This is a genomic window from Paraburkholderia sp. A3BS-1L (assembly GCF_051125215.1).
GTDB lineage: Bacteria > Pseudomonadota > Gammaproteobacteria > Burkholderiales > Burkholderiaceae > Paraburkholderia.
On record NZ_CP120443.1, the window covers coordinates 682794 to 913479 of the forward strand.

198 protein-coding genes, 18 pseudogenes and 2 riboswitches (2 of these 218 only partly in view) are annotated in these 230686 nt (G+C 62.4%); of the genes and pseudogenes, 125 read left to right on the forward strand and 91 right to left on the reverse strand.

Features of this window, described 5'->3' with window-relative positions:
• From P5W99_RS18215 to P5W99_RS18240, 6 genes and pseudogenes are all read left to right on the forward strand, one after another.
• Positions 1 to 93, forward strand: the end of a protein-coding gene (locus P5W99_RS18215) for an efflux RND transporter permease subunit (RefSeq protein ID WP_421026577.1). Its footprint begins 2268 nt before the window's first position; the window shows 93 of its 2361 coding nt (coding positions 2269-2361); the start codon falls outside the window, past its left edge; the stop codon is at positions 91 to 93.
• A 17-nt stretch (positions 94 to 110) separates the two neighbouring features.
• Positions 111 to 1085 carry a WD40/YVTN/BNR-like repeat-containing protein gene (locus P5W99_RS18220; protein WP_421026578.1) on the forward strand — a complete coding sequence of 325 codons (975 nt, stop codon included), beginning with the start codon at positions 111 to 113 and terminating at the stop codon, positions 1083 to 1085.
• Positions 1086 to 1319: 234 nt separating this feature from the next.
• Positions 1320 to 1553 carry a DUF4148 domain-containing protein gene (locus tag P5W99_RS18225; RefSeq protein ID WP_421027066.1) on the forward strand — a complete coding sequence of 78 codons (234 nt, stop codon included), beginning with the start codon at positions 1320 to 1322 and terminating at the stop codon, positions 1551 to 1553.
• 8 nt (positions 1554 to 1561) lie between these two features.
• Positions 1562 to 1710, forward strand: a pseudogene (locus P5W99_RS18230) (electron transfer flavoprotein subunit beta/FixA family protein); the annotation flags it as partial.
• Between the two features lie 114 nt (positions 1711 to 1824).
• Entirely contained in the window at positions 1825 to 3447 is a 1623-nt protein-coding gene (locus tag P5W99_RS18235) for a methyl-accepting chemotaxis protein (RefSeq protein WP_434664130.1), read from the forward strand.
• A gap of 393 nt (positions 3448 to 3840) precedes the next feature.
• Positions 3841 to 4342 (forward strand): annotated as a pseudogene (locus P5W99_RS18240) (transposase); the annotation flags it as partial.
• A gap of 246 nt (positions 4343 to 4588) precedes the next feature.
• Here P5W99_RS18240 and P5W99_RS18245 read toward each other — a convergent pair.
• Complete coding sequence (locus P5W99_RS18245; RefSeq protein WP_421026580.1) at positions 4589 to 5215, reverse strand: TetR/AcrR family transcriptional regulator; 627 nt, start codon at positions 5213 to 5215, stop codon at positions 4589 to 4591.
• A gap of 862 nt (positions 5216 to 6077) precedes the next feature.
• On the opposite strand from P5W99_RS18245, the gene P5W99_RS18250 reads away from it, so the two are divergent.
• From P5W99_RS18250 to P5W99_RS18290, 9 genes and pseudogenes are all read left to right on the forward strand, one after another.
• Positions 6078 to 6935, forward strand: coding sequence for an NAD(P)-dependent oxidoreductase (locus P5W99_RS18250; protein WP_434664133.1), 858 nt, complete (start codon positions 6078 to 6080; stop codon positions 6933 to 6935).
• Between the two features lie 21 nt (positions 6936 to 6956).
• A complete protein-coding gene (locus P5W99_RS18255; protein ID WP_434664136.1) occupies positions 6957 to 7835 on the forward strand; it encodes a phytanoyl-CoA dioxygenase family protein in 879 nt (292 codons plus the stop codon).
• A 294-nt stretch (positions 7836 to 8129) separates the two neighbouring features.
• Positions 8130 to 8285 carry a hypothetical protein gene (locus P5W99_RS18260; protein WP_434664139.1) on the forward strand — a complete coding sequence of 52 codons (156 nt, stop codon included), beginning with the start codon at positions 8130 to 8132 and terminating at the stop codon, positions 8283 to 8285.
• A 117-nt stretch (positions 8286 to 8402) separates the two neighbouring features.
• Positions 8403 to 9557, forward strand: coding sequence for an MFS transporter (locus P5W99_RS18265; protein WP_421026584.1), 1155 nt, complete (start codon positions 8403 to 8405; stop codon positions 9555 to 9557).
• A gap of 125 nt (positions 9558 to 9682) precedes the next feature.
• A complete protein-coding gene (locus P5W99_RS18270) occupies positions 9683 to 10372 on the forward strand; it encodes a hypothetical protein (RefSeq protein WP_421026585.1) in 690 nt (229 codons plus the stop codon).
• A 51-nt stretch (positions 10373 to 10423) separates the two neighbouring features.
• Positions 10424 to 10720 carry an EthD family reductase gene (locus tag P5W99_RS18275; RefSeq protein ID WP_421026586.1) on the forward strand — a complete coding sequence of 99 codons (297 nt, stop codon included), beginning with the start codon at positions 10424 to 10426 and terminating at the stop codon, positions 10718 to 10720.
• A 777-nt stretch (positions 10721 to 11497) separates the two neighbouring features.
• On the forward strand, positions 11498 to 11698 hold the full coding sequence (locus tag P5W99_RS18280; RefSeq protein WP_434664143.1) for a transposase: 201 nt from the start codon (positions 11498 to 11500) through the stop codon (positions 11696 to 11698).
• Between the two features lie 135 nt (positions 11699 to 11833).
• Positions 11834 to 12100, forward strand: coding sequence for a hypothetical protein (locus tag P5W99_RS18285; protein WP_434664146.1), 267 nt, complete (start codon positions 11834 to 11836; stop codon positions 12098 to 12100).
• Between the two features lie 127 nt (positions 12101 to 12227).
• Positions 12228 to 12382 (forward strand): annotated as a pseudogene (locus P5W99_RS18290) (IS3-like element ISBcen22 family transposase); the annotation flags it as partial.
• A gap of 26 nt (positions 12383 to 12408) precedes the next feature.
• Here P5W99_RS18290 and P5W99_RS18295 read toward each other — a convergent pair.
• From P5W99_RS18295 to P5W99_RS18310, 4 genes are all read right to left on the reverse strand, one after another.
• The gene (locus P5W99_RS18295; protein WP_434664148.1) at positions 12409 to 13677 is read right to left on the reverse strand and encodes an aminotransferase class III-fold pyridoxal phosphate-dependent enzyme; all 1269 of its coding nucleotides are present in this window, start codon (positions 13675 to 13677) and stop codon (positions 12409 to 12411) included.
• A gap of 168 nt (positions 13678 to 13845) precedes the next feature.
• Positions 13846 to 14016, reverse strand: a complete 171-nt coding sequence (locus P5W99_RS18300; RefSeq protein ID WP_421026588.1) for a hypothetical protein — start codon at positions 14014 to 14016, stop codon at positions 13846 to 13848.
• 32 nt (positions 14017 to 14048) lie between these two features.
• Positions 14049 to 14924 carry a phytanoyl-CoA dioxygenase family protein gene (locus P5W99_RS18305; RefSeq protein ID WP_434664151.1) on the reverse strand — a complete coding sequence of 292 codons (876 nt, stop codon included), beginning with the start codon at positions 14922 to 14924 and terminating at the stop codon, positions 14049 to 14051.
• Between the two features lie 736 nt (positions 14925 to 15660).
• The gene (locus tag P5W99_RS18310; RefSeq protein WP_421026590.1) at positions 15661 to 16008 is read right to left on the reverse strand and encodes a hypothetical protein; all 348 of its coding nucleotides are present in this window, start codon (positions 16006 to 16008) and stop codon (positions 15661 to 15663) included.
• Between the two features lie 392 nt (positions 16009 to 16400).
• Here P5W99_RS18310 and P5W99_RS18315 point away from each other — a divergent pair, with 392 nt between their 5' ends.
• Positions 16401 to 17084: a TetR/AcrR family transcriptional regulator gene (locus tag P5W99_RS18315; RefSeq protein WP_421026591.1), complete on the forward strand. Its 684-nt coding sequence runs from the start codon at positions 16401 to 16403 to the stop codon at positions 17082 to 17084.
• Between the two features lie 105 nt (positions 17085 to 17189).
• Here the strand turns inward: P5W99_RS18315 and P5W99_RS18320 are convergent.
• Positions 17190 to 17552, reverse strand: a pseudogene (locus tag P5W99_RS18320) (SDR family NAD(P)-dependent oxidoreductase); the annotation flags it as partial.
• A 272-nt stretch (positions 17553 to 17824) separates the two neighbouring features.
• Entirely contained in the window at positions 17825 to 21013 is a 3189-nt protein-coding gene (locus P5W99_RS18325; RefSeq protein ID WP_421026592.1) for a bifunctional cytochrome P450/NADPH--P450 reductase, read from the reverse strand.
• 168 nt (positions 21014 to 21181) lie between these two features.
• On the opposite strand from P5W99_RS18325, the gene P5W99_RS18330 reads away from it, so the two are divergent.
• Complete coding sequence (locus tag P5W99_RS18330; RefSeq protein ID WP_421026593.1) at positions 21182 to 21739, forward strand: TetR/AcrR family transcriptional regulator; 558 nt, start codon at positions 21182 to 21184, stop codon at positions 21737 to 21739.
• 341 nt (positions 21740 to 22080) lie between these two features.
• Here P5W99_RS18330 and P5W99_RS18335 read toward each other — a convergent pair whose 3' ends face one another.
• Positions 22081 to 23520, reverse strand: coding sequence for a TetR/AcrR family transcriptional regulator (locus tag P5W99_RS18335; protein ID WP_421042704.1), 1440 nt, complete (start codon positions 23518 to 23520; stop codon positions 22081 to 22083).
• A gap of 659 nt (positions 23521 to 24179) precedes the next feature.
• On the opposite strand from P5W99_RS18335, the gene P5W99_RS18340 reads away from it, so the two are divergent.
• On the forward strand, positions 24180 to 24371 hold the full coding sequence (locus tag P5W99_RS18340; protein ID WP_434664158.1) for a hypothetical protein: 192 nt from the start codon (positions 24180 to 24182) through the stop codon (positions 24369 to 24371).
• Positions 24372 to 24533: 162 nt separating this feature from the next.
• On the opposite strand, the gene P5W99_RS18345 is transcribed toward P5W99_RS18340, so the two are convergent.
• Entirely contained in the window at positions 24534 to 24917 is a 384-nt protein-coding gene (locus P5W99_RS18345; protein ID WP_421026596.1) for a TolC family protein, read from the reverse strand.
• Positions 24918 to 25251: 334 nt separating this feature from the next.
• Positions 25252 to 25494, reverse strand: a pseudogene (locus P5W99_RS18350) (hypothetical protein); the annotation flags it as partial.
• On the opposite strand from P5W99_RS18350, the gene P5W99_RS18355 reads away from it, so the two are divergent.
• Together P5W99_RS18355 and P5W99_RS18360 are read left to right on the forward strand one after the other, a co-directional pair.
• Positions 25444 to 26118 carry a DUF535 family protein gene (locus P5W99_RS18355; RefSeq protein ID WP_421027067.1) on the forward strand — a complete coding sequence of 225 codons (675 nt, stop codon included), beginning with the start codon at positions 25444 to 25446 and terminating at the stop codon, positions 26116 to 26118. The pseudogene P5W99_RS18350 and the gene P5W99_RS18355 overlap by 51 nt on opposite strands.
• Before the next feature lie 625 nt (positions 26119 to 26743).
• Positions 26744 to 28417, forward strand: a complete 1674-nt coding sequence (locus P5W99_RS18360) for a long-chain fatty acid--CoA ligase (RefSeq protein ID WP_421026597.1) — start codon at positions 26744 to 26746, stop codon at positions 28415 to 28417.
• A 592-nt stretch (positions 28418 to 29009) separates the two neighbouring features.
• On the opposite strand, the pseudogene P5W99_RS18365 reads toward P5W99_RS18360, so the two are convergent.
• A pseudogene (locus tag P5W99_RS18365) lies at positions 29010 to 29339 on the reverse strand (transposase); the annotation flags it as partial.
• Positions 29340 to 30997: 1658 nt separating this feature from the next.
• On the opposite strand from P5W99_RS18365, the gene P5W99_RS18370 reads away from it, so the two are divergent.
• Together P5W99_RS18370 and P5W99_RS18375 are read left to right on the forward strand one after the other, a co-directional pair.
• Complete coding sequence (locus P5W99_RS18370; protein ID WP_421026598.1) at positions 30998 to 32704, forward strand: AMP-binding protein; 1707 nt, start codon at positions 30998 to 31000, stop codon at positions 32702 to 32704.
• An 88-nt stretch (positions 32705 to 32792) separates the two neighbouring features.
• Entirely contained in the window at positions 32793 to 33944 is a 1152-nt protein-coding gene (locus P5W99_RS18375; protein WP_421026599.1) for an iron-containing alcohol dehydrogenase, read from the forward strand.
• Between the two features lie 155 nt (positions 33945 to 34099).
• Here P5W99_RS18375 and P5W99_RS18380 read toward each other — a convergent pair whose 3' ends face one another.
• The 4 genes from P5W99_RS18380 to P5W99_RS18395 all read right to left on the reverse strand — a co-directional run bounded on the left by P5W99_RS18380 (position 34100) and on the right by P5W99_RS18395 (position 39367).
• Complete coding sequence (locus tag P5W99_RS18380; RefSeq protein ID WP_421026600.1) at positions 34100 to 35902, reverse strand: acyl-CoA dehydrogenase; 1803 nt, start codon at positions 35900 to 35902, stop codon at positions 34100 to 34102.
• Positions 35903 to 35994: 92 nt separating this feature from the next.
• Positions 35995 to 37683, reverse strand: coding sequence for a PHA/PHB synthase family protein (locus P5W99_RS18385; RefSeq protein WP_434664162.1), 1689 nt, complete (start codon positions 37681 to 37683; stop codon positions 35995 to 35997).
• Between the two features lie 161 nt (positions 37684 to 37844).
• Positions 37845 to 38423 carry a DUF2889 domain-containing protein gene (locus P5W99_RS18390; protein WP_421026602.1) on the reverse strand — a complete coding sequence of 193 codons (579 nt, stop codon included), beginning with the start codon at positions 38421 to 38423 and terminating at the stop codon, positions 37845 to 37847.
• Between the two features lie 41 nt (positions 38424 to 38464).
• Entirely contained in the window at positions 38465 to 39367 is a 903-nt protein-coding gene (locus P5W99_RS18395) for an SDR family oxidoreductase (protein WP_421026603.1), read from the reverse strand.
• 351 nt (positions 39368 to 39718) lie between these two features.
• On the opposite strand from P5W99_RS18395, the gene P5W99_RS18400 reads away from it, so the two are divergent.
• Genes P5W99_RS18400 through P5W99_RS18410 form a run of 3 tightly spaced genes read left to right on the forward strand, consistent with a single transcriptional unit; the run spans position 39719 to position 44892 of the window.
• Positions 39719 to 41800 carry a 3-hydroxyacyl-CoA dehydrogenase NAD-binding domain-containing protein gene (locus P5W99_RS18400; RefSeq protein ID WP_434664166.1) on the forward strand — a complete coding sequence of 694 codons (2082 nt, stop codon included), beginning with the start codon at positions 39719 to 39721 and terminating at the stop codon, positions 41798 to 41800.
• 35 nt (positions 41801 to 41835) lie between these two features.
• Positions 41836 to 43014, forward strand: coding sequence for an acetyl-CoA C-acyltransferase (locus P5W99_RS18405; RefSeq protein ID WP_434664169.1), 1179 nt, complete (start codon positions 41836 to 41838; stop codon positions 43012 to 43014).
• A 12-nt stretch (positions 43015 to 43026) separates the two neighbouring features.
• Positions 43027 to 44892 (forward strand): acyl-CoA dehydrogenase, encoded by a 1866-nt coding sequence (locus P5W99_RS18410; RefSeq protein ID WP_434664172.1) that lies wholly within the window; start codon positions 43027 to 43029, stop codon positions 44890 to 44892.
• A gap of 56 nt (positions 44893 to 44948) precedes the next feature.
• Here the strand turns inward: P5W99_RS18410 and P5W99_RS18415 are convergent, their stop codons facing one another.
• Positions 44949 to 45731 (reverse strand): SDR family NAD(P)-dependent oxidoreductase, encoded by a 783-nt coding sequence (locus P5W99_RS18415; protein ID WP_421026607.1) that lies wholly within the window; start codon positions 45729 to 45731, stop codon positions 44949 to 44951.
• A 26-nt stretch (positions 45732 to 45757) separates the two neighbouring features.
• A complete protein-coding gene (locus P5W99_RS18420; protein ID WP_434664175.1) occupies positions 45758 to 46552 on the reverse strand; it encodes an enoyl-CoA hydratase/isomerase family protein in 795 nt (264 codons plus the stop codon).
• 287 nt (positions 46553 to 46839) lie between these two features.
• Between P5W99_RS18420 and P5W99_RS18425 the strand changes: the two genes are divergently transcribed.
• On the forward strand, positions 46840 to 47595 hold the full coding sequence (locus tag P5W99_RS18425; protein ID WP_421026609.1) for an SDR family NAD(P)-dependent oxidoreductase: 756 nt from the start codon (positions 46840 to 46842) through the stop codon (positions 47593 to 47595).
• Positions 47596 to 47624: 29 nt separating this feature from the next.
• On the opposite strand, the gene P5W99_RS18430 is transcribed toward P5W99_RS18425, so the two are convergent.
• The 3 genes from P5W99_RS18430 to P5W99_RS18440 all read right to left on the reverse strand — a co-directional run bounded on the left by P5W99_RS18430 (position 47625) and on the right by P5W99_RS18440 (position 52444).
• Positions 47625 to 50159: a LuxR C-terminal-related transcriptional regulator gene (locus P5W99_RS18430; RefSeq protein ID WP_434664178.1), complete on the reverse strand. Its 2535-nt coding sequence runs from the start codon at positions 50157 to 50159 to the stop codon at positions 47625 to 47627.
• Between the two features lie 321 nt (positions 50160 to 50480).
• Positions 50481 to 51443, reverse strand: coding sequence for a cyclase family protein (locus P5W99_RS18435; RefSeq protein WP_434664180.1), 963 nt, complete (start codon positions 51441 to 51443; stop codon positions 50481 to 50483).
• Positions 51444 to 51502: 59 nt separating this feature from the next.
• Positions 51503 to 52444, reverse strand: coding sequence for an alpha/beta fold hydrolase (locus P5W99_RS18440; protein ID WP_434664182.1), 942 nt, complete (start codon positions 52442 to 52444; stop codon positions 51503 to 51505).
• 258 nt (positions 52445 to 52702) lie between these two features.
• On the opposite strand from P5W99_RS18440, the gene P5W99_RS18445 reads away from it, so the two are divergent.
• From P5W99_RS18445 to P5W99_RS18475, 7 genes are all read left to right on the forward strand, one after another.
• Positions 52703 to 54505 carry an alkyl sulfatase dimerization domain-containing protein gene (locus P5W99_RS18445; protein ID WP_421026611.1) on the forward strand — a complete coding sequence of 601 codons (1803 nt, stop codon included), beginning with the start codon at positions 52703 to 52705 and terminating at the stop codon, positions 54503 to 54505.
• A gap of 100 nt (positions 54506 to 54605) precedes the next feature.
• The gene (locus P5W99_RS18450) at positions 54606 to 56546 is read left to right on the forward strand and encodes an alkyl/aryl-sulfatase (protein ID WP_434664184.1); all 1941 of its coding nucleotides are present in this window, start codon (positions 54606 to 54608) and stop codon (positions 56544 to 56546) included.
• Positions 56547 to 56762: 216 nt separating this feature from the next.
• Entirely contained in the window at positions 56763 to 58001 is a 1239-nt protein-coding gene (locus tag P5W99_RS18455; RefSeq protein ID WP_421026612.1) for an MFS transporter, read from the forward strand.
• An 85-nt stretch (positions 58002 to 58086) separates the two neighbouring features.
• A complete protein-coding gene (locus P5W99_RS18460; protein WP_421026613.1) occupies positions 58087 to 59385 on the forward strand; it encodes a DUF1254 domain-containing protein in 1299 nt (432 codons plus the stop codon).
• The gene (locus P5W99_RS18465) at positions 59355 to 60521 is read left to right on the forward strand and encodes a DUF1254 domain-containing protein (RefSeq protein WP_434664186.1); all 1167 of its coding nucleotides are present in this window, start codon (positions 59355 to 59357) and stop codon (positions 60519 to 60521) included. Before P5W99_RS18460 ends, P5W99_RS18465 begins: the two co-directional genes overlap by 31 nt.
• A 3-nt stretch (positions 60522 to 60524) precedes the next feature.
• Positions 60525 to 61289, forward strand: a complete 765-nt coding sequence (locus tag P5W99_RS18470; RefSeq protein ID WP_421026615.1) for an SDR family oxidoreductase — start codon at positions 60525 to 60527, stop codon at positions 61287 to 61289.
• 41 nt (positions 61290 to 61330) lie between these two features.
• Positions 61331 to 62158: an enoyl-CoA hydratase/isomerase family protein gene (locus P5W99_RS18475; protein WP_421026616.1), complete on the forward strand. Its 828-nt coding sequence runs from the start codon at positions 61331 to 61333 to the stop codon at positions 62156 to 62158.
• A gap of 33 nt (positions 62159 to 62191) precedes the next feature.
• On the opposite strand, the gene P5W99_RS18480 is transcribed toward P5W99_RS18475, so the two are convergent.
• Positions 62192 to 64894, reverse strand: coding sequence for a LuxR C-terminal-related transcriptional regulator (locus P5W99_RS18480; RefSeq protein WP_421026617.1), 2703 nt, complete (start codon positions 64892 to 64894; stop codon positions 62192 to 62194).
• Between the two features lie 186 nt (positions 64895 to 65080).
• Here P5W99_RS18480 and P5W99_RS18485 point away from each other — a divergent pair, with 186 nt between their 5' ends.
• The 4 genes from P5W99_RS18485 to P5W99_RS18500 all read left to right on the forward strand — a co-directional run bounded on the left by P5W99_RS18485 (position 65081) and on the right by P5W99_RS18500 (position 69505).
• A complete protein-coding gene (locus tag P5W99_RS18485) occupies positions 65081 to 65851 on the forward strand; it encodes an enoyl-CoA hydratase/isomerase family protein (protein ID WP_421026618.1) in 771 nt (256 codons plus the stop codon).
• A gap of 27 nt (positions 65852 to 65878) precedes the next feature.
• Positions 65879 to 67120: a thiolase family protein gene (locus P5W99_RS18490; RefSeq protein WP_421026619.1), complete on the forward strand. Its 1242-nt coding sequence runs from the start codon at positions 65879 to 65881 to the stop codon at positions 67118 to 67120.
• A gap of 28 nt (positions 67121 to 67148) precedes the next feature.
• Positions 67149 to 68291, forward strand: a complete 1143-nt coding sequence (locus tag P5W99_RS18495; protein WP_421026620.1) for an acyl-CoA dehydrogenase family protein — start codon at positions 67149 to 67151, stop codon at positions 68289 to 68291.
• A 137-nt stretch (positions 68292 to 68428) separates the two neighbouring features.
• Entirely contained in the window at positions 68429 to 69505 is a 1077-nt protein-coding gene (locus P5W99_RS18500; RefSeq protein ID WP_421026621.1) for an MBL fold metallo-hydrolase, read from the forward strand.
• An 83-nt stretch (positions 69506 to 69588) separates the two neighbouring features.
• Here P5W99_RS18500 and P5W99_RS18505 read toward each other — a convergent pair whose 3' ends face one another.
• Positions 69589 to 71157, reverse strand: coding sequence for an AMP-binding protein (locus P5W99_RS18505; RefSeq protein WP_434664190.1), 1569 nt, complete (start codon positions 71155 to 71157; stop codon positions 69589 to 69591).
• Positions 71158 to 71388: 231 nt separating this feature from the next.
• Here P5W99_RS18505 and P5W99_RS18510 point away from each other — a divergent pair, with 231 nt between their 5' ends.
• The 5 genes from P5W99_RS18510 to P5W99_RS18530 are packed head-to-tail and all read left to right on the forward strand — an operon-like array spanning position 71389 to position 76343.
• A complete protein-coding gene (locus tag P5W99_RS18510) occupies positions 71389 to 72570 on the forward strand; it encodes a lipid-transfer protein (RefSeq protein WP_421026623.1) in 1182 nt (393 codons plus the stop codon).
• 12 nt (positions 72571 to 72582) lie between these two features.
• On the forward strand, positions 72583 to 73782 hold the full coding sequence (locus tag P5W99_RS18515; RefSeq protein WP_421026624.1) for an acyl-CoA dehydrogenase: 1200 nt from the start codon (positions 72583 to 72585) through the stop codon (positions 73780 to 73782).
• A 15-nt stretch (positions 73783 to 73797) separates the two neighbouring features.
• Positions 73798 to 74952: an acyl-CoA dehydrogenase family protein gene (locus tag P5W99_RS18520; RefSeq protein ID WP_421026625.1), complete on the forward strand. Its 1155-nt coding sequence runs from the start codon at positions 73798 to 73800 to the stop codon at positions 74950 to 74952.
• Positions 74949 to 75404 carry a MaoC family dehydratase gene (locus P5W99_RS18525; protein WP_421026626.1) on the forward strand — a complete coding sequence of 152 codons (456 nt, stop codon included), beginning with the start codon at positions 74949 to 74951 and terminating at the stop codon, positions 75402 to 75404. Before P5W99_RS18520 ends, P5W99_RS18525 begins: the two co-directional genes overlap by 4 nt.
• A 36-nt stretch (positions 75405 to 75440) precedes the next feature.
• Positions 75441 to 76343, forward strand: a complete 903-nt coding sequence (locus tag P5W99_RS18530; RefSeq protein ID WP_421026627.1) for an SDR family NAD(P)-dependent oxidoreductase — start codon at positions 75441 to 75443, stop codon at positions 76341 to 76343.
• A 167-nt stretch (positions 76344 to 76510) separates the two neighbouring features.
• Here the strand turns inward: P5W99_RS18530 and P5W99_RS18535 are convergent, their stop codons facing one another.
• Positions 76511 to 77659 carry an acyl-CoA dehydrogenase family protein gene (locus P5W99_RS18535; RefSeq protein WP_421026628.1) on the reverse strand — a complete coding sequence of 383 codons (1149 nt, stop codon included), beginning with the start codon at positions 77657 to 77659 and terminating at the stop codon, positions 76511 to 76513.
• Positions 77660 to 77760: 101 nt separating this feature from the next.
• Positions 77761 to 78873, reverse strand: coding sequence for a CaiB/BaiF CoA transferase family protein (locus P5W99_RS18540; protein WP_434664196.1), 1113 nt, complete (start codon positions 78871 to 78873; stop codon positions 77761 to 77763).
• A gap of 238 nt (positions 78874 to 79111) precedes the next feature.
• On the opposite strand from P5W99_RS18540, the gene hisD reads away from it, so the two are divergent.
• The 12 genes from hisD (at position 79112) to P5W99_RS18600 (ending at position 90732) form a co-directional block, all read left to right on the forward strand.
• The gene (gene hisD, locus P5W99_RS18545) at positions 79112 to 80419 is read left to right on the forward strand and encodes a histidinol dehydrogenase (RefSeq protein ID WP_421027070.1); all 1308 of its coding nucleotides are present in this window, start codon (positions 79112 to 79114) and stop codon (positions 80417 to 80419) included.
• A 122-nt stretch (positions 80420 to 80541) separates the two neighbouring features.
• The gene (locus tag P5W99_RS18550) at positions 80542 to 80976 is read left to right on the forward strand and encodes an acyl-CoA thioesterase (RefSeq protein WP_421026630.1); all 435 of its coding nucleotides are present in this window, start codon (positions 80542 to 80544) and stop codon (positions 80974 to 80976) included.
• Positions 80977 to 81340: 364 nt separating this feature from the next.
• Positions 81341 to 82456, forward strand: a complete 1116-nt coding sequence (locus P5W99_RS18555) for a porin (RefSeq protein ID WP_421026631.1) — start codon at positions 81341 to 81343, stop codon at positions 82454 to 82456.
• 93 nt (positions 82457 to 82549) lie between these two features.
• Entirely contained in the window at positions 82550 to 82906 is a 357-nt protein-coding gene (locus P5W99_RS18560; RefSeq protein WP_434664200.1) for a BON domain-containing protein, read from the forward strand.
• A gap of 91 nt (positions 82907 to 82997) precedes the next feature.
• The gene (locus P5W99_RS18565) at positions 82998 to 83744 is read left to right on the forward strand and encodes an SDR family NAD(P)-dependent oxidoreductase (protein WP_421027071.1); all 747 of its coding nucleotides are present in this window, start codon (positions 82998 to 83000) and stop codon (positions 83742 to 83744) included.
• A gap of 56 nt (positions 83745 to 83800) precedes the next feature.
• Positions 83801 to 84550: an electron transfer flavoprotein subunit beta/FixA family protein gene (locus P5W99_RS18570; protein WP_421026633.1), complete on the forward strand. Its 750-nt coding sequence runs from the start codon at positions 83801 to 83803 to the stop codon at positions 84548 to 84550.
• 25 nt (positions 84551 to 84575) lie between these two features.
• Complete coding sequence (locus P5W99_RS18575) at positions 84576 to 85514, forward strand: electron transfer flavoprotein subunit alpha/FixB family protein (RefSeq protein ID WP_421027072.1); 939 nt, start codon at positions 84576 to 84578, stop codon at positions 85512 to 85514.
• Between the two features lie 47 nt (positions 85515 to 85561).
• Positions 85562 to 85813: a hypothetical protein gene (locus tag P5W99_RS18580; RefSeq protein ID WP_421026634.1), complete on the forward strand. Its 252-nt coding sequence runs from the start codon at positions 85562 to 85564 to the stop codon at positions 85811 to 85813.
• Between the two features lie 100 nt (positions 85814 to 85913).
• Positions 85914 to 87542, forward strand: coding sequence for an electron transfer flavoprotein-ubiquinone oxidoreductase (locus P5W99_RS18585; RefSeq protein WP_434664432.1), 1629 nt, complete (start codon positions 85914 to 85916; stop codon positions 87540 to 87542).
• A gap of 247 nt (positions 87543 to 87789) precedes the next feature.
• Positions 87790 to 88653 carry an SDR family oxidoreductase gene (locus P5W99_RS18590; RefSeq protein ID WP_421026635.1) on the forward strand — a complete coding sequence of 288 codons (864 nt, stop codon included), beginning with the start codon at positions 87790 to 87792 and terminating at the stop codon, positions 88651 to 88653.
• Positions 88654 to 89311: 658 nt separating this feature from the next.
• Positions 89312 to 89632, forward strand: a complete 321-nt coding sequence (locus P5W99_RS18595; protein ID WP_434664204.1) for a hypothetical protein — start codon at positions 89312 to 89314, stop codon at positions 89630 to 89632.
• A gap of 836 nt (positions 89633 to 90468) precedes the next feature.
• Positions 90469 to 90732, forward strand: coding sequence for a hypothetical protein (locus P5W99_RS18600; RefSeq protein ID WP_434664205.1), 264 nt, complete (start codon positions 90469 to 90471; stop codon positions 90730 to 90732).
• Positions 90733 to 91516: 784 nt separating this feature from the next.
• Here the strand turns inward: P5W99_RS18600 and P5W99_RS18605 are convergent.
• The 3 genes from P5W99_RS18605 to P5W99_RS18615 all read right to left on the reverse strand — a co-directional run bounded on the left by P5W99_RS18605 (position 91517) and on the right by P5W99_RS18615 (position 92479).
• Positions 91517 to 91867 carry a hypothetical protein gene (locus tag P5W99_RS18605; RefSeq protein WP_434664207.1) on the reverse strand — a complete coding sequence of 117 codons (351 nt, stop codon included), beginning with the start codon at positions 91865 to 91867 and terminating at the stop codon, positions 91517 to 91519.
• Between the two features lie 83 nt (positions 91868 to 91950).
• Complete coding sequence (locus P5W99_RS18610; protein ID WP_434664208.1) at positions 91951 to 92202, reverse strand: hypothetical protein; 252 nt, start codon at positions 92200 to 92202, stop codon at positions 91951 to 91953.
• A gap of 49 nt (positions 92203 to 92251) precedes the next feature.
• Entirely contained in the window at positions 92252 to 92479 is a 228-nt protein-coding gene (locus tag P5W99_RS18615; protein WP_434664211.1) for a hypothetical protein, read from the reverse strand.
• A gap of 874 nt (positions 92480 to 93353) precedes the next feature.
• Here P5W99_RS18615 and infA point away from each other — a divergent pair.
• The 6 genes and pseudogenes from infA to P5W99_RS18645 form a co-directional block, all read left to right on the forward strand.
• Positions 93354 to 93620 carry a translation initiation factor IF-1 gene (gene infA, locus P5W99_RS18620; protein ID WP_234775451.1) on the forward strand — a complete coding sequence of 89 codons (267 nt, stop codon included), beginning with the start codon at positions 93354 to 93356 and terminating at the stop codon, positions 93618 to 93620.
• Between the two features lie 675 nt (positions 93621 to 94295).
• Positions 94296 to 94544 (forward strand): hypothetical protein, encoded by a 249-nt coding sequence (locus tag P5W99_RS18625; protein ID WP_434664213.1) that lies wholly within the window; start codon positions 94296 to 94298, stop codon positions 94542 to 94544.
• Positions 94545 to 94602: 58 nt separating this feature from the next.
• Positions 94603 to 94818, forward strand: coding sequence for a hypothetical protein (locus tag P5W99_RS18630; RefSeq protein ID WP_434664216.1), 216 nt, complete (start codon positions 94603 to 94605; stop codon positions 94816 to 94818).
• Positions 94819 to 95297: 479 nt separating this feature from the next.
• The gene (locus P5W99_RS18635) at positions 95298 to 95537 is read left to right on the forward strand and encodes a hypothetical protein (RefSeq protein WP_434664219.1); all 240 of its coding nucleotides are present in this window, start codon (positions 95298 to 95300) and stop codon (positions 95535 to 95537) included.
• 444 nt (positions 95538 to 95981) lie between these two features.
• Positions 95982 to 97970, forward strand: a complete 1989-nt coding sequence (gene rpoD, locus P5W99_RS18640; RefSeq protein ID WP_434664221.1) for an RNA polymerase sigma factor RpoD — start codon at positions 95982 to 95984, stop codon at positions 97968 to 97970.
• Between the two features lie 162 nt (positions 97971 to 98132).
• Positions 98133 to 98315, forward strand: a pseudogene (locus P5W99_RS18645) (IS21 family transposase); the annotation flags it as partial.
• A gap of 112 nt (positions 98316 to 98427) precedes the next feature.
• On the opposite strand, the pseudogene P5W99_RS18650 reads toward P5W99_RS18645, so the two are convergent.
• Positions 98428 to 98945, reverse strand: a pseudogene (locus P5W99_RS18650) (IS6 family transposase).
• Positions 98946 to 99036: 91 nt separating this feature from the next.
• Between P5W99_RS18650 and P5W99_RS18655 the strand changes: the two are divergent.
• Positions 99037 to 99156 (forward strand): annotated as a pseudogene (locus P5W99_RS18655) (IS110 family transposase); the annotation flags it as partial.
• 7 nt (positions 99157 to 99163) lie between these two features.
• Positions 99164 to 99274, forward strand: a pseudogene (locus tag P5W99_RS18660) (IS110 family transposase); the annotation flags it as partial.
• Positions 99275 to 99870: 596 nt separating this feature from the next.
• Here P5W99_RS18660 and P5W99_RS18665 read toward each other — a convergent pair.
• Positions 99871 to 100074: a cold-shock protein gene (locus P5W99_RS18665; RefSeq protein ID WP_434664223.1), complete on the reverse strand. Its 204-nt coding sequence runs from the start codon at positions 100072 to 100074 to the stop codon at positions 99871 to 99873.
• Positions 100075 to 100611: 537 nt separating this feature from the next.
• Between P5W99_RS18665 and rpoD (P5W99_RS18670) the strand changes: the two genes are divergently transcribed.
• The 3 genes from rpoD (P5W99_RS18670) (at position 100612) to P5W99_RS18680 (ending at position 103490) form a co-directional block, all read left to right on the forward strand.
• Entirely contained in the window at positions 100612 to 102600 is a 1989-nt protein-coding gene (gene rpoD, locus P5W99_RS18670; protein WP_434664226.1) for an RNA polymerase sigma factor RpoD, read from the forward strand.
• Between the two features lie 109 nt (positions 102601 to 102709).
• Positions 102710 to 102997, forward strand: a complete 288-nt coding sequence (locus P5W99_RS18675) for a hypothetical protein (RefSeq protein ID WP_434664228.1) — start codon at positions 102710 to 102712, stop codon at positions 102995 to 102997.
• Positions 102998 to 103205: 208 nt separating this feature from the next.
• Entirely contained in the window at positions 103206 to 103490 is a 285-nt protein-coding gene (locus P5W99_RS18680) for a hypothetical protein (RefSeq protein ID WP_434664231.1), read from the forward strand.
• A gap of 5 nt (positions 103491 to 103495) precedes the next feature.
• Here the strand turns inward: P5W99_RS18680 and P5W99_RS18685 are convergent, their stop codons facing one another.
• Together P5W99_RS18685 and P5W99_RS18690 are read right to left on the reverse strand one after the other, a co-directional pair.
• Entirely contained in the window at positions 103496 to 103978 is a 483-nt protein-coding gene (locus P5W99_RS18685; protein ID WP_434664233.1) for a hypothetical protein, read from the reverse strand.
• Between the two features lie 62 nt (positions 103979 to 104040).
• Positions 104041 to 104190: pseudogene (locus tag P5W99_RS18690) on the reverse strand (shikimate dehydrogenase); the annotation flags it as partial.
• A 1043-nt stretch (positions 104191 to 105233) separates the two neighbouring features.
• Here P5W99_RS18690 and P5W99_RS18695 point away from each other — a divergent pair.
• Together P5W99_RS18695 and P5W99_RS18700 are read left to right on the forward strand one after the other, a co-directional pair.
• Positions 105234 to 105662, forward strand: a complete 429-nt coding sequence (locus P5W99_RS18695) for a hypothetical protein (protein WP_434664235.1) — start codon at positions 105234 to 105236, stop codon at positions 105660 to 105662.
• 60 nt (positions 105663 to 105722) lie between these two features.
• Positions 105723 to 105968, forward strand: a complete 246-nt coding sequence (locus P5W99_RS18700) for a hypothetical protein (protein WP_421026638.1) — start codon at positions 105723 to 105725, stop codon at positions 105966 to 105968.
• A gap of 7 nt (positions 105969 to 105975) precedes the next feature.
• On the opposite strand, the pseudogene P5W99_RS18705 reads toward P5W99_RS18700, so the two are convergent.
• The 3 genes and pseudogenes from P5W99_RS18705 to P5W99_RS18715 all read right to left on the reverse strand — a co-directional run.
• A pseudogene (locus P5W99_RS18705) lies at positions 105976 to 106104 on the reverse strand (DDE-type integrase/transposase/recombinase); the annotation flags it as partial.
• 253 nt (positions 106105 to 106357) lie between these two features.
• Positions 106358 to 106828, reverse strand: a complete 471-nt coding sequence (locus P5W99_RS18710) for a YbhB/YbcL family Raf kinase inhibitor-like protein (RefSeq protein WP_421026639.1) — start codon at positions 106826 to 106828, stop codon at positions 106358 to 106360.
• Between the two features lie 33 nt (positions 106829 to 106861).
• Complete coding sequence (locus tag P5W99_RS18715; RefSeq protein ID WP_421026640.1) at positions 106862 to 107017, reverse strand: hypothetical protein; 156 nt, start codon at positions 107015 to 107017, stop codon at positions 106862 to 106864.
• A gap of 383 nt (positions 107018 to 107400) precedes the next feature.
• Here P5W99_RS18715 and P5W99_RS18720 point away from each other — a divergent pair, with 383 nt between their 5' ends.
• A complete protein-coding gene (locus P5W99_RS18720) occupies positions 107401 to 108138 on the forward strand; it encodes a BON domain-containing protein (protein ID WP_434664239.1) in 738 nt (245 codons plus the stop codon).
• Positions 108139 to 108439: 301 nt separating this feature from the next.
• Here the strand turns inward: P5W99_RS18720 and P5W99_RS18725 are convergent, their stop codons facing one another.
• Positions 108440 to 108655, reverse strand: a complete 216-nt coding sequence (locus P5W99_RS18725; protein WP_421026642.1) for a hypothetical protein — start codon at positions 108653 to 108655, stop codon at positions 108440 to 108442.
• A 126-nt stretch (positions 108656 to 108781) separates the two neighbouring features.
• Here P5W99_RS18725 and P5W99_RS18730 point away from each other — a divergent pair, with 126 nt between their 5' ends.
• On the forward strand, positions 108782 to 109120 hold the full coding sequence (locus P5W99_RS18730) for a LysR substrate-binding domain-containing protein (RefSeq protein WP_421026643.1): 339 nt from the start codon (positions 108782 to 108784) through the stop codon (positions 109118 to 109120).
• Positions 109121 to 109178: 58 nt separating this feature from the next.
• Here the strand turns inward: P5W99_RS18730 and P5W99_RS18735 are convergent.
• The 5 genes and pseudogenes from P5W99_RS18735 to P5W99_RS18755 form a co-directional block, all read right to left on the reverse strand.
• Positions 109179 to 110552: pseudogene (locus P5W99_RS18735) on the reverse strand (purine-cytosine permease family protein).
• 222 nt (positions 110553 to 110774) lie between these two features.
• Positions 110775 to 111623, reverse strand: a complete 849-nt coding sequence (locus P5W99_RS18740; protein WP_421026644.1) for a 5-oxoprolinase subunit B family protein — start codon at positions 111621 to 111623, stop codon at positions 110775 to 110777.
• Positions 111624 to 111672: 49 nt separating this feature from the next.
• Positions 111673 to 111909, reverse strand: a pseudogene (locus P5W99_RS18745) (biotin carboxylase N-terminal domain-containing protein); the annotation flags it as partial.
• A 4-nt stretch (positions 111910 to 111913) separates the two neighbouring features.
• Positions 111914 to 112156: an acetyl-CoA carboxylase gene (locus P5W99_RS18750; protein WP_421027074.1), complete on the reverse strand. Its 243-nt coding sequence runs from the start codon at positions 112154 to 112156 to the stop codon at positions 111914 to 111916.
• A gap of 21 nt (positions 112157 to 112177) precedes the next feature.
• Positions 112178 to 112681: pseudogene (locus tag P5W99_RS18755) on the reverse strand (LamB/YcsF family protein); the annotation flags it as partial.
• Between P5W99_RS18755 and P5W99_RS18760 the strand changes: the two are divergent.
• Positions 112670 to 113497 (forward strand): annotated as a pseudogene (locus P5W99_RS18760) (LysR family transcriptional regulator); the annotation flags it as partial. The pseudogenes P5W99_RS18755 and P5W99_RS18760 overlap by 12 nt on opposite strands.
• A 439-nt stretch (positions 113498 to 113936) precedes the next feature.
• Here the strand turns inward: P5W99_RS18760 and P5W99_RS18765 are convergent.
• Positions 113937 to 114101, reverse strand: a pseudogene (locus P5W99_RS18765) (IS6 family transposase); the annotation flags it as partial.
• Between the two features lie 308 nt (positions 114102 to 114409).
• Here P5W99_RS18765 and P5W99_RS18770 point away from each other — a divergent pair.
• From P5W99_RS18770 to P5W99_RS18805, 8 genes are all read left to right on the forward strand, one after another.
• On the forward strand, positions 114410 to 115582 hold the full coding sequence (locus P5W99_RS18770) for a 2-aminoethylphosphonate--pyruvate transaminase (protein ID WP_421026645.1): 1173 nt from the start codon (positions 114410 to 114412) through the stop codon (positions 115580 to 115582).
• 11 nt (positions 115583 to 115593) lie between these two features.
• Entirely contained in the window at positions 115594 to 116856 is a 1263-nt protein-coding gene (gene phnA, locus P5W99_RS18775; protein WP_421026646.1) for a phosphonoacetate hydrolase, read from the forward strand.
• Positions 116857 to 116932: 76 nt separating this feature from the next.
• A complete protein-coding gene (phnY, locus tag P5W99_RS18780; RefSeq protein ID WP_434664244.1) occupies positions 116933 to 118381 on the forward strand; it encodes a phosphonoacetaldehyde dehydrogenase in 1449 nt (482 codons plus the stop codon).
• A 93-nt stretch (positions 118382 to 118474) separates the two neighbouring features.
• Positions 118475 to 120154 carry a Na/Pi cotransporter family protein gene (locus P5W99_RS18785; RefSeq protein WP_421026648.1) on the forward strand — a complete coding sequence of 560 codons (1680 nt, stop codon included), beginning with the start codon at positions 118475 to 118477 and terminating at the stop codon, positions 120152 to 120154.
• A gap of 219 nt (positions 120155 to 120373) precedes the next feature.
• Positions 120374 to 121681: an amino acid permease gene (locus tag P5W99_RS18790; RefSeq protein WP_421027075.1), complete on the forward strand. Its 1308-nt coding sequence runs from the start codon at positions 120374 to 120376 to the stop codon at positions 121679 to 121681.
• Positions 121682 to 121795: 114 nt separating this feature from the next.
• Positions 121796 to 122458 (forward strand): adenylate kinase, encoded by a 663-nt coding sequence (gene adk, locus P5W99_RS18795; protein WP_421026649.1) that lies wholly within the window; start codon positions 121796 to 121798, stop codon positions 122456 to 122458.
• A gap of 69 nt (positions 122459 to 122527) precedes the next feature.
• Positions 122528 to 124510, forward strand: coding sequence for an acetate--CoA ligase (gene acs, locus P5W99_RS18800; RefSeq protein WP_421027874.1), 1983 nt, complete (start codon positions 122528 to 122530; stop codon positions 124508 to 124510).
• A 191-nt stretch (positions 124511 to 124701) separates the two neighbouring features.
• On the forward strand, positions 124702 to 125499 hold the full coding sequence (locus P5W99_RS18805) for an SET domain-containing protein-lysine N-methyltransferase (RefSeq protein WP_421026651.1): 798 nt from the start codon (positions 124702 to 124704) through the stop codon (positions 125497 to 125499).
• A 70-nt stretch (positions 125500 to 125569) separates the two neighbouring features.
• Here the strand turns inward: P5W99_RS18805 and P5W99_RS18810 are convergent, their stop codons facing one another.
• On the reverse strand, positions 125570 to 127369 hold the full coding sequence (locus tag P5W99_RS18810; protein ID WP_421026652.1) for a methyl-accepting chemotaxis protein: 1800 nt from the start codon (positions 127367 to 127369) through the stop codon (positions 125570 to 125572).
• A gap of 875 nt (positions 127370 to 128244) precedes the next feature.
• Positions 128245 to 129480 (reverse strand): phosphonoacetate hydrolase, encoded by a 1236-nt coding sequence (gene phnA, locus P5W99_RS18815; protein WP_434664247.1) that lies wholly within the window; start codon positions 129478 to 129480, stop codon positions 128245 to 128247.
• 315 nt (positions 129481 to 129795) lie between these two features.
• Between phnA (P5W99_RS18815) and P5W99_RS18820 the strand changes: the two genes are divergently transcribed.
• The 5 genes from P5W99_RS18820 (at position 129796) to P5W99_RS18840 (ending at position 136141) form a co-directional block, all read left to right on the forward strand.
• Positions 129796 to 130887, forward strand: coding sequence for a putative 2-aminoethylphosphonate ABC transporter ATP-binding protein (locus P5W99_RS18820; RefSeq protein ID WP_421026654.1), 1092 nt, complete (start codon positions 129796 to 129798; stop codon positions 130885 to 130887).
• Entirely contained in the window at positions 130884 to 132605 is a 1722-nt protein-coding gene (locus tag P5W99_RS18825; RefSeq protein ID WP_421026655.1) for a putative 2-aminoethylphosphonate ABC transporter permease subunit, read from the forward strand. The genes P5W99_RS18820 and P5W99_RS18825 overlap by 4 nt, the downstream gene beginning before the upstream one ends.
• A 67-nt stretch (positions 132606 to 132672) precedes the next feature.
• Positions 132673 to 133809, forward strand: coding sequence for a 2-aminoethylphosphonate--pyruvate transaminase (locus tag P5W99_RS18830; RefSeq protein WP_421026656.1), 1137 nt, complete (start codon positions 132673 to 132675; stop codon positions 133807 to 133809).
• 248 nt (positions 133810 to 134057) lie between these two features.
• Positions 134058 to 135065 (forward strand): putative 2-aminoethylphosphonate ABC transporter substrate-binding protein, encoded by a 1008-nt coding sequence (locus P5W99_RS18835; RefSeq protein WP_421026657.1) that lies wholly within the window; start codon positions 134058 to 134060, stop codon positions 135063 to 135065.
• 353 nt (positions 135066 to 135418) lie between these two features.
• Complete coding sequence (locus P5W99_RS18840; protein ID WP_421026658.1) at positions 135419 to 136141, forward strand: phosphonate utilization associated transcriptional regulator; 723 nt, start codon at positions 135419 to 135421, stop codon at positions 136139 to 136141.
• 5 nt (positions 136142 to 136146) lie between these two features.
• Here P5W99_RS18840 and P5W99_RS18845 read toward each other — a convergent pair whose 3' ends face one another.
• Complete coding sequence (locus P5W99_RS18845; RefSeq protein WP_434664251.1) at positions 136147 to 136710, reverse strand: hypothetical protein; 564 nt, start codon at positions 136708 to 136710, stop codon at positions 136147 to 136149.
• Between P5W99_RS18845 and P5W99_RS18850 the strand changes: the two genes are divergently transcribed.
• Positions 136660 to 138726, forward strand: coding sequence for an ATP-binding protein (locus tag P5W99_RS18850; RefSeq protein ID WP_421027076.1), 2067 nt, complete (start codon positions 136660 to 136662; stop codon positions 138724 to 138726). The two genes, P5W99_RS18845 and P5W99_RS18850, sit on opposite strands and share 51 nt — an antisense overlap.
• Here P5W99_RS18850 and P5W99_RS18855 read toward each other — a convergent pair.
• Together P5W99_RS18855 and P5W99_RS18860 are read right to left on the reverse strand one after the other, a co-directional pair.
• The gene (locus tag P5W99_RS18855; RefSeq protein ID WP_421026660.1) at positions 138718 to 138969 is read right to left on the reverse strand and encodes a hypothetical protein; all 252 of its coding nucleotides are present in this window, start codon (positions 138967 to 138969) and stop codon (positions 138718 to 138720) included. The two genes, P5W99_RS18850 and P5W99_RS18855, sit on opposite strands and share 9 nt — an antisense overlap.
• A gap of 38 nt (positions 138970 to 139007) precedes the next feature.
• Entirely contained in the window at positions 139008 to 139580 is a 573-nt protein-coding gene (locus tag P5W99_RS18860; protein ID WP_421026661.1) for a cytochrome b, read from the reverse strand.
• 265 nt (positions 139581 to 139845) lie between these two features.
• On the opposite strand from P5W99_RS18860, the gene P5W99_RS18865 reads away from it, so the two are divergent.
• Entirely contained in the window at positions 139846 to 140577 is a 732-nt protein-coding gene (locus P5W99_RS18865; RefSeq protein WP_434664253.1) for a hypothetical protein, read from the forward strand.
• On the opposite strand, the gene P5W99_RS18870 is transcribed toward P5W99_RS18865, so the two are convergent.
• Positions 140574 to 140987 carry a hypothetical protein gene (locus P5W99_RS18870; RefSeq protein ID WP_434664255.1) on the reverse strand — a complete coding sequence of 138 codons (414 nt, stop codon included), beginning with the start codon at positions 140985 to 140987 and terminating at the stop codon, positions 140574 to 140576. The genes P5W99_RS18865 and P5W99_RS18870 overlap by 4 nt on opposite strands.
• Positions 140988 to 141532: 545 nt before the next feature.
• Positions 141533 to 143002, reverse strand: a complete 1470-nt coding sequence (locus tag P5W99_RS18875; protein WP_434664258.1) for a cobyric acid synthase — start codon at positions 143000 to 143002, stop codon at positions 141533 to 141535.
• A 175-nt stretch (positions 143003 to 143177) separates the two neighbouring features.
• Here P5W99_RS18875 and cbiB point away from each other — a divergent pair, with 175 nt between their 5' ends.
• Genes cbiB through P5W99_RS18890 form a run of 3 tightly spaced genes read left to right on the forward strand, consistent with a single transcriptional unit; the run spans position 143178 to position 145498 of the window.
• Complete coding sequence (gene cbiB / locus P5W99_RS18880) at positions 143178 to 144173, forward strand: adenosylcobinamide-phosphate synthase CbiB (RefSeq protein WP_421027077.1); 996 nt, start codon at positions 143178 to 143180, stop codon at positions 144171 to 144173.
• A gap of 6 nt (positions 144174 to 144179) precedes the next feature.
• Positions 144180 to 145247: a threonine-phosphate decarboxylase CobD gene (gene cobD / locus P5W99_RS18885; RefSeq protein WP_434664260.1), complete on the forward strand. Its 1068-nt coding sequence runs from the start codon at positions 144180 to 144182 to the stop codon at positions 145245 to 145247.
• Positions 145247 to 145498: a DUF1289 domain-containing protein gene (locus tag P5W99_RS18890; RefSeq protein ID WP_434664435.1), complete on the forward strand. Its 252-nt coding sequence runs from the start codon at positions 145247 to 145249 to the stop codon at positions 145496 to 145498. The genes cobD and P5W99_RS18890 overlap by 1 nt, the downstream gene beginning before the upstream one ends.
• Positions 145499 to 145606: 108 nt before the next feature.
• Here P5W99_RS18890 and P5W99_RS18895 read toward each other — a convergent pair whose 3' ends face one another.
• The 3 genes from P5W99_RS18895 to P5W99_RS18905 are packed head-to-tail and all read right to left on the reverse strand — an operon-like array spanning position 145607 to position 148144.
• Positions 145607 to 146914: a cobyrinate a,c-diamide synthase gene (locus tag P5W99_RS18895; RefSeq protein WP_421026666.1), complete on the reverse strand. Its 1308-nt coding sequence runs from the start codon at positions 146912 to 146914 to the stop codon at positions 145607 to 145609.
• A gap of 2 nt (positions 146915 to 146916) precedes the next feature.
• Complete coding sequence (gene cobO / locus P5W99_RS18900) at positions 146917 to 147519, reverse strand: cob(I)yrinic acid a,c-diamide adenosyltransferase (RefSeq protein WP_421026667.1); 603 nt, start codon at positions 147517 to 147519, stop codon at positions 146917 to 146919.
• Positions 147506 to 148144 carry a cobalamin biosynthesis protein gene (locus P5W99_RS18905; RefSeq protein WP_421026668.1) on the reverse strand — a complete coding sequence of 213 codons (639 nt, stop codon included), beginning with the start codon at positions 148142 to 148144 and terminating at the stop codon, positions 147506 to 147508. Before P5W99_RS18905 ends, cobO begins: the two co-directional genes overlap by 14 nt.
• Before the next feature lie 65 nt (positions 148145 to 148209).
• Positions 148210 to 148491, forward strand: a riboswitch (cobalamin riboswitch).
• A 124-nt stretch (positions 148492 to 148615) separates the two neighbouring features.
• On the opposite strand from P5W99_RS18905, the gene cobW reads away from it, so the two are divergent.
• The 4 genes from cobW (at position 148616) to P5W99_RS18925 (ending at position 155319) form a co-directional block, all read left to right on the forward strand.
• Positions 148616 to 149713 carry a cobalamin biosynthesis protein CobW gene (gene cobW, locus P5W99_RS18910; RefSeq protein ID WP_421026669.1) on the forward strand — a complete coding sequence of 366 codons (1098 nt, stop codon included), beginning with the start codon at positions 148616 to 148618 and terminating at the stop codon, positions 149711 to 149713.
• 22 nt (positions 149714 to 149735) lie between these two features.
• Complete coding sequence (gene cobN, locus P5W99_RS18915; RefSeq protein ID WP_421026670.1) at positions 149736 to 153539, forward strand: cobaltochelatase subunit CobN; 3804 nt, start codon at positions 149736 to 149738, stop codon at positions 153537 to 153539.
• A 26-nt stretch (positions 153540 to 153565) separates the two neighbouring features.
• Positions 153566 to 154633, forward strand: coding sequence for an ATP-binding protein (locus tag P5W99_RS18920; protein ID WP_434664437.1), 1068 nt, complete (start codon positions 153566 to 153568; stop codon positions 154631 to 154633).
• A 185-nt stretch (positions 154634 to 154818) separates the two neighbouring features.
• On the forward strand, positions 154819 to 155319 hold the full coding sequence (locus P5W99_RS18925) for a vWA domain-containing protein (RefSeq protein ID WP_421026671.1): 501 nt from the start codon (positions 154819 to 154821) through the stop codon (positions 155317 to 155319).
• A gap of 18 nt (positions 155320 to 155337) precedes the next feature.
• On the opposite strand, the gene cobJ is transcribed toward P5W99_RS18925, so the two are convergent.
• From cobJ to cobG, 4 genes are read right to left on the reverse strand one after another with little or no spacing between them, the layout of a single operon-like run.
• Positions 155338 to 157062 carry a precorrin-3B C(17)-methyltransferase gene (gene cobJ, locus P5W99_RS18930; protein ID WP_421026672.1) on the reverse strand — a complete coding sequence of 575 codons (1725 nt, stop codon included), beginning with the start codon at positions 157060 to 157062 and terminating at the stop codon, positions 155338 to 155340.
• Complete coding sequence (locus P5W99_RS18935) at positions 157050 to 157781, reverse strand: precorrin-2 C(20)-methyltransferase (RefSeq protein ID WP_421027080.1); 732 nt, start codon at positions 157779 to 157781, stop codon at positions 157050 to 157052. The genes cobJ and P5W99_RS18935 overlap by 13 nt, the downstream gene beginning before the upstream one ends.
• Entirely contained in the window at positions 157781 to 158407 is a 627-nt protein-coding gene (locus tag P5W99_RS18940; RefSeq protein WP_421026673.1) for a precorrin-8X methylmutase, read from the reverse strand. The genes P5W99_RS18935 and P5W99_RS18940 overlap by 1 nt, the downstream gene beginning before the upstream one ends.
• Positions 158400 to 159797: a precorrin-3B synthase gene (gene cobG / locus P5W99_RS18945; RefSeq protein WP_434664263.1), complete on the reverse strand. Its 1398-nt coding sequence runs from the start codon at positions 159795 to 159797 to the stop codon at positions 158400 to 158402. The genes P5W99_RS18940 and cobG overlap by 8 nt, the downstream gene beginning before the upstream one ends.
• Before the next feature lie 134 nt (positions 159798 to 159931).
• Positions 159932 to 160109, reverse strand: a riboswitch (cobalamin riboswitch).
• Positions 160110 to 160183: 74 nt separating this feature from the next.
• Between cobG and cbiE the strand changes: the two genes are divergently transcribed.
• The 9 genes from cbiE (at position 160184) to P5W99_RS18990 (ending at position 167532) form a co-directional block, all read left to right on the forward strand.
• Positions 160184 to 161443 (forward strand): precorrin-6y C5,15-methyltransferase (decarboxylating) subunit CbiE, encoded by a 1260-nt coding sequence (gene cbiE / locus P5W99_RS18950; RefSeq protein ID WP_421027081.1) that lies wholly within the window; start codon positions 160184 to 160186, stop codon positions 161441 to 161443.
• 2 nt (positions 161444 to 161445) lie between these two features.
• Complete coding sequence (locus tag P5W99_RS18955; RefSeq protein ID WP_421027082.1) at positions 161446 to 162549, forward strand: cobalt-precorrin-5B (C(1))-methyltransferase; 1104 nt, start codon at positions 161446 to 161448, stop codon at positions 162547 to 162549.
• Positions 162546 to 163304, forward strand: a complete 759-nt coding sequence (locus tag P5W99_RS18960) for a cobalt-precorrin-6A reductase (RefSeq protein ID WP_434664265.1) — start codon at positions 162546 to 162548, stop codon at positions 163302 to 163304. Before P5W99_RS18955 ends, P5W99_RS18960 begins: the two co-directional genes overlap by 4 nt.
• A gap of 11 nt (positions 163305 to 163315) precedes the next feature.
• Positions 163316 to 164041 carry a precorrin-4 C(11)-methyltransferase gene (gene cobM / locus P5W99_RS18965; RefSeq protein ID WP_421026676.1) on the forward strand — a complete coding sequence of 242 codons (726 nt, stop codon included), beginning with the start codon at positions 163316 to 163318 and terminating at the stop codon, positions 164039 to 164041.
• A 115-nt stretch (positions 164042 to 164156) separates the two neighbouring features.
• Positions 164157 to 164951, forward strand: coding sequence for a precorrin-6A synthase (deacetylating) (gene cobF, locus P5W99_RS18970; RefSeq protein ID WP_421026677.1), 795 nt, complete (start codon positions 164157 to 164159; stop codon positions 164949 to 164951).
• A gap of 153 nt (positions 164952 to 165104) precedes the next feature.
• Positions 165105 to 165377 (forward strand): hypothetical protein, encoded by a 273-nt coding sequence (locus P5W99_RS18975; protein WP_421026678.1) that lies wholly within the window; start codon positions 165105 to 165107, stop codon positions 165375 to 165377.
• A gap of 165 nt (positions 165378 to 165542) precedes the next feature.
• On the forward strand, positions 165543 to 166175 hold the full coding sequence (locus P5W99_RS18980; protein WP_421026679.1) for a LemA family protein: 633 nt from the start codon (positions 165543 to 165545) through the stop codon (positions 166173 to 166175).
• Positions 166172 to 167032 carry a TPM domain-containing protein gene (locus tag P5W99_RS18985; protein ID WP_421026680.1) on the forward strand — a complete coding sequence of 287 codons (861 nt, stop codon included), beginning with the start codon at positions 166172 to 166174 and terminating at the stop codon, positions 167030 to 167032. Before P5W99_RS18980 ends, P5W99_RS18985 begins: the two co-directional genes overlap by 4 nt.
• 2 nt (positions 167033 to 167034) lie before the next feature.
• The gene (locus P5W99_RS18990; RefSeq protein WP_421026681.1) at positions 167035 to 167532 is read left to right on the forward strand and encodes a TPM domain-containing protein; all 498 of its coding nucleotides are present in this window, start codon (positions 167035 to 167037) and stop codon (positions 167530 to 167532) included.
• A gap of 59 nt (positions 167533 to 167591) precedes the next feature.
• Here P5W99_RS18990 and P5W99_RS18995 read toward each other — a convergent pair whose 3' ends face one another.
• The 4 genes and pseudogenes from P5W99_RS18995 to P5W99_RS19010 form a co-directional block, all read right to left on the reverse strand.
• The gene (locus P5W99_RS18995; RefSeq protein WP_421027083.1) at positions 167592 to 167813 is read right to left on the reverse strand and encodes a hypothetical protein; all 222 of its coding nucleotides are present in this window, start codon (positions 167811 to 167813) and stop codon (positions 167592 to 167594) included.
• Positions 167814 to 167866: 53 nt separating this feature from the next.
• Positions 167867 to 168244, reverse strand: a complete 378-nt coding sequence (locus tag P5W99_RS19000; RefSeq protein WP_421026682.1) for a cupredoxin domain-containing protein — start codon at positions 168242 to 168244, stop codon at positions 167867 to 167869.
• Positions 168241 to 171135 carry a heavy metal translocating P-type ATPase gene (locus tag P5W99_RS19005; RefSeq protein ID WP_434664269.1) on the reverse strand — a complete coding sequence of 965 codons (2895 nt, stop codon included), beginning with the start codon at positions 171133 to 171135 and terminating at the stop codon, positions 168241 to 168243. The genes P5W99_RS19000 and P5W99_RS19005 overlap by 4 nt, the downstream gene beginning before the upstream one ends.
• Positions 171136 to 171142: 7 nt before the next feature.
• Positions 171143 to 171301, reverse strand: a pseudogene (locus P5W99_RS19010) (DUF3141 domain-containing protein); the annotation flags it as partial.
• 644 nt (positions 171302 to 171945) lie between these two features.
• Between P5W99_RS19010 and P5W99_RS19015 the strand changes: the two are divergent.
• Positions 171946 to 174432: a Lon protease family protein gene (locus P5W99_RS19015; protein WP_421027084.1), complete on the forward strand. Its 2487-nt coding sequence runs from the start codon at positions 171946 to 171948 to the stop codon at positions 174430 to 174432.
• 118 nt (positions 174433 to 174550) lie between these two features.
• Here the strand turns inward: P5W99_RS19015 and P5W99_RS19020 are convergent, their stop codons facing one another.
• Genes P5W99_RS19020 through P5W99_RS19030 form a run of 3 tightly spaced genes read right to left on the reverse strand, consistent with a single transcriptional unit; the run spans position 174551 to position 179375 of the window.
• Positions 174551 to 176986, reverse strand: a complete 2436-nt coding sequence (locus P5W99_RS19020) for a serine hydrolase (protein ID WP_421026684.1) — start codon at positions 176984 to 176986, stop codon at positions 174551 to 174553.
• Positions 176941 to 178242 (reverse strand): putative glycoside hydrolase, encoded by a 1302-nt coding sequence (locus P5W99_RS19025; protein WP_421026685.1) that lies wholly within the window; start codon positions 178240 to 178242, stop codon positions 176941 to 176943. Before P5W99_RS19025 ends, P5W99_RS19020 begins: the two co-directional genes overlap by 46 nt.
• Before the next feature lie 8 nt (positions 178243 to 178250).
• Positions 178251 to 179375, reverse strand: coding sequence for a polysaccharide deacetylase family protein (locus tag P5W99_RS19030; protein WP_421026686.1), 1125 nt, complete (start codon positions 179373 to 179375; stop codon positions 178251 to 178253).
• Positions 179376 to 179499: 124 nt separating this feature from the next.
• On the opposite strand from P5W99_RS19030, the gene P5W99_RS19035 reads away from it, so the two are divergent.
• Together P5W99_RS19035 and P5W99_RS19040 are read left to right on the forward strand one after the other, a co-directional pair.
• Positions 179500 to 181815 (forward strand): FAD-dependent oxidoreductase, encoded by a 2316-nt coding sequence (locus P5W99_RS19035; protein ID WP_421026687.1) that lies wholly within the window; start codon positions 179500 to 179502, stop codon positions 181813 to 181815.
• Between the two features lie 34 nt (positions 181816 to 181849).
• The gene (locus tag P5W99_RS19040; protein WP_421026688.1) at positions 181850 to 182812 is read left to right on the forward strand and encodes an acetyltransferase; all 963 of its coding nucleotides are present in this window, start codon (positions 181850 to 181852) and stop codon (positions 182810 to 182812) included.
• A 141-nt stretch (positions 182813 to 182953) separates the two neighbouring features.
• Here P5W99_RS19040 and P5W99_RS19045 read toward each other — a convergent pair whose 3' ends face one another.
• From P5W99_RS19045 to acsA, 5 genes are read right to left on the reverse strand one after another with little or no spacing between them, the layout of a single operon-like run.
• Positions 182954 to 183205 carry an acyl carrier protein gene (locus tag P5W99_RS19045; RefSeq protein WP_421026689.1) on the reverse strand — a complete coding sequence of 84 codons (252 nt, stop codon included), beginning with the start codon at positions 183203 to 183205 and terminating at the stop codon, positions 182954 to 182956.
• The gene (locus P5W99_RS19050; RefSeq protein ID WP_421042701.1) at positions 183202 to 184392 is read right to left on the reverse strand and encodes a dihydrolipoamide acetyltransferase family protein; all 1191 of its coding nucleotides are present in this window, start codon (positions 184390 to 184392) and stop codon (positions 183202 to 183204) included. Before P5W99_RS19050 ends, P5W99_RS19045 begins: the two co-directional genes overlap by 4 nt.
• A gap of 19 nt (positions 184393 to 184411) precedes the next feature.
• Positions 184412 to 185395: an alpha-ketoacid dehydrogenase subunit beta gene (locus P5W99_RS19055; RefSeq protein ID WP_421026691.1), complete on the reverse strand. Its 984-nt coding sequence runs from the start codon at positions 185393 to 185395 to the stop codon at positions 184412 to 184414.
• Complete coding sequence (gene pdhA / locus P5W99_RS19060) at positions 185392 to 186414, reverse strand: pyruvate dehydrogenase (acetyl-transferring) E1 component subunit alpha (protein ID WP_421026692.1); 1023 nt, start codon at positions 186412 to 186414, stop codon at positions 185392 to 185394. The genes P5W99_RS19055 and pdhA overlap by 4 nt, the downstream gene beginning before the upstream one ends.
• Positions 186411 to 188177 (reverse strand): acetate--CoA ligase, encoded by a 1767-nt coding sequence (gene acsA, locus P5W99_RS19065; RefSeq protein ID WP_421026693.1) that lies wholly within the window; start codon positions 188175 to 188177, stop codon positions 186411 to 186413. The genes pdhA and acsA overlap by 4 nt, the downstream gene beginning before the upstream one ends.
• Positions 188178 to 188427: 250 nt before the next feature.
• On the opposite strand from acsA, the gene P5W99_RS19070 reads away from it, so the two are divergent.
• Both P5W99_RS19070 and P5W99_RS19075 read left to right on the forward strand, forming a co-directional pair.
• Entirely contained in the window at positions 188428 to 188673 is a 246-nt protein-coding gene (locus P5W99_RS19070) for a hypothetical protein (RefSeq protein ID WP_421026694.1), read from the forward strand.
• 344 nt (positions 188674 to 189017) lie between these two features.
• The gene (locus tag P5W99_RS19075; protein ID WP_421026695.1) at positions 189018 to 189317 is read left to right on the forward strand and encodes a GYD domain-containing protein; all 300 of its coding nucleotides are present in this window, start codon (positions 189018 to 189020) and stop codon (positions 189315 to 189317) included.
• 314 nt (positions 189318 to 189631) lie between these two features.
• On the opposite strand, the gene P5W99_RS19080 is transcribed toward P5W99_RS19075, so the two are convergent.
• From P5W99_RS19080 to P5W99_RS19095, 4 genes are all read right to left on the reverse strand, one after another.
• Positions 189632 to 190216 carry a hypothetical protein gene (locus P5W99_RS19080; RefSeq protein ID WP_434664276.1) on the reverse strand — a complete coding sequence of 195 codons (585 nt, stop codon included), beginning with the start codon at positions 190214 to 190216 and terminating at the stop codon, positions 189632 to 189634.
• An 82-nt stretch (positions 190217 to 190298) separates the two neighbouring features.
• Positions 190299 to 191894, reverse strand: a complete 1596-nt coding sequence (gene groL / locus P5W99_RS19085; protein ID WP_421026697.1) for a chaperonin GroEL — start codon at positions 191892 to 191894, stop codon at positions 190299 to 190301.
• 37 nt (positions 191895 to 191931) lie between these two features.
• Positions 191932 to 192534: a hypothetical protein gene (locus P5W99_RS19090; RefSeq protein WP_421026698.1), complete on the reverse strand. Its 603-nt coding sequence runs from the start codon at positions 192532 to 192534 to the stop codon at positions 191932 to 191934.
• Between the two features lie 63 nt (positions 192535 to 192597).
• The gene (locus P5W99_RS19095) at positions 192598 to 193092 is read right to left on the reverse strand and encodes a BCAM0308 family protein (protein WP_421026699.1); all 495 of its coding nucleotides are present in this window, start codon (positions 193090 to 193092) and stop codon (positions 192598 to 192600) included.
• 195 nt (positions 193093 to 193287) lie between these two features.
• Between P5W99_RS19095 and P5W99_RS19100 the strand changes: the two genes are divergently transcribed.
• Positions 193288 to 193530, forward strand: a complete 243-nt coding sequence (locus P5W99_RS19100) for a hypothetical protein (protein ID WP_421026700.1) — start codon at positions 193288 to 193290, stop codon at positions 193528 to 193530.
• Positions 193531 to 193793: 263 nt separating this feature from the next.
• Here the strand turns inward: P5W99_RS19100 and P5W99_RS19105 are convergent, their stop codons facing one another.
• Positions 193794 to 194471, reverse strand: coding sequence for a lipocalin family protein (locus P5W99_RS19105; protein WP_434664280.1), 678 nt, complete (start codon positions 194469 to 194471; stop codon positions 193794 to 193796).
• A 162-nt stretch (positions 194472 to 194633) separates the two neighbouring features.
• Positions 194634 to 195599: a ribose-phosphate diphosphokinase gene (locus P5W99_RS19110; RefSeq protein WP_434664282.1), complete on the reverse strand. Its 966-nt coding sequence runs from the start codon at positions 195597 to 195599 to the stop codon at positions 194634 to 194636.
• Positions 195600 to 195848: 249 nt separating this feature from the next.
• Here P5W99_RS19110 and P5W99_RS19115 point away from each other — a divergent pair, with 249 nt between their 5' ends.
• From P5W99_RS19115 to dctA, 5 genes are all read left to right on the forward strand, one after another.
• Positions 195849 to 196970, forward strand: a complete 1122-nt coding sequence (locus tag P5W99_RS19115; RefSeq protein ID WP_434664285.1) for a hypothetical protein — start codon at positions 195849 to 195851, stop codon at positions 196968 to 196970.
• Positions 196971 to 197228: 258 nt separating this feature from the next.
• Positions 197229 to 197576 (forward strand): hypothetical protein, encoded by a 348-nt coding sequence (locus P5W99_RS19120; protein WP_434664287.1) that lies wholly within the window; start codon positions 197229 to 197231, stop codon positions 197574 to 197576.
• 151 nt (positions 197577 to 197727) lie between these two features.
• Positions 197728 to 198177, forward strand: coding sequence for a CBS domain-containing protein (locus P5W99_RS19125; RefSeq protein WP_421026705.1), 450 nt, complete (start codon positions 197728 to 197730; stop codon positions 198175 to 198177).
• A 280-nt stretch (positions 198178 to 198457) separates the two neighbouring features.
• Positions 198458 to 199408: a LysR family transcriptional regulator gene (locus P5W99_RS19130; protein WP_421026706.1), complete on the forward strand. Its 951-nt coding sequence runs from the start codon at positions 198458 to 198460 to the stop codon at positions 199406 to 199408.
• 9 nt (positions 199409 to 199417) lie between these two features.
• On the forward strand, positions 199418 to 200728 hold the full coding sequence (gene dctA / locus P5W99_RS19135) for a C4-dicarboxylate transporter DctA (RefSeq protein WP_421027085.1): 1311 nt from the start codon (positions 199418 to 199420) through the stop codon (positions 200726 to 200728).
• 40 nt (positions 200729 to 200768) lie between these two features.
• On the opposite strand, the gene P5W99_RS19140 is transcribed toward dctA, so the two are convergent.
• The 7 genes from P5W99_RS19140 to P5W99_RS19170 all read right to left on the reverse strand — a co-directional run bounded on the left by P5W99_RS19140 (position 200769) and on the right by P5W99_RS19170 (position 208293).
• The gene (locus P5W99_RS19140) at positions 200769 to 201551 is read right to left on the reverse strand and encodes a substrate-binding domain-containing protein (RefSeq protein ID WP_421026707.1); all 783 of its coding nucleotides are present in this window, start codon (positions 201549 to 201551) and stop codon (positions 200769 to 200771) included.
• Between the two features lie 57 nt (positions 201552 to 201608).
• Positions 201609 to 202907, reverse strand: coding sequence for an MFS transporter (locus tag P5W99_RS19145; RefSeq protein ID WP_421026708.1), 1299 nt, complete (start codon positions 202905 to 202907; stop codon positions 201609 to 201611).
• A gap of 118 nt (positions 202908 to 203025) precedes the next feature.
• Positions 203026 to 204336 (reverse strand): MFS transporter, encoded by a 1311-nt coding sequence (locus P5W99_RS19150; protein WP_421026709.1) that lies wholly within the window; start codon positions 204334 to 204336, stop codon positions 203026 to 203028.
• Positions 204337 to 204403: 67 nt separating this feature from the next.
• On the reverse strand, positions 204404 to 205618 hold the full coding sequence (tcuB, locus tag P5W99_RS19155) for a tricarballylate utilization 4Fe-4S protein TcuB (protein ID WP_421026710.1): 1215 nt from the start codon (positions 205616 to 205618) through the stop codon (positions 204404 to 204406).
• A complete protein-coding gene (tcuA, locus tag P5W99_RS19160; RefSeq protein ID WP_421026711.1) occupies positions 205605 to 207014 on the reverse strand; it encodes an FAD-dependent tricarballylate dehydrogenase TcuA in 1410 nt (469 codons plus the stop codon). The genes tcuB and tcuA overlap by 14 nt, the downstream gene beginning before the upstream one ends.
• Before the next feature lie 73 nt (positions 207015 to 207087).
• Positions 207088 to 208029 (reverse strand): LysR substrate-binding domain-containing protein, encoded by a 942-nt coding sequence (locus tag P5W99_RS19165; RefSeq protein ID WP_434664293.1) that lies wholly within the window; start codon positions 208027 to 208029, stop codon positions 207088 to 207090.
• Positions 208030 to 208104: 75 nt separating this feature from the next.
• Entirely contained in the window at positions 208105 to 208293 is a 189-nt protein-coding gene (locus P5W99_RS19170; RefSeq protein WP_421026713.1) for a hypothetical protein, read from the reverse strand.
• A gap of 67 nt (positions 208294 to 208360) precedes the next feature.
• Here P5W99_RS19170 and P5W99_RS19175 point away from each other — a divergent pair, with 67 nt between their 5' ends.
• Positions 208361 to 209689, forward strand: coding sequence for an MFS transporter (locus P5W99_RS19175; RefSeq protein ID WP_434664295.1), 1329 nt, complete (start codon positions 208361 to 208363; stop codon positions 209687 to 209689).
• Position 209690: 1 nt separating this feature from the next.
• On the opposite strand, the gene P5W99_RS19180 is transcribed toward P5W99_RS19175, so the two are convergent.
• Complete coding sequence (locus tag P5W99_RS19180) at positions 209691 to 210485, reverse strand: IclR family transcriptional regulator (RefSeq protein WP_421026715.1); 795 nt, start codon at positions 210483 to 210485, stop codon at positions 209691 to 209693.
• Between the two features lie 129 nt (positions 210486 to 210614).
• Here P5W99_RS19180 and P5W99_RS19185 point away from each other — a divergent pair, with 129 nt between their 5' ends.
• The 5 genes from P5W99_RS19185 to P5W99_RS19205 all read left to right on the forward strand — a co-directional run bounded on the left by P5W99_RS19185 (position 210615) and on the right by P5W99_RS19205 (position 215362).
• Positions 210615 to 211274, forward strand: coding sequence for a substrate-binding domain-containing protein (locus P5W99_RS19185; protein ID WP_434664298.1), 660 nt, complete (start codon positions 210615 to 210617; stop codon positions 211272 to 211274).
• Positions 211271 to 211417 (forward strand): substrate-binding domain-containing protein, encoded by a 147-nt coding sequence (locus tag P5W99_RS19190; protein WP_434664301.1) that lies wholly within the window; start codon positions 211271 to 211273, stop codon positions 211415 to 211417. Before P5W99_RS19185 ends, P5W99_RS19190 begins: the two co-directional genes overlap by 4 nt.
• A 208-nt stretch (positions 211418 to 211625) precedes the next feature.
• The gene (locus P5W99_RS19195; protein ID WP_421026717.1) at positions 211626 to 212405 is read left to right on the forward strand and encodes an enoyl-CoA hydratase/isomerase family protein; all 780 of its coding nucleotides are present in this window, start codon (positions 211626 to 211628) and stop codon (positions 212403 to 212405) included.
• 13 nt (positions 212406 to 212418) lie between these two features.
• Entirely contained in the window at positions 212419 to 214512 is a 2094-nt protein-coding gene (locus P5W99_RS19200; protein WP_434664304.1) for an acetate--CoA ligase family protein, read from the forward strand.
• A gap of 160 nt (positions 214513 to 214672) precedes the next feature.
• Complete coding sequence (locus P5W99_RS19205) at positions 214673 to 215362, forward strand: CBS domain-containing protein (RefSeq protein ID WP_421026719.1); 690 nt, start codon at positions 214673 to 214675, stop codon at positions 215360 to 215362.
• Positions 215363 to 215500: 138 nt separating this feature from the next.
• Here the strand turns inward: P5W99_RS19205 and P5W99_RS19210 are convergent, their stop codons facing one another.
• A complete protein-coding gene (locus P5W99_RS19210) occupies positions 215501 to 216004 on the reverse strand; it encodes a lecithin retinol acyltransferase family protein (RefSeq protein ID WP_421026720.1) in 504 nt (167 codons plus the stop codon).
• A 279-nt stretch (positions 216005 to 216283) separates the two neighbouring features.
• Between P5W99_RS19210 and P5W99_RS19215 the strand changes: the two genes are divergently transcribed.
• Positions 216284 to 217270: a zinc-dependent alcohol dehydrogenase family protein gene (locus tag P5W99_RS19215; protein WP_421026721.1), complete on the forward strand. Its 987-nt coding sequence runs from the start codon at positions 216284 to 216286 to the stop codon at positions 217268 to 217270.
• A gap of 325 nt (positions 217271 to 217595) precedes the next feature.
• On the opposite strand, the gene P5W99_RS19220 is transcribed toward P5W99_RS19215, so the two are convergent.
• Entirely contained in the window at positions 217596 to 218096 is a 501-nt protein-coding gene (locus tag P5W99_RS19220) for a universal stress protein (RefSeq protein WP_421026722.1), read from the reverse strand.
• 78 nt (positions 218097 to 218174) lie between these two features.
• Positions 218175 to 219014 carry a universal stress protein gene (locus P5W99_RS19225; protein ID WP_421026723.1) on the reverse strand — a complete coding sequence of 280 codons (840 nt, stop codon included), beginning with the start codon at positions 219012 to 219014 and terminating at the stop codon, positions 218175 to 218177.
• A gap of 379 nt (positions 219015 to 219393) precedes the next feature.
• Here P5W99_RS19225 and P5W99_RS19230 point away from each other — a divergent pair, with 379 nt between their 5' ends.
• The 5 genes from P5W99_RS19230 to P5W99_RS19250 all read left to right on the forward strand — a co-directional run bounded on the left by P5W99_RS19230 (position 219394) and on the right by P5W99_RS19250 (position 221930).
• Positions 219394 to 219828, forward strand: a complete 435-nt coding sequence (locus tag P5W99_RS19230) for an Hsp20/alpha crystallin family protein (RefSeq protein WP_421026724.1) — start codon at positions 219394 to 219396, stop codon at positions 219826 to 219828.
• A 154-nt stretch (positions 219829 to 219982) separates the two neighbouring features.
• Entirely contained in the window at positions 219983 to 220837 is an 855-nt protein-coding gene (locus tag P5W99_RS19235) for a universal stress protein (protein WP_421026725.1), read from the forward strand.
• A gap of 97 nt (positions 220838 to 220934) precedes the next feature.
• Entirely contained in the window at positions 220935 to 221213 is a 279-nt protein-coding gene (locus P5W99_RS19240; RefSeq protein WP_421026726.1) for a DUF1488 domain-containing protein, read from the forward strand.
• An 82-nt stretch (positions 221214 to 221295) separates the two neighbouring features.
• The gene (locus P5W99_RS19245) at positions 221296 to 221535 is read left to right on the forward strand and encodes a hypothetical protein (protein ID WP_421026727.1); all 240 of its coding nucleotides are present in this window, start codon (positions 221296 to 221298) and stop codon (positions 221533 to 221535) included.
• Positions 221536 to 221600: 65 nt separating this feature from the next.
• On the forward strand, positions 221601 to 221930 hold the full coding sequence (locus P5W99_RS19250; RefSeq protein WP_421026728.1) for a hypothetical protein: 330 nt from the start codon (positions 221601 to 221603) through the stop codon (positions 221928 to 221930).
• 122 nt (positions 221931 to 222052) lie between these two features.
• On the opposite strand, the gene P5W99_RS19255 is transcribed toward P5W99_RS19250, so the two are convergent.
• The 5 genes from P5W99_RS19255 to P5W99_RS19275 form a co-directional block, all read right to left on the reverse strand.
• Positions 222053 to 222376: a c-type cytochrome gene (locus P5W99_RS19255; protein ID WP_421027086.1), complete on the reverse strand. Its 324-nt coding sequence runs from the start codon at positions 222374 to 222376 to the stop codon at positions 222053 to 222055.
• A 272-nt stretch (positions 222377 to 222648) separates the two neighbouring features.
• The gene (locus P5W99_RS19260) at positions 222649 to 223437 is read right to left on the reverse strand and encodes a helix-turn-helix domain-containing protein (protein ID WP_421026729.1); all 789 of its coding nucleotides are present in this window, start codon (positions 223435 to 223437) and stop codon (positions 222649 to 222651) included.
• Positions 223438 to 223655: 218 nt separating this feature from the next.
• Positions 223656 to 224303, reverse strand: a complete 648-nt coding sequence (locus P5W99_RS19265) for a response regulator (RefSeq protein WP_421026730.1) — start codon at positions 224301 to 224303, stop codon at positions 223656 to 223658.
• Positions 224300 to 226408, reverse strand: coding sequence for a PAS domain S-box protein (locus P5W99_RS19270; RefSeq protein ID WP_421026731.1), 2109 nt, complete (start codon positions 226406 to 226408; stop codon positions 224300 to 224302). Before P5W99_RS19270 ends, P5W99_RS19265 begins: the two co-directional genes overlap by 4 nt.
• Positions 226409 to 226636: 228 nt before the next feature.
• On the reverse strand, positions 226637 to 228070 hold the full coding sequence (locus tag P5W99_RS19275) for an MBL fold metallo-hydrolase RNA specificity domain-containing protein (protein WP_421027087.1): 1434 nt from the start codon (positions 228068 to 228070) through the stop codon (positions 226637 to 226639).
• A gap of 208 nt (positions 228071 to 228278) precedes the next feature.
• Between P5W99_RS19275 and P5W99_RS19280 the strand changes: the two genes are divergently transcribed.
• On the forward strand, positions 228279 to 228731 hold the full coding sequence (locus tag P5W99_RS19280) for a hypothetical protein (RefSeq protein WP_421026732.1): 453 nt from the start codon (positions 228279 to 228281) through the stop codon (positions 228729 to 228731).
• A gap of 105 nt (positions 228732 to 228836) precedes the next feature.
• On the opposite strand, the gene P5W99_RS19285 is transcribed toward P5W99_RS19280, so the two are convergent.
• Together P5W99_RS19285 and P5W99_RS19290 are read right to left on the reverse strand one after the other, a co-directional pair.
• Positions 228837 to 229907: an Acg family FMN-binding oxidoreductase gene (locus P5W99_RS19285; protein WP_421026733.1), complete on the reverse strand. Its 1071-nt coding sequence runs from the start codon at positions 229905 to 229907 to the stop codon at positions 228837 to 228839.
• A 76-nt stretch (positions 229908 to 229983) separates the two neighbouring features.
• Positions 229984 to 230686 carry the 3' portion of a universal stress protein gene (locus P5W99_RS19290; protein WP_421026734.1) on the reverse strand. The gene runs 107 nt beyond the window's last position, so only the last 703 of its 810 coding nucleotides appear in the window; its start codon lies off the right edge, out of view; its stop codon occupies positions 229984 to 229986.

Genomic DNA, 230686 nt, shown 5'->3' on the forward strand with positions numbered 1-230686 from the left:
GCGATGACGGCGCTGCCGGCGCTGGCCTCGGTGCTGGAGCGCTGGTTCCCGCGTCGCAAGCCGGCGCGTGCGCCGGGCCTGTTCAGCCATTGATGTCTGGAGACGAAATCATGATCAAGACGTTTGTTGCCTGCGCGGCGTTGTGCGCGAGTGCGGCGGCCTTCGCACAGCCGCAGGGTGGAGTAGCGGACTGGGCAGCCAAACCCGCGCATGCGTGGAGCGCCCCGGCGCACATGATGCTCATGGACGCGGCGCGCGCCGGTTCGCGCATTGTCGCGGTGGGTGAGCACGGTGTCATAGTCATTTCGGATAACGAGGGAAAGACATGGAGCCAAGCGCGTGAGGTGCCGGTCTCGGCAACGCTGTCGGCTGTCACTTTCACGGACGCGCAGCACGGCTGGGCTGTTGGCCAGTGGGGCGTGATTCTCGCGACTGACGATGGTGGCGAGACGTGGCAAAAGCAGCGCATGGATATTTCGGTGGATCAGCCACTGTTCTCCGTGTTCTTCACCAACACGCAAAACGGTATGGCAGTGGGTCTGTGGTCGCTGATGCTCGCCACGCACGACGGCGGCAAGACGTGGACGAAGGTGACGGTGCCCAAGCCTCCGGGCAGCGGCCGGGCAGACCGCAACCTGTATCACATTTTTGCGGACAAACAGGGCGCGCTCTACATCGATTCGGAGCAAGGGATGGTGCTCAAGTCGCCGGATGGCGGCGCGAACTGGAGCTATCAGGCTACGGGCGGCAAAGGCACGCTATGGACCGGTGTAGCGCTCTCCGACGGGCGAATCGTCGTGGGCGGACTGCTCGGCAGCCTGTACCAGAGCAGCGACGGCGGGGCAACGTGGACGGCGCTGAACGCTGGCACGAAGAGTTCGATCACCGATCTCGTGGCGACTAAAAGCGGACTGATGGGCGTCGGACTTGATGGCCTTGTGTTCCGGCAACGCGAGGGCAGCACGTCGTTCGAGGTCCATCAGCGCGAAGATCGCGCGACGCTCACGGCCGCGCTGTTCAATCGCACTGGCAAGCCGGTGTTGTTTTCTCAGGATGGGGTGCTCGACACTCCCGGAGCGAAGTGATAGCGCATTACGTGGGGGGCGACCGAACTAGCAGATTTATGCAATAGGAGTGCGACATGAATGCTGATGCCATCGTGGGCCGGGCTCGCAACTCTGCTGATTTCCGTCGCGGTTGCGGCTAAGGCGCACGCCGGTGATTAGCTTCCCCCGGAGCAGTCGATTCAGCATTCCGTGCAGGTATCGAGTGCAGGGCCGGTCGACACGGGCGCACAGACTGAAACGGCTCGCGCGGACGTGCGCCGGGCTGCGAGCGTCGGCCCGGCGCCGGGCAAGACTCGGGCGCAAGTTCGTGCCGAGCTCCTGCAGGCCGGAGAGGAGGGAATGCTTCTGCAGCGCTGGGGTGACTATCCTCCCAGTGCCGCGGCACGGGCGCGCAATCGGGGGAATTATTTGCTTCTGGAACAGGTGTGGAAGGAAGAAGGGATCACTCCGGCGACGAGCGCAGGCAGATCAAGCGTATTTAACTAGGAATGCAGATAAAATTGCTGGTGGCGACGAAGCGAGTTGTGGGTGGGAAATCGAAGGTCGGTGCGTAGGGGATGGCACGGGTGTTGTTATCGCCAACGTGAAGATATCGATGAACGAGTGCAATGAAATTGCTGTCGAGCAAGCGATGCCTTTGAAGTCGGGAGCTCTTCCACAATTCTTCACTGGTTCTCTATCTTGTCATCCAACATCAAACGTTTACCCCTCGCTTTCGGATGAAAGGTTTGGTTAGCGAGTCTTAACGGGGGCCGAAGTGAAAAATATTGCTACGAGCATCAAGTTGAAGGTCGCGTTTGGCTCGAGCATCTGTGTGATTCTTCTCTCCGCGATCGGGTTGTTCGGGCTCTATGGGCTTTACACGCTGAATGCGAATCTGAACAACGCCTTCTCGGGGCATGTGGTGCCGATCAATGAGCTATCGGAAGTGCGCGCAGCGCAATCGGATCTCACGCTTCAAATCGCTCGGATCGAAATGTTCGCTGAGCCTGCTGTCACGCGCGATGCCATTGAAGCGATTCGTGCCGATCAGGCGCGTATCGACGAAGCATGGAATAGCTACTACGGAAAGGGAATCCGTAGTAGCAGGGAGCGAGATCTTGCTATAAAGATCCGGGATTTGCTTACGCAATTTACGCATGTCACGGACGACGCCATCGACGCTTTGAACACCGGCAACGATGACGTCGCTATTCCCATCATCAAAAAACTCGTTCCGATCGGAACGCAGTTGACGGGCGTATTAGCGGAGGACGCCGCGCTGCATCTCGCACGGGCCAGGCAGTTCGTGGTGGATAGTGGGTCGACCTATCAAAGCGTTTTATGGATCGCGATCGCGCTGGTGGTTCTCGGCATTGCATTGACAGCCGGCGTTTCGATCTATCTGACGCGCGCGATTTCGCAGCCGCTCGGCAAGGCCTTATCTGTGGCGAATCGAATTGCCGACGGCAACCTCGAGAATGAAATCTCGACGCAGGCACGCGACGAATTCGGCGATTTGCTCGAAGCGCTGAATCGGATGGGGCACCAATTGAGTGACACGGTGCGCGGCATCAAGGACATCGCTGAATCGGTGGCCGTGGCATCGCGCGAAATCGCCATCGGCAATTCGGATTTGTCGGCCCGAACCGAGAAGCAGGCCACATCGCTCGAGGAAACCGCGACGAGCATGACGCAATTGACGGAGACGGTAAAGCACAATGCCGATAGCGCGCGAGAGGCCAACGTGCTGGCCACTCGTGCCACGAGCATGGCCGATGCAGGTAACGAGGCGGTGCGACACATGGTCGGCACGATCGAGGAAATCAGCGGGAGTTCGAACAAGATTACCGACATCACGACCGTCATCGAAGGCATCGCATTTCAGACGAACATCCTTGCACTGAATGCTGCAGTCGAGGCGGCGCGCGCCGGCGAACAAGGCCGCGGGTTTGCCGTGGTCGCGAGCGAAGTTCGCAGTCTGGCTCAGCGTTCCGCCGCCGCCGCGAAGGAAATCAAGGAATTGATCGCCTCGTCAGTGGCGATGATTCAAAACGGCGCGAAGCAGGCGACGCAGGCGCGGGAAACGATAGGCGAGGTCAAACTCGCGATTGAGCAAGTTTCGTCGATCGTCGGTGAAATTGCGCAGGCCTCGGAAGAGCAGACGCGCGGCATCGAACAAGTCAATCAAGCGATTGTTCAGATGGATGAGGTGACGCAACAGAACGCCGTATTGGTGGAACAGTCCGCACAAGAGGCGCAGGCCCTCAAAGAGCAGGCGCGGGTGTTGAACGATGCGGTATCGGTCTTCAAACTCGCGAATGCGCTAGCCAAACCGAGGGTGGACGGCCACGCGAAGGCTGACCTGCTCACCGGATCGCTATCATCATTTCGAACATGAGGTCGATGTTCGGCGACTGCGCCTGCGGGCCGAACATCAAGCTCGCGACACTGTTGGTTTGCGCTCCGATCAGCGTTCCCGTGGGAGGTATTCGCGCGCCGTAGCGAACGCGTCGATATCGCGTACGCGGTTGACCTGGATCGCCCGATAGGTGGACTTGGGGTCATCGCCTCAACCACGCCAGAGCGTGTCCGGAATCTGAGCGGGGGTGAAACTATCAGCGACGCGATTTTGGAAGAGGGCATGATGTCCGTAAGCGCTCAATTCGCCACACCTTGATGGCTCGCGTTGTTACCGGGTAACGGAAGCCGGGGTATGCGTGTTCGGCATTTTACTTTGATATGCTAACTAAATATATTACCCGAAAGCGAGGGGGTAAACGTTTGATGTTGGATGACAAGACAGAGAACCAGTAAAGAATTGTGGAAGACGCTTGAGCCGTCGCTGCCAGAGCGGTCATGCTCGGCAAAAAGCGGACGTCCCTGGATAGATGACCATTTCAGCATTCAATGGCATTTGTTCGTGCTGCACACAGGAATTCCATGGGAGGAACTGTGATGGAAATGGACTTCGGCAGTGGCATGAAGTGCTAGGGTCGGCTGCGTGACTGGCAGAACGCGGCGTGTGGGAGTCCCTGCATCTGGCGTTGCTAACGCGATTGCGTGGATGCGATGCCGTTGACTGGAGCCGTGCGAGCATCGATGGCGCAAGCTTGGCCAGCCCCGGGGGCGAACAGCCGGGGACGAACCCGACCAATTGGGGCAAACTCGGCAGCAAGCGCCATATCGCAGTAGACCGGCCGGGTATCACGCTGGTACTCATGGTCACAGGCACCGACCGGCGCGACTCGAAAGTGTTTGAGGCGGTGCTTAACGCGATTCCAGCGGTGCCGGGTCGCGGTTTTGTAGAACAGTTATGTTAGCGACTCGAAGCGCTGAGTAGCGTTCTGAGCGCCGCCTGTCGCGGTTGGGCACGAGTAATAGTCCCTCAGGGCGTCTGTGAGCAGATGCTTGCAGGTGGGGCGGCGCATGGCAGGAAGTCGCAGACGTGATACGCCGAGAGCGACACGGATATTATGAAGAGACGCTGCGGACGTTGCCGCAGTGAGGTTCAGTGCCTCGGAGTAGGCGGCAGCAGCTTGCTACTTCCGCACTAACTTGCGGGTGCTCTTGACGGTAGGGTTAGAGGCCGAAAGTGCCGACGCATAGGAGACCAACATCCTGCTGGCATGGTCGACATCAGCGGCCAGACGTTTTGGATCTTGCTGGGCAAACCATGAGAAAAGCAGCCCGTCGACCAGAATAATGATCAGCCGCGCGATGGCATCCAGGGCCTTGGCATCCGCACGCGGCTCGGCAGCGGCCAGGTTGGTGCGGGTACCTTCCAGGGCTAAACGAAAGGCACCAATGGCCATATCGGGCTGATGTCTGAGCGCCCACGTAAACAATTCTGACTGGGTCTTCGCGTAAGTCGGGTTTGCCGCGAACCAGGCCATTACCGCGCGCAGGTTGTAGTCCGCAAGATCGGACAGGGTGCCGTGTTCCGGAGCGTCTGGGCTATCCGAGCGGATCGAATCGATCAACGTTTCATAGACAGCCAGCAATAGCTCGTCCTTTGAATGAAAAACGTAGTGCAGGGAAGCTAGCGGACAGCCCGCGGCCTCGGCGATGCGACGGGTCGTGGCCCCCTTCACACCGTGTTCTGCAATAACCGCGACTGTGGCCGCTACGAGGTCCTGGCGGCGGACTTCAGCCCGTACTCTCAGCATAGGCTAGAGCTCCGTTTCATGTCTTAGTTTAAAGGGGGTACCCGGGCAGGGTAATCGAATGCCCCGATATTAACATGACGATGGACGGCATTTCGTAATCAACGGCATGGCATTGGCCTGCAGGTATGTTGCGACGCTATGGCGGCGAGAGAAATGCAGTTGGCAGGAGTTTGCCAGGAATGTCCGCGGAGTTCCGCGCCGAGTACGGGAACTGGTCGGCGGGTAACAATGCAACCGGTCGGAACCATTTCATCCCGGCGCCAAAACTGCGGCCACCGATGCGTCGCTGTACCTGAGCAAACGCCACGGAGTCGACGCGAAGTGGCAGCATGCTTCGCGAACCACGGGCGGATTCATTCATAGGTCATCGGGCCGGCACATCGAACAGTTTCCGTTTGTCACGCATCGGCCAGGTTCCCGTTTTGATGTTCTTTCCCCAGACGGAGCACAGATGCGACGACTTGGCGTGGGAGCGTGAAAGGGCGGTCATGCGCCCCTTGAAATTGGTGCAGTTGCCTTGGTTTTGGAGCCCTCATCATAGGGCTAATGGAAACCCCGTATTCCATCTGTGTTTTTGAGGCATAAACTCTGGGCTGCGGGCACATGGTCAATTGATCAAGTTTGTTGGCTTGCACCACTACTTGACCTTTGAGCATCAGTTGGTGCAGTTGATTCCCCGCTACCGGGCGCGCGTCCCACTACAGGAGGACGCGTTAGCCGCAATGCAGGAGGAAGACGAATACGTGGAACCGGTTGGCATGGCCTTTGCTTTATTGTCAATTGACCAAGTCATATGATTTATTCGAGCCAGGCATGATGATGGATATCTCCAGGTAACGTGGTCAACGATAAGGGTACGCGAATGAAAAAAGCAATTGCTGTCTTGGGATTAGGGGCTATGGGGTCTGCCATTGCCGCCTGCCTGATTGAAGATGGTGCGGAAGTCGTCGTCTGGAACAGAAAACCGGAAAAGGCGCAACGCATGCAGGAGTTGGGAGCCAGAACTGCCGATAGCGCCACGGCAGCCTGTGGTCAGGCGGACGTAGTCATCGTGGTTACTGCGACGCCGATTGATCTCGCAGCGGATTTCAAGGAATTGGGCGAGCGCCTGAAAGGAAAAACAGTTGTAAATCTTGCTACGGGGCGCCCATCCGAGGTCCAGGCGCTGGATCAAATCGTGAGTGGTGTTGGAGCAAAATTTGTCAACGGGACAATTCAGTGCTTCCCACCCGATATCGGCACCGAGAATGCAGTGATCCTGTTTGGTGCCGATGAGAAGATCTGGCGCGATGCTGAACCCATTCTTCGGAAAATCGCACCGCAATCCACGTACATCAGTGCAAGATCCGACGTTCCGAATGTGCTCGATATTGGGCTAACAGGGACATTCGTTTTTGGTGCTGGCGCAGCTTTCCTGGAGGGACTCCGGTTCGTAGTGAACTCAGGCGTTTCAGTCGACGAACTACGTGACCTAATTCCGACCTATATCGCAGGCCAGAGCAAATTCATCGAAGGTTTGTTCGAGTCAGTTGCAGCTTCAGATTATCAGGCTGGGGGCGCTGACCTACGCGTCTATGCCCGGGCTACCGGGATTTTCCAGCAGGCGCAGGAAGATATCGGGCAACCGCCGCGAATTCTGAAGGCGCTACGCGAGCAAATTCTGTCGTCCATCGAACTGGGTGGTGGTGACCGAGGATTCGCTGCATTATTTAACCATTAACAACTCTTTTGAGGAGTCGTCATGTCATTGCAGCGCCTTTCAATTAACAGTACTCCTGATGACCTTGCGGAAGCAGTCAGGCAGGATGGTGGCGCAATCGTCAAAAATTTTCTCGGCGCTGACCTGCTCGCGCGTATCAGAAGTACGCTTTTTGACATGCTTGAGTCGGCTCCTAACGGAGTAGATGAGTATTTCTCGGGTACGCAGACGCGGCGAATGTCGCGTCTCTTCGCGCGTACTGACTGGATGGCCGAGGTCGCTTTGCATCCGCTCTATCTGGGCGCGGCGCGCGGTATTCTGCAAACACCGATCAAGATCTGGAGCGGTGAGAACCAGATCGACGTAGCTCCGGATATTCAGGTGGGTGTTACGCAAGCCATTCAGATCCGACCGGGTCAAGGTCTTCAGCCCTTGCATCGTGACGACTCCGTGTGGCTTTGGCGCCACCCAAGCTATGGGCGTGAAGCCAGGTTTCAGGTCATGGTTGCGGTATCTGATTTTACAGAGGAAAACGGAGCCACCGTTGTCATCCCGGGTAGCCACAAGTGGGATGACGAGCGCATGCCCAGGCAAGAGGAAGCCATCCCCGCAGTGATGGCTGCGGGCGACGCTCTTTTCTTCATTGGCTCCACCTATCACGGTGGCGGGAAGAACACTAGCGATGCACCGAGAACCGGTCTGACGATGTCTTATGATTTGGCGATCCTTCGACAGGAAGAGAATCAATACCTCACGTTGCCCATTGAACGAGTGAAGAGTTTCCCGGAAGAGTTGCAGCGATTGCTCGGTTGGACGTACGGAACCACGTTTGCAGGTTTTGTTGAGCGTGATGGACAAATGTCGGATCCGAATGAACTGTTGAAAATGAAGGATTTTCTCGAGGTCGGACATTTCGATTAACGGACGCCGTAGGTGGTGGGGTATTAGCCTGTTTTTCAGGTGACAATTGGGAGCTCACCACCTAAAGGCATCGTGCTCGATTGGGACCATTTCTGGAGTCGGTCGACAGGCGCGCGTCTGTGCTGAGAAAGTGGGGTGGTCAGTATTGCAGGCCACCAGGTAAGCCTTAAGTGTACGGCGCTCGCTAGCCGGGGTCGACTGTCGGTCCTGCACGTCGCTACGATTGATGGCGTGATTGCACCACAGGCAATCTCGGGTTACGGGGCCGCACTGGAAGGAGAATGGAAGGGTGGGATGCGCATTCTGAACATACGTGTCCATGGGGTGGCTATTCCACGCCAGCATTCGATGCGTATCATGTATTCCCATGTCGGTTTCGATATTGACTGGTTGAGAATTACAAAATCCACCGATATTTCGGCTGGCGATGGGCGGGCAAGTTTGGTATGACGATTTTTCGATCGGTTGAAGAATTCTTCGAAACAATGCAGGTACGGATGCAGGCAAGAGGGCGATTTGTACGCCTCGACGCGATCTCGCATTCGTGTAAGCGACAAGGAGTAGATCGTGAATTATGAAATTAAGGGAATCCGAAAAATTGCTCTGCTTTATACGGGGGCGGTAGTCTGGACGCCAACCTACTTGCTTCCATTCAACATTGAAGAGTCAATGGCGCGGTTCCAGCTTTCCGAAAGTTGTGCTGGGTGGCTTGCCTCCGCTGTACTTCTCTGTCTTGCCCTTTCCATCATCATTTCGGGGCGGCGCTTGGCGACGCTGAACAAGAGATCGGGTGCGGTTATTGCTGCTGCGATTGCTATTGCGTCAACGTGCGCAATGTTTTCAAATAACTTTTATATCTTTGCTGCTGCAAAATTAATTTTTGGAATCGCTTTGGGTGTCAGCTGTGTTTGCGCGTACGGGGTAATTGCACATGTTAAACATCCCGAGAAAGTTACGGCTCAGGTAGCACAATCTATGGCCATAATATTTTCCTTCGCGATGTATATCGTGCCAATCGTAAATGCGAAGATTGGCAATATCGGAGTGGATGTAGTTCAACTCGGAATTCTCGCGATAGCGCTATTTATCGGTGCATTTATGCATCCGGCCATCAATGCAAACGAGCAAGGTGTCGCGAGGGAAGCCATCAAGTCCCATGCGGTCCGAGGGATTCTGGCGAGCGCATTTCTCCTCTACGTTTCGCAGACGGCCCTCTTCGGTTTCGCCGCAGAGATTGCCGCAACTCGGGGCGTTGAAGCAGACCAACTCGGCATTCTGTTCATGGTAAATGCTGCCGCCCAATTGCCAGTGGGGATAGTGGTCGCCTGGCTAGGTGATCGTTTTGGTTTGTTCAAGCCGATCGCTTTTGGACTCGTCCTGCTGATCGGATGTAGCTTGGGAATGTATTGCGTGGGCGGCAAGTGGGCATTTCTCGTGTCAACCGCCCTCATCAGTGCAGGCGCAACATTGGTTGGCCCCTATATGTTTGCGTCACTCGCTCACATGGATTCTAGCGGGAGAAGCACTGCGACCTGCGCGTCAGCAATCAATCTTGGCTTGGCGGTCGGTCCTGCAATTGCGGGCACAGTGTTCAGTGTGGCTGGTTTGCACGCGGTCGGCTGGCTTTCCGTCGGGTTGCTTATTGTGCCGATCTTTCTGAGCAGCGTTGCGATCCGACAGTTCAGTCGACGCATTCCCGCGCAGCTATCGCTTGACGCGTAAGGCAAAGTACGAACCCAACATATATCGGCATCGCCATCTCGCGTCGAGATGGCGATGAAAAAATTGGCGCCAACGTGGGCAAGCGTAATAGTTAATAAAATCCTTCATGGTTATTAGAATTTGTCATGGAATTGAAATTCCATCTTTTTTGCCTTGCTGATCTTGCGCTGATAGCGACTTCCCTTGTCTATGGCGTGAAGTTTCTCAAGAAACGCAACTGCCTCCTCGGGCTTGAGTGGGTGATTACGACGTTCTCGGCGACGAATTTAATGATCAATGCCTTAACCGGAAGGCACGTCTTCTATAGTATTTCACTCTTTTGCGATGCATTTTCCAGAGGCTTCGGTGTACCAGTTATCACCGTCGTGGGCATGATGGCCGTTACGCATCGCTATAAGCCATCGATTTTCGCTGATGTCGTGTATATGGTGGGCGCACTGGCGGGAACCGTTGTGGTGTGGACAGCAGGTTTCATGGTTGAACCTAAGCCGTATTTCTATCTGGTGACGTGGTCCTTGTTCTCGGTTTACCTCGTCTACGTTGTCGAGAGGTTGCTGAGCGTTGGAGAGAAGCGTAACGCTGTGGGCGTGATCTTGGCGCTGATATCCACGCAGGTTATTGCGAGCACCTATGACTTCTACCATATACCTGGCGACGACGATCACATGATTTTTTATATATTCGCGCTGCTTTCATGGTCTTACATGTCCGTTTCATTGTATTACAGTTATTGTGCGTTGGAGCGCGCGCGGGAAGAGGAAAAGAACCTAAATCGAGGTTATACCCTTGGCAGCCTGGAACAAAATCCGTGGTGATTGTCCTGCCACCGCCGAAATATCCTAGTGTTTTCATACAGAAGAATAGATATGGCTACTTTAATCGTGAGCTATCCCGCTGTAGAGGGTTTGGCATTTGATCGCGAGTACTATCTTGGGACCCATGTCCCGCTCGTACGAGCCGTGTGGGGCGAGTTTGACCTGCATTCAGCGGAGGTTCTGTTTCCGGCGTCAGGTCCACAGCCCTTTGCATGCGTAACGGTACTGCGTTTCAACGATCAGGCAGGAATCGATGCCGCCCTCTCTTCTGCGAGAACAGGCGATGTGGTCGGCGATGTGCCGAACTTCACCAATGTCCAACCGACGATCTTCCGTGCAGGAAACTGACTTATGCGGCTCGATTTTGTTGTGCTGAAATGAGTGCGACTTGCGCTTTGCGGAGTTCCGAAGGCGCCGTTCGTCGCGTGCATCAACGCAGCGGACCCGGCTCCGGCGAACCCCACCGTCCACTCGCGGATGCACAGGAGGAGCCATCGCCTTTCTGATCCCTTCGAACGAGGTCGATGATCTGGACCGGTCTGGCAAGCGCTGGATTCAGCGTAGCCGGAAGGTGCTCGTCGAGCAGATGCTTGCGGACTGGTACACCGATTCGGCACCGTGACCGCGCAACCGGGCCATCAAGATGTTCCGGGAGTGGTGCGCAATCCGCATTCACTCCATCGTACTGAATTCCCCCACCTGTGGGTATTACAAAATCCCCCAACTGGAGACACGCGGAGCATGATGCTCGCGCGGTCTGGCAGGACGTTACCTTGCACCCCTCGAATGAAGAAGATGGGGGTGTTGGAGTGAATGTCTTGAAGCCGCATCTTCAAACAACCATCGCCACGCTCATCGCCGCGGACAAACGTCAGCGGGAGATTGCCTGGATTACGGGAATTGATCGGAGGGCGACCCATAAGTAGCCACCCCTGAACAATTCGTTTTGCTCCTCGGCGGCATCACGCAACCGATCGCGCAACTATCCGACCGTTGAGCAAGACGGCAAGAATCAGCGCGTAAAAAGCCTCAGCTTTCGAAGGATCATCCGCACGTCGTGGACGGCGCCACACAGCACGGCATGTATCGCAGTTAGAGTCCGAGGTAAAAAAGCCGCTGCTTTGCATGGAGCGCTCGGCCGAACTGCGCGGGCGTCAGATAAGCGCGCGCCGCTACCTGTTCGTGATCGACGGTTCCAGGGCGCTGGGTTCTGCGATCGGGGAACTCTTTGGCGAGCGTGCCCACGTGCAGCGCTGCCGCACGCACAAACTGCACAACGTCCTCGAGCACGCCAGCCCAAAGAATGCATCTCGTAAACCGCATTGATCATGAAGGCGGCCTACGAGCTGCCGGCTAGGGACGGCATGGCCAAACTCAAGACGCACGCGGCGTGGCTGCAGTCCGACTACCCGGATACCTCGGCATCGCTGCTTGAGGGGCTGGAGGAGACGTTCACGGTGAATGAGCTGGGCCCTGACGCCAGCGTTCATGCGCGCGCTGTCCACGACCAACATCATCGGGAATCCGAACTGTGCCGTACTCCGTGTCGCAGGCCATGTGGCGTGCTATCGCGATGCCGACATGGCGCTGTACTGGGCGGCAGCCGGGTTCATGGCGGCCGAGAAGAACTTCCACAAGATCCTCGGCGCGAGCGAGCTGTGGATATTCGCAGCGGGGCTGAAGCGTCCGCCCTCAACGAACATTGACCAGGATCGAACGGTTGCCTAATCTATGCCGCACCCGCTGTCCCAACCTTCAACTGTCTGTGGGACATCGCCGGGGGGGGGGAGGTCAGCGGGGCAATAAGCCGGACTTGATGGTCGAAGCCACTTAGCGTGCGTGCCGTGAAATGCGCGAGTGCTTGAACTTGCACTGGCTCAAGTCATTGGATTGGCAGCGGAAAAACGCGAGATCGAGGTGTGCCGGAACTACCATGAGGCCCGGCTCCAACCGACGCGCAGGGTTTTGACGCCGGGCAAATTCGCCCGGCAATACAGCCTTCGGCCGTAGGCTGAGGGTTCTTGAAACATCTGGCACTAACGCTGCACGGTGTCCAGGATATCCAGGCGGTTCAATGCAACCGACTTCTGTTTGATTGTGCCAAACGCCGCTTCGGTCGCCTCGAGCGTACGCGCGATGTCTTCGTCAGTGTGGCTCGCCGTGAAGAACATGTTGTGCCACGGGTGGAGGTAGGCGCCATTCTTGATGACTTCCGAAGTCCACGCCCGGCCACGCGACACGAGCTCGTCGTCACCGGCGAATAGCATCTGGGGCATGACGCTCGGCCCGGTCTGCTTGAGTTCGAAACCATGCCGCTCGGCTTGTTCGGCGATGCCGGCGCGCAGCTTGTCCGCCAACCGCTTGGTGTGCTCGAGGTAGTCAGTTTCTCGTACCAGGCGCAGCGTTTCGATGGCCGTGGCCATCGGCACAGCCGAGAGCCAGTAGGAGCCCGTGACGAAAATATTCGTCGCAGCCTCTCGTGCCTTATCCGAACCGAGAACCGCAGCGATCGCGTAGCCGCCGCCAATGGCCTTGCCCCAGCAGCTGAGGTCCGGGTGCACGCCCCAGTCCGACCATGAACAGTCGCGCGACAGGCGCAGCCCCGTACGGACCTCATCGACGACCAGAAGCGCTTCCTGCCCATCCGCGAGGCGACGGCATTCCTTGGCGTATTCGATCGACGGGAAAAATTGATCGTAGAGCACTTCGTGCCGGAACGGCGTTGCGTAGATGGCCGCTACGTCACCATCGACGCTCTTGACAGCGGCATTGAGACTCTCGATATCGTTGTACTCGAAGTAGACGACGTGAGCCCGGTCTTCCTTGGTAATCCCCGTCGTATAGGGCACGTTCCACGGGGAGGCACCATGGTACGTGCCTCGCGCAACAAGGATCTTGCGCTTTTCGCGATAGGCGCGCGAGATCACCATGGCCATTGACGTGGCATCTGACCCATTCTTGCAGAACATCGCCCAATCGGCATGGCTTACCTGTTGCGTGAGTGCCTCGGCAAGCTGAACCATCACCTCGCTGGGGCCCGTCGCCGTGTCGATCTTCTGCAACTGGAGGGCCGCCGCTTGCTCGATCTGCTCGTTGCCGTAGCCGAACAGATTCGTGCCGTAACCACACACGTAGTCGATGTACTTGTTGCCGTCGACGTCCCAGAGGTGGGTACCTTTCGCTTTGGCAAAGTACAGCGGAAAATCTTCAGTCAAGTACTTGACGCTCTGGTGACCATACATGCCGCCAGGGATGACCTTTTCGGCTCTTGCGAACCACTCGTCCTTCTTCGCCAACCTGTCCATGCTCGACTCCTTGTGAAAATTCGTTTGTACAACATCGGACTTGCATTCTATTATTTTGACTAAGTCAAGTGACTATGTGTTCAAATGCCCCAATCTGAGGAATGCACCCTTTAAAATCCCCCCGCGTCGTGCCGACACACCGTCTAGCCTGGCGCCACGAACGCTGCATCATTGCGTCGCACGCTTGAATGGCGGTTTTCGTCTGCCGTTCAAGTCGCTGCACAGATCGTCGACCACGATCTTTGCCCCCAACCGGGCAAGCAACAGCGCATGCTCGCGACTGAGACCGGCACCGGCACCGCTCACGGTCGCAACGCGATTCGTCAGGTCGATCTTCATGGGTTTCTCGCTGGTGGTGAGTTTGTCGTGGCTCAGAGACCGAGGTGCGTTGCGATATCGTCGTAGTCGACTTGCCACAGGCCCGGCGTGCCAGCGGGATATTGCGAGCGGAAGCCGATGATTCGCTGAACGCGTTTCGACAGGCCTCTTACGGTGTCCATGTCCACGATGAAGGGATACGCTTCCTCCGGAGTCAGATAGGACGGTTGCATCGGCAGCGTGAGCCCGCGTCGGCGCTCGTTCTTCGTCACATTCGCGCCGCCACCGTGGATCACTTTTCCGCTGAACAGCAAAGCGTCGCCGGCATCCATCTCGGCGGCAATGGTCATTTCGGGCGTGCCGTTGCTGTCGAAGTAGTCCTCGTCCCAGTTTTGGCTCCCCGGGATAATTCGGGTGGCACCGTTTTCCTCGGTGAAGCGCGTCAGGGCAATCATGAGGTTGGTAAACACCGTGGGACCCTTGACTCCGAGAGCACAAAGGGGCGGAAAATTGCCGACATCGCGATGCAGCATTTGCGCTGTGTTGCCGGGGCCGATGTCGATGACCTGCGCGGTCGAAAGCCACCAATCGCCGGACTCTTCACGGTAGAGCACCTCGCCGAGCTCATGAAAGAGTTCGTCGTCCAGCACGTTTCCAAAAGTCTTGCTGTGCGTGACCATGTTCGTGAGGCGCTTGGTATACGTGCCGTGGAATTCCTTGATCAGTTCGTTTTCGTGCGACGACCCTTCGCGAAGCCGCTCGAGCGGACCATCGACCTCGCGATTGATGTTCGCGACCTGCTCCGGGGTCAGACAATCCTTGATCCGGACTCCGCCGTATTGATTCATGAGCGACACGATCTCTTGTGCGCTGGTCTGCTTGGGGACGGTGGGAAGGGAGTCCTGAATGTTCGGAATATTTGCGTTCATGTTTGCCTCAAAGTTGCGTAGACGGTTAAATCAGAAGCGGCATCGCTTTCTGATTTGGGTGGTAATCCAGACATCAAGTTGACTTAGTGACTTGGTCGTTTGAATTGTTTTCGTTGGCATTGTGTCATGCGGTCCTTTTACGTTAGTCGATGGAACACGCGCAACTTTCCTGCCTTTGTCGCGACCTCCGAGCGATTCATGACATGGTTCCGGACGCGGCAGACATAGAGCCCCTCGCCGAGGTTTCTGGTGAGATGGCATACTCACGAAGAGTAGGGTCATTTGACCAAGTCGTATGATCTGACGTTAACATGGCGTTTTTTGATGGTCGATCATGGTTAACCCTTCGCTTTCAGAATGGTGTAGTCATTGGAAGGGGTGACGTGGACGAGAAATATGTGATCACCCCACTGAACCGCGGGGCAAGGCGTGGAGCGGGGGCGCTCCCCCGTACAACTGCGGCATGCGTTTCGACTTTGAAAGGCAGATCCTGATGGAGGCTTGGCTGCTCAGAAAGCGACTACGATGCCTGCGGAGATGTAGAGCGAGTTGTCGCCGTTTCGGTTGCTCTCTATGCGACCGGACGTGATGCGACGACAGTTCGTCCAGAGCAGGGCGCTGAATGCTCGGACCAGGGTTGGCATATTGCCGGGACGGCAGCCATCGCGTTGCGGAGTCGTGCGAAGTTCAGGTTTTATAGGAATCCGGATGTTTTGATAGGTCGAGGTCTGAAGTTTCATGCGGCTGAAGAGCCATGCTCCCACGCCACCGCAACGCCGCGCTGAACGCCGAGCCAGAGTATGGATCGATCTCTGTCATCGTAGCGACGGGCATCCGTGACGCCTGGCGAGACCGACGCAGAGATTGCGTCGCCGCGATTGTCTGCCACCGTCATGTGCGTGGCGGTTGCTTCAGCGTCGTGCGATTGCAGCGGTGCGCCGGAGCGACCCGATACCGTATCGACGGTGTTCGCGATGTCTTTCTCTGCGGTGTTCGCCGCCAGCGATTCGACGCTGATGTCCGCTTTCGCATCTTGAGCGTCAACGGTGCCGCGTGCAGGCTCGTGAACGGATTCCGCAGCCACGCTCCGCGACACTTTCAGGCGCACAAATCCAGGTCGAACGACCCTAAATTCGGCTTTCAGCGGAAAGATGGCGCGCCCGGAACGCAGATCCGTGATTCACCACCCGGATGCGGACCATCGGAACCGCCCCGGCGACGGCATGCCAGCCCACCGAGCCATGATCCTCGAAACCGTCAGACGCGTTAAACCTGGACGTCAAGCTGGCAACGCGGTCTCGCTGTTCACCTTCGTTACGGCACGAGTTGCCGACCTCGGTTCAAGTCGAATTGAAACGGCGTTCGGCATTGAAGGGCAGTCAAGCAGCCGCTTGCCAGGATGAGGTCACGTGACCGACAATACAACATTACAAACGGAAGCATGACGTTTGCCGCTCAACTCAGGAAGCTAACCCCATGGCCGTGAAACCGATGACAGACGAAAGTGGCTCGAAAAATGGTCGCCGGGACGCGTCTTTGGAGCCGCCAACCGGCGATACGACGCGTACGTTGACGGGCCGCGGGCGCAACGCCGTTGCGCGAATTCTTGCGAGCGCCATAGAGATTTTTGCGGCGGAAGGTTACGGCGGGCTCAGCATGCGAAAGGTCGCAGCCAGTGCGGGACTGTCGCTATCGAATCTGCAGCACTACTTCCCCACACGCGAAGACCTCTTTGTGGCGCTCATTACTGAGGCCACCGCGGAGTATTCGAGAAACTACGACAACATTCTTCGCACCGACGCGTCGCTCACCCCCGCGCAACGGCTGGAGAAGCTTGTCCGCCTGCTCATCGAAGACGGCAAACAACCACGCATCCAAGGTCTCTTTGTCAATTTTTGGGCGCTCGCCCAAATGCAGGAATTCGCGCGCAAGAGCATGGAAGACGCGTATCTGTTCCAGCGCCGCATGATCAGCGGATTCGTCGCGGCCGTGAACCCGCAGTTGTCGCCGAGCGTACTGGCGCGCCGCGCCGCGCTCATAACGGGGCAAATCGAGGGGCTGCTCGTGTTGATTCCTCAGCGCAACCGCTTCCCGTCGGATATCAAAGGTATCGAGGATGAAGCCGTGAAGGCGATCCTCACAGTCGCCACAATGCCCTGAGAGTTGCCCCTTAAACTACTGCGCCTGCAGTCGATGTTCAGCGCGCTTTCGACAACGTCGTTCCGCTCGGGGCGATAGCCTCGCATTGAACCCATCAGGCTGGCCCTCTTCGCCGACAAGTACCGCGACCGCGGGGCTGACGGACGCGGGCGACAGTGCTTCGAGGACGTCGGTAGACATCAGTCCATCGAGCATGCGTGTACAGGCCGTCGGAGCAAGGCAGTTCACGCGAATGTTGTATTGCTCGCCCTCGATCGCCAGTGTCTGCATCAGGCCCACCAGCGCCATCTTCGCGGCACTGTAGTTCGATTGCCCGAAATTGCCGTACAGCCCCGACGAGGACGTTGTCATCGCGATGTGGCCGTACTGCCGTTCCCGCATGCTTTCCCATACGGCCTTGGTGCAGTTGACCGCTCCCATCAGGTGAACTTCGATCACCGCGCGAAAGTCGTCGAGCGTCATCTTACTTCCTCGGTGAAGCGCGTAAGGGCAATCATGAAATTTGTAAGCACCCTGGGACCCCTGACCCCGAGCGCGCAAAAGGGGAGGAAAGTTACCGACATCGCGATGAAGCATTTGTGCTGCGTTGCCGGGGCCAATGTCGATTACCTGCGCGGTCGTCAGCCACCAATTTCTGTATCGACTCTAGAAAAATGAGTACGTTGCAGCGGCAACTCGACGATCTAAAGATTTATACAGCCCCGCCACGCCAGGCGGAGGCTGCACAAATCGTGCCGCCGTCATGCAAAGACATCAGCTACATATCTGCCTTGCTCCCTCTCCATCGTGTCTATCCACGCGCTAGCGTTTTCGTCGTTCTCGCCAGTTGTATCCTGATAGATGCGGCCTAGTGTGGCACGCACGGCAGGCGCCATATTCTTCCCATCCCCGCATACATAAACTGTGGCCCCCTGTGCGAATAGTGCTGAGATTTTTTCTCGTTCAAGCCAAACTTTGTCTTGAACAAAGCGAGCACCCTGCTCTGGGCGGTTGGAATAAGCCGGCATCACTTCAACCACGCCGCAGTTTGCCCATTCGTCGAGTTCGTCGCGATAGAGAAAGTCAACGTCAGGGTCATCAATTCCAAAGAAAAGTAGCGACGGGCCAACGTTTTCTCCCCGTTGTTTTTGTAACGCGCGCTCTTGCAGAAAGCCGCGGAACGGCGCGATACCGGAGCCAGCGCAGATCATTATCATAGGAAGATTCACTTCGGCTGGTGGCCGAAAGCGCGCATTTGATGGCCTGACTGCAACAGACAAGCTGTCACCCGCGTTGAGGCGAGCAAGATATGAAGACGCCACCCCTTCATAGCGGCCATTGCCGGAGAGCGCCGGCGCATCGACCACTGCTACCGTCAGCGTGACATGATCCGCTTTCCAAAGCGGGGACGACGAGATCGAGTACTGACGTGCTTTTAGCGCCGGCAGCATATCGAGGAACTTTTCGAACGACAAATCGACGGATCCGAAGCGTTCGAGCAGATCCATGACGGTCGTGCGCTTTCCCAGAATCTCATTTTCGAATTCGTCCGTGCTCAGGAGCTCAAGCTCCATTTTTTCCGGTGGACAGCGGGTCGCGGCGGCCAAACTGGATACCTGCGATCGAGTGGCCGGAATGGCGAGTTCGACATAGCTCGAAAACAGTTCACCGCAACCCATTGCTTGACCGAGCGGAAGACGCGGATTACTCGAGGTTCCCTCGATGACCACCTGGGTGTCCCAACTCACGCGAAACCGGCGTAAGACCCGATCGACGCTGCTTTTGGCGTTGCGGGGCAGAACCGCCAGATAATCCCCCGACCGATAGGTCATCGTCTCCGGAAGCTTTAATTCGATGTGTATTTTGGAGCGGCTGCCGGACGCGCGGAGATCTACTAGTTCCCGGTTGTCGATGACCGATCCGTGCGCCATGTCACCAAAATTCAGTAATTTTTCACGGGCATTCTGAACGAAACGGACCTTCAGTGCAGCATCGTCATGTTGCACAACAGGGACTTCCTTCCCTGCGCTAATCGCAAAGCGATTCCACAGTTCGGCATACCATCGGTCAAACTCGCCAAAGAAGTCTCCACCGGAGTCCAGCTCACCTCTGACGTGAACTCTCTTGGCACCTGCTATTTCGAGGGCCTCGTCGACTCGCTTCGGGATTGCCTGATATGTGCGTGCCCATTGTTTATTGCCGCATCCAAGCACCGCAAAACTAACACCGTCCAGCGCACCCTCGCTCATTGCTTCGACATACGGGACAAATAATTTTGCATTGTCTGGCGGCTGTCCTTCATAGGAGGCGGTTACGACTACAACTGCAGAATGTCCCTCGAGTTTCTCTGCGAAGTCGTCAAGAGGAGCGCATTTGGCATGAAATCCGTGGCGATTTGCGTCCCCTGCTATGCGTCGGGCAAACGATTCGGAGGAACCTGTGTTCCCGCCGAAGAGCACGAGCATATTCGGCGAGCCTTCCTCGGAGGTTGACTGAACCGACTCTGCGTCAGCGCTTTGAGCACTCACGGAGACGTGAGGGTTCTTGCTTGACGCCCTTTGCGCACCTCGTGCTCGTGGCCGCACGTTTACGCGGAAATCTGTTGGCTTCAGCGTAAGTGTCTCAGCAATCGCCAATTCGTAGTTCGGATCAGCGAAGGAGAAGTCGAAGCGTTGAAGCAGCATTATCAAAACGAGGTGGGCTTCCTGCATTGCAAAAGGTCGACCAATACATGCGCGCGCACCATTGCCAAAAGGCTTCCATGCATTCGGAGGAAGCTTCTCAGCGTTCTCGGGTGAAAATCGCTCGGGACGAAACGTCTCGACGTCCTCACCCCAGACGCTTACATCCCTGTGCAGCATGGGAGTCAGGATGAGAATAATGTCGTTTGGACGAACGGCGTATTTGCCTCCGAACGTGGTGTCTTCGAGCGGGGTCACCGCGAACGCAGGCGCCGTTGGCCAGATTCGCAACGTCTCCATGAGGATTTGTTCGATGTAGCGAAGTCGCGCGAGATGTTCGATCCGCGGTACCTCGTCACCAACAACTTCATCGACCATTTCCCGTGCTTTCCGCAGAATATCCGGATTTTTGAGGAGAAAGTAAGTGGCAAAAGACAGAAGTCCGCTTGTCGTTTCATGCCCGGCGATAAGAAACGTAATCATCTGAAAGACAATGTTTTCATCGTTGAGCTTCTCTCCTGTAACCGGATCAACGCCGTGCAGCATGCGGTCCAAGAGGTCCATCGCTTCATCGCTGCCGCGCGGATTTTTCCGCCTGTTTTCGATCATTTCGGTCGCGAGCGACCGCATGAGTTCGATGTCCGAGTCGAATTTGCGACCGCGATTGAGCATCAACTTCGAAACAAGTTTTGGCCGCAACTCGCGCTTTCCCGCTTCGCTGAGCGTATTCACCATGGCATCTACGAATGGATGCTGGCTTTCACGATAGAAGCTATTGAAACGACAATCAAACGCGCACAGGGCAATCGTATCAAGCGTTAGCCGAGTCATATGATCGGACACATCGACAGCCGTTTCCGGACCGAATCGTTCCCAATGGAGAAACATCTGGTCAGCGATGTCGACCATTTTGTCAAACATGGACCAAATACTGATCGGGCCGAACGCCTGCATCAGCACCCGATGCGCTTTTGCCCAGTTCGGTTCATCACTGTATGCTGTAAATAGCCCATCCCCGATAGCGGGCCTAAGTTCAAGCAGAGATTGGTGTACACATTTCTGAAATCTGCTTTCGTCGCACACTTCATTCACAAGTGCTTGTCCGCTGACAACGTAGTAACCTTGACCGAACACCTCGAACCAATAGACCGGTCCGTAAGTTCGTGCGAGGTCCATCATCTTTGCAAGCGGCGACGGCCCCAGGACTTCCATCAGATGACCGATGATGGGTTTCAGGGGCGGCTGAGGGGCGAGGGCGGAGGATTTCATTTCAATAGCCTTTCAGATGTCCGATGTACCAGTACGTTGTATCTCAGTCTATTGAACAAATGTAAAATAGATGCACTAACTTGTCTAGAGCTTTTTATGCCACCTGATGTAAGCCCTAATCCCGCGGATCCTCGCTTTCAACGCAGCTACGATTCCCTTGTCCGCGCCGTGACCGAACTGCTCGATGAGGCCCCCCTGAACAAATGCAGCATTGCTCAGTTGGTGCAGCGCGCTGGCGTCGCGCGCCCCACGTTCTATCAGCACTTTCCCGATCTGCAGGCGGCCGCTCAGCGGGCGGCGTTGGTGAGACTCGAAAATGCTTTCACATTCGTCGAGGAGCAAGGCACGCTGCTGAGCCCACCGAACGTCGCCTTCGTCGAATCAATGGAAATGGAAACTGCTCTGATTCTTGAGCATATGTGTGCCCATCAATCTTTCTATCTAACCGTATTTAACGACGCGGCTACATCGGCGTTTTTTGATGACCTGGTTACGTTCGTCGCGGGCCGCATCCTTCCGCCCTATGAAGGTGTTCGTACGGAAGCGGAGGAGGATTGCTTGACAGTGCTTGGCGGGGGATTGGTTTGGACGGTAGTGCACTGGCTTCGCCAGGGCACTATACGAGAGACCCCGGAGGTAATGGCGAAGCGAATTGCCAGGACTTCGGCGACAATTCTCGACGCTTTCGGTCTTACTCTCGGGTTCGCGCGGGTGGATTCAGAGTAGTGGCAGGAGAAGCGTGGGCAGCGGCTAAGTTACTCCACGTGCGCCACTCAAGTGCCGATCGAACGCTCATGGATGGCGTTCCGTGCGAACGAGTCGCGCGGGAACGTCATCTTTAGCAGCCAGCTTGCTTCGTGATGCAGATGAATTATAGATAGTCACTTTCTGGGTCACCGTCGCGATGAGCCAATATCATCAATTCATCCGTCTGAGCGGCAAACAGGGATGCACGCACCGGACATTCTTCGCTCATGGCCGATTGGCGTAGTCGCCGGCCGGCAAGTGACCTGCTCGCAATACACACGCGCCCTGGCCCATCGGTGTGGCCAGCGAATGCGCCGGCCCTACGCCGCACCTTTTGTGGCAGTTTTTCCGTGCGCAATGTGAATCGCCATGGTCCTCATCAGTTCGCGAACGCGGTCGATGCCCGGTGTTTGCTGCTGCACACCAAACATCAAGCTCGCTATGCCCTCCATCTGCGCTGCGAGAAGCGTTGCGCGAGCGAGGCATTCGCGCGCCGTAGCGGACGAGTCTAGCTCACGCACCAGATCGACATAAATCGCCCGATACGCCGAGTACATTCTTTTTACGAGATCACGCGTGATATCCGAGTGCTGAGCCAGCGCGAACATCTCGAACGAGAATCGACATACCTTCGGATCACAGGCTTCTTCAAACACGTCCTCAACGATTTCATGCAGACGCTCCAGTGCCGGTTTGCCGCTCGGCTTGCCCATCTCCGCATAGCGATCCAGATAGGCCTTCCCTAGCGCGCCAATTGTCGACCGGAGCAGGTCGTCATGTGTCGGGAAGTAGTTCTGGAGCGCTGATGGCAAGATTCCAAGTTCCCTGGCCACTCGCGCCTGGGTAAAGTTCGCATATCCTTCCGTGGCCAAAAGGGTCGCGGCGGTAGAGACGATTTCATTGATCTTTACCTCCCGACGCCGCCCCTGGAGCGTTGGCCGGTAGTAGGGGAGATCTTGTCCTGTCTGCCGCACGCTCAGTTCGAAGCGTCCGTGCTGCAAGTGCTCCTCAGACCCAAAGACACCGATGTGCACGCTGCCCCTGGTGCCTGCCTGATGATTGCGGGAACTGTGAAGGGGACTGTCGCTTTCCAGCGTCTGTGCCGACAAGCCAACAATCATCTTTACAGCTCGCTTTGTCATGCGAATGAATTCTGCATGGTCCTTCTCTGGATCTCCGCCGTGAGAAGCAAAGATCATCATTCCACTCGTCTGCGCGACCAGAACGGATGCACGCACCTGGCACTCTTCGCCAGTCAGAGTGGGGTGGATCTCTGATAGCAACTTCGCAAAGATGCCCCGATACGTGGCGTACATATTGTCAACCAGCGCCATGATGTATGGTTCGTGCCGGGAGAAAGCCCAGATTTCAAACAGGAACTTCGGGAGATCGGTTTCGGTGATGTCGTGAAAAATGCGCTCCACCAGTGCGGAGCAACGCCGCGCGGCGTTGACACCGGGCTGGTTTGCGATTGCCATATAGTCACTGACGATCTCGTGCATATATGCCTGCAGCGCGGCACGAAGCAATTCCTCTTTCGTTCGAAAGTAGTATTGAAGGTTTCCCAATGTAATTCCGACGCGACCCGCGACGCGGCGCGTCGTGAATCCGGCATACCCATCCTCCTGGAATGTCTGCCGGGCGGCAAGGATGATCTCCGTCATGCGCTGTCCCCGGTTTCGTCGCTCAACCGGCTTGGGATCAGGTCTTGTCTCTTCGAAACCACCCAAGGATTCTCGCTCTACCGGCTTCTGTTGCACGTCGCCCCTCCTCCCAGCAGTTTGCCTGGACCTGTTTCAAATTATAGGTCGCTTCGATGGTAGAAGGAAGCGTCATTGTGCTTTCATGGATCCAGTTTAGTCCCACAGTGCGCTCATGATCACCGCAGGCGCACGTGCTCATTTGCTCTCGAATATCGGGGGTTCAATCACTGAAAACGGCTTAAACCACGGCGGTTATAGCCGGGAACGGGGTTGCGGCAGTCGGTGTTTCCCCTGCTCTCGACGGGCTTGATTATAGGTCATATAGCGACTATTGTTAGGTCAATAAGACGTAAATAATAGGTCTGATGTATGCAATCCTGATTCGAGGCTGGAGCCGCGATGGCGCCGTAGGTGAAGGAGTGGGAGATGGGTAGCGACGTAGCATCTTTGCGAAGTTTGATCGACAAATGGCTGGCCCCGACGTCGGCTTCGCCGATATCTTTGACCAGGATGAGTTACCCGAACGCGAGACCTGTGCGGTGCGTACGTGTGGAGTCTCTGCGCGCGTCGGGCGCACTCGCGATCTTCTTTTTCCGGCACGATGACGGATCGTGGCGTGTGTTTCCTCCCGCGTCGGAACGGCCTACGATGCGAGCCTCTCTGTAGGCGGATTGAGGAAGGCCTGTGCACTGATTGGCAATTGAAGGGAGGTTGTGATGGACCTGGAAAGGATTGCGAATGATTCGGGAATGCTGGTCGTGCTGGACGGGCGGATCGGCCGCGAAGAGTACAAGAGCGTGTATGGTTCCCTGGAGGCTCTTCAGCGCTTTGCCACCTGCGTTCGCGAGTTGGCTGTGAGTGAAACGTCCGCTGCCCGCATTGATCGGGCGCCTGAATGTTTGGTGTGACGACGCCAGTGAACCGCCTCGGGAATCGTGGCGGCTGGTTGGAGTACAAGAATATCGACACACGACTCACCGTTTACCTGGCTACAACATTCCGCCGCAGGTCAGAAGGTCCGTCGGTTCGTTTGGTCGAGATGTTTGGCATCAGGTGGAATATCTCCCGCATCAGATTTGCGGCGCCCCATCCCATCCCTCACCCAAAGCCTTGTTCAAGGCGATGTAGTCGGTCGTGACGCGCACTCGACTCTGAATCAGCGCGTCCCGCACCGCGAACTGCGCGCGGTCGGTGACGAGCACCTCGAGAAAGCCCGTCGACCCGGACCGATAGAGCGATTTCGCCATCGACAGCGCCTCGCCGTACGCATCGGCGGAATGCTGCAGACTCTGCACGCTTTCGGTTTCGCGCGCGAGCGCCACGCTGGCGTTTTCCACGTCCTGCATGGCACCGAGTACCGCAGAACGATATGCGATGAACGACTGTTCGCGCTGCGCGTCCGCGATCTCGACCGCTGCTTTCAACCTTCCGCCATCGAACAGCGGAATCGTCACGGAAGGCCCGATCGACCAGCCGATCGACGAATGGTGCGCGAGATCGCAACTGGGTGCCCGAGGTGCCGAGCGCACCGACGAGGGTCACGCGCGGGTAGCGCGCGGCCTGTGCCACGCCCACGCGCGCCGTGCTCTGGGCGTAGCGCCGTTCGGCGGCGCGCACGTCCGGGCGCGCGAGCAGCACGTCGGCGGGCACGCCCGTCGCGACGGGCGGGGCGGCACCGGCACGTCCTGAACCCTGCTGCATGCGCGCGATCAGCGCTCCCGGCGCCTGGCCCGTGAGCACGGAAAGGCTGTAGACGGTCTGCGCGTAGGCCGCTTCGAGTGCGGGAATGGTGGCGAGCGTTGCCTGAGCCTGGCCGGACGCATTCGCGGCGTCGAGTCCGGAATTCGCGCCTGCCTCGTAACGCACGCGGGTGAGACGCGCGGTTTCCTGCTGCGAATCCACCGTAGCGCGCGCGAGTGCGAGACGTGACTGATAACCGCGCGCTTCGACGTAACGCGTGGCCACGTCGCCGATCAGCGGCTGCGCGCAAGTCTCCAGCACGATCACCTTACTGCCGCCCGTGCTTCGCACATTGCGCGCGAGTTGATGGAAACCGGCAGAGCAGCGATTGCGACGATCAGTGGTGCAAATCAGTCATGGGACGTGACCATGGAAGCATTCGAGCGCTTTCAGAAGGAAGGCGACTGGACGCTCTGCATTCACGATGCCGAGGGCACGCGCCTCGTGTCCTGCTCGTTTTGCCTCGCGTCGCTGGGAGGCAGGACAGGACGCCCGAAACTGCTGATCGGGTGCATCCAGGGCCCGGATACCTCTGTCGACGGCCGCATGCTTTACCGCTGTTTGACGCGCAAATGGCTGGGGCTGCGTCCGAAGCCGCTGGCGATATTTCTTGCGCAGTCGCTCGCTCGCGCAATGGGGGCGAAAACGGCATTGATCTTGTCGAACGAGGCGCACGTTTATTCGAGCTGGCGCTACCTGTTCCGTAAGCGCAGGATCAAGGCCGACTACCACGCGCTGGCGCAAGATTGCGGCGCACGGCGCGACTGGCATGTGCTCCCGATGCCGCATCACAGGCTCGCGGAGGACGCGGCAGGCAAAGACGCCGTCCGGCGCACACGCCATGCGTTGCAGGCGGCGCTGGACGAGCAGATCCTCGATTCGGTGCAGGGGAGGGTGACGAACCCCCGCACCTGAAGCGGATGCCAATGGCTTCCAGGGAATGTGGCCAATGGCATGTGAGCGCCAGGAGAATAATCTTCGCGAGACGGACCAGCGAGTGAGGCAGTGAACGAGAGCGACTCATTGCAAGAAGCCGCTCACCTGAAGGCCGTGGAACTACCAGGTTGCCGCGAATTTTCGTTTATGGTCAAATGACCATGTCAATTGATCTCAGTCTGGTCTACCCTCAATTTAGAAGCCGACCCCTATGGGGGTATTCGTTCCTTTCGCGTAATGTCTGGGCGCTTGCGACCTCTGGCGCCCACACGACGGGGCTTTACCGGTAAGTCAACCAGGCACGAAAAGAATGAATCCAAGTGGCTGATTTATATGGATTTGTTCGACATGGCCACCAGAAATCGCACGAGCGGTACGAATACCCCAGCGTCCGGAACGTCATACGTGACGCCGGGCGCGTGAGGCAACCGGCGACACCTGGCATGTCTCCCGCTATAACCGTATCCGGTTCGACTCGGACATGCCCATGTGCCGCGATTGCAAACCATGACAACCCTACAGCCTGCCTACACTGCGTCTTTTGCAAGGACAAGTCGGCGACCACCTGTAACCAGTGATTCTTGAACAAAATCGGAGTCAGTCCATGTCTGATACCCGGCCACCTCTCTGGCCAGCTTACCTGCCACCGCACCTGACGCTTCCGGCGACGAACCTGTTCTATAACGCGGAAGTCTCGGCAATGCGCTATCCGGACAAACCGTTTATCGTGTTCTATGACACGTCGGTCACGTTCTCGCAGTTCAAGGATGAGGCCGAACGGGTGGCGGGCTTTCTGGAGCAGTGCTGTGGCGTGAAGGGCGGCGACCGCGTACTCCTGTACATGCAGAACAGTCCACAATGGATGATCGCTTACTACGGGATCTTGCGCGCGAACGCAGTCGTCGTGCCGGTCAATCCGATGAACATGACGGACGAGCTGCGTCATTACGTGGAGGACAGCGGGGCGCGCACCGTGTTCGTCGCACAGGACCTGTATCCGCGCGTTGCCCCGCTGGTCGGCGATGCTGATGGCGAGTTGGCCCATGTAGTCGTTGCGACGTACAGCGACTACCTGAAACGGCCATCCGAAATTGCACCCCCCGATTTCGTCGGTATCGAGCGCAATGTCGACGGTCCGAGGGTCGCTCACTGGTCCGATGCGCTCGACCTGCAGCTGCGGCCCGGACCGCTGACGGCCGGCCCCGACGATCTTTGCGTCATGCCGTACACGTCCGGTACGACCGGCAAACCTAAAGGTTGCATGCACACCCATCAAAGCGTCATGTGCACGGCGGTCGGCGGAGTCCACTGGCTCGGCGGCACGCCTGACACTGTCGCGCTCTCGGTGTTGCCGATGTTTCATGTGACGGGCATGCAAGGCGGCCTGAACGGTCCGCTCTACAGCGGCGCGACGGTGGTCGTGCTGCCGCGCTGGGATCGCACCGTGGCCGCGCGCATGATCGCGCGTCACCGCGTGACTTACTGGCAGTCGATCTCGACGATGGTGGTGGATTTCGTGTCGAATCCGGAAATCGGCCAATATGATCTGTCGAGCCTGCTCTGTATGGGGGGCGGCGGTGCGGCGATGCCGGAAGCCGTGGCGCGAAAGCTCAAGGCGCTCACCGGGATCGAATATGTCGAGGGATATGGTTTGTCGGAGACAATCGCCGCGACGCATATTAATCCACCGTTGCATCCGAAGCTACAGTGCCTCGGGATTCCTGTTTTCGACGTCGACGCCCGGATCGTCGATCCCCTGACTCTGGCGCCGGTGCAGGACGGCGAGACCGGCGAAATCATCGTGCATGGACCCCAGGTGATGCAAGGCTACTGGCGCAATCCAGACGCGACGCGCGAAGCGTTCGTCGAAATCGACGGCAAGCGTTTCCTGCGCACGGGCGACCTCGGATGGCGGGATGAGGATGGCTATTTCTTCATGGCCGACCGATTGAAGCGGATGATCAATGCATCGGGCTACAAGGTGTGGCCGGCGGAGGTCGAGGCGATGATGTACCACCATCCGGCCATCCAGGAGGTGTGCGTGATCGCCGCGCGGGACACTCACCGGGGCGAGACGGTCAAGGCCGTGGTGGTGCTGAAGCCGGAGTGCTCGACGGAGGTCACGCCAGACGACATCGTGGCGTGGGCGCGCGAACGCATGGCGTCGTACAAGGCCCCGCGCATTGCCGAATTCGTCGAGTCGCTCCCGAAGTCCGGAAGCGGGAAAATCATGTGGCGGGCGTTGCAGGAACGGGAGGCGACAACTCCCGGGGCATGAAGCAATACGAGCGCGTGAAAGCGAGTCGTCGGGATATAAGTACTTTGATTGGCTTGCAGGAGCATAAAGGTTGCGATCTGGCCATCCGGCTCACGCGGACGTGCCGGCGCGTGTTGGGGGGTGCCATACAAGCAACCTTTATCCGCTAATCGCCCCTGATCCGAAGCCGAGGTTGGCGAAATCGAGCGATGTTTCGGGAGCCTTGCGGACGCGATACCTTATATTGTATGGACGGCCGAACCAAACGGTTCGGTCGATTACATCAACTGGCGGCTCTAAACGTATGCCGGTTTCGATTTTCGCTCTGACGGCTCGCATTATTTTACATAATCTTATGTGATACTTTCTTTGTCCCCGCTAAGTTGTAATCTATGGCCAGCCCGAGATTTGCAACCTCTGGTTCTGATGTCTTCGTGGCTTGCGCAAATCTATCCGGAATCGCTGTTCCGCGATGAAAACCGCACCGGGCGATCCTCAAAATGTCGGCAGCTGCTGCGAGCTGTACAACTTGTCAGGTTCTTCGTCCGGTCGCTGTGCCGTTGGACCATCAAACTTCCAGCACTCGCAAAACCTTGTTGGGTGAAACGGTGAATCAGTTCGCGTGCTCCAGGCGCGCGGCATCGTATGCGGTGTGTTTGGTCAGCACGGCCCAGGCGATCCGCGCGAGCTTGTTGGCAACGGCGCAGGCCACCACATTCGCGTGCCGTCGCGTCAGCATGGACCGGATCCAGTCGCCGAGCTTGTCGGTACGCTGCTCTGCACGCTGGATGACCGCGCGGGCGCCTTGTACGAGCAAGTGGCGTAAATGCTTGTCACCCCGCTTGCTGATTCCGCACAGGACACTACGCCCGCCTGTACTGTGTTGCCGGGGCACCAGTCCGATCGACGCTGCGAAGTTGCGGCCACCATTCCAAAGCGTTCCAGGGTGTTCCTGGACGTTCCGTTTTTCTCACCCCTCAGTCCAGATTGGATAGGGACGCCGGTCTTCCCGGACGTCCCCGTGTAGCCGCTTCATTCCGTTGACTGCCACCGATTCGTGGGGGTAGTTTTTGGGGTAGATCGCAGGCTGTGAAGCAAGATATCCCCAGTGCCCCCACCGAGACCGCAATCCGCCATGCCATCGGCAATTATCGCGTCACCCAGTAAGTTCCGGCCCGCGAATGCGTCGGTCTTCAGTGACGAGACGGGCGTTCGCCAAAGCGCGGTACATCTGATTTCGGCTCGTTCGCCGGATGATCAGCCTAGCGCTGCGCGGTAGCCTCCCGATCCAGGCGCCTGCTATCCACCGTCGTTTGCCGCTCCTTGGTCAGCGCTCGGCGTAGCTTGGACTTGAACATGGAGTCTCCTTGTGACTAACCTTGATTCAAGGCACAGCGCCGATTCGGCGCCGTGAAGGCGTCGTACCAATCGAAAGACCATTCGGCGTAGGTTTCGGCGTAACTTTCGAAAGGAAGGCTTGCCGGAAAAGGCCAATTCACTACTTCGAAGAAAACGAGTAGTTTAGGAATGCATAGTTAAAATCAGTTTTGACTGAGGCGATGTGCATTCAATTGATTGATTTATAAGGATTTACGGTTGGGGCTGTTGGTGTGGTAGTCCAGCTTTTCCGGATCGTTAAAAATAATGAACGAATAGAGAAACCGTAAGGCCAACCTTCCCCAGAAGCGATCGGGCTTTGAGGTTGCGTCTTGTAATGCATTGATTTTGCAAGGATTTGTTGGTCAATTCCGAACGTTTGACAGATGAGTCTCTGTTCACGTTTCTCTATCTGGGTCTGCCACGTTGGCGTAGGTTTTTTGCTCCGTTGAGTGAAAACCTACGCCGCGTGATTTTTCTGCAGAAACCTACGCCGTGATTGACGCGCTTTCACACATCACCTCGACAGACACTTTCAGCTTGGAAGAGTGATCTGATCGCCATGCTTTTTCGGCATGAACCAGTTCAATGAATTCGCGTCGCTCTTCACGTTGGCCATGACAGATGGTGCTATCGGGTGACGTAGTCCCCCGGTGCCGTGGGCGCGTCTGATTCCACATCACGTCAGCGCCCGGACAAAGCTCATTGATTGCGCCCAGGCTTATCCTCGCGGTCACTTCGTTTGCTGGCGAGACGCGCGTCGGTAACTCTATCGATCAGGCTGATGGGGCGGGTGGCGAAGGGCGTTGGCCTGAGCGGCGTGACGATGAATCCGATTCGGCACACCGACAAGACCCGTCAGCTTAATCGACGCTGGAATATGGTGGATCGCGATAGCTTCTTCTTCCTTTGGGGCAGCGTAGAGATTGAAAACGAGCGCGGTCCACGCCGGTTGCATCGTTCCGGAGAAACCGCCGTCGCCCCCGAAATACCCCTCCCCCGAAGTGCCCCCCAGCAGTCACCCCTATTAACGGGTGGGTGAGCGATGTGCCGTATCAGCGTATCGTTGGGTATCCCGCATACAAATGTGGCAGGTCGCAATGGCGCTGGGCGCCCCGCGAGGCGGTCCAATCGTCACACGCGTGGCATCGGCTCACGGCCGCACAAGTTAAGAACGCCCATACGGCCCGCACATGGCGGAACCGGCAAAAAATGGAGACATTGATGAGCGGCACCGATTCGGGAACCCTAGTTCATCGCTTCCTGCACTGGGAGCGTGTGCAACCCGATGCAATCTATCTGACCGAACCGACGCCGGATGGCCGGGTCGTGAACCATACGTGGCAAGAGGTCGGGGATGAGGCCCGGCGCATGGCCGCATGGTTGTGTTCATTGCAACTTCCGCCGGGCAGTGCAATTTCCATTGTCGGAAAGAACAGCGCGCACTGGATCACCGCAGATCTGGCGATTTGGCTCGCAGGCCACATTTCCGTGCCGATTTATCCAACCGTCAGCGCCGACACCGCAAAATATGTGTTCGAACACTGCGACGTGCGTGTGGTGTTTATCGGCAAGCTCGATGGCAAAACCGACGGTTGGGAGGAGATTCGCAAGGTCCTGCCGCCGCAGGCGCGCCTGGTTGGCCTTCCTCTATCGCCGCCTCTGCGAGAGGCATCCCAGTGGAGAGACATCATCGCCGACGTTGCGCCTCTGCAGGATGTGCGGCTGCCGCGGCCCGACGATCTGGCTACGATCATCTACACGTCGGGCAGCACCGGCCAGCCCAAGGGCGTCATGCACAGCTTCGGCACGATCTTCGCGTACGCGACGCAGTCAGGCATCTTCAGCGGATTTACGCCCGAAGATCGCGTGCTGTCGTATCTGCCGCTGGCCCACACGGCCGAGCGTTCGTTCGTCGAAGCGAATTCTTTGTGCCATGGTTTCCGCGTGTTCTTCAACGATAGTCTTGCGACGTTTTCCCAGGACCTGCAGCGTGCGCGGCCAACGGTCTTCATCTCCATGCCGAGGCTCTGGACGAAGTTCTATCAGAGCATTTGCGCGAAGCTGCCGGAAGACCAGCAGGCCTTGTTGCATACGTCTGGCCCCGAGTCGGACGCGCTCAAGAAGACGATCCTGACGATGCTCGGGCTGGATGCGACGCGGATTGCCTTTACGGGCTCCGCGCCGCTGCCCGAGGAAATCACGAACTGGTACCGTGCGCTCGGGCTCGAACTTCTGGACGTCTACGGCATGACGGAAAACTTCTCCTACTCGCACTACAGCCGACCTGGCCTCGTGCGGCTTGGCTACTCTGGCCAGGCGATGCCTGGCGTCGAATGTCGGATTGCCGAAAACGGCGAGATTCTGGTGAGGACTCCGACGATGATGCGCGGCTATTATCGCCAGCCTGACTTGACGGCGCAGAGCATGACCGAGGATGGCTTCTTCAAGACCGGCGATCGCGGCGAACTCGACGAAATCGGCCGACTGAAGATCACGGGGCGCGTCAAGGAGATCTTCAAGACCAGCAAGGGGAAATATGTCGCCCCCGCACCCATTGAGAACAAGATCAGTCACCCGAAGGTGGAAGCGGTCTGCGTCACAGGACCCGCATTCGCACAACCCTTCGCTATCCTGATGCTGTCGGCGGCGGCCAGAGGCGAGTTGGACGACGCTGCGGCGCGTGAAACGTTACGCGCGGAACTGCGTTTGCTGCTCGACGAAGTCAATGCCACACTCGAAGATCACGAGAAGCTTGGCTTCTTCGTGATCGTCAGGGATTGCTGGACGACCGATAATGGCTTTCTCACGCCGACGATGAAGATCAAGCGCGGCGTCATTGAAGAGCATTATCTTGACGCGGCACGGGCGTGGGCGGAGAGGGGGCTGCCGGTTATCCTGGAGGCGGAAACCACGACCGTGCAGCAGTAGCAGGGCGGCACCACCACGTTCTCCTAGCGCGGATGGACGCGCGCGTCACGGGTCCGCAAAGCGAAGTAATCATCCGGGGGACACTGTAGTGCCACCTTTTTCGTTCAGGACGGCGCAGTCGATCGTTGTAGAGCACGGCGCATCCCGTCGTCTGGCGTCCCAGGTGCGCTCGCTCGGGAGCCGTTCGGTGCTGATCGTAACAGACGCGTGCGTGGCATCGTCCGGATTCCTGAAGAGTGTGTTAGACGGCTTCGAAAGCGCAGCGATTCGCTACCAGCTATTCCAGGAAACGCAGGCGGATCCTTCCGAATCCATCATCGAAGCGGCTGTGTGCCGCGCGCTCGCGGCAGAGGCCGACTGCGTCGTGGGTCTCGGAAGCGGTGGCTCGCTCGACACGGCAAAGCTCACAGCGCTGCTCGCGAAAAGCGGCGAAAGGCTGGCCGACGTCTACGGTATCGACAGGGCGCGTGGTCCACGCCTGCCGCTGATACTCGTGCCCACGACGGCCGGAACGGGCTCGCTGGCCGCACGCGTGTCGGTCGTGACGAAACCTCGTGGCGACAGGAACGTTGTGGTGTCCTCGCATCTGTTGCCCGATCTCGCGCTGCTCGACGCTACGCTGACCGCCGGGGCTCCGCCCGCCGTCACGGCGGCGGGGGGCATCGACGCGATGGTCAATGCAATCGAGGCGTTCACGTCCAGACGCCTGAAAAACCCCGTGTCAGACAGTCTTGCGTGCAAGGCGCTGGACCTCATGGCGTCGAATCTGCACGCCGCCTTCTATAACCCCACCGATATCGAGGCGCGCGAGCAGATGCTGATTGGCGCTTGCCTTGCGGAAATGGCGGTCGCCAATGTTGCCATGGCGGCCGTGCACGCGTTGGCGCAGCCTGTCGCTGCGCGCTTTCGCGTGCCGCATGGCATCGCCCATGCACTGTTGCTCGCGCCCGTGCTGCGCTTCAACCTGAAAGGCGCGGTTAGTCATTACGCGCAACTCGCCAGATATGTATTGCCTGGCATTACTGGAACGGCGGCGAGCCGGGCCTCATCTTTTGTCACCTACTTCTCCGATTTACCCCGGACGCTCCGGTTGCCGATGCGCTTGCAGGAGGTCGGCATTGGCGAGTCGGATCTCTGCGGGCTGGCGGGAGACGCAATGAGTCAGACGCGGCTCCTCGCCAATAATCCTTGCGAACTCACGCTGAAGGATATCCACGGGATCTATCGCTCGATATTCTAACGAGCATGCTTGCGTCGCCGCGTCTGGCGCTTGCATGGCAAACAGCTGACGACGCAACCTCCTGTTCGGTTCTGGCAGCTGCCCTGCGGGTGCTGAACGTATCGTGCGTGGCGTGCGGCTTCGAACCGCCACGCGGGTTCCCGATGATCGGTCAATCAGAAGTGGGCGTCGGAGAGCGCAAGCACGCCTTCGTTGCCCCTTGCGCTCAGAATGGCGACTTCCAGCCCCAGCGCGCGCGGCAGAATGTGCGTGGCGTAAAAGTGCACGGTCGCCATCTTTGCACCGTAGAACACGGGATCGAGCGTTTCGCGTTCACATGCGGCAATGAGCGCGCGCGCCATCTGCCAGCCGCCCAGCACAATGCCGGAAAGCATCAGATAAGGCACGCCGCCCGCGAATGCCGCGTTGGGATCGGACTTTGCGCGAGCGAGCATGAAGTCGATGACCCGCATCATCGACGTCCGGCCCGCTTCAAGATGGCGGTACATCGCGGCGAACGCGGGGTGGGTTTGGAAGGCGCGATGCGCGTGCAGATCGGCTAGCGTCTGGTCCACGCGCACGAGCATCTGTTTAGCCACGGCACCGCGGTCGCGGACAGTCTTGCGGCCGATGAGATCGTTGGCCTGGATAGCCGTGGTGCCCTCGTAAATCGGCAGGATGCGAGCGTCACGGTAATACTGCGCCGCGCCAGTTTCCTCAATGAAACCCATGCCGCCGTGCACCTGAACGCCGAGGCTCGTGACCTCGACCGAGAGTTCGGTACTCCAGCCCTTGACGATGGGCACGAGGTACTCGTTGATCGCTCGATGTTCGGAACGGACGGCGTCATCAGGATGGTGCAGGGCGAGATCGTGATGTGATGCGGTCGCGTAAGCCAGCGCGCGCGCGGCTTCGGTCAGGGCGCGCATGGTGGCGAGCATGCGCTTCACGTCGGGGTGGCGAATGATGGGAACAGCCGCATTCGAAGAGCCGTCCACGGGGCGGCTCTGGACGCGCTCCTTCGCATAGGCCGCGGCCTTCTGGTACGCACGCTCGGCCAGGGCGATGCCCTGCAGGCCGACTGCGAAGCGTGCAGCGTTCATCATGACGAACATGTACTCGAGGCCGCGGTTTTCCTCGCCGATCAAGAAGCCCGTCGCGCCACCCCGGTCGCCGAATTGCAGCACCGCAGTGGGACTCGCCTTGAGCCCGAGCTTGTGCTCGATCGATACGCACTGAACGTCGTTGCGCGCGCCCGGCGAGCCGTGGGTGGTCGGCACATGTTTGGGAACGAGAAAGAGCGAGATGCCTTTGACGCCCTCGGGGGCGTCGGGCGTGCGCGCGAGCACGAGGTGGACGATATTCGAGGCCATGTCGTGCTCGCCCCACGTAATGAAGATCTTCGTGCCGAAGATGCGGTACGTGCCGTCCTCCGCAGGCTCGGCACGGGCGCGCAACATGGCGAGATCCGAGCCGGCCTGAGGCTCGGTCAGATTCATGGTGCCGGTCCACTCGCCGCTGATGAGCTTCGGCAGATACAGTGCCTTCTGCGAAGGGGAGCCCGCGAGCAACAGGGCCTCGATGGCGCCGTCGGTGAGCGACGGGCAGGTTGCGAACGACAGGTTGGCCGCCACGAGCATTTCCTGGCACGGCGCGGCAAGCAGCTTCGGCAGGCCTTGGCCGCCGTACTCGACCGGATGCATCAAACCTTGCCAGCCCCCTTCGGCGAACTGCGCAAACGCCTTGCCAAAGCCCGGCGACGCACTCACGGTGCCGTCGTGCCAGACGCTCGGCTGACGGTCTCCGGTGGCATTCAATGGCGCAAGCACTGCTTCGCAAAACTTCGCGCCCTCTTCGAGGATGGCCTGCGCGGTTTCGCGGGTGGCGTCCATGCATTCCGGAAGACGCGCGATCGTGTCCAATCCGGCCAGTTCGGTCATCACAAACATCATGTCCCGGATGGGCGAGGTGTAGCTCATGGTTCTTCCTGAGTGGTCTGATTGCAACTGCATTGGGATCGGGCGCGATCCCTGAGCCAACGAAAATTGCGGGTGGTACGGTCCTGCAGATTTCAGAGGGTGCGCACCTTCACATAGCGGCCCGGCGCGGGCGCAAGCGGCGTCCAGATGTCGTTGCCAGGCCGGGTGGGTGCAGCAATGGCCTTGCCGGCGTGGCGGCGCAACCATGCGCTCCAATGCGTCCACCAGCTGCCCGGATGGACCTTCGTGTCGGCCAGCCAGGCGTCTGGCGTTTGGGCAAGTGACTTCCGGGTCCTGTAGCTGCGCTTGTGCGCCGACGGCGGATTGATCACACCCGCAATATGTCCGCTGGAGGCAAGCACGAACTCGGGCTCGCTGCCGATGAGCAACGCGCTCTTGTATGCGGCCTGCCACGGCACGATGTGGTCGGCCTCGGCTGCGAGGACATAGCTGGGCACGCTGATCGAGCCGAGGTCCAGCGGATGCCCGCACACGTTCACCTTGCCGGGAACGCGCAGATTGTTCTCCAGATAGGTGTTGCGCAGGAGCCAGGCAACCATGGAGCCGGGCAGGTTCGTGGTGTCCGCGTTCCAGTACAGCAGATCGAAGGGCGGCGGCTGACCGCCTTTCAGATACTGATCGACGTGATAGGGCCACAGAAGGTCGTTGGCGCGCAGCATCTGGAACACCAGCGCCAGGTCCTTGCCCGAAAGAATGCTGCCTGGTCCAGCGATGGCCTCGCGATACCGCACACTCGTTTCGTCGACGAAAGCGCCCAGGTCTCCGGGCTGAGCGAAATCGAGCAGCGTGGTCAACAGCGTCATGCTTGCGACCGTGTCCTCGGCGCTCGCGCGCTGGACGGCCAGCGCGCATGCGAGCAACGTCCCGCCAACGCACCAGCCGAGTGTGTTCACCTTGTCGGCCCTGGCGATCGACCGGGCGACCCGTATGGCCTGGCATACCCCGCTCTCGACGTAGTCGTCCCAGCGCAGATCGCCAAGTGACGCGTCGGGATTGCGCCAGGAAACCAGGAAGACGGTGTAGCCCTGCTCGCATGCGTAGCGCACGAACGAGTTGGCGGGTTGCAGATCGAGGATGTAGAACTTGTTCACGCACGGCGGCACGATCACAAGCGGCCGGCACGCGACCTGCTCCGTAAGCGGTGCGTACTGGATCAGCTCCATCAGCTCGCACTCGAAGACGACCGAACCCGGCGAGACTGCAACGTTGCGGCCGACCTCGAACGCCGCCTCGTCGGTGATGGTGATTTGCCGCCGCGCGAGATCGTTGCTCAGGTTGGCAAGCCCCTGAGCGAGGCTTTTGCCGCCCGACTCCTGGGCAAGCCGTGCCACCTCGGGATTGGTGGCGGCGAAGTTCGTGGGGCTCGCTGCGTCAATCAACTGGTTCGCGAAGAAGCGCAATTTCTCCTTCGTCGACGCGTCGAGGTCGGCGGATTCGACGACGTCGGCAATCAACCGCGAATTGGCGAGATACAACCGCCGGATGGCGTTGTACCAGGGGTGCTCATGCCATTCCCTGTCGAGAAAACGTCGGTCTTCTGGCGCTTCGAGGCCGCTGGGTGCACCGACACGCCATAGACACGACCAGATCTGCGCTTGCTGGTCCCAGTATGTTTTGCTGGCGCGAGCCAGATCGGACAACTCGACATGCGTGCCGTTCTCGCTCACGGGCGCGGATCGGCAAATCGCATCGAGCCAGACGGTGGTGGTCTTGAGCCAGACTTCGAGTGACGAGGCAGACGGGTTGCTGTGTGATGACATGGCGTCGCTGCAGATGAAAGGAGAGGATTCCCGGATCGGGTACGTTCAGTCAGATGGCAGGACCGAGTCGCCGGATCGCGCATTGCCAGGGCTTCGCCGTACCGCGATGCAGCCTCATGCCTGGCAGCCAGCGGCGTGTGGCGCCGCCGGCGCGATCGATGTCACGATGCGCCGAGAGGACGGGGCGCGCGGCGCCGTTCCGGCCAGAAGACCTTCGCGGCATCGCCGTTTGCGCGATGCGTGTGACAACTGTCGATGAACGTGGGTGGCGGTATCGGCGTATCGCCTTGCAGACGCTCCCGCCATTGCGGCAAGGCGCGCTCCATCGAGAAGCCGGCTTGCATTGCAGTGGTCGCCATGGGACCGAGCAACTCCGACAAATGCGTGCAGCCCTTGACGCCGCCGACGCGCTCCTTGACCTGCCGCCTGAAGCCCGGACCGATGCGAAGTCCGACGAGCGCCGCATAGGCCGATTCGATCTCGTTGCAATAGACGGTGGGACTCTCTTCGATCCGCGCGGTAATCGCCCGGATGACGAGGTCCCTGTCAACCGTCATGACGATGCGCATGTCGTGCAGGCGAGCGCCAGCCGGCACGACCTTCAGTATCAGATCGGTGCCGTCTGCAACGACGTCCTGCATGCGGCCCTCGATCTCGAAGAGGCCGTCGCCGAGATCGAAGGCATCGCAACGCACTGTGCGGGAATGGAGCAGGCGTCGCGTTTCGGTGGTGTTGTTCATTTCGGTGGACCGGAGGGAGCAGCACGGGTCAAAAGCGGTGTTCAACCTTGCAATGCCTTCGCGAGGTTTTCCCGAAGCCCTGAGTGACCGGCGTATGGGTCTCCTGGGGAGGCGCCCGCCATCATTTGTTCGAAGCGAACCTGTACCGGCTGCATTGCATCGGGGTGCGAATAGATATAAAAGTTGCCTGCGTGCACGCTGTCATAAGTCATCTGGGCGATTTCGGCGGCGCTGATTTTTGCCGAAGTGACGGCCTTGTCCGAAAGCGCCTGAGCGACTTTCTGGGACCGCGTGAGCGTGTGCGAATTGGCGAGATCGGCGGGCCGGTTGCGGTCGGACCGGTTGAAGCCGGTCGGCACGAAATATGGACACAGCACGGAGCAGTGCACCTGGTTCGTGACGAGCGATAGATCGTGATAGAGCGTTTCGCTCAACGACACGACCGCATGCTTGGACACGTTGTACACGCCCATCGTGGGTGCATTGACGAGGCCGGACATCGACGCCGTGTTGACGATGTGCCCTTCGAAGGTCTGGTCGCGCGCGGCGCTCTCGAGCATCAGCGGAGTGAAGATGCGCACGCCATGGACGACGCTCATGAGGTTCACGCCCAGTACCCATTCCCAATCCTTCTGGGTGTTTTCCCAGATCAGGCCGCCTGCGCCGACGCCTGCATTGTTGAATAGCAGATTGACCTCGCCATGCGTGGTCATGGCGAGATCGGCGAGCGCTTGCATCTCTGCCGCGGCTGACACGTCGGTGCGCAAGCCGGTCGCTTCGCTGCCCAGGGCGTGCAGCTCGGCGAGCGTGGCGTCGAGGCCGCCCTGATCGATATCCGCAAGGACGAGCTTCATCCCCAGCGCGGCGCCATGCAGCGCAAACGCCTTGCCAAATCCGGAAGCGGCGCCAGTAATGACCGCGACCTTGCCCTGAAATTGCTTCATTGAGTTGTCCTGGTGAGAGTTGCCGGCCCTGGCCGCTGCGACTGCACGACGGCGCGTCCGTAGCTCGACTGCGCATCGCAAGCTTGTCGGCAGGATAGGGTGCACGTTGGCGTGGGAGTCCCCCTCCTAATGAGGGGGAGGGAGCCTGCGGGAAAGGTGATTAACTTGGCGGAATCAATAAGCAGCGCTATCGCGCAATAGGGAAGCTCGGCGGGTGCCCTGGTCCGAGCCGCGGCCCTGCCTTCCGGGAGCCTGCGCCACATCGGCCGCAGCGCGACAGACGATGCGCCGATCCATGGATCGCGCGCGGCAAGCGCCCGCGCCACAACTTCGAGACACAAAGGAACCAGCATGACAGTGCAGTATCAGGTCCGTGACGGCGTGGCCGTCATCACGCTCGACAATCCTCCTGTAAACGGCCTCGGGCACGGCACCCGCGTTGGCATCGTTGAGTGCATGAGCCGGGCGCTCGACGATGCCGGTGTCAGCGCGATCGTGCTCACGGGCGCAGGCCGCGCCTTTTCGGGTGGCGCGGACATCCGCGAGTTCGGCACGCCCAGGGCGCTCCAGGAGCCGAACCTGAATACTGTGATCACATTGATCGAGGCGGCGGCCAAGCCCGTTGTCGCGGCGGTTCATTCGGTGGCAATGGGCGGCGGGCTGGAACTCGCACTCGGTTGTCACTATCGGGTTGCCGCGCGTAACTCGCAGATCGCGTTGCCCGAGGTCAATCTGGGGTTGATGCCCGGCGCCGGCGGCACGCAGCGTTTGCCCCGGGCGATAGGGCTCGAAGCCGCCCTCAACATGATCGTGTCGGGCCATGCGGTCAACGCGGAGTCGCTGGCCGATACACGGCTGTTCGACGAGATCGCCGAGGGCGATGTGCTCGCTGCCGCAATCGGCTTCGCCAGGCGAGTGGCGAACCAGGCCGGCCCGCATCCGCGTGTGCGTGACCTCCAGGTCGAGCATGAAAATCCACACGCGTACCTCGGATTCGCGCGCACGACCGCCGCTGCGAACGCCGGGCCGTTTCCAGCGCCGGCGCGCTGCGTAGACGCGGTGGCGGCGTCGCTGGAGCCGTTTGACAAAGGCATCGAGGCCGAGCGCGAAGGGTTCGCCACGCTGCTCGGCACCGCCGAAGCACGCGCGCTGCGCCATGCCTTCCTTGGCGAGCGTGCGGCGAGCAAGATTCCGGACGTGCCTGCGGATACTCCGGTGCGACCCGTCGCGAGGGTGGCCATCATCGGCGCCGGAACCATGGGCACCGGCATCGGCATGAATTTTTTGAACGCCGGGATTCCAGTAACGTTGCTCGAGACGAAAGCCGATGTGCTCGAACGCGGTGTAGCCACGATACGCCGCAACTATGAGAACAGCGCGAGGAAGGGCAAGCTCACGCAACAGCAACTGGACGACCGTATGGGGCTGCTTTCGACAACGCTCTCGTATCGCGACATCCAGGACGCGGACCTCGTGGTCGAAGCTGTGTTCGAGGACATTGGCGTGAAAGAGACGGTGTTCCGCGCGCTCGACGAGGTGATGAAGCCGGGCGCGATACTCGCGTCGAACACATCCACGCTTGACGTCAACCGCATTGCGTCGTTCACGAAGCGCCCGCAGGACGTGGTGGGCATGCACTTCTTCAGTCCTGCGAACGTAATGAGGCTGCTCGAAGTCGTGCGTGGCGAGCATACCGCAAAAGACGTGCTGGCCACGGTGATGCTGCTTTCGAAGAAGATCCGCAAGGTCGCTGTGGTGTCGGGCGTGTGCGATGGTTTCATCGGCAACCGCATGCTCGAGCAGTACAGCCGCCAGGCCGGGTTCCTGCTCGACGAAGGCGCGCTTCCCGAGCAGGTGGACCGCGCGATCGAGAAGTTCGGCTTTGCAATGGGCCCGTTCCGCATGATCGACATGGCCGGCAACGACATCGCGTGGGCCATTCGCAAGCGCCGCGCCGTCGAGCAGCCGGAGTTCAACTATTCGAAGGTCGGCGACGTGCTGTGCGAGATGGGCCGTTTCGGCCAGAAGGTCGGCGCGGGCTGGTACGACTACAAGCCAGGCGAGCGCAAGGCGTATCCCAGCCAACTCGTGAACGACATGATCGTCGGGCATTCGAAGGAGATCGGCGTCGCGCGGCGCAACATCAGCGACGAGGAAATCGTCGGACGGCTGGTCTATGCGCTCGTGAACGAGGGCGCGTTAATCCTGGAAGAAGGCATTGCCTCGAAGGCGTCGGACATTGACATGGTGTACCTGAACGGCTACGGCTTTCCGAAGTTCCGCGGCGGACCGATGCTTTATGCCGACCAGGTCGGCCTTTTCAACGTCGCGCGGTGCATGCGGCACTATGCGCGCGGCTATCAGGGGCACGCCTGGCACATCGCGCCATTGTTGCAGAAGCTCGCTCAGGCCGGCCTGAACTTTAACGACTGAGTGCATCGACTTCATCGCATATTCTGGACTACACCATGACTGAGGCAGTAATCGTTTCGACCGCGCGGACCGCACTCGCAAAGAGCTGGAAGGGCGCATTCAACCTGACGCATGGCGCGACGCTGGGCGGCCATGCGGTGCAGCACGCCATCGCGCGCGCAGGCATTGAGCCGGCAGAGGTGGAAGACGTGCTGATGGGCTGCGCGAACCCGGAAGGCGCGACCGGCGGCAATATCGCCAGGCAGATAGCATTGCGCGCGGGCTGTCCTGTGAGCGTGCCGGGCGCTACCGTTAACCGCTTTTGTTCTTCTGGATTGCAGACGATTGCCATGGCCGCGCAGCGCGTGCTGGCGGGCGAGGGCGACATTTTCGCGGCGGGTGGAGTCGAAAGTATTTCATGGACGCAGAGGCAGATGAATCAGACCTTTGCGGCCGATCCCTGGCTCATGCGGGAAAAGCCGGAAATCTACTGGAGCATGCTGCAAACCGCGGAACAGGTCGCAAAGCGCTACGAAATCGCGAAGGAGCGTCAGGACGAGTATGGCGTGCGAAGCCAGCAACGCGCGGCGGCGGCGCAGGCGGCGGGCCTGTTCGACGAGGAGATCGTGCCGATGACCGTGCTCGCGGGCGTGACCGACAAGGCCACCGGTCAGATCGTGACGCGTGAAGTGACGATTGCCGCCGATGAAGGGATTCGGGCAGAGACGACGCTCGAAGGCGTGGCGAAGATCCGCACGGCGTTCCCGGGCGGCGTGATCTCGGCGGGCAACGCGTCGCAGTTTTCCGATGGTGCATCGGCCACGGTGGTGATGAACGCACGCCTGGCGCAGGCGAGAGGCATCGAGCCGCTCGGCGTGTTCCGCGGCTTTGCGGTGGCGGGTTGCGAACCCGATGAGATGGGCATCGGGCCGGTGTTCGCCGTACCGAAGCTCTTGAAGAAAGCCGGCCTCAAGGTCGAAGACATCGGCCTGTGGGAACTCAACGAGGCATTCGCCGTGCAGGTGCTCTATTGCGCGGACCAGCTCGGCATTCCGATGGAACGCCTCAACGTGAATGGCGGTGCGATTGCGGTTGGGCATCCGTTCGGCGTTTCAGGCGCTCGTCTCGTTGGGCACGCGCTCATCGAAGGCAAACGGCGCGGTGCGAAGCACGTCGTGGTGACGATGTGCATCGGTGGTGGCCAGGGCGCCGCGGGCCTGTTCGAAGTCCTGTGAGCCGGAGGCCGCATGTCATTGATCCTGTCCCGTCGGGACCTGAATTTTCTGCTGTATGAATGGCTGGATGTCGAGGCGCTTACGCGTATTCCACGTTATGCCGACCACACGCGCGAGACCTTCGACGCGGCGCTCGAGACCTGCGAGAAGATCGCGACCGACCTCTTCGAGACCCACAACAAGAAAAGCGACCAACATGAGCCGCACTTCGACGGTGAGACAGTCCACATCATCCCCGAGGTGAAGGCTGCGCTCGACGCATTCTCTGATGCAGGCCTCATGGCGGCGGGGCAGGATTACGAACTCGGCGGCATGCAGTTGCCGCTCGTGGTCGAGAAAGCGGGCTTTGCGTGGTTCATGGCCGCGAACGTGGGCACGGCAGGCTATCCGTTTCTGACCATCGCCAATGCCAACCTGCTTCTCGCGCACGGTACACCTGCGCAAATCGAGGCGTTCGTGCGGCCCGCGATGGAAGGGCGCTTCTTTGGCACGATGTGCCTCTCGGAGCCGCAGGCCGGCTCGTCGCTTTCCGATATTGCAACGCGCGCGGAGTATGAGGGCGAATCGCCATTCGGCCCGCAGTATCGTCTGCGCGGCAACAAGATGTGGATCTCGGGCGGCGAGCACACGCTTGCGGAGAATATCGTTCATCTGGTGCTCGCGAAGATTCCTGGTCAGGACGGCAAACTCGCAGCGGGCGTGAAGGGCATCTCCCTGTTCACCGTGCCGAAGTTTCTGCTGAACGAAGACGGTTCATGTGGAGAGCACAATGACGTCACGCTGGCGGGCCTGAATCACAAGATGGGGCATCGGGGCACGACCAACTGCCTGTTGAATTTCGGTGAGGGCACGAGGTACCGGCCGCACAATGCCGCGGGCGGCGCGATCGGCTATCTGGTCGGCAAGCCTGGCGAGGGGCTCGCGTGCATGTTCCATATGATGAATGAGGCGCGCATCGGCGTGGGGCTGGGCGCGTCGGCGCTCGGCTACACCGGCTACCTGCACGCGCTCGACTACGCGCGCAACCGGCCGCAGGGCCGTGGGGCGGGGCCGGGCGGCAAGGATCCTTCTAGCGCACAGGTGCGGCTCGTCGAGCACGCAGACATCCGCCGCATGCTGCTCGCCCAGAAGAGCTACGCCGAGGGAGCGCTGGCGCTGACGCTGTATTGCGCAAAACTCGTGGACGAAGAGCGTGGCGCCCATGCAGCGGGTGACAGTCAGGCCAGCGAACGTGCGAAGCTGTTGCTCGACATTCTCACCCCCATAGCCAAGAGCTGGCCATCGCAATGGTGCCTCCACGGCAATAGCCTGGCAATACAGGTACATGGCGGCTACGGCTATACGCGCGAATACAACGTTGAGCAGTTCTACCGCGACAACCGTCTCAACCCGATTCATGAAGGCACGCATGGCATCCAGGGCATCGACCTGCTCGGGCGCAAGGTGACGATGAAGCAGGGCGCGGCGCTGCGGGCACTGGACGAAACGATGAGGAGAACGAGCCAGCGCGCACTGGAAAGGGGTGATGCTGGCGTGGAGGAATATGGCCTCGCTCTGGGTACAGCGGTATCGCGGCTCATGAGCGTGACGCACCGCTTATGCAATACGGGTGACCTGACGCTTACGCTGTCGAACGCTTCTCTGTACCTGGAAGCCTTCGGCCACATCACGCTGGCGTGGATATGGCTGGAGCAGGCGCTGGTTGCGCGCGACGCGCTGATACGAAACGATGGCGCGACCGACGAATCGTTCTATCACGGCAAGCTCGCTGCCGCGCGCTATTTCTTCCGCTGGGAGTTGCCGCGCGTCTTTGCGCAGCTCGATCTGCTCGATTCGCTGGAGCGCAGCACGCTCGACATGCAGGACGCGTGGTTTTGAACCCGCGACCCGATGTCTTTTCCGGCCACGAAAGGCCGGAGCGTGCATTGGCCCCATCAACCCTTCGAAGCGTCGCCGGCGGAGCCGTAGGCGATCCATCCACCGTCGACCGGCAAGGTCACGCCGGTAACATACGACGCCCAGTCGGACGCGAGGAATGCGACGGCCTGCGCGACCTCGTGCGGATGCCCGAGACGGCCCATCGGTGTTCGGCGTTGCAGCGCCACGAGGTCGAGTCTGCCGCTGCTCGTCATCTCCTTGAGCGGCGGCGTGCGGATGATGGCAGGCGCGACGGCGTTCACGCGTATGCCCTTCTGGGCCCACTCGCAGGCCATCGAGCGTGTCAGCATGACGATGCCCGCTTTCGACGCCGTATAGGCATTGATGGCCGGGCCACCCACGAGGCCGTAGATCGACGCAATATTCACGATCGCGCCGCTGCCCTGCGCGAGCATCATTGAACCGACGGCTCTCGACATCAGCCAGGTGCCGGTCAAATTGACGTCGATCGTTCGCTGCCAGGTCGCCAGTTGTTGCTTTACCGTGCGCTCGGCGGGTTCGAGCACGCCGGCGTTGTTCACGAGGATGTCGATCCGCCCCATATGGGCGACGGCCTCGCCGGTGATGCGTTGCACGTCGGCTTCCGACGACACGTCGCCGTGAAGCATGATGTGTCCCGGCGTATTGGCGGCAGCATTCACGTCCGATGTGCAGACTTCGGCGCCCTGGCTCGCAAAGAACTCCGCGACGGCGGCGCCTATGCCGCTGGCGCCGCCGGTCACGAGTACCTTCTTGCCACTGAAATCAATGTGTGAGTGGCAGTGATCCTTGTTTTCCATCGCGCTCCTCCAATGTGTCGACGTGCTCATCTGCCCGTGAAGACGGGCTTGCGTTTCTCCAGCATCGCGTTGACGGCCTCGCGGTGATCGTCCGATTTGCTCGAGAGCCATTCGTATGAGATGCAGGTGTCCATGATGGAATGTGCGAGCTGCTTGAGGCCGATATTCGCGGATACTTTCGTCCATCGGATTGCCTTCTGCGCGCCGGCTGCGAGGGGTCCGGCGAATTCATTCACGCGCTCGTCCAGTTGGGCTGCCGGCACCGCGTGATTGATCAGGCCGATGCTTGCGGCATCGCTGGCCGATAGCGGCTCACCGGTCAAGAGATATTCCTTCGCGCGTGCATAACCGATCAGTTGCGGCCAGATCACGGCGCCGCCGTCACCGGCGACCAGTCCGACGCCCACATGCGGGTCGCCGATCTTTGCCGTGTCGGCCGCGAAGATCACGTCGCAGAACAACGCGATGGTCGCGCCGAGGCCGATCGCGTGACCGTTCATCTTGACGATGATCGGCTTTTCACAATCGAGCAGCGAGAAGATGATCTGTTTGGCTTCTCGCGCCGTCGACCGAAATGCATCGGGATCGTCAAACCCGTTTTTCATCGCTGCGAAGTCGCCGCCGGCAGAAAATGCCCGCCCGGCTCCAGTCAGAATTATTATGTCGGAATCCAAATCGTTGTTGGCATCGGTGAACACCCGTGCCATCTCCGCGTGCAGCCGCGCATTGAATGCGTTCAATTGCTCGGGACGATTGAGTGTGATCTCCAGAATGCGGCCACGCCGCGAGAAACTGATGTGCTGATAATCAACGAAATTCATTTCAACTCCGTATTTATTTCAGTTCAGTACTGCCAATACGAGGATAGCAATTCGATTTTCTTCACGTCCCCTCGAAAGGAGGGGGCTGCCCGGAGTGGCCCGATGGTAACTTGACCGGACTATTGCAGCGGCACTTGAGGTTCGAGTTTGATTCGAGCGTAGCCACACCGCCTGCTGGGCGCGGCATCGAACGAACCGCGAGTTGCGTCCGGGCATTGCCGCGGTGCTGGATACGGTTGACGCCAGGTCACCTCTTAATTCTTGTCAGATATCGTTTGGGAGCGAATATGTCCGATTTGGAAGGTAAGGTCGCGATTGTCACCGGTGGAGCCGCAGGAATCGGCCGGGCCACGGCGCTGCGATTTGCCGAAGCGGGTGCAAGTGTTGTCGTCGCAGATGTGATTGACGTCGCGGGCGACGAAGTGGTTGCCGAAATCGAGCGAAATGGCGGACGGGCCATGTTTCAGCGTGTGGATGTCAGCCGCGATGAAGATTGCGCGGCCATGGTCGAGGCAACGATCGATCGCTTCGGGAAACTGGATATCGCATTCAATAACGCTGGCGTTTCCGGTCATGTATCCAGGACGGAAGACCAGGGATTGGAGAACTGGAACAGAATCATCGGCGTCAACCTGAGCGGTGTATTCAATTGCATGGTGCACCAGTTGAAGGTGATGAAGGCTTCCGGTGGCTCAATCGTCAATACCGCTTCCGTGGCGGGCATCAGAGGGGCGCCCTATAGTTCGGCATACTCCGCTTCCAAGCACGGTGTCATCGGTTTGACCCGGTCTGCGGCAAGGGAATATGGAAAGCAGGGAATCCGCATCAACGCCGTTTGCCCGGGATACATCAAGACGGCGATGGCGGCGGACCTGAAATCCCAATCCGCTCCCGGGTCGACGGAAGCGGTGCTGGCGGCCACCATTCTGCGCCGTCCCGCTGAACCCGAAGAGGTTGCCGATCTGGTGTTGTGGCTCTGCTCCGCGAAAGCATCGTTCGTAACCGGTGCACATTACATCGTTGATGGCGGCTTTACGGCATAGCGAGTTCCCGGAAAGCCCGCGCGTAAATTCTATTTGATCAATTCCTGCTTTCGCGCCCATAGCATTGCGTCATAGCGGCTGGATACGCCGAGCTTGAGATAAACGTTGCGCAGATTCCATTTCACGGTTTCGAGGGTAATATCGAGCGCAAGCGCGATTCGCTTGTTGGACATGGCTTGCGCGACGAGGTCGAGAATTTCGACTTCGCGCTGCGTCAGAACAGGTTGCAACTTCGACGAGCCGGCGCGACGCGGCGTACCCGAAGGGCTATTGGGCAGGACACTGTCCGGAAACCTCGCGATCAGCTCCGTTGCATATTCCAGCGTGGCGGCCTCGGCTTTCCGCTCGCGCAACATTTCGCACAGCAGTGCGGCAGCGGGCGCGCCTTCGTCCACGAACGTGCGCACGAAACCGAAATGCCGTGCTGCGCCGACAGCCCGCGCGAGACAACGCTGTGCCTCGTCGAACTGACGCTCGTCCGAGCGCAGGATGGCCGAAAGCAGGTCGTTGAGTGCCGCCAGCCTGCTGCGGCCGAATGCTGTAGCGTGGCGCCCGGCGATTTCCAGGACCCGCAGCGCATCGGCGGGGCGCGCTCCACGCAACACGCGCGCGCGGGCGATTGCCGCGATCGCTGGAAGCTCGGCCAGATAACCCTGTTCGGCCGAATGTGCCTGCGCGATCTCGTCGAGCGAAGCCAGCGCCTCCATTGCCTGCGCGCGGTTGTGTTCGAGAAGCCATATCTTGACCTGCTCCGCCAGCATATGCGCGGCGGCGCGGTTGCGGCGCATGCCGCGCAGGTAGGCGGTCTGGTGCTGCAGAAAGGTGAGCGCCGCGTCGGGGCTTTCCTGCAGCAGCTCGCGGCGATTGGCGATCATCTCCCTCGCGTCGTCGACGCGGTCGAGCTCGTAGTACGCGTCCGCCAGCACGCTCGCGCTCACGTTGGCGCTAATCGAGTTGCGGCCGGTAGCACGAACGCACTGATCGGGCAGGGTCGAGTACGTTCGCTCGACCTCGCGCACATTGCCTTCGAGCAGCATGGCCGCCGCGCGGGCGGCTCGCGCGACGAGCGCCATATCGTTGTTTCGGTCTGCCCATGAAATGGGGTGATGTTCGAACAAGCGTTGCGCGTCAGCGTAGCGGCCTGCCGCGGCATAAGCCGAAGCCAGCTCGGAAACCAGCAGGTACCGCAGAAGTGAATTTTCGATCGTTGTATCGCGCAGCGGCTCCAGCAGTTCGATCATGCGATGCGTGTCGTCGTGCTGTAGCGCGATGGCGGCCTGGATCAGCGGCAGGCTGCGCGCGATCTCCGGATGCCGGGATAGCGCATCCGTTTGCAAGCGGGACAGCCACGTCTGGACTTTCGCCGCGCGCGTCGTGAGCGCAACGGTCAGGCAGGCGATGAACAGCAGCCGGTGATGCCTGAACAACGTTTCCTCAGGCAGACGCTCGAGCAGGCGCAGGGTCGGCCCCACATATTCCGCGTTCCACGTCGCGGGCGCCGCCCGTTCGATGATCGATACGGCGAATTCCACATCGTCGGCTGAACTGGCGTGGTGCACCGATTCGGCGAAAAAACCGTGCTCGGCGAACCAGCGGCTCGTGCGTCGATGCAGTTCACGCACCACCGCGCTATCGCGCCGGGCGAGCCGAGTAGCGAGGAACTCGCCGAAAAGCGGATGAAATCGATACCATGCACGCCGATCGTTCGAATCGACACGCATGATCAGCAGATTCTCCTCTTCCATGCGATGCAACAGGTCGGCGGCGCGCTCGTTTCCGGTGATCGAGCGCGCGAGCTGCGCGTTGAAGCGCCGAACCACCGAGAGACCTTCCGCAAACTCCGCGAGTTCAGCCGGGAGGTCGGCCATGACTTCTTCGCTCAGATACGTCTGCAGATCGCTCGAGCGCGAGACGAGATCGTGCAGTATCGCGCGCGTGTCCGGACGATTCTTCAGCATGGTGACGATCAACTGGATGCAGGACGGCCAACCGCTCGTCAGTTCGTGAATGAGCGTGACATCGTCCGCGTTGAGCTTGCCTGGCCCCAGATTCTCGTCAATGAAGGTGCGTGTTTCGTGCAGATCGAACGGTAGCCCATCGCTCTCGACTTCTACGAGCTGATCCATCACGCGCAGCCGGCTCAGGGACAACGGTGGCGAGACGCGGGACGCGATCACGAGATGAAAATTTCCCGGTCCGTAATCTGCCAGCTTCTGTATGAATTTGTGCGCGAGGGGAGCCTCGACGTGGTGGTAATCGTCGATGACGAGATACAGCTCGCCCGGCAACTCGGCCACGGCGTCGACTATTGTGGCGACGAACGCGTCCAGTACGGCAGCGCTCCCGTTGTCGACCAGCGGGCCTGTCCCGGCGAGAATGCCGGCGCGCTGCATTGCCGCGAAAATGGCGGTGCAAAAGTCGGTAAAGCTATTGTCGTCGGCCGTCAGTGAAAGCCACGCGACCTTCGCACCGGCTTTCAGACAGGCCGCGCGCCATTGCGCGAGCAAGGTCGTCTTGCCGTAGCCCGCGCTACCGGTAACGAGCGCAAGGCGGCAATATCGCATACGTTGCAACTGCTCGAGCAAGCTTGTGCGTGTGACGTATTTGGCACCGATGCGCGGCGGGGAAAACCTGGTAGAAACCAGGCGTTTGGAGAAAGAGGGATTCAAGGCGTTACCAGTCGATGCCCGGTTGCCTGGGCGCTCTGGCAAGAGCGCTGTACCGTCTCATCGCAGATCTGCAAACGGACAGCCTCTCCTGGAAGAAGCCAAAGGCATGGTTAAACACTAGCTTGCCACGACCGCAACGGTGAAACGATGCAGTGGAAGTTCTGTTGCGCTCGAAGCCTGGTCTGGCGAAGCCGACGGACTGAACGGCGGTTCCGGTTACTTGATGACAACCGGATTCACGGGCGCGCCGCTGCCGTTGACGATCTTCAGCGGCGCGGCCGCGTACAGGAATGACCATTGCCCGTCGTCCGCACAGTCGGCGGCGAGCGGATCGAGCTGCGCGATCTCGGTCAAGGTGACGCCGAGGTTGCGCATCAGCGCGTTGTGCAACAGCAGTGCGGCGCCCGAGGCCGGATCGATCGTGACTTCGTTCGCCATGGTGTCGGTCACGAGATTTGGAATTTCCATGTCCTTGAACCACTCGACGAGCTCGGGGCTATAGGTCAGACCCGGCTCGACGTAATCCTTGTAGAACTCAGCCTTGTCGCGCTGATAGAAAGAGCCGATCCAGCCGGTGCGGATCAGGAGGATATCGCGCTTCTCGATTTTCACGTCCTGGGCGTCGGCGGCATCAAGCAGATCGCGGTGCGTGAACGTCTCGCCCGGATCGAGCACCGCCTTGCCCCGATGGCGTGCGATGTCGACCAGCACGCCGCGCCCGACGATGCCGCGTTCCGCGATCGGCAGCACGCTCGCCTTCGACAGACCGCCGATGGTCGATTGCGCATCGTAGCCATTCCAAAGCTGGTCGTCGTGCCACACGTGGCCGAGCGCGTCGTACTGCGTCGAACCTTGCAGATACATGATCATCATGTCGTCCGCGTACTGGGCGAGCCCCGGGAACAAAGGTCCCTTGCCGCACATCCAGTGTCCCTTGTCCATCACATTCATGCGGCACGCCTGCATCCGGCCGGGCCAGACCGGATCGCCTTCCGGGTGCGCCATCTGAATCTGCAACGTGAAGGTCTTGCCAGAGCGCACCGCCTGGACGCCGCGCAGCACTTCGGCGTGCGTCAGGTAATTCAGCGAGCCGACCTCGTCGTCGGGGCCCCATTTGCCCCAGTTCTTCGGGGCATCGCGCAGTAGTTCGGCAATCTGGGGAACGGTTTTCTGTTCCATGCATTCACTCCCTCTCGATACGCAGTTCCGCGCTCCGGTGGCATCCGTCGCGACGTGAATCAACGCGCGCTTTCGGGCACGACGGCGCGCTCGTGTCCAGTGCGGTCAAGAAACGATTCGATGAGACCGTTCACGCGCGGTCCCTGCTCGTGCACCACCCAGTGACTACCCTCGGGAATGCGTTCAATCCGCAGGTCTGCGAAGTATTGCTCGGCGCCATTCAGGCATCCCGTGAGGAGAAGCCGATCGCGCTCGCCCCAGATGACCAGCGTCGGAACCTTCACGAGCAGTGCCTGGGCGTCGGTTGGCAGGGGAGCGAGTTCCGTGCCCTGGCTATTGGTCTGACGCGCCACTGACGCGCGATAGTAGGACAGACCGGCGCGCACGGAGCCAGGCGTCGACCACATGCGTCGATACCCGGCCTGCAGCGCCTCGTCGAACCACGGCGGAAGGCCGTCGTAGTCCCAGCCGGTCATGATGAAGCCCTTCAGATACTCGAAGTCGTTTGCGCAGATCCCGACTTCCGAGCCTTCCTTGGCGAACAGCTGGATGTAGGCGCTTGCCGCTTGCTGATCCGGATTGGTTGCGAGCTCCCGCCGAAACACTGCCGGATGCGGAATGTTGATCATGACGAGACCACGCAGGCGGTTTGGGTGAGCAAGCGCGAATGCACACGCAATCGCGCCACCCCAATCATGCCCCACCAGCACGCATTGCTCGTGGCCGAGATGGTCCAGCAGCGCACGCAGATCGTCGACCAGATGTTGAACGCCATAGCCATCGGTCTGCATGGGACCGCTCGATTCGTTCACGCCGCGGGTGTCCAGCGCGACTGCGTGATAGTGCTGTCCGAACCAGGCCAGCTGCGCTTGCCATGCCAGCCAGCATTCGGGAAAACCATGTACGAACAGCAGGAGCGGGCGATCGGGCTCGCCGCAGCTCGCGTAGTGAAACGTATGGGTATTGAGCGTCACGTAATGGTGACGGATCTCTGGGGGCATGCGCAGCTCCTTGGCAACAGGTTCGAGAGGGAAGTACGTCTCGCTCGGCGGGCGCAGACAGTGTCGCTGTACGCGTTGGATATGAAGCGTACCGTTTTACCGGGTCGTTTCTCCCCCTTGTTTCGAGGGGGCGAGGGCGCCGATTTCTGTGTTTAGATGATGTCCAGCACGGCTTGGAACGCAGCGTAACCAGGGTTGCGTCCCTGCCTCGTCCAGCCGACAGATTACGGTATTCCTGAAACCGGAATTCGACTCACAATGACCCAAAGACCCTTCAACGACGACATCGATATGGCACACGCAGACACAATGCCGGGAATTCATGCACCTACCATCGCGCGCTACATGGGTGCGCCCGTGGAACTCGCCACCGCGTCAAACGGCGCTGTCGTCAATCGCGCGGCGCTGGAGGGCTTGTACGCATCGGAGCCGCATGTCCCGGAGGTACGCAAAATCACAGACGGCGTCTGGTCGATCATTGGACATAGCCTGGTGAACGTCCATGTCATCGAAGGCGAGCGCGGGCTGATCGTCTACGACACCGGATTCAGTGTGAAGGAAGCCGAAACGATCCTGCACGACATCCGCAAGGTCAGCGCAAAGCCCGTTACGGCGATCATTTACAGTCACTGGCACTATATCTGGGGCGCAGGCGTGATCGCGGAGGGCAACAAGGATGTGGAGATCGTCGCGCATCCGAATCTGCCGAAAAACCTCGCTTCGCCCGATCTGCCGATTCCGGAACTGGACATTGTGCAGAACGTCCGCGCCATGCAGCAGTTCAACAATTTCATGCCCGCCGAAGGTCCGGATGCGGCGATCGCGCCGCTGATGGACTTCAAGCCTGAACGCGCGATGCTGCCGCCGACGCGACTCGTCCAGCACGAGGAAGAAGCCGTGATCGATGGCGTGCGCATGCGCTTCCTTACGAAATATGGTTCCGATGCGGACGACTGCATCACGGTATGGCTGCCGGAGCAGAAAGTGGCGCTGACCAACATGCTCTGGCATGCGATTCCGAACGTCTATCCGCTGCGCGGCGCGGCGTTTCGCGATCCGCGCAGCTGGATTGCGGGTCTGAGAGAGATCCGCGACCTGGATCCCGAATACGTGCTGTCGACCCACACTTTCCCGATCATGGGAAAAGAAGCGTCGCACAGGACCGTAACCGGGTACATGGACGCTCTTGCCTTCATCTACGACCAGACCGTGCGCGGCGCACTGAAAGGGCTCAGCCTGCAGGACCTCAAGCACACGCTGGTGCTGCCCGGTGCGCTCAAGGAGATCCCGCAGAACGCGGAAGTGTACGGTGAACTGTCCGCTTTTCCGCAGGCCATCTTCCAGCACGCGCTCGGATGGTTCGACGGCGATGCGGCCAACATCAACACGCTGCCCACCGTGGTGGAAGCCCAGAAGATGGCGGAGCTCGCCGGCGGTCGCGAGCAACTGATGGCGGCTGCCGGGAAGGCACTGGACAACAACGAATTCGCGTGGGCGGCGCAACTTGCCAACTATCTGTACCGTCTCGATCCGCGCGATCCCGCGGTGCGCCGCACCAAGGCCACGGCGTTGCGCAAGATGGCGCAGGTGGCGACGGGCTCGATCGCACGAGCCTTCCTGATTTCTCAGGCACGCGCCCTCGAAGGCAGCACGAAGATTCCGCGCGTGCTCTTCTTGCCCATTGCACGCCTGATGCTCGCGGACCCTGCGGTGCTGGTCAACCATTTCCGCGTGCGTATCGACCCGGTCAAGGCGGAGGGCGTCGACTGCGTGCTGGCGGTGCGATTCACGGATGTCGACAGGACTTACGGACTGCATGTGCGCAACGGCGTGGCGGAATTCCTGGCCAATCCGGCGAGCCACTATCGGCAGGCGGAGGACACCATCGTGCTGCCGCGGCTTGCATGGGCGAAGTTCTACAACGGCGAATACGATGTGGACGCACTGCTGGCCGATCCGACGACGCATATCGAAGGCAGCCGCGAGCGGGTACATACGTTCCTCGGCCGCTTCGACCATCTCGATCCGAAGACGAATTTCAGCATTCCGCCGATGGACTGATGGCGGGCGTCCCGGGTCGGAACTGGAGGCTGTGGGACGGCGAAAGCAGGAGTCGAGGCAGTTGGATTTCGAACTTCAATACGGAAAATCGAAACGTATCATGTCCACTAGCAACGTTCGCGAGATCGAGTCAAAGGCCGCCGCCGCAGTCCAGCGATTTGCCACGGCGGCGACGCGTGCAGCACAGCAACAGGCGCTGAGTGAATTGCCGCCCGACGATCCTCTCGACGAGCAGGATGCGCGCCGCGGCTTCATCGGCACAATCCCGGACGCCGAAGTACGCGATGCCTATGGGCGTCTTGTCTGGAGCCTCGGCGACTACGGTTTCCTGGACGAACCGCAGGCTCCCGATACGGCCCATCCCGCGTTATGGCGGCTCGCGCGTCTGAACGCGATTCACGGCCTGTTCCAGGTCACGGAGCGCATCTATCAGGTACGCGGCTTCGACCTCTCGAATATGACGATAATCGAAGGCGACACCGGCCTAATCATTATCGATCCGATGTCGACCAAGGAAACGGCGCAGGCCGCGCTCGGCCTTTATCGGCAGCACCGGCCCGCCAAGCCGGTTGTGGCGGTGATCTACAGCCATAGTCATGTCGATCATTTTGGTGGCGCGAAAGGCGTCGCGGATGTCGCCGACGTACGGGCCGGAAAAATCGCCGTCATTGCGCCGGAAGGGTTCATGCAAGAGGCCGTGTCCGAGAATGTTCTCGCCGGAACCGCGATGGCACGCCGGGCGCAATTCCAGTTCGGCCATACGCTGGAGCGCAATGCGTGTTGTCAGATCGACTCCGGACTCGGCAAGAATGGCCCGCGAGGAACGCTTACGCTGATTGAGCCCACGCTGCTGATTCGCAACGAAAGCGAAACGCATGTGATCGACGGCGTCGAAATTGTGTTCCAGCTCACGCCGGACAGCGAAGCGCCTGCGGAGATGCATTTTTTCTTTCCGCAACTGCGTGCGCTGAATCTTGCGGAGAACGGTACGCGTACATTGCACAATCTATGTCCGCTGCGTGGGGCACAGGTGCGTAATGCGTTTCTGTGGTCGCGTTACCTCCAGCGTTCCCTGGAGCGATACGCACCGCATGCGGACGTGGTTTTCGCGCAGCATCACTGGCCGACATGGGGCGCAGAGCGCATCACCGCCTATCTGGAACAGCAGCGCGACGTATACAAGTATCTGCATGACCAGACCGTGCGTCTGATGAATCATGGCTTAACCGCCGCAGAAATCGCGGAACAGATGCGGTTACCAGAGAGCCTCGCTTCGCAGTGGCACACGCGGGGCTACTACGGAACGGTTTCGCACAATGTCAAAGCCATCTATCAGCATTACCTGAGCTGGTACGACGGCAACCCGAGCCAGCTCCATGCGTTGCCGCCCGAGATGTCCGCACCGCGCTATGTCGAATACATGGGCGGGGCCGATTCGATGCTCGAACGCGCGCGCCGCGATTTCGAGCGTGGCGAATACCGCTGGGTCGCGCAGGTGATGAACCATCTGGTGTTCGCGCAGCCCGCGTTGCGCGACGCGCGCGAGCTGGGGGCCGCTGCGCTCGAGCAGATGGGTTTCCAGGCCGAGTCCGCCACGTGGCGCAATGCATTTCTGCTGGGCGCGCGGAAACTGCGCGAAGGACTTGGGCTTTCGTCGGGTTTCAACAAGCGTAGCGCCGACATGGTGTGCGCGATGACCGACGAGATGTTTTTCGACTACCTCTCGATAAGAATCGATGGATTGAAGGCGCAGCACCTGGCGTTGCGTATCGATTGGCAGTTCGCCGATACAGGCAGCCGCTATTCCTTGAATCTTCAGAACGGAGTGCTCACGCATTCGACGCAGGCGTCGCGACAACCTGCGCACGTTGCGCTGACCATGACGCGCGCGTTGCTCAACCGGATTTTGTGCGGCGAATCCGGCTTCGCCGAATCCATCGATTGCGGTGAGATTCATCTCGAGGGTGAATCGCAGCGTTTCGTGGACATGCTCGGCATGCTCGATACATTCACTGGCCACTTCAATGTCGTCGAGCCTTGAGCACCGGCCGGCTATTGGCCGACCTGCGCGCCCGCGGAGGGCGCTCTGAAATGCATTTATACGGTCGGGTCCGAAACGACTTCCTGACGTTTGCGAGGCTTCGCATCGGGGCTGCACACGTCAATCACTGGAATACGGGGGCAATCAAGGATGACTAATGCAGCATATCGGCCACTTCGGGCATGGAGCATTTCCTCGCTCCTTACCGGACTGGCGTTGATCAATTTTCTCGACAAGATCGCTCTCGGGATGGTGGCCGTGCCACTGATGGTGGAACTCAAGATTTCCGCATTCAAGTTCGGGCTGCTGGCGGGGAGCTTCTTCTGGGTATTCTCGATTGCGGGTGTGGTCCTTAGCTTCCTGGCCGACCGATATCCCGCACGGTGGATATTGCTCGTGCTGGTGGCCAGCTGGTCTGTACTGCAGGTTCCGCTGATTTTCGCTCATGGTCTCATGACCATTCTCATCTGCCGCGTGGCGCTCGGCGCGGCAGAAGGGCCATCCATGCCCATTGCGATGCATGCGCTTTTCAAATGGTTTCCCAACGAGAAGCGAAACCTGCCGCTGGCCATTCTGAATCAGGGCGCCGCGTTCGGCCTCGTGCTGGCTGGCCTCGTGATTCCGCTCGTTTCAAAGCATTTTGGCTGGCGAGTTAACTTCATACTTCTCGCGGTCATTGGCGCGGTCTGGTGTCTCTTGTGGCTCGTCTTCGGCCGGGAGGGCACCCTGGACGGACCACGCGGCGCTTCTGACAAGACCGGTGGCGTTTCGATGTCCGACAAGTCGGCGCAGCGAGTGCCTTACCGCAGCATCCTGACCGTACCGTCCGTGTTCATTCTCTTCCTGATCGGTCTCGCGGCCTACTGGACAAGCGCGTTGTTCCTGACCTGGCTGCCTGCCTATCTGCAATTGGGCCTGGGCTTCGACGCCGTGACTTCAGGCCGGCTCTTTTCGTTCGCAGCACTGCTAACGGCGCCCTATAACATCGTGCTGAGCTTGCTGTCGGATCGCATGCTTGCTCGCGGCGCATCGAGCCGGACGGCGCGCGTCAACTTCATTACCGCGGCTTTTCTTCTCGCAGGCATGCTGTTCATCGGTCTGGCCGTGATTAACGTCGCGCCCTTGCCCAAGGCATTGTTGCTTAGCGTTGCGACGTGCCTCCCGACGATCTGCTTTGGGTTCGTTCCCGCTGTCCTTGCGGAACTGGTGCCGGCAGTCCAGCGCAGCTCGATCATGGGAATCTATCTCGGCATCGCCACCAGCGCGGGCGCGATTTCGCCGACGGTGATGGGGCGACTGGTGGAGCACTATCACGGCGCAGGCGCCTTCGGGTATCAGCTTGGCTTTGCAATCGGTGGAGGACTGTTGATTGTCGTAGCGCTGCTGGGTATCCGCTATCTGCATCCCGAGCGGGTGCGTCAAACACATGTGCGGGCGGCGAGCAGCATCGCCTGAGCGCACGAACCGCCGACGAATATCGCAGGCAAAAAACTGGGGGAGTAAACGGGTGAGACTTTCTTTGGCGCTTGATGAAATACGAATGCTCGCGAGTGACGCCTATGCGTTTGGGTTCTCGCTGGTCGATAACTACCGCATCCTTTACTCGTATTTCGAAAATCGCGACGATCCCGAGTACAAGGGGCCGTGGAATACGATCGTGAATGTGGGACGCGTCTACACGCCAAAAGATACGGCCATTCACACGCCAAATTCCGATACGCCGTATTCGTTCCTGGGCGCGGACCTGCGCACGGAGCCGCTGGTCCTGACGATGCCGCCGGTCGAGGGTGGCCGCTATTTTTCTGCGCAGTTTATCGACCTTTACACATTCAACTTTGCCTACGCCGGTACCCGCACCACAGGAAACGGAGGCGCGCGAATCATGCTGGCCGGGCCAGCATGGAACGGCGATACGCCCGATGGCATAGAAAAGGTGTTTCGTTGCGAGACCGAACTTGGCCTCGTGATGTACCGGACCCAGCTCTACGGCCCGGACGACCTTGAAGCGGTGAAAGAGGTGCAATCGGGATACACGGTGCAGAGCTTGTCGCAATACCTCGGCAGGCCCGCGCCGCCACCCGCGCCGCCCATCGTCTTTGCGAAACCGCTTTCCGCTCAGGAAGAACGCACGTCGCTCGAATTCTTCGCGTTGCTGAATTTCATCTTGCGTTTCTGCCCGACGCACCCTTCGGAGCGGGAACTGCTGGCGCGTTTCGAGAAACTGGGAATTGGCGCGGGCAGGACGTTCGATGCCAAGCGTCTGTCGCCGGAAGAGCGGCAGGCGATCGGCGACGGCATGGCGGATGCATGGAAAGCGGTCGCCGAGGTCCGCAGGCAATACGGTTCAACCGTGAATGTCGGCGACATCCTTGGCTCACGCGAGCATTTGAGGAATAACTACACATATCGGATGACGGCCACGGCAGCAGGCATCTATGGACATTCGGTGGAGGAGGCGTACTACCACGGGTATCTGATGGATGAGGCTGGAAAGCCGTACGACACCGGCAAACATCGCTACATGCTGAGATTCGAACCGGGGCAACTGCCGCCGGTCGACGCGTTCTGGTCCTTGACGCCGTATGAACTTCCGTCGCAGTTGCTGGTGGACAATCCGATCGGACGCTACCTTGTCAATTCGGCGATGCTGCCCGCGCTCAAGCGTGATCCCGACGGCGCCGTGACGATCTATATCCAGCATGAACGGCCCGCACATGATGAGGAATCCAACTGGCTGCCGGCCCCGAATGGCCCGCTGAAGATCGCGCTGCGGCTTTATCTGCCGAAGTCCGAGGTGCTGAGCGGCACATGGAAGCCGCCGGTGCTGCGGTTCCGATGACGTTTTCAGGGAAGCGGCCAGTGACGTTCCTCGATACCAGCGATAAGAGTGCAATCGTGACATTGCAGACAACTCAGCCTTCCGCATCGACGCACAGCATGGTGAATTCATCCACGCGCGGTGCAGAGATTGCTGAAGGCACATCGAACGTGGTGGCAGTGACGCTCGACAATTACATTCGGGCGGAAACCGACAAGTACTTCTGCGCGGTCGCGGGGCGGGGCGCTTTGGGCCGGTTCGTCCATCGTCGCGCGATGGTCGAGCTGGACAAACAGACCGTCGTGCGCCCCAACCGCGATACGCTCTATTCGACAGCGGTGTTCGACCTGGGTGCCGGCCCCGTCACGGTTACGCTGCCCGACGCGGGGGAGCATTACCTCTCGCTGCAGGTCATCGACGAGGACCACTACACGTACCCGTTGGTTTATGTTTCGGGCTCGCATACTTTCGACATCGAACAGTTGGGTACCCGTTACGTGCTCATGGGCGTTCGCATCCTTGCCAACCCCGACGATCCGGTCGACATGCGGCGCGCCCATGCCTTGCAGGATGCCATCGAGGTATCGCAGCGGGACGTCGGTAGCTTCGAAGTGCCGAATTGGGATCGGGCCGGATTGAAGACGATCCGCGACGCTTTGCTGGTGCTGGGTACGAGCCTGTCCGACACCCGCCGGATGTTCGGCACTCGGGAGCAGGTGCATCAGATACACCATCTGGTGGGAACGGCGATGGCCTGGGGCGGCATCCCCGAGCAAGACACGCTCTATTTGCCGATTACGCCAGCGTACAACGATGGCCATACCGTGTACCGCATGACCGTGGGAGAGGTGCCGGTCGACGGTTTCTGGTCCGTGAGTGTCTATAACGCCGATGGCTATTTCGAGCCGAACGGGCTGGAGGCTTATTCGGTGAACAACCTCACGGCGAAGCGGGGCAGCGACGGCACAGTGACGATCCAGTTCGGTGGCTGCGATGGAAGAACTCCAAACTGTCTGCCGACGATGCCCGGCTGGAATTATCTGGTTCGGTTGTATCGGCCGCGCGGGGCGGTGCTGCGCGGCGAATGGACTTTCCCGCTTGCGCAGCCGGTGTGCCAGGGCGATCGAAATTTTTCAACGATGCAACGGGAGCAGTGAGACGTGGGCAGGAATTTGTTTGACTTGACTGGAAAGATTGCGCTCGTGACCGGAGCGAGCCGCGGGATTGGCGAGGAGATTGCCAAACTGCTTGCGGAGCAGGGGGCGCACGTGATCGTGTCGAGCCGCAAGATTGCGGATTGTCAGGCGGTTGCCGATCGAATCGTGCAGGCGGGGGGGAGTGCCGAAGCGCTTGCCTGCCACGTCGGCAGGATGGAGGACATTGCCGGCGCGTTCGAGCATATTCGCAGCAGGCATGCGCGTCTGGACATCCTCGTGAACAACGCGGCAGCCAATCCCTATTTCGGGCACATCCTCGACACAGATCTCGCCGCCTACAACAAGACAGTCGAGGTCAATGTGCGCGGCTATTTCTTCATGTCGGTCGAAGCGGGCAAGATGATGAAGGAACAGGGTGGCGGGGCCATCGTCAATACGGCATCGATAAACGCACTGCAGCCGGGCGACAGACAGGGCATCTATTCGATCACCAAGGCGGCAGTCGTGAATATGACGAAAGCATTCGCAAAGGAGTGCGGATCGTTCGGCATTCGCGTGAATGCGCTGCTCCCCGGCCTCACGGAAACGAAGTTTGCGGGTGCGCTGTTCGAGAACAAGGACATCTACGAGCGTTGGCTGGCCGATATCCCGCTGCGCCGCCACGCACAACCGCGCGAGATGGCTGGCACGGTGCTGTATCTGGTGTCCGATGCGGCCAGCTATACGAATGGCGAGTGTGTCGTGGTGGACGGCGGCCTGACGATCTAACGGGAAAGCGTCGATGCCATCTGTGTCGATCTGGAGAAAACGTGCCTGAGCGTTCCGTTTTGCCGCTGCGGCGGAGCCGGCTTGTCGTAAGGGATGGGGTGGCGCTGCTCTCTCACCAGCACCCTTCGTCGCGCAACGCGCTGGGTGTCGCATTGCGCCGGGACTATCGGGACATGCTGGATTGGCTCGATGGTAGACGCGATATCGCGGCGCTCGTATTGACCGGTTCGGGCGGCAGCTTCTGTTCAGGCGCCGATCTGAAGGCAACGGAAGACAGCAGCACCGACGATTCCCGGCGGCCCGCGCCGATGGATGTACGGGCACTCGTGCTCGATATTCATGAATGGTTCGGGCGGCTTCGAGACCTCGAGATGCCCGTCATTGCGGCGGTGGAAGGGCCGGCTGCGGGCGCTGGATTCTCGCTCGCGCTGGCTGCCGACTTCGTCTTCGCGTCGCCTCGCGCGACATTCTGCATGTCGTTCGGGAAGATTGGATTGATTCCGGATCTGGCGGCGCTATATCAGCTTCCCCGGATCGTCGGGCTGTCCACAACGAAGGAGCTCGTCATGACCGCGCGCAGCATGAGCGCCGAGGAAGCGAAACAGCTCGGTATCGTGCATGCCATTCACGACGCCGACGATCTCGTGGAAGCGGCGTGCCGCTTCGCAGAGCGTTTCAGGGAGGCGTCGCGCGACGCGACGGGTATCGCGAAGCGGCTCCTCAACCGGAGCTTTGAAACGTCCTATCGAGAGTTCGCGGAGCTTGAGGCTGAAGGGCAGGCCGACGCGGCGGCCACGGCCTATTTCGCGGAAGCCATCGCTGCGTTCGTTACCGGCAGACCGCGACGGTTCGACTGGGACCGTATGTGACGCTTCCCGGGCCAATGAAAGTGGCTGGAAGCGTCATTTGATCAGATCCTGTTTGCGCGCCCATATCATCGCGTCGTACCGGCTCGACACGCCAAGCTTGGCGAAGATATTGCGCAGATTCCACTTTACCGTTTCGAGCGTAATGTTCAGCGCGAGCGCGATGCGCTTGTTCGACATGGCCTGCGCGACCAGGCCCAGAATTTCCACTTCGCGCTGGGTCAACTGCGGCTGCAGCTTTGACGCGCCGCCACGGCCCGGCGCGCCTGCAAGGCCGTCCCGGACGACGCTATCGGGAAACTTGTCGAGCAGCATGCTCGCGTACTGAAGGACCGCGCCCTCGAGTTTGCGTTCGCGCACCATCCTTGCGAGCAGTTTGCCCGCTGCCGCACCTTCGTCCACGAAGGTGCGCACGAGGCCCAGGTGTTGAGCGGCCTCGACCGCGCGTGACAGACAGAACCTGGCATCGGAGTCGTTTTTTTGCTCCGCGAAGATCGTCGCCGAGAGCAGATCGGCGAGCGCCGCCAGGCGCCCGCGCCCAAACTCCACGGCGTGGCTTCGCGTGACCTGCAGCGCCCGCAGCGCCTCCTCGGGCTGATCGTGGCACAACACGCGCGCGCGAGCCAGCGCGACGACAGCGGGAATTTCCGCACGGTAGCCCTGCTCCGCAGGATGCGCCTGCTCGATCTCGTCCAGCAGTCCCAGGGTATCCCGTGCACGCGCATGGTCGCGCTTGAGCAGCAGGATCTTGATCTGCTCGGCGAGCATGTGCGCGACCGCCCGGATCTGGCGCATGCTGCGCAGATGCGCAGTCTGCTGCTCGAGGAACGCGAGCGCCGCCTCCGGGCTTTCCTGCAGCAAATCGAGGCGCGCGCGGCACAGCGATGCGCGAATCATCACGTCGGGGCCTGAAGACTGGAGCAGCCCGCGGCGATTGGCGATGGTTTCGCGGGCATCGTCGATGCGATCGAGTTCGTACCAGGCGTCCGCGAGTACGCTCGCGCAGACGTTGGCACTGATCGAGTAGCGGCCTACGGCATGAACCGAACGCTCGAGCAGCGCGGCGCTTTCTCGCTGGGCCTCGCGTACGTTGCCTTCGAGCAGCATGCTGCTCGCGCGCGTCGCCTGCGCGACGAGCGCCATGTCATTGTCGCGGTCCGCAGGGGGAACCGGGTGGCGATCGAGCAGACGCTTCGCATCGGCGTACCGGCCCGCGGCGCCATAAGCCGCGCACAGCTCCGAGATCAGCAGGTATTGCAGGAACGGATTCTCGATCGGCTCGTTGAGCAGCGGTTCGAGCAGATCGATCATGTGCTGCGTGTCGTCATGCTGGAACGCAATGGCGGCATGTATCAATGGCAGACTGCGCGCGATCTCCGGGTAGGTGCTGAGTGCGTTGTCCTGCAGTTGCGCAAGCCAGGCTTTGGCTTTGGCCGGACGGGTCGTGAGCGCCACGGTCAGGCAGGCGATGAACAGCAGCCGCTGGTGCCTGAACAGTGTCTCCTCCGGCAACCGTTCGAGAAGGTGGAGCGTGGGGCTCAGGTATTCGAGACTCCATGTAGCGGGCGCCGCGCGCTCGATAACCGACGCGGCAAATTCCACGTCTTCACCGGCACTCGCGTGGCGCACGGCCTCGGCGAGCAATCCGTGTCCGGCGTACCAGCGGCTCGCACGTCGATGCAGCTCGCACACGGCAGCCGGCTCCCGGCGCGCAAGACGGGTCGCGAGAAATTCGCCGAAGAGCGGATGAAAGCGATACCACGCAGTCCGGTCGTCGGAGTCGACGCGGATGATCAGCAGGTTTTCGTCTTCCATGCGCTGAAGCAGTTCAGCCGCGTGCTCCACGCCGGTGACCGCGTGCGCGAGCGAGGCGTTAAAGCGGCGCAGGATCGAGAGCGCTTCGGCGAATTCGGCCAGTTCTGCGGGGAGGTGAGCCATCACCTCCTCGCTCAGATACGTTTGCAGATCGCTCGAGCGCCAGACGAGGTCGCGCAGCATCGCGCGCGTCTCGGGCCGGTTCTTGAGCATGATGACGATGAGCTGGATGCATGACGGCCAGCCGCTTGTCAGCTCATGGATTAGCGTGAGTTCGTCCGCATTGATCTTGCCTGGCCCCAGGTTTTCGTCGACGAAGGTGCGCGTTTCGGCGAGATCGAAGGGCAGCCCGGCACTCTCGAGCTCAACCGTCTGGTCCATCATGCGCAGGCGGCTCAGGCTCAGCGGCGGCGTCACACGTGAGGCGATCACCAGATGCAGGTTGCCCGGCCCGTGGTCGAGCAGCTTTTGCATGAAGCGGTGCGCGAGCGGCGCTTCGACGTATTGGTAGTCGTCGATGAAAATGTACAGGTCCTTGGGCAGATCGATTGCGGCCTCGACGATGGCCGCAATCGATGCATCCATGGCCGCCGCGCTCGTGTTCTCGAGCGGCAGATCCATTTCGACAGCCATGCCCGCGCGCTGCATTGCAGCAAAGAGTGCGCTACAGAAGTCGATGTAGCTCTTGTCTTCGCCCGTGAGCGACAGCCACGCCACCTCCGCACCCGCCTTCAGGCACGCCTGGCGCCATTGCGCCAGCAGCGTCGTCTTGCCATAGCCCGCGCTGCCTGTGACGAGCGCGAGGCGGCAGTACTGCACGCGTTGCAACTGGGCGAGCAGATCCGCGCGCAGGACGTGCTTGGCGCCGATGCGCGGCGGCGAGAACTTGGTGGAAACCAGGTGTTTGGGGAAAGGCGTATTCAAGTCGTCACCCAGTCAGTGCGATGCGGCACGCGGTGCAGATTCATGTGCGGGAACGGTGCCCTTACGTTCGCAAATGCCGGCCCGAAATGCTCCCCCTCAGAACGAGGGGTGATTAATGAACTGGCGGAAATTAACTTACCACAACCGCAGCGTCAAGAACGTGCGTTCACGAATTCCGGAGGGGAAATGAGTTATTCGCAGGCAGTGGTAGGAGCGACGGGCTGGTTGACGATGGATCGTCCCGCCGCGATGAACAGCCTCAATCGCGAGATGGCAACGGGCCTGACCGCGCAGTTGAATGCATGGCGCAACGATGACTCGGTGCGGGTGGTGGTGCTGACCGGCAATGGTCGCGCCTTCTGTGCCGGCGCCGATCTGATCGAGGCCGCCGCGCCGACGCAGCCGGATCAGCGTGAGTTCCTCGAGCTGATCGTCGAATTCTTCGACACCTTGCGCGCGTTCCCGAAGCCGGTGATCGCGGCGGTCAATGGACTCGCGCTGGCGGGCGGCCTTGAAGTGGTGCTGGCGTGCGATGTGGTGCTTGCCGCCGAATCGGCGCGCCTCGGTGACGCGCATTCGAATTTTGGCGTGTTTCCCGGCGCCGGCGGTGCCGCGATTCTGCCGCGCAAGGTGCCGGCGAACGTCGCGCGTTATCTGCTGTTCACGGGCGATTCGATGAACGCGGCCGAACTCAAGGGCTACGGCCTCGTGAACGAGGTGCTTGCCGATGCAGAGCTCAAGACGCGCGCGCAGGCGCTGGCCGACAAGTTCTCGAAGAAGAGCCCGCTCGTGCTCGCGCGCATGAAGCGCGTGGCAGGCGAGGCGGCCGACAAGTCGGCGGCGGACGCGCTGCGCCATGAGCTGCTGGAGCTGCGTGACCACCAGCGCTCGTACGACATCAAGGAAGGGCTGCGCGCGTTTGCCGAGAAGCGCGAGCCGCAGTTCAAAGGTTGCTGAGATCAACACGAAGCAAAGGCATTGAAAATGGAAAAAATCTATATCGTTGGCGTGGGCATGACGCCTTTTGGCCGGCATCTCGACAAATCGGTCAAGCAATTGACGGGCTGGGCCGTCGAGGACGCACTCAAGGACGCGGGTTGCGAGCGCGACTGGATTCAGGCCGCTTACTTCGGCAACACGACGCAGGGGCACATGCAGGGCCAGCACATGATCCGCGGCCAGGTGGCCCTGATTCCGCTGGGCTTCGGCGGCATCCCGATCCACAACGTCGAAAGCGCGTGCGCGTCGGCCAGCAGCGCCTTTCACCTCGCGGTGACGCAGCTTCGCGCGGGCATGGCTGACGTCGTGCTCGCCGTCGGCGCGGAAAAGATGTACTCGAGCGACAAGGCGCGCATGTTCTCGGTGTTCGACTCCGCATGGGACGTCGAGACGGCCGAGGCCAACGCGGCGAAGATGGTCGAACTGGGCAAGGGAGTGAGCGTGCCGGACGGCACCCAGTCCGACAAGCCCTATAGCGTGTTCATGGACGTGTACGCCGGAATCGGGCGCCAACTGATGTCGCGCTACGGCATCACACAGCGCCAGTTCGCCGCCGTATCCGCGAAGAACCATGGCCATTCCGTGCACAACGAGCGCTCCCAATACCGCAAGCCGATGTCGATCGAGGAGATTCTCGCCGCGCCGCCGATCACGTATCCGCTCACGCTGCCCATGTGCTCGCCAATTTCCGACGGCGCCGCCGCCGCGATCCTTTGCACGGAATCCGCGCTCAAGCGTTACGGCTTCAATCGCAGCCGCGCGGTGCGCGTGCTCGCGACGATCGTGCGCTCGGCATCGCAGCGCTCGGGTGACGATCTCGCGAACCACATCACGGTCCACGCGGCGAAGCTCGCGTATGAAGAAGCAGGCATCGGGCCCGAGGACATCAACGTGGCGGAGCTGCACGACGCATCGTCGATCGGAGAAATCGCGTTGTGCGAGAACCTCGGTCTGTGCAAGCCGGGTGAGAGCGGTGTGATGGCCGAGCGTGGCGAGAGCACGATCGGCGGCCGTCTGCCGATCAATCCATCGGGCGGCCTCGAATCGAAGGGCCATCCGATCGGTGCGACAGGCCTCGGCCAGATCTTCGAACTGGTCGAGCAATTGCGCGGCGAATGCGGCGCGCGCCAGGTGGACGGCGCCCGTTTCGCGATCCAGGGCAATGGCGGCGGGCTGTGGGGCGTCGAAGAAAGCATCGACCATATCGGCATTTTCGGCCGCGACTGACAAAGTAACGAAAACAGGAATACACACCATGTCGTATCAACTGCCCACTGAAGAGCAGACGCTGGCTGTCGAGAGCTTTCGCAAGTTCCTGCAGTCGGAAGTCAAGCCCGTCGCCCGCGAATATCGCGACCGTTTCATCCCGAAGGAAAAGATGCGCGAGCTCACCCAGCGCATCGCCGAGTTCGGCCTGCCTGGCTGCACCATCCCCGTGGAGTATGGCGGCATGGGCTGGTCGTTCACCACCCAGGGGATGCTGTTCGAGGAACTGGTGGCCTGCTCATGCGACATCGCGCTATGCGTGATGCTCAACATGGGGCTCACGTCGATGCTGTGCAACGCGCGCCCCGAAGTACGCGAACGCTACATGCCCGACGCGCTCGCCGGCAAGATCTTCGGCTCGATTGGCATCAGCGAGCCCGACGTCGGATCGAACGTCGCCGAGCTCAAGACGCGCGCCGTGCGCGACGGCGACCACTTCATCGTCAACGGCGAGAAGACGTGGATCACGAACGGCGTCTACTCGGACGTGCTGATTTGCACCGTGCGCGGCGAAAAGGGTCTTTCGCATATTCTCATCGACCGTAAGGAGCATGGCTACGAGTCGCGCAATATCGACAAGATCGCGCTTGGCTCGCAGTCGACGGCGCAGATCTTCATTACCGATGCGCGCGTGCCGGCGACCAACCTGATCGGCGAAGAAGGCGAAGGCCTGCGCAACACCATGAAGGTGTTCGAAAACGCACGCGCCCATGTGGGCACGCTATCGGTCGGCATCATGCGCGCCGCGCTGGAGGAGTCCATCGCCTATGCGAAGGAGCGCAAGCAGTTCGGCAAGGTGATTGCCGCGCACCAGCTCATCGCTGCGAAGATCGCGAATATGGCGATCATGGTGGACGCGGCACGTCTGATGTGCCAGCGCGTGTTCGGCCTGATCGACGCGGGCGTGCGCTGCGACCTGCAGGCTTCGATGGCAAAGGCTTTCGCGACGGAAGCGGCGGTGCAGGTTTGCCGCGACGCGGTGCAGCTGCACGGCGGAAACGGCATCACGAAGGAGTTCAACGTCGAGCGTCTGTTGCGCGAAGCGATCATCATCCCGATTCCCGACGGCACGACCGAGATCCAGCAGCTCATCATCTCGCGCGCGTTGACCGGGGTCGCTGCTTTCGTCTGATGGATCGATCGATGTCCGGCTTTGGATTTTGCCGGCCTGTGCAGTGGTTCTTCGCGTGCCTGCGCGAAGAACCTTTTTTATTTGCAGACGTACCGGCGGCACGACCGTGCCGGATGTCCACGCCGCCAGGAGGGCGCATGAGCCGTGACGATTCGATGATTCCGCAGTCTTCCAGCGCCGTCCTGCGTTATCCGTTTGCCACGACGCCTGCAGTTGGAGAGGCCATCGAGGTCGCGCCATCGGTGCTATGGATGCGCCTGTCCCTTCCTGTGGCGCTCGCACATATCAATGTCTGGGCCATCGAGGACGGTCACGGCTGGGCGATCGTCGATACGGGCTTGTGTTTGCCCGACTCGCCGCAGGTATGGGAGCAGTTGCTCGCGGGGCCGCTCGGCAATCGTCCCGTGACGCGCGTGCTGGTCACGCACCTGCATGCGGATCATGTGGGCATGGCGGGTTGGCTCACACGGCGTTTCGGCTGCCCGTTGTGGATGACGCGCGTCGAGTACCTGACGTGCCGCGCCAATGTGGCCGATATCGGGTGCGAAGCGCCGCTCGACGGCGTGCGCTTTTATCGCCACGCGGGCTGGGACGAGAGCGCGATCGAGGGTTACCGCAAGCGGTTTGGCCGGCACAGCCGCATGATTCACCCGCTGCCCGAGAGCTTCATCCGCCTCGAAGACGGCGCGAGCATCACAATCGGCGCTTTCGACTGGCAGGTAGTGGTTGGGCGCGGTCATACCCCGGAGCACGCATGCCTCTACAGCCCCGAGCTGGAACTCCTGATTTCTGGAGACCAGGTGCTGCCTCGCATCTCGTCGAACGTCTCGGTCCATCCGCTCGAGCCACACGCCGACCCACTGGCGGAATGGCTCGCGTCCATCGATAAACTTCGTGCGATGGTGCCCGCCGGCGTACTCGTGCTGCCGGCGCATAACGAGCCCTTTTTCGGCCTGCACGAGCGCCTCGCGCGGCTCGCGCAGGGTGTGTCGCGCAGCCTGGAGCGTCTGCGCGAAAAGCTCGCGAGGCCGCAGCGCGCCGTCGATGTGTTCGGCACCTTGTTCGCGCGCAGCATCGGCATGGATGATCCGACGACCATGACGCTGGCAACGGGAGAGGCACTGGCCTTTCTGAACTACCTCGTGAAGCGCGGCGAGGCGCGCTGCGACGTCGATGACGACGGCGTAGGGTGGTACGTCGCGAGTGCCGCGTGACAGATAAAGTCCGAGATAGAGTTCGGGATAAAGTCCGCCGATTCACGAAGGGGCGAACCGGCGGCAAGTGTGAGACGCGCCGCTTAGCTCACGCGGCGCCGTTTCTGGCCCCAGTATCTTTCGCGAATCTGGCGGCGCAGCACTTTGCCGACGACGCTTAGCGGCAGCGCCTCGACGAAAGCAATCGACTTGGGCGCCTTGAACCTGCCGATGCGCGCCTTCACGTAGGCGATCAACTCGTCCGTATCGATTGCCGCGTCGGCTTTCAGGACCACTTCCGCATGGACTGCCTCACCCCATTCGTCGTGCGGCACGCCCACGACCGCGGAAATCGCGACGGCCGGATGGGCGTTGAGCGCCGCCTCGACTTCGATGGCGTAAACATTGAATCCGCCCGTGATGATCATGTCCTTCTTCCGGTCGACGATGTACAGATAGCCTTCCTCGTCGAGGTAGCCGAGATCGCCTGACTTCCAGAATCCGTTGCTGAATTCGGCGGCCGTGCCTTCGGGATTGTTCAGATAGCCGACTATCGTGGACGCTGCGCGGATCCAGATCTCGCCGATGTCGCCAGCGGGCACCGGCATGCCGCGTTCGTCGACGACGAGCAGTTCGATACCGCATGCGATCCGCCCAGCGGAGGCGAGCCGCGCGGGCGTGGCTGCGGCGTGATCCGCCTTGTTGAGCGTCGCTACGGGCTGCAGGCATTCGGTCGATCCGTAGACCTGAACAAAAATGTTGCCGAAGCGCTCTTGCAGCGGCCCGAGTTTCGCCGGGCTCATCGGTGCGGCGCCGTAATGAATCGTGCGCAGCGACGAGAGATCGTGAGCGCTCGCTTCAGGCATGTCGAGCAGACGGTATAGCAGTGTCGGGACCAGCATCGCCATCGTGACGCGTTCGGCTTCGAGGTTGCGGCACCACTGGGCCAGATCCGGCGCGTTCTGGGTGACGGTGCAGCCCCCGCGAAAGAGGGTGGGAAGCATGCCGAGTCCCGAGCCGTGGCTGATCGGCGCCATATGCAGGAAACGCGTTTGCGCGTCGAAGACCTGTTCGCGTTCGAGATAATAGGAATCGCGGCAGGCGAGCCAGTTTGCGATCGTGTACTGTGCGCACTTGCCTTTGCCCGTCGTTCCGCCGGTGAAGCGATAAATGAGGACATCGCGCGCGGCGTCGCTTTCGATGCCAGGGTCCGCGTCGCTCACGCCGTCCAGCAGGTCCCAGAAGTAGTGCAGGCCTTCCCGCGCGGCTGGCAAGGGGTCCATGGCGACCACCGTCGCACCGAGCGAGCGCAACATCTCGAAGTAGGGATCGATGAGATCGTTTTCAAGGAAGACGACTTTCGGGCGCACGAATTCAGCCTGCCAGCGGTGCTCGTCGGCACTGTCGAGCCGGTTGGTCCAGGCGGCCGTCGCCTGGCCCTTGAGCGCTGTCCACGCATGCAGGAGCGACAGGTTGTCGTTTTCGAGGATGCACAGCCAGGTGTCGCCGCGCCGCAGGCCGAGACGCTCGCGCATCATGTTGACGACGCGGTTTGTGAGGCAATGGAGCTCGGAAAAGCTGTACCGGCGACCTCGTTCGACGTTCACGAGCGCTTCGCGCGCGCCGTAGCAGAGGGACAATTGTTCGACGGTTCGGGCAAAGTTGATGATCACAGCGTGCGTCTCCGCGGAGTAGGAAGGGATCTGCCGGTTCGCGGAATATAGGTGTGGGCGGCATGAGGATCGCCCCTCGTTTGGTGGGGGCGGGCAGACCCTGGGGTGATACCTGCGGGCACACGGCGCGCGCACCCCTTCAAAAGAGGGGTGCCGCCGATCGGGACGCTGCCTATGATGGTCCAGTGCCGGTCCGGCCGATCGGCGGACACAACAACTGAAGGAGAACGTATGACGCGCAAAGTCGTCGTCGCGGGCGTGGGCATGGTCCCGTTCCGCAAGCCGGGTGCCAGTGAAACCTATGATCTGATGGGCGCCGAGGCGGCGCGTCTCGCGCTGGCCGATGCCGGTGTCACCTACGAGGCGATCCAGCAGGCCTACGCATGCTTCATCTATGGCGATTCCACGGCGGGTCAGCGCGCGCTCTATCACGTCGGCATGACGCGCCTGCCGATCATCAACGTCAATAACAATTGCTCGACCGGTTCGACGGGGCTTTATCTCGCGCGCCAGGCCATCGAAGCGGGCGCGCTCGATATCGCTCTCGTGGTCGGGTTCGAGCAGATGAACCCCGGCGCGCTCGGCAGCTATTTCAACGACCGGCCGTTGCCCGCGGACCTCTTCATCAAACAATGCGACCGCCTGGGCGTGCCCGCCGACATTCCGCCGGCGCTGCGCATTTTCGGCGGAGCGGGTATGGAGCACATGAAGCGCTTCGGCACGCCGCTCGCGAGCTTCGCGAAGATTCGTGCGAAGGCAAGCCGCCATGCGGCCAACAACCCGCTCGCGGTATTCCGCAAGGTCGTGAGCGCCGAAGACGTGCTGGCCGACCAGGTGATGTGGCCGGGCGTGATGACGCGCTTGATGGCGTGCCCGCCCACATGCGGCGCGGCGGCGGCAGTGCTGTGCAGCGAGGACTACGCGCGCCGCCATGGACTCGATTCGCGAGTCTGGATCGCCGCGCAGGCGCTCACGACCGATGGCCCGGAATCGCTGGAAGGCGACGACCTGCGCGACGTGGCCGGCTTCGGCATGGCGAAGGACGCAGCGAAGCAGGTCTACGAGGCGGCCGGTATCGGCGCCGAGGATGTGAACGTAGTCGAACTGCACGACTGCTTCGCCCACAACGAACTGATCACCTACGAAGCGCTCGGCCTGTGCCCTGAAGGCGGTGCGGAGAAGTTCATTGACGACGGCGACAACACCTATGGCGGCCGCTACGTCGTCAACCCTTCGGGCGGCCTGCTCTCGAAGGGGCATCCGATTGGCGCGACGGGCCTCGCGCAATGCACGGAACTCGTCCAGCAACTGCGCGGCGCCGCGGGAGAGCGCCAGGTGGAGGGCGCACGCGTGGCGCTGCAGCACAACGTCGGTATCGGCGGTGCCTGCGTAGTCACGATGTATCGCAATTGAGGGGAGACGCCGATGGACTTTCAACCCGATACCGGGCTCGACTCGTTCCGTGAGGAGGTGCGCGCGTTCCTGCGCGAGCATCTGCCACGCGATCTCGCTGGCAAGCCGGTGGGCAGTGTTCGATCGATGCGGCCGGACCTCGTGCGCTGGCAAAAAATCCTGAATGCCAGAGGGTGGGGCGCACCTCACTGGGCACAACGCGATGGCGGCACCGGCTGGACCGTGTTGCAGCGACTTGTATTCGACGAAGAGTGCGTTGCGGCCGGCGCGCCGACCCAGGACGGCTTCGCCCAGAAGCTGCTTGGGCCGGTGCTCAACGAGTTCGCGACGCCCGAGCAGAAGGCCGAGCATGTGCCGCTCATTCTCAACGGCGAACGCCTTTGGTGCCAGGGCTTCTCGGAGCCCGGCTCGGGCTCGGACCTTGCCTCGCTGCGCACTCGCGCGGTGCGCGACGGCGACCACTACGTCGTCAATGGCCAGAAGATCTGGACGAGCTATGCGCACGAGTCCGACTGGATCTTCCTGCTCGTGCGCACCGACACGGAGGTGAAGAAGCAGGCCGGCATCAGCTTCCTGCTCGTCGACATGAAGACACCCGGCATCACCGTGCGTCCGATTCGCAGCATCGACGATTGCCATCATCTGAACGAGACGTTCTTCGACAACGTGCGCGTGCCGGTGGCGAACCGCATCGGCGCGGAGGGCGATGGCTGGAAGATCACGAAGTTTCTGCTCAACAACGAGCATGCAAGCGCAGCAGATTTGCCGATACTGCGCCGCTACCTGATCCAGCTGCGCGCGCTCGCAGCGACGCAACGGGTTGGGACGGCGCCTCTCATCGCACAGCCGGAATTCGCGTTGCGGCTGGCGCGCCTCGAGGCGGAGGTCACCGCGGTCGCGACGATGGTCAAGCGCGTCGCGGCGATGGAGCAGGATCACAGCCCGGCCGCTCACGCGATGGGCTCGATCCTCAAGGTGCGCGGCACCGAATTGCAGCAGCGCATGAGCGAATTGCTGGTGGAGACGCTCGGCGACTATGGCGCGCTAGCGTATCCGGAGCCGCACGACGATTGCTCGAACCCACCCATGCCGCTTCAGGACATCGGCCGCGGTATCGCGAACGAAATGTTCTTCCGCCGTGCGTCGACGATCTATGGCGGCACGAGCGAAGTCCAGCGCGGGATCATCGCCAGGATGCTGTTTCAACTCTGAGTCGCCGGATCAATCATGAACTTCAATCTCAATGCAGAGCAGCAACTGCTGCAGGACAGCGTCCGGCGCTTCGTCGACAGGGACTATGGCTTCGAGACGCGCACGGCGCTCCTGAAGGCCCGCACGACGTCATGCGACGCGCACTGGCGCACCTTCGCGGACAATGGCTGGCTGGCGGCCGCGTTGCCCGAGTCGTGCGGCGGACTCGGCGGCTCGCTGATCGACACGGTGCTGATTGCCCAGCAGCTCGGTCGCGCACTGGTGATCGAACCTTACCTCGGCTGCGCGGTGCTGGCGGCGCAAACGCTGCTTGCCGCCGGCACGCCGGCGCAGTGCGAGCAGTGGCTGCCGGCGCTGGCCGATGGCTCGAGCAAGTATGCGCTCGCCTATAGCGAGCCGCAGTCGCGCGGCTTCGCGGAGCCGGTGAATCTGGTTGCGAAGGCGACCCCCGAAGACTATGTGCTGAGCGGGACCAAGACGCTCGTGCTGGGCGGCGCCAACGCGGATCATTTCATTGTTTCGGCGCGCGCCTCGGACGCGGACGGCATCACCTTGCTGCGGGTTGCAGCCGACGCCGAGGGGCTCACGCGCCGCGTCCTGCCGCTGCACGACGGGAGCTTCGCCGCCGAACTGATTTTCGACGGCGTACGAGTGAGGCGCGAGGCCGTGCTCGGCGAACCGGGGCGCGGGCTGACGGCGCTCAGGCACGGACTCGCGCACGCAACGGCCGCGCTCGGGGCGGAACTGGTGGGCGCGATGGAAAAGGCCATCGAGATCACGGCTGAATATCTGAAGGTACGCAAGCAGTTCGGAGTCCAGATCGGCAGCTTCCAGGTGCTCCAGCATCGGCTCGCCGACATGGCTGCCGAGCTGGAGCTCGCGCGTTCGATGCTCTACGCGTTGCTCGCCTCGCTCGAAAACGACGACGAGCCCACCCGGCATCGCACCGTCTCGCAGGCCAAGTCGCTGATTGGCCGCGCGGCACGCTTCGTGTGCGGGCAGGCGATCCAGCTGCACGGCGGCATCGGCATGACGGAGGAATACCAGGTCGGCCACTACTATAAACGTGCGGTTGTCGCGGACGTGCTGTTCGGCAGCAGCGACCGGCATGACGCAGCCTGCGCGGCTCAGTTGCAGAAAGACCTGCTTCACAAGGAAAACCAGGCATGAAGAGTTTTGAAAAAATCGTCGATCTGCAGGCCTTTGTTGGCGAGTCGATCGGCACGAGCGAATGGCTGCAGATCGATCAGCAGCGTGTCAACCAGTTCGCCGACGCTACCTGGGATCATCAATGGATTCACGTAGACGTGGAGCGCGCCAAGGCGGGCCCGTTTGGCGGGACCATCGCGCATGGCTTCCTGACGCTGAGTCTGCTGCCCGCTTTCTTCGCGACGGCATATGAGGTCAAGGAGACGAAAAGCGGCATCAACTACGGGCTGGACAAGGTGCGCTTCATCGCGCCTGTGCCCGTGGGCAAACGTCTGCGCGCGCACTTCCGGCTCATGGAATGGACGGAAGTGAATCGCGGGGGCGCACAGATCAAGGTCGAAATGACGGTCGAATGCGAGGGCGTGGACAAGCCTGCCTGCATCGCGGAATCGATCGTGCGCCTCTTTCCCTGAACTTTCCGTATTGACACCCTTCGAGGAGATTCAAGCATGAGTATTCGTTTCGATGGCAAGGTCGCGATCGTGACCGGCGCGGGCGCGGGCCTGGGACGCGCGCACGCGTTGGCGTTCGCTGCGCGTGGCGCGAAAGTCGTGGTCAACGACTTCGGTGGCGCACGCGACGGCACCGGCGGCTCATCGCAAGCCGCGCTCGCGGTAGTCGAGGAAATCCGCAAGGCGGGCGGCACGGCGATTGCCGACGGCGCCAACGTGGCCGATTATGAGCAGGTGCAAGCGATGGTCAAGCGCGCCGTGGCGGAATTCGGCCGCGTCGACATTCTCGTGAACAATGCAGGCATCCTGCGCGACAAGAGTTTCGCGAAGCTCGAGATGGGCGATATCAAAGCCGTGCTCGACGTGCACCTCATGGGTTCGATCAATTGCTCGAAGGCTGTGTGGGACATCATGCGCGAGCAGGGCTACGGCCGCATCGTGATGACAACCTCGTCTTCAGGCATGTACGGCAACTTCGGACAGTCGAATTACGGGGCAGCGAAGATGGCCGTGATCGGCCTGATGAACGCGCTCACCACCGAGGGGCGCAAAAACGATATCCGCGTGAACACCATCGCGCCGGTTGCGGCGACGCGCATGACCGAGGACATCCTGCCGGAGGCCATGCTCGAGCGTATCCAGCCCGAACGCGTGACACCGGCGGTGCTGTTCCTCGCCAGCGACAATGCGCCGTCGAAGACGATCATCGCGGCAGGTGGCGGCGCGTTCGCGGCGGCCACCATCGTCGAAACGGCGCCGGTGCTGTTGCCCGATGAAGCCGTCACGCCGGAAGGCATCGCGGCGCGCTTTGGCGACATCGAGAATTGGGCCACGGCTCGTCCGTATGAGGAGTCGGGCCATCAGGTGCAGGCTTTCCTGAAGCTGGTTTGCGGAATGTGAGCGCGTCTGCGCTCGACGAAAGAGCCGCCGCGATTTCGCGGCGGCTTTTTTATTGGCACGGTGTGTCGGGAGATCGCCTCAGCGGCTCGGCAGCCCAATGAAAAAGGCCCGCACGGGTGATCGCCGTGCGGGCCAGCAGTTTGCGCTTCGCTACGCCGGAAGCGTTGTCAGGCGTCGAGATGGCGCGAAATGATCAACTTCTGGATGTGGCTTGTGCCTTCGTAGATCTTGCAGATGCGCACGTCGCGCAAGTAACGCTCAACGGGGAAGTCACTGAGGTAGCCATAGCCGCCGTGGATCTGCACGGCTTCCGAGCAGACCTTTTCGGCCATCTCGCTCGCGAACAACTTGGCGATGGAAGCCTCCTTGCCGCAGTCGATGCCGGCATCGCGCAGGCGCGCCGCATGCAGACAGTACTGCCACGCAATTTCGACCTGCGCAGCCATGTCGGCGAGATCGAATGCGACAGCCTGGAGCCGGTTGAGTGGAGCGCCATAGGCTTCGCGTTCGCGTGCGTATTTCAGTGCCGCGTCGAGCGCGCCTCGTGCGACGCCCGCCGCGATGAAGGCAATGCCGATACGGCCATCCGATACGCCACTCATGACCGTGCGGTAGCCGTTGCCCTCTGCGCCGAGCAGGTTTTCCGCAGGCACCCGACAGTCCTCGAGAGCGATTTGTGCAGTGTGCGCCGTGTGCTGACCGAGCTTGCTTTCGATTCGCGTGACGTGATAGCCCGGCGCCTTCGGGTCGACGATGAACGTGCTCGCGCCACGCTTGCCCGCCGTCTTGTCGGTGATGGCAAAGACGACACCAATGCCGGCCTCGCTGCCATTCGAGATGAATTGCTTGGTACCGTTGAGTACGTAGTGATCGCCGTCGCGGCGCGCGCTGGCGCGAAGCGCTGCGGTATCCGAGCCGGCATGCGGCTCGGTGAGGAGAAACGCGCCAATCGACTCGCCACGCGCCATGGCGGGCAGATAGCGCTGCTTCTGCTCTTGCGTGCCGTGCTCCGCGATCGTGAGCGCGGTGAAATTGTGCACATGAACAATCGTGGCGAGCCCGGCGTCCACCGCGGCGAACTCGTGCTGCGCGATGCAGAAGTCGAGCACGCTTGCGCCCGTGCCTCCGTACGCCTCGGGGATCAGCATGCCGAGAAAGCCGAGCTCGGCGAGCGCCTTAAGCTCCGCGTGCGGCCAGGCCGATTGAAGGTCACGCTCGGCGGCGGTTGGCGCAATGATTTCGCTCGCCACGCGGCGCGCGGTTTCGCGGATCATGATCTGTTGCTCGTTGAGAAACGAGCGGGTGCTATCGGTCATGGACAGGCTTCCTTCGCGTGAAATGCGGTGTTGTAGACAAAAGAGCCGCTGCGTTGTTGGGGACACCGCTGCGTCGGCGCGCCCCGGGCAGCGGAGGGACTTCAGCAGGCAGACCAGTCGCGCAACACCGTGTCGGTGTGCTCGCCGCGCCTCGGAATCGGACCGGGACGGCTGGCGGGCGTCGCAGAGAATCGCGGCGCGGGACTTGCCTGGAGCACGCCGTCTTCGCGCAGATACACTTCGCGCGCGCGCATATGAGGATGTCCGGCGGCCTCGTCGGGGCTCAAAACCGGCGCAAAGCAGGCGTCGCTGCCTTCGAGCAGAGTGCACCATTCGTCGCGGGTGCGCCGCGCAAACAGGTTCGCGAAGCGCTCGCGCGATTGCGGCCATTTGCGCGCATCGTAGGGTTTGTCGAATTGCGGGTCCGCATCGAGCCCGAGCTTTGCGCACAACTCGCGATAGAACTTCGGCTCGAGTGAGCCCACCGAAATGAACCCACCGTCGGCACAGCGATAGGTGTTGTACCAATGCGGACCGTCCAGCAGGCTTTGGCCGCGTTCCGTGCGCATTTGGCCCGATGCCTGCAATGCGAGGAGCAGCGTCGTCATGTGCGCGCTGCCATCCACGATGGCCGCATCCACGACCTGGCCTGTCCCCGTGGCGCGGGCGTTCATGATGCCCGCAAGCAGTCCGACCGCGAGATACATCGAGCCGCCGCCGACGTCGCCTACAAGGCTCGGCGGCGTCACAGGCGCTTCGCCGGGCTGCCCTGCATACCAGAGCGCGCCGGAGAGCGCGATGTAGTTCAGGTCGTGGCCTGCCGCGTGGGCGAGGGGCCCATTCTGTCCCCAGCCGGTCATGCGGCCGTAGACGAGGCGCGGGTTGCGCGCAAGACACGCGTCGGGCCCGAGACCGAGGCGCTCCATCACGCTGGGACGCATGCCTTCGATTAGCGCATCGCAGTTTTCGACGAGCCGCAGCACGGTGTCGACGCCTTCGGGCGTCTTGAGATCGACCGCGACCGAACGCTTGCCGCGATTGGCGATCTGCGCGCTGCCGAGATCGAGCGCATCGGGCGCAGCTTCGAGGCGCTCGACCACGACCACGTCCGCTCCGAGATCGGCGAACAGCATCGCGCAGAACGGGCCCGGGCCGATGCCCGCGATTTCCAGCACCCTGAGCCCGGCGAGCGGGCCTTGTCGTTGTGTTGTCATGAATAGTCCCGATACATTGACTCGTGATGCGGCCAATCATAGAGAGCGCCGCCGCTGGCGACGCCCCCTATTCTTGAGGGGGACGACGCGCGGCCTGCGCGGCCTAATCTTGCATGGCGACGGCGCGTTGCCGGGAGCGCCTGTTACGCCTCGCGAAACATCGGCTCGGTGGAGGACGGGTGGGCAGCAGCCCTCGCGCCGGAACGAATCAACCCACTTTGAACGATGAGGAATGAAAATGGCCAATTGGCTCAAGCGCGGTGCGGAAGCTGAAGTGTTGAAAGCGGCAGCGCGCGAGGTGCGCGAGACCGTCGAAGCCACGCTCGCGGATATTGAAGCGCGCGGCGACGCGGCCGTGCGGGAACTTTCGGTGCGCTTCGACAAGCTCGAACGAGAAGACTACCGGCTCTCGCAAAGCGAAATCGATCAATGTCTGTCACAACTCAGTGCGCGCGATATTGCCGATATCGAATTCGCACAGAAGCAGGTCGAGAATTTCGCGCGCCATCAGCGCGATTCGATTCGCGACATCGAAGTGGAAACGCTGCCCGGCGTCGTTCTCGGTCACCGGAACCTGCCGGTCAACGCGGCCGGCTGCTATGTGCCCGGCGGCAAATATCCGCTGCTCGCGTCGGCCCACATGTCGGTGATCACGGCGAAGGTCGCGGGCGTGCCGCGTATCGTGACCTGCGCGCCGCCTTTCCAGGGCAAGCCCGCGCCGGCAATCGTGGCTGCGCAGCACATGGCAGGCGCCGACGAGATCTTTTGCCTCGGCGGCATTCAGGCAATCGGCGCGATGGCGATTGGTACGCAGAGCATCGCACCCGTTGACATGATGGTGGGACCCGGCAATGCCTTCGTTGCCGAAGCCAAGCGGCAGCTGTTCGGTCGTGTGGGCATTGACCTCTTTGCTGGACCTACGGAAACGCTGGTCATCGCGGATGAAACCGTGGACGCGGAAATGTGCGCGACGGATCTGCTCGGCCAGGCAGAGCACGGCCCGGATTCCCCGGCGATCCTTCTCACGACCTCGGAAAGGCTCGCGCGTGAAACCATGAAGGAAGTCGGACGGCTGCTCGAGATCCTGCCGACGGCCGCTATTGCAGGCAAGTCGTGGGAGAAGTATGGCGAGGTGATCGTGGCGGAAAGCGACGAAGAGATGGTGCGCATCGCAGACGAAATCGCCTCCGAGCATGTGCAGGTGATGACGCGCGATCCCGACTACTTTCTGAAAAATATGACGAACTACGGTGCGCTCTTTCTCGGCCCGCGCACCAATGTTTCGTTTGGCGACAAGGTCATCGGCACCAATCACACGCTGCCTACGCGCAAGGCGGCACGCTATACGGGCGGCCTGTGGGTTGGGAAATTCCTCAAGACCTGCACCTATCAGAAGGTGATCACGGACGAGGCGTCGGCCATGATCGGCGAATACTGCTCGCGTCTTTGCGCGCTGGAAGGCTTTGCGGGGCATGGCGAGCAAGCCAATCTGCGGGTGCGGCGCTATGGCAACAAAGCCGTTCCTTACGCGGGCGTGGCGGTCTGATCGCGCATCGAGGTGTTCAAAGCCGCAGGGCCGGGGCTGCCGCGTATCGCGGTGGGCCCCGGGCACCATGACACCGATGCGGCCATATAGCGTCCAGATTTATTCGAACAGGCCAGCCAGACATGAACAAACCGAGCGCGCGAGGGCGCGACGCCTATCCGCATTTTCTCTGCATTCCGACCCGTTGGATGGACAACGACGTCTACGGGCATGTCAATAACGTCGTTTATTACAGCTACTTCGACACGGTCGTCAACGAATATTTGCTACGGACGGGAGTGCTCGATTTTGGGGCGAGCGATGCTATCGGACTCGTCGTCGAAACTCAGTGCAATTACTTCGAGTCGCTCGCTTTCCCGGAGCGCGTCGACGCAGGACTGCGCGTGATGAAGATCGGCACGTCGAGCGTGCGATACGAAATTGGCCTGTTTCGGGAAGGTGACTCCCAGCCCGCGGCGCAGGGCCATTTCGTTCACGTCTATGTCGATCGCGCGACGCGGCGTCCGAAGCCGCTATCCGATGCATTGCTTGCGGTGCTGACGCCGCTCACGGCCTGACGCGCTTCCCTCGAGCGGCTGCCCGCGCGAAACGGATCCACGGCTGGAGCGGCGCGAGCGCCACCCCCTATTCGCGAGGGGGACAAGGGCGGCGAAGAGACATCTATGCTTGGCATGTGGTTTCGATCTCGATGGGACACACATACGCATCGAGGCGCACCGGGGCATTTTCCGTGCGGTTTTCGGTTCGGAATCAGATTGTGCAAAAGCAGAACAAAGCGCGCGTAAATCGATAAATCACAGTTGCGAAATTCGGGTGACGAGGCAATACGCGGCCCTATCCTGGATAGTCGAGTTTACAGAAGCGCGTGACATTGCTTTATTCGTGTCCAACCGGGCACGGCTTTAGACGGAGGAGACATGCATGCGTAGTAGCTCTAAATATATGATAGGGATGTCACTGCTTGTCGCGGCGGGATCGGCGGCCGCGCAGTCCAGTGTCACCGTATACGGTGTGGCCGACACGTTCATCCAGTTCCTCGGTAACGGCGCAAAGCATTCGTGGTCGGAGCGCAGCGGCGGCAATACGGGGTCGAGCTTCGGCCTGCGCGGAAGCGAGGACCTCGGTGGTAGCCTGAAAGCGGTATTTACCCTGGAGAACGGATACAACATCAGCAACGGCGGATTCTTCGTGGATAGCTCCGCGCTCTTTTACCGCCAGGCATGGGTTGGCCTGAACCATGCTCAATACGGGTCGCTCACGTTAGGCCGCCAGTATCAGCCTACCTTCTGGGCGATTTATCCAACCGATCCTTTTCGCGGCAACGAAGTCTTGTCGCCGCTGGCCGCCGCGGCCTCCGCTGTCGATATGAAGACGATTGCCACCCAGAGCGCTCAGGGCCGCAGCAGCAATTCGATCGTCTATCAGTCGCCTGTCGTTGGAGGGTTGAAGCTGTATGCGATGTATGGCTTCGCTGCAACGACGACGCTGCCAATTCCGCAGACCATGGGCAATATCTTCGATGTTGCGCTGACGTACTCGGGTTATGGCTTCTACGCGGGCCTTGCATACCAGAACCAGCATTCGGGTAGCGAGTCGGTGCCGGGGTTGCCGGTCGCGCTGAATCTGCTCGGCACGGAGCGCTTCGTCGCGGCGCTCGCGTACCGCATAGGCATCGTCAACCTGCAGGCGAACTATACATATAACCGCTCGAAGGATGCTCCCGCAGGATCGCTTGCTGCGCGCCTTGGCGCGGCCCATTCATATGGCATTGCGGAAGTAGGCGCGACGATTCAGGCGACATCGGCCGATACGATCGAAATCGCCGGCATCGAGCGCAACGTGCGAGGGGTGCATGACAATACGCCGGGCGTCGAAATCGGTATCGATCATCTGTTATCGAAACGCACGACAATTTACGCACGCGCGGGTTACATGAAGAACAACGGCACCTCAACGATGAGCTGGCCCGGTATTGCAGTCAGCGGGGCGAATGCCACACAGACTATGGTCGCCTTGGGGATGAGTCATCGCTTCTGATGCTGTGCGCCCGCGCATGAAAATGCATACGCGCGCACGGCATCAGACGGACCCACGAAGATAGGGTGACGAGATCGCATAGAGAGAAAATACATGAAATCGTTAGGTATTCGAATAATTGTCGGTGTGGCATGCGCAATTGCGGTGCCTCTGAGTGCTGATGCGCAGGGCAGCAGTCCGGCGGCATCGTCAGCCATGGCGACGCCGGACATCGACAGCAAGGCCGCCGACCGGGCGTTGCGCAAGGAGGTTGTCCGCGCGCTTACACGGACCAAAGGGCTCAATACCACGCGCATCACCGTCCGGGCGAAAGGGGGAATTGTGACGCTCGAAGGGTCGGTTCCGGAACAGGCCGAAGTGGATCTGGCAAGCCAGGCGGCGCAGAGTGTTCACGGCGTGACGTCGGTAAAGAATGCGCTGGCGATCATTGGTCTGTCGGGAAGTCAATAGCGGACGCGGCGTTCGCCCCCGGGCACCTGGAGGTCAGGTGTCCGGGCGGGCGGCTGCGGAAAAATCGATCGCAATGGGAAGGGCAAGCAAGATGAATCTGCAAAACAAGGTGGCAATCGTTACGGGGGCGGCCTCCGGGCTGGGGCTCGCGACCTGCAAGGCGCTTGCAGCGGCAGGCGCGAAGGTGGTGGGCTTCGATCTCGACCAAACCAGGCTCGACGAGGCACTCGGTGTCAGCACGAATGGCATAGCCGTCGACGTGTCGAACGAAACCAGTGTGCGCTCGGGTATCGAGCGCGTGGTCGAGCTGCACGGAGCGGTTCACGTTGCAGTCAACTGTGCGGGCATTCTCGGTCCGGGCAAGACGATCTCGAAAGGTCAGCTATTTTCTTCCGACCTTTGGAACCGGGTGCTCGGCGTCAATCTCACGGGTACGTTCAACGTCATTCGCTACGCGGCCCTTGCCATGACCGCCAACGAACCTGATGAAACGGGCGAGCGCGGCGTGATCATCAATACGTCGTCGGGTGCCGCGCGGCAGGGACAGATGGGACAAGCCGCCTATAGCGCGAGCAAAGCAGGGGTGATCGGAATGACGCTGCCGATCGCGCGCGATCTGGCCGAGCATGCCATCCGCGTGGTGTCGATTGCGCCTGGTCTTTTCGAGTCGGGCATGTCCGCGGGGATGCCGCAAAAGGTTTCAGACGGGATTGTGGAAAAGATGCTGTTTCCACGGCGCATGGGAAGGCCGGCGGAGTTCGCGGGCTTGGTAAAGCATATCGTCGAAAACGCCTACTTGAACGCAATGACCATCGATATCGATTGCGGCATGCGCTAATTGCACACAGGGATGTAAAGACGATACGGGCAGGTTCCTTAGGTCAGGAGAGCATTTTGAAGGTCATGGTTGCGGTCAAGCGGGCAGTGGATGCCAATGTGAAAGTTGGTGTGAAGTCGGATGGCACCGGCGTCGACATCGCCAACGTGAAGATGTCGATGAACCCGTTTGATGAAATCGCTGTTGAAGAAGCAGTTCGTCTGAAGGAATCCGGTGTGGCGATGGAAGTCATCGTCGTGTCCGCCGGTGTCGCGCAAGCGCAGGAAACGCTGCGCACGGCGCTCGCGATCGGCGCGGATCGCGCGATTCTCGTCGAATCGAATGAAGACCTGCAGCCGCTGGCTGTCGCGAAGCTTTTGAAAGCGCTCGTCGACAAGGAGCAACCCTCGTTGGTCATTCTCGGCAAGCAGGCCATCGATGACGATTCGAACCAGACCGGCCAGATGCTCGCTGCTTTGGCTGGCTTGCCCCAAGCGACGTTCGCTTCGAAGATCACGGTTGCCGATGGCAAGACCACGGTCGCGCGTGAAGTCGATGGCGGCGCGGAAACGCTGTCGCTGAAGCTGCCCGCCGTGGTCACGACGGACCTGCGCCTGAACGAGCCGCGCTACGTCACGCTGCCGAACATTATGAAGGCGAAGAAGAAGCCGCTGGAAACGGTCAAGCCCTCGGATCTCGTTGTCGATGTAGCGCCGCGTCTGAAGACCCTGAAGGTTGCCGAACCGCCCAAGCGCAGCGCAGGCGTGAAGGTTGCCGACGTAAAGACGCTGGTCGAGAAGCTGAAGACCGAAGCCAAGGTGCTGTAAGGTAAGCGAGAAAGAAATGACGAATCTGGTGAATCTGGTAATAGCCGAACACGACAACGTAACCATCAAGGCTGCGACGCTGAACACCGTGGCTGCCGCGCAGAAGATCGGCGGCGACGTGCATGTGCTGGTCGCGGGTCACAACGCGCAAGCTGCTGCTGACGCAGCCGCGAAGATCGCCGGCGTGGCGAAGGTAGTGCTGGCCGACGCGCCGCAACTCGAAGCAGGACTTGCCGAAAACGTCGAAGCGACGGTTCTTTCCATCGCGAAGCACTACTCGCACATCCTCGCGCCGGCGACGGCTGCGGGCAAGAACGTCACGCCGCGCATCGCCGCGAAACTGGACGTCGCGCAGATCAGCGATATCACCGCAGTCGAGAACCCGGACACGTTCGAGCGTCCGATCTACGCAGGCAATGCGATTGCGACGGTGCAATCTCAAGATCCCATCAAGGTCATCACGGTCCGCACGACGGCATTCGATGCCGTCGCAGCAGAAAGCGGCAGCGCGACCGTGGAAAAAATCGACGCAGCGGCAGATTCCGGCCTCTCGCAGTTCGTGAGCCGTGAAGTCACGAAGCTCGACCGTCCGGAACTCACGAGCGCGAAGATCATCGTCTCGGGCGGCCGGGGTCTGGGCAGCGGCGAGAACTATACGAAAGTGCTGGAGCCGCTCGCCGACAAGCTCAACGCTGCACTCGGCGCCTCGCGCGCAGCAGTGGACGCAGGCTACGTCCCCAACGATTACCAGGTGGGCCAAACCGGCAAGATCGTCGCGCCACAGCTTTACATCGCGGTGGGCATCTCAGGCGCGATTCAGCACCTCGCGGGCATGAAAGACTCAAAGGTGATCGTGGCGATCAACAAAGACGAAGAGGCGCCCATCTTCAGCGTGGCCGATTACGGCCTCGTCGGCGATCTGTTCGAACAGGTGCCAAATCTGGCGAACGCATTTCAGTCTTGAGTGATTCCAGTTGAGGAGGCGACTGAATCGCTTTATTGGAGGCAAGCATGGAAATCCGGGGCGGCTCGCTGCGTGCGCAGGTCGAAAAGTGGCTTGGACCGATCTCGACGAGCAGGGCGCGTGTGACGCAATTCAGTCGCTCGCGATACAAGACCTGGCGCTACGTGCGCGTTGAATCGGTGTGCACGTCGAGCGTCTACGAGATCGTGTTTTTTCGGCATGACGATGGTGCGTGGCGGGTGTTTCCTCCCGAAAATAGGTTGCCCGCGATCGGCCAGTATGGCATTCAGCGCACGTGAACGTGCGCGGCAGAGTGCATCCAGCAGTTAGAAATGGAGGTGATGTTCGGTGTCGATCCCAACAATCCTGGAAGATGAGCTCGCAACGGAACGCGAGTCGATGGAATACGACGTGGTGATCGTGGGCGGCGGCCCGGCAGGCCTGTCCGCGGCGATCCGCCTGAAACAGCTGGCAGCGGAAAAAGGCGTCGAAATCGGCGTATGCGTGCTGGAAAAGGGCTCGGAAATCGGGGCGCATATCCTCTCGGGCGCGGTCATGGATCCGCGCGCCATCGACGAGCTCATTCCCGACTGGAAGGAACAGGGCGCGCCGCTGAACGTGCCCGTTACCGAAGATCAATTTCTTTTCCTTTCGGAAAATGGCGCGAAAACGGTGCCCAACTGGGCGCTGCCGGACAACTTCAAGAACCACGGCAACTATGTGATCAGCCTCGCGAACGTCACGCGCTGGCTGGGCCAGCAGGCCGAGGCGCTGGGCGTGGAAATCTTCCCGGGCTTTCCGGCCGCCGAAGTGCTCTACAACGACGATGGCTCGGTCAAGGGCGTGGCCACTGGCAACATGGGCGTCGGCAAGGATGGCGAGCCGACCGAGAACTTCCAGCTCGGCATGGAACTGCATGCGAAGTACACGCTGTTCTGCGAGGGCTGCCGCGGGCATCTGGGCCGCCAGTTGAACGAGCATTTCAAGCTCGGCAAGGACGCAGACCCGCAGGTCTACGGCATCGGCATCAAGGAGCTGTGGGAGATCGATCCGGCGAAGCACAAGCCGGGTCTGGTGATCCACACGGCCGGCTGGCCGCTCGAAAAGGACAGCTACGGCGGCTCATTCCTCTATCACACGGACAATAACCAGGTGATGGTGGGCTTCGTCGTCGGTCTCGCGTACCAGAATCCGTATCTCTCGCCGTTCGAGGAATTCCAGCGCTACAAGACGCATCCGGCGATCCGCAAATACCTGGAAGGCGGCAAGCGCGTTTCGTACGGCGCACGCGCGATGACGGCGGGTGGGCTGATGTCGTTGCCGAAGCTCGTGTTCCCGGGCGGCGCACTGGTGGGCGACGACGCGGGCTTCCTGAACGCGGCGCGCATCAAGGGCAGCCACGCGGCGATCAAGACCGGCATGCTCGCTGCGCAAGCGGCGTTCGACGCGGTGCAGGCGGGCCGCCAGTGCGATGAGCTTGCCGCCTACCCGGAAGCGTTCAAGCAGTCATGGCTCTACACGGAACTGTACCGGGCGCGCAACTTCAAGCAGTGGATGAGCAAGGGCCTGTACCTGGGCACGCTGATGGTGGGCATCGAGCAGAAGCTCATGGGCGGCAATGTGCCGTGGACGCTGCATCACCAGCATCGCGATCACGAGATGCTCAAGCCGGCGTCGCTGTGCAAGCCGATCGAGTATCCGAAGCCCGATGGCAAGCTCACGTTCGATCGCCTTTCTTCTGTGTTTATTTCCAATACGAATCACGAAGAGAACCAGCCGGCCCACCTCACGCTGAAGGACATCACCGTTCCGGTGGGCATCAACCTTAAAACTTACGCGGGTCCCGAATCGCGCTTCTGTCCAGCAGGCGTCTATGAATTCGTCAAGGACGATTCAGACGAGGATCGCCTGCAGATTAACGCGCAAAACTGCGTGCACTGTAAAGCCTGCGACATCAAGGATCCGACGCAGAACATCGTGTGGGTGACGCCCGAGGGTGGTGGCGGCCCCAACTACCCGAATATGTAACGGCCGGAGCGGTGACAGGTTTAATCCGGCAGCGAGATAGCCCGAAAAGATCAGTTTCAAATCATTTGTTTTCAGGCGACCCCCACGCGCTTCATGGCATATCGAAGGCAGGCGCTTCATCAAGTAACAGCCGGTCCGTAGGGGCGGGCGGTGGTGCTGTCCCGGCGAGCACCGGAGAATCAAGGCCCCCCGCACCACCGAGACCCACTGAGCGTTATTCGTCTATTGCTTTACTTTGAGACCGCTTATGCCCTACCACTCAGTATTTCGGCGCGATCTGTTCGCCGGGCAGACTGTTATCGTCACTGGCGGTGGAAGCGGAATAGGGCGCTGCACGGCGCACGAGCTCGTTTCTCTTGGCGCTCATGTCGCGCTGGTTGGCCGCAATGTCGAGAAACTGCATGCCGTTCGGGATGAGTTGCTAGCCGAGGGCGGCGAAGCTTCCGCTCATCGTTGTGACATTCGCGACGATTCAGCAGTCGAGTCCGCAGTGGAATCAGTGCTGACGCTGAAGGGGCGCATCGACGGTCTCGTCAACAACGCAGGCGGCCAGTATTACGGCGCCTTGAAAGATTTCAGCACGCGGGGATTCGAAGCCGTGGTCCGTACTAACCTGACGGGCGGCTTCATCTTCATGCGAGAGGTCTACACGCGTTGGATGGAACGGCACGGCGGGGTCATCGTCAACATGATCGCCGCCGTGGATCATGGGCTGCCCGGCTTCGCTCATTCCGCTGCCGCCCGCAGCGCAATGCTCAACTTGACGGAAACGGCGGCTGTCGAATGGGCGCCTTCTGGCGTGCGTGTCAACGCGGTGGCACCAGGCCTGATCGCGTCCAGCGGCTTCGACAACTACAGTGCCGATGGCGCGGCTGCCATCCGTGCGCACATCGGCGGCATTCCCATGCAGCGGTATGGCGATGTGGCCGAGGTCTCGGCGTGCATTGTTTACCTGCTTTCCCCGGCGGCGGCATACATCACCGGCAGTTGTCTGCGAGTCGACGGCGGAGCGATCAACGCCCCGGGTGGCCAGCCGCTTGCCGCACATGAACGCAGCACGCCGTTTTGCGGATTTCATCTGTCTTCGCTGCCAGCGATGTTAAAGGACTGATGTTTGCAGCCACATTCATTGAAAGCGGCAATGAATCCGGATCGCATGCAGACACCTTCCTTTGTAGAACTTCTAGCGTTCAGCGGGGAAAACTCCAGGCGACTACCGGGCCGTGCGCTCCATGTAGCGGCCGCCATGACCCGGCGCTTCACGGTGCTGCGGGCATTCTGCGCGGTGATTGCACACCCAGTTATGCGGTAACTATCAAGCTTCCTTTTCCTCTGTTGCCGGAATGCGACATCGATGTCCAAGGAGTTGCGAAGAGATCCGGCGTAAGTTTTGGCGTAGGTTTTTGCTCGATGTCCTGCCAGACAAGGCCGCGCGACTACTTCGAAGAAAACGAATAGTCAGATCGACATTCGGATGAATGCCGGTGTCGGCGCTTAGATGGTTGAAAAATAAGCGTTTTCTAGAATTTCGTAGCGGCATGGCACCCGCCTTTTCGCATATCCGAAAAAATAATGAACGAATGAAAGAAAAGAAATATTCGGCTTGATGAGGAGCGGCAAGATTTGCTGGATTTAAATTTAAGTAATTGATTTAAATGGGTTTTATGTTGGGTTACAAGCGCTAGGTTAATTAGCTTTCGCTCACCTTTCTCTGTTTGAGTCGGTGATGCTGGCGTAGGTTTTTCCCCTGTTGGGAGAGAACCTACGCCATGTGTCTCGCTCTGCAAAAACCTACGCCGGGAATCGACAACCTTTCGCACATCGCCGCGATGTCAACGGCCCGAAAGAGTGATCTGATCGCCACGCTTCTCGGCATGGTTCAGTTCAATGAACTCGCGTCGCGGTTGAGTTTGACTTTAACTACCTGGCGCTATGCGCTTGCGCTCCACCGGCCTGACGCCTTTAGTGTGTTTGCAGAGGCTTGTGCTTCCGAAAGGGCCGAGTTTTCGATTCCATTTCGGCCGCACTCACTTGCACGTTTGCATGGGTCAAGCGGCGAAAAAGCGCTCTATAAAGATAGGAATACTTAGTGTTTCACGAGCGCAGGCGAGCGCCTGCGGTGCTGTACTGAAGATGGGAGTAGGCCTCCCGAAGTCGGCTTTCAGGAGCATGCTTCAAACCGCCCGGTGCTGCTGCGTCCGAACTAATGAGGCTTATGAAGCCGACCAAGTTTAGAGGATCTACAGGCGCGAATCTCATCGTGGCGCGGAGAGCAGTTCCCCAAAACGACGCCGAATAGATTTAGGCAAGCCAACACAACATTGAAATTCAGGGTTGCAAAAATGGGGCGGACCATGTGTGTCACGAACGCAGGCGGGAGCCTGCGGTGCTGTACCGAAGATGGGAGCAGGCCTCCCGAAGTCGGCTTTCAGGAGCAGGCTTCAAACCGCCCGATGCTGCTGCGTTCAAAAGACGTGGTGGTGAGCGATCGTGGAAAAGTCATTCGTCAAGGATGGCAGGTACGTGTTGAGAAGATGAGCGAGAGCAAACCGTTCGATGACGCATCGTTATCCCACTAAGACGCTGTCAAAACTGGAGCCGATGGTCCGCTCCAGGATCAGTCGGGACGACACCTGATTACGGACCCGATGGCAGCCGGTGTATAGACGGCATGAGCTCAACACAGGCTTTGGTATGGAACGTGAGAACCTTGCTTCGGATGTTAAGGGAAAAGACAAATGGCAGACACCATGAGAATGAATACCGATGCCGGAGCGAGGGGCGGAGCTGCTCGTAGTAGTGTCGAAGCCTTTGTAATGAAAGTGGAGCGAAGGAGCGGCGTTATCCTGTTGACGAAGGTCACCAACCTGCACTGCGGGGACCCGCCCGTGAGGTATTGCATATGGGAACAGGCTGTGTATTTTCCATGGCGAACGGTGTCGGGTCAAAGTTGCCATCCGAAACAACACTGAAGGCTCGTTGGCCGGGACAACTGGAGAGCGAATATCACGAAATTGACGGCCTCGACGCCGTGAATTTCTACATGCGCGAGGCCAGGACACTTGGGGCTGAACCGGCGTCGATAAATCGGGCCATCGCCGCCCTTGATCACGCAATGGGAGGCGAGACGGCATTCTCTGCGCCGGTGCGCTTAGCGGAGACCTACATCGGTGGTCCACGCTACAAATAGGCTGCAAGGTGCGAGCTTCATCGTGCGCTGGCAATACTTTCCATTACGCAGGGGTTACAGCTGCCGTCCGTTTGACGACTTCCCCGGGGTGTTCGATTGTCCGCGTGGATCAGCGGCAGCAGCCTTTCGCAGGGCCGATCAAGGTTACCTCGCCTCGGATCGTCGTCATTCATTCCAGGCGATACGGTCATCGTGTCGCTACTGCCTCCGGCCGCGCTGCGTGAACGCGCGGCGCCGCCGGTGTTGAGAAACATGACGATGACGCACATGGCCGGGACTCACCATGCGCATCGGCGCGGCCGTACAGGGGATAGGTACGTCACGATATAAGATTGCAGTACTGAGTACTATGGATATCCGGTGGAGGATGTTTGTGCGCCGCGTCGCCATCAGTAAAGTCCCGGTGGCTCGCGATGAGATCCATGAAGCCTCAACCGTGCCACCATCGACGATTTCTCCGATTGAATGCTCTCGCAAATGAACCTCGTTTCGAAGAAGCCGCCGGCTTCTGCGGTAGCGATTATTTTTGGCTCTTTTGAAATTTGAGTGGGTGGCACGGCTTGCGCGGTAGCGGAAGGCTCGACTCTTCGGCGTGGATTTCCCCACCCCTAACCCCGCCCCAAGGCGGGGAAGTCCTTGCCGCCGGACGGGCTCGGGAGCCAGGCGCCGCAAGGCTTTGCCTGGCCCGAGCCGTCAAGCGTGCGGCTGGATTTGACCGCATCAAGGGTGCGCTCCGCCGGGCTTCCGCCCGCACTTGACCCGGCCAAATCCACCCACTCGAAATTCAAAAGAGGCTTATTTTTGAATAGAGTTCGATTTCCTGAGAGAGACATTTGCGGACGTGAGCGAGTTCCCGAGACATATCTTTCGTACCGGAATATTCAGGACCGGAAAGTGCCACAAGGTCACTTCGTTCGGATGGCTGCATGCGGGTACTTTCTTCTATCCGTGCAACGCACCCGGCCAGCATGTCTTGATGTTCAAGTGTCCGAGATCGGAAATTTTCAACCGTGGCAGAGCATGGGCCGCGACCGGGATGGCGTTCGAGGAGCGCCATGAGCAATCGCGCTGAACCTTGTCCACATATATGCGCGTCGCGCAGCAGGCGAAGCAGGTCCTCCCGGTGGGTAGTCACGAAGAAGCTCCGTCCTGTAACAGCATCGTCAAGCCGCAATAACCGGACGTCTAGCGCCACGCGGCAACTGCGCCAACGCAATATCAGCGTTCAGAGCCGGTGGCGAGCCGTCCAAGGAGCACATCGATGGATGCCTGCCCTGCAACTTCAGCGATCAGGTATGCCCATCGGCGTGTGTAGGGACCGTTACAGAGACGAATCTTGCCTCCACGTTCTCCTATAACACGAAGATTATCGCCGCCCTTGATCTGGAACATCACGTCGTACAGGTCTTCTGCAGAATGGCTGAGTTCGACATGGATCTCGAACCCCCGATATTCGATCATCCGATACACGCGTCGCTCCATCCGGTTGATAGTGCGGTTACTTTAGCCATGACGGGAATCAACGCGTCCCCAGGGTGCCGTCGCCAGGATCTCCGGCCCGACAGAGGGGCGCGCCGATCTGGAGGAGACGGTTCCAGTCGTTCGTGTTCATCGCGCTGTGCTCACGGGCGAGGTATTCGGTTAGCCAGTTCAGGGAATCAACAGCGCTTGCCTGGTCGACGCCGTTCTGTGCAATCTCCTGGAACATTTCGAGGATCGCCTCCACGTTGATGTAGGGTTTGTTCATCGCAATCTCCTCATGGGTTCCGGGGCAATGCGCCGCCCGATCCGTCATCGACCGCTCCGCATTTGGTCAACTTGCCGAACGGATTCCCGCGCAGTTGCAGGCCCGAAAGCGCTGTCGAACTCGCACAAGGTTGACTGCCGGGATGACCGGCCTTTCCTGAACGGGCCTCGCTTCGGACAGCTCAAGTGCTGGCGATGTGCCAGCGTACTAGCGTTCAAGATGCTCAGGATGGCAAGGAAGTGCGCTGTCCCGATCCGGCAGATAAAACGGCACTACAGCCGCACAGCGTCTCGGGAACCAGCCTCAAAAAAAACGAAGGAGGGCGGGAGAAGAGGATGCAGAGCATACGTCGACGACGAACCGCTATCAAACAGCAACCCAAGCTACCCTTTACTAGTCTGGCCGTCAAGCCGCTTCGGCCGCGCTGAATCACTGGCAGGACACGCGTGCATCACATTACTGTCTCCGGCCGACATGAAATTCGTCCGGCTGCGGACCATGGCGATGGCCAATGAGGTGAAACGCGTGCATAATAGCGCCGAGGCATCCTGAGGCAGATGCTTCCTGCGTCCGCGCTGAGATCCTGCCGCATGAGCCTGTCTTACCCGGCCCCATTCCACTGTCGCGTTCAGCGTGACTACATGATGCGTCATCCCCCTTGGCAGGGAGTGGCGCTGCTCCCTCCGGACGGCACGGGCCGTTCCCTTGATAGCGTCTGTATTCTGCTCGCGTGCAGCGAGTACGCCTTGCGCAGCCGCGTTTGTCCCGATCATTGCTGTCGAAATCCATTGGCAAGCGCAGCCGCATGCCCACGCGTTCTTTGTGTTGACGTCGCACTGGCGACGCTTCGCCCCTCATTGCTCAGGAGAATTGATTGGCAAAAGAAGACCTTCTCGAACTCGATGGCATTGTCGACGAAGTTTTGCCCGACAGCCGCTACCGTGTCACGCTGGACAACGGGGTGATTGTGGGTGCGTACGCTTCTGGCCGTATACGCAAGAATCACATTCGCATTCTTGCCGGCGATCGGGTCACGCTTGAGCTCTCGGTCTACGATCTGACCAAGGGACGCATCAATTTTCGGCACAAGGACGAACGAAGCGGCGGCCCCGCGCGCCGAAGCGCTTTCCGCCGGCGCTGAACCGCAGCAACACAAGGGGCAATCCATCTGCAGTCCGAAGGCCTGACTGCCTGCGGTCGACAGGCTCCATGGACCTGGCAGTGCAGTGCAAGTCTGAAACTTTCGCTGTACAAACGGCTGGAGTGGCGTAGCATGGAAATATCAGTCGACCTGCGACCGATCCCAGCTCTCCTCCTCCGGCGTTCCTCAGGGATCGAGCCGCTTCCCTCCATCGCAGACCACAAAACGTGATCGACCGCTGTCCAGATATCGGAGCGGTCGCGCGCGTCCCTATCCGCTATTGCCGCAACACGTGCGGCCAGAAGGTGACTCCATGACTGTCGCTGCCCGTCTCTACCGGGGACTTGAAATTTGCCCACTGGTTTATCCGCACCGACCGACCGCGTCTGGATCCGGTCACAACTACGACGAAGGGTTTGACGCTGCCGTACGAATCATGGAGCCGCAGGAGCCCGATGGCACGCAACGGGGGCGGGTGTTTGGCGTTGTAGCCCGCAACCCCTTCAGTAGTGCAGGCGATGCACGCCGTGCATCGATAGAATATGCAGAGCGTCTCATCGATAGCCGCTCGCCGGGTACGACAATTCTTGATTTGAAGTCCTGAACGTTTTTCTCTTCACTTATCCATTGTTCCGCGCTGGAACAAAGGCTTTCGGGTATCGCCGGAGGTTCGGTATGAACAGAAACGACCTGCTGAGGCGCATTCAGATCTGCGGCAGCGACATTATTGATGAGTTTCTTCCATCGGATGCGAACGACGATCTGGATACCCTGATCGGCGACCGTCGCCACGAGGTAGACGCGCAAGCGTACCGGATGTTCGTCTCGGTCCGCGCGCTGTTATGCGAAAGCGGTATGCCGAGTTGCGAATCGGACTGCGAGGCGGGACAGATCATGGCCCTTCTGAACAGTCGTCCAGCCTGACGGTGACGACGTATCTTGCGGCATCTGGATGCCGCACTCTGATTGACAAGGTGGCAACATGCGTTTCAATTCGACCCGATTCCGGATCGATCCGACACCACGCCGGGCGGACGGGGAATATATGGCGCACGCGCGCATCAGCACCAACCGTGCCGATGGCAGCGAGTACGACATTCATCTCAGTGGTGACCTGGCCGGATTCGACGCGCGAGAGGATGCCATTGCCTATGCGAAAAGCTGGGCACAGCAATGGCTGGACACCCGATTCGGATAGAGATGCCAGGGCACCGTGTCTTGATCGACGGTCAGATCCGCCTTGCATCGCACACAACATCATATCCATCGGGCCAACCGGTCTTTTCCTGCATCAGACGCGAGCGCGTGCACAGCCTGATTGCGGAATAATGTCCGTCGTCACGCGACGGACCTCACGGAATTTGATGGGAAGCCTATGGAAACGCGGCTCGATACGTTCAACGGTTGGCAAATGAGGGCAACCGTAGCAAGCAGACTTACCCCGTCGGGGGAAGCTGCGTACTTCGTCATAGAACCACCCACATACAGGGAATCTTCGACAGGCGTACCGGAAATTCCGGCGAACACCCAATGTACCGAAGGGACGTTCGACGACCTCGACGATGCGTTCTGCGCTGCTTTCGATGTCTGTAGACGTGCGATCGAGCAGGCGGAACGTTCGCGGAACGTGCAGAAGTTTAATTAATTGCATTCCTGCGCCATTACCGCGGGGCCACCATGCATCGAGTTTTCTCGCATCGCAATTTTGAAATTCATGTGAGGCTGACGGAGGCCTCCAGTGGCCTGTACGACGCAACTTTCCAGATAACCGGCGGAGATAATGCCGGCGTGGTCGATGAACTGGGTGCCCAGACAAAGCTTCGCAATGGGCCTTTCACTCCTGAAAGGGCCTTGCAGATTGCAGAGGAAGTTGGTCAAGTGACCATTGATGCCGTTATCGGAGAAGACGAGTCGTAACCATCCGGATTGGGCCGAAAACGGCGAACACCCGAGCCTGGCAGAACACTGAAGTAACGGAACGATGTTTCGTCTTGTTGATATTACCGCGAAGATAGCGAACGGGGCGAAAACGATGTTTTTCTAAAGATTCGGACGCTGCATTTCACGCTACCCCCGATGCGACTGGCAGGGTCCTCGCACTGGCATGAATGTCCGTTTGCCAGAGCTGATCTGTCCTGCAATCGTCTGCAAGTGACCGCGCCGTACCTGTTGAATGTTGCGTCGCACAATGCAATCTGGCATCTTTCAGGATTCCAAATCTGCGCACACCGGATTTCGCCAGAGGTACTCCGCCTCGATAGTCCGTGCGTCCTTCCACGATTCCTCTCGCACCCGACTGAGCACATACTGATCTGCCATCGTGTCTGCGACGATCGTCGGCCAACCTGTCGAGGAGAATGTATGGCAAATTCCGTTCGCGGCGACTCAGTATCCTGCGTGATCGCGGTTACGTCAAAGCGCGGCCGCGGGGCGTCAAAGGACAAGCCCCGGTTCATCGAAACACCGCAGGACATCGAGTCGTCAGGACGGCAGGAGGAGGAACGTCAACGTCAGATGCGCGCACTGATCGCGCTTGGGCGTGAGCGTGGCTATCTCACGCACATGGATATCAACGACCACCTGGCAGGCGGGTTTACGCAAACTGCTGCGATGGAGATGATCGTCGGCACGTTTGGCGACATGGGCGTGACCGTGTACGAGCAGGTGCCGGACGCCGCCACGCTCCTGTTAAGCGGTGCCGCGTCCGCCGTGGTACCGGACGATCAGGCGGACGAGGAAGCAGAGGCTGCCCTGTCGACCGTCGATTCCGAATTCGATCGCACGACTGATCCGGTCCGGATGTACATGCGGGAAATGGGAGCCAGAGAACTGCTGACCCGTGCCGGCGAAATCGAGATCGCGAAGCGCATCGAGGACGGCCAGCAGGACATGATTCAGGCGATCGCCGCATGTCCGTCGGTCGTGGCCACCATTCTCGCTGAAGTGCACCGCATCATTGCCGGCGACCTGCGTATTGACGAACTGGTCGATGGCATTTGTGACGAAGCGAACGAAAGCGAAATGAGGCTCGAGTCCGAAGAACATGTGCCTGAAGAAAACGCCGGCGTCGATGGCCCGGGCGGTGACGACGTTGAAACGGACGCCGGGGATCCGGAGACGGCGAACGCGGCCCGTCTCGAACAACTTGCGAACGACAGTCTTGCGGTGTTTGCGCGTGTGCGCGTGCTGTTCGGGCAGTTGCCGGATATGCCCGTAACGGGGAGGGCCGGTTGCTCAGCCGTGGCTCGAGTGCGCTCGGAGATCCAGCGCGAGCTGGCGCCGGTTCGTTTTACAGCCAGAACCATCGACCGACTGTGTGCCAGTGTGCACGAGCAGATGACGGAGGTTCGTGCGATCGAGCGCGGCATCCTTGATATCGCCGTCGATCGTTGTGGCATGCCACGCGAGTCGTTTGTTGAGTCGTTCCGTGGCCACGAGACCGACCTTGGCTGGACCAGCCGCGTGGCGGCGAGCTCACGGCAGTTTGGCGCAGCGCTCGAGCGACATCTGCCGGCCATTCAGGCCGGGCAGAAAAAACTCGCGGGCATTGAGGTCAGGGTTTCGCTGCCACTCCAGTTCCTCAAGGAGATCAACCGCAGGATGAGTGCCGCAGAGTCGAAAATGCGACAGGCCAAGGGGGAAATGATCGAGGCGAATCTTCGCCTTGTCATCTCGATTGCCAAAAAATACGTGAACCGCGGCATGCCATTCCTCGATCTGATCCAGGAAGGCAATATCGGCCTGATGAAGGCGGTGGACAAGTTCGAATACCGGCGCGGCTGGAAGTTTTCGACGTATGCCACCTGGTGGGTGCGGCAGGCGGTTACGCGCGCGCTTGCCGATCAGGCGCGGACCATTCGTGTGCCGGTGCACGTGATCGAGGCGATCAACAGGCTGAACCGGATTTCGCGGGAAATCCTGCAACGAACGGGGCGGGAAGCGCATCCCGCCGCCCTTGCCGTGCGCATGGAGATGTCCGAGGATAAGGTGCGCAGTCTTCTCAGGATCGCGAAGCACCCAGTGTCGCTTGAAACGCCTGCAGGCGACGATGCCGACATGACGCGTGGCGACATGATCGAGGATGTCTCTGCGGGTTCACCGGTTGAGGCCGCGATGCATGCGGACATACGTGCCGCAATCGATGAGGCGCTCAGCGGGTTGTCGTCGCGCGAGGCCAAAGTCCTGAGGATGCGGTTCGGGATCGATACAGTCTCTGATCACACGCTGGGAGAGATCGGCGAGCAGTTTGGCGTGACCCGCGAGCGGATCCGCCAGATTGAAAGTCAGGCGATGCGCAGGCTGAGAGATCCCGGTCGCGCTGACAGGCTGAGGCAGTTTCTTGAGCGCTGAGTGGGCGGTGCCAATTGTCTTGGCCGGTCGTTGACGTTTGTTTTGGCCGGTGGTGAGGAGTCGGAGGCGGCGTAGCCGCCGTAGACGACGAACCACCGGCGGCACCGCGTCGGCGGGGAAATAGGATGGCTGATCGATTCTTAAAGAAGAAGCGGTCAGCACATGCCCGGAACCCGCATCACCGACCAACAGGTTCGCCTCTACATGAACAAGCGCAAACACCATCCGCAGGAAGTCGCGGCCGCCAAGGCAGGAATAAGCGTACGCAGCGCACGCCGCATCGAGCGTGACGCGACGTTGCCATCCCAGAAGCCGCGGCGCTCCTGGCGCACCCGTCCCGATCCGTTTGCCGGGCTTAGTCAACTTAACGGTGTAGAGGTGCAGCAACTAAAACAAATCGGTATCCTTATCAATTGCGCAGGCCTGCAGTCGCTGCCTCTGTCACTGTCCAGCGATGTCATGCCAAGAGGCGTGCCCTGAATGCCGCGCGATGGGATTTCGCCGTCATGCAGTGCCGTGGCAAGGCAACTGTTACCTGATGGGGTCGAAGCTCGACAGGAACGCCTGCGTGCACTTCGGATTGCGAAATCCGCACATGGCATGTTCACGGCGACGTGTCGGCTGATGGCTGTTCTCTGCGCGGTTGTTGACCCGCGCCGCTGCTTTCACGAACACGTGTTTCACGCCGGCCAGCGCCGCGATGTCCGCCTTCGCTGCCGGGTAACTGCGCGACTGGTCGGTTACGATCTTGCGGGGCGCCGGGTATGAACGCAGCACCTTCCTGAAGAAGCGCTTCGCCGCAGCCTTGTCGCGGCGCTTTTGCAGCAGCACGTCCAATTCCGTGCCATGCTCATCCACTGCGCGCCATAGTACGTAGGGCTCACCGTGCAGCTTCACGAACAGTTCATCGCGGTGCCATCTAATAATCGCTGCCGGGAAACGAAAACCGTGATACGGCGATTTGTGCTTTTTCATCCGCATATTCTACTCAGCACTGCAATCAACTTAATGGAATGGACGCCCCCACCCGAAACGGCATCGATATGGCAAAGTGGAAGTGTCGAATGTGCAGGTCAAGAACGTCGAGCAGCAATCGGTGCTGTCGTTACATCGTGTACGTCAGGGATTCGTGAAAGCACGCACCGCGCAGGATAACCAGATCCGCGGACTTCTCAGCGAGTTCGGATTTGCCCAATGTGGCCGCCGTCGCGCTGGCCAACAAGAACGCGCGGATCGTATGGGCTCTGCTGACACATGACCGAACATATCGGCGCGACCATGAATCTGCGTTACCAGCTATGTAGTTCCAGACAGCATCAGGTTTGTAGCAAACAGAAGGACACTTCCACCGATTGCCAGGGCAATCATGATGTGATGGCAAGATAGGTCAGATCGTGGCGGGCCAAACCCGACTTTGTCAAGGAGCTCCAAGCTCGCCAACTTGATCGGGACCTCGTCAGCATATTCCATCAGGGACAGCCGGCCTGCGCCCGGCACTGAAGTCCGGATGCATGGCTGCAATCAAGACCTTTGAACCATCGCAACATGAAAGCTTGGCAAACGGGGGGCGTCCATGCATGACAAAGCCTTCTTATCGCCACGGAACATGGACCCGGATCGGCAGTAAGCGAAACTGTGATGGTTGAATATTATGCTGCGCACGTTCCGGCGACGCTGCAAAAAAAGCCAGGTCATGGGTAGCCGGCGTGGCGACCGATATGCGCGACCGATTATTTGTGAAATATACGGAGCGAAAATTAATACGCGAGAACGAGATGTAGTGCATCGCCAGCGGATGGCTTGCAGCTTCGCCAACCTTGCACGATATGACCAGTGAATCACGTTTTGGGAGGGAGAGAGTCGGCAGTGCCGCCATCGTGGCGGCACACGCGCAAATGACTTACAGCGGGGTGATGTTGGATGCCTGCATGCCCTTGGGGCCGTTCTTCGTTTCGTAGCTGACTTTCTGGCCTTCTGCGAGGGTTTTGAAGCCGTCGACGCGAATTTCCGAGAAATGCGCAAACAGGTCATCGCCACCCGCGTCGGGCGTGATAAATCCGAATCCCTTGTTGTCGTTAAACGACTTCACGGTACCGGTGTCCATGGAATTCTCCAGAATATGAACGGAATTACGTGCGCTCCCGAAGAACGCGCAGAAAAAGGATCAAGGAGGGAGTGGACAACGAGTACCGCAGTGTGCGGTGAATGATGAGCAGCAATCGCGCTTCTTGAAGACTTCAGAGGACCGCAGTACCGGGGGAAACGATCAAAGTCAAGGCATTTCCGTTTGAGGCTGCCGCCGGTGCGCGTCGTGAGGGCCACCCTGTACACAGGGTCCGCATGTGTGCCGGATGCTTGCGCACGCGCAGGGTGAGGCGTCGGGCGTCCGTGACGTTGTGTCGTTTGCGCCCTTTTCGCACTCTGTCCTGCCAGGTCGAATTTTCGTAAAGCACGTTGCGTTGCATGACGACGTCCGGTATTATTTAGGATTCCCACAATTCTGCGCGCTCCGGATCCCGCTGGAGCACCCGAACCTCGGTTGTCCGAGCGTCATTTCACGATTCCGTTTGCACCCCGACAGTCAACTTGATCTGCCGTCCTGCTTGCGACGATCGTCAGCCAACCTGTCGAGGAGAACGTATTGGCAAATCCAGTTCGTGGCGATTTAGCATACCCTGTTATCGCGATTGCACCAAAGGCCAGCCGCCAAGCGGCAAAGGGAAAGCCCCGCGCCATCGGAGTACCGCGAGACATCGAGGCAATCGCACGACAGGACGAAGAACGACAACGCCAGATGCGCGCACTGATCGTGCTTGGCCGCGAGCGCGGTTATCTCACGCACGTGGACATCAACGATCACCTGGCAGACGACTTTGCGCAGACTGTCGCCATGGAGGCGATCGTCAGCACGTTCAGCGACATGGGAGTGGCGGTGTACGAGCAGGTGCCGGACGCGGCGACGCTCCTGCTGAGCAGCGCCGCGTCTGCCGTGGCATCCGACGATCAGGCGGACGAGGAAGCGGAAGGCACACTGTCGACTATCGATTCCGAATACGGTCGCACGACTGATCCGGCGCGGATGTATATGCGAGAGATGGGAGCCAGGGAACTGCTGACCCGAGCCGGTGAAATCGAGATCGCAAAACGCATCGAGGCCGGCCAGCAGGACATGATTCAGGCGATTGCTGCATGTCCGATGGTCGTGGCCACCATTCTTGCCGATGTAGACCGCGTCATTGCCGGAGAACTGCATATCGATGAACTGGTCGCTGGGGTCGGCGACGACGTGAGCGGGAACGCAATGACGCAGGATTCCGAAGAAAATGAAGCGGAACCATCCGTCTGCGGCGAAGACCCGGATGGTGACGAAGTTGGAGCGGACGCAGGCGATCCGGAGGCAGCGCACGCAGCGCGTCTCAAGCAGCTCACGAGCGATGGTCTCGCGGTCTTCGCTCGTGTGCGGGCAGTCTTCGAGCAGACTATGGACGTGTCTGGTACTGGCGACGTCCGGGCCGCAGTCGTTGCGCGAATGCTCCCGGAGATCCAGCGCGAACTGGCGACGATCCGTTTCACGCCGAAAATCATTCATCGCCTGTGTGCCAGCGTGCAGGAAGAGGTTACGGAGGTTCGCGCGATCGAGCGCAGCATTTTGGAAATCGTCGTCACTCGTTGCGGCATGCCACGCGAGTTGTTTGTCGAGTCGTTCCCGGGGCACGAGACCGACCTTGGCTGGGTGAGCCGCATGGCAGCTAATTCCTGCCAGTTTGGCCCGGCGCTCGAGCGATATCTGCCCGCCATTCAGGCCGGGCAGCAGAAACTCACCAACATTGAGGCGAGGGTTTTGCTGCCGCTGCGCAAGCTCAAGGAGATCAGCCGCACAATGGGTGCCGCGGAGTCGAGAATGCGGCAAGCCAGGCGGGAGATGATCGAAGCGAATCTTCGTCTTGTCATCGCAATTGCGAAGAAATACGTGAATCGCGGCTTGCCGTTCCTGGATCTCATCCAGGAGGGCAATATCGGTCTGATGAAGGCGGTGGACAAGTTCGAATACCGGCGCGGCTGGAAGTTTTCGACGTACGCCACATGGTGGGTCCGTCAGGCTGTGGGACGTGCGCTTGCCGATCAGGCGCGAACCATTCGTCTCCCGGTTCACGTGATCGAGATGATCAACAAGCTGAACCGCATGTCGCGCGAAATCAAGCAACAGACGGGACAGAACGCGCATCCCGCCGTCCTTGCCACGCGTATGGCGATGTCTGAGGATAAGGTGCGAGGCCTCCTCAGGGCCGCAAGGCAACCCGTGTCGCTTGAAACTCCGGCGGGCGACGATGCGGACGCAACGCTCGGAGACATGATTGAGGATGTCGCAGCGCGCTTACCTGCCGAGGCAGCGATTCATGCGAGCATGCGCGCCGCTATCGATGTGGCGCTTGACGGACTTGCGCCCCGAGAGGCCAAGATCCTGCGGATGCGATTCGGGCTCGATACGAGCAATGGCCACACGCTTGGTGAGGTAGGCAAGCAGTTCAACGTGACCCGCGAGCGAATCCGCCAGATCGAGAGCCAGGCGATGCGCACGCTGAGGGATCCCGGTAACGCTGACAAGTTGAGGCCCTTTCTCGAGCGCTGAAAAAGGCAAGGTTCGGCACCAGATTTGAATTCACCGAGGGGCGTAGTTTACGTGCCCCTACGCTGATCGTTTCAGGGTATAGTGAGTCGTCCCCTGTGGAGTGAGCAAAATGCCGACCCCCCTGCTTTTTCTCTACAAGGGATATGAACTTCATCCCCTCGTCTTCGCCCGCACGTTCAGTCGTTTTGACGGACATTCGCGTTACGCCGAAGGGTATGACATTGCGGTTCGCATCTCTCGCCCCGGGGCAATAGCAGCCTCAACCGCAAGCCGTGTTTTCAGGCTGGACCAAGCGCACGCGCTCTCCGACTTCGGCACGGCAAGGCGTGCCGCCTGGCAGCGGGGAAAAGACATCATCGACGGAAAGGTAAGCGGGGCTTCGGTCGCGGACATGTGAAAGCGCTGCTGGTGTGGCATGCGCTGATTTTGTCGAGTAACGAGTTGCTCTCTCGCTGATGGCTGGCTTGATCGTCGTTGCTTCAAATAATGTCCACCAGCGGAGTGCATCCTTCTGGACATTGTTGCCCGTCCGGCCAGACGCATCGGTCTGCCGCAGCGGCGCGCGAAACTGGGCGCCTCCATTCTTCCGAACTGGTAATGCTTCCATGCAAAGCGATCGCGACGCGATTCCGCACTACCTCGTTTTACGCGCTGGCTGTGCGCCGTATGTTCTGAACGCTAACCGTCATGTTCTGCGCCGCGAGGCAAGCCTTCTCCTGCGAGCGTTCGCGAGAGCCCGCAACGCCCCGACCTCAATCGCGGACGACGCGTGGAACGAATTTTCGGGCCTGGAATCCGTTTCGAACCTTGAGCGCATGGACATGCGGGCCTACGCCTTGGTTCAAGGGGCGGAAAGCGAACATCAGCTTCGCTTACTGTCCGCTCTCTGACTGCATCAACGCGCGCATCCATTGCGGGCGGTGAGCTTATCGGTACCTTGCAGTTGGCGTGTCAGTTGCACGTGCGCATTCGACGTTCTGAGCGTTCGCAGCGGTTTCAGCCTGCCACGCAGCTCACTGATATCGTCAACATCTGACAGCAATGCGTAAGCATACCACAGTGATTCCTGCCTGCACGCTGCCCCCTGACGGCATGCCGATAGCCGGTGCGAATGAAATACTGGTGCAGGCGAGGGCTGTTCAGATAAATTATCCGGACGAGCGAGGCTCGTTGCCTCATATTCTGTTTCCAATTGCCTGAGCATCATCATGGTTGACATCAAAACCGTTTCTACGAACCGCGCCTTGCGCCCCGCCGTGCGCACGAGGCCTGCTGCATTCACCTCGAGCTTCGCGGCGAGTTCGGCCAGGGTGTTGCCCTTCACGAGGTAGCCCGAGCGCCCGAATTTGGCGATGTACGCCGCGCTACTGCCGGGCATCAGCAGCCCAGGACCATATTCGTGGATGAGCGCGGCATCGACGATCAGATGGGCGGGTACGTTCGGCCCGTTTTCGTGAACGGCGTAAGCGGCGGCTTGGTGACGACGTCGCCGACGAAGGTGCTCGCAGGCAGGCGCGAGACGTCGATGGGCAGTGGATCGTCGGGACGCATGCCCATCGGCGAGGCATTGACCAGCAGGTCGAGCGACTCGGCCTTCCAGCTCGCCTGTGGACAATCGAGTGAGTAGAATTCCCCCGAACGCATTCTGCGCAGTGCTTGCACCCAGTTACGCGGTAACTATCAAGCATTCCCTCTCCTCTGTTGCCGGAATGCGACATCAATGTCCAAGGAGTTGCGAAGTGATCCTGCGTAAGTTTTGGCGTAGGTTTTTGCTCGATGTCCTGCCAGACAAGGACGCGCTACTACTTCGAAGAAAACGAATAGTCGGATCGCTATTCGGATAAATGCCCGGGGTTGGCGTTCAGATGATTGAAAAATAAGCGTTTTCTAGAATTTCGTAGCGGGATCGTATCCGCCTCTTCGCATATTCGAAAAAATAATGAACGAATGAAAGAAAAGTAATATTCGGATTGGTGAGGAGCGGTCGGAATTGCTGAATTTAGATCTAAGTAGCTGATTTAAACGAGATTCTGTTGGGTGCGAGCGCTGGGTTGATTAGCCTCTGCTTACCTTTTTCTGTGTGAATCGGCGATGCTGGCGTAGGTTTTCTCCCTGTTGGGAACGAACCTACGCCATGTGTCTTTCTCCGCGAAAAACCTACGCCGGCAATTGACAACCCTTCACGCACCGCCGCGATGTCAACGGCCCGAAAGAGTGATTTGATCGCCACGCTTCTCGGCATGGACCAATTCAGTGAAATCGCGTCGCGCTTGAATTTGACCTAATCTACCCGGTCCGAAATGGCCTGGTTTTCGATTCCATTTAAGGGCCGCGCCCACTCGCACGTTTGCATGGGGTACGCGTCGAAAAAGCGCCAGGGCAACGCGAATCGGCGGGCAGCACTCTAGTTGCACTGAGCCTTGTACCTCTCGGAAGAATTGTTTGTAACGAAGTACCAGACGAACTGCACTCGCGCGAGCAAATCTACTTTCAGGCGACAAATCCGTCGTGGCTTTCGCGGTTGATTGGTGCCAATACCCCCAAAGGGGGAACTCCCTATGGCAGATTTCAAGGCACCGTCGACCAGCCATACTGGAGACACGAATCATTGACAGATTTGGCGGAGCCGCAACATGAAAAGCCGTGATTTTCTGACCTATCAGCAGATCTTCGACCAGGCAGTGGAGCACCTCTTCTGCCAGGGCCGCGCGGCGCTGCTTCCACACGGTGGCGGCGCATATCGCGGCTACTGTGGAGGATGTCCTGTCGGCTGCCTTATCAAGGCCTCCGATTACACAACCGCGATCGAAGGCGTTCCGGTCCGCTATATCGGCGCACAGTCATTGCACACAATCCCGGCGTACATGGATGTTGGCGTCGCCGCGCTGCGCAGGGCGCTGCTTCGCTCGCGGATCAACGTCTACGACCCGGTCACGATCGAGCTTCTCAGTTGTCTGCAAAACGTACACGACGTATTCGGCAGATGGGAGTGGCGTGAGCGACTTCTGACGATCGCGCGCCAGTTCGGGCTGTCCGATGAACTCGTCAGGGCGGCCGCATGAGCAACGCAATGCCGAGCGGGCGGGACATTCGAGAGGTGGAATGAAACGAGGAAACAAGAGATGAGTGCGCGGAAACGAAGCCTGCACGGGCTGGTGGAGAAGTGGCTGGCGCCGACCCCGGCCGTGCCCGCCCATGTGACGCAGTTCGGCCGCACTGCGGCGGGCCACAGACGGTTCGTCTGCGTAGAGGTCTCGCATCCGACGTGTCCTCGAGCGCTTTTCTTCTTCCGGCACGACGACGGCTTCTGGCAGGTCTTCCCGCCGCGCGGCGAACGGCCGGCGATGGGCTATCGGCAAGCGGCGTAACGCTCGCGCGATCGCACCGGAAACGCTTGAAACCCGTCATCGGCTTGACAATACGTTTGACGGCACGATGGTCCTGTTCGATGACGTTGTTCAGATACCTGTTCTGCCGGACCTTGATCGGCGTCGTTCGGTCTGCTGCTTGAACAGCTCATCATAATTCGCCATGAAAACACCCCAAAGGTTGGATCGGTGTCCAACTTTTGGGGTGCAGTTCATTGGGGGGGAGTTCGCAGGCTATGTCCCCGCGGAGACCTCAGTCCGCAAAGCCACGTCAAGCATGAAGCCTGTCACCCGGTAGTGATATGGTGTGCAGAAACTAAAAAGCAATCCAAAGTTTTGTGCATCGACGCGGAATCGACAGTCCCGGGTTCGCGTACAGCGTCTGCGTGTTAATTCTGGAATGTGCCGAGCAGTTCGGTGTGCGCCACTACATGACCTTTCATCGCCGTCTCCAATGCCGCCTTGGTCGGCTTGTGAAGATCGGGCAGCACGGTGTCGAGCGCGTAGAGCTTGTGAAAATACCGATGACGGCCAACCGGCGGGCATGGGCCGCCATATGTGGTGCGATGGAAGTCGTTGGTCCCTTCGAGTGTGCCGGCAGGGAGCGCGCCCGTCGCGGCACCCTCCTGAAAGCCGGGCGCCGTCGCCGGGATGTTGTAAAGCAGCCAGTGGACCCATGTCATCCTTGGTGCGGCTGGGTCGGGCGCGTCGGGGTCGTCCACGATCAGCACGAGGCTTTTCGCATTGGCGGGTACCCCGGACCACGCGAGCGGCGGCGAAACGTCCGCGCCCTTGCAGGTATAGCGCCGAGGAATCTCGCCCCCGTCCTGGAAAGCCTGCGAGCTGAGGGTGAAGGCCATCGTGTACTCCTCGGCGTCTTTCCGCGCTGCCGGCTAGTGCTTGCGATGCATCCAGCCCATATGGTGCGTGTCGAGCCACTGGCTCAGGCTCTCACCCGGGTGATCTCGCCTGTAGCGACGGGACAAGGCCGCTGCAACGACAACGAGCACCACAAGGGCAACCCAAAAGCTGATCATTGACTGAGTCATGGCAGCCTCCTTCTGGAATGGGAATGCGACCATCCTTGAATTCTAGTCGTTGCAGGACGGACTGGCTCAACTCGAGCAGGCTGGTTACAAACCTCCGGCGTAGCGAAACCGCGCTGCTCGTCGGCTGCGATGCTGATTTCGTCGGGCGCCGTAAGGACCGGTGCGGGCGACCGATTGTGAGTTGGACTGAGCGCGAGGCAAGTGATCGCCTACGCGCCGTGCTCCGTCACAATCGTGCGCGACCGGCCAGATGCCGCAGAGCAGCATCGATGATTGGACGGACGCCATATCTATAATGAAATGGGCAGCGCCCACCTCGCCCGACTAGTTTTGGGCTGCGGCGCGGTGGGCGCTGCTTCATCCCCCTTTGCGCGAGGCAGATCATGCAACGCACCGAAGCGATCCTCAGGCAGGTGATGGCAGCGTTCGAACGCGAATCGCACCTGAAACTCCACAATTCCCCCATTCATATCCGCTTCGAGAGCGGTGCCTTGACTGTTGCCGGCGAGGTGCCGGACGTTGCGTCGAAGAAACGGCTGATTCAGTTGACCCGGGCTTACAGCGCCGGCGAACCGATCATCGACCAGTTGCGCGTTAGCGCTGAGCCGCCGATCGGGGATGGCGAGTTGCGCACGCGGATCTGCGAACGCATTTTGCAGACGGTCGAATACCGCAACTGCGTGATCTGCATGCGCGTGAAAGGCCAGCTCGAAATGCTGCGTGGCACCATGGACCAGGCCGGCGAGGAGGGCAGCGGCGTTGTGGAGGTGACGGTTGAAGATGGCGTCGTGACCTTGACGGGCCAGGTGATCAGCCTGTCGCATCGACGACTCGCGAGTGCGATCGCGTGGTGGGTCGGCGGGTGCCGGGACGTGGTGAACTTGCTGGAGTTGGTGCCCGCTGAAGCGGATGGCGACGAAGAGATTTGCGAGGCACTCACGCTTGTGCTCGAAACCGATCCGCGCGTGCACGCTGGGCAAATCACCATCAATGTGGAGGACAAGCGGATTACGCTCGCGGGATGCGTGGCAACTGAAGCTGAGAGGCGGCAGGCAGAGATGGATGCGTGGTGCCTGGACACAATTTCTGGCGTGGTCAACCGGATCGAGGTGCGAGCCTGACGGTGTTGGGGGCGTATCCTCAGCCATGTGAACGCCCCTCCTTCGAAAAGCAGTACGAAGCGATGGCAGATTGTCGAGCGCGTCTGCGTGCTCGGACAGCTTGAGCAGCATGGCGCGCAGTGTTTGCCTACGCACGGGTACGCGGCGCGCTACGGAGTGCGTCCAGCCGGGCCAGCAGCGCACGGACCTGCGGTTCGAATGTAGCCGGCAGTTATGGCTCTACTACCGCATTGAGCCGTTCGCGCCAGGAGTGCCACTCCGATGCGGGGGGCCGTTCGGCGCATGCATTGTCAAGCGGCTGCTAGCGTCGTCCGGTGCGCCCCCATACATACCGGACCCATCGTTGCCACCGGCTCTGCGGGGGAACGAATGCGTGGTGCGCGGCGAGGGCCTCGCGGTCCCGCTCAACGCTCTTCTGCACCTGATCGTGGATCTGCCTTAACGTCATGCCGCCGGGGCCTTTCAGCTTGTCGGGATCGGCATCGGGATCGAGATCGGGTTCGGGATGGTCAGTCATGGCAAGTCGCCTGTTCCTCATGAGGCGACTTGATCTTGATACAGATGCTCAGTCGCTGCAAGCCGGCACGGGAATTTTTCGGGCGTTGCGAAACAGCGCAACGTAGACCCGTTGTCCATTTCGCGTGTGGCCCCAATCCCCAGCCGACTGGCTGCTGCGCGACCGCGCATCTGCGTGACCAATGGGCTTGCACAGCGCGAGCTCGTGCTCGCGGGCGCGGGCCCCGCCATCCTGCCGGCGTGGCTGGCCGCAGACGATCTGGCCGCGGGCCGGCTCGTCGACGTACTGCCCGATTACGACGCGACGCCTGGCGATTTCGACGGCGTCGCATGGCTGCTCTATTCCAATCGAACGTGGCTGCCTGCCAAGACGCGCGCGCTGGTCGACTTTCTCAAGCGCCGCGCGAGACCCGAGTGGAGTATGGCGCGCCCTAAAGTCAGACGTAATTCTTCCGCCCGGGGATAACCGGGCGCCGCGATTCTTGACAGGTCATCGCGGCATGCTGATTCGACATGAGTCCCCGCTACTCGGCCGATCCGCTTATATGGGTCCGCACGAACCAGGTCCGCTTTGCACCGGCCAGCAGGCCGCTATAGACAATCCATGAAATGAGGAAGGTGGCGGGCGCGGAAAGCTACGCGAGAAAACCCGAAGCATTGTTCAACGCGAGCCCGACGAATGCGCCTGCGAACCAGGCCATCAAGCCGCCTGGATTGAATTGCGGTACGTGGGTATCCCGACATTCGATATCGGTGCCGACAAGCTGGACATAGCGGGTTGACATGATGTGGGCAAGCGCTACGCCCACCCACGCGACAACGAAGACACCTTGCCAGGCGAGTGCCAACAGGATCTTCGAGAGAATGTCGGCCATCATCAGCGCATAGACTACAACGCCGACGACCAGTGCCCAGACGAACTTTGGCGCTCGCAGACCCGCGACCTTCAGAAAGAATGCCTGCATGTTGATGGTCGTAAGATAGTAGTTAGCAGTGTTGATTCGTGATTGTGTGACCCAGACGAACAGCAATCCCCAGATGCCCATCAACTTGAGAAATGCGAGCACAACAGAAACTTCGGAATGCGTACCAAGGCCAGGAATCGTGCTGACGAGGTAAATGCCCGCCGCGCCGTTTACAAGGAAGGTGACGAGATAGAACGGCATGCCAAAATTGTACCGGCCGTGATATCGCGCATCTTCCTTGCGTCCGAAGCGGGCGTAGTCGAACGTGAACATCATGAGGACCCACACGCCCATGTAATAGACGAAGCAGTGCCACCAGCCGTCGGCTGGTACGGCGGCCGTGGGGCCGAAATCCAGCCAGGACGCGTTGTAGCCGTATTCCCAGGTCGCGAGTCCCACGGCGGCCAGGAGTCCCAGCAGATAGAAGGGCAGCAGAACGCCGTTGAACTTGTCCAGCCAGTGTTGCACGCTGCCGAATACGAGCGGCACGCTATAGCAGACCACGATCAGCGCGGCCCACTTGTATGGCAGAGCGGGAAACAGATGATTGGCTGCAACCGCGATGACCGAGCCCTCGAATACCGCGTAGTAAATGGCTGTTGCGAAGAAGATCAACGTAGCGAGGGCAGCTCCTGCGCTTCCAAACAGTACGCGTGAAAAAAGTGCGACCGATAAACCCGTGCGAATGGCGTATCGGCTGATGACCATGTTGATGGCGCCATAAGATACGACCGAGAGCGCCATGCCGATCAATGCGTTGCGCGCGCCATAGTTCAGCGCAAGCGTCGCGCCGACCACGATGTAGAACACCGCGCTACATACCGCCCACCACGCCATCGTCAGCGCAAAGGGGGGCATTTTTGCGCTATCGGGAATGGCAACCGTCGAAAGATCGACGTCTCCTCCCGTGCTTTCCTGAGCCAGGTTGGCCATGATCTGCTCCTTGAGTCTGCATGTAGCGAAGGGCGTCCGTACCGGGCTGCGATTCAACCCGCGGGGCTGCCGTGACGCCGATCGGGCAGCCGATGCTAAAAAGAAGGTGCGAGCGCTCCCGCCGTGTGGCCCGAGGCCGCACGGAACGCGGAAACGCGAAAGGGACAAGCGGGGGAGCGGTGCTGCTGCCGACCGCCCCTGAGCCCCTAACGGATTAGCGTGCTAGCGCTTCGCGTAGCAGGGCAAGGCGATGCTGATACTCGCGGCGTGGTTCACCGGCCGAACGCGTAGCGAGAACGTGCCTGCCTCGACGGCGGCCATGGCCTCGTCGTAGGCCGCACGGTCGATCGGTTTGAACTTCACGATGTCGCCGGGCTGGAAAAACACCATGAAGTCGCGCAAATAATCGAGCCGCTGCGCGGGGTCGAAAATCGGCGCGGGCGTCACGCCGAACATCTGGTAACCGCCTGCGCCACGCACCGAATAGATACAGCCGAAGCACCCGCCGTGGCCGACCGTCAACTTCGGCGTGTCGGTGCGCGGCCGCAGGTATTTGGGCACCTGAAGCTGACGCTCGCGCTCGACCATCTGGTACATGAACGGTAGTCCCGCAACAAAGCCGACCATCGAAACGAACCACGGCGAGCCGGCATGCGCCGCAATGAATGCGTCGACATCACGCTTGCCGTTGATGCGCGCCGCGTATTCCAGGTCCGTCGAAGATGGATCCTGGTGTCGCTCTCGAAAGCGCATGAGCGTCTCGTGCGTCCAGGGATCGCCGTAGAGCACAGGCACTTCGACAATGCGCGTGTCGATGTTGAGCGTGGCTTCGCCGACTTCGGTCTCGATGCTCCGAAGCAGCGCGACAAGTGCATCCGGGGCGATGACGCCCGGGTCATAACGCACCTGATATGAGGCATTCGCGGGGCAAATTTCGGTCACCCCAGCCACGTTGCGGCGTTGGAGTTCGCGCGTGATCGCCGTGCCCTTGAAGAATGCATCCAGCGATATCTCTTCGCTGATCTCAGCGAATACGAATTCGTCGCCGCCAAAGGTATAGCGTATGGTCATGACGCCTCCCGTGCGCTAGTTGTGCCTGCCATCGCATTCGCTTGCGCCGGGCCGCGGGATTCAAATAGCTCTTCACCGCATGCGATGAACCGATATGCACGGCTTCGTCCGCCATGCGGGCGGCGAGACTCTCGCGGTCCGCGTCGCTCACCACGACCACCGCACGCATGCCAAGCTCCTGCGCCGCGCGAATCACGCGCAGCGCGATCTCGCCACGATTTGCGACCAGAACGGTTCGGATGCGCGTGGGACGGTAGAACTCCGTCGTTGAAGTTTCCATGTTCATGGTTTCACTCCTCGATGCGCATCAGCACTTGTCCCGCATCCACGGGTTCCCCATCCTCGACGAGAAGCTCCATCACGCGGCCCGACACGCTAGCTTCGATTTCGGTGAACTGCTTCATCACTTCGACGAGGCCAATGATTGCGCCGGCCTGTACAGCGGAATCGACGGCGACGTAATACTCCGCCTCGGGCGAGGGACGCCGGTAGAACGTGCCCGGCAGGGGGCTGACGATATCGTGCAGTGCCATCATGTCTCTCCTTGAATTGATTCAAATCTTTGTCGTCGCAGCCTGCGGGCCGGCAATACGAATCCCTTCGCGAACGAGGTGCTCGCGAGTCTTTTGCACGAGCTCCAGTGCGCCGGGGGTGTCGCTGTGGATGCAGACGGAGTCGAAGTCGATATCGATGTGGTCGCCGTCAACCGTGCGCACCTTTCCTTCGACGCACGCTCGCAGGACTTTCTCGGCGACCTGCTCGGGGTCGAGCCGGCTGACGCGGCGGATGAATACGGTCGAGCCGTTGCGGTCGTAGTCGCGATCGGCGTAGAACTCCCAGATGACTGGTTGCCCGATCTCGCGCGCGATGCGGTACGTGGCTGACGACTCCATGCAAAAGAGCAGCAGACTGGGATCGACCTGTTGCAGCGTTTCTATGAGCAGCCGCGAGAACGCCTCGTCGCGCGCGGCGTGCATGTAAAGCGCGCCGTGCGGCTTGACGTGCTGGAGCCTGAGGCCTTGGAGTCGCGCGAACTCACGCAGTGCACCGAGTTGATATCGGCGGTGACAAGCGCCATCAGGGAACTGGAGGAAAGCATCGGCACGCAGCTTTTTTTGCGCACCGCTTCAGGCGTTACGCTGACCGATACAGGGCGTCGGTTCCTCAACCACGCGTACACCATTCTTGCGTCGGTGGACGAGGCCATGCGGATTGCCAACCTCGAAAGCACGCTCACCGGCACGTTGGCCATTGCGGCGAGCTATACGGTCTTGGGCTATTTTCTGCCGCATCACATACAGCGACTCAATGCGCTGTATCCACGCCTGACCATTCAACTGCACGAGTTGAACCGCGACGCGATTGAACAGGGTTTGATTACCGGACAGTACGACATGGCCGTCTTGCTCACATCGAACGTCTCGAACCCCGAGCTCGTGCTGGAGCCCGTGATTCATTCGGTCCGCCGGCTGTGGGTAGGCGCGCATCACCCGTTGTTGAAACGCGAGAGTGTGACATTCGCCGAAGTTGCGCATGAGCCTTTCGTCATGTTGACAGTGGACGAAGCCGCGCAAACAGCGATGCGGTACTGGAACGAGACACCCTGGCGGCCAAATGTGATCCTGCGGACGTCGTCAGTCGAAGCGGTGCGCAGCATGGTCGCAAACGGCTCTGGGGTCGCTATTCTGTCCGATATGGTCTACCGGCCGTGGTCGCTTGAAGGTCGGTGCATCGAAACGATCATGCTTCTTGACCCCGTTCCCGCGATGAGCGTTGGCCTGGCGTGGCGCAAGAACAAGGAATTGAGCCCTGCAATGCACGCGGTGCGCGAGTATTTCCGGCATACGTTCATGGAGCCGCGAGCTAACGGGTGAGGCGCTTGCGCGTCGGCTACCGCGGGTATGTGAGTCTTCTCGATGTTCGAGCCGCATTTATTATTTGCATAATTTTATTTGTGATTTTCTCGGCACGACACTGCACGACTGACATTGTGTGCCGGTGAAAGCGCACTCACAGAGCGTGAGCGTCGTCGCCACCGATCGTCTCGGTGTGATTCATCTTCGCGATGTTTTGGGCAAAGTTGGCACTGGTTTCCTATTGCTGTCGGTCGAGAGGTGGTAAGTGCCGGCAGTATGCTTCGGTATTGACGACGGTATCATGCCAATATGAGCCGGCCGAAAGCTGCGTGTACATGGGTCCATCTCGCCTGTTGACAATCGAGTGAGCAGAATTCCCCCGAACACATTCTGCGCAGTTCCAGCACCCCGTTACGCGGTAACTATCACATGACGTGCAGAATCCCGCCGCAGGTCAGTTCCAGCGTTTGACGAAAGCCAGCGCCAATCCCCGTCCTGCCATCATCTCCAACAGTTCGCGCAGGCTGAGCTTGTAGCGCCCATACCAGCGAACGCACAGAACGATGATCTCGCGATTCTGGCGCCCAACGCACAACTCCTCCTGAACGTCCGTTTTCGTCATGCTGCTGGCCCCGATCACCGTTGTTGAGCGGCAGGCCGTCCCGCCTGACGGCAGCTAAGGCGGATACCTCCGCAACGCCGCAGCATCTGCCGCCACGGCCTGCCGCCGTTCGATCCCCGGCCCGCGCAGCGCGCTACCGAACTCCATCATGGCTTCTTGAGGCACACCCGGAGCAGTCATCCGAGGTATCGGTAGATTCCCTGGTAATGTGGCAATTTGTGGCATATTGACTGATTTTGTTGTTTCTCATAAAGTGGCGTGACAGTGCAATGACCCAACGTCAGAACTGACCTACACGGAGATACTTCATGGCGGCCACATCTATCGCGCCCCCTCATGTTCCCCCTTGCGCCGCTTCCGAAACCGGCGATCCACTTTTGCTCACCCCCGGCCCGCTCACCACGTCGCGCACCGTCAAGGCGGCGATGGTCCACGACTGGGGCTCGCGCGACGCGAACTTCATCGAAATCAACCGCTCGGTGCTCGCGCGTCTCGCCAGCATCGCCAACGGCGCCGGCGACTGGGTGACCGTGCCGATGCAAGGCTCGGGCACGTTCGCGGTGGAGGCGATGCTCACGACCTTCGTGCCCGCGAACGGCGAGGTGCTGGTGCTGATCAACGGCGCCTATGGCAAGCGGGCCAAGCGCATTCTGGAGATCGCGGGGCGCAAGACCGTCGTCCATGAAACGGCCGAGGACACGCCGCCCGATCTCGTGCAGGTCGAGGCGCTGCTCGCGAGCAACCCGTCTATCACGCACGTGTTCACGATTCATTGCGAGACCACCTCGGGCATCTTGAACCCCATCGCGCAGATCGGCGCGCTCGCACACAAGTACGGCAAGGGCTATCTCGTCGATTCGATGAGCGCATTCGGAGCGTTGCCGCTCGACGTGCAGACCATGCATATCGATGCGGTCGCCGCCTCGTCGAACAAGTGCATCGAGGGCGTACCGGGCCTCGGCTTTGTGATCGCCCGGCGCGAGGCGCTCAAGCGCACCCAGGGCAACGCCACCACGCTCGTGCTCGACCTCCATGAGCAGTGGGTCAACATGGAGAAGACGAGTCAGTACCGCTTCACGCCGCCCACGCATGTGATCGTGGCGTTCCACCAGGCACTCGAGGAATTCGAAGCCGAAGGCGGCGTGGCCGGGCGTGGCGCGCGCTACTGCAACAACTGCCGGATCCTGCTCGAAGGCATGCGCGCACTCGGCTTCAAGCCGCTGCTGCCCGACGCGCTGCAGGCGCCGATCATCGTCACGTTCCACATACCCGACGACCCGCGCTTCGTATTCAATCAGTTCTACGAAAGTCTCAAGGCGCGCGGCTACGTGATCTATCCGGGCAAGCTCACGGTGGCCGACTCGTTCCGCATTGGCTGCATCGGCCGCCTCGGCGAAAAGGAAATGCGCGCAGCACTCGTCGCGATCGGCGAGGTCCTCGAATCCATGGGCATGACCGGCGCCCTTGCAAAGACGGCGTGAGGGCAGGGGCAATGAGCACACAGCATGACACCACGCTGGCCGTGAACGGCCGCGAATACCGGCTTCCTGACGCTCCCGTCGTCGTGATTTGCCTCGACGGCTGCGAGCCCGCCTATATCGAAGAGGCCGTCAAGGCCGGATGCGCCCCGAACCTCGCGAAGCTGCTGCGCACCGGCACGAGCCGCATCGCCCAGTGCGTGATCCCGAGCTTCACGAACCCGAACAATCTCTCGATCCTCACGGGCCGCCCGCCGAAGGTGCACGGCATTGCGGGAAACTACTTCTACGACCGCACGAGTGGCGAAGAAGTCATGATGAACGACGCGCGCTTCCTGCGCGCGCCCACCATCTTCGAGACCTTCTTTAGAGCCGGCGCGAAAGTGGCGGTCGTGACCGCCAAGGACAAGCTGCGCACGCTGCTGGGCAAGGGGCTCGATTTTTCGAGCGGCCGCGCGATCGGGTTCTCCGCCGAAAAGGCCGACCAGGCCACGCGCGAGGCCAACGGCATCGGCGACGTGCTGGCCTTCGTGGGCAAGCCGCTGCCCGACGTGTACTCGGCCGACCTCTCGGAATTCGTGTTCGCGGCGGGCGTGAAGCTGCTCGATACCTTCCGCCCCGACCTGATGTATCTCTCGACAACGGACTACGTGCAGCACAAGGCCGCGCCCGGCGCGCCGAAGGCCAACGACTTCTACGCGATGTTCGACCACTACGTGGGCCAGCTCGACGCGGCCGGCTGCGTGCTCGCGATCACCGCCGACCACGGCATGAACGACAAGCATCGCGCCAACGGCGAGCCCGACGTGCTCTACCTCCAGGACCTGTTCGACGAGTGGATTGGCAAGGGCAAGGCGCGTGTGATCCTGCCGATCACCGACCCTTACGTTGCGCACCACGGCGCGCTCGGCTCGTTCGCCACCGTCTATCTGCCCGAAGGCGCGGACGCGGCGGCGCTCCTCGAACGCCTGCGCAAGACCGATGGCGTGGAGCTCGCGCTCGACAACGCGGCCGCCTGCGAGCGCTTCGAGCTGCCGCCCGACCGTGTGGGCGACATCGTGGTGGTCGGTACTCGCAGCAAGGTCTTCGGCACGAGCGCGGCGCGCCACGACTTCTCCGGACTCACCGAGCCGCTGCGCTCGCACGGGGGGCTCTCGGAGCAGGACGTGCCGCTGCTCGTGAACCGCAAGATCGACTGGCCGCAGGGCCGCGCGCTGCGCAACTTCGACATCTTCGACGTCGCGCTGAACCACGTCGCACAAGTCGCCATCGCATAACGCAAGCAACGCTCCGCACGCCGCGGCTCACATTCTCCGCAGGCGTACATCAACGAATCCCAGAACGAGGTAAGTGATGAATGTCATGACCAAACCCGCATTCAAGCAGGAAACCATGCGCATCGCCGGCCGGCAGGTCTCGACCGACGAAGTGATCGAAGTTCTCAACCCGTACACGAACGAAGTGGTGGGCGTCGTGCCCGCTGGCCGTCCCGAGCATGTGCAGGAAGCCTTTGCCAAAGCGCATGCCTACCAGCCGAAGCTCACGCGCTTCGAGCGCCAGCGTATCCTGCAGACCACGGCCGAGGTGCTGCGCGATCGCAAGGAGGACTTCGCACGCCTAATCACTGCAGAGTCGGGACTCTGCTGGAAAGATTCGTTATACGAAGCAAGCCGTGCCTACGATGTCTGGTCTTTCGCCGCGCAGCTAACCATCAAGGACGATGGCGAAATCTATTCGTGCGACATCAGCCCGAACGGCAAGAACCGCAAGATCTTCACGACGCGCCTGCCGCTGCTCGGCGTGATCTCGGCCATCACGCCGTTCAACCACCCGCTGAACATGGTGAGCCACAAGCTCGCGCCGGCGATTGCCACCAACAACCGCATCGTGCTCAAGCCCACCGAGCTCACGCCGCTCACCGCCCTTGCGCTCGCCGACGTGCTTTACGAAGCGGGCCTGCCGCCCGAGATGCTGAGCGTGGTCACCGGCAATCCGCGCACCATGGGCGACTCGATGATCACGGACCCGCACTGCGACCTCGTCACCTTTACGGGCTCGGTGCGGGTGGGCAAGTACATCGCGCAGAACGCCGGCTATCGCCGCACGGTGCTGGAGCTCGGCGGCAACGACCCGCTCATCGTCATGGAAGACGCCGACCTCGAGCGCGCCGCGCAGCTCGCGGTCATGGGCGCGACCAAGAACTCGGGCCAGCGCTGCACGGCGGTCAAGCGCATTCTCGTGGTGGAGAGCGTGGCCGACGAATTCGTCGAACGTGTGCTCGTGCACGCAAAGAAGCTCAAGTGCGGCGATCCGATGGACCCGAGCGTGGACGTGGGCACCGTGATCAACGAAGCCTCCGCGCAGCTCTTCGAGCGCCGCGTGGCCGACGCCGAAGCGCATGGCGCACGCGTGCTGTACGGCGCACCGCGCAAGGGCGCGCTGTTTGCGCCCACCGTGGTCGATCACGTGCCCTACGACTGCGAGCTCGTGCACGAAGAAACGTTCGGCCCGGTGATTCCGATCATCCGCGTGCCGGACAACATTGAAGAGGTGATCCGCATCTCGAACTCGACGGCATACGGCCTCTCTTCGGGCATCTGCACGAACCGGTTCGACTATACGACGAGGTTCATCCGGGAACTCGACGTGGGCACGGTGAACGTCTGGGAGGTGCCGGGCTATCGCACGGAGATGTCACCGTTCGGCGGCATCAAGGACTCGGGCAACGGCCACAAGGAGGGCATGGTCGAGGCGATGAAGGGCTACACGAACGTGAGAACGTGGTCGATGCCCTGGGAGTGACACGGGTATCGCGCTGACGCGCCGGCGCGGCCGGTGCTGGCTTGCCTGCCGCGCTGCACAGCAACCGTGGCTGATTCCAAAAGGAGGTACTGGATGATTCTGATCGTGCTACATCTCGCAGGCGGTGTCGCATTGCTCACATGGGGCCTGCACATGGTCGAGTCCGGGCTCATGCGCGCGTTTGGGGCGTCGCTCAGGCGATTCATGGCCCGCAGCCTCGGCAATCGCTTCAACGCGTTTTGCGCGGGGCTCGCGATCACGGGGGCGCTGCAGAGCAGCACCGCAACGGGCATGATTGCGTCATCGTTCGCTGCGCGTGGGCTCATGGCTCCCGTGACCGGGCTCGCCGTCATGCTCGGCGCGAACGTGGGTTCGACGCTCATCGTGCAGGCCTTCACGCTCGACCTGAGCTGGATCTCGCCCGCGTGCCTGCTGGTAGGCATGGCGCTGTTCGAGAGGGGTAAAGGCTCGCGCAACCGCGACATCGGCCGCGCCTTGATCGGCCTTGGCCTCATGCTGCTCGCACTCACGCTGCTTGTCACGACTGTGCAGCCTGCCGAAACTGCGCCCGCGCTGCGCACGGTGCTCGGTGCGCTGGCCGGAGAGCCCGTGCTCAACGCCGTGCTTGCGTGCCTGCTCACGTGGGCTGCGCATTCGAGCATCCCGGTCGTGCTGTTCGTGATGTCGCTTGCGAACCTGCATTCCATTCCCATGGACAGCGCGCTCGCCATGGTATTGGGCGCTAATGTGGGCAGCGCGCTCAACCCGTATTTTGAAGCCGCGAAAGGTGAGGACCGCAGCCGCCGCCGGCTGCCCGCGGGCAACCTGCTGCTGCGCGGCGGCGTGTGTGTCCTGATGCTCGCTGCCTGCGGGCCGCTCGCGCGGTTGCTCGAAGGCCTGCCCGGCGAGGCGAGCCGAATGATCGCCAACTTCCATACCGGCTTGAACGTGGCCATTGCGATTGTGTTCATCGGCCTGCTCGACCCGGTGGCGCGCTTGCTGGAACGGCTGCTGCCGGCGCCGCGTCTCGCCGGCGATGCGGATGCGCCGCGCTACCTCGACGAAATCGCACTGCAAACGCCGTCGCAGGCGCTCGCCTGCGCGTCGCGCGAAGTGATCAGAATGAGCGAGCTTGTCGAAGCGATGCTGCGCGAAAGCATACCGGTCATGCTTTCCAATGACCGCCATGCCGTAAACGACATCGCGAGCCGCGACGACGCCGTGGATGTGCTGCACGACGGGATCAAGCGCTACGTCACCAGGCTCACGCGCGAGCCGTTGAGCGAAGAGGACCGGTGCTGGGCCTCGACGATCATGACGGCGGTGATCAACCTCGAGCATATCGGCGACATCATCGACAAGAATCTGCTGGAACTCGCGCAGAAGAAGATCAAGTCGCAGTTGAGCTTTTCGCCCGACGGCGCCGAAGAGTTGCAAGCGATGCATCGCTCGGTAATCGGCAGCTTCCATCGCGCCCAGGCGCTGCTTGTATCGAGGCGCAAGCAGACCGCGGCACAGCTTGTCGAGGACAAGCAGGCGCTGCGCCGCCTCGAACGATCGGCGCGCGAGCGTCACCTCGAACGATTGCGCGAGGGCCTGCCCGACAGCATCGCCTCGAGTTCGCTGCACCTGGACGTGCTGCGCGATCTCGTGCGCATTCAGTCGCATATCAGTGCGCTTGCCTATCCGCTGCTGGAACGCGAGACAGCGGACGCAAAGGTCGCGGAATCCGGCAATGCGAGTGTTGCCGCAGTGAGTCATTCGATGTTCTGATGTAACCGCTTTCCCCACGAATCAAGTAGTTTTCGACAATTAGATGGAGACACGGGAAGAGACATGCAACAGCAACTGAATTCTTCGCGGACCGGCGGGTCCGCAACGTTGGCAGCAGTAGCTGGTTCTGAAGGTCTGGAGCATCAGGCCGGCAGAGACTCACACGAAACGCCCAGTAATCACGCTCTCGGCGCGGGCCTGAAGCAGCGCCACGTCGTCATGCTTTCGATCGGCGGCTGCATTGGCGCCGGGCTTTTTGTCGGCTCCGGGCACGCCATTGCCGAGGCGGGTCCGGCATCCGTGCTGGCCTACCTGTTCGCGAGCCTGCTGGTTGTGCTCGTCATGCGCATGCTGGGCGAGATGGCCTGCGCCATGCCCGACTCCGGCTCATTCTCCACCTATGCCGACAAGGCTATTGGCCCGTGGGCCGGCTTCACCATCGGATGGATGTACTGGTGGTTCTGGGTGCTCGTGGTTCCGCTGGAGGCAACCGCCGCAGCCAGCATTCTGAATAGCTGGTTCCCTTCGATCCCGGTGTGGGAGTGTTGTCTGGCGGTAACACTGCTCATGACCGGCGCGAATCTGGTCAGCGTCAAGCATTACGGCGAGCTCGAATTCTGGTTCGCCGTTATCAAGGTCATCGCAATCATCGCATTCATAGGATGCGGCGTCGTCGCTCTTTCGGGACTCCTGCCGAAAGTTCGAACAGCACCGGTCGAAAACATTTTCGGCCACGGCGGGTTCATGCCACGCGGCTTCCTGCCGGTTGTCGGCGCGCTGCTCACCACGATGTCGACCTTCCTGGGCACCGAAATCGTCACGATCGCTGCTTCCGAGTCCGCCAATCCCGCGCGACAAATTTCGCAAGCCATCAAGTCGGTCATATGGCGCATCTCGTTCTTCTACATTGGTTCGATTGCCGTCATCATTTGCGTGATCCCGTGGAACAACCCCGCGCTCGTAGAGATCGGCTCGTACCAGTCGGTGCTCCAGGCGTTCCACGTGCCCTACGCAAAGCCGATCATGGACGCGCTCATTCTCACCGCCGTGGGCAGCTGCCTCAACTCTTCGCTGTACACGTGCTCGCGGATGTTGTTCTCGCTCGGCAAGCGCAAGCAGGCACCCTCATTCGTGACGAATACGAATGCAGCCGGCGTCCCGGTTAATGCCGTGCTGGCATCGACTATCGTGGCTTTCGCCGGCGTTGCTGCCAACTACCTGGCGCCCAAGTACGTATTCGAGGCGCTGCTGTCCACGACGGGCATGATCGCGCTTCTGGTGTACTTCGTTATCGCCGTGTGTCAGGTTCGGTTGCGTCGCCATCTGACGGCCGCGCAGCTTCGGGTCAAGATGTGGTTTCATCCGTTCCTGGCACTTGCCGTAATCGTCATGATCGCCGCGGCTTGCGTGGTCATGCTCTACAGCCCCGATCACCGTCAGGAAGTGGTTGCAACGCTGGGCTCCAGCCTCGCACTTGCCGTGGTGGGTTACTGGCGGCAACGCCGCGCGGCGCTTGCCCTTCACTAAACACTGCGTCGAGTTCGCAACGCGATGGGCGGTTTGCTGTTATGCGAAATGGCCCATCGCTGATTTTTTCAAACAGGTTGTCACATTGTCCGGGTTCGGAACTGGAGATCCAGCATGCGTTTGATTCTGTTGGGCGCCCCCGGCGCCGGCAAGGGCACTCAGGCCACATTCATCAACGAAACGTTCGGCATCCCGCAGATCTCGACGGGCGACATGCTGCGCGCTGCCGTCAAGGCTGGTACGCCGCTCGGTCTGGAAGCGAAGGGCTACATGGACGATGGCAAGCTGGTGCCGGATGCGCTCATCGTCGGTCTGGTCAAGGAACGCCTCGCGCAGCCCGACTGCGCGAACGGCTATCTGCTTGACGGCTTTCCACGCACGCTCGCGCAGGCTCAGGCCATGAAGGATGCATCGGTCGCGATTGACTATGTGCTTGAAATCGATGTGCCGGCGGCAGAAATCGTCGAGCGCATCGCGGGGCGCCGCACGCACCCGGTATCAGGGCGGACCTACCACGTGCGCTTCAATCCGCCGAAGGTAGAGGGTGTCGACGACGTCACGGGCGAGCCTCTGATCCAGCGTGATGACGATAAGGAGCACACGGTCAGGACGCGCCTTGAAGTGTATGAGTCGCAGACCCGGCCGCTAATTGGCTACTACGTCGACTGGGCCCGCCGCGGTGCCCAAAGCGGCCTTCCCGCGCCGGTTTACCGCAAGGTGTCTGGAGTGGGCTCGATCGGGGAGATCCGCCGAGCTGTTGCTGCCGCGCTGCATTGAGGATGACTGAACGAGGCGGCGCGAGTGAAAAAGCGACTCCGCGCGTTCGATACAAAATTCGGAGTTGATATGTCTGCGATTGAATCGGTTCTTCAGGAACATCGCGTGTTTGCGCCGTCCGCGCAAACGGTGGCGGACGCTACGGTGTCCGGCATGGATGCATACAAGGCTTTGTGCGCCGAAGCCGAACGCGATTACGAGGGTTTCTGGGCGCGTCTCGCGCGCGAAACGCTGACGTGGCAAAAGCCCTTCACGAAGGTGCTCGACGAGTCGAAGGCGCCGTTCTACACCTGGTTCGAGGACGGCGAGCTCAACGCCTCGTACAACAGCCTCGACCGCCACGTGGAAGCGGGCAACGGCGAGCGCGTCGCGATCATCTTCGAAGCCGACGACGGCACCGTCACCAACGTGACCTACCAGGACCTGCTCTCGCGCGTCTCGCGCTTCGCCAACGCCTTGAAAAAACGCGGCGTGAAGCAGGGCGACCGCGTGGTCATCTACATGCCGATGTCGGTTGAAGGCGTGGTGGCGATGCAGGCCTGCGCACGCATCGGCGCGACGCACTCGGTGGTGTTCGGCGGCTTCTCGTCGAAGTCGCTCAACGAACGCATGGTGGACGTGGGCGCGGTCGCGCTCATCACCGCCGACGAGCAGATGCGCGGCGGCAAGGCGCTGCCGCTGAAGAACATCGCCGACGAAGCCATCGCCATGGGCGGCTGCGAAGCCGTGCAGAGCGTGATCGTCTACCAGCGCACGGGCGGCAAGGTCGGCTGGACCGAAGGCCGCGACCACTGGATGCACGAGCTTTCGGCTGCCGGGAGCGACACCTGCCCGCCGGTGCCGGTGAGCGCGGAGCACCCGCTCTTCATCCTCTACACCTCGGGCTCGACCGGCAAGCCCAAGGGCGTGCAGCACAGCACGGGCGGCTATCTGCTGTGGGCCGCGCAGACCATGAAGTGGACCTTCGACTGGAAGCCCGCGGACGTGTTCTGGTGCACGGCCGACATCGGCTGGGTCACGGGCCACAGCTATATCGCCTACGGGCCGCTCACGATCGGCGCGACGCAGGTCATGTTCGAGGGCATCCCCACGTACCCGAACGCGGGCCGCTTCTGGGAGATGATCCAGAAGCACAAGGTCACCGTGTTCTACACCGCGCCCACGGCCATCCGCTCGCTGATCAAGTCCGCGGAAGCCGATGCGAAGGTGCATCCGAAGAGCTATGACCTCACATCGCTGCGCATCCTCGGCACGGTGGGAGAGCCGATCAACCCCGAAGCATGGATGTGGTACTACGAGAACGTGGGCGGCAAGCGCTGCCCGATCGTCGACACGTGGTGGCAGACCGAAACCGGTGGCCACATGATCACGCCGCTGCCGGGCGCGACGCCGCTCGTGCCGGGCTCGTGCACGCTGCCGCTGCCGGGCATCATGGCGGCGATCGTCGACGAAACGGGCCAGGACGTGCCCAACGGGCAGGGCGGCATTCTCGTGGTGAAGCGCCCGTGGCCCGCGATGATCCGCAACGTGTGGGGGCAGCCTGAGCGCTACAGGTCGGGCTACTTCCCCGAGGAACTCGGCGGCAAGCTGTACCTCGCGGGCGACGGCAGCGTGCGCGACAAGGAAACCGGCTACTTCACGATCATGGGCCGCATCGACGACGTGCTGAACGTCTCGGGCCACCGCCTGGGCACGATGGAGATCGAGTCGGCGCTGGTGGCGAACCCGCTGGTGGCCGAAGCCGCCGTGGTGGGGCGCCCCGACGACACGACCGGCGAAGCCGTGGTGGCGTTCGTGGTGCTCAAGGCCGCGCGCCCGCACGGCGACGATGCGGTGAAGCTCGCCGCAGAACTGCGCGCGTGGGTGGGCAAGGAGATCGGACCGATCGCGAAACCGAAGGACATCCGCTTCGGCGAGAACCTGCCGAAGACGCGCTCGGGCAAGATCATGCGGCGCCTCTTGCGCTCGCTCGCGAAGGGCGAGGCGATCACCCAGGACGTCTCCACGCTGGAAAACCCGGCGATTCTCGATCAGCTTGGCGAGGCGCTTTGAATCAGATAGCGGGCAGCCGTCGCTAATCGCATGAATGATGAGGATGACGTAACGCTTGCCAACATGCTGCCGCGTGGGCTCGTAGTACGCGGCTACGTGTTCTCCGTTGATCGACTTGCTTGCGGCGTCGCCCGGTGATCGGGCGCGCCGCGACTTTGCTTCCGATGGCGTTGGCCCTTGTTGAGGAACCGATGACAGTCAGCGAGAAGAGATTGCCTCACGTTATCGTGCGGCAATCGCTCCGTGGCCGCGGCGTCTTTGCTCGACACGCACTGCGTGCTGGTGAGTGTTTGATTGAATACAAGGGCAAGTCGATGGATTGGGGCGCGGGTTTTTCGAAGCTTCTGGCCGGAGGTGGAGCTTCAGGGAACGCCTTCTTTCTTGGCCTGAAGGATGGACGTGTCGTGGTTGGCGCGCGCGAACGCAATCCTGCGCGTTGGATAAACCATTCGTGCAAACCGAATTGCGAGTTGCAGGACCGCAATGGCCGCATTTTTATCCGTACACGGTTTGCGCTTGCCGCAGCGACAGAAATTACGATCGACTACGCGCTCGCTGCCGACGCGCTGCCAAACCCCGCGATGTTCAAGATGTTCGCCTGCCATTGCGGCGCGACGCCCTGCCGGGGGACGATGTTCGCGGTTCGGCGCGAAGTGTGGCGACTTCGGCAGACGGTCAGCCCCGTGCCCGGTGTAGCGCCTGCTCCGTTCGAAGCGCCGCCTGCTGCGCTCGCCCGGATCCGCGTGCTCGAGCGTCTCGCTGGAAACAGGATCCTCGTGTGCTGGCTTCAACCAGGGCGTGCGTTCTATGGCGAGCAAACGTGGGTGCCCAGATTGGCAACGGAAGCAGGGAGGTGTGCGCTGTCGCAGATACCGTTCGAGACGGGCGCCAGGGTGTTCGCGCCTCAGGGGATACCTCAGCCCGTGAACCGCGACGAACGAATCCTGGTTGAGGCGGTCGCGTCGCTCGACGTCGAGATGCTGGCATAGCGGTGGGAGCGCGGACAACCGGAAGCTGCACGGCCGCTATTCCAGAGGATGTCATTGCTTTTGGCGTAGCTCAATCCAGCTTGAATTGCGTGACGGCGCTGTCGAGGCTGATGGTCAGACTTTGCAACGCGGTGGCTGCGGCGGTGGATTCTTCCACCAGTGCGGCGTTCTGCTGAACCATCTCGTCGAGCTGGCTGACCGCGCGATTGACTTCTTGAATGCCGCGCGTTTGCTCGTTGGCCGCCTGGGTGATCTCGGAAATGATGGTGGTCACGTTGGCGACGTTGCGGACGATCTCCGTCATCGTGTCGCCGGCCTGACGCACCTGGCCTGAGCCGGAGGTCACGCTCGCGACGGTCATCTCGATCAGCGCCTTGATTTCCTTCGCGGCCTGCGCGCTGCGTTGCGCGAGGCTGCGCACCTCGCCGGCTACCACCGCGAAGCCGCGGCCCTGCTCGCCGGCGCGCGCCGCTTCGACCGCAGCGTTCAACGCGAGGATGTTGGTCTGGAACGCGATGCCGTCGATTACACCGATGATGTCGGAGATCTTCACTGATGCCTGTTCGATCTCGCCCATCGTCGCAACCACGTCGGCGATCACGATGCCGCCGCGCGAAGCGACCTGCGACGCGGACACGGCCGTGTCGTCGGCTTGCTTCGCGGCGCTGGCCGATTGCGTGACCGTCGAGGTGATTTCCTCCATCGACGCGGCGGTCTGTTGCAGGCTGGCCGCAGCGGATTCGGTGCGGCCCGACAGATCGACGTTGCCCGCGGCAATTTCATTCGCGGCCACCCGTACCGATTCGCTGGCATCGCGAATCTGGCGCATCACGTGGCCGAGTTTGCCGATGAAGGTATTGAACGAGCGCGCGATCTGCGCGACTTCGTCGTTGCCAGTGGCCGGCAGGCGTTGTGTGAGATCGCCTTCGCCCGAACCTATTGCGTCCATTGCATCGCGCACTTTCGAGAGGCGCTGGAACGAGACAGCGGTGAGCGCGGCCATGATGACGGCGGCGATTGCGGCGATCACAATCAGCGCGATGACCGAAGCGGTCAGCAGCGATCGCATGCCTGCAGTCGCTTCCGATTTGTCGAGCGCGACGACCGCGTACCAATCGGTGCCGGGAATGGCTTCGGCACGCAGCAATTTCGTGCTGCCGTTCACGCCGACTTCGACGGGATGTTCCGCACCGAAGAGCTCGGCGAGTTTGTCGCTGGTGAGAGAGGGCACGAGCTCGGACACCGGCTTTAGGGTCAGCCGGGAGTCAGGATGCGCGACGATATGGCCGCTTCTGTCGACCAGCATGCCGAAGCTCGCGGGCGTCGGATGAATCGCCTTGACGTTGGCAATCACGCTGTCCATCGCCACATCACCCGACACCACGCCTTTCACCGTGCCGTCGCGCACCACGGGCACGGCGAACGAAACCACCAGCTTGCCCGTGCCCGCGTCCACATACGGCGGCGTCACGACCGGCTTGCCGGCTGCGGCGGCCTGCTTGTACCAGGGGCGGCGGGTCGGATCGTAATCGGGCGGGATGCCGGTGGGATCGGTGAACTTCCATGTCTTGTCCGCGTAGCCCACGTACACGTTGGTGAACTTGCCGGCGGCGGCGACCTGCTTGAACGCGGTGAGCGGATCGGCTTGCAGCGCAGCGTCCTGAAGCGAGTCGATCATCTGGCTATTGGCGGCGACCCAGCCGTCGATGCCGGTCGCATGGCCGCTTTCAACAGCGTCCAGGGTGCTCGCTATCGAAGCGGCGTTATACGAATTGGCAATGAGATAGTTGAGAACCGCGTTGGCAGCGAGCGCAATCACAACGATGGCGACACACAGGGCGACAATGCGCGTGCGAATTGAGGAGAACATAGGGGTGTTCTTTCGGAGTATGAAGTGAGCCGTGGTCGGTGAGGAGGATGCCTCACAGGCGGTATACGGCCAGGGCGGAGAGAACTTGATCCAGTTCCTCCGCCATGCAGATCACGGGGGGTGCGACGCTTCCGGATAAATCAGGCATCCTGTCAAATAGATTTATCCGGCTATTGAACAATTTACCCCAGAGCCCCGGAGAGGTCAGCGCAAAAGTGGTGCGAATCCATCCAGTCGTAACCCGATCCGACGTGTGCCCAGGCCCAGTTGGTCCGGCGTTTATGGGTTACGCCTTCGGGGCGATCGTCTCTCGTCAGGCGCGCTTGCGTACCGGACGCCTCGCGCGGGGGCTCGACGTCCCGGTTCGTGCTGCCGTTTTTTCTGTCATTGGTCATCGCTGGATTTCCCGATTGAAAATACCGAATTCAGCTCGTCGAAGCCGTCTGTGCATCGGCCTCGCTTTTGTGCGTGGCGCTTACAAAGCACATCGATATAAGGCTGCCGATGGCCGTCGCCCTTCAGGAGGAAAAACCTGCCAAGAGCCGTCTTCATGCTGAAAGAAGAACACGACAAACGGCTCACGTGTTCCCAATGTCGTGACGCGCACGCAGCGCCCGCGGTTGGGACGAGTGCGACCGGCCCGAATGACACGCACGGTGGTCTCGGGCATGGGCGGGAGCCATTTCTCGATCAAGGAGCGTAAGCAGCTTTCACGCGTATTCATGGTTGAGTCGCGTCCCGTTGATGCAAGCGATGCCATCGTCCCGCAGCGCCGCACGACAATGCCGCGCCGGGCGGCGCAAGCGCTAAGACAGTGGCGACCTTCCTGCTGTTCGCTACGCCCGCCGTGGACAGCAGGAAGGATCGGCGTTCAGTTATTGAAGGTGATTGAGCGCGAGATCGAGGATGTCGAAGTTGCGCAGGCGCTTGCGCAGCGATACGGCTCGCGCGACCGGGCGGCTGAAAAGCAGCGGCACGGTCTGCTCGGACAGGCCGCCGTGCGAGCGCAGCGGGGCGTCGAGACCCGACAGGTCATGGCGCGATTCGCTGGTTCCAAGCACGACATGGTGCGCGGAGACCACGATGATGTCGCCGAGTCGATCACGCGGTAGCTCGAAGCGCTCGCAGCCTTCCGCACCGCTCAACGCCAGCTCGATGCCGGTGCGCTCGCGAAGCTTTGCCAGTACGCGAGCATGATCGACCGAAGCCGGGAGGTAGATGGTGGCAAACGAGCCCAGTGCGCCGTGGTGCACGACATACGGATCGGTAATCGGCAGGATGACACGTGCTACGCCGGTGCCGAGCCAGGCGTCCAGTTCGTCTTGCAGATAGATCACATTTGGCTTGCCAGTCGCGTCATGCTTGTCGTTCATGCCATGGTCGGCCGTGATCGCGATGGTGGCGCCCAGCTCGGCCATGCGCTGCAAATACGGGTCCATCATTTGATAGAACGCGTTGGCCCCGGCGCTGCCGGGCGCGCACTTGTGCTGCACGTAGTCCGTGGTCGACAGATACATCAAGTCGATGGCGCGGGTCTCGAGGAGGCGAACGCCGGCCGCGAATACGAACTCGGACAGATCGGCGCTGTACACATCCGGCACCGGCTTGCCTACAAGCTCCAGCACGTCCGTGATGCCGTTTTCCTCTTCGGTCACCTGATCGGCTTTCTCGGACGAGAAGCAGATGCCGGTCAGCTGGTCGCCAAGCAGGCGGCGAAGCTTGTCTTTCGCGGTAACGACCGCGACCTTCGCGCCCGCGTCGGCGAACGCGGCCAGCACGGTCGGCGCGCGCAGGTATTTGGGGTCATTCATCAACACTTCGGCGCCGCTCTCGCGGTCGAAGAAATAGTTTCCACAGATACCGTGCACGGCGGGCGGCACGCCCGTCACGATCGACAGGTTGTTCGGATTGGTGAAGCTCGGCACCACGCAGTCGCCCTTGAGTGCCGTGCCGTTTTCCAGGATCTGGGCCAGAAACGGCGCCACCCCCGCTCGAGCCGCCTCCGTCAAATAGTCGTATTCGCAACCGTCGACACAGACCACGACGAGAGGCTGGTCCATCCAGCGATAACTGCGCCCATTGACATTGACGGTTGCTGCGTTCGTGTTCATGAGGTTGCCCTTTGTGTGATCAGTTGAGGGTTAAGACTGGCATTGCCATGTGTCGGGTTTCGGGGAGCGAGGTGCGTAGGGGTTTGCACTGGAGTCCTCGAAAAGCGGTTGCTGCATGCTTGACATTAAATATGGTGAACCGTAGATTGTCAACAACATGCAGAAAGCAAAAAACACTCTACGCTGAACGAAGAGGAGACCACGGGACTGCGAAGTCGCGGTCACCGTGCCAACAAGGAAGTGCGGCAGCCGTATGGCCAAGGCCGGGAAGGGCCAAAGCACGTTGGCGCAACAGTAATTTCCAGGAGGATGACGATGTCGGAGTACCTGCGCATCGAAGGGATACACAAGCAGTTCGGTTCGACCCCAGTTCTGAGAAACGTCGATCTGACGATCTTCAAGGGTGAAATGGTCTGCTTTCTGGGCCCGTCGGGCTGCGGCAAGACCACGTTGCTGCGGATCATCGCGGGGTTGGAGACGCAAACCTCGGGCACCATCGCGCAAGCAGGCAAGGACATTTCGACGTTGCCGCCCATGCTGCGCGACTACGGCATCGTGTTTCAGTCATACGCCTTGTTTCCGAATCTCACGGTCGCCGAGAACGTCGCGTACGGACTGAGGAACCGCAAGGTGGGCAAGGCGGTGATCCGCGAGCGCGTGGCTGAACTTCTCGCGACCGTTGGTCTGCCCGACAGCGGCCCGAAACATCCCGGGCAACTGTCCGGCGGCCAGCAGCAACGGATTGCGCTCGCGCGGGCGCTGGCGACCTCGCCCGGTCTGCTGCTGCTCGACGAACCCTTGTCCGCGCTGGACGCACGGGTGCGTGTGCGCCTGCGTCAGGAGATCCGCGATCTGCAACAGCGCCTTGGCGTGACGACGATCATGGTGACGCACGACCAGGAGGAAGCGCTCTCGATGGCCGACCGCATCGTGGTGATGAACCATGGCGTGATCGAGCAGGTCGGCACGCCCACCGAGATCTATCGCGAGCCCGCGACGCCGTTCGTTGCCGACTTCGTCGGCAAGGCCAATATTCTGCCGGCCGTCGTGACCGAGAGCGGCGCCATCCAGGTGGGCGACGTCGGCCTGAAATGCGTGAAGGTCCGCGAGTCGCTCAAGGGCGGATCGCGAGTGTCGCTGTTTCTGCGACCGGAGGATCTTGTCGTGCGGGGCGTCGACGCGAAAGCCGGCAACACGTTGAGCGGGCGCATCGAAAAGCTGGAATTTCTGGGGGCGTTCTGCCGGGTCAGCGTTCAGGTAGACGGCGTGACAGGAGCGGAGGTGCTGGCCGATCTCTCGTACCACGATATGACCGCATTCGATTTGCGGGAAGGATCGACACTCAATCTCGCCGTGCTCGGCGAGCGCGTGCGGATCTTCGGTGAAGACCAGCGGAGGGTGCAATGAGCACGACCCTCACCGAACCAGGAAAGGACATGACGCTTACCGAAGTGCGGCAACGCATCCACTGGCAAGATCGCATCGGCCATGCGGGCATGCTCTTGATGGCATGCTTTCTTTTGCTCGCACTGCTTGCGCCGCTCTCGATGGTGGTCATGAGATGCGTCGAGGACCGTGATGGACGGTTCGTCGGCCTTGCCAATTTCACGACGTATTTCCGAACGCCGGCGCTGTGGAACTCGGTCGCGCATTCGCTAACCATTGCGGTCTCGGTCACGGCGATCACGATTCCGCTCGCCTTCACATTCGCGTACGCATTGACGCGCAGTTGCATGCCGTTCAAGGGGCTCGTGCGTAATATCGCCCTGATTCCACTGCTTGCGCCGACGCTGCTTTCGGCAGTCTCGTTCATCTACTGGTTCGGCAACGCCGGCGTGCTGCGGCGCTGGATGGGCGGCCACAGCATCTACGGTGCGCCGGGCATCATCGCCAGTCTCGTCTATGCGGCGATGCCCCATGTGCTGATGATCCTGATCACCGCTTTGTCGCTGACGGACGCACGACTTTATGAAGCCGCCGACGCCATGGGCACGAGTCGTTTGCGCAAATTCTTCACTATCACGCTGCCTGGCGCGAAGTACGGACTGATCAGCGCGACGATGGTGGTATTCACGATCTGCGTCAACGACTTTGGTGTGCCGATCGTGATCGGCGGCTCGTATAACGTGCTGTCCACCGACGTGTACAAGCTCATCGTCGGACTGCAGGATTTCAACACCAGTGCGGTAGTGAGCATCCTGCTGCTGGTGCCGGCACTCCTCAGCTTTGCCACGGACCGTTTCGTCAGGCGCAAACAGCGTTCGCTGCTCGGTGCGCGGTCGGTACCGTTCGAGCCGAAGCCCTCGCGCGGCTTCGACATGGCGATGCTCGCTTACTGCAGTCTCGTGTGCCTGCTGATGATGGCGATTGTCGGGATTTCGATCTATGGCTCGTTCGTCCACTTCTGGCCGTACAACCTGTCGCTTGGCCTGAGTCATTACCGGATGGGCCTGATCGGCGCAGGCATTATCAGCGCGTACAGGAATAGTCTGCAAATGGCGGCGCTGGTTGCCATCGGCGGTACTGCGCTGGTGTTCGGGGGTGCCTATCTGGTCGAAAAGACGCGGGGCATGGACTCGCTGCGGCCGGTCATCAACCTTTGCGCCGTGCTGCCGATGGGTGTGCCGGGGCTCGTACTGGGCATTGGCTATATCTTCTTCTTTAATCATCCGGCCAACCCGCTCAATTTTCTGTACGGGTCGCTGCCGCTTCTCGCCATCGTCACGATCGTTCACTACTACTCGTCGAGCCATCTGACCGCCATTACCGCGCTCAAGCAGATCGACAGCGAGTTCGAAGCGGTGTCCGCGTCGTTGAAAGTGCCGTTTTACGTAACTTTCTTTCGCGTAACGGTGCCGGTCTGCCTGCCGGCCATTCTCGAGATCAGCCGCTACTTCTTCATCAACGGCATGACGACCATTTCGGCGGTTGCCTTCCTGTATTCGCCGGCCACGCAGCCGGCGTCCGTGGCGATCCTGAATCTCGACGAGGCCGGGCAGATCGGACCGGCTGCAGCGATGGCTACCCTGATCGTGGTCACCTCGACGCTCGTGTGCGTGCTGTATGCACTTGTGAACCGCGTTCTATTGGCGCGCACGCAGCGCTGGCGCTATACGTCGCGCTGAGTCGTCTCGCGCGGGCCGCTGGCAAGATTTGAAATCTATTAGGTTTACTAACAGTACGGAGGCAATTGTGAATTCTGAACTGGATCCCGTTCTTCTTACCCCGGGCCCGCTAACAACAACATTGACCACCAAAACGGCAATGCTGCGCGATTGGGGATCGTGGGATACCAATTTCAATTCGATCACCGGCAGCCTGCGCGCCGATCTGGTGGACATCGTGCACGGGCGTGACACGCACGTTTGCGTACCGCTGCAGGGCAGCGGAACCTTCTCGGTGGAGGCGGCGATCGGCACGCTGGTTCCGCGCGACGGCAAGGTGCTCGTGCCGCAAAACGGCGCGTACTGCAAGCGCGTGATACGCATCTGCGAGTACATGGGGCGGGCCGTAGTCGAACTGCCGCTCGAGGAAGGCACCTTGCCGACCGGCGCCATGATCGAAGCGGCGCTGAAGCGCGATCCGGCGATCACCCATGTCGCGCAGGTGCACTGCGAGACCGGCACGGGCACCCTCAACCCTTTGCAGGAAATTGCGCAGGTCTGTGCGCGGCTTGGCAAGGGGCTCATCGTCGACGCAATGAGCTCGTTCGGCGCAATCGAGATCGATGTGCGCACGACACCGTTCGATGCGCTCGTGGCCGCTTCGGGGAAATGCCTGGAAGGCGTTCCTGGAATGGGCTTCGTGATCATGCGGCGTGGCGCGCTGGAAAAGTGCAAAGGCAATTCGGCTTCGCTGTCCATGGATCTTTACGACCAGTGGATTTATATGGAAAAAACGTCGCAATGGCGTTTCACGCCGCCGACATCGGTCGTTGCCGCATTGCGCGCAGCCGTGGATCAGTTCAAGGCCGAGGGCGGTCAGCCCGCTCGCGGCAAACGCTACCAGGCCAATTGCGACGCGCTGATCAGCGGGATGCAGGACCTGGGCTTTCGCACGTTCCTGCCGCGCGACGTCCAGGCGCCGATCATTGTGACGTTTCACGCGCCGGAGGATCCGGCCTACGAATTCCGTACGTTCTACGAAAAGGTCAAAGAGAAGGGCTTCATTCTTTACCCGGGAAAGCTGACGGAGGTCGATACGTTCCGCGTCGGATGCATTGGCGACATCGACTGCGATGTGATGTGCAGCGCAGTCAGGGCGATCGAGGAAACACTGGCGGAAATGGGTGTGAAACAGATTTCAGCCCAGGAAGTTGCCGCCGCCTAGTCACGCGAAGACGGTTGTGTCGCTCGGGCGGCACAACCGGGTATTGGTGGCATTTTCGCCGGGCCAGGGCGGTAAGGGCGGAGAGACCACTGTTGTGAGCGGCTACCTTGTCGCCCCCGTGTGTTTATACGCTGGCGGCGGCGAGGTTCATGTGAATTTCACCATAGCGGGAAAATGAAATGTTCAAGCATAGCGTCACCCCTCAGTGCAGCGTGTCCCCTCTGCGAAGTGTCCGTACCATCGCGCTAATGACGACTGCAGCGATCGCGCTGCTGGTCGGCAGCACGGCGAGGGCAGAGGCCAAGACCACTCTGCTGGTTTATACGGCGCTGGAAGACGAGCAACTCAAGCCATACGCCGACGCGTTCGAGCGCGCCAATCCGGACATCGAGATCAAATGGGTGCGTGACTCGACTGGCGTGATCACGGCCAAGATTCTCGCCGAAAAGAACAACCCGCAAGCCGATGTGATCTGGGGCCTCGCTGCCACCAGCATCGCCAAGTTCGAAAGCGACGGCATGCTGTTGCCATATGCGCCGAAGAACCTGCCTGCCATGAGCGCTGCGTACCGTGACCCGAAAACACCGCCGAACTGGTTCGGCATGGACGTATGGGGCGCAACGATCTGCTTCAACACCGCGGCAGCCGCGGAACAACATCTGCCGAAGCCGCAGAGCTGGCAGGACCTGACGAAGCCGATCTACAAGGGCAAGATCATCATGGCGGACCCGGCCTCCTCGGGGACCGGATATTTCGACGTGACCGCGTGGCTGCAACTGTTTGGCGAGCAGGGCGGGTGGAAATACATGGATGCGCTCGACAAGAACATCGCGCAGTACAACCATTCGGGCTCGGCACCGTGCACGATGGCGGCATCCGGAGAATACCCGGTCGGCATCTCGTTTGAATACCGCGCGGCAACCCTCAAGGCGCAGGGTGCGCCGATCGATCTCGTGTTTCCCAAGGAAGGGCTGGGCTGGGATCTCGAGGCGTTCGCGATCATGAAGAACACCAGGAAACTGGACGCGGCGAAAAAGCTTGCCGACTTTGCTTCAAGCCGGGAAGCGAACATGCTTTATGCGAAAAGCTATGCGATCACGGCTGTGCCCGGAACGGCCAAGCCGCTGCCGGACATCCCGGGCAATTACGCAAACCTGCTCGTCAAGAACGACTTCACGTGGGCCGCAAACAACCGGTCCAAAATCCTTGCGGAATGGGCCCAGCGCTATGCGTCGAAGAGTGAGGCCAAGCAGTAACCCCGGAATGCAGCGCGAAGCGACTCATGCCTGCGTACCCGCCGATCAACTGTTGAGTTGATCAGGTTGACGGGTGTTAATAGCCGTGCGCGAAAGTGATGTTCGGGTTGGGCGTTTGCATCGACATGACGGCGCCCGCAACGCCTGATCCGGGCTATCGCTTTCGAAACGGCGAGCGACACCGCGCGTTGCATGGTTCATGCATACTGCCGAGGCCAGGCATTCAGGCCACCGTCCAGGGACCCTGGAAATTGAATCGGCGTTGGTCGCGACCTCCAACGGTCAGTCGCCATTTTGTTGACAGTTGACGGTTTATTCTGATAGGGTTGGTTATTACCCTTGCTTGGTTCGCCATGAACGAGACGCCATCCGTCGGTACCATTCAGTTACTTAAAAAGCACTCGCTGACGACGCTCGTGCAGGATGAACTCGAGCGCCTGATTCTCCGCGGCGAACTCGCCCCTGGTGACAAGCTGAATGAGGCGCAACTGGCTACGCGTTTGGGCGTTTCGCGTGGCCCGGTGCGAGAAGCATTTCGCGCACTCGAACAAGCAGGGCTGCTGCGCACCGAAAAGAATCACGGTGTATCGGTAAAGGCGTTGTCCTTAAAGGAAGCGGAAGAAATCTATCAGGTCCGCGCCATGCTGGACGAACACATCGGCAGGTTGCTGGCCAACGGTATCTCGGCCGAGCATCTGAGCGCGCTGCGCCAGATTGTCGAGTCAATGAAACGCGCGCAGAACAGTCACGATGGACAGACCTACGGTCACCTGAACCTGCAGTTTCATGACACGATGGCCGCTGCGGTCGGCAACGAAAAATTGCTTGAAACGTACCGGCGCCTTGTCCGGGAACTCAGCCTGTTCCGGCAAACAGCCCTGACGCTTGAGACAGAAGCGATCGATCAGTCTGTCGACGAGCACGAAGCCATCATCGAGGCCATTGCCGCCGGTGACTCGGTTCTGACTGAAAGCCTGATCCGAAGCCATCTGGACCATGGCCGAGAACGCATACGGCGATGCCGTCAGGTCCAACGGGCCAACCCCGAGCGGGATTCGATGCCAGAGGCCGGTTGAGGGGCTTAATTCGGCTCTGCCGCAGTTTTGATGCCGCGCTCGTCGTGCAGTTGCCCTTTGCGAATCATGTGCGTCAACTTCAGCGGGTCCTGCGCCGCGAACTGCGCGCGCTCGGCGACGAGCACCTCGAGAAATCCCGCCGATCCGGTCCAATAGAGCGACTTCGCCATTGACAGCGCCTCGCCTACGCATCGGCCGAATGCGGCAGGCTCTGCACGCCCTTGATTTCGCGCGCGAGCGCCACACTGGCGTTTTCCACGTCCTGCATTGTCGAGCGCATTCACTGGCCCTTTCTTCATGCGGGGCTGAGCGGCGAAGCACGGCTGAACGCCGTTGCCCAAGGCGATACGAGCAGCGAGTCGTCGGAATAATTCCTCCCGATTGACGGCTTGATACACCCGCAGCACCATAAAGGCCGCGATCCGGTCACGCTGCTCACGCGGACGCACCGGCGTGTTTTTGGGGGGGGCATGCACAACCAGCCTTAATCCGCCAAACGCTCCGGTTCGCAAGCCGAGATCGACGAAGCCGAGCGACGTTTCAGGTCGCTCGCGGACGCGATTCCTCACGTCGTATGGACCGCCGACCCGGACGGCTCGGTCGATTTCATCAGCCAGCGGCTCGAAACGTATTCAGGTTTGGCGGCTTCGCAACTGGAGGGATGGAGCTGGACCGAGATCCTGCACCCGGACGATATGCAATCCGCGGTTGAGAACTGGAAGCAGGCGCTGTCGAGGGGCGTCGAATATCAAATGGAGGTGCGCATAAAAAGCTCCGCCGATGGCGCCTGGCGATGGCATCTCGATCGCATATCGCCGGTGAAAGATGCGCAGGGGCGGGTCGTCAAGTGGGTGGGGACCGTCACGGATATCGAAGACCAGAAGCAGGCGCTGGCCGCGGCCGACCGCGCCAACCGCGCAAAATCGGACTTCCTCTCCAGCATGAGCCATGAGCTGCGCAGCCCTCTCAACGCGATACTGGGCTTCGCGCAGCTCATGGCCTCCGAGTCGCCGCCGCCTACGCCGTCCCAGCGGGCGAGCGTCGACCAGATTCTGCGCGCAGGATGGCACCTGCTCGAGCTGATCAACGAAGTGCTCGATCTGGCGAAGATCGAATCGGGGCAGGTGTCCATTTCGCCCGAACCCGTATTGTTGAGCGAGGCTTTGCAGGAATGCGCGGCCATGATCGAGCCGCAGGCGCAACAACGGGGCATTCGTGTGAGCTTTCCGCATGTGGATGCGGGCTGCCATGTTCATGCCGACCGCACCCGCTTCAAGCAGATCGTGATCAATCTGCTTTCGAACGCCATCAAATACAACCGCCCGCAGGGCACCGTCGAGGTGAGTTGCAGCATGCCTGCCGCAGAGCGCGTTCGCGTGAGTGTCAGCGACACGGGCGCCGGTTTGTCGCCTCAACAGTTGTCTCAGCTTTTCCAGCCATTCAATCGTCTGGGACAGGAGGCGGGCACCGAGGAAGGCACGGGCATAGGCCTTGTGGTGGCTCGGCGGCTAACGGAGCTGATGGGGGGCGCCATCGGCGTTGAAAGTACCGTCGGGTGCGGGTGTGTCTTCTGGATCGAACTCAATACGGCTAGCGCACCGGAAATCGCCACGCTTGCCGCCGCCCGATCCGACACGGCAGGCGAGCCGGCGGCCGGCAACGGTGCAGCCGAGGCGCCAGCGCATACCGTACTGTATATCGAGGACAATCCGGCCAATCTGAAACTCGTCGAGCAACTGGTTGCGCGATGCGCGGACATGCGCATGCTCAGTGCGGTGACGGGGCAGCGCGGCGTGGAACTGGCGTGCACGGCGTTGCCGCAGGTGATCGTGATGGATATCAATCTGCCCGATATCAGCGGCATCGAAGCGCTGAGTATCTTGCGCAGAAACCCCATGACAAAGGCAATGCCGGTGGTGGCGCTCAGTTTGAACGCCATGCCGCGCGATATCGAAAAGGGCCTGAAAGCCGGCTTTTTCCGCTATCTGACCAAACCGATCAAGATCGACCAGTTCATGGATGCGCTCGCGGAAGCCGTCGCGTTTGAGGCCCCGCTGAACAAATGCAGCATTGCCCAGTTGGTGCAGCGCGCTGGCGTCGCGCGCCCCACGTTCTATCAGCACTTTCCCGATTTGCAAGTGGCTGCTCAGCGGGCGGCGTTGGTGAGACTCAAAAATGCTTTCACATTCGTCGAGGAGCAAGGCACGCTGCTGAGCCCGCCGAACGTCGCCTTCGTCGAATCAATGGAAATGGAAACTGCTCTGATTCTTGAGCATATGTGTGCCCATCAATCTTTTTATCTGACCGTATTTAACGACGCGGCGACGTCTGCGTTTTTTGATGACCTGGTTACGTTCGTCGCTGGCCGCATCCTTCCGCCCTATGAAGGTGTTCGAACGGAAGCGGAGGAGGATTGCTTGACGGTGCTTGGCGGGGGATTGGTTTGGACGGTAGTGCGCTGGCTTCGCCAGCGCACTACGCGAGAGACTCCGGGGGTAACGGCGAAGCGAATTGCCAGGACTTCGGCGACAATTCTCGACGCTTTCGGTCTTACTCTCGGGTTTGCGCGGGTGGCTTTAAAGTAGTGGCAGGAGAAGCGTGGGAAGCGGCCAGGTTGCCCCACGCGCGTCACTCAAGTGCCGAATCGAACGCTCGTGGATGGCGTTCCGTGCGAACGAGTCGCGCGTGATATCAGAGTGGTGAGCCAGCGCGAACATCTCGAACGAGAATCGACATGCCGTCGGATCACAGGCTTCTTCCAACACCTCCTCAATGATTTCACGCCGACGCTCCAGTGCTGGTTTGCCGCTCGGCTTGCCCATCTCCACATAGCGATCCAGATAGGCCTTCCTAAAGCAGTCGAAACTTATCGGCCAGTTCTCGCTCGTCCGACCGGAAGCCAGCGTGGAAGCATCGTGGTCAGGACGTTGTCCTTAAGGACGAGATGATGGAGAAGCGCCGCGCAAGCGTGAAGTCCCGCGAGCCACATGATCGCGTCGCCGAGCCACTTGTGGATCGACGCAAAGACCGCCCCCGCTTCATGTGATGCGCCGAGCAAGGGTTGAATCTGGGCCCCGGCGACGAGCGTCAGTGGATGCCCCTCCAGCCACGCGCCGGTGATGGCGGTTAAGGGAAGCGCCAGGAGAAGCAGATATAGTACCCCTTGAACGATAGTTGCTATTACAACCATCCAGCGGGAAATCGGGGGCGTCTCGGGACGCGTGTCGATCGTCTTCCATAGCAAGCGGATGAGTGTCAGTGCGAAGACGCCCAATCCCAAAGTCTCGTGAAGTTGTCGGTCGAACTCGTGCACCGATGAGTAGACGCGCTGTTCAGGGCCGCCGGGGCCATAGAAGAACGCCACGAGGACAAGGATTGCCGTGCACCAGTGAAGGAATTGGGCCATCGAACCATAGCGAGTGATAGGCTCTCTCGTCATGATGCATCTCCCCCTTGCAGGTCTGCAGAGCGGTAATGGGCAATCTCCATTATCGCAGACTCATGCGGCTATTTACGTACTCGCAACTCGATGCGCCAATTCTCATTGGGGTCTGGTCGGAGCCTGATGGCGCACCGGTGCCGGAACGTTTTCGGCAGCCAGTGCGAATGAAATACTGGTACTGGCGCGGGGTGTTCGGATAAATTACTCCGACGTGCGAGGCTGCGTTGCCTCATATTCTGTTTCCAATTGCCTGAGCATCATCATGGTCAACGTCAAATACCGCTACTACCAACCGCGTCTTGCGCCCCGCCGTACCCGTGTGGAGGTACCCGGCTGGGGCGGCAGCAAGGAGCCACGGCGGGATGGCTCCCGCGAACAGGGTTGGCACTGCCTGCCGTTCGTGGAGGGGGCGCAGTACGGCATCGAACTGTTCTACCCCCACGATAACGAGGTTCGAGTCAGCCGCCGGGATGGCAAAGCTGCTTTCGAGGGTGATATTGGCCCGAACCCGAATACTGGCGAGAACTGGCCACCGTTCCGCGCTTTCGGCGAAGGCTACTACACCTACCAGCTTCTGCTCGACCTGAAAGTGCCCGAGGGTTATGCGGTGCGCACCGAGACGCATCCGCGCTTCTACCTGAGCGAGGCGGACGATGTGCCGCTCGCCGTGCCGGCGCTGCTGCGCACTTCCTGGTGGCCGATGATCAACTTCGTGGTGTTCAAGACGCCGCCACAAGGGGTCGTGCATGTATTCCGTCCCGGCGAGCCTTTCATGCAGCTCTGCGTGGTGCCGGCCGAGCCTGATCTCTCGCTCGAAGCCATGAGCGAGGAAGAAGCGGCAGAGCGGGAAATGCAATCGAGGCGGATTCACGCCAGCCGCGACACGCTGGGACAGGACACGAGGTGGACGTCATCCACCAACACGGTCTTTGACGGGACCTACCGCCGCATCCTTGGCGCCGCCCGCGCGAGGGACCGCGCGGAAGACGATTAATCGCCGTACAGCTGCACGCCGATTCCCGGCTGCATGATGACCGCAGGCGGCGAGGGCGGCGCATAGTAGACGGGCGGAGGGTAATACGCCGGGGCCGGCCCGTAATACCCGCGATGGTGATGGTGGTGATGGTGGTGATGATGATGGTGGTGGTAGCGTCGTTCGTCCCGGTACCACTGCACACGCTCCATTCTGGCTGGCGCATTGCGGGCCTGCTCCATCAGCTCCGCATTATGGGCATGCAGCATCTCGGTGGCGTTGGGAATCGGTTGAAGCAGATCGGAATAGGACGTTACCGACAAAGGCTCCTGCGGCATTGCGTTGGCATCGGCCGCTGCGTGTGCGCCGGTGCTGCCAAGGCTGGCAAGGCCGGCCAATGTACCGACGAGGCCTGCAATTTTGCGCTCCATCTGTCACTCCTTTAGTCACTCTATTAACGGCGGATTCTAATCGTGGGCCTTCCGAGAGTGCTCCCATGTTTTGTCAAATCTGTAACCGCAGGTAACGCTAGAGCGTTGAAGCGAAACGCGGGGCACAGCTAACCTGGCTGGGCATGCGCAACGGCGCGCGTGGCTGGGCCGCGCCATGAAAGCCACTGGCGTCCTTCCTCAATCGCGGATTGTATTGGCAGCATTGCGCTTGCGGCAGCGAACGGCAGGCGGTTATTCATTTCGATGGCGCTACGCATTGGCGGCGTATCGCTGCCGACGTTTCATGTTGGCCGGATACGACCGGGACTGAAAAAAGCTGTGACGAGGTGCGCGATGAAGGTCATCGCCCGCGTCGCGGAAGCGAAACTGAGTGCCTATGTGGAATCCTGCCGGGACGATAAAGAGGATGCCTATGGCGTCCGGGTCAACTGCGCGGCACCGCCATCAATGCGCGTAACGGGGGCAGGCGCTTGCTTGGAAAGGGCAATTCAAGCATCGCGCGCAATGTGGCCATGGTGCTCCGTTCAGACGAGGCATCCCCACAGGGCATCGAGATCGACGCTCGCAGCGACCGCATCGGCGAGCCGGTCAATGGATGTGAGCCTGCGCGCGTCATGATCGATGCGCTCCACATGGCCAAGCCCCGCCCAGCGAAGCAGCGCCGTGCAGGCGTCAGGCGAATCGAACAAGCCGTGCAGGTAGGTTGCCAGAATCTGGCCGTCTTCTGAGAGCGCGCCGTCGTCGCGCGTTGCGTCGCCGTTGGAAAGGCGTAGTCCGGGGCGGGACAGGGCGGGGCCTTCGGTGACACCCATATGAATCTCATAGCCGCGTACTGGTGCTGATCCGTCCACGAGGAGTGTGCCGGCAGTGTTGATGAGCTGCTTGTGCGGTTCGAGCGTCGTGACGTAATCGAGCAGCCCAAGACCCGCCGTGCGTGTCAACGGGCTTTCGATGCCGAGCGGATCGTGCAATTCGCGCCCGAGCATCTGCAGTCCGCCGCAGACCCCGATCAGCTTGCCACCGTAGCGCAGGTGACGACGCAGATGCGTGTCCCAACCGTATTCGCGCAGCCAGGCGAGATCGCGCTGGACGCTCTTGCTGCCCGGCAAAATCACGAGATCCGCCGCCGGGAGCGGCTCGCCCGCACGAACAAAGCGGAAATCGACTTGCGGATGCGCACGCAGCGGATCGAAGTCAGTGTGGTTGCTGATGCGCGGCAGTGCCGGCACGACGACGCGCAGCACCTCGCCGGACACCCCATCTTTATGGCTCTGTTTCGGCAGCATGTCTTCGGCGTCGAGCCACAAACCCGGGACGAACGGCACCACACCGAACACGGGCTTGTTCATTTGTGCTTCGATCCAGTCGATACCGGGTTTCAGCAGTGCTACATCGCCCCGAAACTTGTTGATGACGATACCTTTCACAAGCGCGCGTTCGTTTTCGGGCAGGCAGGCCAGCGTGCCGAGAATCTGCGCGAACACGCCGCCGCGATCGATGTCCGCGACCAGCACGACGGGACAGCCGACGGCGGTGGCGAACCCCATGTTGGCGATATCGCCCTGACGCAGGTTGACTTCGGCCGGGCTGCCGGCCCCTTCGACCAGCACGAGATCGCTTTTCGCGCTCAGGCGATCGTACGATTCGAGCACTGCCTGCATGGCGATGGGCTTGTAGTGGTGATAGGCTCGCGCATCGAGATTGCCGCGCGAATGACCTTGCACGATGACTTGCGAACCGGTATCGCTGTTCGGCTTGAGCAGGACCGGGTTCATGTCGACTTCGGGGGCGATGCCGGCGGCAAGCGCCTGCCAGGCCTGCGCGCGGCCGATTTCTCCGCCGTCGATGGTCACTGCGCTGTTGAGCGACATGTTCTGCGGCTTGAACGGCACGACCCGTTTGCCTTCACGCGTGGCAATCCTGCAGAGCGCCCCGACGAGGGTGCTCTTTCCGGAGTCGGAACTCGTTCCCTGGATCATCAACGTTTTGGCCATGCCGCTTACCTGAACAGTGTGGAATCGCCGCGCCGGGATTGCTGAGTCTATTACGGCGCAGGGGCGGGGCCGTATTATGTCACCCGCAGTGGAATATCTGAGAAATCGGGAAAACAGGAATGCAAGTGAACATATCGAAACGAAGTCGCTGGACGGTGTGCAGGAGCGCCAGATGATCGTCGGGCTCAGCGCATCGGTCGTCTTTATGCTGGGCTTCGCTGGGGTCGTTCTCGATGCAATATTCGGCGAGCCTTCCCGGTTTCATCCACTGGTTGGTTTTGGCCGGTGGGTTGCGTGCATCGCCCATGCCTGCAATCCGCACAGCGCGGCCGCGCACAAGTCCGACGCGCATGCACATGCCACGCCCGTGCCCGTGCGTCCGCTGCTCGCCCGTGTGGCGGGAGTGGGGGCCTGGACGCTCGCGGTGATTCCGCCGGTCGCGCTCCTCGTCGTGCTGACGCATCGGTTGCCCTTGATGCTTTCATGGACGTTGCACGTCGCTGCACTGTGGTTCGCGCTCGGCGCGCGTAGCCTGATCGATCACATTGCGCCGGTCGGGCAGGCACTGCGTGCTGGCGATCTCGCGAATGCTCGCGCATTGACCTCCCGGGTCGTGACGCGCGATCTATCCGCTGCGGACGAGCAGGCTGTTGCACGGGCTGCAATTGAATCCGCGCTGGAGAACGGCAACGATGCGATCTTTGGTGCGTTGTTCTGGTTCGCGGTAGCCGGTGGTCCCGGGGCGCTCGCATTTCGCCTCATCAACACGCTCGATGCGATGTGGGGATACCGCACGCCGCGTTTCAGGTACTTCGGTTGGGCTGCCGCACGCCTCGACGACGTCGCGAATTATCTGCCGGCCCGTCTAACGGCGTTGACGTATGCGCTGTGCGGCAATTCCAGGTCGGCCATCGCATGCTGGCGGACTCAGGCATCAGCTTGGGACAGCCCCAACGCCGGGCCAGTGATGGCCAGCGGAGCGGGCAGTCTCAACGTCGCGTGCGGCGGGGCGGCCTGGTACCATGGCGTGCTTGAAGCGCGGCCGGCACTCGGATGCGGCCATGCACCGGGCGCCGCCGATGTCGGCCGTGCGCTGTCGCTCGTCAAACGCTCCATCGCGGTGTGGCTTGCGGTCATGGCTGTGCTGGCGGGTGCCGCCGCAATTTTCTGAAGACCAATGCTCAATCTCGATCACGCAACACAAGTGCCGCACGGCGGCAATCTCGGCGAGGCTGCTCGCCGATATGGCATCGCCCGGGAAAACTGGCTCGACCTTTCGACGGGCATCAATCCCTGCGGCTATCCCGTGCCGCCCGTCGATCCGCAGGCATGGCTCAGGTTGCCCGACGACGATGACGATCTGGAGGTCATCGCTGCCGCGCATTATGGTGCGCTGGAGGCGCTCGCCGTGGCAGGCACCCAGTCAGCGATCCGGATGCTGCCGGCGGTGCTTCCCAAAGGGCGGATCGGCATCGGGCTGCTCACGTATGGGGAATACGCGCCTGCCTGCGAGCGCGCGGGGTTTCCCGTCGATCGTTTCGTCACGCGGGAAGTTGCCGATCTCGGCGACGTAGCGTCATTCGTACTGGAACCGGGGAAGCCGCTGCCAGCGGATCTGAAGCATCTGGTTATCGTCAATCCCAACAACCCGGGAGCCGAGCGGTTTACGCCGGACGTCATCATGGCCTGGCATGAGGAGCTCGCGATGCGTGGGGGTACGCTGGTGATCGACGAGGCTTTTGTCGAGTCGATGCCGCAACTGAGCGTGGCGAAGTTCGCTGGTCGTGGCGGGCTGATCGTGCTGCGCTCGATTGGCAAGTTTTTCGGGCTGGCTGGTGCGCGGGTGGGTTTCGTGCTGGCGGATAAGGACGTCATTCGGGCTATGCGCAGCCTGCGTGGACCGTGGAGCGTAGCTGGGCCTGCGCGTATCGTGACGCGCGCCGCGTTGCTGGATACGGACTGGCAGACGCAAACGCGGGCCAGTCTCGCGACTGCGGGAGAGCGGCTGGCGGACTTGCTCGGGGAATTTTCCCCCGTGGTGCAGCACACACCGCTCTTCGCGTGGGTGCGCCATGAGCGTGCGCCACAGTGGCAGGATGGATTGGCCCGTCATGCCGTCTGGACACGGCGGTTCGACGTCGTCCGGGGGCTGCGCTTCGGCCTGCCCGCGGACGAATCAGGATGGGCGCGGCTCGATGCTGCGCTGCGCGCGGTAAGCCGCGAAGTGAATGCGGGTGGGGTGTGATGGATAACGTCGAACAAACACCGCGCGTGAGTCTCGCGCAGAAGATCGAACAGGCGAAAACGCAGCGTCCGGTCGGCTCCCCGTGCATCGACGTTTGCCGGTTGAATCAGCAGAGCGGTTATTGCGAAGGCTGTCTGCGCAACAGGGCCGAAATCCGGGCATGGAAAACGATGGGCGATCCGGACCGGCTCGCGCTGCTCGATGAGCTTGCAACGAGAATCCGTGACAGCTGGCGAATCACTTCCGGATAGAAGATCGAGCCCCAGCCGAGGCGCAGTCCTGCCGCGAGGGTGGCTAGCCCACGTATTCCTGATCGCGCAGGCCATCGGCCACGGTGCACCGCCATCCGTTCGGTTTCCTTAAAAGGATTTGCCGCAAAAAAGCGCTGCCGCGAGGGCGGGGTTGGACGGCCAGTATCCATGCATATAGCTTGCGACGATCGTGCCCGAGCGGAACACCGGCTCGCCGGGCGCGCCGGTCTGCGCGCGGGTGGCGTGGCGGTCGGGTTGCAGGGGAGTCGTCATGCTGGAATAGTGGAACGTGTGGCCCGTTAGCACGCCAAATTTCGTTTCGAGCGCCATCATACCGAGCGAGACCAGCCGTTTCTGCATTGCCGCGCGTCCCTGCAACAGCCCGAGCATCGGAGTGGAGCGATTTTCGGTATCGGTCAGCTCTTCGAGCAGATACAGCATGCCGCCGCATTCGGCAACCACAGGCTTGCCGGCAGCTGCATGGTCACGGATGCTGGTGGCGGCTATTGCATTGCCGGCCAGCGTGGCAGCATGAAGCTCGGGGTAGCCGCCGGGCAGATACAGCGCATCGGCATGACTGGGGACGGGTTCGTTTGCCAGCGGCGAGAAAAACGCGACGCGCGCGCCCAGGCTTTCCAGCAGGCTCACGTTCGCTGGATAGATGAACGAGAAGGCTGCGTCGCGAGCGATGGCGATCTGCGTGCCTTCGAGCAGCCTCGGCTGCGCGTGGTGCCTATCGTGCGGCGCTGCATCGAACGAAACAGCCGCGGGCAATTCGGCCAGCGCCGTATCGGCGAGTGCCTGGGCCGTGAAGGCAATACGCGATTCGAGCTGGTCGATTTCGCCAGCCTGATGAAGCCCCAGATGCCGTTCCGGCAGCGCCATCTGCGCGGATGGGGCGAGATGCCCGAGCCAGCGCAGCCCGCCGGGCATGCCCGCCTGGATCATCTGCGCGTGACGCACCGAACTGACATGATTGGCCAGCACGCCATATATCGCCACATCCGTGCGGTAATGCGCAAGACCGAATGCGATGGCGCCGAACGTCTGTGCCATCGACTTCGCCGAAATCACGGCGACGACGGGCACGCCGAATTTAGCTGCGAGATCGGCGCTGCTGGGTGTGCCGTCGAAGAGTCCCATCACGCCTTCGATCAGGATGAGATCCGCCTGCGCAGCGGCCTCGGCCAGCAGCCGGCGGCACCCGTCTTCGCCTGCCATCCAGAGGTCGAGCGACTGGACCGGGGCGCCGCTTGCACGCTCCAGTATCATCGGGTCGAGGAAGTCCGGTCCCGTCTTGAAGACGCGCACGCGCCGGCCGAGCTGGCGGTGCAGCAGCGCAAGGCCTGCCGTGATCGTGGTCTTTCCCTGGCCGGATGCGGGCGCGCTGACGAACAGCGCTGGACAGGACGGCATGGTTAGAACTCCACACCTTTCTGCGCCTTTACGCCCTGTTCCTTATAAGGATGCTTCACGAGGCGCATTTCCGTGACGAGATCGGCTGCCTCGATGAGCGCATCGGGCGCGTGGCGGCCGGTGACTACGACATGCTGCGCCGGGCCACGCGCGCTCAGCACAGCGAGCACTTCATCGAGCGGCAGGTATTCGTACTTGAGGACAGTGTTGAGTTCGTCGAGGATCACCATCCGGTAGTTGTCGCTCTGGATCATTGCGACGGCCTGATCCCAGCCTTTGCGGGCCGTGGCCATGTCGGCCTCGCGGTTCTGCGTGTTCCATGTATAGCCATCACCCATCGTGACGAAATCGCACATCGGATGTGCGCCGAGAAAATCACGCTCGGACGTATGCAACGCGCCCTTGATGAACTGCACGACACCGAGACGCTCGTTGTGGCCCAGCATTCGCACGGCCATGCCGAAAGCCGCCGTACTCTTGCCTTTGCCATTGCCGGTATGCACGATCAGCAGGCCTTTTTCATGCGTGGCGGCAGCCTGCTTCTTTTCGTGTCCTTCGCGACGGCGTTGGGTCATGCGCAGATGGGATTCGCTATCGGTCTTCATGATGTCCTTGTTTGTTGTCTGTGTGATCCGGCTGCATCGGGCTGACCGTGCCAATGGCAACCGTGACGCCATCGAGCGCGAGCTTGCCGCGCAGCAGCCGGGCACCGGGGGCAGCGAGCAGCGCACAAGGCTCGCATACACCCGCGACGCCGAGCTTCTCGCGTGCAACCGGCGAACGCGTGAGCGACGGATTTTCGTCGAGACAGGCACGTATTTCCTCCGCCCGGACGCCGACCAGCGGCATCCGATGCTGCTCGCAGAACGCCAGCAGGGCCGGCTCGTGCACTTTGTCTTGCAGTGTGGCCACGCACATGACTTCGGCCATGTCGCCTGATTCCAGCATCCCAAGCGCCATCCTGACGGCGGCCTCGATCTGGCCGGGAGTGACATCGCGCCGGAAGCCCAGGCCGATGGTCAACAGACCCGGTCGCCGCCCCGCAGGGGGCAGGGCATCGGTGCGGGCCAGCGGCGCCACTTTGCCGATCACCAGAATCGCCGGCGAGCCGAGGCTGGCGGAAGGAGCATGCATATTTCGGAGGCGCGTCGAAAGGGGATGAAACGAAAGGGGATGAAACGTTGCCTGTCCCTGGACAACAGGCAAATAGCCGAAGATCTCTTTTTTCACGATACCACACGCCCGCTGCAAGGCCCGAGGCTCGCCTCTTTCTTGACTGGCGCGCAGGCGGCACCTACACTCCCGGCTAATCTGGTGCTCGCGCACGCGTTCCGACGTGCGCAGTTAAACGGGAAACAGCGGTTCGATGCAGCGATGCGCTGCGGCGACCCCACCTGTGCTGCCCCCGCAACGGTAAGCGAACGTGTCGCTCGAGAGCGATACACGGCCGACTTCTACACATACGTGCCACGTATGTGCGCAACCACTGCGCTCAACGCCTGTCCATCCACAGGTCGCGCGGGAAGGTGAAGCGGCTTTTCGCCAGCCCGGAGACCGGCCGGAGAAGACGACACGCGCTGCGGGTAGGCGGCGCGCTGCCGAACCGTCGCATTCATCACGCGTTTTCGTCACGCCTCAAGCCTCATGCCAGCAACGGCACGGGAGTGATGTTGCACGCGACCACCGCCATCGAGACCTTTCATGTCCACCTCCATGCGCAAGATTCCTGTGACCGTCATCACGGGCTTTCTCGGCAGCGGCAAGACCACGCTGCTGCGCCACATCCTGTCCAACGCGAACGGCCTGCGCGTTGCCGTGATCGTCAACGAATTCGGCGAGCTCGGGATCGACGGCGAAATCCTCAAGGGCTGCGGGATCGGCTGCGATGAATCCGGCGAGCAAACCGAAGGCCAGCTGTACGAGCTGGCGAACGGCTGCCTGTGCTGCACCGTGCAAGAAGAGTTTTTCCCGGTCATGGAAGCACTCGTCGAGCGACGCGACCAGATCGACCATGTGCTGATCGAGACGTCGGGGCTCGCATTGCCCAAACCGCTCGTGCAGGCTTTCAACTGGCCGTCGATCCGCAGCAGCTTCACGGTCGATGCGGTGGTCACGGTCGTGGACGGCCCGGCCGCCGCGAGCGGGCAGTTCGCCGAAGATCCCGAGGCCGTGGACGAACAGCGCAAGGCCGATCCGAATCTCGATCATGAATCGCCGCTGCACGAGCTGTTCGAGGACCAGTTGAGCGCGGCGGATCTCGTCGTGCTCAACAAGACCGATCTCCTCGATGGCGCGCAACAGGCGGCCGTGGCCGCGTTGATCCGCGAAGACATTCCCGCGCATGTGAAGATCGTCCCTGCCCACAATGGCCGGCTCGATTTGCCGGTGCTGCTCGGCCTGAACTCGGCGTCCGAGGAGACGATCGATCAGCGTCACGATCATCACGGTTCGGCGCACGATGCCGATCACCATCACGACGATTTCGACTCGGTCGTCGTGTCGGGCGCGCCTGCATCGCGCGATGCCGCAATCGCCGCGTTGCGGCAGTTGGTCGAGCACCACACGATCTATCGCGCGAAGGGTTTCGCGGCGCTGCCGGGCGCACCGATGCGTCTCGTGATCCAGGGTGTGGGCGCGCGCTTCGACAGCTATTTCGATCGCCGCTGGCGCGATGACGAAGCGCGTACGAGCCGCTTCGTCCTGATCGGCGAGGATCTGGATCAAGCGGTGCTTCAGCGCGCGCTCGATGCCGCGCTTGATGCCGCTCCCGGCGCGCAGTCTGTCACCGCGCCGGCCTGAGCGCATTCACGGCAGGCATCGCATGCACCTGTTGCGAACGGTCCCGGGCGGCTTCGTCGACGACACGGCGGGCGTGATCCGCATCGATCAACGTCCGGCCGACATCGTCGTGCTCAGCTCGGCCGATACGACGCTGTCGCTGCTGGCGAGCGTCGTCGAGCGGCTCGGGCCGGATTTTCCGAGCCTGAGGCTCGCGAACGTCACCTGGCTGCGCCAGCCTGCTTCGGTCGATTTTTACGTCGACGACGTGCTGCAACATGCGCGCGTCGTGGTGGTCGATCACCTCGGCGGCGAGGCTTACTGGCCCTACGGCATCGAGCGGGTCGTCGATCTCGCGGAAAAACGCGGACAGATGCTCGTGATGTTCTCGGGCGACCTCCAGGAAGATCCGAACCTGATCGCGCAGAGCACGGCCAGTCCCGAGTTCTGCACACGCCTGTGGCGATACCTGCGCGAGGGCGGACCGGCCAACGCCGAAGCCTTCATGCGCGCGATTGCCTGGCATGCGCTCGACTGGGGCGACGAACCGGCCTTGCCGATGCCGGTGCCCAATGCCGTGCTCTACCATCCAGAACGCGATACGCCGACGGCCGCCGACTGGCAGGCCCGCTGGCAGGCCACGGCGCCTGTTGTGGCGATCCTCTTTTATCGCGCGCATCTGCAGGCCGCGAACACGGCCGTGTTCGATGCGCTCATCGATGCGCTCGAAGCACGCGCGCTGAATCCGCTGCCGATTGCGATCACCTCGCTCAAGGACGCCGTGAGCCGCGATGTCGTTGCGCGGCTGTGCGACGAGCATGACGTCGGGCTGGTGCTCAACACGACGGCCTTCGCGGCATCGACGCCAGACGATCCGGAGCAGTTGCCCGTATTCGGTGTGGACGCGCCGGTTTTGCAGGTCATCCTGAGCGGCGGGAATCGCGACCATTGGGTCAAGGACAATCAAGGCCTCAATTCGCGCGATATCGCGATGCATGTGGCGCTGCCCGAAGTGGACGGCCGCATCATTACGCGGGCAATCAGTTTCAAGGGGCTCGCGTATCGTTGCCCCCATACCGAAGTCGACGTGGTGCGCTACCAGCCGGACATGGAGCGTGTCGCGTTCGTTGCGGAGCTGAGCCGGCGCTGGTGCCGGTTGCGCAGCCTGCGCAACGACGAAAAGCGACTGGCCCTCGTGCTGGCCAATTACCCGGCCAGCGAGGGGCGCATCGGCAATGGTGTGGGGCTCGACACCCCTGCCTCGGTCGTCGGGATCTTGAGATCGCTGCGTGAGCAGGGTTATCGCGTCGATGCCTTGCCCGACGACGGCGAGGCGCTGATGACCCGCCTCACGCAGGGCGTGACCAACGATCCGGAGGTGCGCGATCTGCGTCCGGCATTGCAGAGCCTGCCGCTCGACGATTACCTGAGGTCGTTCGCGGCACTGCCCGTCGAAATACGCGACGCATTGAACGCGCGCTGGGGTCCGCCGGAAAACGACCCGACGGTTCGCCAGGGGCGCTTCATGATCGCCGGCTGGCGCTGCGCTCGCGTGTTCATCGGCATCCAGCCGTCGCGTTCGCGGGTGGCGGGCGACTACGCGAGCTACCACGACGCCGATCTCGTTCCGCCGCATGCCTACCTGGCGTTCTACTTCTGGTTGCGCGAGGTTTTCGGTGTCGATGCGCTCGTGCACGTCGGCAAGCACGGCAGCCTCGAATGGCTGCCTGGCAAGAGCGTCGCACTCAGCGACAGTTGCTGGCCCGACCTGACACTCGGGCCGATGCCGCACCTCTATCCGTTCATCGTCAACGATCCGGGCGAGGGGAGCCAGGCGAAACGGCGGGCGCAGGCCGTCATCATCGATCACCTGATGCCGCCACTGACGCGCGCCGAGTCCTATGGCCCGTTGCAGGACCTGGAGCGGCAGGTCGATGAATATTACGAGGCGCTGATGGTCGATGCGCGTCGTGCGAAGCTGCTTCGAGGCACGATCCTCGATACGATCGTCAAGCACCGTCTGCACGAAGAACTGAGTCTTTCGAAGCCGCGCGGACAGGACGAGGAAGACGAGTTGCTCACGCGCGTCGATGCCTGGTTATGCGAATTGAAGGAAGCGCAGATTCGCGATGGCCTGCACGTGTTCGGCCGTTCGCCTGCCGGGCGCGAGCGACGCGACACGCTGCTCGCGCTGATGCGTTTACCGATCGGTGATGGAAAAGGCCGCAATGCCGGGCTGATCGATGCACTTGCGAAAGACCTGGGCATCGCCCAGCGATTCGATCCGCTGACGGCCGAAGGGTCCTCGCCGTGGACCGGGCCGCGCCCCGCGCTGCTGGCGCAGGTCAGCGATGCGCCGTGGCGGCATAACGGCGATACGCGCGAGCGCCTGGAATTGCTTGCGGCGAAGCTGCTTGACGATATGGGCGGCGATGCGTCTGATCTCGCGCTGAATCAACACGCGTTCACGCATGCGTCGGCGGTGCTGGAGCGCGCATTCGCAGATGTCCTGCCGCGCCTCGACGCCTGCGGCCATGAAGAGCTTCGTCACCTCACACGCGGCCTCGAAGGCCGCTTCGTTCCACCGGGGCCGAGCGGGTCGCCCTCGCGCGGCCGGCCAGACGTGCTGCCTACCGGACGCAATTTCTATTCGGTCGATACACGCGCGATTCCGACGCAGGCAGCATGGGTACTCGGCGTGAAATCGGCCGGACACCTGATCGAACGCCATTTGCAGGAGCACGGCGATTATCCGCGCGCGATCGGCTTGTCGGTGTGGGGCACGGCGACGATGCGAACCGGCGGCGACGACATCGCGCAGGCGTTCGCGCTGCTCGGCGTGCGCCCGAAGTGGGCGCCGGGCAGCCACCGCGTGACGGACTTCGAGATCATGCCGTCGAGCGCGCTCGGCCGACCGCGTATTGACGTGATGCTGCGCGTGTCGGGATTCTTCCGCGATGCATTCGCAAACGTGATGCACATGTTCGACGCCGCGGTGCAGGCGGTGGCCGAACTCGACGACGAACCGGAGGATGTCAATCCGATCCGTGCGCGCGTGTTGCGCGAGCGGGATGCCTGGGTTGCTCGCGGGCTGGACGAGCAGGAAGCGCGCCGCCGGGCGGGTTGGCGGGTGTTCAGCTCGAAGCCGGGGGCTTACGGCACCGGGCTGCAACAGATGATCGACGAAGGTGACTGGCAGACCGACGCGGATCTGGCGCGCGCGTACCGCGAGTGGGGCAGCTATGCGTATGCGCAGACCAGCGCGGGAGAGCACGCGCCGGCGGCGTTCGCGACGCGGCTCGCAAGCGTCGATGTCGTGCTGCAGAATCAGGACAACCGCGAGCACGACGTTCTCGATTCGAACGATTATTACCAGTTCCAGGGGGGCATGGCCGCGGCCGTGCGGCATTTCTCCGGACAGCAGCCCGAGATCTACCACGCCGATCACAGCAACCCGGATGCACCCCGTGTGCGGCCCTTGAGCGAAGAGATCGCTCGCGTGATCCGATCGCGCGTAGTCAATCCGAAATGGCTCGACGGCATCAAACGGCACGGCTACAAGGGTGCTGCCGAAATTGCCGCGACGGTCGATTATCTGTTCGGTTACGACGCGACGGCGCGCGTGATTTCCGATCACCAGTACGCGCTCGTGACCGATGCCTGCGTCAACGATGACGACACGCGGGCATTCATGCAGCGGCACAATCCTCACGCGCTGCGCTCGGTGTGCGAGCGGCTGCTCGAAGCCATCGGGCGCGGCCTGTGGCAGGAGCCGGGCGACTACCGCGCAAAGATCGAAGCACACCTGCTGGCCGCCGAGCAGCAGATCGAGGAGAAGCTACAGTGAGTCAGACGCAGTCGATATCCGCGGTGATGCCGCAGCCGTTTCCGCTTACTGCCCTGATTGGGCAGGACGCGTTGCGCGAAGCACTGCTGCTGGTCGCGGTGGATCCGTCGATCGGTGGTGTACTGATCAGCGGGCCGCGAGGCACGGCGAAATCGACCGCGGCACGCTCGCTGGCGGAGTTGCTTCCCGACGGCCACTTCGTGACGCTGCCGTTGGGAGCGAGCGAAGACCGCCTGGTTGGCACGCTCGACCTCGACCTGGTGCTGCGAGGCGGTGCGCTGAAGTTTTCGCCAGGGCTGCTCGCGCGCGCCCATGACGGCGTGCTTTACGTCGATGAAGTGAACCTGCTGGCCGATGGGCTCGTCGATGTCGTGCTCGATGCGGCCGCGAGCGGCATCAACGTGGTCGAGCGCGATGGGGTCTCGCACAGTCATGCGGCGCGGTTCGTGCTGATCGGAACGATGAATCCGGAAGAAGGCGAGTTGCGTCCGCAGTTGCTGGATCGCTTCGGCTTGATGGTGCAGCTCGAAAACTGCTTCGATGCACCGCTCAGGCAGCAGATCGTCCGCACGCGCATGGCGTTCGATCTCGATCCCGAGGCGTTTCGCCAAACCTGGGCAACGGCACAGCAGCAGCTGGCGCAGCAGATTCGCGCGGCGCGCGCGGCGTTGTCGGGGCTGACGTTTGCCGACGAAGTGCACGAGACGGTTAGCGCACGCTGCATCGAAGCCCGCGTTGATGGACTGCGGGCCGATCTGGTGATGCTGCGCGCCGCGCGGGCGCTGGCGGCGCTGGAGGCTGCGCCGGTGGTGACCGGCGCTCATGTCGAGCGCGTTGCAGAACTGGTGCTGTGTCACCGCCGGCGCGAACCGTCGCCTGACATGCGTTCGGCGGATTCCGGTGGTCGGTCCGGTGGTCGGTCCGACGATCGGCGTGGGGATGGCCGCGAAGGCGGGCAGTCTGCCGGAACGGACGCCGCATCTGCGACGGAACCCCGCCGCGATGGCGACCCGGACTGGGGCTATCTGCCACCCGAACCGGCGGGCATCACGCGCGTCAAGGGCGTCATCCCGCTTTCAACAAAAAAACGCTGATCCATCGGAAGGGCGCCGCCGCTGATTCCAGCGGGTTCCGATGGATAGCTGGCACACCCGGCACGCGCAAGGCCGCGCCTCGCGCAGCGCCACGCGAGCCAGGCGCGCGCGGACAGCGCATTGCATGGCCAGCGACGCTCGCCCGCAAGGGGCGCTCGCCGCTGCGTGCGGATCATCTGCGCTTCGTGCGCCACGAGTCGGCGGATGGCACGCTGCATTGCTTCCTGCTCGACTGCTCGGCGTCGATGCTCGGTGGCGGGCGTCTCGCACGCGCCAAAGGTCTGCTCGTGGCGTGCTTCGATCATGCTGCGGCCGAGCGCGAAGAGGTCTCGCTGATTTCATTCGGTGGAGGGCGCGCCGATGTGCGGTTCGGGCCAGCCGTCCCGCGCTGGTGGAACGAGCGCTGGATACAGCCGCTGGGCGGCGGCGGCGGCACACCGTTTGCGCTCGGCGTTGCGACGGCCGCGGGTCTGCTGGCGCGTGCGAAGCGGCGTAAGCCATCACAGCAACGGGTGTTGTGGGTAGTGAGCGACGGACGCAGCCGGGAGCAGCCCGCCAGACCGCTGGCTGCGGATCGGGTGGTAGTGATCGACTGCGCCCGGGAAGCGGCGGGGCGAGGTGAGCAACTCGCCCGCGCATGGGGTGCGGACTACCTGCTGCCGGAGGAGCTGGTGGTCATTTCATGAGTGTGCGCCAGTGAATCCTCACGCTTCATACCATCGCGGCGTGTAAATCCATTCCCCGTTTGCTCCGCCCGCAACGCCGCGTGTCGTGGACGAACCGACGATGACCATCGTCCGCATGTCCACCTGTGCGGATTGCAGCGCGCCAAGCGTCGTCGTGATCAGCGCTTCGCCGGGACGGCCAATGTCCCGGCCGAGCACGACGCGGGTGGCGGGCGAGCGCTGTTCCCGCACGATCTCGAGGGCCCGGTCGAGCTGCCACGGTCTGGCTCGCGATATCGGGTTGTAGAGCGCCATCACGAGATCCGCTTCGGCCGCGTGGCGCAGGCGGCTTTCGATGATGCTCCACGGCTTCAAATTGTCGGACAGCGACAGCACGCAAAAGTCGTGTCCAAGCGGCGCGCCTGCCTTTGCCGCCGTGGCCATTGCGGCGGAGATGCCCGGCACGATGCGCAGATCGACGGTTTTCCAGCGCGCATCGCTGCTCGTGTCGAGGACTTCGAAGACGGCTGCGGCCATCGCGAACACGCCCGGGTCCCCCGACGACACCACGACAACCTGCCGGCCTTCGCAGGCCAGTTCAAACGCGTGGCGGGCGCGCAGCAGTTCTTCGCGGTTGTCGGTGCAGTGCAGGTGTTGCGCGTCGCGAAACGGGCCGGCCATCTTCACGTAGGTTTCATAGCCGAGGATGTCGGTCGCAGCATCCAGCGCCGCGCGCGCGTCGGGGGCCATGAGCCCTGCACTGCCGGGCCCAAGCCCGACGACGCTCAGACGCCCCCGGCGACGACCGATCTGCGAAGGAGTGACAGGCATTGGCGCGACCGCGAGCGTCACGCCGCTGGCATGAGCACGGATCTCGTATCGCGGGCTCGTCGAGTCCGCCAGCATTTGTGCAACGTTCGGACCGCCATCGGCGAATCGCAGAGGAATACAGAGCGATGATGCTGCCGCTTCCAGCGACGGGTCTACCATCCGTGAAGCAGGCGCCAGCAGGACCGCGAGCGCATCGGGCGCAAGCCCGTGCGCCGACATGGCTGCGGCAATGGCTGCCGCGCTGCCCGCTTGCGCGTCTGCGGCCGCTTCCGTTTCCGGCACGCAAGCCACCACGCTGCGCGGATGGATGACGAGTTCGCCGCGCCTGCTTTCTGTCGCGCGTGGCGTGACCCGGATGGTGAGCGGGGCGCGCTCGTCCTTGGGGATCGGCGCGTCGTCCAGCCACGGCGCAACCCCCTCGATACGCACGCATTCGCCAGCAAGCAGATCGGACACGAAATGCTTGCCCTGATCGAGATCGGCGAGCACATAGCCATCCGGCGGATTGAGCAGACAGGTGCCGAATCGCAATTCGCCGCTCGTCGTGATGGCAGGTGCGACGTCCAGCGCCTGCGCGATCTTGCGGGCCAGCGTGTTGACACCCGCCAGTCCGCCGAGCAGGGGTACGACCGCACTGCCGTCCTCGGCCACGGCCAGCACAGGCGGCTCGGTGCCCTTGTTGTCGAGCATCGGCGCGAGGCAGCGGATGACGATGCCGGCCGCACAGAGCGCGATGATCGGCACGCCTTGTGCGTAGAGCGTCTGTAGATGTGCGCCGAGTTGGGGGAAGGCGACATCGGCTTCGCCTTCGACTCGCGGCAGCAGCCCGTGGATCGACGCGCCGGGGCACGCCTCCTTGATGCGTCGTGCCACAGGCAATGCGCTGCGCCCGAGCACGACGAGCACGGGCGGCGTGGTGTTCATCCCTGCCATTTCTGCCCCGGCACAACGAGTAGCGAGAAGTACGGCGAAGCCATCGGGTCGACAAGTGCCAGCGGCACGATACGCTGGTTCGGCATCGTGGCGCGTTCGACGTACAGCGCGCGGCTCGCGAGCCCCAGTTCATCGAGCACGCCGCGGACTTTGGCGAAGTTGCGGCCGAGCTTCATGATCACGGCGGCGTCGGTTTGCGCGAGCTTGCTGCGCAGTTCGTCCTCGGACATGACGCCCGAGAGGATGGCGAGGCTCTGGTTGCGATAGACGAGCGGCGTGCCGAGCACCGCGGTTCCGCCCAGCATCGAGCAGACGCCCGGCACGACTTCGACGCGAAACTTGCCGGCCAGCCGGTCGTGCAGGTACATATAAGAGCCGTAGAAGAACGGATCGCCTTCGCATACGACGGCTACGTCGCGGCCCGCATCCAGGTGCTCGCCGATCACGGCTGCCGCCGTATCGTAGAAGTCGGCGATGATCGTCTCGTACGACAACGGCGGCTCGAGTGCCTCGGTTGTGACCGGGTAGACGAGCGGCAGCCGGATTTGCACGCCGTCGAGGTGCGATTCGACGATGCTGAACGCGTTGCCTTTCTTGCCCTTGGCCACGAAGTAGGCGACGACCGGCGCCGCCTTGAGCAGACGGAGTGCCTTGAGCGTCAGCAGTTCCGGATCGCCGGGCCCGACGCCGATGCCAAAGAGTTGCCCACGGTGATTCATCATTCGATTTCCGATGCCAGTGCGTTGACGGCGGCGGCGGCCATGGCGCTGCCGCCGCGCCGGCCTTCGACGATCACGTAGGGGACGCCGCGGCTGTCGGCGGCGAGCGCGGCCTTCGATTCCGCCGCACCGACGAATCCCACGGGAAATCCGAGGATCAGTGCAGGGCGCGGTGCGCCGGCGTCGAGCATGTCGAGCAGGTGGAACAGCGCGGTGGGTGCGTTGCCGATTGCGACGACGCTGCCTTCGAGCTTTGAGCGCCAGAGCTCGAGCGCCGCCGCCGAGCGCGTGTTGCCGATCGTGCGCGCGAGTTCCGGCACGGCCGGGTCGCCGAGCGTGCACAACACCTCATTGGAAGCGGGCAGACGCGCGCGCGTGACGCCTTGCGCAACCATGCGTGCATCGCAGAGGATCGGCGCGCCGCCGGCAAGCGCGTCGCGGCCGGCTGCGCCCGCGCCATCGGAGAAACGCAATGCATCGACGATATCGACCATCCCGCACGCGTGAATCACGCGAACGGCGAGTTTTTCGAGGTCGGGCGGGATGCGGGACAGGTCGGTTTCGGCGCGTATCGTGGCGAACGACTGGCGGTAGATGGTTTGTCCGTCGCGAACGTAGTCAGTCATCAAGTGTGCTCCGGGCGGCAGCGCCTAGCAGTCGGGCTGCCGCTTCGATGGTCAGATTTGTGCCGATGCGCACGCCAAAGCGTCCGGCGGCATCGGACGTGGCCAGGGGCACGCAGGCCGGCGACGGCTCCTGGCGATAGAGGTCGTAACGACCCGGTTCGACGGCCAGCAGCGTGTACGGCGCACAGTGCGCCGCCGCACACGAACGCGGGCAGCCGCTCAGATGGGCTGCGACGCCATCGGGCAGCCGTTGCGCGAGATCGAGCGCGTCGCGCTTGGTATCGGCGAGCCCTTTCGCGCAGCCTGTCGAGCCGGCGCATGCGATGAGCCGCGCGAGCGGCGCCCGAGCATCGAGCAGGAATCCGGGCGACGCGAGGCGCTGTTTGGCATCCTCGATAGCCGGGGCTGGCACATCGGGTATCAGCACGCTTTGCCATGGCGTCAACCTGAACGTGCCGTTGCCGTGGTCCTGGGCAAGCCGCGAGAGTGCGCGCAGACCCTGCGTATCGATACGGCCCAGCGGCGGCTGGCCGCCGACATGCGACAGGCGGGCATCGCGTTGCCGCCAGGCGCCGAATCGGCGGCCAGGGTTGGCGGGGGCGCGACGCCATGCGCAAACCGTGGAATCGCATCGCAGTTCGATGGCAGCGCGGGCGGCGGCGCGTGTCACGAGATCTGCGCCAGACAGCCGGCGGAGAAGGTCGCGCATGCGGTTTTCGTCGGGCGCGGCGACGTCGAGAAACGTGTGCAGCAGCGCCATGATCATGGTGGGGAGATCGCGCGCGCGAACCGCGGCCAGTGCGGGGTTTGCCGCACTGTCTTGCCACGCAGGCGGCTGCCCCGCAAGACCGATGGCGAACCACGGGTTGTCATCGGCTTTCGCTTCCATTGCAGCGAACCAGAGATCATGGGGATGATCGAGCGCGGCGAGACGCTCGCCGCCGTCGAGCAGCACGCAAAATTTGGGGGACAGCGCAGCAAGACGTGGCTCGCTTTGCAGCAGGAGAAGGATCTCCCGGGCGAGCGGTTGCGTGTCGCACAAGGCGTGTTCGTCGATGCCGGCGCTTGGGCTCAGCAGCAGATTGCGCACGTCGTCGGCTGCCGTTGCCTGCGATGCGGCCTGCGATGCGGCCTGCAATGGGGGCAAGGTCAGCGCGCACGGAACATGCGGCCCGAGGCCCGCATCGCGCAGTCGCCGGCTCAGTTCGGCTTCGTGACCCGATTTCACGCCGCGCAATTGCAGATTGGCGCGATTCGTCAGCTCGACGATTCCCGATGCATGCGCCCCGGCTGCATCGGCGATGGCGAGCGCCTGCGCCGCGTGCAGCACGCCGCCGGGCAGCTTGACGCGACACAGCCCGCCGTCGCGCGCAGCGACGATGCGCGACAACGCAGGGCAGGCCGATGGCCGTAACGAAGGCTGTGAAACGTGGCTCAAGGTTCAACGAAGTTGGCGTCGTACGACTGCCACGTTGTCTCGACAGGGAGAGAACGCGCACCGGTACACCCCGCCCGGTGATGGCTTGCACGATCGATGGGCCGGCAGGTCTCCTGGCTCGCAGGTCGTCGTCCACACCGGCCTTCCCGGTTCTCCAGTGGCACCCTGGGGGTGTGGACTCGCTGCTTACAGTTGCGGGGGCAGCCACAGCTTCAACTGTGTTCCCTTGAAGCCCCGAAGGGCACCGGCAAAGCGGGTATTATGCCTTTTTTCAGGAAGGCCTCGAAGCGCACAGGCGGTTGGCCAGTCACGGGTAGCGGATGACGAACGGGAGTGTGATGGGTTGCTGGCTGACGATTGTGGGTATCGGCGAGGACGGTTTCGCGGGGTTGGGGCGTGCGGCCCGGCGAGCGTTGCTGGATGCCGGCGTTGTCATCGGCGGTGAACGGCATCTGGCCATGCTGCCCGCGCGGATTCGCGCGCGTCGGCAAGCGTGGCCGAAACCGTTCGATATCGGCAGCATCGAGTCGCATCGCGGTACGCCGGTCTGCGTGCTGGCAAGCGGCGATCCGATGATGTTCGGCGTGGGGGCCACGCTCGCGCGTGTGATCCCGCCTGATCAGATGCGCGTGATTTCCGGCCCGTCTTCGTTATCGCTCGCGGCGGCGCGCCTTGGCTGGCCGTTGCAGGATGTCGAGACGGTGTCTCTTGTGAACCGGCCCATCGCTGTGCTGAACGCGCATTTGCGTGAGGGCGCACGCGTGCTGGTGCTGAGCCGGGACGGCGCAACGCCGTCTGCGATCGCCGGACTGCTGAACGAACGCGGATTCGGCGCGACCGAGATGGCGGTCTTCGAAAATCTCGCTGGACCGCGCGAGAAGCGCCTGCATTTGCGCGCAGACGCCTGGCAGGACACGTCGATCGGTGCGCTGAACATCGTGGCGCTAACCTGTCACGCTTGCCATACGCCTGGGGGGCCCGTTGGGCACGGGGGCCGGTCGTTGCCGCTGACGCATGGTCTGCCGGACGATGCTTTCCGGCACGACGGCCAGTTGACCAAGCGCGATGTGCGCGCGATCACGCTTGCGCGGCTTGCTCCGCTTCCTGGTGCGTTGCTGTGGGATGTTGGGGCAGGGTGCGGCTCGATCGGCATCGAATGGATGCGCGCGCATCCGGCGTGCCGTGCCGTCGCGATCGAGTCGGATGCGCGCAGGCAGGCTTTCATTTCGCACAACCGCGACGCGCTCGGTGTGCCGGATCTGCAACTGGTGGCGGGCCGGGCGCCCGATGCGCTGGCAGGACTGCCTGCTCCAGATGCGGTGTTCATCGGCGGTGGCGTGACCGTGCCGGGAGTGATCGATGCGTGCTGGGCGGCGCTGCGCGATGGCGGCCGGCTGGTGGCCAATGCGGTCACGCTTCAGGGCGAGGCGGTGCTGATCGACTGGCGTAACCGCCATGGCGGCACCCTGACGCGCATTGCGTTGAGCGAGGCCCAGCCGCTCGGCGGTTTCGATACGTGGCGTGCCACCTTGCCGATTACGTTGCTGGACGTGACGAAATCCGCCACGACCCGGGCCGGGGCGGAGGCACAGCCGTGACGATGCGCGACGAAACGCCGGAAGCGCCGCGTCCGCTGCGCAGCGGCTATACGACGGGCAGTTGCGCGACGGCTACGTCGCTGGCGGCTGCGCGTCTGTTGCTGGGCGGCCTTTGCACCGATGTCGCCCGAATCGTCCTGCCGAAAGGCCAGCATGTGCCGATGCCGCTCGCGTTCTGCCGCTTCATCAATGGGCGCGATGCGGCGGATGGGGCGGAAGCCGGAACGGTCAAGGATGCCGGCGACGATCCCGATGTCACGCATGGCGCGGTCGTGTTCGCCCGAGTGCAATTGAGCACGGAGCCGGGGGTGCGGTTTCATGCCGGCCCCGGCGTGGGCACCGTCACGCGCGCCGGTTTGACCTTGCCGGTCGGTGAGCCGGCCATCAATCCGGTGCCGCGCCGGATGATGTGCGAGCACCTTGCAGAACTCGCGGCGGAGTATGGATACGCGGGCGGCTTCGAGGTCACGATTGGCGTCGAGGGCGGTGAGGCGCTGGCGCTCAAGACGATGAATCCGCGGCTCGGCATCATCGGCGGGTTGTCGATCCTCGGTACGACCGGCATCGTGCGGCCGTTTTCGTGCTCGGCCTATATCGCGTCGATCCATCAGGGCATCGACGTTGCAAGGGCCAATGGCTACCAGCATATTGCCGCCTGCACCGGCAACGCGAGCGAGGACGCCATGCGCGCGCACTATGGCCTGCCCGACATCGCGCTGATCGAGATGGGGGATTTCGTCGGTGCCGTGCTCAAGCACCTGCGCCGCGCGCCGGTCGAGAAGCTGAGCCTGTGCGGCGGTTTCGGCAAGCTGAGCAAGCTGGCGGCGGGTCATCTCGACCTGCATAGCCGCAGCTCGAGCATCGACTTGCCGCTGCTCGCGCAATGGGCGGCGGAATCGGGCGCCGATGAGACCTTGCAGAACGATATCCGCGCGGCCAACACGAGCCAGCAGGCACTTGTGATGGCGACCCGGCGCGGCATTGCGCTCGGCGATGTCGTGTGCCGGCATGCTCTGCGCGTCGCACAGGGGGTCGTGCCGCCCGACGTTAGCGTCGAAGTGTTTGCTATCGACCGCGTGGGGAATTTCGTCGGAGTCGCGCAATGACCCGGGTTCTGCTGCTGGGCGGCACCGGTGATGCGCTGAAGATCGCACGGCGCCTCGGGCCAGGCGACGTCTACAGCCTGGCCGGATTAGGCCGGGTGCCGCAGGATCTCGCGTGCAAGGTTCGCGTCGGCGGCTTTGGCGGAGTCGAAGGGCTGGCCCGGTATGTCGACGTTCAGCGTATCGGCCTGATCGTCGATGCCACGCATCCGTACGCGGCGCGTATCAGCGCGAATGGGGCGAGTGCGGGCCGGCTTGCGGGTGTGCCGTGCTGGGCACTGCGTCGTCCGGCCTGGCAGCCGCAATCCGGCGATGACTGGCGTTTCGTGAACGGATGGGGCGAGCTGTGCAGAGCGCTTGCCGGATTTTCGCGCCCGCTGTTCACGCTGGGACGGGAGCCGCTGTTGCATCTCGACGAGATCCCCGCGCATCAACACTGGACGATTCGCTGCCTCGACGATCACCCTGGAAACGCTCGGGCGCGGGTGATCGGCGTGCGCGGTCCGTTCACGCATGAGGGCGAGCGGGCGTTGTTCGATGCCAGCGGATTCGATGTCGTGGTCAGCAAAAACAGCGGCGGTGCAGCGACCGAGGCGAAACTGGAGGTGGCACGCGAGCGCGGACTGCCGGTCGTGATGCTGGCGCGCCCGCATTTGCCCGAGGTCGATCGCGCGTTCGACACGATCGAAGTCCTGCTTGCCGAAATAGAGACGTTGCGGACCGTCGCAACTGTCCGTACCATCCGCCCCGGCTTATGACGGAGTGAGGCATGACGGTTTACTTTATCGGCGCAGGACCCGGCGATCCTGAACTTGTCACGGTCAAGGGCCAGCGCCTGATCCGTAGCTGTCCGGTGATCCTCTATGCGGGCTCGCTGGTTCCTGACGCGGTGCTGGACGGCCATCGAGCCGGGCTGGTCGTAAACACCGCCGATCTCAATCTCGATGCGATCGTTCAGTTGCTCGCCGACGCGCACGCGAAAGGGCAAGACGTCGCGCGCGTGCATTCCGGCGACCCATCGCTTTATGGCGCTATCGGCGAGCAGATGCGCCGTATCCGGGCGCTGGGCATCCCGTATGAGATCGTTCCGGGGGTCACTGCAACGGCGGCCTGCGCGGCGACGCTCGGCTGCGAACTGACGCTGCCGGGCGTATCGCAGACGCTGATTCTGACCCGCTACGCCACGAAGACCGCGATGCCCGAGGGCGAGGGTCTGGCCGATCTGGCCCGGCATGGGTCGACCATGGCGATCCATCTGGGTGTCCGGCACATCGCGAAGATTGTCACGGAATTGCTGCCGCACTATGGCAGTGATTGCCCGATTGCAGTTGTTTACCGCGCGAGTTGGCCGGACGAGGAACGGGTGACGGGAACCCTGGCCGATATCGTCGGCAAGGTGCAGCAGACCGACATCGCGCGGACTGCCCTGATTCTGGTCGGGCGTGTGCTGGCCGCCGAAGGATTTGCCGATTCATCGTTGTACGCGCCGGGCTGATTGGTACGCGGTCGTTCCTTCTTTTAATTCGTGAATGACTGGTTAGGACTTCGATTTTTTTTCGCCGTGAGAGCGGGGCCGCCACGCGATAGCGCATGCAGCACTGGAGTGACTGATGAAGAGACTGTTGATTATTGGTATCGGCGCTGGCGACCCGGAGTATGTGACCATCCAGGCCGTCAATGCCCTCAATGCAGTCGACGTGTTTTTCCTGCTGGATAAGGGAAAATCCAGGGAAAAGCTCATTTCCGTGCGCAAGGAAATCATCGAGCGGTATGTGAAGCAGCGTAGCTACCGTATCGCCGAGGCCGCAATTCCGGAACGCAGGCGAGAAGATGGCAACTATGTATCGTCGGTCGAGGAACTGAACCGTGACAAGCAGCGGGTTTATGAAAAGCTGATATCGGAGGAACTCGCCGACGGCGAGTGTGGCGCTTTTCTGGTCTGGGGCGACCCTTCGCTTTATGACAGCACGATGCGGATCCTCGGCGCCATATCGCGCACCGGCCGACACGATTTCGAATACGAGGTGATCCCCGGTATAAGCAGCGTGCAGGCGCTCGCGGCGAAGCACAGGGTTCCGCTGAATGCGATAGGGCAATCGGTTCAGATAACGAACGGCCGGAGCCTCGCAGGCGGGTTTCCGGAGAATGTCGACAGCGTCGTAGTCATGCTCGATTCGCAGCATGCCTTCCGGCTTCTCGCGGATGAAGATATCGATATTTACTGGGGAGCGTATGTTGGAACGCCCGACGAGATGCTCGTTGCGGGAAAACTTGGCGAGGTAGCTGACGATATTGAACGACTGCGTGCTGACGCTCGACAGCAACACGGCTGGATCATGGATACCTACGTGCTAAAGCGGCGTTGTTACGTTGATAAAACGGAGTCGCAGGATAGCGCGGCGTGAGTTTGACGGGTGTCGCTGGCGGCAGCGCAACGGGGGGCGGCATGCCGACGCCATGTATGCCGATCTCGCGCGTCGTTATGGGGAACCGGGCCGTCATTAACCGCATATCGCCACAGTGACCAATCACCTATGGGGCCGGCCTGAGCGCCCACAATGGACCTGACCCGTTCGTCTCCGATTGTGGTCTTGGCACTGAGTTGCACGGTAGCTATCAAGCATTCCCTTCCTCTGTTGCCGAAGTACGACATCAATGTGCCAACCGAGCCATTCTGGAACGGCTGTTCTGGCGTATCCGGCGCCCTCTACAAAGGTTCAGCAGCTTCGGTGATGGCGGTGCGCGCCGCCACCGGAATACCGTTGCGGATCCCGGTTGAATTGATCAAGTGTTTTGTAGGCCGAACTTCCGCTAAATGCTTATCCTTTTGAGCTACGTCAAATGACACTGGCGCCTCGGCTTGCAGCATCGAGAGCATGGCGGTGGCAATCGTGCATCGACCGAGGAGTGACCCGGGCAGCGTGGCGCGATCCGCGGGATGCGCGCGTCCGGATTGGTGTGGGAGTCGGCGTTTGCGAGACAGGGGTGGATACGACATGCGAAACATAGGGTTGATCCTGGCCGCGCTAGTGGTGTTGTCCCTTGCTGGGTGTGGCTATAACCGGATACAGGCTGAGGATGAACAGATCAAGGCGAGTTGGTCAGAAGTCGTCAACCAGTACCAGCGTCGTGCGGACCTCGTGCCCAACCTCGTTAACACCGTGAAAGGGTACGCCCAGCAGGAGCGGGATGTCCTCACTCAGGTCACAGAGGCACGCGCTCGGGTGGGCGCGATTCAAGTGACTCCTGAGGTGCTCGACAACCCGGAGGCGTTTGCGAAGTTTCAAGCCGCGCAGGCGCAACTGACCACTTCGCTTTCGCGTCTTCTGGTTGTCTCCGAGAATTACCCGCAGCTGAAGTCTGACGCCAACTTCCGGGATCTGCAGGCTCAACTGGAGGGTACTGAAAACCGGATTGCCGTTGCTCGGAACCGATACATCAAGGCTGTCCAGGAATACAACACGACCGTACGCTCGTTTCCGGCTGACCTCACGGCCATGGCGTTCGGGTACAAGGAAAAGCCGAATTTTTCCGTCGCCAACGAAGCGGAAATCGGCACGCCTCCACGCGTCGATTTCGGCACCCAGTCCGGTGGAGCAAGACCGGCCGCCGCGGGAGCCGCCAAATGAATGTGCTGGCGAAAGTCTCGTTCGCGCTGATTGCCGTGCTTGCGCTATGCATGGCGTTGGGCGCAAGTGCAGAGGTTCCCGTACCGCCCTTGACGGCGCGTGTGACGGACCAGACCGGCACGCTCACGCCTGAGCAGGTGAGCGAACTTGAGCAGACGCTGCAGGCATTCGAGAAGAGAAAGGGCACCCAGATCGCCGTGCTGATCGTTCCGACGACCGGAGCCGAGACGATAGAGCAGTACTCGCTGCGAGTCGTCGAGCAGTGGAAGCTCGGACGCAGGCAGGTAGACGACGGGGCGCTTCTCATCGTCGCGAAGGACGACCGGAAACTACGCATCGAGGTCGGCTACGGCCTTGAGGGGGCACTCAACGACGCCATCAGCAACCGGATCATTCGTGAAATCATCGCGCCGCGATTTCGGGAGGGCGACTTCTATGGCGGTATTGCCGCGGGCGCCGATCAGATGATCCGGGTGGCAGACGGCGAGCCGTTGCCTCCTCCGCAGCCCAGCACACGCTCGGGTTCGCCGGATCTCTGGAAGCTTGCGCCCGTGATCTTCATGCTCGCAGTCGTATTCGGTGGTGTTTTGCGTTCCGCATTTGGAAGATTGCCCGGCGCGGTCGTAGCCGGAGGCGGTGCTGCCCTCGTTGCGTGGCTTCTGGCTGCCGGAATTCTGGCAGCGGTGGCGGCAGGCGTGATCGCCTTCCTCTTTACGTTGACGGGTGCGGGCATGGGCGCTTACGTGGGAACTTACGGCATCGGACGCCGAGGCGGTAGGTTCGGCGGAGGCGGGCGCGGCGGATTTGGTGGGGGTGGTGGAGGCTTCGGTGGTGGCGGCGCATCAGGCAGGTGGTAAGCATGGAAATTATGCGAATTGTCAGGCACTTGCTGACAACCCATTGGAGGGTCCGGCGTGCATTCCCGCGCGCCACGCTGACGGCGATCGGGCAGGCCATCAAGGTCTGCGATGCCGGACACGTTGGCGAAGTCTGTTTCGCGGTCGAAGGTGCGCTCCACAGTGGGCATCTTTTTCGCAGGCAATCGGCACGGGATCGTGCTATCGAGGTGTTCTCGCAGCTGCGGATATGGGATACGGAGCACAACAACGGCGTGTTGATTTACGTGCTGCTCGCGGACCGTGCTGTCGAAATCGTCGCGGATCGAGGCGTCCACGCGAAGGTTGTTCCACAAGAGTGGCAGGCTATTTGCCACGTGATGGAAGCTGCGTTTCGTCGTGGTGCGTATTGCGACGGCGCGGTGAAGGGAATTGAGGCGGTGGCCGCGCACCTGAAAAAACACTACCCGGCGACCGGCCCCAACCGCGATGAACTCCCGGATGCGCCGGTGGTTCTGTGATCCGGTATCCGCCAACCATTGCCTGGAGGATTTGCATGAGTCGCGGCAGCCGCGCTGATCTAGCTGGACTTGCCGGAACCCGGCTTCGGCCAGTCGACGAATGCGAGCACCCAAAGTCCCAGCAGGTTCAAGAGCGGAACGAGCGCGAGAATCGCCCAGAACGGAGACAGGCCGATCCGCATCAGAATCCGCCCGATGGGGTAGAGCAGCACCACGGCCATGACCAGAAAGACGATCCAGTGTGCGGCTCCGTATCCGGCCATGCCGGTCCAGTGATACATCACGATTCACCTCCTTGGCTGTGATCGGTGCGTCTTCGTTGATAGGCGCCATCTCATTCGACGACCAGGCGCCCGCGAAACATGCCCATCGGACAGGCGAACACATATTCCCCGGGCTTGTCGGGCATCAATTCAACGGACACCAACTGCCCGGTCGGCAGGTCCGCGCTTTTGTGGAAATCGGCGAAGATGACCTTGTCCGAGCAGCCGGCGGTCTCTTCGCGGCGAAAAGTCAGCCGCACCGGCTTGCCATGTTGAACCACGATCGTATCCGGCGTGTACCCGCCCTTGACGAGGATCATCGCCTCCTGGTAACCGCTGCTCGTCTGCGCAGCCTGCATGCCTTGCGAGCGCTTCAACCAGAAAAACCAGACGATGAAGCTGACCAGAGCCAGCCCGAGAACCAGCACAATCCAGCGGTCGGGTGTCATGACGCGATTCTCCGTGGATTGAAAAACCGTAGGCGATTGGCATTCGTGACAACGGTCACGGAACTGAACGCCATCGCAGCGGCGGCGATGATGGGGGACAGCAGGATGCCCAGGAACGGGTAGAGCACACCCATCGCGACCGGCAGGCCAAGGCCGTTATAGCCGAATGCGCCCAGAAGATTCTGCCGCACGTTGCGCATGGTGGCGCGGCTGATCTCGATGGCCGTCACGACACCCGTCAGGCTTCCCTTGATCAGCGTGACGTCGCTCGCCTCGATTGCCACGTCTGTGCCGGTTCCGATCGCAAATCCGACGTCGGCCTGGGCGAGGGCCGGCGCATCGTTGATGCCGTCGCCCACCATGCCCACCTTCTTGCCTTCGAGTTGCAGCTTTCGCACTTCGTGTGCCTTGTCGTTCGGAAGCACTTCGGAAAGCACGCGTTCGATGCCGACCTGCCGCGCAATCGCTTCCGCGGTGCGCCTGTTGTCGCCGGTCAGCATGACCACCTCGATGCCAAGGCGGCGAAGCGCTTCGATTGCCGCCTTCGAATCCGGCTTGACTGTATCGGCTACCGCCACCAGCCCTGCCGCCTGTGCGTCGATCGCGACGTACATAGGCGTTTTCCCTTCAGTGGCAAGCCGCTCCCAGGCAGGTGAGAGCGCCTGAATGTCAATGCCACGATCCTGCATCAGCCTCGCATTGCCGAGAAGCACGTCATGATCGTCGATGCGGCCACCCACCCCGTGTCCCGGGATTGCGGTGAACCCTCCTGTCGCCGGAAGTGCAAGGGCCCGTGCCCGGGCGCCCTTGACGATCGCTTCGCCGAGCGGATGCTCCGAGCCTTGCTCGAGCGATGCGGCGAGGCGAAGCACTTCGTCCTCGTTGCGTGAACCCGCGACGACCACATCGGTCAGCGCCGGCTCGCCCCGCGTAATCGTTCCTGTCTTGTCCAGGACAACTGCGTCGAGTCGCTGCGCGCTTTGCAGCGCATCGCCCGAGCGGATCAGGATGCCGTTTTCGGCACCCTTGCCGATACCCACCGTCAGCGAGGTTGGGGTGGCGAGACCAAGTGCGCACGGGCACGCGATGATCAGCGTCGTCACAAAAACGATCGTCGCGTAGACCAAGCGAGGATCCGGGCCGACGATGTACCACACGACGAAGGCGAGAACCGCGAGAATCATCACGGCCGGCACGAAGTATCCCGACACCGCGTCAACGACCCGCTGGATCGGCGCCTTGGAGCCCTGTGCGTCGCGGACCATCCTGACAATATTGGCCAGCGCCGTATTCTTGCCGACCTTGGTCGCCCTGAAGCGGAAGCTGCCGGTTTTGTTAAGCGTCGCGCCGATGACCTCGTCGCCAACTCGCTTTTCCACTGGCATCGATTCACCCGTGATCATTGATTCGTCGATCGCGCTCGCGCCTTCCGTCACCGCGCCGTCAACCGGCACCTTCTCGCCAGGGCGCACGATGACCGTGTCGCCCACAAGCACTTCTTCCACGGGGAGGTCCACTTCTTTGCCGTTCCGCATCACCCGGGCGGTTTTGGCCTGCAGACCGATCAGCTTCCTGATCGCCCCGGAAGTTCGCCCCTTCGCCTTGAGTTCTAGCGCAAGACCCAGCACGACGAGCGCAACCACGACGTCGCTGACGTCCCAGAAAACCTCGGCAAGCGACATGTTCGGAAAGAGCCTTGGCCACGCAACGGCGACAATGGAGTAGAGAAACGCCGCAGTGATGCCGATCGCGATCAGGGTATGCATGTTGGCCGTGCGGTGCCTTAGCGCGTCCCACATCCCGGTGTAGAATTGCGAACCGGACCAGAATATGGCTGGCAGGCTGAGGACGCCCAGCAGCGCCCATACAAGGCGCCGGGTGTCGCTGCCTTCTGGTATCCAGCTGCGCAGTGCGGGAATCAGCTCCGGATAGCTCAGGCCCATGACCGGGATCGAGATCGCCGCGGCAACCCAGAACTTGCGCATCAGTGTGCGATATTCGTCCTGCTGGGCGGCTTCCTCGGGGCTGGACTGCACCAGCCCGGGCGATTTCTCCGGTTTGGGCTCCGCAACACGGTACCCGGCTGACCCGATCGCGCGCCGGATATCTGCCAGGGACGTCTTTTCAGGCAGATATTCCACATCGGCGGCGCCCGACCCGAGACTCGCCTGAGCTGCTATAACGCCGGACGTTGTCTTGAGTGCGAGTTCCACGCGGGTTATGCAGGAGCTGCAATGCATGTGCCGGATGGGCATACGCACTTTGGCCGTGCCGGCTGTATAGCCGGCGGAACGGATGGATTTCAGGAGATCTGCAACGCCGGCTCGCATAGGATCAAAATCGATACTCGCGAGGCGGCTGGCGAGATTGACATGTGCGTGGCGCACACCCGCGACCTCGCCCAGAGCCTTCTCGATTGCTGGCGGGCAGTGCGGACAGGCCATGCCGCCGATTGACAGTTCGATGTGTTCCAGGGCGTTGCCCATTGAAGATGCCGGTTCACGGGAATGGATTGCCGCGGTCGGCGTTACGGTTGCGAGTTCTTCGTTCATGTAATCCTCCACCATTCGTGCATTGCCGCTTTCGCGCTCGTTTAGCTCCGAAAGCGGGCGGACCCGTTCGAAGGCTTCACGCGGCGTGTCAAAATCCAGTTCCTGAACCTGACGCTGCTCGAAGTGCATGGAATACTGCGGCTGACGACAATCGGGGTTTCTTGTCGGATTGCCGATCTTCATCTCGTAGAACCCCGGTGCCAGCGTCTCGATCTGCGCAAGGCTCTTGAGCATTGCACGGTGTTCGAGACGCGCCACGCTGGCTGAAACGAAGATGCCCAGATGGCCCGCATGAGGGTTCGGGAAAAAAGATGATGAAGTAGACGATATGGCCTTCATGCATCGCCATGCCTGCACCGGAGTCGCGCTTGAAGCCGCCGATGCCAGGGCCGTGCCCGGCGTGTGGATCGACGGCGATGACGGGTGGCTTTGAGTCATCGAGGCACGCGTTGAAGCAGACATCGCCGGCACGCGTGATCCGAGGCACTGGCTCTTCGAGACACACCGGGGTGACATATGGATTCGAGAACTCGTTTTTACCCTAACAATTGTCGGATCGCAGTGATTGACATAGATCAAGCGGCGTAACGGCGGCAGAAAGCGCGATCGATTCCAATGGCACAGGCCGGTCAACGCTTATGGGGGGTGTGCCCGCAGTTGCTGGATCTATAAGTAATTTTGTTGTTCCCGAAATGATGGGGTAAGCGAGCGCAGCGAAGTTTCGCATTGGCGGCGTATCCCGGCCGTCGTTTTGTGTTGGCCGGGATATGACCAATAAAATTCCCAAGTTCGCAAACTCCCCGCCCGGAATGCGCGAGCGCGCGGAGCGTCTGGGCCGGGTATCCGTGGATGATGACCGAGTCAATTCCTGAACGGCAGTGAAGCACTAACGTGGTGGCAGACTGGGTCGATCCGTCGCGTCAGTCCGGGCTGATAAAAGCAGACAGGAGACAATAACGGTGAACGATTTCGCACGGAGATCGTGCCGAAGGTCGTGAATTTCATACTGGCCAACGATTTACGTGGAGCGAGCTGAAGCACCTTGTGCCGACCTTCGATCGGCGGGCATTAAAGACTGACGCCGATCAATTGATGATCGTCATGGTATCGCACCATTACGTGCATACCGTACTCATCTTCCACCTTGACATGTCCGACGCCGAATCCCTGCAGGTTCCCGCTGACCGACTGCGCTGTACCACTGACGCGCGTCTGTTCGAGTTCGCGACGACGGCCGAACTGGCTGACCCGGACGGCATTGTCGGGCAGCGGCGTGCCGTGGATGCCATCCGCTTTGCCACTGAAATGGCGCACGACGGTTATAACCTGTTCGTACTGGGGCCGGTTGGCGCGGGGAAATACACTGTCGTCGAGCAGTTCCTGAGTGGCCGGGCCGCTCAAGAGCCCGCTCCGGACGGCTTCTGCTACGTCAACAATTTTGCCGAGCCCCACAGGCCTCACGTACTGCGGCTTCCTCCCGGCCGGTCGTTCGGCCTCCAGCAGGATATGCGCCAGTTCGTTGACGAACTGAGGGTGGTTATTCCCGCAGCTTTCGAAAGTGAGGTGTACAGCGCACGCGCGGAGCAGATCGATACGGAGTTTTCGCAGCGACAGGAGAAAGCGTTCGTCGAACTGGGCAACGATGCGACCGGACAGCAGATTGCGCTCATTCGCACGCCCGTCGGTTTTTCGCTCGCGCCCACGCGGCGCGGCGAGGCGCTTACCGAAAAGGAATACGACGAACTACCCGCGAGTGAGCGCGCGGAGATCGATGCTCATTTGGTGCAACTGCGCGAGCGCCTCGAAAAGCTCCTGCGCCAGATACCGATGTGGCAGAAGGAGCATCGCGACCGGGTGCGCGCACTGAATCGTGAAACGATGACGCAAGCCGTTGCGAATCTGATGGATACGCTCATGCAGCGCTATTCGGATCTGCCACAGGTGCAGGCGTATCTGGAAGCCGTGCGGCTCGATGTGTTCGATAGCGTGGGTGATTTCCGCAGGCCGCCGGACCGCGAATCGCCCGCCGGCGACTCGGCGCTCGCGCGCTATCAGGTCAATGTGTTGCTGGACCACGATGCCCACGGTGGCGCGCCTGTCGTATTCGAGGACTTCCCGTCCTATCAAAACCTGATAGGGCGGGTCGAGCATCGCGCCATGCTCGGCACGCTGGTCACCGACTTCACGCTGATCAAGCCCGGCGACCTTCATCGCGCGAATGGCGGGTATCTCCTGCTCGACGTGGACAAGGTGCTGCGGCAGCCCTTCGCATGGGAGGGACTCAAGCGCGCGCTGCTCAAGCACGAGATTCGCATCGAGTCGCTTGCGGAGATGTACAGCATGGTGAGCACGGTGTCGCTCGAACCTGAACCCGTGCCGCTCGACGTGAAAGTGATCCTGTTCGGTGAACGCTGGCTGTATTACCTGCTCTACGAGCTTGATCCGGACTTCTGTGAGCTCTTCAAGGTACCTGCCGACTTCGAAGAGGACATGCAGCGTGACCCGGCGAATCAGTTGCTCTACGCCCGCCTCATTGCCGCAGTCGTGCGTCGTCAGGGGCTACTGCCGTTCGGATGCGATGCCGTACTGCGCGTGATTGAGGAGCAGGCTCGTCATGCTGGCGACGCAGACAAGCTCTCGCTCCATATGCGCACGCTTGTAGACCTGCTGCGCGAATCTGATTATGTTGCGCGTCAGCGCGGCGGCGATATCGTCGGCCGCGGAGACGTCGAGCGGGCGCTCGAAGCCCAGGTCGCGCGCTGTGACCGTGTGCGCATGCAACTGCTCGAGGAGACTTTGCGCGGCACGCTGCTAATCGATACGAGCGGCGCGAAAGTGGGGCAGGTCAACGGATTGTGGGTCGCCCAGATGGGGGGCTACACATTCGGTCAGCCCGCGCGCATTACCGCGCGCACACGGGCTGGCGAGGGCGAGGTGATCGACATTCAGCGAGAGGCGAAGCTGGCCGGCGCGGTTCATTCGAAGGCGGTGATGATCCTGTCGTCGTTCCTGACAGCGCGCTATTGCGGCAAGCGTCCGGTATCGCTCGCAGCGAGCCTCACGTTCGAGCAGACATACGGGACGGTTGAAGGCGACAGCGCATCCCTCGCGGAGCTATGCGCGCTGCTCTCGTCGCTCTCGGGTATTCCACTTCGACAATCGCTCGCGGTGACGGGCTCGGTGAATCAGCAAGGCGAGGTGCAGGCGATTGGCGGGGTCAACGAAAAGATCGAGGGTTTTTTCGATCTGTGCCGCGCGCGCGGGCTTTCGGGCGAGCAGGGCGTCGTCATCCCGCAGGCGAATGTCAGGCATCTCATGCTGCGCGAGGACGTGGTCGAGGCAGCAGCGGGCGGACGGTTTCAGGTCTATGCCGTCGGCAGCGTTGACGATGCGCTTGGCTTGCTGACCGGTTTGGCGGCCGGCAGCAGCGACGCTGAAGGGAATTTTCCTGACGGTACCGTCAATGCATGCGTGTGCGCGAAACTTGCAGCGTTCGCTGACGCACGTCGTGCGTTGCAGTCGCCGCATTTCATGACTGGCCGGCGCCGCTGGCATCCGGCGGCAAATACTCGCATCAACATTGCAGCGGCGCCTCGTCGTGCCGGCAGAAAGCGGCCGGATGGCGGCCCGGAATAAGCGAGTGTCAAGCTGAGCCGGCCTGCGCGCTCGCAGGCCGGCTCGCATCCCGGTTATCCGTCTTCCGCAGCTGAATGAATGGCAGAAGTCCCCGGTTTTCACTCCCGAAGCGCATCGTTCAGTACAGCAGAGAGGGCCTGCGAGCCGCCGCGAAGGCGTGCGTTTGTCGCTGCGCGATCTGGAGCGCTTGCACCGCATCGGTGTCGCGGACCAATGCCTCCCAGACCGCATCCGAGCCGATCAGGGCGCGAGTCGCGGCGACATCAAAGGTTTGCGGCCAGCCCCGGTGCAGCTGCGCAACCAGGGTGAGGCCAAGCACACCAGGCTCACGCGCAGCGTCCGCGCTTGCCACTCTCACACCGTGGCACAGCATGCCGCGCCATGTGGATTCGGTCGGCACGAATTCGATCGGCTCGAAGCGCGCACCCGCATTCGCCGCGTTCAACGCGGCAGCCAGCGCGACGCCGTCGAGCCAGGGTGCGCCGATCCACTCGAAGGGATGCGGCGTGCCGCGCCCGACGCTCACGTTCGCACCCTCGATCAGTGCCACGTCCGGATAGAGCGCGAGCGCCCGCGGCGTGCGCAGGTTGGGCGAGAGCGGCGTCCATGCGAGACCGGTGTCGGTGAAGGCCATTTCCCGATGGTATCCGCTCATCGGTATCACATGCAGGTCCGCGTTGATGTGCCGCTCGGCGTTGAAGTAGCGCGCAAGCTCACCAGGCGTCATGCCGGGCTGCAGCGGCAGCGCCGTGTAGCCGGTGAAGGACGTGCGTCCGGCGTCGAGCATCGGGCCGCCGAAGCGCGCCGCGCCCAACGGGTCGGGGCGGTCCAGCACGAAGACGGGGATGCGGCGCGAAGCGGCTGCTTCGAGCGTATAACCTAGCGTTGTTTCGTAGGTAAAGAAGCGCACACCCGCGTCCTGGAGATCAAATACGAGTGCGTCAAGCCCATCGAGCGCGTGCGCGGGAAAGCGCTGGCGGCTCCCGTAGAGGCTGATGACAGGGAGTCCCGTTGCTGCATCGGTCGTGTCGTCGAACGGTGCGTCGATGTCACCGCTCAGGCCGTGCTCGGGTGCGAACAGAACCCGCAGCGCGACGCCAGGCGCATGGGCGAGCACGTCGGCGCTGCGCCGGCCTTCGCCGTCGATGGCGCTCTGGTTCGTCACGAGGCCGATGCGCATTCCCGCGAGGGGCGTGAACGCTTGTGCGGCGAGGAGGTCGAGACCTGTCTTCACCGGCCCGTGAGCGCGCGGCATGACCTGCGCTGCCGCGAGCGTTGCTGCGGCCCATGGCAGACGCTGCGCGAGCTGCGCTTCGGATAGCGGCTGCGCGCCACTTGCCATCAGTGAACTGACCTGTGCGCGCAAGGGCTCGGCGTCGCCGTGCGGGCCCATCAATACGCGGTTGCTCAGCACGATCAGAAAGCGGCCCGTTGCGAAATCGATCCACAAGGCCGTGCCCGTATAGCCGGTGTGCTTCAACGCCCCGATCGGCTCAAGCCGGTCGCGATTCGCCACCAGTGGGGGCTGGATCTCCCAGCCGAGGCCGCGCCATGGGGGCGGCGATGCGGGCTGCGCGAGCAGGGCGATACTCGACGCGTGAAGGATTCGCACGCCGTCGAGCGTGCCGCCTTGCAGCACCATGCGCGCGTAGCGCGCGAGATCGCCGGCCGTCGAGAAAAGGCCGGCATGCCCCGCGACGCCGCCCATGCGAGCGGCGATCGGGTCGTGCACGTGTCCTCGCGCAAGGCCGCTTGTCGGCGCGATCCGCGCTGCAAGTGAGGCATCCGGTCTGAAGCCCGTGTCGACCATGCCGAGTGGCACGAAAATGTGGTCCCGGCACCAGGCGTCGAAGCGCTCGCCGCTGGCGAGCTCCACGAGCTTCGCGAGGACGATGAAGTTGACGTCGCTATAGGTCACGCGCGCGCCCGGCGCGCTGCGCGGAATAGCGTCGGCGGCTTTGCGCAGGACGTCGGCTGCATCGACGGCACGCGTGATCGACACCTCGGGCGGTAGCCCGGAAGTATGCGAGAGCAGTTCGCGCACCGTGATGTTGCCTTTGCCGTGCGCGCCGAAAGCGGGCCAGTAGCGGGTGACGGGTGTGTCGAGGTCGAGGCGGCCGGCTTCCACGAGTTGCAGCACGGCCGTCGTTGTCGCGATCACTTTCGTGAGGGAAGCGAGGTCGAAGACCGTGTCCATTGTCATGGGCTCGGGCTGCGCGCCCTGCGTTCGCGAGCCGGCCGCGTAGGCCCACGTGCTCGACTGGGCGTCACCCGCCACGACCACTGCACCGGGAATGCGCCCCGCAGCGATCTGTGCGGCGACGATCGCATCGAGCCCGGCCGGCGCTTGCGAACCCGGCACGGGCAGACCCGTGGATGGCCGCGGGGCGGGAGAAGCGGGCGCGCTCGCGACGTGCGCCAGTTGAGGGGGCCGCTCGGCGCAGCCCGCCAGGACGACGGCCAGCGCGGCCGCAAGCAGCCATGTCGCGCCATAAAAACCCTTGCGTCTCAATGGGGCAACTGGGCGGGATCGTAGTGATTGCGCGGATTCCATAGCATCCAGCCGTCGGCGCCGGCGGCATCGGCGGCGTCGACCTGTTCTCGGATCGCCTCGGCGCCGAACTCGCGATGATCAAACGCATAGTCTCGAAACGCCTGAAGCCAGGGCCTGAAGCGCACGCCCGGCAGGCCGGTGCGCGTCTTCGCCTGCGCCAGCGAGCGGCCCACGATCTGGCCGGGCTCCACCATCGGGCGATCGAAGCCGGGAAGTCCCCACGTGAAGCCTGACGGATAGAGCATGGGCGAAATATAGTCTAGCGGCGCGGCGAGCTGCTCGATCTGCTGGCCGATGGCAGTGTCGTCGAGATTCCAGCACACGTACCCGAAGATATCCGCGGCGACGAACACGTTATAGGGCACGAGGCGCGCGCGGGCAACGTTGAGAAATCCGACGATTGCGGCCGTCCGGTTCGCGCGTGTGTTCGGCTCGCTGAACTGCAGTCCCGGGGCATCGGGAAAGCGCACGTAATCGAACTGGATCTCGTCAAAGCCAAGGCGCGCGGCCTCTTGCGCAATATCGATGTTGTGTGCCCAGACCGCCTGCTGGAAAGGGTCGACCCATTGCAGCGACTCGCGGTCGCGCCACACCTCGCCTGTCGCGTCGCGCACCGCCCACTCGGGATGGGCGCTCGCAAGTGGATCGTCCTTGAAGACGACGATGCGCGCGATCAGGTAGAAGCCCTGCTCGTGGAGCGTGGCGACCAGCGCTGCGAAGTCGTCGATGTAGGGCGGCTGCACGCTCACATGGCGGATCGCGCCGATGGCGTCGCGCGCAGCGTTACGCCACGGCGTGATTCCGCGATCGCCCTTGGCGTCGATCACGAGCGCGTTGATGCGATTGCTCGTACTGAGCGCCACGGCGGCACTGCGCAAGGTGCGGCTCGTTACGCCGTAGACGGACAGGTAGACCGCCCTGGGTCGGAACGGCGCGAGCGCGATCGTCACCGGCGCGTTGCCGGCGACAGTCGTCCATGCGCGCAGATAGCCCGGCGCGCGCGCCGCCACGCTCGTGCCCGGCGCAGGTGCGGGAAAGGCGCCGCGCGTGTCCGCGCGCAGCGCGCGGCCGCCGATTGTCACGGTAGCTTCAGGTATGGGCGCATGCGTCTTCGCATCGATGACGACGCCTTGCATTCCGGCGGCTGCCTGGGCGCTGGCAACACCGCATGCGAGAGCGACGGCGAGGGCGGCGACCCACGAGATCGCATGCCGGACGGGAGTGCCTTGCAAGGTGGGCTTTGCGAAAGACGTCATGGCGGGGCTCAAGGTAATGTCCGGGCATCGAGAGGGGATGGGCGTTCGCCAAGCAACTGACCGAGGCATTCGGGCGTGCAGGTATCAACCATCAGAAAGCGCGGGATCGCCAGTGGTTGCGTCGAGCGCGTGACGTTGTGCGGTTCGATCGTGAAAGCAGCGCGGTAGCCGGCATGCTGCGCGAGTGCGACGAGATCATCGTTGTGGATGCCGAACGGCCAGGCGAGCATGTTGACGTGGCCGCCGAGCTGGCGCTCGAGCAACTCGCGGGAGTGCGTGAACTGTGTCAGCGCGAACTGCTCGAAAGCGGGTTCCGACAGGCGCCGTCGTTCCGTGTTGAAGTTCGGATGCCACCAGGTGTGCGACTGGACATCGAAGAGTCCGGTGTCGCGCAGCTCGCGCAACTGGGGCCATGTCATCGCATACGATGCGTTCGAGATGGCCGAGGGATAGATGAACAAGGTGACGGGAAAGCGCTCACGCAGAACAATCGGGCGCATTACTTCATAGACCGAGCGATGACCGTCGTCGATGGTGATCGCGATGGCTCTGGGCGGCAGCGTCGCCGACGGATCCTCGAGCCACGCGACGATATCGCGCAGCGGCACGATCTGGTAGCCGTGCGCGCGCAGCCAGGCGAGATGCGCTTCGAGCGTCGAGACGCGCACCGTCATCGAGTCCGTGGCTTCGTCAGCGAAGCGATGGTAGACGAGGATCGAAGCGTCAGGCACGGGTTGCGCCGCCTCTGCGGGCGCTATCAGCGGACGCCACGCCATCACCCCGGCGAGGAGCAGCGTCAACATGCCGATAAGCTTGCAAGGGAGAAAGCGCATCTTCTGGTCCGGTTCTTCTGCTCGCTGTGGTCTGCGGGTTGCTGTCGCCAGAACTCGCCGCGCTCTTTTGCGGTTGCGATGTCTATTCGAACGGGTCCGCCCCGTTCGCGCTTGACCTGAATCAAAGACACGGCGAAGGGGCAATTCAGTATGGATTTGCGCCGCAGCGGCGCGCAGCACGAGCATCCGCTTCGACGTTGACGAGGCATTCGCCGGCGCCGTCCGCGCATTCCAGATGACGCAGCGTGTCAGCAACGGGTCGATCCGATCACGGCGGACGTTCAGGAGGTGCAGAAACAAGGTCCCGTCGTCTGGCAGGTCGCCTCGATCTTCTCCCTGTCGACGCCTTCGTGCTGGCGATCAAGGATGCACATGCCGCGCGCGAACAGGCGGCGATCAGTTGAACCGTTCGTAGGAGCAAGGTATGCGCGAGCAGCGTTTCGATTACGTGCTGGTAGGCGGCGGCATTGCGAGCGTGACCGCTGCGCGCTCGCTGCGCCACGAAGAGCCGGGCGCGAGCATCGCGATCCTGTGCGCGGAGCCTGTTCTACCGTACCGGCGGCCGCCGCTCACGAAAGGTTTCCTCACGGGAAAGGTCGGCGCCGCGCGCGTCACAATCCACCCGGCAGACTTCTACGAGAAGCAGAACATCGCGCTGCTGCTGCACACCCGGGCTGCGGCGCTCGATTGTGCCGCGCACCGCGTGCAGCTCGAAGACGGCAGCGCGGTGGGCTACGGCAAGCTGCTGATCGCCACGGGCGCCCGCCCGCACATGCTGAGCGTTCCCGGCGCCGCGCTTGCGGGCGTCCACTGCCTGCACGATATCGGCGACGCCGTTGCGTTGCGAACCGATACGGCGGCCGCGCGCCGGGCGCTCGTGATCGGCGCGGGCTTCGTGGGTGTCGAGGCCGCCGCGGCGTTGCGCGAGCTGGGTCTCGAAGTGACGCTTGTCGAGCGCGGTGAGCAGGTGCTGCCGCAGTTGCATTCCGCCTTGCTCTCGGCGCATTTCAGGACGCTCTGCGCGGAGCACGGCGTCGAGGTGCTGACCGGGCTCACGGTCGAGCGTTTCACGGGGCATGGCACGCTGACGGGCGCGGTGCTCAGCGATGGCCGCTCGCTCGCATGCGAACTCGCCGTCGTCGCGACGGGCGTGGAGCCGAACTGCGCATGGCTTGCGGGCAGCGGCATCGGGCTGGCCGATGGCGTGCTCGTCGACGAGTGTCTGCAAACGTCGGACCCGGACATCTACGCCGCAGGCGATGTCGCGAACTTCCATGACCCTGTGCTGGGCGCGCGCCGCCGCGTCGAGCACTGGGACAACGCCGTGCGCCAGGGACGCCTCGCCGCCCGCAACATGCGCGGCGCGCGCATGCCGTACCGCGACGTCTCGATCTTTTATGGCGATGTCTTCGACGCGCCCTACAACTTTCTGGGCGATCCGTCCGATGCACTGGAGGTTGTCGAGCGCGGCGAGTTTGCGCAGCAGCCTTACTCGCTGCTGTTCATGAGGCACAACGTGCTGCGGGCGATGTTCTCATTCGGCGTGCCAGCCGATGAAACGGTCGCCGCGGAAGAGATGATCCGGCACCGGCGCAATCTCGCGAGCGGCAGTGCCGCGCTCGCGCAACCGGGCTCGCGCCTCGGCGCACTGCCTTCGCAGACCGTGCTCATCCTGCAGGGCGGCGGCGCGCTCGGCGCATTCGAGAGCGGAGCGATCGAGGCGCTGGAGTCGCATGGCGTTCGCCCCGACATCGTTTCGGCCGTGTCGATCGGCGCGTTCAACGGCGCGATTGTCGCGAGCCATCCCGGCCAGGCGGTTGCGGCGCTCAACGCCTTCTGGCGCGACCTGTCGATCGAGGGGCTCTCCGCGCCGCGGACCTGTGCGCAACTGCGGCAGACAGAGCTGGCCTGGCATCTCGCGCTCTTCGGCGTGCCGAACTTCATGCGCCCGCGCTGGTGGATGGGTGCACCGGGAACCGGCAGCTTCGCGCCGTGGTGGACGAGCTACTACGATACCGAACCCATGCTCGCGCTCCTGCGCCGCTACGTCGACTTCGACGCGCTGGCGGCAAGTCCCACGCGCCTGCTGCTCGGTGCCGTGGATGTCGCTAGCGGCGAGCGGCGCATTTTCGACAGCTACGTCGACCGGCTGACACCCGAGCATCTGCTCGCGAGCGGCAGCCTGCCGCCTGCGATGCCATGGACGACGGTGGAGGGCCGCGCGTACTGGGATGGCGGCGTTGTCAGCAACTCGCCGCTCGATCTCGTGATCGAGCGCTGCGGGCAAGTCGCGGGACGCGTATTCGTCGTCGATCTGTTTTCCGGGGCGCGGCCGTTGCCGTCGAATCTTTTCGAGGTGATGCTGCGCCGCGACGAGATCGTCTATGCGGACCGCGTGCGCAACGATCTGCGCTTCGAGGAGAACGCCAACGACTTCCGCGATCTTGTCGAGCGCATCACCGGCCAGCTCGACGCAGCGGCCGCCGCGCGCGTGCGGCAGTCGCCCGAGTACATCCGGCTGATGGGCAACCACGTGCCGGTGCAGATCCACCGTATTGCGCTCGATGGCACGTCCATGGGCGGCGTGTCGTTTGCGCGCGACTTCGATTTTTCCTCGGAGTCGATCGCGTCGCTGCAGGCGCTTGGCCGGGCAGCGGCGTTGGCGGTGCTCGACCTGGACGAAGCGAGATTGCGCGCGGGTCTTGCGGCCTCGGACTACGAAGACGAGGTGTGCAAATAGCGCACGCCGGCACGCACAGGCATGGGGGAGCGCGATGCAATATTTCGACGTGTGCAACGGCGACGCGGACGGCCTGTTCGCGCTGCATCAACTGCGCCTCGCGACGCCGCGCAACGCGGTGCTGATCACGGGGCCGAAGCGGGACAACGCACTGCTTGCGCGGGTCATCGCGAGCCCCGGCGACCATGTGACCGCCCTCGACCTCTCGTTCGACGTCAACCGCGCCGCCGTACTCGCGCTGCTCGCGCGCGGCGTCACGATTGACTATATCGACCATCACGTCGCGACCGGATTGCCGCGGCACCCGCTGCTGCATGCGGATATCGATACGGCTCCCGATGTCTGCACGAGCATGCTCGTGGACCGGCGGCTGGGAGGGCGCTATCGCGCATGGGCGGTCGCGGCGGCGTTCGGCGACAATCTGCCGGACGCGGCTCACCGGCTCGCACGGCTCGCGGGCATCGATTCCGACGACGAGGCGAGCCTGCGCGAACTCGGTGAGAACGTGAACTATGCGGGCTATGGAGACTCGACGGACGATCTGCTGATTGATCCTGCGGCGCTCTACGCGCTGCTCGAGCCATATGCGGACCCGCTCGATTTCGTCGGGGCTTGTCCGCTTCTCGCGACGCTCGGGCGAGCGCGGCGCGAGGACCTCGAACTCGCATGCTCGCAGCGCCCGGCGGCGACATCGGCGAGTACCGAGGTCTATATGCTGCCGGACGAGCGCTGGGCGCGCCGTGTGCGCGGCGCCTTCGCGAACCGGCTCGCACGGGAGGCGCCCGAACGCGCGCATGCGGTGCTCACGCCCACTGCCGGGGGCTTCTGGACCGCGAGCATACGCGCACCGCTCGCGGCGCCATTTGGTGCGGACCGTTTTTGCCGTCTTTTCGGCGGAGCGGGGCGGGCCGGCGCCGCAGGCATCGGACATCTGCCACGCGCGGCGTTCGATGCGTTCGTTGCCGCATTTCGTCAGGCATACGAAATGTCTGCATGAGTCGCGCGTGGCTCATGCTTCGCCTCTGGTGAATCATCCGCCAGGCTGGTAACGCCATATGATCCTGATCCTGACCTCACAGGTAACGCACCCACCCCTGGCGTCAATTCAAGCAGCCTCGTAGCCGGGCTCGAATGCCATCTATGACGGTTTGCATGCCTGCGCGAGATACGCGACGACGTCATTCAGGGTCACGAGCCTCGCGTAATCGGACTCGGGAATGTCCACCTGCAGTTTTTCGTGTAACTGCGTAAGGAAGTGCAGCCAGTCGATGGAATCGAGATCGACCTGATGACGAAGCGGACGATCGGCGCGCAGTGTCAGCTCCTCGATTTCGGGCGCGATGGACTTGAGCGTGGCCAGCACGACCACTCGAATATCGGATTCGCTCATGAATTCAGCTCCTCGGGTTGCTGCAAGGTCTCGCCCAGTTCGACCAGAAAGCGCGCACCGTAATGGCCGTCGGTGATGCGATGATCGGCCGAGAGGCTCGCCGTGACGGTGGGCATGACCTTCAGGCTGCCATTCTCGGCCCAGGGCCGCTCCGCGATGCGCCCGAGGCCGACGAGCGCGACCTGTGGCGGATAGATGATGCCGAACACTTCGCTGCTTCCCTGGTCGCCGAGGCTGGTCACCGTGATGGTGGACTCGGAGAGTTCGGAGCTTCGCAATGAGCCCGCACGGCACCGGCTCGTGAGATCAATCAACTCGCCCATTAACTGCGCGAGTGGTTTCGTGTCGGCGTCCAGCAGCGCGGGGGCGACGAGGCCGCCATGACGCAGCGAGATCGCTACGCCGACGTGGATGTGCGGCGCAGCGTGGAATTCGCCATCGCGATAGAAGCCGTTGAGATTCGGAAAGCGCCGCAAAGTGAGGGCGACGGCCTTGATCAGCGGCACAGCGGGCAACAGGCGGTCTTCGATCGAATGCTGCGCGTTTTGTGTGGTGAGCCAGGTCAGCATGCGGCCGAGCGGAATCGTCTCTGATACGTAGTAGTGGGGGATTTCCCGCTTGGCACGCTCCATCGCGGCGGCGATGGTGTGACGCATCGCGGCTAACCGGTCGCCCGCAGCGGCCTCTGGCGCCGCGCCGCCGGCCATGGCGGTGGTTCGCTCGACGTCTTCGAGCCGTACCGTGCCATCCGGGCCCGTGGCGGTCACGGTAGCGAGGTCTATGTGCAGTTGCTGCGCACGCTTGCGTGCAGCGGGCGATACCTTGCGGCGGGTGGCTGGCGTACCAGCGGGCGCACTGGCGGGCGGGCCAGGAGGCAGCATAACTTTTGGTCCCGGCGCGCCCGCCTCGTGCGGCGCTTTGCGTGCCGGGCGCGTGGCGGGGGGGGCTTCGCCTGGCGCCAGGAGTGTGGCAATGGTCGCACCGACCGGCACCTTTGCGCCAGCGTCGATCATCAGCTCGTCGATGGTGCCTTCCTGCCAGCTCTCGATATCGACCGCTGCCTTGCTCGTGTCGACGATCGCGACCACCTGGCCTTTTTTCACCGCGTCGCCGGGCTTGACCTTCCATTCGAGGAGCGTGCCCTCGTCCATGTCCGCACCCATGGAAGGCAGCTTGAACTCGATCATGTGTCGTGCTCCGTATTTGTCACGCGGATCCGGACAGCAGCCTGCGGGCGGCGTCGACGATTGTCCCGGCCTGGGGGAGGGCGGCTTCTTCCATGTGGCGCGCGTATGGAATCGGCACGTCTTCGGCGCACACGCGTGCAAGCGGTGCGTCAAGTTCGTAAAACGCCTGCTCGACGATGCGCGTTGCAATCTCCGAAGCCACGCTTGCACTGCGCCAGCATTCGTCGACGATGACGGCGCGCCGACATTTCGTCACCGACGCCACGATGGTTGCATCGTCGAGCGGCCGCAGTACGCGCAGGTCCACGACTTCGGCGCTCACGCCGTCCTGGGCCAGAAGGTCTGCCGCTTCGAGCGCCTTGTGCAGGCAACCCCCATAGGCAAAGATCGCCACGTCGCTGCCTGCACGCCGTACCTTCGCGCAGCGGATGTCGACACCCGTCACGTCGGGTAGTTCGTCCTCCATGTTGTAGAGTCCCGCATGCTCGAAGATCAGCACCGGATCGGGATCGGCAAGCGCCGCCGCGAGCATGTAGCGCGCATCTTCGATAGTGGCAGGCGCGAGCGCCTTGATGCCGGGAATGCCTGCGTACCAGCCCTCGAAGCTGTGCGAGTGCTGCGCCGCGACCTGGCGGCCGGCGCCGGTGGCCATGCGCACGACGAGCGGGACCGAGAACTGCCCGCCCGACATGTGATGATAGAGCGCGGCGGTGTTGACGATCTGGTCGAGCGCCAGCAGGCTGAAATTCACGGTCATGATTTCGACGATGGGACGCATGCCGCCGAGCGCGGCGCCAATGCCAGCGCCTGTGAATGCCAGTTCGGAGAGCGGCGTGTCACGAATACGTTCCGGACCGAATGTCTCGAGCAGTCCGGCCGAAACCGCATAGCTGCCGCCGTAGCGGCCCACGTCTTCGCCCATGAGAAAGACCCGGGCATCCTCGGTTAGCGCAGTACGCAATGCCTCGCGCAATGCTTCGCGGTAGCTGAGCCGGCGCGTCACGATGCGTCTCCCGTCTGCGTATAAAGATACTTGGTCAAATCCTCGACCGGCTCCCAGGCGCCCGCTTCGGCAAACGCGACGGCTCGCGCGACTTCGGCTTCGACCTCGGCGTCGAGAGTCAAGAATTCCGTTTCGCTGAGCTTGCCTTCGTCCTTGAGCCGTTCGGTGAACGTGTGGATCGGTCCGCGCGCTTTCCATTGCTCGACTTCGGCTTTCTCACGGTACAGTTCGGCGTCGTACATCGAGTGTGCGCGGAAGCGGTAGGTCTGCAGTTCGAGGAACAGCGGTTGCCGCTTGCTGCGCACGTACGCTGCCGCCTCCATCATCGCTTCGTGTACGGCCACGACGTCCATGCCGTCCGCGCGCCGGGTTTCGATGCGGTAAGAAGCGGCTTTCGCGCAAAGATCGGTTTGAGACTGGTGGCGCTCGAGCGCGGTGCCCATCGCATAGAGGTTGTTCTCGCAGCAAAAGAGCACCGGGAGTTGCCACAGCGCCGCGAGGTTCATCGATTCGTGAAACGCGCCTTCAGCCACCGCGCCGTCGCCGAAAAAGCATGCAGTGATACGTTGGGCATGCTGCATCGTGTCGGCGAGCGCCAGGCCCACCGCGAGCGGCAAGCCACCTCCAACAATGGCGTTGCCGCCGAAGAGGCGCGTGTCGCGGTCGAACAGGTGCATCGACCCGCCGCGGCCATGTGCGCAGCCTTCGCGCTTGCCGAACATCTCCGCCATCAGCACGCCCATATCCATGCCTCGCAGTAACGCGTGCGCATGTTCGCGGTACGTGGCGACGATATTGTCGTCGGCGTCGAGTGCGTGAATCGCACCGACGCCGGTCGCTTCTTCGCCGATGTAGAGATGCAAAAAGCCGCGAATCTTGCCCGCGCCGTAAAGCTCCGCGCACTTTTCCTCGAGCCGGCGCACGCGCAGCATGTCGCGCAGCAGGGCGAGCGAGCGCGCCTTGTCGTACGGGACCGGTCCGGAGGGCGGCGCAGGAGCGGGGTGGTCGATAGACGTCATGATCCGTACTCCAGCGTCGAGGTATCGCCTTCGGCGAGGCCGAGCTCGCGCGCTTTCAGCAGCCGGCGCATGATCTTGCCGCTACGCGTATGGGGCAGTTGCGAGACGAAGGCCAGTTCCTTCGGCGCGACAGCCGCGCCAAGACGCTTGCGCGCGTGGCCGAGCAGTTCCATTTTTAACGCTTCGTCCGCCTTGTAGCCCTGATTCAGTGCGACGAAGGCCTTGACCGTCTCGCCCACCACTGGGTCGGGCTTGCCGATGACACCTGCTTCCGCCACCGCCGGATGTTCCATCAGCGCGCTTTCAACCTCGAATGGCCCGATCAGGTGGCCGGCCGACTTGATCACGTCGTCGGCGCGGCCGACGAACCAGTAGTACCCGTCCGCGTCGCGCCGCGCGAGGTCGCCGGTCAAGTACCAGTCGCCCGCGAAGCTCTTGAGGTAGCGCGCTTCGTTGTTCAGGTAGCCGCGAAACATCGCCGGCCAACCGCGCTTGAGGGCAAGCTCGCCTTGGGTGTCCGGGGCCTCGACCACCCGCACACCTCCGTCTTCGAGGTGCTCGACGATCGCGGCATCGACGCCCGGCAAGGGTCGGCCCATTGAGCCTGGCTTGATATCGAAGGCTGGCGTGTTCGCGATCATGATGCCGCCTGTTTCGGTCTGCCACCAGTTGTCATGAATTGGCAGGCCCAGCACTTCCTTGCCCCAGCAGACGGCCTCGGGGTTGAGCGGCTCACCAACGCTTGCCACAAAGCGCAATTGCGGAAACGCGTATTTCCTCGCGATCGACGCGCCGGACCGCATTAACATGCGGACCGCGGTAGGGGCGGTGTACCAGACCGAAACGCGCTCGTCCTGCAGAATGCCGTACCAGCGTTCGGCGTCGAACTCCTCGCGGTCGACTACCGATGTGACGCCATGCAGCAATGGAGCGATAACGCCATACGACGTGCCTGTCACCCAGCCAGGGTCCGCAGTGCACCAGTAGACGTCGTCGGCGTGCAGGTCGAGTGCGTAGCGGCCGGTTACCCAGTGCGTGAGCGCGGCGCCATGCACGTGCAGCGCACCCTTCGGTATGCCCGTCGTGCCGCTCGTGAAATGCATCAGCGCGAGGTCATCGGCCGAGGTCGGCTCGCAGGCGCAACTGGCCGGCGCGTGCGCCATCAACGTCGTCAGATCGCGTGTTCCGGGGATAGCCGTTTGGCCGCCGTCTTCTGCGACCAGCAGCACGTGCTTCAGGCTCGGCATCTGGTCGAGACAGCGCGCGAGCTTGCGCTCGAAGAGCAGGTCGGTCGTCACGAGCACTGTGCCTGCACCCAGATTGACGCGTGTCACAATGGGCTCAGGCCCGAAGGCGGAGAAGAGCGGCGAGACGACGGTGCCGTTCTTGAGCGCGCCTAGCAGTGCCACATAGAGCGCAGGGATGCGGCCGCACAGGATGAACACGCGGTCGCCCTTGCCCACGCCAAGCTTGCGCAGGACGTTGCAAAAGCGGTTCGTCAGCGTCGCCAGCTCTGCATAGCTGACGTTCGTGGCGGGCGCGTTGCGGGCGAGAAAGCGCAATGCGGTCTTTGTGCTGTGCGGCCCGGCACAATGGCTATCCACTGCCTGCCAGGCGATATTGATGCCGCCCTCGGGCTCGGCGGTCAGTTCCCGTGCTGCCGCCGCCCACGAGAAGCGGCAGCGCTCTGCCTCGTAGTCGGCGAAATTCGGAGCAACACACAGGTCGGCTGCGGTCTTGCGGATGATCAGATGTGCGTCCATCTCTGCGATTCCCATCCTGATGCGGCTGCTCTCGATTTACATCGAATCGTTTGGGGACGCGTAGTCTCCCTACACGTGTGCGAGACCAGCGATTGCGTGTTTGGCTTTGCCGCCCCGACTGACAACATCATTTTGCGAACCTTCACCCAATGCGCTTGCGGGGAAGCTTGCTCGCGCGACCTCGGAGACGGTTTTGCAGTAATGCATCGCGTGCGAGAGGCAGGAGGGCAGCATCAAAGCGCCGATTGCCATGTATTCGGGCACGCTGCGGGTTAGCGCACAGCGCGCCGAGGTTTCCATGCAAAGCGCCAGCCAGTCGGCGTACGATTGCGTCTGCACGTTCGCAAGGGCCATCCACGTGCTTGCGAGCGCTTGTGGTGTCGGCAAGCCGGAAGGTGTGCGCGAGGGCGAAGTGAAACTGGAACTGGGCATGAACGTCTCCAGCGTGAACGGTTCGCCGTGTAGTGAAAGCTGCGCTTTGAGCGGCGTCGTTTAATCACGCTATCCCTCAATCGTTTGCGGGATTTGAGGCAAGTCAAATACCAATTGCATTGGCTGCGTTGCGTCGCCGAGTAAGCATTGATGTGCATCAATTCGTCACGGCGCCATGCGTATGAGAGTCACGACAGGCGCGCAGTGCCGCGTCGTCGTTATCGTCGTGGGATACGCGGTCATGCGGATGGGAAATGCGAGGCGCAGGCCGTAATCCGCATACGTCTGCATGGAAAACGTTGAGAGTATCGATGAACTGCGGCCATCGCGGGTCAATCGCGTGCCGGCGCACAGGCACGATGACGGCGATGTGCCGACTCGTGGTTCATGTCCTGTTGAGGAACGATCATGCCTGAATTTATCCTGATGACGCGGCTTTCGGCGGACGGGCTCCGCTCTGGAGTGAACGCAGAAGCGCATGAGGAGCGCGCACTCGAGCGGATTGCGAGCGCGTGCCCCGGCGTAGAGTGGAAGCATAGCTATGCAACGCTCGGACAATACGATTTCCTGGACATATTTTCCGCGCCCGACCTGGAAACGGCGATGCGGGTGTCGGCATTGATGCGTACGCTGGGGCGGTCCTACTCCGAGGTGTGGCCAGCGATCCCCCGAAAGGAGTTTCGCGCGATCATCAGGGCAATGGCCTGAAGCGGGTGCACCCGGGGCATGCCCATCCGTTTGCGCGTGAGGCTGGCGACGCGCTGTCACTCACCTCGCGCGCGACGGGGATGGCGAAAAGGCACGCGCCGGGCCACGCGAAGCTCGGATATCGGGCGCGACCAATACTCGATCAGGCTGTTTGCTGTTTATTCCATAACGCGGCGCGGCCGCTCCTGCCCGGCGCTACGCAATTGTCCGAAGAACCGGGTGCGCTCGAGTTTGCGGCCCGGCAGGCAGCAGACTGGCTTGCATCGCACCAGTCTGCTGTGTACCGCTGAGCGGATTGCCGATGTCCCCGCCCCTCACTCGAACTCGGGGAGATATTGCTCGTTTGCACGCCCGGTGCGGTCCTGAGGCGCAATGCCTTCGACCGCCTGCGCAACCCGCCCGGTATCATCTTTGTCCCGCTCGATGTCCCGCACCGGCGCCGTAGTCCCCGCGTCGGACACATCCTCACGTACTGGCGATCGCGTGATTGCGCGGTCATTCTTGCGATGACGCACGCGTGGCCGCTTGGCCAGGGCGGGTTCCAGACCGAACCACGCGACCTCGGAGCGCAGGCGAGCGGCATAGGCATGCCAGCCGCGCAGATTCAATGCGAACAGACGGTCGCGCACCGATGCGGCGAATGCGTCGTGGTTGAGCTTTTCATCGAGCAACGCCTGCGGCCAGCCACAGAACGCCTGCTGCGCGCGTGCAACGAATTCCTCCACGCTCATGGAAGCAGAAACCTGCCCGAGCAGGATTTCATTTTCCAGTATCGGATGCAGCGAGATCAGTTCCCCTACGGTTTCCGCTATCGGGCGCATTTCGAGAATGCGGGCCAGCAATTGCAGCGTGCGCCCAAGGTGAAGCAGCAGGGCGCGTCGTTCGAAGGCATCTTCCATGTCTGTACCTCGTTTTCCATCTGATGAGGGCAGGCTGCTTGCGTCACCTGCGTTGCGTTGGCCGGAACACAGACGTCCGGAGTCATTCAGTGGGTTCGTAACCCGAACCGGTTGGCCGGGCGATCATGCAGTCTGTGGTGAGCAGCAGGGAAGCAATGGATACCGCGTTCTGCAATGCGGTGCGCGTGACCTTCAGCGGATCGACAATGCCCGCTGCCATCATGTCGCCAAACGTGCCGCGCGCGGCGTCATAGCCCCATGTATCCTGCCCGGCGCTCACGGTGTGCACGACCACCTGGGCGTCCGCGCCGGCGTTTTCGGCAATCTGGCCAAGCGGCGCGGCCAGCGCGTCATGGACGATCTTCGCGCCGGCCTGCGCGGTTTCGTCGGCGCCGAAGTCTTCGAGAGCCGATCTCGCCCGCAGCAGCGCAACGCCGCCGCCGGGCACGATGCCTTCCTCGACCGCCGCGCGCGTGGCATGGAGCGCATCCTCGAAGCGGTTCTTGCGCTCGTGCAGCGCGGTTTCCGTGGCCGCCCCGACGCGGATGACGGCCACGCCGCCCGCGAGCCGGGCGAGGCGGCGCGAGAGCGCGTCGCGCTCGTTGCCGGGGCCGAGCTGTTCGATGCGTGCACGCAGCGCACTAATGCGCTCCTCGAGGCCGGGCCGGTCGCCGCGTGCCTCGACGATTGTCGTGGTGTCGCGTGCGATCTCGACACGGCGCGCGGATCCCAGATCGTCGAGCGTGGCGTGCTCGAGGGTGCGACCCGTTTGCGGCGAGATGACGGTGGCGCCCGTCAGCGCGGCAAGGTCATTGAGTGTCTCGCTGCGCCGCACGCCGAACTCGGGCGAGCGTACCGCGCACGACTTCAGCGCCCCGCGCAGATGGTTGACCACGAGCGTGGCCAGTGCCTCGCCCTCGATTTCGTTCGCGACAACGAGCAGCGGCTTGCCCGTCGCGCTGAGCGCTTCGAGCAAAGGCAGCATTTGTGCAATCGAGCTGATGGTCGCGTCGCATAGCAGGATGCGCGGCTCTTCGAGCACGACTTCGCGCGCGTCGTCGCCGACGAAGAGCGGTGAGGCGTAGCCGTGCTCGATCAACGAACCCTCTACCGTCTCCAGTTCGTCTTCGAGCTTCGAGCCGTCCTCGATACTGATCGCGCCGTCCCGGCCCACGCGCTCGACGGCCTGAGCAACGATGCAGCCGATGCTTGCATCGCCACTTGCCGAGATCGTGGCGATATGGCGCACCTCGTCGGTGCCTGCGCATGGGCGCGCCAACTCGCGCAGCTTCGCGACGACATGCTGGCCGGCTGCCTCGATTGCGCGGCGCAGCGCCATCGGGTCGAAGCCGGCAGCAACATACTTGTTGCCCTCGATCATGATGGCCTGGGCGAGCGTGGTCGCCGTGGTCGTGCCGTCGCCCGCGAGTTCGCTGGTACGCGTGGCGACTTCGCGCAGCAGGCGCACGCCCATCTCCTCGAACGAATCGGGCACGGCAACCGAACCGGCCACGACGACGCCCGAGTTCGCGATGAGCGGTGTGTCGCCGCGGCGCTCGACGATGACGTTGCGCCCGCCTGGGCCAAGCGTGACTTTCACGGCCTCGGCGAGCGCGTTGACGCCGTCGAGAAGGCGCTGGCGGGCGGCCTGGTGGAATACGAGCGTCTTGCCTGTCACGATGGACCTCGCTGGTCGGAAGTGCGGGGAACGGGGTTCAGCGCAACGGCTCGCCGTTGCGCAGAATCTGCACGGCGGTTGCCTCGACGTAATCGACCCGCACGCTGTCGCCTGGCTGGAGTTCGTCGAGCAGACCGTCCGACGACGCCTGCAGCACCACCGTGCGCGTTGGGCCGCGCACGGTGAGCAGACGCCTGCCGCGATCGACCTCGACGACGGTGGTCACCGCTTCGACGCGGTACAGGGACAGCGACGAATGCAAGGACGGCCCTGTTGCGAAGCCATTATCGACGCGTTCGCGAATGCCACTCGAAGCGGATTTGGCGGCGCGCAGCAGGAGCGCGCGGCTGAACGTGGCGGAGACGGTGTCGCCGAGTTGCAGGTTGCGGACATCGCCGATGTTGCGGTCGACCATCACGTCGAAAGGTTCGCCATTGTCTGCGAGCAGCGTGATGCTGTTGCCGCCGGTGTCGATAGCGATGACGACTGCTTTCGCACGCTTGACGGTGGCGCCCGAGAACGGTTTCGCAGGCTCGGCATTCGGCGCGGCTTCATCGCCGGGCGTAGCCCGAGCCGACGCCGCGCCGATGGCGAGCGCCACCGCGCCAGCAAGCAAACTGCATCGCCATCCGCGTTTCATGGTGACTTCTCCGCGTTTGCCGAAGCGTGTTCACACATCGCCATGATGTCCGTCTTAAGTCGTCTAGCGCCGCCAGTAGGCTCGGAGCAAGTTTTCATCCTTGCTGTATTTCTGCTCCAGCGTTCCGTGGAACGCCGCCCTGAGCGCCGAAGCCAGGTTGCGGGCGAGGTGAATGCCCGTCGTGGTAACGACGGTTTTGCCGGAATCATCCTCGATGCTGATGATCCGCTCCAGCGCGTGTTCGGCTCGCGCTTGCTCCTCGTGATGGCGCAGAAGATGAATCAGTTCCTCGCGATGCTGCTTCGCAAAGTCGCCTTCGATGTAGAGGTAACCTGCTGGCTCATTGTCGGCAATGCGATGGCAGGCAGGGCAAACGACCTCGACCGCGCCGGGCATGCGCGTCACCCATTGCCAGCGGCCCTCGTGATATACCGCGCCGCATGTCGGACATACAGAAGGCTCGTGCAGCTTGTGTTGCAGCCTGTATGCGTCATGACCCAGATCCGGGAACACGTTTTCGTGACTCCCGGCCTTGAATGGCTGAGCTTTCGATTTCATGTGCGCTGACCTCCGAAGTTTGTGTCTGAAACGACACTACGCCGGCGAGGGCGGCCTCAATTGATGTGCGTCAACGCTGCGGGACTCCGCGAGGAAAGAATGGAGCGGCGGATAGAGGGACGGCTCGGCATTGGCGCAGTCCTTACATCGGTGAATGATCGAGGAAGCGATTCCGGTGGTGTCATGGAGATGAACATGATCAAGAACGTTGGTACTGCTGAAAACATTCGTGTGGAGATTCTTCGCAGAGTCCAGGAAAACGCCGATCTAGGCGAGACCTGCCGGGATTGCGACATCACGGTTCCGCGCAAGGTCGATCCAGCGGAGAACGGCGGCTGCAATTGGGTCATCGACGAGCTTCGAGGCGGTGCGCCGGAGTGCGTGGCGCCGCTGAAAGCCGTGATTGCCGAAATGATGCGCGAATATGAGCTGGCCTGAGATCGCGCACGCGGGACGCTCCTGCGACCTTGCCGCTCCGAAGTAGGGTGCAGTAACGCCAGTGGCGAGGCCGCAGGAGAAAACAAACCCGGCGCAGGGGCACGACCCGCTCCGGTCACGCCTCTTGCCGTTACTCGCCGATGATTTGCGAATTCGGCCGAATGCGGCGTGCTTCCCGCGCTTGACGAACTTCGCACCCATGCCGCCCGGGGCGCTCGTCGCGCAAACGGTTCGCGCCTGCAGAGATGCAGTGAAACGTTGCCTCAGCGGGGCGCCATGAAACCCGGCTGGCCGATCTGTTCGGGGTGCTGCGGAACTCGCCGCAGCCTGTCGGTGCGGATACCCATTGCCGCGAGCCTGCGCACCAGGTCGGCGTACACATCTTCATCCATGTCCGGTGTGCGGGACAAGATCCAGATGGGGCTGCCATTCTCCTCGCAGCGCACGGTGTAGCGGTAATCGGGGTCCACGTAGACCGTGAGGACCACCATGTCGAACGGCCACAAGATCGTCACCCGCCACTTTCCGCCGCCGCTGCCAGGCACCACGCTCGCGACCAGCGTGCCTCCCGTCACCGGCTGATCGAAGCCGTGGCGTCTTCCGAAGTAGTTGTCGTTGATCCTGCCGTCCTTGCGTAGTTCCCAGTCCGCGTAGCTGCCAACGTATTCACGTTCGCCCAGGTACGGCACGGTGGCGATCGTGTACCAACGGCCCATGTAGCGCGTCAGGTCCACCGGCACGGACTGTAATGCGGGCGGTGGCGTTTCCCTCGGGACTGCATCGGCGGTATTGCCCGATGTGCGGGTGGCGCAAGCCGCGAGGAGAAAAATGACTGCAGCCGCGACCGCCTGAAGCGCAGAAACGTGGCGCCTGAGGACAGAATGGATCACGGCGCGCCGTGCTGGCTGACCTATGTCGATCATCATTTCGAGCAGACTCATTTGAGCGCGTGGTTCGGGGCCAAAAAACGATCTTCGATGATATGGATATATGCGAGGCCGAGCGCATCGAACCGCTCGGCGCCATGGCGGCAGGTTCTCATCGAGGCGCGATGAAAAACTGGCGCACGCCGTTGCGCGAGTGAAGCGCGCGACCCAGCGCTGCTACGAGGCGTCCGCATGCATGCGCGCGATCGCCTCCGCAAATAGCGGCGCGCTGTCGAGCACGGTGAGGCGATCGAGCAGCGGTCCGTCCGGCACCCGCCACGGCGCCACGCTGTCGGTCACGACGATGCTCGCCAGGGCGCCGCCGCCGAGTTTCACGCAGGCGTCCCCAAGGAAAAGACCGTGCGTGGCGGCAGCGTGCACCTCGGTGGCGCCGAGTGCGCGGCAGTGCCCCGCGACTTGCGCGAGGGTCGTTCCCGTGCCGATCAGGTCATCGACGATGATTGCGCAGCGCCCCTCCAGGTCGCCGACGATCGGCTTGCCCGTGACGATGCCACCCGCGCGCAGCTTTCCGGCGAATGCCGCTTCAACCGGATGGCCAATCAGCTTCGCGAGCCGACCGCGAAAATCTTCCGAGCGCCGCACGCCGCCGGCGTCGGGCGAAACAACCACGAGCGCCGTATCGCGCAGGTGAGTCGCAAACCACTGCGCGAGCAATTCGTTCGCTTCGAGATGCTCGGTGGGCACACGAAACGCGTTCTGGTAAGCCGCCACGTTGTGGACGTCGAGCGTGGCGAAGCGCGCCGTGCCGACCGCCTCGAACAGTTGGGCCACGTACCGCGTGGTTATCGGGTCGCGTGCCTGTGAGCGCCGGTCCTTGCGCGCATAGCAGAGGTAGGGCGCGACGACACTCACGCGCGCGGCCGAGGCGTCCGCCAGCGCTCCTACGAAGAAGAGCAGTTCGCACAGCTTGTCGTTGACGGAGTGGCCCGGCTCGGCGTACAGCGACTGGATCACATAGACGTCGCGACCTCGCACGCTTTCGAGCGGGCGCATCTTGTGCTCGCCGTCCTCGAAGGGGCGCCATTCGTGTTCGCCCAGCGCGATGCCGAGCGCAGAGGCCACGCGCTGCGCGAACGCATGGGAAGTCGGCGGGGAAAAGAGCATCGGCGCGGTGTTCATCATGAGGGCTCCTGGTGCGCAGGCGTCACGTCTGGCCCCGGGCCGCTTGCCTGCGCCGAACTTTCATCGTGGGTGAATCAGTGGTGCCGCGCTTGATGCAAGTCAACCGGGACGACACGGCACACGCTGTAGACGCCCACTGATCTGAATCAAGCCGCCAGGACGCGGTGCGCCCGACAGTGATCGTCAGCCCGCCGTCGGCGAGCCGTGGCCGGAGGAACGCGGCGACTATCCGGCGGGAGGAGCCTGCTCATGCCTGTTGCTCATACCGCAGCGAAAACGCCCGTGCGCAGGCGCTTTCGCTGCCGGCGAATATCGCACCCGCGCCGCATGTCGCGGCTTACGGCCTGCGAGAGGGTCGAGCGTCTGCGCTCGCCAGGTATCTGGCCGGACAAGACGCGCAGCGTGCGCGTAATCGAGACGCACCTTTCATGGGTTTTTCTCACCTCGCGCTTCGCCTGGAAAATGAAGAAACCCGTTCGGCATGCCGGTTCGGATCTGCGCGCACTCGGCGCGCGAGAGCGCGATTGCCGCAGAGAGTTCGCGCTCAATCGCCGGCTCGCGCCCAGGGTGTATCTGGCGGTGGTGCCGCTCACGCTCGACCGGGCGGGCGCGCTCGCGGTGAATGGCGGCGGCCGCGTGGTCGACTGGCTCGTGCAGATGCGCCGTCTGCCGGCGTCGCGCATGCTCGATTGCGCGCTGGCCGCGCATACGCTGGGCCCGGAAGATTGGCACGCTGTAGCGGCCACGCTTGCCGCGTTCTATGACGCGCGGCCCCGGCTGGCAATCGACGCCGCGCAGTATCGGCGCAACCTCGGCGACCTGATCGATGCCAACGAGCGCGATCTGTGCGACCCGGCGCTGCAGCAGGATGCCCGCGCGATCGCGGCGCTTTGCGACAGCCAGCGCGACGCGCTGGCGCAATTGCAGCCGTGCCTCGAACGGCGCGTGCGCGACGGACGCATCGTGGAAGGCCACGGCGATTTGCGGCCCGAACATGTGTGCCTCGTAAAACCCATACAAATCATCGATTGTCTGACGCAATCAAAGGTCCTCCGCACGGTCGATTGCGTGGACGAAATCGCCTTTCTGGCGCTGGAATGCGAGCGGGTCGGTGCAGGACAGGCAGGCCGCATTCTCTTGCGCGAGTGGCGTCGGGCAAGCGGCGATCGCCCGGAGGCAGCTCTCGTGCATTTCTATCAAAGCCTTCGTGCTGCTGTGCGCGCGCGGCTTGCGGCGCTGCATCTGCGCGAGAAGGCCTATCGCGGCTCGCCGCGCTGGATCGAGCGCACGCACTGCTATCTGCTGCTGGCCCGGTTGCACCTGAAACGCTGCAGGCGGTCGCTGACCGCGCGAGCCGGAACGCTCGTCTAAATGCAACCGGGCGCGGATGCTCGGGCGCTTGATCGATGTCAATTCGACAGGTTGCAGACGGATGAGGATTTGATCTGTTCCATCTCGTTTTGTGGACCTCCTGGGAGACTTCAGATGGACAGAGCTGACCGCCCACATCGGCGCCGCTGGCCAAGGCGGTGCATTCAAGTCGCGTGCATATGTCTGATTCTTGCAGTCGGCACGACCTGGCTCGGCGCGATTTACGACTTCCCGGTGGATGCCGGCGTTGTGTCGGGCATGAACGCACCCGAATGCGCACCTGTACGCGCACTGCCCGCTGGCTCGCGTCTCGACGTGGCGCTGCCCGACAGCGACCACTGCTTCGCTTTTTTCATGTACCGCACCTCGTATCCGAATGCGGCTGACGATGTGGCGTCGTATCAGACCTGGGTCCTGCAACAGCGCGTGGGCGAGTTCTGGCAACTGTTCGGATACGTCCTCGCGCTGTGGTTCGTCTTGCTATGCATCGTTGCGATTGGCGCCTTGGCGATAAAAGGGCTCGTTCGGCGCCTGCGCCATACGTCGTCGGCCAGTGCCGAAGCCTCTTCACACGAGCGGGGCGGCCACACGCACGGCTGTCCGTGAGCACGCGTCACCTTCACACGCCATCGCAGCGCGCAGGGTCCGCTGGATCTATTGACGTGTATCAAGCCGGGCGAGGCCGCCAAACCTAACCTCATTCAACGAAGGGGCCGATGCAACGCGTCAAGCCCGCCCCACGAACAGGAGGACAATCATGCATATCGGAAGAATCAGCACCCAGCCCGTCGAAACCTGCACCAGCGATTGCAGCGCACTAACTTTGGCCGAGCGCATGCGCCACGCGCACGTGGGCGACATCGTGGTGGTTGAATATCGCAATGGCGAGGCGGTGCCGGTTGGGCTGGTGACAGACCGCGACCTCGTGGTCGCAGTGATGGCCAGCGGCGAGGATGCCGACCGGTTCACTGCAGGCCAGATCATGTCGCGCGGCCTGATTGTGGTGTCGGAGACAGACGAGATCAGCGTGGCGCTCGACGAAATGCGCCGTTCGGGTGTGCGCCGCCTGCCGGTCGTCGACGATTCGGGACGCCTGACCGGCATCGTCGCACTCGACGATGTCGTGGAATACCTCGCCTCATTGCTCAGTGGCATCGCCGAAGTCGGCAAACTGCAAAGAGTCGAAGAGCAACGTTTTCGCTCGTAACCGGTCACGGTGCCCTAACACGTTTTTCGACGATGCGCACCGGCTGCGGCAATTATTCGAAAGCAAAACAGGGGCGTTGCCGCTGCCGACTCATAGATTCCGCTTGCTTCGCCGCCGTAAGCAAGCACGCCGGTCAGCACGAGACCGCCAGCCATGGAGTTGTAGACACGAAGCCTGGAGCGCCTGAGGCCGGCTGCGCCCGCAAACGCGCACGATCCCCAATGGGCGCTGCGAGCGGCATCGTGCAAAATATCCGTATCCAGAACGCGGAGAATGGCCGGTGGGCGTCAATTTCGACTTGAATGACTTGCAGGCGTTTAGAGCCGTGGTTGAGCTCGGAAGCTTCCGCAAGGCCGCCGAGGCGGTGAGCATCTCGCAGCCGGCCCTGAGCCGCCGGATCGACAAGCTCGAGGAAGCGCTCGGCGTGCGCCTGTTCGAGCGCACCACGCGCAGCGTCACCCTCACCACGGTCGGCCGTGTGTTCGCGCGGAGCGCCGAACAGCTGCTCGATGATCTGGATGTCGCGTTGCTCGGCATCCGCGATGTTTCTTCGAGCCGACTGGGGCACGTCACCGTCGCCTGCGTGCCTTCGGTGGCCTACTACTTCCTGCCGGGCGCTATCGCGAGCTATCATCGCCGCTTTCCGCGCATCCGGGTCAAATTGCTGGACGTGAGCGCCAACGAGGTGCTGTCCGCCGTCATCAGTGGAGAGGCTGATTTCGGGGTGAGCTTTGTGGGCAGCCAGGAGTCCGAGATCGAGTTCAAAGTGCTGCTGCAGGAGCGCTTCGTGGCCGCCTGCCGTCGCGATCACCCGCTCGCCAGCAAGAAGCGCGTGACCTGGAACGAGCTTTACGAGCATGAGTATGTCTCGGTGGACAAGACTTCCGGCAACCGGCTATTGCTCGATCAGGCGCTCTCGGCCGTGGCGCCGCGCTTGCCGAGTGTCTGCGAGACGCGCCATGTCACCACCATGCTGGGTTTGGTCGAAGCGGGCCTCGGCGTCGCGGCGGTGCCGTCGATGGCCATGCCCGGGCACAACCACCCCATCCTCACGAGCGTGCCGCTCGTCGAACCCGTGGTAAAGCGGCGCGTTGGAATCGTAAGACGCAGAGGACGCCCGCTTACGCCGGCCGCGCAGGAGTTTCACAGAACGATTGTCGAAATGAAGCGCGGCGGCGTCGCAAGCGCCGACACCTCCGACAAAGGCGTCGCTGAGAAAGTCGACAGGTAGGGGCGCCGCATTGTGATACCGAGACCGCTTCATTCGCTGTATGTGCAGGTCCTGCTGGGCATGGTGCTGGGCATGGCAACCGGTCATTTCTGGCCGCAAGCAGGCACGCTGCTCAAGCCCTTGAGCGACGGCTTCGTTGGCCTCGTGAAGATGATGATTGCGCCGATCGTCTTTTGCACCATCGTCTCAGGGATCACTTCGCTTGCCAGTGGGAAGGCGATCGGGCGCACGATCCTGCGGGCGTTGGCGCTCTTTTATTTACTGACTGCCGTGGCGCTTGCGCTGGGACTTGGCACCGCCTTCGTGCTGCGGCCGGGCGAGGGCATGCACATCGACGCGCGCCATCTGGATGCCACCGTCCTCGCGCAATATGCGACGCACGCGCATCCACACGGCCTGGTCGCTTTCGCGCTGAGCATCATCCCCGAGACCTTGGCCGGCGCGTTCGACAAGGGCGACGTGCTGCCGGTGCTGCTGATCTCGCTGCTCTTCGGCTTCGCGCTCAACGCGTATCCAGGCGCGGGCAGGCCGGTGCTCGCGCTCATCGACGGTGTTGCCCAGATCCTCTTTCGCATCCTCGCGATGATCATGCGTCTTGCGCCGCTCGGCGCATTCGGCGCGATGGCGTTCACGGTGGGTCGCTTCGGCCTGCGCTCGGTTGGCTCGCTCGGCATGTTGATGGTGTCCCTGTACGCGGCATGCCTGTTGTTCGTTGCGCTGGTGCTGGCCGCGCTTGCGCGGCTGCACGGCTTCGCGCTTTGGCGGCTCTTGCGCTACTTGCGCGAAGAGTTGCTCATCGTTCTGGCGACTTCGTCGACGGAGCCGGTGCTGCCGCGCCTGATCGCGAAGCTGGAGGCGCTCGGCTGCGACAAGGGCGTAGTGGGGCTCGTGCTGCCTGCGGGCTATTCGTTCAATCTCGACGGCACCGCGATCTATCTGACGCTCGCCTCGATGTTCATTGCTCAGGCGTGCGACGTGCCGCTCTCCGCGTCGCAGGTCGCGACAATGCTCGCGGTCATGCTGCTCACCTCGAAGGGCGCGGCTGGGGTGTCAGGTAGCGGATTGGTGGCGCTGGTCGCCACGCTGACGGTGATTCCCGATCTGCCCGTCGCTGGCGTGGCGCTATTGGTTGGCATCGACCGCTTCATGTCCGAGGCGCGCGCCTTGACGAGCGTGATCAGCAACGCTTGCGCAGTGATCCTGGTGTCGATGTGGGAAAACGCTTGCGATCGTACGCTCCTCGCCCGGATGCTCGGGCGAGAAGAGCCGGGCGGCGCGAACAATGTGGAGGACCGGCTGGAAAACACGCCCGGAAAATGAGGGCATCTTTAACTGGCGCGGACCTCTCACAGGGCTTGCGTCAATGAGCCGGGACGGAATCGAGCCCGGTCGATTTCACTTCTGCCTGTACGTCTGGGGAAGCGAGATAGTCGAGCAGGGCTTTAGCTTCCTTCGGATGCTGGGCGTTGACGGGAATGCCGGCGGCGAAGCGGGTGACGGACTGCAGAGAATCGGGGATTTTCCCGACGAAGCTCGCCCCCTTGACGGGCAACAACTCGCTCACCTGCTGGAAGCCGATCTCGTAGTCGCCGTTCGCAACCACCGAGGCCACCGGAATGCGCGGGACCATCTTCGCCTTCGACTTGACCTGATCCTCGATGCCCAGTTTCTTGAACAACTCCCGCTCGATATAGACACCGCTCGCGCTGTCCGAGTAGGCGATCGACTTCGCCTGCAGCAGCGTCTGCCGCAGGCCGTCGGCCGAGCTGATATCGGGTTTCGTCGCGCCTTCACGCACCACCATGCCGATGCGCGAATCGGCCAGTTCGACCCGCGAGCCGGGGATGACCTTGCCTTCCTTGATCAGTTCGTCGAGAGCATAACCCACCATGATGACGGCGTCCGCAGGTTCGCCGCGCGCGAGCCGGTTGGGGATCGCTTCAGGCGATTTGCCCATCGACGGGCCCAGCGCGGTGTCGAGCGTATTGCCCGTGTCGGATGCGAACTTCGGGCCGAGGAGCTTGTACGCCGCGGTAAAGCCGCCAGAGCTCATGACGTGCAGTTCAGCGGCCTGCACGTGTGCACCAGCAGCCGAGACTGCGACGAGCGCGGTGGCGCACAGTTTCAGAAGCAGATTCTTCATGATTGATTGGAGTCGTTCAGATAACAGGTGGTCGGTGTCTGTGCAACGAGATGCGCGTCAATGCGCCGGAGTCAACGTTGCGGCGCGCCGGCGATAGAGCGCGAACGTCGCGAAAAGCGCGCAGGCTGCGGCGAAGCTCATCCAGTAGCCGGGTGCGGCCTTATCGTGGGTCATGTGGATGAGCGCCGTCGAAATCGCTGGCGTGAAGCCACCGAAAGCCGCCGTTGCGAGGCTATAGGCGAGCGAGAAACCCGCAACGCGTACTTGCGCCGGCATCACTTCGGTGAGCGCCACGATCATCGCGCCGTTATAGATGCCGTACATGAACGAAAGCCAAAGCAGGACGAGCAGCATATTCAGGAAGCTCGGCGCATGAGCGAGCATCGACAGCGCGGGGTAAGCGGTTGCAATGGTGAGCACCGTCATGGCGACGAGGAGCGGCCTGCGGCCGATCTTGTCGGAGAGTGCGCCGCCGATGGGGAGCCACACGAAGTTCGATATGGCGACGCACAGTGTCACGAGCAAACTATCGGCGGTGCTCAGGTGCAGGACCGTCTTGCCGAAAGTCGGCGCGTAGACCGTGATGAGATAGAAGCTCGCGGTGGTCATCGCCACCAGCATCATGCCGGCGACCACGACCGCCCAGTTCTGGACCAGCGTGCGGAACACTTCGTTCATCGTAGGGCGATGCTGGCGTGCCTTGAACTCCTGCGTTTCCTCCAGGTTGCGGCGCAGCATGAAAATGAACGGCACGATCATGCAGCCGACCAGGAAGGGGACTCGCCATCCCCAGGCCGCGATAGCAGTTGCGTTCAGCGACTGGTTGAGCGCGAAGCCCAGTGCCGCCGCCACGACGATGGCGACCTGCTGGCTGGCGGACTGCCAGCTCGTGAAGAAGCCCTTGCGGCCCGGTGTGGCCATCTCGGCGAGATAGACCGACACGCCACCCAATTCAGCACCTGCTGAAAATCCCTGCAGCAACCGGCCAACGAGCACCAGCGCGGGCGCCAGCAGGCCGATGGTCGCGTAGCCCGGCACGAACGCGATCAGGATCGTGCCGCTCGCCATGATGGCAAGCGTGACGATCAGGCCCTTGCGACGGCCGACATCGTCGATGTACGCGCCGAGCACGATCGCGCCCAGCGGGCGCATCAGAAAACCGGCGCCGAAGACCGCGAACGTCATCATCAGCGAGGCAAATTCGCTCGTCGCGGGAAAGAATACGCTGGCGATTTGCGTCGCGTAGAAGCCGAACAGAAAGAAGTCGAACTGCTCGAGGAAATTCCCGGCCGTCACGCGGAATACCGCAGCGGCCTTTGAGCGGCCCGACGAAAGGGTAGAGGGCGAAGGATGCATCAACGTGTCTCCTGAAATCGCGGAATAGGCGTGGTCCGCGCTTGTATTCAGGGAATATTGACCCAGGACGCCCTAAACGAAAATTGCAATTTTTCGAAGTATTGATGTTAAAAGCTGATCAATTCCGGAGTGCAAGGGCGGCGCCGCCCCGGCGATACAGCGCGAGGGTGGCGACGAGCCCGCATGCGGCGGCGAAACCCAGCCAGTAGCCCGGTGCGGCCTTGTCGCCGGTGATATCGATGAGATACGTCGAGATGGCGGGTGTGAAGCCTCCGAAAACCGCGGTGGCGAGACTGAACGCAAGCGAGAAACCGGCCACGCGGACCTCGGCGGGCATGACTTCCGTGAGCGCTGCGACCGCCGCGCCGTTGTACATGCCGAAGAAAAACGAGAGCCATAGCAGCACGGCGAGCATGCGGCCGAAGCTCGGCGCCGATGCAAGCCAGGAGAGCGCCGGATACGACGTGCAGATGGCCAGCACCGTGATGGCGATGAGAATCGGCCTGCGGCCGATGCGATCCGAGAGCGCCCCGCCGACCGGCAGCCAGAAGAAGTTCGACAGGCCCACGCACAGCGTGACGATCAGGCTATCCCCGGTGGTGAGTTTCAGAACGGCTTTGCCGAAGGTCGGCGTATAGACCGTGATGAGGTAGAAGGTGGTGGTCGTCATGGCGACGAGCAGCATGCCGGCGAGCACCGTCCGCCAGTTTTGCAGCATAGTGGCGAAGACTTCGCGGGCGCGCGGATGGTGCGTGCGCGCCTTGAATGCGTCGGTTTCCTGCAACGTGCGCCGCAGCACGAAGATAATCGGCACGATCGCGCAGCCGACGAAGAACGGAATGCGCCATCCCCATGCGCCGATTTCGCTGGCCGCCATCAGATGATTGAGCAGATAGCCGAGCGCCGCCGCGGCCACGATGGCGACTTGCTGGCTCGCGGATTGCCAGCTCGTATAGAAGCCCTTGTGCCCCGGCGTCGCCATTTCCGCCAGATAGACCGAGACGCCGCCCAGCTCGGCGCCCGCGGAAAAGCCTTGCAGCAGGCGTCCGAGCAGCACGAGAGCGGGCGCCAGCAAGCCGATCGTCGCGTATCCGGGCACGCACGCTATCAGGATCGTGCCGCATGCCATGATCGAAAGCGTGACGATCAACCCTTTGCGTCGGCCTGCTTCATCGATGTACGCACCCAGCACGATCGCACCCAGCGGACGCATCAGAAAGCCCGCTCCGAACACGCTGAAAGTGAGCATCAGCGAGGCGAACTCGCTCTTCGATGGGAAAAAGATGCGCGAGATGGTGGTCGCATAGAAGCCGAAAAGAAAGAAGTCGAACTGCTCCAGAAAATTGCCGCTGGTCACGCGCAGGACCGCGCCGAATTTCGACGTTCGAACCTGCGCGTTATCCCCGGCGTTGAGCGTTGAGGGATGCATGAGTTGTCTCCATGGTTGTGTTATGCGAGTGCGCTTGCCCACCGAAAGTATTTCGGTGGGGGCGCCATCAATCCGAACCGAGCTGCAGGCGGCTGGCTTGCCGCTTTTCGATCGATGACTTGAGAAGCGCTGCGCTGCGATAGATCCCGTGGGCGAACTTTCCGTAGGGCAGCGTGGCGAAGAGCGCCATCACGACGCCGAGGTGAAGGGCCAGCAGCCAGGCCATCGCGGCGCTATCGCGCCACGCGAGGAGCGCGAGGCCCGAGGCGCTGGTGAGCAGCAGCAGCGCGATGAAGCCGCGGTCCATCGGACGCTGCTTTGGGTCGCCGCGGTCCGGGTCGCGACGCAGGTTGAGCCAGAGCAGGCCCGCCGGTCCGGCGAGCAAGCCGATTCCGCCAGTCGTGCCGAGCAGCACGGGCAGGCTGAGCAGCGGGTAGGGCGCGTGGAGGTCGAGCGCGTAGTGATAGAAGGTGGCCACCACCGTTGCCGCGAAGCACAGCATGAAGCCATAGAAAGTCAAATGATGAAAACGCCGCCGCGCGAGCGTGAACGCATCATTCGATTCGTTGCAGCCTTCGCCATGGCCCCCGTCGAGATACGTCAGGGTGAGCGCATGCTTCGCGGCCTCGGCGACGGCCGGCGCGCTGGCCGGTCCCGCCGACACGTCACGCCAGAATCGCGACACGCCGACGCCGAGCGCGAGGATCGCGAAGCAGAAGAGCGCGCCGAACATCGCCGCGAGCAGGTTATGCGGGAAGATCGCGTAGAAGTTGCCGCCCAATGCGCCCGCGAACAGCGAGCCCTTGAACCCGATGCCAAGCGCCAGAAAGAGGGCGAGCCCGATCGCGAGTGCAAGCGCGACGGTCAAGCCATTGCGCTTGTAGAGCGCACCCATCGATGCGGGCCACGCATACTCCGCATAGGTTTCGACGCGGACCTTGGCCATTGCCTTCGGCACGTTCACGGCGAACTCATGGGGCGGCGCGTACTGGCAAGCGTGATAGCACGCGCCGCAGTTGTGGCACAGGTTGGCGAGATAGTTGACGTCCGCCTTGGCGAATTCGAGGCGCCGTGTCATCGCGGGAAAGACCGCGCAGAATCCTTCGCAGTAACGGCATGCATTGCAGATCTGCATCTGCCGTGCGACTTCCGCTTCATTTTGGGTGAGGGGGAGCACGCGGATGACCGGCGTCGCGGGCTCGCTCATGGTGGTGCGCGGGACGGCGACGGAAGGCGAGGCGAGTTCTCGCGCCTCGCGGGCAAGTGCTTCAAGCTTTTGCACGTTCAACTCCAGTGTGATGAGCAGCGGCCATCGCGGCGCGGGTGCCGGCAATGCGTCCGAACGCGGTGCCGATCGACATGCCGACGCCGGCCGTATAACCCTTGCCGAGCACGTTGCCGGCCATCATTTCCCCTGCTACGAAAAGGTTTTCGCTCGGGCGTCCGCCGAAATGGACCTGGGCGTGTTCATTGACCTTGAGCCCCAGATAGGTGAACGTGATGCCCGGGCGCAATGCATAGCCGAAGAAGGGAGGGGTATCGATGGGCCGCGCCCAGTGTGTTTTCGCTGGCACGAGACCTTCGGTGCGGCAGTCGTCGAGTGCCGTGTGATCGAAGGTGCCGGCGCGGCACGCGGCGTTGTAGGCGCGAATCGTCTCGACGAACGCGGCTTCGGGAAGACTCAGTTGACGCGCGAGATCGTTTGGCGAATCGGCTTTCGCGCCGGGAAAGACCGGAGGCATGAAGCGCCCGATGGCCTTCGCGTCGATGATCGAGTAGCCGATCTGGCCCGGCTGCTGCGCGACGAGCCGCCCCCAGATCGCATAGCGCTTTGGCCAGAAGTCTTCGCCTTCGTCGTAAAAACGCTGTGCGTCGCGGTTGACGACGACGCCGAGCGACACGCAGTCGATGCGCGTGCAGATGCCGCCATCATAGAGCGGCGCGCGGGCGTCGATGGCCACGCAGTGCGACTGCGACGGATCGCCAATCGCATCCGCTCCCGAGTCGATCATGTGCTTGAGCAGGACGCCCTGATTGAAGCGCGTGCCGCGAATGAGAAAGTTCTCGGCGGGCCATTCGCCGCGCTCGTTTTGTCCCCACGCTTCTCGCAGCCATTCGCGATTCGATTCGAACCCGCCGGCCGCGAGCACGCAGGCGCGCGCCTCGAAACGTTGCCCGCCGCTGCGCGCCGCGACGAAGCGGCCCGCCTCCAGCTCGATTGCGTCGACAGGCGTGTCGTAGCGGATCTGCACCCCGAGCGCTTCGGCGCTGCGGTAGTAGGCATTCACGAGTGCCTTGCCGCCGCCCATGAAGAACGCATTGGTCCGCGCGACGTGCAGGGCGCCGGAAAGCGGCGGCTGAAAGCGCACGCCGTGCTTGCGCATCCACGGACGGCACGTCGATGAGGCCCGGATCACGAGCCGCGCGAGCGCCTCGTTCGTGATGCCGCCGGTCACCTTGAGCAAGTCTTGCCAGTATTCCTCTTCCGGATACGCATCGACCAGCACGTCCTGCGGCGCGTCGTGCATGCAGCGCAGGTTGCGAGTGTGCTGGGAATTTCCGCCGCGCCATTCGCGCGGCGCCGATTCGAGAAGCAGGACAGAGGCGCCGGCTTCTCGCGCCATCAAAGCCGCACACAGCGCGGCATTGCCGCCGCCGATTACAAGAACGTCCACCATCTGAGTTGTCTCCTTTGAGACAACTATAAGAAGCGCCGGTGGGCGCCGCCATCAGGGGGCCGGCAAGGGGTCTTCAGGCTTTGTGAAGGGTGGGTCGACGCAGGGTTGCGCCAGGCCAGCGGCCAGCGGCGAGCGTATCGCGCGCGACGTCGGCGAGCACGACGCGTGCGGCAAGGCCGGCGGGCGAAAGCTCGTCGTCCGAGACGCTCGCGATCAGGTTCGGTCTCGTCGCGTATTTCTCGACCAGCGGCGCGCTCGCCAGAGATGCGTTCTCGGCGCGTGCGAGCGCCGCTCCGGGCTGAATCGTTGCGCCGAGTCCGCCGCGCACGGCGTCCATGAGCATGGCGAGACCGTCGATCTCGGCGGCGATGCGCGGCGCGTAGCCGGCGCGCTTGAAGGCGGCGTCGAGCAGGGCGCGAAGGCCGTGTGCGCCGCTTGGCAGGATCAGCGGCAGGGCGCCCAGCTTCGCGATCGAGGTTCTCGGCCGCTCAGGCATGCCGGGCAGCGTCGCCGCACCGATCACGAACAGGCGCTCATCGAGCAGGGGCATGACGCTCCAGCGTTGCGCGGGCTCTTCGCGGAACAGGATCGCCAGATCGATTTGCCGTGCGCCGAGCATCGCGCCCAGATAACCGGAGAGGCTTTCGACCATGCGCAGCCGCACGTCGGGATAGCGCTCGCGCATCGCCTGCATGAACGCGAGCCCGAGCACCCCTGCCGTGCTGGGCGCGAGCCCCACGCTGACGTGGCCCGAGAGGCGCGCCTGGCGGGCGGCCAGGGCGGCGTCGTCGATGTGGCGCAGCGCGAGTTGCGCCTGACGCCAGAATGCGAGACCGGCATCGGTGGGCACGACGCCGCTCGAGGTTCGCTGCAGCAGGCGCGTGGAGAGCTCGCTTTCCAGCCTGCTGATCTGCTGGCTGAGCGCCGACGTGACGACGCCCAGCTCGAGCGCCGCCCGGCCCATGCTGCCGTGTTCGATGACGCTGACGAAATATCGTAACTGCCGGAGTTCCATCGAAAGTCTCAGAGTTTGCGGTTCCGGAAGACCGGTTCGCGCGCATCCAGCGTAATGTGATTGAGCGCGACACCTTCATCTGCCCGCAAAGCAGGTTAATTTTTCGGTCGAAGCGCCGCCGCCGAGCCGATTGTAAACCTCGAGATGGCTTTCGGGCTTGCGCGCAATGATCATGTCCCCATGGTGCTCCGGCCCGGTTGCGTGTTCCACACAGTGGAACGGCTCCCTTGGTGTTCTTCGTGCGGCAACCATAATCGTGTTCATGCGGGATCCGACCGGACGGTCCGGGCCGCAATCCACATTCCGCAGCCAATAAATGACCGGAGACACCATGCAAGCAGTGACAAGTCCCTCGCCCGAGGCGACGGCCGTCCAGCATTCGATGACCGAAGCGGTATACCGCAAAGTGACATGGAGGCTGATGCCGCTGCTCTTCGTCTGTTATGTGTTTGCCTATATCGATCGGGCAAACATTGGTTTTGCCCACCTTCAGTTCCGGCGCGATGTCGGCTTGTCCGAGGCGGCGTTCGGACTTGGCGTGGGACTCTTCTACCTCGGCTACATGCTGCTGGAGGTGCCCAGCAATCTCTGGTTGCAGCGTATCGGCATTCGCCTGACGCTGTTGCGCATCATGACCTTCTGGGGCGTGGTGTCGGCCTGCACGGCATTCGTCCGCACCCCTATGGAGTTCTATTTCGCTCGCGTGCTGCTCGGCGTGGCCGAAGCGGGCTTCTTCCCGGGGGTCATCCTTTACTTCACCTACTGGTTTCCCGCCGCGCGGCGGGCCCGGGTGACGTCCCTTTTCATGAGCGCCATCTGCGTGTCAGGCATCGTCAGCGGGCCGGTGTCGGGGCTCATCCTGGAAAAGCTCACCGGTGCGCTCGGATTGAACGGCTGGCAATGGATGTTCATCATCGAGGGGGCGCCATCCATTTTGGCAGGCGTGGTTGCCTGGCTGTGCCTCACCGATCGGCCCGAAGAGGCGCGGTGGCTCAATGAGCAGGAAAAGGCCATCGTGCTCGATGCGCTGCACCGCGAAGCCGCACTGAAAGAAGCGCGTGCGCCGAAATCCATCTGGGTCGCGCTTCGGGAGCCGAAGTTCTACTTCCTCACCTTTGCCTATTTCAGCGTGCCCTGGGCCAGCATCGTGGTTCATATCTGGGCGCCGAGCGTCATCAAGAACAGTGGCGTGACGAACTTCTGGCATATCGGTGCGTTGTCGGCGATTCCGTACATCGTTGGCGCTATCGCGATGTATCTGATGGGGCGCAGCTCCGACCGCAGGCTCGAACGGCGCTGGCATTTCTTGGTCAGCTCGGCGCTCGCCGCAGTGGGCGTCGTGCTGCTGCCATTGTTCGCACATAACGTCGGTGCATTGATGGTGCTGCTGTGTGCCGCCACCGCGGGCTATCTCGGCATGCTCTCGCTCTTCTGGACCTTGCCGCCCGCCTATCTGAGGCCTGCGGTGGCGGCGAGCGGCATCGGCCTCATCAGCAGCCTCGGGCAGTTTGGCGGCATGCTCGCGCCGACGGTCATCGGCTTTGCTTCCACGCGGTTCGGCAGCAATGCGCCAGGGCTTTATGCCGTCGCGCTCGTCTCCATACTCGGGGGGCTCGCGATCGTGCTGGGCGTGCCGAGGCGCGCAATCAGCGAACAGTAACTCAGCCTGGCTCGAGCACCGCCACCGCATGAACGATAGCGTCGCGCAACTGCAGGAGCGGCGCCGCGAGCGCGGTCGAGACGCTGGATGGCGTGTCGGTCGTGCGCACGCTGAAATTCAGCATGACCGGCTGATGCCCCGGCACGATCAACGGCGTGGCAAGCGCGACAACTTCGGGCTGCCAGGTTGCCACGCAGTAACCCAGACGGCGCACTTGGTCGATGGCTTCGAGGATCTGCGTTTTCATGGGTTTCCAGCGTCGGCTGCTGCGGCGCTCGAGCGATGCGAGCCGGGCCGCGCGCTCGTCCTCGATCAAGGTCGACAAATGCGCGCGTCCCAGCGCGGTCAGCTCCATCGGCACGCGCTGACCGGAAACGACCGTGCGCAGCGCGGCACGCTGGTTGTAGCGGAAGGACTCGAGATAGACCATGTCGTCGCCATCGGCCACCGCGAGGCCCGCGTTGATCTGGCGCTTTTGCGCGGCTTCGCGCATCAGCGGCGCGCCCGCCTGCAGGACTTTCGATCCTGTGCGCATGGCGTGCGCCACGCTCAGTATCGGCACGCCGAGCCGGTAGACCTGGCGCGCGGCGTCGTGTTCGAGAAACCCGCACTCCACCAGCGTGCGCGCGAGGCGGCTCACCGTGGCCTTCGGCAATCCGGTGCGCTCGACGAAGTCGCCGTTGCCGAGTGCATCGGCGCCTGGGCCGAAGGCCCGCAGCAGTAGTAGCCCCCGTTCGAGAGAGCGGTTCAGTACGGCGTCAGGCGCCGTGCGAAGGGCCTTTTCAGAAGCATTCATCGTGTCGGAAGCAAAGGAGTGCCTGGCGCACGCGGTGCCGGGCCAGCGCCCCGGCTCGCACAAACGAAGCGGATCGGACCATTGCAGGCCGCCGTGGATTGTCTTCACCAACAGGAGCGATGTGAACCCATGAATATCCCCATCAAGCGCGCTGGTTTGCGTATTGTTGCACCGATACTGCTTTCGCTGTGCGGTGCCTTGACTGCGCAGGCCGCAGACGTCCATGTTCTTGCGACCGGGGCATTGTCGGCGGCCTTTCGCAAGATCGTCCCGGCTTTCGAAGCATCGACCGGCAAAAGGCTGATTCTGTCCTGGGGGCCTTCATACGGCAATTCGCCAGACGACTTGCCGGTGCGCATCAGGAACCACGAGCCGATGGATGTGTGTTTCATGATCGGCGCGGCGCTCGACGAGCAGATCCGCCAAGGTTATTTCGTCGAGGGCACGCGCACCGACGTCGCGATTTCACGCATCGGCATCGCCGTGCGCGCGGGCGTGCCGAAGCCCGACATTGGCTCGGTCGACGCGGTGCGAACGGCCTTGCTCGGCGCACACTCGATTGCGTTCTCGGAGGGCGCGAGCGGCAAGTACATCACCGAGACGCTCTTTCCGAAGCTCGGCGTGGCCGATGCCCTGCAACGCAAGACGGTCCAGATCAAAGGCAAGGAGCTGGTCGGCGTGGCGCTGAAACGCGGCGACGCGGACATGGGCCTGCAGCAGATCAGCGAGCTGCGCGCAATCGACGGCATCCAATACGTCGGGCCGCTTCCCGAGCCGCTGCAAAGGTGAGCGTGATCGCCGCAGCCGTCGCCCGGCATGCCGCGGAGCCCGACGCCGCAAGCGCGCTGATTCGCTATCTGCAGACGCCCGAGGCGAAACGCATCCTCGAGCAGGCCGGCCTTGATCCGGTCGGAGGCCCGGCTCCGCAGTGAACGGCGCAGTGCTGCGCCGTGCCGCGAGGCGCGTGCACGCGAGGGTACGCGAAGGTACGCGAAGGTACGCGAAAGCGGCCTTGTTCCATGCAGTGAAACGCGCCCGATGCCCGTCGCAAGCGCCAAGGCTATGCTTCATCACACGATGCGCCGCCTCGCACTGCGGCGCCATCCTCCAACTCATATCGTCCGAAGAGCCGTAACAACCATGAATACATCCATGATCGAGTTTGCAGTGGAATCGGGCATCGCGCTCATCACCCTGAACCGGCCTGAAAAGCGCAACGCCATTACCGACGACATGCGCTCCGAACTCATCACCCTGCTCGAAAACGTGGCGCGCGACGCCGCCGTGCGGGCCGTCGTTCTGACCGGCAACGGCAAGGGATTCTGCGCAGGCGGCGACGTAAGCGGCATGGCGCAACGTATGGAAGCGCCAGCCGGCGAAGTGGCGTTCAATGGCTGGTCGCGCCAGCAGCGCGTGCATCACAGCGTGAACCTGCTCTACTCGATGCCCAAGCCCACCATCGCGGCCGTCAACGGGGCAGCGGCAGGACTGGGCGCCGACATGGCGCTGGCCTGCGATTTCATCATCGCCTCGGAAGAAGCCAGCTTCGCATGGAGCTACATCCGGCGCGGATTGATTCCGGATGGCGGCGGCCTGTATTTCCTTCCGCGGCGCGTGGGTGTGCCGCGCGCGAAAGACCTGATCTTCAGCGGCCGCCGCGTCGAAGCGAAAGAGGCGCTAGAAATCGGTATCGCCGATCGCGTGTGCGCACCGCAGCGTTTGGTCGAAGAGGCCCGCGCCTGGGCGCTGGAGCTTGGCCAGGGCTCCGCTACGGCGCTGGCGCTCGGCAAGACCATCCTGAACCAGAGCTACGAATTGTCGGCACATCAGGTATTCGCTCAGGGCAGCCAGGCGCAGGCGGTCTGCTACACGAGCCGCGAGCATCGCGAAGCCGTGCATGCATTCCTGAACAAACAATGATAAGGACACCGTCATGAACGGAATTTCCCATCTGATGCGTCCGCAAAGTGTTGCGGTGATCGGCGCATCCGCCGATCCTTCGAAGACCGCTGGCCGGCCGGTTGCGTACCTGAAAAAGCACGGTTTCACGGGGACCGTCTATCCCGTCAATCCACGTTATGAGGCCATCGACGGGCTGAAGTGCTACCCGGACGTCGCATCCCTGCCGGCAGCGCCCGACGTCGGTATTGTGCTGCTCGGCGCGGAGCGCGCGCATCTCGCAGTGGGAGAGCTGGCGAAGCGCGGCGCACGCGCGGCAATCGTGCTCGCGAGCGGTTATGCCGAGACCGGTGCGCAAGGCGCCCAGCGCCAGGCTCAACTCCTGGAGGCGGCGGGCTCGATGCGGCTGCTCGGGCCGAATACGATCGGCCTCGTCAACCTGACGGACGGCATCACGCTATCGGCGAGCGGCGCGCTGGAAACCGATGGCTTGCTGGCCGGCAGCATCGGCGTGGTGTCGCAGAGCGGCGGCATTCTCGGTGCGCTGCTCTCGCGCGCGGCGGCGAGCGGCATCGGGCTCTCGAAGCTCGTATCGACCAGCAACGAAGCCGATCTGGACATGGCGGACTTCATCGACTATCTGGTTGACGACGATGCCACGTCCGTCATTGCGTTGTACATGGAAGCCGTGCGCCATCCGCAGCGCTTCCGTGCCGCTGCGTTGCGCGCCAGGCAAGCGGGCAAGCCGGTGGTTGCGTTCAAGATCGGACGATCGGAGTCCGGCGCCCGCTCGGCCGTCTCGCACACCGGCGCGCTGGCCGGCTCCGACCGGATGTACGACGCGTTGTTCCGCCAGACCGGCGTGATCCGGGCCGGCACCTTCGCAGACCTGCTCGACCTTCCCAATGCGCTTTCGGTGGGCCGGCACCCCGCAGGCAAGCGCGTCGCCATTCTGACTTCGACGGGCGGCGCCGGCACCCTGGTCGCCGACAGTCTGGGCGTGGCAGGCTTCGAAACGCCGCCGCCCGATGAGACGACCGCAGCCCGTTTGCGGGCGCTGCAAACGGGTGAGCACGCCGTGCTCGATCGCAACCCGATCGACGTCACGCTGGCCGGCCTGCAGCCCGAGTTGCTGCGCGGGGCAATCCGCACCCTGCTGGACAGTCCGGGCTATGACGCGGTCGCCGTCATCGTCGGCTCTTCGGGGCTGGCGATGCCCGATCTGATGGCCAACGCCATCCGGGATTCATTGCCCGGCACGAACAAGCCCGTGGTGGCGTACGTGAGTCCGCACGCACCGGCCATTACCCGTTTGCTGAATCGCGAGGGGGTGCCGGCCTTTACCAGCCCGGAGAGCGCGACGAGCGCAATCGAAGCGATGTGGCGGTACGGCGAGACATTGCGCGAGGGCCGTGACGGGCAAGCGCCGCTCCCGTGCGTCGAACCCGACGCGCTCGACCTGCCATCAGGGTCTCTCGATGAAGCCCAGGCGAAAGCACTGTTCGCGCGGTTCGGCGTGCCGTCGGTTAGAGAAGTCGTGGTCGGCAGCGCGAAGGAGGCCGAAGCAGCGGCATCCACGCTCGGCGACAAGGTCGTGCTGAAGCTGCTCTCGAACACCATTACGCACAAAAGCGATGTCGGCGGCGTGGCGGTCGGCGTCCCGGCCAGCTCGGTCGGCGCACGGCTCAACCGGATGCGCGACGAGGTCGAGACGGCAACGGGGACGCCCGTGCAGGCTTTCCTCGTTCAGGAAATGGTGACGGGAGGCGTCGAGCTCATTCTCGGTCTGCACCGCGACCCGCTGGGTACGGCCGTGCTTCTCGGCATGGGGGGCGTCACGGCGGAGCTGATCAAGGACACGTCGATGCGCATGCTCGATTCCGAGTCCGGTCTCTCGCGCGAAGAGGCGTTGGCACTGATCCGGGAACTCAAGACGTTTTCATTGCTCGACGGATTCAGGGGCCGACCGCGTGCGGATATCGATGCGCTTGCATCGGCGATTGTCGCGTTCGCACGCATGGCGGCCGCGGTTGGTTCGCGTTTGCTCGAGGCGGAGATCAATCCGATCTTCGCATTACCAGACGGGCAGGGCGTCAGGGCGGCGGACGGTGTCGCGGTGATCGGCTAAGGTGTCAGCGGCGACAAGCGCGCTCTGCATTGGCATGAAAGAGCGCCCGCCGCGCCGTGCGATCGCTGCCGGGATCAATTGATCAGCATCAAGATAAAGTGGCCGTCGAAGCCTACATTGAGTGTGGTCGAAGTGCTGACCTATATCGAGGAGAACACTCATGCAAGCATCGGACATCATGACCACGGACGTCGTGTCCGTCGCGTCCACCGCAACCGTATTCGAGGCGGCCGAACTCATGGCGAAGCATCACATCAGCGGCTTGCCGGTCGTCGACGAGGCCGGAACGATCATCGGTCTCGTGAGCGAAGGCGATCTGCTGCGCCGCGTGGAGACGGGGACCGGCAAGCCGCAGCGTTCGTGGCTCGCGGAGTTCCTGTATTCGACCCGCAAGCTCGCGGCGGAATACCTGAAGGAGCATGCCGTCAAGGTCAGCGACATCATGACGGAGAACGTAATTTCCGTGCTTCCGGCCACGCCGCTTGCCGAAGTCGCGGACTTGCTCGAGCGGCATCACATCAAGCGGGTGCCGGTGGTGGCGGACGGAAAAGTGCTCGGCATCGTGAGCCGCTCGAACCTGGTCGCGGCGCTTGCGCGCGCGGCGCAGGCCGGCCCCGAGGTGCTCGCTTCCGACGAGGCGATTCGCCAAAGCGTGTTGCATGCGCTCGATGCGCATCGCTGGGCGATGCCGGCGGATAACATCGTGGTGAAGGACGGGGTGGTCCATCTTTGGGGTACCGTGACCTCCGAGGAAGAGCGCAAGGCCATATCCGTGTGTGCCGAACGCGTCGCCGGCGTGAAGGGCATCGAGGACCATCTCGGCTATCCCACGTACTTCACGCCTATGTGAGCAATGGAGGCGAGCGGGGCGGTGCGGCAAGCGGCCGTCGGGGACGGCGCTCGTCGCGCGGCGGCGCATGTCGTTGCCGCGCTGGACTTGCGCCTGGTTCGCGCCCAGTTCGACGCGTGCGCAAGTCGTCAATGTGGATCAGCTCATCGCCGGGACCGAGGCTTCGATGGTCCTGCCCGATGTGGCTTGCATCCAGTCACGGACCACCTTGCAGAGGAGCAGCGTGCACAGCACGCGCATGGCGCGGGCGGGGTTGCGCATGCAGGCATCGACCTGATGGCTGCGTCCTTGCCCGAGCACGCACCAGAGGCACAGGTGCTCGCAGTTGTTGGTCAGCAGCTTGTAGTTGTGCTCGCCGAGGCGAGATGCCGCGCGGCGCGCGATTTCGCGGCCGGTGTATTGCGCGTGTGGATGCTGGACGAGCTGGAGACCGAAACCCGCCGAAAAATCCTCGATCGAGATGACTTCGACCGGGCCGCTGCCGAGATGGCGGGAGAAACCGGCGTAGTGAATGACGCGGCCGTTTCCGATGTAGATGCCGTGATGCACATAGCCTGGCCGCCGCGTGGCGAGATGGGCTCCGACGGACAGATCGCAGGTGAACAGGACGTCTGTGCATTCCGATTCTTCGCGCTGGCCCATGATGGCTTGCTCCCGAACAGTGTGACGATCCGGATGCGACTGAAGCCGGGTCTTGCGGCATGGCCCGTGCGCAGTTGCTCTCGTCACGCCTTAAGTATTGGTTTTGGGGCGGCCGGCAACAATCAGCGCTAGCTGAGATTGGCGTGTGATGTGTAGTGTCGGTGTCGGAAATTGCCTACGCTGGAGGCGTGTGATGCTGATATCGAATCGGGAATAACGGGAAGAGCGAGAATTGACGCAGTGCCGGAGGATTCATTCCGGATCGACGGGAGATCGACGATGCGAGCCATGCTATTCGACGGTGCGAGTCCGCAGTTGCGGGAGGCCGATGTGCCGGACCCGGTTCCCGCAGCGGGCCAGTTGCTGATCGACGTTCATGCCTGCGGCGTGTGCCGCACCGACCTCCATGTGGTCGACGGCGATCTGCCGCACCCGAAGCGGCCGGTGATTCCGGGGCACGAAATCGTCGGCACGGTGGCGGCGCTCGGCGCGGGCGTCACGGGCTTCGCGCCGGGCGACCGGGTGGGCGTGCCGTGGCTCGGCCACACTTGCGGACAGTGCCGCTTTTGCCAGCGCGGGCGTGAAAACCTTTGCGACGCGCCCGGCTTCACGGGCTACACGATCGACGGCGGCTATGCCGAGCGCACGGTCGCCGACGCGCGTTATTGCTTCCACTTGCCGCGCCAGTACGGCGATATCGAAGCCGCGCCGCTTCTGTGCGCCGGGCTGATCGGCTACCGCACGCTGGCGATGGCGGGCGACGCGCCCTGTATCGGCATCTACGGGTTCGGCGCCGCGGCGCATATCGTGGCGCAGGTCGCGCGGCATCAGGGGCGCACGGTGTATGCGTTCACGCGTCCCGGCGACCTCGACGCGCAGCGTTTCGCGCGGCGCCTGGGCGCGGCGTGGGCGGGCGGCAGCGACGAGACGCCGCCCGAGCCGCTCGATGCCGCGCTGCTATTCGCGCCGGTTGGCGCGCTGGTGCCCGCCGCGCTGCGCGCCGTGACCAAGGGCGGCACGGTCGTGTGCGGCGGCATTCACATGAGCGACATTCCATCGTTTCCGTACGCATGGCTGTGGGAGGAGCGCCGCATCGTTTCGGTGGCGAACCTCACGCGCGAGGACGGCGCGGCGTTCATGGCCATTGCCGCAAGACACAAGATCGAGATCGAAACCACGGCTTGGCCGCTCGCGCGGGCGAACGAGGCGCTCGCGGACCTGCGCGCGGGCCGCTTCACGGGCGCCGCGGTGCTGACGATGCGCTAGGGTCTGTTCACATTGGAAACAGGCTTGCGCTGGCCGCCAGAAGGGCCGAGCGCGAGGATTGCGACGAAGCGAATACTCGACGTATTCGTGAGGAGCATGACGCGGCGATCGGCCCTTCTGGCGGCCAGCCCCTGGAATGAAATTGTTGATTTGGGGAACGTGCTTTTCCGGCCGCATTGCGACGCCCTCATTGCACTGCAGCCGGAAAGGCACGTTCGCAAGCCTGTTTCCAATGTGAACAGACCCTGGACCCCAAGGGTCGTTGCAGGCATCGCAGCCGGGCAACGGGGTAGTGGTGCAACGGTGGCGTTCGCCTGCGCGAGACTCATGCCGTCACGCTTGCCGGGCGGTCATCGGTCGTTTTGGCCTCGGGCGCTGCGGCCCGTGCGGGCACCAGCAGCACGGGGCGGCACGCACTGCGCAGCACGCGCTCCGCGACGCTGCCAAGCACCAGCCGCCGCACGCCGCGGCGTCCGTGCGTGCCCATGACGATCAGGTCCGCGCCCCACTCGGCGGCCACGCGTTCGATGCATTGCGCGATGTCTTCCACGCCCAGCTCGACTTCGGCCGTGCGCGGCGCGCCTTTCACGCCCGCGGATGTCATGCGCGTCTGGGCGTCGGTGCTGATCAGCCGGCTTTCTTCGACGTACGCATCGCGGACGATCGAGGGATCGAAGCCCGGCACGTCGTAGGCGAGCACCGGAATGTCGATCACATAAAGGGGCTGCAACTCCGCGCCGTGATCGCGCGCGAGCTGGATCGCGGCATCGAGCGCTGTGGAAGCGGTCTGGCTGCCGTCGAGTGCAACGAGAATGCGGGAATACATGGTGTGCCTCCAGGCTCGTCCGGGGACGCGGGAAGAGCGGCTTGCGGGACGTGTGGGGAGCGTGAGATGCGTGGCCGTTCAATGGGACATGAGCACGGGCAGCGTCATCGTGCTCAGGATCGAGCGCGTCGCGCCGCCCAGCACCGTTTCCTGTAGCCGCGCGTGGCCGTACGCCCCCATCACGAGCAGGTCGAAGCCGCCATCCGCAGCGTAGTTGAGCAGGGCGTCGCCGGTGGATTCCGAGGCGCCGCGGTCGATGTGGGCGATGTCGACCGTGTTCGCGCCATGGCGTGCGAGCATGGCCGCCAGATCCGTGCACGAAGCCGGAGACGCCCCGGACTTGAAGGTGCTCGACGTGGCGGCAATCGTGACGTGCGCGGCGCGCGCGATGAAAGGAATCGCATCGTGAACCGCGCGCGCCGCCTCGCGGCTGCCGTTCCACCCGATCAGCACGCGCTCGCCGACCGATTCGAAGTAGCCGGTGTACGGCATCACGAGCACGGGGCCGCCGGCGCCCAGCACGATGGACTCGGCGAAATGATCGGCCACGTAGGCCTCCGGTTCGTTCAGATCGGTTTGCCCGATGATGGTCAGGTCGGAACTGCGGCTGCGCTGCGTGACGGCGGCGACCGGTTCGTCCCCGGCGGCCAGCCACACGCCCTCGACCTGCGCGCGCGCAAGCTCCGCATGGAACAGCCGCTCGATCGCGGCGCGCTGCTCCGCGCGGAGCTTGCGGTGCGCGTCGTAGTAGTCGGCGGTGCCCGCCATGACATAGAACTCGCGCGGGCTCGGCTCGAAGACGGCGAACAGGCCGTTCAGATGCGAACCATACGTGCGCGCAAGCTTCAAGGCGAGCGAGAGCCGTGCGCTGGCGCGCGCGCTCGTATCCAGATGAACCGTCAAGGTCTTGTAGGTCATGGCAGGACTCCGGGAAGGAGGAGTGGCAATCGGGCGAGCGGCAATCGGCCAGCAATCGGCCAGCAATCGCGGGCCAGCAATCGCGGCCCAACCCGAAGCGGGCGACGAATTGATTCGAGTCTAAGAATGGGCGACCCATCGCCCTTGATTTAAATCAAGCGTCTGCTCGTGGCGAACGACCGCGCGACAGCGCGGCGTCAACGCGCCGGGCGGAAGCCCTGGCATTGAGCCAGATCAATTGAGAAAAGCCGCGTGTTCTTAGATTGAAGACGGAGCGCATCGCAGCGTGCGGTGCGCAAGGTGTGGGCACAAGCCCAGGCAGTCGTGCGGTTCGACGAGTGGACCGTGCGGCGAGTCACAGCTCAAAGGAGAAATGGCGATGAGCAATCTGACACGTTACGACCCGTTTTCGATCGAGCCGGTTTCCGACCTGTTTCAGGGGCTTTTCCGCCCGATGCGCAGTCTGCTCGCGACGGAGGACAACGATCTGGCGGCGATGAAGCTCGATGTGACCGAGAGCGATCAGGCCTACACGGTCAAGGCGGAATTGCCGGGCGTGAACAAGCAGGACATCGACGTCAAGATCGACGGCAATGTGGTGTCGATACACGCGAAGGTCGAACGCAATACCGAACAGAAGGAAGGCGAGCGGGTCATCCGCCGCGAGCGTTATAGCGGTGCGTTTGCGCGTTCATTCTCGTTGGCTAGCGATATCGACGAGAGTACGGCGAGCGCCCAGTATCAGGACGGCGTGCTGTCGCTGACGCTGCCGAAGAAGGCGCCGACGGAGCACAAGCGCCTGCAGGTCGAATAAGCACTGCATGGCTGGAACGGGAGGTCGGCACGCAGAGGCGGCGCAGAGCGTAGCCTCTGCGCTCTCTTGATTCCTTGCACGTTCAGGCCATCCGCAATACGCACAAGGCGCGCGCCGGCACGGGACGGCGCGCGCTTGTGCCGGGGAGTCAAAAATGAGACATTCGGCCACTCGATCGATCGACATGCCGGTCGTTGCGCCGTTCTCACGCATAGTTGTCCTGATGACTGGGCGTGAGCATGCGGCTTCGCTGCTCGACTGCGTGGCCGGCTGGGCACAGCACGGTGCGCGCGTGCACGTGTGCTTCGCGGCAATGGCGCCTGGGCCTTCGGAGGCAGGCGCGGGAACCCGGGCCGAGCAAGATGCCGTCAAGCGGATCCTCCGGAGCGCGACCGTCGACGCGGCCTGCGAGACGCTCGCGCTGCGCGGCATCGAGGCCCATCCGGAGATCCTCGAGCCGAGCGAGGGCGAGGGGCAGACAGAAGCGTTCGCGCGCGCCATGCGCGCCTGGCAAGCGGATCTCGCGATTGGCGCGCCCTCGGATCCGGTCGCGCTCGCGGGTTTGTCGGCGTGTGCCGTGCTGGTGCTGCCGCAGCCTTTCGCGCGCCGATGCCAGGTGCCGCCGCAGCGCATTTTCGTCGCGAGTGACGGGAGCGCCGCGTCGGCTGTTGCGGTTCGGCAAGCCGCGCGCGTCGCGTTCGCCGGCGCTGCGCTGCGGGTGGGCTATCTGGCCTGCGACCCGGCGTCGGCGCGGCATCCCGAAGACTTCGAAGCGGTCGTTCTGCCGGCGCGGCACGATGGCGACGCCGCTGCGCACGCGATCGTCGAGGCCGCGCTGCAATGGCGCGCCGACCTGCTGGTAGTGGGCACGCGCGGCGGCCACGAGGGCGGGCGGTGGCGCTTCGGGAGCGTCGCGGCCGAGGTCGCGCAACGTACCGTATTGCCGCTGCTGCTCGTGCCGCAGCTTTCAGGACAAGCGTCGCTCGCGGGCGTGAGCGGCATCCATTGAATTGATATGCGTCAACGGGCGCAGCACGCCGAACCTTATCCTGAATTTAATCGCTAGCTGGAATGGTTTGTCGCTGGCGCGGTGAGGAGAACTGGTCATGGAAATTTCGTTCCCGCGGGTAGCGCCCCAGTACGATGCGGAGTGCTACACCCTGGTGTTCCCGGTTCATGTGGACGGCAAGCGGATCCAGTGTGGCATTACCGCCGAGGCGCTCGAAGACCATTTCGGCGCGGCGTCGATCCGCGAGACGGATCTCGTCTCGGCATTCTGCGAGCATCGCGGCGCCATCGAGGACGCCGCGGCCTCGCTGATCGAAGCCACCCACGGCGTGCCGATCCTGCTGCACAGCGGCATATTCCGCGTTTGTGGCCGATGACGCGAGCCGCTATGTACGCCGCCACGTACGCCATTGCTTACGCCACCAGACGCGCCACCAGCGCGGGACGGAGATCGAGGTCATGACACTCAAGGGCACAGTCAACTCGGGCACATGGATCGTCGAAGCGATCACGTCGCCCGCGCCGCACGGCGGTTTTGCCTGCCATATCAGCATTACGCAGAGCGAGCCGGAGCAGCCGTTTGGCCATGCGTTCGCGCATCATCGAACCTTCGACACGGAGGCCGCCGCAGTGCTGGACGGCCTGCGCGAAGGCATGTTGTGGGTCGATCTCAAGAACCTGCATGCGTTTCGCGTATAGGCCGCGGCAAGGCCGGAAGCTCAAGAGCAGGACGAGGCAGGGGAGCCAGTGCGATGGGACTGGGAATGCAAATTGTGTATCTGGGCTTTGCGGGCACCGCTGCCATCGAGGCGGAAGCCGGCGTGCAGCTATTGCGTCTCGAGCGCTTCAGCGGCTTGCTCAAAGCCTGTCATCTCGCCATCGAGTCGGTGCGCAAGTCGGGTCATGCAGACGTCTACGATGTGCGGCTCGATCTGCTTTCCGCTGCGAGCGAACTCAAGCCCATCGTTCATAGCACCGGCGAAGATCCGATCGCCGCCATGCGCGAAGTCTTCGATGCCGCCGAGCACGAGTTGCGACGGGCCGGCACTTCGGGCTGCGCGGCGCAAGACGGCCGCATGCGGCGCGATCATTGAAATTGAGAGGGCGGGGATCGGGCGATGCCGGATCGTTCCGCGTGCGTTTGCGGCCGCGAGAACGCGGCTTGCCTGGCACGGGTTGACTGGCCTTATCGGCTATTGGACTATCGGCTGCCTGGCTACTGGCTCAGCACCCACTGGACGAGCTTGCGGGCGTCCGCGGCCGAAAGCGGGCCGCCGCGATCCTCGGGCAACGGCATGGCCATGTCGCCCCAGTGCGCCTTGCCGCCGTGCCGGAGCTTCTCCACCAGCATCGTGGTTGCGTTGGGCTGGTTGCGGTAGCGCTCCGCGATCTGGTGGAACGATGGCGCGAGAAAGGGTTCGTCCGACGTATGGCAGAACATGCAGTGCTGCTGATCGACGAGATCGGTCGGCTCAGCAACAAGCTCGGCGAACGCGCTGGCCGCCGGCAGAAAAACCGCCAGCGCCGCGGCCGCGCCCACGAGGATCGCGCGAACCGGAAGCCGGCCCGGCTCGCGCCGCCGCGCAATGGCGGCCGGGGTAGCGGCCGGGATAGCGGCTGGCGTGGCGGCGGGGATGCGTTGGCTAGGCATGGCGGGTCTCCTTGGGGCGGCGCTCGGGCCGCAAAGGCTGGCTGTCTCGGCCCATGCTCCCATTGGCGGGCGCCATGCCGTTGACCTTGGTCAATCGCTGGGTCGATGCTGATTCAATCGCCGCGTCAATCGCTGGATCAATCCGATAAGCGCGGCGCGGATCACACGCGCGCGAGACCTTCCGAATCGACGATGCGGATCTGCTTGCCGGCCGGCTCGACCAGCCCGTCCCGGTGAAAGCGCGAAAACATCCGGCTCACGGTCTCGAGTTTCATGCCGAGAAAGCAGCCGATTTCCTCGCGGCTCATCTTCAGATTGAACTGCGCGCCGGAGTAGCCGCGCGTGCGAAAGCGCGCAGCGAGATCGAGCAGGAAGGCCGCCAGGCGCTGCTCCGCGGTCATCGTGCCGAGCAGCATCATGAGGCTCGATTCGCGCACGATTTCGCCGCTCATCAACTGGTAGAGATGGCGTTGCATGCGGCGGCTTTCGCGGCAGAGCGTCTCGAACTGGCCGAACGGAATGATGCAGACCGTGCTGTCTTCGAGCGCGATCGCGTCGCAGTTGTGCGTGCCGGCGCATACGCCGTCGAGGCCGAGCGGCTCGCCGGGAATCTGGAAGCCCGTGACCTGCTCGCGGCCGTCGCGATGCATGACGACCGTCTTGAACGAGCCGGTGCGCACGGCGTACAGGCTCTGGAATGCGTCGTGGGTGCGAAACAGGGTTTCGCCGCGACGCACGTTGCGGGTCGTTAGGACCACGGTATCCAGTTGCTGAAGCTCGGCGGTGGTGAGATCGGCGGGCATGCAGACCGCGCGCAGCGAGCAGGTGGAGCAGCGCGAGGCCGGGTGGCGCGGGGCCGCTTCCCGCACTGCGGGCTGCAGCGTAATCACTGGCCAGGGCAGCGCCGCAGAAGCAGGCACGGAGGAATCGCAGGCAGGCTCGGCATACATGACAGTCTCCAGTTCATCGCGCGAGCTGTGCGTGGGATTCACGCAGCTTCGGGCGAATCAGTTTGGCTTCCATGCAGGCAGTATCGGCGACGCCATCTCGGAAATAAATCGGCGGCGATGGAAAGCAGCGTACGCAGGATAGAAGTTGTGTAGGGCAATTCCTACAGACGTGCGGCATCGCGACGCTGAGCCCTGTGGCGATGCACCTCTGGCAAGGCTCAGGGCTCGTCCTCATCGTCGAGCAGCTTGTGGCGCAGGGCATAGCGCACGAGGGCGGCCTCGTGGGGCATCTCCATCTTTTCGAGAATGCGCACCTTGTAGGTGCTGACGGTCTTCGCGCTCACGCAGAGCGCCTGGGCGATCTGGCCGATGGATTCACCGTTGGCGAGGCGCCGGAACACCTCGAACTCGCGGTCGGAGAGCCGCTGATGCGGCAGCGTGTCGGCGGGCTCGTTCAGGCTTTGCGCGAAGCGCTCGGCCATGGCCATGCTCACGTAGACGCCGCCCGTGGCGACTTTCGTCACGGCGTTCACGAGTTCCGCGCTGGCGCTTTCCTTGGTGAGATAGCCCGACGCGCCGGCCTTGAACGCGCGCACCGCGTATTGCTGCTCGGCGTGCATGGTCAGCACGAGAATGCGCAGCGCCGGCTGTTCGTCCTTGATCTGCTTGATGAGATCCACGCCGCTGCGCCCCGGCATGGAAAGGTCGAGCACCAGCACCTTGGCGGCGCGCTCGCGCACCAGCGCGAGCGTGGTGGCGCCGTCGCAGCCCTCGCCCACGATTTCGAAATCGTGGGCGTCCTCAAGGATGCGGCGCAGGCCATCGCGCACGAGCGTGTGGTCGTCGGCGAGGATCACCTTGATCATGAAGCGGTCTCCTCTGACACGAGGGCGTCGAGCTCGAAGGTGATGGAAATGGCAAAGCCTTCGCCGGGAGCCGTATCGATCTCGACGACCCCATTGAACATGTGCGCGCGCTCGCGAATGCCCAGCAATCCGAACGATTTGTCGTGGCGGGTGCGGCTCAGCGGGTTGCCGGGGTCGTCCTGGGCGCCGCGGCCATTGTCGACAATGCTCAGGATGCACTGCTGGCCGTGGACTTCGAGGTTCAGGATGACGACGCTGGCTTCGGCGTGGCGCGCGACGTTGGTGAGCGCTTCCTGAATGATGCGAAAGAGCGCCGAGGCCGCTGCGCTCGAGAACGCCGTGTCAGCGGTGTGGATGTGCCGCTGCACGTCGATGCCGTAGCGGCTCGTGAAATCGTTCGCGAGCCATTCGATGGCCGGCACGAGCCCGAGGTCGTCGAGCATCACGGGGCGCAGGTCGGCGGCGATGCGGCGCACCGCCCGTACGGTCGAATCGATCAGCTTGCTCATGCCGTCGAGGCGCCCGGCGATGTCCTCGCCGACGGCGGCGGCGCCGAGCCGGTGCGCGAGCGCGGAGAGATCGATCTTGAGCGCCGTGAGCCGCTGGCCGAGATCGTCGTGGAGCTCGCGGGCGATACGCGTTTTTTCGGCTTCGCGCACGTTCTGCAGGTTGGCCGAGAGCTCGCGCAGCTCTTCGCGCGAGCGCTTGAGCGAGTTCTCCGCGCGCAGCCGTTCCGTGATGTCGCGCAGCATGACCGTGTAGAGCTTGCCGGAGGCGTCGCGGATCTGCGAAATCGATGCTTCGATGGGAAATTCCTCGCCGTTGGCGCGCAGGCCGAACAGCACGCGCTGCTGGCGGCCCATCTGGCGCTCGGTGACGCCCGTGGCGCCGAACTGGTCGACGTGGTGCTCGTGGGCCGAGCGAAAGCGTTCGGGAATGAAGCGTGCAAGCGGCGCGCCGATCGCTTCCATGGCGGAGAGCCCGAAGATGAACTCGGCGGCCGGATTGAAGATCACCACGCGCTGCGCTTCGTCCACGGTGATGATGGCCTCCATCGACGACCGGATGATGCCCATCATGCGCGCTTCGTTCAGACTGGCGTCCGTGCTGGCCGGATCGGGCACGACAGCCGGAGCCGCAGCCGCACTGGCGAGACGGTAGGCGAGCCACGCGCAGAGCGCGGCCGCGGCGGCGCCGGCGAGCAGAACGGCCGCGGCGCAGGTGGCCGCGCCCGTGACGAACGGGCTGCCGTCCGTGCTCGCATCGAGCGTGAGCGTGGCGCCGCCGAACGCGAGGGTGGCGCGGTGCTCGAAGCGCGCGCCGGGCATGACTTCGGCGCCTTCGGTCGGGGCGCTGCGGAACACCTCGGCAGCCGGCTGCGCGGCATGGACGGTTAGCGCGAGATCCGGCTGGGCGGCGAGTATCGGCTCGAAGAGCCGCCGTGCGTCGAGCACTGCCACGGCGAATCCCGCGGGCGGCTGCTGCGCGTCGTGCGCAGCACCCCGCGAGGCGTAGACGGGCAGATAAAGCATCAGGCGAGGCGGGACGCCGTCCGAGGCCGGCTCGGCAGTGAGCCCGGCCTTGCCGGTTTGCACGGCGTAGCGGCGCGCCACCACGCTGGCGACGCTCTGGAGCCGCACATTGCCGGGTTCGGCGGCGATCCCGGCCCACAGCGCAGTGGCATCGGGCTGCGCGGGCGCCGCGTGTTGCGCGCCGGAGGGGGGGACGGACGATTGCGAAAAATAGCCCATGGCAACGACTGCGAGGCGCGAGTTTTCCAGATCGGCGGCGCCGACCTCGCGCTGCCAGTCCTCGGCATTGGGAACGGGGTTCTGCGCGAGCCATCCGCGCGCGCCGCGCAGCATGGCTTCGTCGGCGACAAGCGCCTGTGCGACGGTCTCGCGCAGCGCGGACGCGCGGCGGGCAAAGCGCTGCCCGGCGGCGGTCTGCCACTGCTGCGCAACAAACGCCGCGACGACGAGCGCGAGCGTCAAAACGACGACGAATGCCAGCGCCGATGCCACGGCCGGCTGGCGAATCTGGGCAAGGCGCCTGCGCGCCGCGCCGCGGGCGGCGCTTTCGTGCGGCTTAGCGCCTGTGCTCATGGAAACGGTCCAGAACGAAATGACGCTTGTATGGAACGGGTGCGTGAGCCATTCACATTGGGAAAGTAGCGGCTTCATGGGAGAACGCCCGCTGCCCGACATCGCAGGGGCTGCCTGACAGAATTTTATGTGCAGCGCCCGCGCGTGTCTGGAAAAACTTGCGCGTTGTGCGGCGCGGCGCGCAATCCCGCCCGGGGGGCGGGCGCGCGCCGGTCCGGCGCAGCCCGCTCAGGCTACTGGCCGCGCGGCATCCGTGGCATCCGCGGCTTCGCGGAGCGGGCATGGAAGGGTGCGAGCGGGGTTCTCGGGAAGTTCGATCGTCTGGCCTTGCTCCGGCACGCAGCAGTCCCAGTGCAGCGTTTCCGCGATGCGCCGGCGCAGCGCGTCGGCCGCGGCAGGTTCGCCGTGCGTCACGAAGGTGCGGGTGGGCGGGCACGTCATGCCGGCCAGCCAGCGCAACGTCTCCCGGTAGTCCGCATGCGCCGACAGCGACGAGATCGAGGCGATTTCGGCGCGCACGCGCACGTAGTCGCCGTGCAGCTTGATGGCCGGCGCGTGCGCTTCGAGCGCCGCGCCGCGCGTGCCGGGCGCCTGGTAGCCCACCAGCGCGATGGTGTTGCGCGGGTCGGACGCATAGAGATTCAGGTGATGCAGCACACGCCCGCCCGTGGCCATGCCGCTGCCCGCGATGATGACCATCGGCCCGTTGCGCGAAGCGATGGCCTTCGAGTCGTCGACACTGCGCGTCATGAACGCCGCGTGGTCGATGGCGTGCAGCTGCGAGATGGTCAGCTTGTGCTCGCGCATATGGTGCCGATAGAGCTCAGTGACGCTGATCGCCATCGGGCTGTCGAGATAGACCGGCACGTTCGCCATGCGCCCCGCCTCCTTGAGGTGCGCGATGTAGTACAGCACCTCCTGGGCGCGCCCGACCGCGAAGCAGGGCATCACCACGAGGCCGCCGCGCGCAAAGGTGCGCGCGAATACATCGGCGAGTTCGTCTTCGGGATTGAGGGCGGCGTGCAGCCGGTCGCCATAGGTCGACTCGACCACGAGATAGTCGGCGTGCACGGGCGGCACCGGCGCGCGCATGAGCGGATCGTCGGGGCGTCCGAGGTCGCCGGAGAACGCAAGCACCGTATGCCCGCTGCACAGCACGACGCTCGCGGCGCCGAGGATATGCCCGGCAGGCAGAAAGCGGAACGTGAGATTCTCGCCGAGCGAGACCGGCGCATCGAACTCGCGCGCGCCGATGAGCCGCAGCGCCGCTTCGGCGTCTTCGAGCGTGTAGAGCGGCAGCGCGGGATGGTGCTTCGAAAAGCCGTGGCGGTTCGCGAACGCGGCGTCCTCCTCCTGCAGGCGCGCGCTGTCGCGCAGCATGACTTCGCACAGATCGGCGGTGCCCGGCGTGCAATAGACCGGTCCGCGGAAGCCATTGCGCGCCAGCACCGGCAGATAGCCGCAGTGATCGATATGCGCATGCGTGAGGATGACGGCGTCGAGCGTATCGGCCGGAAACGGCAACGGCTCCCAGTTGCGCAGCCGCAGGTTCTTGGTGCCCTGGAACAGCCCGCAGTCGATCAACACCCGCTTGCCTTGCGCTTCCAGCAGATAGCGCGAGCCCGTGACCGTCTGCGCCGCGCCCAGAAAAGTCAGCTTCATCATGCTCTCCTCGCCATGCACCCCAAGGTGCGTCTGGTGTTCATTGGAGCGCGCTTCGCCGCCACGCAATTGACCTGGATCAGGGTTGGAAACCATTGGCGGGCGAGGGCATGGATTGAGCGAGATCAATCGGGCTCGACCGGACGATTCATACATTGGGGCGTGCGGCTCGCCGTCGCGAGCCGGCTTTCGGTTGGGAGTCCCTGCGATGAACCATGGATCGAGTGTGCGCCGGGCTCTGGTCTTGCTCACGGCACTGCTTGCGGCATGCGCCACCGACGCGACCCGCGAGGCCTTTCGTCATACGGAAACCGGCCTGCAGGCGGCGCGCGAGCAGGCGGCGGTCCATTGCGCGGCGCCCGACGATTGTGCGCGGGCCTGGAGCCGCGCGCGGGTGTTCGTCCAGTTGCATTCGCCCACGCGGATCGAGCGGATCACCGACGAGACGATCGAAACGCGCATGCCTCACGAATTCGGCGTGGCGTACTTTTGGGCCGTGCGCGAGACCGCGGCCGACGGCGCAACGACCGTTCGCCTGAAGGGCATGTGCCGGGGCATGTACAGCACCGGCAACGGGCCGGGATGGCTCTACCGGTCCTGCGCGGAGCAGTTGCGCGAGGCCCAGCTCGAATTCGCGCGCGAGGTGGGCGGCGCGCAATGAACGAGTCGGGGCGCGCCGGGTTCGGGGCCGCGGGTCCGGAGCCGTCAGGCAAATTTCGGCGGCGTGCGGCGGCGGACCACCCCGCGAACAAGCGCGCGCTCAGGCTCAGGACATCACCGCTTCGAGCGGGCGTCGCGGCGTCGCCGCGTCGGGCGTTCCGTGACCGATGCGCAACAGCAGCTGCGGGAAGTACGGACCCTCCAGCCCCATCAGGGCGCCGAGCCGGGGACGCAGCTCCGGGACTTCGATGGGCTGGTTCAGATACGAAGCGCACAGGCCGTGGAGGGTCGCCAGCAACAACACCCGTTCGAGAGCCTGGCCCGTGGCGAGCCACGCCTGCGCATTGTCCACGCCGGTCGCGAGACACAGCAGCAGCGGCGAACCTGCCGCCAGGTCGTGATGCGTGGCGGCCACGCCGCCGCCGAGATCGAACGTGCGGATCGCCGAGGCCACGAGCGGTTTCGCGAAATCGAGCAGGCCGCCGAGTCCGGCCGCGTAAGTCGGCATGCCGTCGTCGGTGCGGCGCGGATGGATCCACTTGGCGAGCTCGCGCCTGAAGCGCGGATCGGCGAACTGCTGCCGGTCGGCCTCGGCGATGAGGCCGGCGACTGCGTTGCGCGGCTCGCTCTCGCTCACGCAGGCGACTTCGACACCCTCGGCGCGCGCGGCATCCATCAGGTGCTGCTCGATGGTGGCGTCGACGGGCTCGGCGGAGAACGGATGGCGCGTCGTGACCCGCTCGTAAATCGCGCCCACGAGGGCAGCCAGCTCCGGCGCGGTGGTGCGCTCGCGCAGCAGACGCACCTCGGCGAGCAGATCGGGATCGGTGCTCGACGGGAACAGGGTGATCGCGTAGCCCATGCCGAGGCTCGCGATCGCCACGCGCAGATTGAAGAGCGCAGCGCCGCAACTGATGATGAGTTCGCGGTCGTACGGGTCCACCACGGGCAGCGCGCGCAGCCGGTCCGCGCACAGCATCACGCGGTCCGCGCCGAGCACGAAGCGCCAGGGCTGGCTGTTGTGGCTCGACGGCGCAAGCGTCGCGTGACGCGCGGCGAAGCGCATGGTGAACGCGTGCGTGTCGCCGGGTGCGTCCGCAAGGGCATCCTCGGGTGCTGTCTGGCGGGCACGGTCTCTGGCGGCGATGGCAGCGATGGCGGCTGGATTGTCGAGCATGATCAGCTCCCGTCGGGTAGACGCGCGGCTGCCGGCAAGACGCGCCGCCGCGCAAAGGTGAATCGGTGGGACATCGTCAGTGGGACATCAAGACCGGCACCGTCATGGCTTCAAGCAGGTTGCGCGTCACGCCGCCCAGCACGCGCTCGTGAATGCGCGAATGCGCGTAAGCGCCCGCCACGATCAGGTCGGCGCGCAGATCGCTCGCCCGGCCCAGCAGCGCCGTGCTCGTCCTGACGCCCAGTTCGCGGGGGCTTTCGTGAAACGATGCGCTGACGTCGTGCAGATCCAGCCATGCCGCGGCATCGGCCGCCTCTACTTCAGCCTGCACGCGTTTGGCGCCGTGACGCGCGGCGACCACCTCGATCGAGACGCAACTGGCGCTGCGCAATAGCGGCAAGGCATCCGCTGCCGCTCGCGCCGCTTCGCGGCCGCCGTCCCAGGCGATCAGGATGTTTTGCGCGATGGTCGGGAACGCTCCGGAATGCGGCACGACGATGGCGGGCCTCGCGGCCGTCATCAGGAGATCGGCGACGAAGTCGCTGGACGGGTCGATCGCGAAGTCGCCGCGCGCGTACTGTCCGAGCACGAGCAGGTCGGCGTGACGGGCGTGCAGCACCGCGGTCCCGGTGTCGCCGGGTTGCGGCGCGCGCCATTCGACCCTGCAGCCCGCATGCACGCCGGCATCGATAAACGCGGCTTGCGCCTGCTCGCGGCGCTCCAGCGCCTGCTCGCCGCCCATCACTGGCGCGTGCGGATAGGGCATCGGCAGATACAGC

Coding starts and splice junctions, on each gene's coding strand:
- P5W99_RS18220 (WP_421026578.1), top strand. CDS start 111: ATGATCAAGACGTTTGTTGCCTGCGCGGCGTTGTGCGCGAGTGCGGCG.
- P5W99_RS18245 (WP_421026580.1), bottom strand. CDS start 5,215: ATGCTGAGAGTACGGGCTGAAGTCCGCCGCCAGGACCTCGTAGCGGCC.
- P5W99_RS18250 (WP_434664133.1), top strand. CDS start 6,078: ATGAAAAAAGCAATTGCTGTCTTGGGATTAGGGGCTATGGGGTCTGCC.
- P5W99_RS18255 (WP_434664136.1), top strand. CDS start 6,957: ATGTCATTGCAGCGCCTTTCAATTAACAGTACTCCTGATGACCTTGCG.
- P5W99_RS18260 (WP_434664139.1), top strand. CDS start 8,130: ATGCGCATTCTGAACATACGTGTCCATGGGGTGGCTATTCCACGCCAG.
- P5W99_RS18270 (WP_421026585.1), top strand. CDS start 9,683: ATGGAATTGAAATTCCATCTTTTTTGCCTTGCTGATCTTGCGCTGATA.
- P5W99_RS18275 (WP_421026586.1), top strand. CDS start 10,424: ATGGCTACTTTAATCGTGAGCTATCCCGCTGTAGAGGGTTTGGCATTT.
- P5W99_RS18280 (WP_434664143.1), top strand. CDS start 11,498: ATGGAGCGCTCGGCCGAACTGCGCGGGCGTCAGATAAGCGCGCGCCGC.
- P5W99_RS18285 (WP_434664146.1), top strand. CDS start 11,834: ATGAGCTGGGCCCTGACGCCAGCGTTCATGCGCGCGCTGTCCACGACC.
- P5W99_RS18295 (WP_434664148.1), bottom strand. CDS start 13,677: ATGGACAGGTTGGCGAAGAAGGACGAGTGGTTCGCAAGAGCCGAAAAG.
- P5W99_RS18300 (WP_421026588.1), bottom strand. CDS start 14,016: ATGAAGATCGACCTGACGAATCGCGTTGCGACCGTGAGCGGTGCCGGT.
- P5W99_RS18305 (WP_434664151.1), bottom strand. CDS start 14,924: ATGAACGCAAATATTCCGAACATTCAGGACTCCCTTCCCACCGTCCCC.
- P5W99_RS18315 (WP_421026591.1), top strand. CDS start 16,401: ATGGCCGTGAAACCGATGACAGACGAAAGTGGCTCGAAAAATGGTCGC.
- P5W99_RS18325 (WP_421026592.1), bottom strand. CDS start 21,013: ATGAAATCCTCCGCCCTCGCCCCTCAGCCGCCCCTGAAACCCATCATC.
- P5W99_RS18340 (WP_434664158.1), top strand. CDS start 24,180: ATGGACCTGGAAAGGATTGCGAATGATTCGGGAATGCTGGTCGTGCTG.
- P5W99_RS18360 (WP_421026597.1), top strand. CDS start 26,744: ATGTCTGATACCCGGCCACCTCTCTGGCCAGCTTACCTGCCACCGCAC.
- P5W99_RS18370 (WP_421026598.1), top strand. CDS start 30,998: ATGAGCGGCACCGATTCGGGAACCCTAGTTCATCGCTTCCTGCACTGG.
- P5W99_RS18380 (WP_421026600.1), bottom strand. CDS start 35,902: ATGAGCTACACCTCGCCCATCCGGGACATGATGTTTGTGATGACCGAA.
- P5W99_RS18385 (WP_434664162.1), bottom strand. CDS start 37,683: ATGTCATCACACAGCAACCCGTCTGCCTCGTCACTCGAAGTCTGGCTC.
- P5W99_RS18390 (WP_421026602.1), bottom strand. CDS start 38,423: ATGAACAACACCACCGAAACGCGACGCCTGCTCCATTCCCGCACAGTG.
- P5W99_RS18395 (WP_421026603.1), bottom strand. CDS start 39,367: ATGAAGCAATTTCAGGGCAAGGTCGCGGTCATTACTGGCGCCGCTTCC.
- P5W99_RS18400 (WP_434664166.1), top strand. CDS start 39,719: ATGACAGTGCAGTATCAGGTCCGTGACGGCGTGGCCGTCATCACGCTC.
- P5W99_RS18405 (WP_434664169.1), top strand. CDS start 41,836: ATGACTGAGGCAGTAATCGTTTCGACCGCGCGGACCGCACTCGCAAAG.
- P5W99_RS18410 (WP_434664172.1), top strand. CDS start 43,027: ATGTCATTGATCCTGTCCCGTCGGGACCTGAATTTTCTGCTGTATGAA.
- P5W99_RS18415 (WP_421026607.1), bottom strand. CDS start 45,731: ATGGAAAACAAGGATCACTGCCACTCACACATTGATTTCAGTGGCAAG.
- P5W99_RS18420 (WP_434664175.1), bottom strand. CDS start 46,552: ATGAATTTCGTTGATTATCAGCACATCAGTTTCTCGCGGCGTGGCCGC.
- P5W99_RS18425 (WP_421026609.1), top strand. CDS start 46,840: ATGTCCGATTTGGAAGGTAAGGTCGCGATTGTCACCGGTGGAGCCGCA.
- P5W99_RS18430 (WP_434664178.1), bottom strand. CDS start 50,159: ATGCGATATTGCCGCCTTGCGCTCGTTACCGGTAGCGCGGGCTACGGC.
- P5W99_RS18435 (WP_434664180.1), bottom strand. CDS start 51,443: ATGGAACAGAAAACCGTTCCCCAGATTGCCGAACTACTGCGCGATGCC.
- P5W99_RS18440 (WP_434664182.1), bottom strand. CDS start 52,444: ATGCCCCCAGAGATCCGTCACCATTACGTGACGCTCAATACCCATACG.
- P5W99_RS18445 (WP_421026611.1), top strand. CDS start 52,703: ATGACCCAAAGACCCTTCAACGACGACATCGATATGGCACACGCAGAC.
- P5W99_RS18450 (WP_434664184.1), top strand. CDS start 54,606: ATGTCCACTAGCAACGTTCGCGAGATCGAGTCAAAGGCCGCCGCCGCA.
- P5W99_RS18460 (WP_421026613.1), top strand. CDS start 58,087: ATGCTCGCGAGTGACGCCTATGCGTTTGGGTTCTCGCTGGTCGATAAC.
- P5W99_RS18465 (WP_434664186.1), top strand. CDS start 59,355: ATGGAAGCCGCCGGTGCTGCGGTTCCGATGACGTTTTCAGGGAAGCGG.
- P5W99_RS18485 (WP_421026618.1), top strand. CDS start 65,081: ATGAGTTATTCGCAGGCAGTGGTAGGAGCGACGGGCTGGTTGACGATG.
- P5W99_RS18490 (WP_421026619.1), top strand. CDS start 65,879: ATGGAAAAAATCTATATCGTTGGCGTGGGCATGACGCCTTTTGGCCGG.
- P5W99_RS18495 (WP_421026620.1), top strand. CDS start 67,149: ATGTCGTATCAACTGCCCACTGAAGAGCAGACGCTGGCTGTCGAGAGC.
- P5W99_RS18500 (WP_421026621.1), top strand. CDS start 68,429: ATGAGCCGTGACGATTCGATGATTCCGCAGTCTTCCAGCGCCGTCCTG.
- P5W99_RS18510 (WP_421026623.1), top strand. CDS start 71,389: ATGACGCGCAAAGTCGTCGTCGCGGGCGTGGGCATGGTCCCGTTCCGC.
- P5W99_RS18515 (WP_421026624.1), top strand. CDS start 72,583: ATGGACTTTCAACCCGATACCGGGCTCGACTCGTTCCGTGAGGAGGTG.
- P5W99_RS18520 (WP_421026625.1), top strand. CDS start 73,798: ATGAACTTCAATCTCAATGCAGAGCAGCAACTGCTGCAGGACAGCGTC.
- P5W99_RS18525 (WP_421026626.1), top strand. CDS start 74,949: ATGAAGAGTTTTGAAAAAATCGTCGATCTGCAGGCCTTTGTTGGCGAG.
- P5W99_RS18530 (WP_421026627.1), top strand. CDS start 75,441: ATGAGTATTCGTTTCGATGGCAAGGTCGCGATCGTGACCGGCGCGGGC.
- P5W99_RS18535 (WP_421026628.1), bottom strand. CDS start 77,659: ATGACCGATAGCACCCGCTCGTTTCTCAACGAGCAACAGATCATGATC.
- P5W99_RS18540 (WP_434664196.1), bottom strand. CDS start 78,873: ATGACAACACAACGACAAGGCCCGCTCGCCGGGCTCAGGGTGCTGGAA.
- hisD (WP_421027070.1), top strand. CDS start 79,112: ATGGCCAATTGGCTCAAGCGCGGTGCGGAAGCTGAAGTGTTGAAAGCG.
- P5W99_RS18550 (WP_421026630.1), top strand. CDS start 80,542: ATGAACAAACCGAGCGCGCGAGGGCGCGACGCCTATCCGCATTTTCTC.
- P5W99_RS18555 (WP_421026631.1), top strand. CDS start 81,341: ATGCGTAGTAGCTCTAAATATATGATAGGGATGTCACTGCTTGTCGCG.
- P5W99_RS18560 (WP_434664200.1), top strand. CDS start 82,550: ATGAAATCGTTAGGTATTCGAATAATTGTCGGTGTGGCATGCGCAATT.
- P5W99_RS18565 (WP_421027071.1), top strand. CDS start 82,998: ATGAATCTGCAAAACAAGGTGGCAATCGTTACGGGGGCGGCCTCCGGG.
- P5W99_RS18580 (WP_421026634.1), top strand. CDS start 85,562: ATGGAAATCCGGGGCGGCTCGCTGCGTGCGCAGGTCGAAAAGTGGCTT.
- P5W99_RS18585 (WP_434664432.1), top strand. CDS start 85,914: ATGGAATACGACGTGGTGATCGTGGGCGGCGGCCCGGCAGGCCTGTCC.
- P5W99_RS18590 (WP_421026635.1), top strand. CDS start 87,790: ATGCCCTACCACTCAGTATTTCGGCGCGATCTGTTCGCCGGGCAGACT.
- P5W99_RS18595 (WP_434664204.1), top strand. CDS start 89,312: ATGTGTCTCGCTCTGCAAAAACCTACGCCGGGAATCGACAACCTTTCG.
- P5W99_RS18600 (WP_434664205.1), top strand. CDS start 90,469: ATGGCGAACGGTGTCGGGTCAAAGTTGCCATCCGAAACAACACTGAAG.
- P5W99_RS18615 (WP_434664211.1), bottom strand. CDS start 92,479: ATGAACAAACCCTACATCAACGTGGAGGCGATCCTCGAAATGTTCCAG.
- P5W99_RS18625 (WP_434664213.1), top strand. CDS start 94,296: ATGAACAGAAACGACCTGCTGAGGCGCATTCAGATCTGCGGCAGCGAC.
- P5W99_RS18630 (WP_434664216.1), top strand. CDS start 94,603: ATGCGTTTCAATTCGACCCGATTCCGGATCGATCCGACACCACGCCGG.
- P5W99_RS18635 (WP_434664219.1), top strand. CDS start 95,298: ATGCATCGAGTTTTCTCGCATCGCAATTTTGAAATTCATGTGAGGCTG.
- rpoD (WP_434664221.1), top strand. CDS start 95,982: ATGGCAAATTCCGTTCGCGGCGACTCAGTATCCTGCGTGATCGCGGTT.
- P5W99_RS18665 (WP_434664223.1), bottom strand. CDS start 100,074: ATGGACACCGGTACCGTGAAGTCGTTTAACGACAACAAGGGATTCGGA.
- P5W99_RS18675 (WP_434664228.1), top strand. CDS start 102,710: ATGCCGACCCCCCTGCTTTTTCTCTACAAGGGATATGAACTTCATCCC.
- P5W99_RS18680 (WP_434664231.1), top strand. CDS start 103,206: ATGCAAAGCGATCGCGACGCGATTCCGCACTACCTCGTTTTACGCGCT.
- P5W99_RS18685 (WP_434664233.1), bottom strand. CDS start 103,978: ATGCCCGGCAGTAGCGCGGCGTACATCGCCAAATTCGGGCGCTCGGGC.
- P5W99_RS18695 (WP_434664235.1), top strand. CDS start 105,234: ATGAAAAGCCGTGATTTTCTGACCTATCAGCAGATCTTCGACCAGGCA.
- P5W99_RS18700 (WP_421026638.1), top strand. CDS start 105,723: ATGAGTGCGCGGAAACGAAGCCTGCACGGGCTGGTGGAGAAGTGGCTG.
- P5W99_RS18710 (WP_421026639.1), bottom strand. CDS start 106,828: ATGGCCTTCACCCTCAGCTCGCAGGCTTTCCAGGACGGGGGCGAGATT.
- P5W99_RS18715 (WP_421026640.1), bottom strand. CDS start 107,017: ATGACTCAGTCAATGATCAGCTTTTGGGTTGCCCTTGTGGTGCTCGTT.
- P5W99_RS18720 (WP_434664239.1), top strand. CDS start 107,401: ATGCAACGCACCGAAGCGATCCTCAGGCAGGTGATGGCAGCGTTCGAA.
- P5W99_RS18725 (WP_421026642.1), bottom strand. CDS start 108,655: ATGACTGACCATCCCGAACCCGATCTCGATCCCGATGCCGATCCCGAC.
- P5W99_RS18740 (WP_421026644.1), bottom strand. CDS start 111,623: ATGACCATACGCTATACCTTTGGCGGCGACGAATTCGTATTCGCTGAG.
- P5W99_RS18750 (WP_421027074.1), bottom strand. CDS start 112,156: ATGGCACTGCACGATATCGTCAGCCCCCTGCCGGGCACGTTCTACCGG.
- P5W99_RS18770 (WP_421026645.1), top strand. CDS start 114,410: ATGGCGGCCACATCTATCGCGCCCCCTCATGTTCCCCCTTGCGCCGCT.
- phnA (WP_421026646.1), top strand. CDS start 115,594: ATGAGCACACAGCATGACACCACGCTGGCCGTGAACGGCCGCGAATAC.
- phnY (WP_434664244.1), top strand. CDS start 116,933: ATGAATGTCATGACCAAACCCGCATTCAAGCAGGAAACCATGCGCATC.
- P5W99_RS18785 (WP_421026648.1), top strand. CDS start 118,475: ATGATTCTGATCGTGCTACATCTCGCAGGCGGTGTCGCATTGCTCACA.
- P5W99_RS18790 (WP_421027075.1), top strand. CDS start 120,374: ATGCTTTCGATCGGCGGCTGCATTGGCGCCGGGCTTTTTGTCGGCTCC.
- adk (WP_421026649.1), top strand. CDS start 121,796: ATGCGTTTGATTCTGTTGGGCGCCCCCGGCGCCGGCAAGGGCACTCAG.
- acs (WP_421027874.1), top strand. CDS start 122,528: ATGTCTGCGATTGAATCGGTTCTTCAGGAACATCGCGTGTTTGCGCCG.
- P5W99_RS18805 (WP_421026651.1), top strand. CDS start 124,702: ATGACAGTCAGCGAGAAGAGATTGCCTCACGTTATCGTGCGGCAATCG.
- P5W99_RS18810 (WP_421026652.1), bottom strand. CDS start 127,369: ATGTTCTCCTCAATTCGCACGCGCATTGTCGCCCTGTGTGTCGCCATC.
- phnA (WP_434664247.1), bottom strand. CDS start 129,480: ATGAACACGAACGCAGCAACCGTCAATGTCAATGGGCGCAGTTATCGC.
- P5W99_RS18820 (WP_421026654.1), top strand. CDS start 129,796: ATGTCGGAGTACCTGCGCATCGAAGGGATACACAAGCAGTTCGGTTCG.
- P5W99_RS18825 (WP_421026655.1), top strand. CDS start 130,884: ATGAGCACGACCCTCACCGAACCAGGAAAGGACATGACGCTTACCGAA.
- P5W99_RS18835 (WP_421026657.1), top strand. CDS start 134,058: ATGACGACTGCAGCGATCGCGCTGCTGGTCGGCAGCACGGCGAGGGCA.
- P5W99_RS18840 (WP_421026658.1), top strand. CDS start 135,419: ATGAACGAGACGCCATCCGTCGGTACCATTCAGTTACTTAAAAAGCAC.
- P5W99_RS18860 (WP_421026661.1), bottom strand. CDS start 139,580: ATGACGAGAGAGCCTATCACTCGCTATGGTTCGATGGCCCAATTCCTT.
- P5W99_RS18865 (WP_434664253.1), top strand. CDS start 139,846: ATGGTCAACGTCAAATACCGCTACTACCAACCGCGTCTTGCGCCCCGC.
- P5W99_RS18870 (WP_434664255.1), bottom strand. CDS start 140,987: ATGGAGCGCAAAATTGCAGGCCTCGTCGGTACATTGGCCGGCCTTGCC.
- P5W99_RS18875 (WP_434664258.1), bottom strand. CDS start 143,002: ATGGCCAAAACGTTGATGATCCAGGGAACGAGTTCCGACTCCGGAAAG.
- cobD (WP_434664260.1), top strand. CDS start 144,180: ATGCTCAATCTCGATCACGCAACACAAGTGCCGCACGGCGGCAATCTC.
- P5W99_RS18890 (WP_434664435.1), top strand. CDS start 145,247: ATGGATAACGTCGAACAAACACCGCGCGTGAGTCTCGCGCAGAAGATC.
- P5W99_RS18895 (WP_421026666.1), bottom strand. CDS start 146,914: ATGCCGTCCTGTCCAGCGCTGTTCGTCAGCGCGCCCGCATCCGGCCAG.
- cobO (WP_421026667.1), bottom strand. CDS start 147,519: ATGAAGACCGATAGCGAATCCCATCTGCGCATGACCCAACGCCGTCGC.
- cobW (WP_421026669.1), top strand. CDS start 148,616: ATGTCCACCTCCATGCGCAAGATTCCTGTGACCGTCATCACGGGCTTT.
- cobN (WP_421026670.1), top strand. CDS start 149,736: ATGCACCTGTTGCGAACGGTCCCGGGCGGCTTCGTCGACGACACGGCG.
- P5W99_RS18920 (WP_434664437.1), top strand. CDS start 153,566: ATGCCGCAGCCGTTTCCGCTTACTGCCCTGATTGGGCAGGACGCGTTG.
- cobJ (WP_421026672.1), bottom strand. CDS start 157,062: ATGGCAGGGATGAACACCACGCCGCCCGTGCTCGTCGTGCTCGGGCGC.
- P5W99_RS18935 (WP_421027080.1), bottom strand. CDS start 157,781: ATGAATCACCGTGGGCAACTCTTTGGCATCGGCGTCGGGCCCGGCGAT.
- P5W99_RS18940 (WP_421026673.1), bottom strand. CDS start 158,407: ATGACTGACTACGTTCGCGACGGACAAACCATCTACCGCCAGTCGTTC.
- cbiE (WP_421027081.1), top strand. CDS start 160,184: ATGGGTTGCTGGCTGACGATTGTGGGTATCGGCGAGGACGGTTTCGCG.
- P5W99_RS18955 (WP_421027082.1), top strand. CDS start 161,446: ATGCGCGACGAAACGCCGGAAGCGCCGCGTCCGCTGCGCAGCGGCTAT.
- P5W99_RS18960 (WP_434664265.1), top strand. CDS start 162,546: ATGACCCGGGTTCTGCTGCTGGGCGGCACCGGTGATGCGCTGAAGATC.
- cobM (WP_421026676.1), top strand. CDS start 163,316: ATGACGGTTTACTTTATCGGCGCAGGACCCGGCGATCCTGAACTTGTC.
- cobF (WP_421026677.1), top strand. CDS start 164,157: ATGAAGAGACTGTTGATTATTGGTATCGGCGCTGGCGACCCGGAGTAT.
- P5W99_RS18975 (WP_421026678.1), top strand. CDS start 165,105: ATGGACCTGACCCGTTCGTCTCCGATTGTGGTCTTGGCACTGAGTTGC.
- P5W99_RS18980 (WP_421026679.1), top strand. CDS start 165,543: ATGCGAAACATAGGGTTGATCCTGGCCGCGCTAGTGGTGTTGTCCCTT.
- P5W99_RS18985 (WP_421026680.1), top strand. CDS start 166,172: ATGAATGTGCTGGCGAAAGTCTCGTTCGCGCTGATTGCCGTGCTTGCG.
- P5W99_RS18990 (WP_421026681.1), top strand. CDS start 167,035: ATGGAAATTATGCGAATTGTCAGGCACTTGCTGACAACCCATTGGAGG.
- P5W99_RS18995 (WP_421027083.1), bottom strand. CDS start 167,813: ATGTATCACTGGACCGGCATGGCCGGATACGGAGCCGCACACTGGATC.
- P5W99_RS19000 (WP_421026682.1), bottom strand. CDS start 168,244: ATGACACCCGACCGCTGGATTGTGCTGGTTCTCGGGCTGGCTCTGGTC.
- P5W99_RS19005 (WP_434664269.1), bottom strand. CDS start 171,135: ATGAAGGCCATATCGTCTACTTCATCATCTTTTTTCCCGAACCCTCAT.
- P5W99_RS19015 (WP_421027084.1), top strand. CDS start 171,946: ATGTCCGACGCCGAATCCCTGCAGGTTCCCGCTGACCGACTGCGCTGT.
- P5W99_RS19020 (WP_421026684.1), bottom strand. CDS start 176,986: ATGGAATCCGCGCAATCACTACGATCCCGCCCAGTTGCCCCATTGAGA.
- P5W99_RS19025 (WP_421026685.1), bottom strand. CDS start 178,242: ATGACGTCTTTCGCAAAGCCCACCTTGCAAGGCACTCCCGTCCGGCAT.
- P5W99_RS19035 (WP_421026687.1), top strand. CDS start 179,500: ATGCGCGAGCAGCGTTTCGATTACGTGCTGGTAGGCGGCGGCATTGCG.
- P5W99_RS19040 (WP_421026688.1), top strand. CDS start 181,850: ATGCAATATTTCGACGTGTGCAACGGCGACGCGGACGGCCTGTTCGCG.
- P5W99_RS19045 (WP_421026689.1), bottom strand. CDS start 183,205: ATGAGCGAATCCGATATTCGAGTGGTCGTGCTGGCCACGCTCAAGTCC.
- P5W99_RS19050 (WP_421042701.1), bottom strand. CDS start 184,392: ATGATCGAGTTCAAGCTGCCTTCCATGGGTGCGGACATGGACGAGGGC.
- pdhA (WP_421026692.1), bottom strand. CDS start 186,414: ATGACGTCTATCGACCACCCCGCTCCTGCGCCGCCCTCCGGACCGGTC.
- acsA (WP_421026693.1), bottom strand. CDS start 188,177: ATGGACGCACATCTGATCATCCGCAAGACCGCAGCCGACCTGTGTGTT.
- P5W99_RS19070 (WP_421026694.1), top strand. CDS start 188,428: ATGTATTCGGGCACGCTGCGGGTTAGCGCACAGCGCGCCGAGGTTTCC.
- P5W99_RS19075 (WP_421026695.1), top strand. CDS start 189,018: ATGCCTGAATTTATCCTGATGACGCGGCTTTCGGCGGACGGGCTCCGC.
- P5W99_RS19080 (WP_434664276.1), bottom strand. CDS start 190,216: ATGGAAGATGCCTTCGAACGACGCGCCCTGCTGCTTCACCTTGGGCGC.
- P5W99_RS19090 (WP_421026698.1), bottom strand. CDS start 192,534: ATGAAACGCGGATGGCGATGCAGTTTGCTTGCTGGCGCGGTGGCGCTC.
- P5W99_RS19095 (WP_421026699.1), bottom strand. CDS start 193,092: ATGAAATCGAAAGCTCAGCCATTCAAGGCCGGGAGTCACGAAAACGTG.
- P5W99_RS19100 (WP_421026700.1), top strand. CDS start 193,288: ATGATCAAGAACGTTGGTACTGCTGAAAACATTCGTGTGGAGATTCTT.
- P5W99_RS19105 (WP_434664280.1), bottom strand. CDS start 194,471: ATGAGTCTGCTCGAAATGATGATCGACATAGGTCAGCCAGCACGGCGC.
- P5W99_RS19110 (WP_434664282.1), bottom strand. CDS start 195,599: ATGATGAACACCGCGCCGATGCTCTTTTCCCCGCCGACTTCCCATGCG.
- P5W99_RS19115 (WP_434664285.1), top strand. CDS start 195,849: ATGCCTGTTGCTCATACCGCAGCGAAAACGCCCGTGCGCAGGCGCTTT.
- P5W99_RS19120 (WP_434664287.1), top strand. CDS start 197,229: ATGAACGCACCCGAATGCGCACCTGTACGCGCACTGCCCGCTGGCTCG.
- P5W99_RS19125 (WP_421026705.1), top strand. CDS start 197,728: ATGCATATCGGAAGAATCAGCACCCAGCCCGTCGAAACCTGCACCAGC.
- P5W99_RS19140 (WP_421026707.1), bottom strand. CDS start 201,551: ATGAAGAATCTGCTTCTGAAACTGTGCGCCACCGCGCTCGTCGCAGTC.
- P5W99_RS19145 (WP_421026708.1), bottom strand. CDS start 202,907: ATGCATCCTTCGCCCTCTACCCTTTCGTCGGGCCGCTCAAAGGCCGCT.
- P5W99_RS19150 (WP_421026709.1), bottom strand. CDS start 204,336: ATGCATCCCTCAACGCTCAACGCCGGGGATAACGCGCAGGTTCGAACG.
- tcuA (WP_421026711.1), bottom strand. CDS start 207,014: ATGGTGGACGTTCTTGTAATCGGCGGCGGCAATGCCGCGCTGTGTGCG.
- P5W99_RS19165 (WP_434664293.1), bottom strand. CDS start 208,029: ATGGAACTCCGGCAGTTACGATATTTCGTCAGCGTCATCGAACACGGC.
- P5W99_RS19170 (WP_421026713.1), bottom strand. CDS start 208,293: ATGAACACGATTATGGTTGCCGCACGAAGAACACCAAGGGAGCCGTTC.
- P5W99_RS19175 (WP_434664295.1), top strand. CDS start 208,361: ATGCAAGCAGTGACAAGTCCCTCGCCCGAGGCGACGGCCGTCCAGCAT.
- P5W99_RS19180 (WP_421026715.1), bottom strand. CDS start 210,485: ATGAATGCTTCTGAAAAGGCCCTTCGCACGGCGCCTGACGCCGTACTG.
- P5W99_RS19185 (WP_434664298.1), top strand. CDS start 210,615: ATGAATATCCCCATCAAGCGCGCTGGTTTGCGTATTGTTGCACCGATA.
- P5W99_RS19195 (WP_421026717.1), top strand. CDS start 211,626: ATGAATACATCCATGATCGAGTTTGCAGTGGAATCGGGCATCGCGCTC.
- P5W99_RS19200 (WP_434664304.1), top strand. CDS start 212,419: ATGAACGGAATTTCCCATCTGATGCGTCCGCAAAGTGTTGCGGTGATC.
- P5W99_RS19205 (WP_421026719.1), top strand. CDS start 214,673: ATGCAAGCATCGGACATCATGACCACGGACGTCGTGTCCGTCGCGTCC.
- P5W99_RS19210 (WP_421026720.1), bottom strand. CDS start 216,004: ATGGGCCAGCGCGAAGAATCGGAATGCACAGACGTCCTGTTCACCTGC.
- P5W99_RS19215 (WP_421026721.1), top strand. CDS start 216,284: ATGCGAGCCATGCTATTCGACGGTGCGAGTCCGCAGTTGCGGGAGGCC.
- P5W99_RS19220 (WP_421026722.1), bottom strand. CDS start 218,096: ATGTATTCCCGCATTCTCGTTGCACTCGACGGCAGCCAGACCGCTTCC.
- P5W99_RS19225 (WP_421026723.1), bottom strand. CDS start 219,014: ATGACCTACAAGACCTTGACGGTTCATCTGGATACGAGCGCGCGCGCC.
- P5W99_RS19230 (WP_421026724.1), top strand. CDS start 219,394: ATGAGCAATCTGACACGTTACGACCCGTTTTCGATCGAGCCGGTTTCC.
- P5W99_RS19235 (WP_421026725.1), top strand. CDS start 219,983: ATGAGACATTCGGCCACTCGATCGATCGACATGCCGGTCGTTGCGCCG.
- P5W99_RS19240 (WP_421026726.1), top strand. CDS start 220,935: ATGGAAATTTCGTTCCCGCGGGTAGCGCCCCAGTACGATGCGGAGTGC.
- P5W99_RS19245 (WP_421026727.1), top strand. CDS start 221,296: ATGACACTCAAGGGCACAGTCAACTCGGGCACATGGATCGTCGAAGCG.
- P5W99_RS19250 (WP_421026728.1), top strand. CDS start 221,601: ATGCAAATTGTGTATCTGGGCTTTGCGGGCACCGCTGCCATCGAGGCG.
- P5W99_RS19260 (WP_421026729.1), bottom strand. CDS start 223,437: ATGTATGCCGAGCCTGCCTGCGATTCCTCCGTGCCTGCTTCTGCGGCG.
- P5W99_RS19265 (WP_421026730.1), bottom strand. CDS start 224,303: ATGATCAAGGTGATCCTCGCCGACGACCACACGCTCGTGCGCGATGGC.
- P5W99_RS19270 (WP_421026731.1), bottom strand. CDS start 226,408: ATGAGCACAGGCGCTAAGCCGCACGAAAGCGCCGCCCGCGGCGCGGCG.
- P5W99_RS19275 (WP_421027087.1), bottom strand. CDS start 228,070: ATGAAGCTGACTTTTCTGGGCGCGGCGCAGACGGTCACGGGCTCGCGC.
- P5W99_RS19280 (WP_421026732.1), top strand. CDS start 228,279: ATGAACCATGGATCGAGTGTGCGCCGGGCTCTGGTCTTGCTCACGGCA.
- P5W99_RS19285 (WP_421026733.1), bottom strand. CDS start 229,907: ATGCTCGACAATCCAGCCGCCATCGCTGCCATCGCCGCCAGAGACCGT.